We start from the raw sequence: 223,299 nt of genomic DNA, 5'->3' as shown, positions 1-223,299 counted from the left end.
GCGCGAAGTAGACGGCAAGGACGAGAAACAGCGCCGCCGGGCCGAAACGGTCCATGACCGGACCGACCATGAGCGGGCCGGAAATCGTGCCGAGCCCGTAGGTGATCATCAGGCCCGAGGATGTCTCGACATATTCGTTGGGCTTGGCAAGGTCGTTGGCATGCGCGACGTTCAGCGCGTAGATCGGGAAGAGCACCGATCCGACGAAGGCGGCGATGATATAGAGAACGGCGGGCTGGCTGCCGATCGATGCCGACATCACCAGGCACGAGATGACGCCGACGATGCCGCAGCCGACCATGACGATGCGCCGGTCGATCTTGTCGGAAAGACGCCCGATCGGGATCTGCGAGAGGGCGCTACCCGTCAATAGCGAGGCGAGCAATGTGGCGCCTTCCGCCGTCGAAAGTCCGATCTTCTGGGTGAAGACGCCGCCGAGGTTCAGCCAGGCGCCCGACAGCGCGCCGGCGAGGAAACCGCCGACGACGGCAACCGGCGAGCGGCGAAAGAGGGCGGGGATATCGAACTTCGCCTGCGCCGGCGGCGCGGGCATGGGGGATGAGGAGAGCGCCGTCGGCAGCAGCGCCAGCGAGAACAGCACGCTGCAAAGCATGAACAGCGACGTGTTGGTCGGATCGCCGAGTGGCACCATGTACTGTCCGCCGATCGTGCCGACCATCGTCGTGATCAGATAGAGCGAAAAAAGCAGGCCGCGGTTCTCGTTGGTGACGCGCTCGTTGAGCCAACTCTCGATGACGAGATAGCTGCCGGAGATGGCAAAGCCGGCAATGGCGCGGAACACGATCCAGGCGCGCCAGTCGACGATGAGGCCGCAGAGCAGGATCGCGATGGAGAGCAGGGTGATCAGCGCGGTAAAGACGCGCACATGGCCGACACGCAGCACGAATTTCGGCGTGACGACGCAGGAGAGCGTGAAGCCGACCGTATAGCCGGTGGCAATCACCGAGACCGTCAGCGTCGACCAGTTCTCTGCGACGGAGCGCACGGGGATAACATAGCTCTGCAGGCCGAAGCCGACCATCATGAGCAGGGTCGACACCATCAGGCTGAAGACGGAAGCGAGGCTGGCCAGCATCGGCGCTCCTGGAAACGTGGCGCTTCGTCATTTGTCCGATGACAAGCAAACGCAGATGGAGCGAGGAACGGTCTGGCAGGACCGGATGAGCCTGACACTCCTTAGTCGGGACGAGTGTGGCTCTATCCAGTTTTCTACGCCCTGTCGATTGCGACAGGCGATGGCAAAAAGGCGGTGTGTTTGTCTTCGGGCAGCGATCAGTTCGGCAGCAGCGGGCTCACGGCCACGCGATGGGCGCGGCGTGCATCCTGCTTGGTGCTGAGAACGGTATACTCGCGCGAGGCGCGCACGGCCGTACCGATGTCGGAGATCGAATCGAGCAGGACCTTGAGGCTGGCAATCGGCTTGGTCATGGGTTCGTTCCTTGTCTCGTGTCGGGTCAAACGATGCGTCACGCGATACGCAGGGCCGCGTATCGCGTGGGGATCAGCGCTGGATGAAGTCGGCGAAAATCTGCGCCGGACGGGTGGTCCGGGCGAGGCCGATCGCGGTCATCTGCTCGTTGGCTGCCGTGCCAAAGCGGTTGAACGGCGTCCGTTGAGCAGCGCCGGTGTGACGGAGCGTCTCAAAGCTGCTGTGGATCGGACGAAAGCGGGCAGTCATGGTTCAATTTCCTTAAATTCCATTCCTCCCGTGTCAATATATTGCGCTGCAACATACCATTTTGCAATGCGTCAAAATGCGCCGCTGATATGCGCAGGCCGCATGGCTTTCTTCATACTTTGTTCATGAAACGGGCAGGCGGCGCGCGAGCGCCATCCGGGCAGGCGCTTTCCTCGGGATCAGCCGTGAATGCGGGCCTTGAAGGCAAGCAGGTCCTGCCAGACGAAGCGCTTGTTGATCGGCGCCGTCACCAGGTCCTGCGGATGCAGGGTGGCAAGGGTCGGCACGTTGATGCCACCAACGGCAAGATCCCGCCATTCGCCGCGAAGCTGGTGGATCGTATCGTTGCCGCCGAAGAAGAAACGGGCGGTGAAATTGCCGAGCAGCAGCAGATGCTTGGGCTCTGCCAGCGCGATCTGGCGCTCGATGAAGGGGCGACAGATGTCAGCCTCGCGCGCCGTCGGCACGCGGTTGCCCGGCGGGCGCCAGGGCACGACGTTGCTGAGTAGCACGCCTTCGCGCGTAAGGCCGATGCCGGCGATCATCCGGGTCAGCATCTCGCCGAGGCGGCCGGCAAAGGGCTGGCCGTCGCGATCGTCGTCGGCATAGGGCATCGGGCCGACGATCATGATGCCGCTTGCCGCATCGCCTTCGGCAAAAACCAGATTGCGGGCGCTGTTCCTGAGATTGCAGCCAGCAAAACCTTCCATCGCAGTCCGGAGTTCGGCGAGCGACCGCGCCGATTCGGCGGCAAAGCGCGCCTCTTCGATCGCCTGCGCATCGGGAATGGCAACCGCTGGGGCGTTCGCGACCGGGGCCGGTGCGCGGGAAGGCGTGGGGGCAGCGGCCGCCGGTGTCTGGCGCGCAGCCGGTTGCGAGGCGGGTGCCTCCGCCCGGTTGCTGGTTGCCGTCGCGCGGGCACTGCCGCGCGCTGCCTTCATCGCCTCGAACTCGGCGAAACGGTCTACCGGCTCCTCTTCCAGCAGCCATTCGACGCCCGCGTCGCCGTGGAAGGCGAGGAGGGCGGCAAGCTGCGCCGGAGAGAGGTCGTGGGCGGAAATCATGGCCGCCAACCTAGCCCATAAGCGGCCGGACCGGAACCGCTTTTCCGGCGCTCGGCCTTCCTATCCAAGGTCATGCACATCGGGCCCGCGCGTCGCCTCAGGCTGCGTTGGCGGTCCAGTGGGCGATGTCCTCGTGCTCGCCGATCAGCGCCAGGCCGTGGGCGATCGACAGCAGTTCGCCGCCGCTTTCGATCCGGTCGGCATCGAAACGCCGCTCGAAGATGCCGCGTACGGCTGGAACGAAGGAGGTGCCGCCGGTCAAGAAGACCTTGTCGATCGTCTCGGGTGCCGTTGCGGTCGACTGCAGGACGTCGTCGAGTGCGCCCTCGATGCGGGCGAGCTCCGGTGCGATCCAGCCTTCGAAATCGCTGCGGCGAACGGTGCGGCGCGACATTTCGCCGAGCGGCGCGAAATAGAACTCGGTCTCGTCCTGCTTCGACAGCTGCATCTTGGTTGCCGAGATCGCGTTGTAGAGCGGGTAACCTTCGTCATATTCGATCAGGTCGACGAAGGCCTCGAGCTTTTCCGGCTCCAGGCTCTGGCGCACCAGCTTCTTCAGATCCGTGAAATCTTTCAGTGTCTTGAATATCGAAAGCTGATTCCAGCGGCCGAAATTCGCGTAGTAGTTCGACGGCACTTCAAGCAGCTTGTCGAAGCTCTTGAACAGACTCCCCTTTCCGATCAGCGGCGAGACGACGTTGTCGATGATGCGGAAGTCGAAGTGGTCGCCGGCGATACCAACGCCCGAATGGCCGATCGGGGTTGCCGTCAGGCGTCCGGCCTTGGTCTCGAAGCGGATCAGCGAATAGTCGGTCGTGCCGCCGCCGAAGTCGGCGACGAGCACCGTCGCGTCCTGCTTCAGGTTCTGGGCGAAGTAGAAGGCCGCTGCCACCGGCTCGTAGACGTAATGCACTTCCGGGAAGCCGAATTCGGAGAGGGCTGCGCCGTAGCGCTCGAGCGCCAGCGCCGGGTCGGGGCTGGAGCCGGCAAAGTGCACCGGACGGCCGACGACGATGCGGCTGTATTGGTCTGCCCAGCCGTCGCCGGCATAGTCGCGCAGCTTGGTCAGGAACACGCGCATCAGGTCTTCGAAGCTGTGGCGCTTGGCAAAGACCTGCGTGCCCTGGAAGAGCGGGCTTGCGGCAAAGGTCTTGATCGACTGTAGGAAGCGACAGTCGCCGGGATTGTCGATGAAGGCGCGAATGGCGGCCTGGCCCGCCTCGACCTTCAGCGCCTGGGCGCCAAGCTTGGCATCCTTCATGAAGGAGAGGGCAGTACGCATGGCGTCGGTCGAGCCGGCGAGGCTGTCGAAGTGCATCGAATGGGTCGTGTCGCCCGCGGCAACCGCCAGAACGGAATTGGTGGTGCCGAAATCAAAGCCGAGTGCCTTGACCATAAGTGTCTCCTTGCGTCTGGCGTCGCTTCGCCGCCCGGAGCCAGCCGGCAGGCGCGCGACGCAACATGAATTCCGTGGGCCGCTCTCAGGGATCGTTGGGCGGCCGGCTGCAAAGCCGAAAGACACGCCGTCCGGACGCCGAGAGGCGCCTTGCCGCGTGCCGATTGCGAATGGGGTGTGCCAGCGCGTACCGCTGGAAGGGTGCGGCGGCCTCCTCGCACGGCTCTTCGGCAAAAGCAAGGCCGCATGGCCCGTAGGTTCGCTGCGCGACAAATTGATATATTTACGTTTACGTACACGTCATATAGATATTTGACCTATACTCATGACCTCATGCGCAAAAGCGTGCATCGTCTGTCGCATCCCGGCTCGACAAGCCAAACTGCATTTGCCATGACGGAATGATATGCCCTGGGAACTGAGCCGGCAGAAGACCGGTGAGACTGGAGAGACGGTATGACCGAACAAGACCTGCCCGAACGCGAGAGCATGGAGTTCGACGTTGTGATCGTGGGTGCGGGACCGGCGGGTCTTGCGGCGGCGATCCGGCTGAAGCAGGTCAATCCGGAGCTTTCGGTCGTCGTGCTCGAAAAGGGTGCCGAGGTCGGCGCGCATATCTTGTCCGGCGCCGTCGTCGATCCGATCGGCATCGATAGGCTGCTGCCCGACTGGCGTAAGGACGCCGACCATCCGTTCAAGACCGAAGTGAAGGACGATCACTTCCTGTTCTTGGGCCCGGCCGGCTCGATCCGCCTGCCGAACTTTTTGATGCCGCCGTTGATGAACAATCATGGCAACTACATCGTCTCGCTTGGCAACGTCTGTCGCTGGCTGGCGACAAAGGCGGAAGAACTCGGCGTCGAGATCTATCCGGGCTTTGCCGCAACCGAAGTGCTCTACAACGACGAGGGTGCGGTCATCGGGGTCGCCACCGGCGACATGGGCATCGAGCGGAACGGCGAGCCGGGTCCGAACTTCGCCCGCGGCATGGCGCTCTTGGGCAAATACACCCTGATCGGCGAGGGCGTGCGCGGCTCTCTCGCCAAGCAGCTGATCACCAAGTTCGATCTCTCCAGGGACAGCGATGTCCAGAAGTTCGGCATTGGCCTCAAGGAACTTTGGCAGGTGAAGCCGGAAAACCACCGACCCGGCCTGGTGCAGCACTCCTTCGGCTGGCCGCTCGGCATGAAGACCGGTGGCGGCTCGTTCCTCTATCACCTCGAAGACAACATGGTCGCCGTCGGCTTCGTCGTGCACCTCAATTACAAGAACCCCTATCTCTTCCCGTTCGAGGAGTTCCAGCGCTTCAAGACGCATCCGGCGATCCGCGGCACGTTTGAGGGCGGCAAGCGGCTGTCCTATGGCGCGCGCGCGATCACCGAGGGCGGCTACCAGTCGGTGCCGAAGCTCTCCTTCCCCGGCGGCGCGCTGATCGGCTGTTCGGCCGGTCTCGTCAACGTGCCGCGCATCAAGGGCAGCCACAATGCGGTGCTTTCAGGGATTCTCGCCGCGGAAAAACTGGCGGCGGCGATCGAAGCGGGTCGGGCCAATGACGAGCCGATCGAGATCGAACGCGGCTGGCGCGACAGCGCCATCGGCCAGGACCTGAAGCGGGTTCGCAACGTCAAGCCGCTGTGGTCGAAGTTCGGCACGGCGATCGGCGTTGGGCTCGGCGGTCTCGACATGTGGACCAACCAGCTGTTCGGCTTCTCGTTCTTCGGCACGCTGAAACACGGCAAGACCGATGCGCAGTCACTCGAACCGGCCGCCCAGCACCAGAAGATCGATTATCCGAAGCCGGACGGAGTTCTGACCTTCGATCGGCTGTCCTCGGTGTTCCTGTCGAACACCAACCACGAGGAGGACCAGCCGGTCCACCTCAAGGTGAAGGACATGGATCTGCAGAAGCGCTCCGAACATGACATCTATGCCGGCCCGTCGACGCGCTACTGTCCGGCCGGGGTCTACGAGTGGGTGGAGAAGGACGGGAAGGACGTCTTCGTCATCAACGCGCAGAACTGCGTGCACTGCAAGACCTGCGACATCAAGGACCCGAACCAGAACATCAACTGGGTACCGCCCCAAGGCGGCGAAGGCCCGGTCTATCCGAACATGTGATGGGCCGCAAAGCGCCTTGGTGTTGATAGAGATCTGGCGCTGACTATCGGGGCGATGCGCGGTTGCGCAGCCGTTTGATGCAGTAACTGATCGCTCTGCCCATCAGTCGTCCGGCAAAGACGCACAGGGTCACGGTTGTCAGCGGCAGCAGCCCGAAGGTGAGCATGGAGAAAATCAGAAACCATTCGAGTGAGCCCCCGACGCTGGGGTCGACTCTCGAGTAATAGGAATTAATTAGTATAATCGAAATTATAATGCCGAATATCCCGACGATGTCACCGCAAATTGACAAGACCGATCGTCGATTGACCAGGTTGGACCACACAAAAATTGCGACCAACATTGGGATATAGTGAATCGCAATAACAAATTCGCGAGAGATCATATTAGGGGTCCAAGAAATAGGTCTATGTTCTCTATCGCCCGGAATGATTGCAGAGAATATCTGGTGAAAAGTAAATCCAGATCTGCTGGAACGCCTGCGCGTAATGGTCGTCCGCCGCTAGGCACGATCAAGCGCCTGACGAAAAGTGGCTATTCTGGCATGGGCCGCAAATTGCGGCCCAGCGAGCGATTAGAAAATGTGCCGTATGTGATGTCGACAGGTCTTTTCTATTCCGTCCATACCCTGTCGACGAAATCGGCGATCAACGGCGCGATTTCGGGCAAAAATTCTTCCAGGGCGAAGTGGCCCGTATCGAAGAGATGCAGTTCAGCCTCGGGCACATCACCCAGAAATGCCCGCGCGCCGGGCTCGGTGAAAAAGGGATCGTTGCGTCCCCAGGTGATGAGCACTGGCGGGCGATCGCGCCGGAGCCAGGTCTGCCACTCGGCATAGCGCGCAAGGTTGCTCTTGTAGTCGAAGAACAGGTCGTGCTGCGGCTGGCGTCGTTCCGGAAGATCGAGGAAATGCTGGTCCATCGTCCAGCCGTCGGGAGCGACCCGCTCGGGATCGCTCGTGCCGCCTTCGTACTGGGCGCGCGTCATCTGCAGCGTCAGCAGTTGCTCGATCTTTTCGCCGGCATCCGGATCGTCCGGCGTCAGTGCGATGAAACTCCGGGCGGCCTCCGACAGACCTTCGTGATAGGCGTTGCCGTTCTGCACGATCAGGCCGGCAATCAGTTCCGGCCGGCGCGCGGCCAGCCGGAAGCCCACAGGCGCCCCGAAGTCGAAGACGTAAAGCAGGAGGCGCTCGATCTTCAGGGCGTCGACAAACCCCTCCATGAGATCCGCCAGCCGGTCGAAGCTGTAGGTGAAGTTGCCACCCGACGAGGTGGACGCCGGCGCGTCGCTATGGCCGAAGCCGGGATAATCGGGCGCGACCAATCGGTAGTCGCTGCCGAGCGCGTCCATCAGTCGGCGATATTGGTGGGACGAGGATGGAAAGCCGTGCAGCAACAGGATGGTCGGCGTGTCGGTGCCCGCGTCATGCGGCACGCTCTCCCGATAAAACAGGCGGATCCCATCGATTTCGATGAAACGGTGGCGGATGACCGGAATGCGGAGAGCAGGCATGTAACACTCCTCTTAGCGATACTTATGCATTAGAATTGCACTCGCTTGCCTAATGTGTCAATTGTAAAAATAGGTGTTAGAAAGGAGGTCGACATGGAGGTGACGCCGTTCGTGGGAGAGCCCTTGGCCCTCGATCTCGTGAACACACGGCCCCGGGTCTCGGCAGGGGCCGTCGATCTGATCGCCGATGGCAAAGGGCTCCGGGCTTGGCTGGAACTGGAAAAGGACCGTCTGTCCGAGGTGAACCCGAGCGACCTCGTTTCGATCTCTGTCAAGGATCTGGGGCATATCCACGCCGTTCGCGACAGTCTGGCGATGGCGCTCGATCACCGGATGCGCGGGCTTGGTCTGCCCGCTGCAGCGGTCGAAGGGCTGAACGCGGCGATGCGCGCCGCGCCTGCGGTTCAACGACTTGAATGGGGCGATCCGCCCTTGCTCAAAAGTCAGAGAGAAGGGTCTGCGGCGGTGCGCCTAGCGGCCTTCCTTGCGCAGGACGCAGCGGAGCTGTTGGCTGGGCCGGGAGGCCAGCAGATCCGCAAATGCGAGGCCGAGGATTGCGTCATGCTGTTTGTCGGCAGCAATGCCCGGCGGCGCTGGTGCTCGGCGGCGCGCTGCGGAAACCGGGTGCGCGTGTCGCGCTATTACCGGCGCAGCAAAACGCCCTGACGCGCACTTCGACGATGCGCAAATATTAGGAAAGGCACCCGTTGACGCAAATGGGAAAGTCCTTGCCGGAAAAGCCCGTTAGCTTTCATGGTGTCATCGGCTTGACGCCGACGGATCTGCAGGCCATTCGGTCCCTGTTGTCTTGAGTTGGACCGAGCCCTGTGACGCTGTCGATCCCCGCGGTGAGATCGGCAGTGCGACGGGATGCACCGCCAAAACAAGGGAACGGAAATGAAGAAGCTTCTTGCAACGACTTGCCTGGCCGCAGGCCTCCTCGGCCTCGCCGGCGCAGCTTCGGCCGCCGAATGCGGCGACGTGACGATCGCCAACATGAACTGGCAAAGCGCCGAGGTGCTGGCGAGTGTCGACAAGATCATCCTGACGGAAGGCTACGGCTGCAATGCCGAACTGGTGGTTGGCGACACAGTGCCGACGATCACCTCGATGATCGAAAAGGGACAGCCGGATGTCGCACCGGAAGGCTGGGTCGACCTGCTTCCCGACGTCGTCAATCGCGGTCTTGAGGAAGGCAAGCTCGTCGGCGCGGCGATCGCGCTCTCCGACGGAGCCGTGCAGGGCTGGTGGGTGCCGAAATACATCGTCGACGCCAATCCCGACATCAAGACGATCGATGACGCCCTGAAGCACAAGGAACTGTTCCCGGATCCGGAAGACGCAAGCAAGGGCGCCGTCTTCAACGGCCCGCAGGGCTGGGGCGGCACGGTCGTGACGACGCAACTCTACAAGGCCTATGGCGGCGAGGCCGCCGGCTTCACGCTGGTCGATACCGGCTCGGCGGCAGGCCTCGATGGCTCGATCGCGAAGGCCTATGAACGCAAGCAGGGCTGGGTCGGCTACTACTGGGCGCCGACGGCCCTTCTCGGCAAATACGAGATGGTGAAGCTCGGCCATGGCGTCGAAGCGGATGCAGCCGAGTGGAAGCGCTGCAATACCGTTGCCGACTGCCCGGATCCGAAGAAGAACGACTGGCCGAAGGACAAGGTCCAGACGCTCGTGACCAAGGGCTTCGCCGATCGTGCTGGCCCGGCGATGGACTATCTCAACAAGCGCGCCTGGACCAACGATACGGTCAACAAGCTGATGGCCTGGATGACCGACAACCAGGCGAGCGGCGAGGAGGGCGCCAAGCACTTCCTGCAGGAAAACCCCGATATCTGGACCCCGTGGGTTTCGCCCGAGGTTGCCGAAAAGGTGAAGGCCGCGCTCTGATCGCGACGGTCATAGCCAGCGGGCGGCGCAGTCAGATGCGCCGCCTCTTCGTTCGAGGTCCGGCAAAGGCAAAACAACAATCGCGGCCGGCGAAATCTGAAGGGGAAATGGAATGGACTGGTTGACCCAGTTTCCACACATGGATGACGAGAGCCTGAGAGCCTTGAAAAAGGCGATCGACGAGGGATTTCGCGGCTTCACGCGCGCCTATGGCGACGCGATCGAAGGCTTCTTCGAGCCCTTGCAGTTCTTTCTCATCCAGTCGGAGCGCTTCATGACGAAGACGCCCTGGCCGATCATTCTGATCTTGATCGCTTTCATCGCCTGGGTGGCAAGCCGCAACTGGAAGATCGTCGCCGGCTGCATCGGCACGCTGCTTTTGATCGGCTACTTCGACATGTGGGACGACACGATGAAGACGGTCTCGATGATCTTCGTCTGTACCGTGCTGTCGATCGCCATCGGCATCCCGATCGGCATCGTCATGTCCCGTTCGGACCGGTTCCAGAACATCGTCAACCCGATCCTCGACGTCATGCAGACGATGCCGAGTTTCGTCTATCTGATCCCCGTCGTGATGCTGCTCGGCATCGGCAAGGTGCCGGGGCTGATTGCCGTTGTCATTTACGCGATCCCGCCGATGATTCGCCTGACGAACCTTGGCATTCGCCTCGTCGACAAGGACGTGCTGGAGGCGGCAGATGCCTTCGGTTCGTCGGGGTGGCAAAAGCTCAAGAACGTGCAGATGCCGCTCGCCTTGCCGACGATCATGGCCGGCATCAACCAGACGATCATGATGGCGCTCGCCATGGTGGTCATCGCCTCGATGATCGGCGTTCAAGGCCTCGGCCAGCCGGTGCTGAAGGCGATTGCCAACCAGTACTTTACGCTCGGCATCTTCAACGGGATGGCGATCGTCGGCATTGCCATCATCTTTGACCGCGTCAGCCAGGCCTATGGCCATCGGCTGCAGAAGCATCGCGAAATCATCCACGGCTGAGCCTTGGCGATCGGAAGAAAAAGGAAGGCCCCGGACGCGAAGAGCGCCGGGGCCTTTGTCATTTCGGGAAACTCAGCTGCGGGCGGAGAGGATGCCGGTCGAAAGTGCGACGCCGGTTGCGGTGACGACGGCGGCGAGGATCTCGAAGGGGCCGATCTGTTCGCCGAGCAGGATGGCGCCGCCGATCATCGCCAGAACCGGTGTCAGCGCCGTGAAGGCGGCCGCCTGCGTGCCGCCGAGGCTCTTCACGGCAAAGCCGTAGGCTACCATGGCGACGAGGCCGGACAGGATGCCCTGGCTGGTGACCTGCAGTGCGATCTCCTGGAGCGGAACGCCGGCGAGGGTGGTTCCGAAGCAGGCGGCGAGTCCCAGATGGATCAGGAACGACCAGATGGCGATCAGGGCACTCCCCTGCAGCGGGCTGAGGCCAGAGCGGCGGAAGGCATGGGTATAGATCGCCCAGAGGGTGGCAGCCGCCGGCAGCAGCGCGTATCCGCTCCAGCCGGTCGATGCCGCGCTGCCGAGGCTGCACGTCAGGAGGATGGCGACGCCGGCAAGGATCGCGGCAAAGCCGAGCACGCGCATCCGGTCCGGCCGCTCGCCAAAGACCGTGATGCCGATGAGGGCGGTCGCAAGCGGCATCGAACCGCCGAGCAGAACGCCGACCGAGGAGGCTGGAACGGAATGGATCGCAAAGGCGGAGACCTGAAAGAACAGGGCGCCCGAGCCGGCGACCATGAGAACCAGCAACAGGACCGGCAGCTTGCGCGGCAGCAGCCCGGTCTTCAGCCAGACCGGGGCAAGCAGCAGCGCCGGCACGCCGTAGCGGATCAGGCCGAGATCGATCGTGCCAAACGCGGTGCCGGCGGAATGGCGGGTCGCCAGTATCCAGCCCGCCCAGATGAGGACGGTTATGAACGCACCGGCATAGCCGGTGGCGACAGGCGTCGTATTGCCGCGATCGAGAGCGAGCGCAACCATTTGAATTTCCTTCCCGAATTGGATACCTGAGAGGCTTTGGGGTCTGGAAGGAAGATTACGCCCGGACAGCGGGGCATGTCCTTGCGATTTGTGCCCGAAATAGACTACTGTCAGCAACAATGTGCCAATAACAACATCTGAAGTTTGTAAAAATGCCAAGTCTCGATAAATTCGATCTCGCCATCCTCAGGATCCTTCAGGAGGACGCGCGCGCAACGAACGTCGAGATTGCCGAGAAGGTCAATCTTTCGCCGTCGCCCTGCCTGCGGCGCATCCGCAACCTGGAAAAATCCGGCATTCTGCGCGGCTACAGGGCCGACATCGATCGCAAGGAAGCCGGTCTCGGGCTGACGGTCTTCGTCGAAATCAAGGTCGGGCGCCATAGCCGCGAGAGCGCACAGCAGCAACAGGAGGCGCTGCTCGCCATCCCCGAGGTGGTGTCCTGCTTTCTGATCTCCGGCAATGCCGATTTCCTCGCCGAGGTCGTCGTCGAGGATCTGCCGGCCTACGAGAAGCTCTTGACCGAGACGTTGCTGGCCTTGCCCGGCGTCACCGACATCCGGTCCAATTTCGCGATCCGCTCGATCAAGACAGGCGGGCCGCTGAAGCTGCCGGAGCCGCGTTGATCGCTGCGCTGCCGTGACACTTCGCTTCTGTTGTTCCGGCCGTGATGGAGCGCGTGAAGGGTCCTGCGCTCCCGTTAAGTTTCGGTAAGGTTCTGGAATTGGCCGCAATCGCGCTTATCTGATCGCGGTGAGCCGCATTGCCGCGGCAATGGAGCCGACGAGCCGTTCATGAAAATCAAGGCAATCTTCAATCGCGACGGCGGAACGTTCCGCACGACGGACATGGCCGCCTATGGCCAGAAGGTCGAGGAAGTCTTCCAGGCCGCGGGCCACCAGATCGAGATTGCGGCGGTTTCCGGAAGCGAAATGCAGGAGGCGTTGGAGCGGACCTGCCGCCGCGACGACCTCGATGCCATTCTCGCCGGTGGAGGCGACGGCACGATCTCGGCCGCCGCCGGCGTCGCCTGGAAGAACCGAATGCCGCTCGGCGTCGTTCCTGCCGGAACGATGAACCTCTTTGCCCGCACGCTGAAACTGCCGCTCGATATCTGGAAAGTGCCGGAAGTGCTGGCAAATGGCGTGATCATTGACGGTGACATCGGCAGCGCCGATGGCCGCGCCTTCGTGCATCAGTTCTCCATGGGGCTGCATGCGCGCATGGTGCGCTACCGCGAATCCTACAGCTTTCGCTCAAGGGCGGGAAAGATCGCTGCCAGCACCCGCGCTGCGGTCGGGGTGATTCTCAACCCTCCGGATTTCGAGATCGAGTTTGATGTCGACGGTCACAAGGAAAGCCGCCATGTGTCTGCGGTCTCGGTCTCCAACAATCCGTTCGGCCGCGATACCCTGATGTATGCGGACGACGTGACTGCCGGTCATCTCGGCTTTTACACGGCGCCGCCCTTAAGCCCGCCGGGTGTCGCCAAGCTCGCCCTCGATGTGATGCGTGGAAAATTTCGCGACAGCCCGCTGATCACGGCCATGAACGGCCACGCGCTTGATCTGCATTTCCCGAAGGTCGAGCGCAAGATCAACTGCGTCATCGACGGTGAGCTTCTGCCCATGGGCCGAGACGTCGCGCTTCGCATTCACCCCGGCGAACTCAAGCTGCTCGTCGGCGCGGATCGCGACGGATCGTCGATCCAGAAGTAGCCGAAACTGTAGCGATCCTCGAGCTTGCCATGCAGATAGGGCAAAGCGAGCAGCTGCGGCTGTATTTGCGTTTCCGGCACGCCGAAGGATTTGAGGACATCGACGAGTGGCGCCGGTGGCGCTGCATCTGCCTTGCCGCCATTGGTCCAGACGACAAGAAGCGGCCCGGCCAGCTGATCGATCGCCGGGCTGCTGTTGTTGCCGGGCACGTAAACCTTGGCGCCGTGCAGGCGTGTTCGCAGGTTGCCGGCCACCTGCTTGTTGGTGGCCAGAACCATCGTCGGTTCGCGTCCATGCTGCTGAACGACGGTGTCGACAAGGGTGCTGTAGGGAATGCTCAATCTCGAAACCTTGCCGAACCAGGGCCGGACGACGGCGCGGGTCGACACCACGACCAGCGTCGTCACGATGACGAAGCCGATAAGGAGGGCGACGGGCCGGACGCTGCGTGTGGTATCGACGCCGGACGCCTCGACCTTGAGAGCCAGATAGAGCGGCAGCAGGGCGAGGAAGAGCACCAGCCACTTTTCCCGCATATGGGTGGCGCCGGCAACCAGCATGATGATGAGAACGGCGCCGAGACAAAGGACCAGCATGCGCCCGACGACCCGGGCCCAGAGGCTGTCGGCGCGCCAGATCGCCGGCAGGTCCTTGCGAAACACGAGGGCGAAGACGACGAGGATGATGCCTGAGCCGCGAAGCGTCGAGGCAACGAGCGCGACGATCGCCTTGAACGCCTTCGACACGAAACCGGCTTCCTGCCCCGTACCCATTTCCTTGAAGGTGTTGCTCGACGCGGCGCCGATATTTTGCAGGACCCAGTAGCCGTGCGGCAGGGCAATCAGCGCGCAGATTGCGATTGCGACAAGGATGCGCCAGTCGAACAGCCGGGAGCGAAGTTTCGGCTCAGGCAGGATCGCGACGATCGCGGCGACCGGAACGATCACGAAATTGTACTTTGAAATGACGCCGATCCCGACGGCGACGCCTGTCAGAGCATAGGCAAACAGGGTCGGTCGGTTCATCGTCCGCAGGAAGGCATAAAGGAACAGCGAAACGGCAAATAGCGCGGCGACCGTGTGGGAGAGGTCACGCTGGGCAAGCAGGAAGATCGGCGGGAGCGCGAGGACGCCCATTGTCGCAATGGCTGCCAGGCGCCGGTCGCCGACGACCTCACGGGACGCGAGGCCGAAGAAGAGACAACTGAGGAAAAGCAGGCCGTTCTTGAGCACGGTCATCGTGGCCACCGACGGGCCAAACAGCGAGGTCAGCCCGTATTGCAGCCAGTTGTAGAAAGGCGGTTGCGAACCGTAGCCGAGCATCAGGAACTGCGAGACATAGGCCTGCTCGGATTCGTCGATCTCGAGCGACGTCGAGGCGGAAAGCCTGAGTGCAATGCACAGCAGGAAGTAGCCCGCGATCAGCGCAAGGACCAGGTTTGGCCGGCGGTTGACGGCCTCAAGCATCTGTCTGGTCCCGCACGAAGACCTGCCGGACGATATAGCTCGTCGTGCCGTCGTCGCTGAAATAGGTGCGCGCCATCATCTCCGCTAGAATGCCTGTGGTGATGAGCTGCACCGACGAGAGGAACAACATCACCCCGACGATCAGCATCGGCCGGGTTCCGATATCGTTGCCGAGCACGAACTTGTCGAAGCCGAGATAGAGCAGGATCAGGCCGCTGAGTGCGCCCGCCGCAAGCCCGATCGAACCGAAGAAGTGTCCCGGGCGCGCCTTGTAGCGCATGAAGAACAGCACCGACAGGAGATCGAGAATCACCCGGAAGGTTCTGGAGATCCCGTATTTGGACTGGCCATGCTGCCGCGCGTGGTGGGTTACGGGCATTTCGCCGATGCGGCTGCTCGGCACGACGCCTGCGACCCAGGCGGGGATAAAGCGGTGCATTTCGCCCATCAGCTTCACCTGCTTGATGATCGACGCGCGATAGACCTTCAGGCTGCAGCCATAGTCGTGGAGCCGGACGCCGGTGATCTTGCCGATCAGGCGGTTGGCGCACCAGGACGGGATTTTCCGAAGGAACAGGCCATCCTGTCGGTTCTTTCGCCAGCCGACGAGCAGGTCGAGCTGACGCTCCTCGATCGCGGTGACCATCTCGGGAATATCGGCAGGGTCGTTCTGCAGGTCGCCGTCGAGCGTGGCGATCAGGCGGCCGGCGGCAGCGTCGATGCCGGCCTGCATGGCTGCCGTCTGTCCGAAGTTCTTCTGCAGCTCAACGATCTTGAGGTCGATGCCGGGATCGGAAAGCGCCTTTCTTGCATTCACGAGCGTTCGATCGGTGCTGCCGTCGTCGACGAGGATCAGTTCCCAAGGGGTCGGAAAATTCGTCAGTGCATCGCGGACCCGCGTAATCAGCGGCTGAATGCTGTCTTCTTCGTTGAATACGGGAATGACGACGGATAGCTCTATGGAATGCATGGGAACCGCTCATACATACGGCGCTCGCGCTGCCGCAAGAATTGGACTGTGCTTACATAAACATTTTCTTGCACAGATATCGGTGATAACCAACGTTCAATCTTGCCCTTCAACACGGGAAATCGAGGCCTGATGACATCGGATTGCGAGCCTGACCGGCGATCCTGGCTCGTCCGCAACCGGATGACATTGCTGTCGGCGGGCGCCATTGCGGCCTACGCGGCCTTCGTCGAATGGTTCTGGGGCTGGCCGGCGCTCTTGCGTCAGTGGTCCGAAATCGGCCTAGGTGCCGCGTCTGCGGCCCTCTTGCTGCTCATCGCGACCTACTTCATCCGCTGCTATCGCATCTACGATTACTTCCCGAACGAAACGTCGGGGCGCTTCCTGCCGCTCTTTCGCGTCACCCAGGTCCACAACCTCCTGAACATCATGCTGCCGTTTCGCGCCGGCGAGACCAGCTTTCCATTGCTGATGCGTTCGGAGTTTTCCGTCCCGCTCGCCAGGGGCACGGCCGCCCTTCTGGTCATGCGCCTGCTCGACCTGCATGCGCTCCTGGTCGTTGCCGTCGTCGGCTTGGTCTTCGGCAGCGGGTCGGTCGCGCTCTGGCTCGTCTGGTTTGCAGCGCTCGTCTCGCCGTTTCTCTTTTTTCTCTTGAAGGACCATGCGATCGCGCTGGCGCGCCGGCTTCTGCCGGCAAAGCTTGAGCCGGTCGTCGAGGAATTGGAGGCGGGCCTGCCGGGCACCGTGGCTTCCTTCCTTCGCGCCTGGGGCATGACCATCCTCAACTGGGCGGTCAAGGTGATCGTGCTCGCCTGGGTGCTGGCGTTCATGGGGGTTGCGCCGATTGCGGCCAGTTTTGGCGGCGCGCTCGGAGGCGAGCTCTCGTCGGTGCTGCCGATGCATGCGCCGGCCGGCGTCGGCACCTATCCGGCGGCGATTGCGGCCGGCGCCGTTTCCTTCGGCGCCCCCGCCGGTCGGGCGGGCCTTGAACTGCTGGCGACTGCCGGCGTCAACGCGCATCTTCTGATTATCGTGTCCGCGGTCGCGGGCACGCTGTTGTCGATGGTTCTGGGAAAACGTCGCTAGAGCGTCATGCCGTGGGGGCAATGTCCTGGCGACGTTCCGGCCTCTACTGGAACGAGGTTTCGTAGAAGCTTCTGAGCTTGCGGGAATGCAGCTTTTCCGGTGGCATCGCCGCGAGCTTCTGCAGCGCCAGGATGCCGATCTTCAAATGCTGGCTGACCTGCGTCTTGTAGAAGGCCGTCGCCATGCCCGGCAGCTTCAGTTCGCCGTGCAGCGGCTTGTCGGAGACGCACAGCAGCGTTCCATATGGCACGCGGAAGCGGAAGCCGTTGGCGGCGATCGTCGCCGATTCCATGTCGAGCGCAATGGCGCGCGCCTGCGACAGCCGCTTGACCGGGCCGCGCTGGTCGCGAAGCTCCCAGTTGCGGTTGTCGATGGTGGCGACGGTTCCCGTGCGCATGATCTGCTTGAGATCGTAGTCGCGATAACCGGTTACTTCCGCCACGGCGTCCTGCAGCGCCACTTGCACTTCTGCAAGCGCCGGCAGCGGGATCCAGACCGGCAGGTCGTCGTCGAGCACGTGATCCTCACGCATATAGGCATGGGCAAGCACGTAGTCGCCGAGCCGCTGGCTGTTGCGCAAGCCGGCGCAGTGGCCGAGCATCAGCCAAACGTGCGGGCGCAGCACGGCGATATGGTCGGTGATCGTCTTGGCGTTGGACGGACCGACGCCGATATTGACCATCGTGATGCCGCCGTGGCCCTTCTTCTTCAGGTGATAGGCCGGCATCTGCGGCAGCCGGGGGAGGGTGAAGTCCGTTTCCGGTTTGCTGGCGCCGGCGGGTGTCACGATGTTGCCGGGCTCGACGAAGGCGGTGTAGCCGTTGCCGCCTTCCGCCATCTGCTGCCGGGCCCAGGCGCAGAACTCATCGACGTAGAACTGGTAGTTGGTGAACAGCACGAAGTTCTGGAAGTGATTGGCGCTCGTTGCCGTGTAGTGGCTGAGCCGCGCCAGCGAATAGTCGATACGCTGCGCGGTGAACGGCGCGAGCGGCGACGGTTCGCCCGGACCCGGCTCGTAGGAGCCGTTGGCGATTTCGTCGTCCGTGGTCGTCAGGTCGGGTGCATCGAACAGGTCGCGCAAGGGGATGTCGATGGCGTTGGCGGCCGATGCCTCGACATAGGCGCTTTCGCCGAAGGCGAAATGCAGCGGGATCGGAGTGGCCGATTCCGAAACGGTGACGCCGAGACCATGATTGCGGGTCAGCAGCCCGAGTTGCTCTTTCAGATAGTGCCGGAAGAGTTTTGGCCGGGTGATCGTCGTCGTATAGACGCCGGGCGCACTGACATAACCATAGGAAAGACGGGAATCGACATGGCCGAAGCTGCTCGTCTCGATGCTGACCTGCGGGTAACAGGCGCGATAACGGGTCAGCGGCTTGCCGCCCTTGCCCAGCTCCTCGAACGCGTCGCAGAGGAACCGGGTATTGCGTTCGTAAAGCGCCTCGAGGCAATCGACGGCGGCAGCAGGATCATCGAAATACTGCGGCTCGAAAGGCTCGGGCGTTGCTGTGGAAAGGACGGAGTGTGCAGAGATTCGCTTGTTCATGTCGCATTATAGGCTGCGGCTTCTGACAAGCAAACGACAAGATGGCAGCACCCACAACCGCGAGGCGACTTGGGGTTCGTCGCTCAACGCGGTCCGGCGAGGATGATGGCACTGCCGAGCAGCGCGACCGTCATGCCTGTGAGATCCCAGCGGTCCGGCCTGACACCTTCCGCCAGCCAGAGCCAGAGCAGCGACGCGGCGATATAGACGCCGCCATAGGCCGCATAGGCGCGGCCGGCAGCCTCGCTGTCGATCAATGTGAGCAGCCAGGCAAAGAGCGCCAGCGACACCATGCCGGGAGCGAGCCAGAGGGCAGACTTGTCGAGCTTCAGCCATGCCCAGAAGGCAAAGCAGCCGGCGATTTCGGCAAGGGCGGCGAGGGCGTAGATGAGATAGGCGGGCATCGGTTCGGGTCTGGTGGCCTTGGCTGTAACGAATCCTCTGGAGACCCAAGGATAGGTAAGCGGCGCGCGGATGCGCAAGCCGGCCAAAACAAAAGGGCGCGATGCGCGCCCTTTACAGCTCGTGGTTCCGATCCATAGCGTTCCGTCAGGTCATGGCCTGGCGCTGCAGGGTGACGAAGAGGACAAGGCCCGCGCCCTGCTTGCCGATGCCGGTACCGCTGGCCTTGGAATAGGCGAGCGCCCCGACCGGCGCCATCAGCAGGCTTGCGAGCGCCAGGACGCGCAGCGACAGAAAGGCCGAAGTCGAAAGTGCTGCCAGCATGTTCGTCTCTCCATCAGACCACGAAGTGATCGGTTTCGGTTGGGGCTCTGGAACTTAGCCCGCCTGGCTGCGTTAGAGCTTGGCCTGGCAGTACTGTGCCGTGTGAACGGTGCAATCGGTCAGCGAACCGAGATAGGTATTGCTGCGGCGACGTTCGGTGTCAGCGCTGACCGCGGCGGCAAGAGAGACAGCGAAAACGACCATCAGAAGGCTGATGATGGTGAGGCGCCGAGCGAGGATATCCATGGTTCTGTCCGTTGTTTGGAGGCAGGTTCAAATCGATTGAGTGTGTTTTCGCATACCCAAACTGAATTGATGCTGAGATGTCCGTTCATCTGGCGTTCATCTTCGGTTGAACGTCCATGGAACCAAGAGGTGCCCGACCCCGGTGGCACTGTCCGTCGAAACGGAAGGCGTATGCTCGGGCCATTTTAAAGGCCTGTCGAGGGCGCCGGCGAAAGGCCGTTCGGCAGATCCTTCGCGCGCATGAAAAAAGGGCAGCCATCGGCTGCCCTTTCATCGTCGTGATCGTAGCGGCGATTTCCGCCGCGCGCCGGATCTATTAAAGACGGGTCCAGGTCTGCGACTTGCACAGCACCTTCAGCACGCAGCCCTTCATCTTCAGCGAATTGCCGTTAACCGCGCCGGAACCGCTATAGGTCTTGTCGGTATCCGGATCGGTGATCTCGCCCGAGTAGCTGCCATCGGTGCCCGAAAGGTTGCCGATGCGCTTGCCGGCATGTTTGCCGGTCTTCAGCGTGATGCAGAAGGCGCCGCCGCAGGGGGCGATTTCTGCCGTGGCGCCGCTCGCCGTCTTCCAGTTGCCTAAGATCGGTTCCGCCGCCGCGGCGGTTCCGGCAATGCCGAGAGCCAGCGTCGCGGTGATGAGCAATGTACGTAGCATTCGTGTCCTCCAATTTGAGGCTGCCGACGTGGTCCGCTCCGCCGGCAGCTCAAGATGTCCTCGTATGAAAAGGCAGTCTCCTCACCGCCGCGGGCAAGATAGCTTACGCGCACGTAAAGGTAAACAAGCCGAATCGCGGCCCTTGCCGCTTTTTCCTGGGCGGTTTTGAACGCTTCTTGCGCAAGGAATTGCGCGGACTTTGCTGGCGCCGATCTTTTCGTGGTTAGCGTTTGGTTGAAATCGTCGATTGAATTTTTCGTAAATTTTGAGGCGAATGCGCCGGATTTCAGGCCCTCCGATGTTTAACAAAAACTCAAGTTTACCAAGCGTTTGAACTTTGTTTGTCGCAAATTAAGCATGCATTTTAAGCGCCCATTGAAGCCCGTCAGGCATAGTGAAGCCATAAGACGAGCGGAACGAAACGCTCCGAAAACCACCGAGGACGACACCGCAAAAGACGGCGCGCTTCGGAAAGGCCCGCAAAGGGGCAAGGTCGAACAGGGACCAAAACAAGTGCTGATCTGGAGCATGGTCCGCCCCAAACGGGCGGGCCGCTTCGGAAAAACCAACCAGGCAAGACAGGGACACGACAATGGCACGCTTTGATATGCAGATTGCTTCGGATGCCGCGATGGGTGGTGACAACCAGGCGGAAACCTTTTGCGACATGGGTCTGGCCTATGCGACCGGCCACGGACGCCCGGTCGATCTCGTCGCCGCCCACAAGTGGCTGAACATCGCGGCGATCAAAGGTTGCGACCGCGCCGTCGATCTGCGCGCCGACCTGGCGATGACGATGAGCAAGCCGGATCTCGCAGCAGCACTGCGCGCCGCTCGCGAATGGATGACGGTCCACTGATCGGACAGGCGGCGCCCGACGGCGCCGCAAGCTAGGCCTTGAGAAAAGGCGTCAGGCGAGTTTCTTCAAAACCGCGGGCATGGCCGCTTCGAGCAGGGCCATCTCTGTCTCTGGTCCGGTGCTGATCCGGATGCAGCGATTGAGCGGCGCGACCCCGGGCATCCTTATGAAGATGCCGTGGTCGCTCATCAAGGTATCGACGATCGCGCGGGCATAGACCGCGTCCCTGCCGCAATCGACAGCCACGAAGTTGGTGGCCGAGACGAGCGGCGCAAGGCCATTTTGCGTGGCGATGGCGGCGATACGCTGCCGCGACTCTGCAATCTTGGCCGTCACTTCCTTCAGATACACCTGGTCCGCAAGCGCTGCGATCGCCGCAGCGACACCGATCCGGTTCATGCCGAAATGGTTGCGGATCTTGTCGAAAGCCTGGGCCGTGCCCGGCGTGCTGATCACATAGCCGACGCGCGAACCCGCAAGCCCGTAGGCCTTCGAGAACGTGCGCGTGCGCACCACGTTCGGCATGTCGATCAGGGCGTCGATCGGCGGCAGCGCATCGGCCGGCGCGGTTTCGCAATAGGCTTCATCCAGAATGAAGAGCGTCGTCTCGGGCAAGGCCCTAGCAAATTCAACAATGCGTTCGGCCGACCACCAGCTTCCCATCGGATTGTCGGGATTGGCGAAATAGACGAGCGGTGCATTTTCCTGCTTCACTGCTGCCAGCAACCCGTCGAGGTCTTCCCGGTCGCTCGCATAGGGCATGGTGACGAGCCGGCCGCCATGGCCGACGACGTGGTAGTTGAAGGTGGGATAAGCCCCGAGCGAGGTCACGACCGGCATGCCCGGCTCGATCACCATGCGGACGATCTGGCCGAGCAGCCCGTCGATGCCTTCGCCGATCGCGAGATTGGCCGGGCCGGTTCCGAGATGGGCTGCAAGCGCCTGCTTCAGATCGTGATTCTCAGGGTCGGCATATTTCCAGGTCGCGCTCGCCGCTTCCCGCATCGCCGAAAGCACGCTCTCGGCCGGACCGAAGCCGCTTTCATTGGCGCCGATGCGCGCCGCGATCGCGCGCCCGCGCTGGCGTTCGATCGCCTCCGGCCCGACAAAGGGGATGGTGGATGGAAGGGATTGGATGAGCGGCGTGAAGCGAGAGAATGCGGACATGCTGAAGATAAGGCCCCGTTCGAATGACGTAGCGGAACTTATCGCATGCTTCGTCAAAGCGGAATCGCTGCCGAAAGAAAAGCTGCCGGAATCCGCGGCCCTTCGCCTTGCAGTCGGCGTCGGCCTATCGCCGCGGCTTGGCGTTCTTCACTTGCCCGGTGAAGAATTCCTGTCGGATGATTTCGCGCAGCAAGGTCTGCTCGATCGGCTTGATGAACTGCACGCCGATGCGCTCGCCATTGCGATAGACCTCGGCGCATCCGATCCGAAGCGACGTGCCGACGATGTGCAGATAATAATGTTGCGGCAGGCCGATATTGGTGTCGACGGCAAAGCTGGCGCCACCGCGCGATATGTCGATCATCCGGCAGGAGCGGACCGAGACGCTTCCGAGCCCCGGCTGCACGGCAGTCAGCGTGCCCGCATGGCCGATGGAGAAACGCTCGTAGCGCCGCTCGTAAAAAGGCGAGGGGACGCAGGAATACATCGTCTGGTTCTGCATGCGTCTGTCTCCGCCAGTGCCGGGTCGGACGGCGCGATCAACCTCTGACCGCATACCAAGACCCCGGACAATTCATTTGTCCCACATCATATCGGTGGGCGATTTCCACCGATGCTAGAATCAGTTTTGCAGAAGAAACTTGCAATCCCCTGAAATCGATCACTAAAAATCTAATGTCAGCGTTGCCTGGATTGGAGGTTCAAAGACCGCCGCTGGAAAACTGGATGCGGATCAGGCGTCTCAGGAAGTCGGCCGAAAGCAGCATGTTGAACCGCACCCCGAGTTCCGTACCTTCGCGATGGACCTGCGAACACCCGATTTCCTCTTTGAACCCCTCTATCTCGAGGAAGAAGTGTTTCGGTATCAGGATCGACGCGTTGAAATCCAGCATCGCGCCGGCAACCGAGATATGGCGCAGCAGACATTGGTACTTGGTCTTGGCCTTCAGGTGCTGGCCGATGACGAGGATCCGGCACGGCCGCTCGATGAAATAATGCTGATGGGTCGTGGCGAGTTGGCCGGGCTTCCCCTCGGCGACATGCATTTTCATTGACATGGCAAGCTCCGTATCAGCGCAGCCCTCGGCGGATCTGTGGTGTTCTTAACGGACTCACCGTTTCGCCACCGTGATTGAGCTAAGCATGCCGACTTGCTTAGACCTTGTGCCATCGGCAGGCGTCATCGCTAAAATATGGCGTGCGCCGACATTGAAAGCCCCAACCTCATACGTAATACTTTCGTCAGGCAAGACCGGGAGCGCCGAGGGCAGCTTCCGAGGGCAATCGGGCGAGGCGTCGTCTGTCGTTGAAGCTGGGCAAGGCGGAAAACGATGACCGGTGCCGGAGGGAATAGCATGGCCTTGGGGCTTTCGCGGCGGTGGCTGCCGCTTTCGATCATCTGTGTAGCGCTGTTCGTGTCGATGCCCGCCGGAGCGTGGGCGGCAAAGCGCGTCGCGCTGTTGATCGGCAATGAGAAATATGCAGCGACGTCGCCGCTGAACAATCCCGCCAACGACGTTGAATTGATGAAGGCTTCCTTCGAGGACGCCGGATTTGATTCGGTAACGACCGTGCACGACGTCGGTCGCCAAGACATGGTCAAGGCGCTGCGCGACTTCGAGGATCTCGCGACCGGTGCCGAGGTTGCGATCGTCTATTATTCCGGCCATGGCATGGAGATGAACGGCGAGAACTTCCTGCTTCCCGTCGACGTGCAACTGAAGACTGACAAGGATGTCGAGGACGAGGCGATCGACCTCGACCGGGTTCAGCGCTCGCTCGAAGGGGCAACCAAGCTCAAGCTTGTGATTCTCGACGCCTGTCGCAACAATCCCTTCGAGCAGAGCATGACGCGCTCGATCTCGACCAGGGCCGTTTCGCGTGGACTGGCGCGCGTCGAGCCCGAATCGGCCGATCTTCTCGTTGCGTTTGCTTCCAAGGCCGGCACGGTCGCGCTCGACGGGGAGGGCAAGAACAGCCCCTTCGCCACGGCACTCGCCAAATATCTGACCGAGCCGGGTGTCGATGTCCGCATCGCGCTCGGCAAGGTGCGCGACGAGGTGGTTTCGGTGACAAATCGCGGCCAAGAGCCTTTCGTCTACGGCTCGCTCGGTGGCGCCCAGATCTTTCTCAACATCAAAGAAGTGAACATCACCGTCACCAACAATGGCGGACAGCTGTCGCCGAACAGCCAATCGGAAGCGGCTGCCGACTGGCAGAACATCCGTGATCTCGCCGACAAGGACCTGCTGACCGCCTTCCTGGCCAAGCATGGCTCGGACCCGGTGTATAAGATGCTCGCCGAAAAGAAGCTGAAGCTCTTGAGCGAAGCCGAGCAGACATCGAGCGTGACGCCGGACGAGATTGCCTGGGAAGCCTTGAAGCAGTCAACCGATGCGGCGGCACTGACGCGCTTCATCGAGCGCTACCCTGACAGCCAACACAAGGCGGAGGCCGAGCAGCAGATTGCAGCCCTCGAGCCGCAGAAGGGCCTCAACGTCTCGCCGACCGGCAAGGACACCCAGGCTTCGCGCGATTGCTATCTGCTTGCCGGCGAGCCCCAGTCGATGCCCGGTTTCCTCGGGGTCAACTTCCTGAAACTCGACGCCGAGCGGGCGCTCACCGCTTGCGCCCAGGCCGTCAACGAGAATCCTGACGATATGATGCTCGTCAATATGTTGGGTCGCGCGCAGGACGCCGGGCGCAACTATGTCGAGGCGCGGCGCAACTACCGGAAGGCGGCCGATGGCGGCAACATGTACGCGCTGACCAATCTCGCCTGGTTTTCGGTCTACGGGACCGATGGGCCGGTGGATGTCGACGAGGGCAAGCGCATGTTCGACCAGGCGGCCCGAGCCGGCAATGCTTATGGCCAGGCTTCGCTCGGCTGGCTCTATCGCGAGGGCTATGGCGGCATCGCACAGGACTATGCGGAAGCCGCCCGGTGGTATGAACTGGCCGCCAATCAGGGATACGCCAATGCCATGGCGACGATGGGCTGGTTCTACCGCGAGGGCCTTGGCCTGCCGAAAGACCTCGGACAATCGCTCGCCTGGTACAAGAAAGCAGCCGAAAGTGGCGACGCCAACGCGATGTCGTCGCTCGGCTGGGCCTATCAGAATGGGCTGGGAACCGAGCAGAGCTACCCGGATGCCAAGGTCTGGTACGAGAAGGCGGCCAATGTGGGCGATTCCTATTCCATGGCGCTGCTCGGCTGGTTCTACGATATCGGCAACGGTGTCGCGCAGGACTATGTGCAGGCCCGCACCTGGTACGAGATGGCGGCCAACGCCGGTAGCGCCTATGCGATGGGCAACCTCAGTCGCCTCTATGATTATGGCCTTGGCACCAAGGCGGACGCGAAGGAGGCGGTTCGCTGGGCAGCGGCCAGCGTCGAGGGTGGGGATCCGGCCAAGCTCGATGAACTGAAGAACCAGCCCAACAACTTCACACCGGCCTTCCGCAAGGAAATGCAGAGCCTCTTGAAGGACCGTGGGTATTATGGTGGCCCGGTCGACGGCGAGTTTGGTGCTGCGACTCAACAGGCAATCGAACGGCTCGCGCGCAAATCGTAAGGAGCACACGACTGCGCCGACACGGAATCACATTGCCGCGTACACCGGCCTTGCCCGGGAAGATGAGGGCGAACACAACGCGGTGCGGCCGGACTTGCCGATCGGCCCACACGAAAATGCGAGGTTTTCCCGGAAACCGACAAAAAAATCTTGCATTGGCCGCGGACTGACACTAGTCAGGCGCTAACGGAGAGGTGGCCGAGTGGTCGAAGGCGCTCCCCTGCTAAGGGAGTATACCGGAAACGGTATCGAGGGTTCGAATCCCTTCTTCTCCGCCACTATCCCAAGCAGCCCATACCCTTTGCGCTCTGCCGCTTCGAGCAAGCATATGGTTTCGGCTATCTCTCGCAGAATTTCACTCGTCGTGGTTCATTGGTCGTGGCGGCAATTCGCTGTAGTCGCTCGCGCATTCTTGATGCTGCGCGGTGCTGGCGTTCACAGCGTCCAGAATCACTTGTGCAGGGCGTTTCGCGAATCTCTGCGTTGATTCTGCCGATTCCTCAGCCCTCCATCCTTTCTTCACGAAGCGCTTTTTTGGAGCGAATGCTGTTTTAGGCATTCTGCGGGTCATCTGAATCGAAGTTCGCGTCCAGCTTTTCCCCTGTTTTAGGCGGGTTTCTGCCTCTTTCTGAAACAGGCGACCTCCGTCTTCCCTATGCTAACCCCCCGTCAGCAAAGGGTTTTCTTAATGCTTTGTTAATTTTCTTCGGGGGTCTGCGGCGATTTTGTGTCGTTTCAGCAACAGGGCTCGGCGAAGGGCGATGCAAAGGAGGTGAACTCGCCAGTTGGACGTTGCGCCGATGATCCGGTCTTGTATTTTCAACTCCGGAAGCAAGGGCGGTTGATCGTCCGACTTCTTGAACGTTGGGGATGGGGCAGGGAAAGCTGTCCTTCAGCAAAATACCCAGACCCGTTTGAAACTTTTGACTGGAGGTCAGAAATGAACATCAAGAGCCTTCTTCTCGGCTCCGCTGCAGCTCTCGCAGCAGTTTCCGGCGCACAGGCAGCCGACGCAATCGTCGCAGCCGAGCCGGAGCCCATGGAATACGTTCGCGTTTGCGACGCTTTCGGCACTGGCTACTTCTACATCCCGGGCACCGAAACCTGCCTCAAGATCGGCGGCTTCATCCGCTTCCAGGTTGACTACGGCCGTGACGCCGTAAACAACAAGCAGGGCTGGGGCAACCGCGGCACGTCTGACTGGGATGCCTTCTCGCGCGCTTACATCTCGTTCGATGCCAAGAGCGACACCGAGTACGGCACGCTCACCGGTTTCTTCGCTGCTGAATTCAACGCCGATAACGACTCCGACGAAGGCGACAGCCTGATCGACGTCGATGAAGCCTACATCCAGCTGGGTGGCCTCAAGGCCGGCTTCTTCTACAACTGGTGGGATAAGGGCCTGAACGGCGAAACCGACTCGCTGGGCAACAACACCGAGTTCAACTCGATCGCTTACCTCTATGACGGCGGTTCGTTCCAGGCCGGTATCTCGATCGACGAACTCGAAGGCACCGAAACCACCAAGAAGAACGGCATCGGCGTTTCCGGTATCGTATCGGCTTCGCTCGGCGGCGTTTCCTTCGACCTGCTCGGCGGTTACGACTCCGAGTTCGAAGAAGGCGCGATCCGCGCTCTGCTTTCGGCTGACCTCGGCCCGGGCGTATTCCAGCTCGCTGGTATCTGGGCTTCGGACCCGAACGCCTACTGGAAGAAGTCTGAATGGACCGTTGCGGCTTCGTATCGCTTCAACGCCACCGACAAGCTCGCCATCACCCCCGGCGTTCAGTACTTCGGTAGCCTCCAGGATTCGTTCACCAGCTTCGGCAACGACGATGCATGGCGCGCTGGCGTCACGCTCGACTACAAGATCACCGAAGGTCTCGCGACCCGCGTGTCGGTCCAGTACGAAGATGCTGACAACAAGGACGACCAGGTATTCGGTTTCGTCCGCCTGCAGCGCGACTTCTAATATCGTCTGACCTCGGTCAGAAGAGAGAAACCCGGCTTTCGAGCCGGGTTTTTTCGTTTGGTATGATGCTGTGAATCTGGCCCTGCAACCTACACATCATGCTTGAGGAATCGGGGAATAGGGACCGCCTCGGGGGCGGCTTCCGTGGGTCAGCGCGAGCGCACGATGTCGTTCAGAAATGCGGCGATTGCCTCGCGTGGGCCGTCCAGATGAAGCAGCGGTGCATGTCCCTGGCCAGGTGCGGTGAAATCCGCCAACCCGGCGTGTCGCCGGTGCATTTCGCGCACAGTTGTCTCTGAAAGAACCCGCGAATGCTCACCCCTGACGACCATCAGGGGGATCTGGCTCATGGCGTCAAAGGGTCTCCAGAGATCGGGCAATGGTGTTTCGGGTGTCAGGCCGCGCAGTGGCAGCGCGATCGCCGGATCGAAATCGGCGACCGGGACGCCATCTTCGTCGCGATATATCGCTTTGGCCATGTCCGACCAGTCGCCGTCGGTTAAGGAAGGAAAGTCGACGCCGTGCAACGTCCTTAGATAGGTGGCTGCTGTCGCCCAGCTCGTCAGTGCGTCGCCCGAGTTGAGATAATCCCGGATCGCAAGCAGCCCCCCAATTTCGATCACAGGCCCGATGTCGTTGAGCACTGCGGCTGCAATCAACGATGGGGCACGATCGATGAGGTTGTGGAGGATCAGGCCACCACGGGATGTCCCGATAAAAATTGCCTTTTCGACAGCGAAGTGCGCACAAGCCGTTATCACATCGGCCGTTTCGACGGCCACCGTGTAGCGGCTCTTGTCGCTGTCGCGTTCCGAGTTGCCGCGCCCTCGGTAGTCCAGTGCGATGACGGGAAAGTCGCCTGACGTCGAAAGAAAGCTTGCGAGTTGGTGAAAGTCCCGGCTGTTGCGGGTAAGGCCCGGCAGGCAGATGATCGGTACTGCCGCGGATGGCGAGGGGGGAGGGCCGTAGCTTCGCGCGTAAAGGAGAGGCCCGTCGGAACTGCGGAAGAAATGCTCCTGGAATACATCTTGACCCATGCTGCTCCCTCTCGGTCAGGCGAAATCCTATCCGTTTGAAGGGGAAGAGCAAGTTGCTCGGGCCGACATTGTTCGGCGGCCCGAGCATGGCTGGCGAGGACCAACTTTGCGTCTTTCTGTTGCGGCTCTCCTGTCCGCTTCGGTCGTCTGCTCGGTTACTCCCTAGCTCAATAGGGCGAGCTGCATTGGCGCCGAGGGCCACCATAGGGCTGATAACTGTTGTCCCAGGCTCTATAGGAGCGGTAGCGCGCATAGCACCAGCGCTGATGCGCGTTGCCGCTGACGGCTCTTGGTCCGTTGTAGTATCTCGGGCTATTGTAATATCGCGGTTGGCTCAGCAGTCCGCCGATGATCGCGCCTGCGGCCAGGCCGCCGATCACCGCCCCGACGTCGTTGTCGTCGTGGTCATAGTGCCTGCGATATCGATCCCGGTAATATCTGTCGCGGTAATACCCGCTGCGATTATAGTCGCGGTAGTCGCGATCCCGATCGCGATAGCCATGTCGGGCGCGAAGTTCACAATAGGGAACGGCGCAACTGGATCGGCTCTTGCGTTCTTCGCCGCGCTCGTAAGAGAACTGAACCTGTTGAACGTTGGTCGTGCTGGAGAGGATCGGCGGAGTGCTTGGAAACGCGCCGGCGGGTGGCACGCTGCTCAAGGTGGTCGCCAGAGAAAGGGCGACGATTGTCAAGGTCTTCATAACGTTCACCATTTCCTTCGGAATAGACTGGCCTTAGGAAGGAAATGGTTGAGCTCACGGTTTGTGCCCCCGGCGCTCATCACAATTATTTGATTGCCGCCAGACCGGCTATTGCCGGCCCATTCGCAGGTCTTCGACGATATCGGCCTTTTGCCCAAGCCTCGACTTGTAGACCTGATAGTTCTCCATCACCCGCTGGACGTAGTTGCGGGTTTCTTGAAACGGAATGCGTTCGATCCAATCGACGACTTCGTCGATCGGTTTTCCGCGCGGGTCGCCGTAGCGGTCGAGCCATTCGGGAACGCGGCGCGGGCCGGCATTGTAGGCGATGAAGGTGAGGATGTAGGAGCCGCCAAAACTGCTGATCTGTTCGCCGAGATAATGCGCGCCAAGCGTGGCGTTGTAGCCGGCGTCGCTCGTCAGCCGGTCCTGTGAGTAGGCAAGGCCATAGCGGCTGGCAACGCCCTTGGCCGTTCCCGGCATCAGCTGCAGCAGGCCGCGAGCGTTTGCGGTGGATATGGCGCCCGGGTTGAAGGCGCTTTCCTGACGCGCAATCGCATAGGCGAGCGCCTTGCCGGAGCCGTCGATATTGGCGCTCGATGGGATCACGCCGACGGGAAACGCGAGCGCTGCGACATCGATCCCGCGCCCGAAGGCGATCTTGCCAACCTGGAGCGACAGCTGATGATTGCCGGTTTTTTCGGCGCGGGCCGAAAGCAGTGCCAGCTCGCCCGGGCTCGTCAGTTCGTCGGCAAGCGCCCGGTAGATGCTGTCGGCGCGCCAGGTGTGGCCAGTGCCTTCGAGCCGCGTGATGGCGCGCACCGCCTCGCGGTTTTCGAACCGTGATCGGTCGTCTGCCGTCGGGGCCGGATAGGCGACGTTCAGCGTCTTGCGACCCAGCCGGGCGGCCGCGAGTTGCCCGTAGAACGTCCCGGGATAGCGGGCCGCATTTGTAAAATATTCGTTGGCGTCACCCGGTCCGCCCGCCTCGGCCGAGCGCCCAAGCCAGTACCATGCGCGCGAAGCGGAGAGGGGGCGGCTCGACACATCGAGAATGCGGCGGAAGTGACGTGCAGCGGTCGCCGGGTCCTCCATGCCGCGCAGGGCATACCATCCGGCATGAAACTCGGCGTCGATGATATCGGTCGCCTCGGTTGCGAGATGGCTGGCGGCGATCCGGTAGGCGCCCCGAAAGTCGCCATTGTCGAGCAGCCCGCGGCTGACGACGCGTTGCTCGACCCACCATTCGCCGGGGTTGACCAAAGCGCCCTTGTCCTTGGGCATGCGCGCAAGGAGCTTCGCCGCTTCCTCGTATTTCTTCTGTTTGCGCAGGTACTCGACCTGAATAAAGAGATAGGCCGGATCCTTGCGCCAGGCGGGGTCGACCGCTGCAATGAGGGCCGTCGCCTTGTCGCTGCCGCGGCTGACTGCCGCCCAGGCGCGATACAGCGATTGAGCCTTTCCAAGGTCGCCGAACCGTTCGGCCTGCTCGACGCGGTTGCGATAGAGAAGCATCACCATGCGGCGCTGATGATTGTCAGCGGTCAGGAGGCTGGAAAACTCGTCGAGGATCTTGGTTTCGATGTCCTTGTCGAGCGTGTCGCGCTGCCAGATCGCACGCAGGTTCTTGGCGGCCGTATCGGCTTTTCCGGTGGCGACGAGCGCGCGGGCGAGAATGAGGGAGCCTTCGGTCGTTTCCGGCTGCGTGTTGCCGAAAGCCGCGAGCACGTCGGCCGCTGGCGGGTTCTCTCGATAAAGCGCTCGTTCGGAGTTGGCGCGCAGGGATTTCAGCCCCGGCCATCCCTGCAGTTCCCGTTGGGCGTCGGCAATTTCGAAGGAAGGCACGCCTCGCTGGCCGGAAACGGCGATCGCCCAAGTCAAGATGTGCCGATCGAGCGTGCCTTCGGCCATGGCGTCGCGCACGGCAATCGCCGCGGTCGGCTGCTTGTTGGAAAGAGCATCGAGCCCTGCCTTGAGATCGCTGCTGAGCGGTCCGGCCACTGTCGCGATGGCATTCGTGGTTTCGTTCGTGGCAATGGGGACCGCCTTGTCCGAAATCACGGGCTTGCGTGTCGGAACCGGTACGCGATCGAGGGTTTCTGCGCTGCCTGCCGACGCTGCCAGAAGCGCCGCGCCGAAGATGGCGGCGGCAGGCAGATATATTGACCCGCGCATCAAGAACCCCGTGTTCCCCGTGTCCAACTTCGTCCGCCGCCAGATTGCCCGATGACAAGGCGGGCGGCCAGTATCGATCACAACAATTGCACCAAACCCGCTCTCGCCCTGGTTGGGCGGTCGTGATTATGCGTGCCAAACATCAAGCTTTTGCATGAAAACCGGCGTGAAATGCCGTGTTACAACGCTTGCCGCAGCCACGTCACATGATTATGGTGCGGCAGTTTTTTTAACCGTCGATTACGGCCAAAGCATGAGTGCAGACTTCGCTTTTACGCCGTCAGGAGTTGTGCATGTTCAAGGGTTCCATTCCCGCTCTCGTAACACCGTTCACCGCCACCGGCGCGGTGGATGCGGATGGTTTCGTCGCGCATGTGGAATGGCAGATAAAAGAAGGCAGCCACGGCCTGGTGCCGGTCGGCACCACCGGCGAGTCTCCGACCCTCTCGCATGACGAGCACAAGAAGGTCGTCGAACTCTGCATCGAGGCCGCCGCCAAGCGCGTGCCGGTTATTGCCGGCGCCGGCTCCAACAACACGACGGAAGCGATCGAACTTGCTCAGCATGCTGAAAAGGCCGGTGCCGATGCGATCCTCGTCGTCACGCCCTACTACAACAAGCCGACGCAAAAGGGTCTCTTCGCGCACTATGCGGCAATCGCCGAAAGCGTGAAGGTGCCGATCGTCATCTACAACATCCCCGGTCGCTCGGTCGTGGATATGAGCGTCGAGACCATGGCGGCGCTCAGCAAGGCTTACGCCAACATCATCGGCGTTAAGGATGCCACCGGCAAGATCGAGCGCGTCTCCGAGCAGCGCATGGCCTGCGGTCCGGAGTTCGTCCAGCTTTCGGGCGAAGATGCAACCGCGCTCGGCTTCAACGCCCATGGCGGCGTTGGCTGCATTTCGGTCACGGCAAACGTCGCACCGCGCCTTTGCGCCGAGTTCCAGCAGGCGACGCTCGCCGGCGATTATGCCAAGGCGCTCGCCTATCAGGACAAGCTGATGCCGCTGCACAAGGCGATCTTCATGGAGCCGGGCCTCTGCGGCGCCAAGTATGCGCTGAACCGCCTCGGCCGCATGAGCCGCGCCGTGCGCTCGCCTCTGTTGCCGACGCTCGAGCCGGCAACCGAGGCTGCGATCGATGCAGCGCTCAGACACGCAGGATTGATGAACTGATGGCACCCAAAGGAAGCCAGCGTACGGTCAACAAGGTTGTGGCGGAAAACCGCAAGGCCCGCTTCAACTACGAGATCGTCGACACCTACGAGGCCGGTCTGGTTTTGACCGGCACCGAGGTCAAGTCGTTGCGCGAAGGCAAGGCCAACATTGCCGAGTCCTATGCGACGGACGAGGGTGGCGAGATCTGGCTGATCAACTCCTACCTGCCGGAATATCTGCAGGCGAACCGCTTCAACCATGAAACGCGGCGGCGGCGGAAACTGCTTCTGTCGAAGCGCGAGGTCAACCGGCTACAGGGTGCTGTCAACCGCGAAGGCATGTCGCTGATCCCGCTGAAGATCTACTTCAACGATCGCGGCCGCGCCAAGCTGGAACTGGCGCTGGGCAAGGGCAAGAAGCTGCACGACAAGCGCGAGACGTCGAAGGAACGCGACTGGAACCGCCAGAAGAACCGCCTTCTGAAGGACCGCGGCTAAGAGAAATCCCTTTGCGTTGCATCCGCCAAAGACGGCCGGTGCAACGCCACAGTCGCCCACCGCGCGCTGAAAAACCTGCCGGCAATTTTTGAGATTTTTGAGAAAAGTTCAACGATCGACGTCGTTGATGCGGGGCGTTTCGAATGGCGCTCGCGCAATCGCGCGCCTTGCGTTCGGGCGAACGCTTCAGATCTCGACCGGATCGGCCACCGGCTCGGTGTTGTGGCGCGGGGTGCGCTCGGACGGTTCGCGGCCGATTTCGGCACGCAGCGTTGCAAGATCGATAAAGTGGTCGGCCTGACGGCGCAGGTCGTCGGCGATCATCGGCGGCTGTGTCGACATCGTCGAGACGACGGAAACCTTGCGCCCCTTGCGCTGCAGCGCTTCCACCAGCGTGGTGAAATCGCCGTCGCCGGAGAAGATGACGAGGTGATCGACGGTTTCGGACTGCTCCATGGCATCGATCGCCAGTTCGATATCCATATTGCCCTTGATCTTGCGGCGGCCGAGCGAGTCGGTGAACTCCTTGGCCGGCTTCGTCACGACCTTGTAACCGTTATAGTCTAGCCAATCGATGAGCGGGCGGATTGAAGAGTATTCCTGATCCTCGATGAGGGCCGTGTAGTAGTAGGCGCGCAATAGATAGCCGCGCTTCTGGAATGCTTTCAGGAGCTTACGGTAGTCGATGTCGAAGCCGAGGCTTTTCGATGCCGCGTAAAGATTCGCGCCGTCGATAAAGAGTGCGATTTTTTCGCGGGGGTCGAACATCGTCTTTCCTTTTTCAATAGCGGCGCATCAAAGGCCGCCTGCCGGCGGGTGCGCAAAAGTAAGTCGATTACATTAATAATTGCTGATATGGCAAATAATGTAGCTTATGTATTGCATTATTCCAGCCGCGCGCTCGCGAATATAGCTAGTTTTAGCAGTTGCTATAGATCGTCCACATCTCTGGGTCGCCTTTTCCATCAGGGGCTTCATTCCCGGCCTGATTATGCAACCTAAATGTGTGGGCGACGTTTCCAGCTCATTCGCATCGCATTTTATCACGAAGTGTGACGTTACGTGAGCGTCCCTTGAAGGAAAAACTTGAACTTGCCTTGTTTTGATTGTATCCGGGCGCTTAATTCCAGAAATCGGACCCGATGAGGCGCCGTCAGGCGACTGCTCCGGTTTCGTGTTGTCAATCCGTGCAGCGGCGATGCCGCCGCGCTTCGAGCCCAAAAGGACAGGCAATGGCCCGCGTCACCGTCGAAGATTGCATCGACAAGGTCGATAACCGTTTCGAACTCGTTCTGCTTGCCAGCCACCGCGCGCGCCTGATTTCTCAGGGCGCCGCCATCACCATCGACCGCGACAACGACAAGAACCCCGTCGTCGCGCTCCGCGAGATCGCAGATGAGACCCTGTCTCCTGGCGACCTCAAGGAAGACCTGATCCACTCGCTGCAGAAGCATGTTGAAGTGGACGAGCCCGAGCCCGATCCGGCTTCGCTGCTCCAGACCGATGCTGAGACGACCTTTACCGAAGTCGCCGAGGACGAAGATCAGCCGGAAGCCATCACCTTCGACCGCATGTCGGAAGAAGAACTGCTTGCCGGCATCGAAGGTCTCGTGCCGCCGGAAAAGAGCGACGACTACTGAGATCCGTCGCGGAACGCCCGTTCCCACGTGTTTTCAAAGCAGTGCGCCACTCGTATGATTGGCGCACTTTTTTATTGATTTCTTCTAGAGCGGGAAATGGAAAGTGTTTGCGGTTTTCCGCCTGCATCCCGCTCTAAATTAGGAGAACGATCACGTTTATGATTTTAGGTCGGTGGGACCTGAAATCATCATGATCTAGAGGATCGCCAGCGAATGATGCGCCAATACGAGCTCGTTGAGCGCGTGCAGAAATACAAGCCCGACGTCAATGAGGCCTTGCTCAACAAGGCCTACGTCTATGCGATGCAGAAGCATGGCCAGCAGAAGCGGGCAAGCGGCGATCCCTATATATCCCACCCCCTGGAGGTGGCGGCAATCCTGACGGAGATGCGTCTCGACGAGTCGACCATTGCCGTTGCTCTTCTGCACGACACGATCGAGGACACGACGGCCACGCGGCAGGAGATCGACGATCTCTTCGGCGAGGATATCGGCGCGCTCGTCGAGGGGCTGACGAAGATCAAGAAGCTCGATCTCGTTACCAAGAAGGCCAAGCAGGCGGAAAACCTACGCAAGCTGTTGCTCGCCATTTCGGACGATGTGCGGGTTCTGCTCGTCAAGCTCGCCGACCGGCTGCACAACATGCGCACGCTCGACCACATGTCGGCGGAGAAGCGCGCCCGCATCTCCGAAGAGACGATGGATATCTACGCGCCACTCGCCGGCCGCATGGGTATGCAGGACATGCGCGAGGAGCTCGAAAACCTCTCGTTCCGCCATATCAACCCCGAGGCCTTCGAAACGGTCACCCGGCGGCTGGAGGAATTGTCCGAGCGCAACGAGGGCCTGATCAAGAAGATCGAGGACGAGCTTCGCGAATTGCTTCAGGCGGAGGGCCTGAAAGCGGCACAGGTCAAGGGTCGGCAGAAGAAGCCCTATTCGGTCTTCCGCAAGATGCAGTCGAAGTCTCTGTCCTTCGAACAACTGTCCGACGTCTGGGGCTTCCGCATCATCGTCGACGATATCCCGGCCTGCTACCGCGCGCTCGGTATCGTCCATACGCGCTGGCGCGTCGTTCCCGGCCGTTTCAAGGACTACATCTCCACCCCGAAGCAGAACGATTACCAGTCGATCCACACGACCATCGTCGGCCCGTCCCGCCAGCGCATCGAGCTGCAGATCCGCACGCGCCGCATGAACGACATCGCCGAATACGGTATCGCGGCCCATTCGCTCTACAAGGACGGGGAGGGGAAAGAGGGTGCGTCGGCAGATGCGGCTCTGTCGCCGACGTCGAATGCCTATTCCTGGCTCCGGCGCACGATCGAATCGCTCGCGGAGGGCGACAATCCGGAAGAGTTCCTGGAGCACACCAAGCTCGAACTGTTCCAGGATCAGGTCTTCTGCTTCACGCCCAAGGGCCAGTTGATTGCGCTGCCGCGCGGCGCGACGCCGATCGACTTTGCCTATGCCGTCCACACCAATATCGGCGATACCTGCGTCGGCGCCAAGATCAACGGCCGTATCATGCCGCTGGTCACCCGCCTCAACAATGGCGACGAAGTGGAAATCATCCGCTCAGGCATCCAGGTGCCGCCGCCCGCCTGGGAAGAAATCGTCGTTACCGGCAAGGCCCGCTCGGCGATCCGCCGCGCAACGCGTGCGGCCATCCGCAAGCAATATGCCGGCCTCGGCTATCGCATTCTGGAGCGCACCTTCGAGCGCGCCGGCAAGACCTTTTCGCGCGAGGCGCTGAAGCCGGCGCTGCATCGGCTCGGCCAGAAGGAGGTCGAGGACGCCATCGCCTCCGTCGGCCGCGGCGAGCTTTCCTCGCTCGACGTGCTGCGCGCAGTGTTCCCGGATCATCAGGACGAGCGGGTCACGGTGAAGCCCAGCGCCGACGACGGCTGGTTCAACATGCGCAGCGCCGCCGGCATGGTGTTCAAGTTGCCGGGCCGCGGCAAAGATGCGAACGGCGTCGCCCAGGCCGAAGGGCCGGAGGCCCTGCCGATCCGTGGTCTTTCGGGCAATGCCGAAGTGCATTTCAGCCCGGCCGGGGCCATTCCCGGAGACCGCATCGTCGGCATCATGGAGAAGGACAAGGGCATCACCATCTACCCGATCCAGTCGCCGATCCTGCAGAAGTTCGATGACGAGCCGGAGCGCTGGATCGATGTGCGCTGGGATCTGGACGAGGCCAACAGCAGCCGCTTCATCGCCCGCATCGCAATCAGCGCCTTGAACGAGCCGGGGACGCTTGCCGAGGTGGCCCAGGCGATCGCCACCAGCGACGTCAATATCCGGACTTTGTCGATGGGGCGCGTGGCTGCCGACTTCAGCGAACTGCAGTTCGACCTCGAGGTCTGGGACCTGCGTCAGCTCAATCATCTGATCACGCAGCTCAAGGAATTGCCAAGCGTGTCCATGGTGAAGCGCCTGTTCGAATAAGGCGACTGGCTGCGCCCTGCGCAATTGCCTGCAAAACAGGCAGGCTGCGCATGGCGAAACGGCAAGCCATGCCAATGGCGCATGGCTGCCGCCATTTCCTGTATCTGGTGGAACAGGGACCTCTAAACTATCTTCTCGGTCGGGAGGTAAACAAAGAGGTTTGCCATGTTTAATCAGTTGAAGAAGATCACCCGCGCTCTGCGCGTCCCCACTCAGGAAGAGCGCGAGCTCGCCTATCTCAATAGCTCGGTCGACCGTATCGACCTCGAGTACCGCCAGCGCCAGATCGATCGCGGCCTGTTCCGTAACTACTAAGCCCGCTGGGTCCCGTCTTCTGGCGGCATCCTGAGCCATGCGTTCGCCGGATGGCTCGCCTGCGACATGCGCGCGGCGCCTGGGCGGGTTGCAAGCGACAGGCAGGACGCCTATCTTGCGGCCAGCAAACAGGCGGACGCGCGGTCTTGTGCCGGCTGACGGCTTAAAGACGCGGTCATGACGGCATAATGTTATTCAGGCGCAGAAAACCGGTTACGATTTCCGAAAGGCTGCGGTCCATCCTTTGGCCGCGCAAAGGGTTTGCGCGCGGCCTGCGTTATGTGACGCTGCGCGTGTTGCGCCTTTCATCGACACCGCATTCGATCGCCGTCGGCGTGGCGGCGGGTGCCGCTTCGTCCTTCACGCCATTTTTCGGCCTGCACATCATTATTGCCGTTGCGCTCGCTTTCCTGTTCTCCGGTAATCTCGTCGCAGCGGCGATCACGACAGCGCTCGCCAATCCCGTGACGATCCCGATGATCCTGACGGCGTCCTACGAACTTGGGACGGCGATCCTCGGCGTCGAGAGCGCGCACGCCGCAAGCTCGGCCGACGTCATGCGCATGGTCGAGCACCTCGATCTTCCGGCTCTTTGGGGTCCGGTGTTCAAGCCGATGCTGGTGGGCTCGTTGCCGCTTGCGGCAGGCGGCGCCCTTCTTTCCTACATTGCGGCTTACCAGGCGGCCCGGCTCTTTCAAAAGCGCCGCCGGGCACGCACCAAAGAGCTCGGATCCTCTTCATGATCATAGGCATAGGCAGCGATCTGATCGATATCAGACGGATCGAAAACTCGCTTTCCCGCTTCGGCGAACGCTTCGTTCAGCGCTGTTTCACCGAGATCGAGATCGCCAAGTCCGAAGGGCGGAAGAACCGCGCGGCATCTTACGCCAAGCGCTTCGCCGCCAAGGAAGCCTGTTCGAAGGCGCTCGGCACGGGCCTCGCGCAAGGCGTCTTCTGGAAAGACATGGGCGTCATCAATTTGCCGGGCGGCAAGCCGACGATGAACCTGACCGGAGGTGCCGCAGCGCGTCTGGAGCAGATGCTGCCGCCGCATCATCGCGCCGCCATCCATCTGACGATTACCGACGATTTCCCCCTGGCCCAGGCCTTCGTGATTATCGAGGTGCTGCCCGTTGCCCCGATTGAGGGAACGGTTTAGAGCATTCCGCTGGAAAAACCGGCCCTGACCAATTGAAGGGGCGGCGGTTTGCAGCATATGAGACCGGGATTGCGCGCAGTCCAAAGCCGGACCGAGAGTCCGGACAAAAGTTGAGAGCAGGCCCCGTGCGGGCGTTGCGATGATAAAGGAACACAGTAGCGTGGCAGAAAAGACAGAAGCGAAGCAGAGCGGCCTCTGGGAGAACGTGAAGGTCGTCATCCAGGCATTGCTCCTGGCTTTGGTCATCCGTACGGTTCTCTTTCAGCCCTTCACCATTCCGTCCGGCTCGATGATGCCGACGCTGCTGGTTGGCGACTACATCTTCGTCAACAAGTTCGCCTACGGCTTCTCCAAGTATTCGCTGCCGCTTTCGCCCGACCTGTTCTCTGGCCGCATCTTCGCAAGTGAGCCGAAGCGCGGCGATATCGTCGTCTTCCGCTTCCCGCCGAACCCGGATATCGACTACATCAAGCGTCTCGTCGGCCTTCCGGGCGACCGCATCCAGGTGCGCAACAGCATTCTCTACATCAATGACAAGCCGGTTGAGCGCACGCCGGATGGCGGTTTCCGCGCCGACGACCAGTACGACACCGGCGCCGACGTTCCGGTTTTCCGCGAAACGATGGACAATGGCGTCTCCTATGACACGCTTGACCAGTTCCCGGATGCACGCGGCGACAACACCCGCGAGTTCATCGTGCCCGCCGGCCATTACTTCATGATGGGCGACAACCGCGACAACTCGGCCGACAGCCGCTTCGACGTCGGCTTCGTGCCGGCCGAAAACCTGGTCGGCCGCGCCAGCATGATCTTCTTCTCGCTCGGTCACGACACGTCGTTCCGCCAAGTGTGGAAGTGGCCGACGAACCTGCGCTACGACCGTCTGTTCAAGGCGGTCGAATGATGAAGTCGCGGTCGCTGGGCGCGGAGGATCGGGTAAAGCTTGAGGCCGTGATCGGTTATCAGTTCGCGGAGAAGGAGCGCCTTGACCGGGCGCTCACCCATTCCAGCGCGCGAAGCGCCAAGGGTTCGAACTATCAGCGCCTCGAATTCCTGGGCGACCGGGTGCTCGGGCTTTGCGTGGCAGAGCTTCTGTTCCAGACCTTTCGCGATGCCAATGAGGGCGAGCTTTCGGTCCGGCTGAACCAGCTCGTCAGCGCCGAAAGCTGCGCCAAGGTCGCCGACGACCTGGAGCTGCACCAATTCATCCGCACGGGCTCGGACGTCAAGAAGATAACCGGCAAGGCGATGATGAATGTGCGGGCGGATGTGGTAGAGTCGCTGATCGCCGCCATCTATCTCGATGGCGGTCTCGAAGCTGCCCGCGGCTTCGTGCTGCGCCATTGGAAAGACCGCGCAGTGCGCGCCGATGGGGCTCGCCGCGATGCAAAGACCGAATTGCAGGAATGGGCGCATGCCAAGTTCGGCACCGCGCCAGCCTACCGGACGGATGAGCGTTCCGGCCCTGACCACGACCCCCGCTTCACGGTAACCGTCGAAGTCACGGGTGTCGCGCCGGAGACCGGAACGGACAGATCCAAGCGCGGAGCCGAACAGGTAGCCGCGACGAAATTGTTGGAACGCGAAGGCGTGTGGCGGAAGAGTTCCGCCGGAAATTGACGGAAAACATGACGGACATGGAAAAAGATACGGCCGCCGAAGGCGCGCCGACCCACTCGGGCTTCGTGGCGATGATCGGCGCGACCAACGCCGGCAAATCGACCCTGGTCAACCGCCTCGTCGGCGCCAAGGTTTCGATCGTCAGCCACAAGGTGCAGACGACGCGCGCGATCGTGCGTGGCATCGCCATTCATGACAACGCCCAGATCGTTTTCATGGACACGCCCGGCATCTTCAAGCCGCGCCGCCGGCTCGACCGCGCCATGGTCACGACCGCCTGGGGCGGCGCCAAGGATGCGGACGTGATCATGTTCCTGATCGACAGCGAACGCGGCCTGAAGGGCGATGCGGAAGCGATCCTCGAGGGCCTCAAGGAAGTGCACCAGCCGAAGATCCTGGTGCTGAACAAGATCGACCAGGTGCGTCCTGAAGACCTCTTGAAGCTGGCGGCTGCCGCCAACGAGACGATCAAGTTCGAGCGCACCTTCATGATCTCGGCGCTGAACGGCTCGGGCTGCAAGGATCTGATGGATTACCTGGCCGAGACGCTGCCGGAAGGCCCCTGGTACTATCCGGAAGACCAGATCTCCGATCTGCCGATGCGCCAGCTCGCCGCCGAAATCACCCGCGAAAAGCTCTTCTTGCGTCTGCATCAGGAGCTTCCCTACGCCTCGCATGTCGAGACCGAGAAGTGGGAAGAGCGCAAGGACGGCTCGGTGCGCATCGAGCAGGTGATCTATGTCGAGCGCGAGAGCCAGAAGAAGATTGCGCTTGGCAAGGGCGGTGACGCGATCAAGGCGATCTCGACAGCATCGCGCAAGGAAATCTCCGAGATCCTCGAGCAGCCGGTGCACCTGTTCCTGTTCGTCAAGGTACGCGAGAACTGGGGCGACGACCCCGAGCGCTTCCGCGAAATGGGCCTGGAATTCCCGCGATAAGGCCGCGCGCACACCGTCTGGTGTGATGTTTTTCGGCACCCGTTGAAACGGGTGCCGTGCCGCTCACCGCCGAGGTGGGCTCAAGCGCCTGAAACGCGCTTTCCATTCGCATCGAGAACCGGTTCGCCGTCCTCCTTCGAGAACGAGCCCTTCTGCGTGTCGGGCAGGATGTCGAGCACCCGTTCGGACGGGCGGCAGAGCCGTGTGCCGATCGGGGTGACGACGAAGGGGCGGTTGATAAGGATCGGGTGCGCCATCATCGCTTCGAGCAGCCGTTCGTCGCTGACCGTGGGGTCGCCGAGCCCAAGCTCCGCATAGGGCGTGCCTTTCTCGCGAAGAGCGTCACGCACGGTCAGGCCGGCATCGGCTATCATCTTTTCCAGCGCCTGCCGAGACGGCGGCGCCTGGAGATACTCGATCACCGTCGGCTCGATACCGGCGTTGCGGATCATCGCCAGCGTGTTGCGCGAGGTGCCGCAGGCGGGGTTGTGGTAGATCGTGACGTTCATGTGCTTGCCTTCCGCGGGATTGAGACCGCCGTTGCGGCCAGCGTCGACGGTTGCTCAAAGCCATAGGGGCGAAGCTCGCCGCAGGCAAGCCGGCCGCCCGCGTCAGTTCGTACCGGCGTCGGCGACCTGCCGCTTTGCGAGAGCCGGGCCGATCATCTCGATCCGGTTGGTCCAGATGTAACCGGAGAACCCTGGCGGTACCATTTCCAGATCCTGCATCGTGTCGATGCCGGTGGTGGAGTCGCCACCGTCAAAGGGGCCGAGCAGGATGATCTCGCTTCCGGCCGCCTTCATCCGCGCAGCAAAGCGGTCGGGCCAGCCCCAGAGAAACGGCGCATAGTTTCCCGGTACGGCGACGAGGGTGTTCTTGCACGCGTCCGGGACGATGCCGGTCCAACCATAGCCGAAGTACTGCATCAGGCATGCCTTCGTCGACGTCCGGTCGTAACCGCGCATGCCCTCCAGGCGTTTCAGCGTCTCGCGGGTCGGCTCTTCGCCGCCATAGACGCCGAAAACGGCCTCCTGCCATTGCGGTTGCGCCTCGACGCGCGCCGCGAGTTCTGCGCCTTCTTCGGCGCGCCGGCTCTTGAAGTTGATCAGGAACTTGCGGTCGGGCAGGGCGGCCAGCACCTCCTCGAGCGTCGGCATCTGGCCGACGCCCTTGCCGCGGAAGGGGAAGGTCTTGCCGCCGTCGGCCGTATAGCCGTAGCCGATGTCGAGAGACTTCAGCGTCGCCATCGGCGTTTCCTCGGTCACACCCTTGGCCTCTGTCCGGCAATCGAGCGTCCAGTCGTGGAAGACGGCGAACTGTCTGTCGGGCGTCAGATGCACGTCGAGTTCGACGACATCGGCGCCTACCTCGAAGGCCGCCTGCATCGAGGCAATCGTGTTTTCGAGATAGGGATGCTCCGGCGTCCTGATGATCGTCGCCGTACACGTGTCCCTGCCGACATTCTCCTTCGGATAGGTTTGATGCATGCCCCGGTGGGCAAGCAGCTTTGCGGCACCCGCCGGCGGCGCGATGAACAACGATGTGTTCATCAACCACACGACCGCGACAAACAGCACGAAAATGGCAAGCGCTTTCTTCATCCTGATTCTCCTCTGGGAATCGGGATTGCCCGACATTGTGGCGCGACGATGTTGCTTTGCACGTATCGCGTGCGTGCATGTCGCGGATTGCGAACAATGTGTCACCCGTGCGCGCGATTGACCGTGAGCCGGGCCCCGTGAGAGGTAGCCGTCACTGACGTGCGATCCAGGAGAAGTGAGATGCCGCAACTCGTCGAAGGAAAATGGGTCAAGGGCGACGTTGCGGCGAGCGAGATGAAGGGCGGCGCGTTCCACCGCGAGCCGACGCGGTTTCACCGCTGGATCACGCCCGAAGGCAGGCCGGGCCCGGACGGGCAAGAAGCCTTGCCGGCCGAGGCCGGACGCTACCGCCTGTTCGTTTCCTATCTTTGCCCCTGGGCCTCGCGCACGATCGCCTTCCGCAATCTCAAGGGCTTACAGGACATTGTCGGTCTGACGGTTTCCAATCCGGAACTGGGGGAAGACGGCTGGGTTTATGACGAACCCGTTGATGCCGGCGCGCGCGTCGGCAAGATCCGCTTCCATCACGAACTCTATGTGGCGAGCGACCCGACCTACACCGGTAAGGTCTCTGTTCCGGTACTCTGGGACATGCGGGAAGGGCGGATCGTCAACAACGAGTCCGCCGATATCATCCGCATCCTGAACTCCGCCTTCGACGGGCTCACCGGCAACCGGCTCGACTTCTACCCCGAGGCCCTGCGCGCCGAGATCGAGCGCTGGAACGGCCCGATCTACGAGCGTGTCAACAATGGCGTCTATCGCTCCGGCTTCGCCAAGACACAAGGCGCCTATGACGAGGCGGTGGCAAGCCTGTTCGGCATGCTCGACGAGCTGGAAGCCCACCTTGCGGACAACCGTTATCTTGCCGGCGAGCACCTGACAGAGGCCGACATCCGCCTCTTCGTCACCCTGGTTCGCTTCGACGCGGCCTATCACGGCGCGTTCAAATGCAACATCCGCCGGATCGAGGACTATCCGGCGCTGTCGAACTACCTGCGCGAGATCTACCAGTGGCCAGGCATCCGCGAGAGCGTGCGCATCGACCACATCAAGCGCGGCTACTACGGCATTGCCCACATCAACCCGACGCGCATCGTGCCTGCAGGCCCGCTGCTCGATTTCGACCGACCCCATGACCGCGCGCGTCTGCCCGGTCTAGGCGTCGCTGAAATCTAGGTTTGTTTCTCAGCATTTGCTAAGGAAACAAATTTATGAGGGGCCATAAAGAACCCATTGCCAATCGATCGAAGCTTCCTACCTTAATTTGAGTTCTGATGGATAAGAGCCCGATGGCGGCGGCCTGACGAATTCTCGGCGCGGCACCCAAGAGGAGCCAGATGTGTCCCGCCGGATACCCGTGAGGCTACGCTCGTGCCGGTTCTCGCCGCTTCCGGACGCGCTGGCGCCTGTTCCCGATGCGCCCCGTGCAACCACTCCTGAAGCCCCGAAAGAGCCGACCCTTCGCATCTCTCATGCACCAGGACACGTTCGATAGGTCTGGTAGGGGTGGGATATGAATGCAGCATTGTTGACATTGCTTCGCCGTCTGGTGCGCAACGGTAACCTGACGGTCGTATTTTCTTCCGGTGAAGAAGTGATCCTGGGTGACGGCAGTGGAAAGCCGGCATCAATCCGCATCATCGATGCGGAGGCGGAGGCGGCGATCGTTCGCGATCCCGCTCTTCGCTTCGGTGAAATGTACATGGACGGGCGTGTCGTCATCGAGAAGGGCGATATCTTTGACGTGCTCTCGATCGTGAAGAGGAACGGGCTCGAGAACGCCGCAACGGCGACCAATACGTTGGCGGCCCTCTGGCATGTGTTGCGCCAGCAGATGCGGAGCCGCATGCCGGTCAACCGCAACCGGCACAACGTCGCCCATCACTACGATCTCGATCGCAAGCTCTTCAACCTGTTCCTCGATGAGGACTGGCAGTATTCCTGCGCCTATTTTCAACCGCGTGGAATATCGCTCGATGCGGCCCAACTCGCCAAGAAACGGCACATCGTGGCAAAGCTCCTGCTGGAGCCCGGCCAGAAGGTGCTGGAGGTCGGCTCCGGCTGGGGCGGCATGGCCATGTATCTGGCCGAATCCTCGGGCGTTGAGGTTACCGGCATCACGCTCAGCGAAGAGCAGCTGAAGGTCTCGCGTGATCGCGCCGCCAGGCGCGGGCTCTCCGATCGCGTCCGCTTCGAACTGCAGGACTATCGCACCCTGCAAGGCCGGCAGTTCGACCGCATCGTGTCCGTCGGCATGTTCGAGCATGTCGGCATCGGCAACTACGGCAACTTCTTCGAGAAGATGAACGCCCTGTTGAAGCCTGACGGCGTCATGCTGCTGCATTCGATCGGCCAGATCTACAAGCCCTGGGCCACCAATCCGTGGATCGAGAAGTACATCTTTCCCGGCGGCTATATCCCGGCGATTTCGGAGGTTTTGCCTTCCGTCGAGCGCACGCGGCTCCTGGTGAAGGATGTCGAAATCCTGCCGATGCATTACGCCTGGACATTGAAAGCCTGGCGCGAGCGCTTCGTCGCCCGGCGCGAGGAGGCGATCAAGCTCTACGACGAGCGGTTCTTCCGCATGTGGGAGTTCTATCTGGCTGCGTCGGAGACGGCCTTCCTCTACGACAAGCACTTCATCTTTCAGCTACAGATCTCGCCGTCTCTCAGTGCGGTTCCGGCCTCGCGCGGCTATATCGAGGAGAGGGAGCGGCAACTGATCGAGTTCGAAAAGCGCCGCCCACCGCTCGAACCCGTCAACACCTGGGATGCCGTGCCTGAGCAGGAGCATGTCGAGCCTGCCGCCATGGCGTGCTGAACCATCGGCCGTCCCGCCTGAAAGCTGGGCGGCCGATCCATCTTCTGTGGAGTTCCGGTTTTCCGCCGAAGGCCTTCACTTGGCCTTCAAGGTCTGCGCCTTTATGGTCGCCGACCAAACAGCAAAGACGGAATTCCCATATGGCCAGCCCTGCAAAACCCATCGCCGCCATTATCGCCAGCGAAATCAAGGCAACACCTTCGCAGGTCGTTGCGGCGGTCGAGCTGCTTGACGAGGGCGCCACGGTGCCGTTCATCGCACGTTACCGCAAGGAAGTGACGGGCGGGCTCGACGATACGCAGCTGCGTACGCTTGCGGAACGGCTGACCTATCTGCGCGAACTCGAGGCGCGCCGGGCATCGATCCTCGAATCGATCCGCGGCCAGGACAAGCTGACCGCCGAACTCGAAGCCAAGATCGCCGCCGTCGAAACCAAGGCCGAACTCGAAGACATCTATCTGCCCTATAAGCCGAAGCGCCGGACCAAGGCCGAGATCGCCCGCGAGCGTGGCCTCGGGCCTCTGGCAGAGGCGATCCTTGTCGATCGCTCGGTGGCACCTGCCGACCGCGCCGCCGCCTTCCTGACTGCCGAGGTGGCCGACGTGAAGACGGCGCTCGACGGTGCGCGCGACATCATCGCCGAAGGTATGACGGAGAATGCCGATCTGCTCGGCCGCCTGCGCAACCACATGAAGGGCGCCGCCTTCCTGCGCGCCAAGGTCGTCGACGGCAAGCAGGAGGCGGGCGCCAAGTTCTCCGACTACTTCGATCATTCCGAGCGCTGGGCAACGACACCGGGCCACCGGGCGCTGGCCATGCTGCGCGGCTGGAACGAAGAGGTGCTCTCGGTCGACATCGTCGTCGACCAGGACGACACCTCGCCGGTCAAGCCGGTCGAGCGCATGATCGCCGCCGCATACAATGTTGGCGGTCACCTGCCGGGCGACAAGTGGCTTGCCGAGATGATCGGCTGGACCTGGCGCGTGAAGCTTTCCATGTCGCTGTCGCTCGACCTCATGCGCGAACTGCGCGAGCGCGCCGAGGAAGAGGCGATCCACGTTTTTGCCCGCAACCTCAAGGATCTGCTGCTGGCGGCACCTGCGGGATCGCGGGCGACGATGGGGCTCGACCCGGGCATCCGCACCGGCGTCAAGGTCGCCATCGTCGACGGCACCGGCAAGTTGCTCGAAACGACGACCGTCTACCCGTTCCCGCCGAAGAACGACGTCCGCGGCACCCAGGCCGAACTCGCTTCGCTGATCCGCAAGCACAAGGTGGAACTGATCGCCATCGGCAACGGCACCGGCAGCCGCGAAACCGAAAAGCTCGTGGCCGACATGCTCTCGCAGCTTCCGGCGCCGAAGCCGACGAAGGTCATCGTCTCCGAGGCCGGCGCCTCGGTTTATTCGGCGTCCGAAACCGCCGCCCTGGAATTCCCCGGTCTCGACGTTTCGCTGCGCGGCGCGGTCTCGATCGCCCGTCGCCTGCAGGATCCGCTCGCCGAACTCGTGAAGATCGAGCCGAAGTCGATCGGTGTTGGCCAGTACCAGCACGACGTCGACCAGTCGAAGCTCAGCCGCTCGCTGGATGCGGTGGTGGAAGATGCGGTGAATGCCGTTGGTGTGGACGTCAACACGGCTTCTGCTCCGCTGCTTGCCCGTGTGTCCGGTCTCGGCAAATCCTCGGCCGAGGCGATTGTCGCCCATCGCGACGCGACCGGCCCCTTTGCGAGCCGCAAGGAACTGTTGAACGTGCCGCGTCTTGGCGCCCGCACCTTCGAACAATGCGCGGGCTTCCTGCGCATTCCGAACGGCAAGGAGCCGCTCGACGCATCCTCGGTCCATCCGGAGGCCTATGGTGTCGCCAAGAAGATCGTTGCGGCCTGTGGTCGCGACGTTCGGGCGTTGATGGGCGACAGCGTCGCGCTGAAGAGCCTCGATCCAAAGGTCTTTGTCGACGAGCGCTTCGGCTTGCCGACGGTCAAGGACATCCTTGCGGAACTGGAAAAGCCCGGCCGCGACCCGCGCCCGAGCTTCAAGACCGCGACTTTTGCCGACGGTATCGACGACATCAAGGATTTGAAGGTCGGCATGCAGCTCGAGGGCACCGTGACCAATGTCGCCGCTTTCGGCGCCTTCGTCGATATCGGCGTGCACCAGGACGGCCTCGTGCACGTGTCGCAACTCGCGGATCGCTTCGTCAAGGATCCGCATGAGGTGGTAAAGGCCGGCGATGTGGTGACCGTTCGTGTCACCGAGGTCGATGTTCCCCGCAAGCGGATCGGCCTCACCATGCGCAAGGATGGTGGCGCCGAGACGGGCCGCGAGCCGCGGTCAGGCGCACCGGGCGGCAACAACAATCGTGGCCCGGCCCCGCGCCAGCAGAAGCCGCAGCAACCGGCTCAGGGCGCTTTCGGTGCGGCGCTGATGGAAGCGATGAAGCGCAAATAGGGCAGGGCTTCGCCGCGGGCGCATCCGGCGCCCCGGCCGCTTGCTCTATAAATTAGCTAATTGTAATAATCCGGCCTTTCCACCATACTGGCTGCAGGGCGGCGCGGGTACACCGTGCCCATGCCGCAGCCGGCCGGCGACGGAAAGGTCAACGCAAACTCCTTCGCCGCGCGTCCGGTGAAAGGAGTTCGGTGATGGTGGGCAGTGCGATCCGCGGCCTGGCATTGGCCGCCCTCTTGGCGGCGGGCGTGGTGGCGCGTCCGGTTCCCGCGATCTCCCAGGCTCCGGTCAATTGTGCCGACCGGTCCGAAGTGATCGGGTTTCTGACGCGACAATATCAGGAGAAGCCGGCGGCAACCGCGCTGATCAACCAGCAGGCGATCATGGAAATATACGCTGCCGACAATGGCAGCTGGACGCTGATCGTCACCGACGTCAACGGGCGCAGCTGCGTCATCCTCGCCGGCAAGAGCTGGGAAACCCTGCCGCCCTTGCCGATACCGAAGGCCTAGCCTCTGGGGGAGCGAGCTCAGCCGCTCCTGTCAGAGCGAGCGGCCGACGCTCGAATAGCTGAAGCCGTGCTTCACCACCTCGTCCTGGCGGTAAATATTCCTGAGGTCGACGAGAATGGGCGTCTTCATCACGGTCTTGAGCCGGCGGAAGTCGAGTGCCCGGAACTCGTTCCATTCGGTAACGATCACCAGTGCATCGGCTTCGTTGGCGGCTTCGTAGGGGTCGCTGGCATAGTCGATCCCGTCAATCAGCTTCTTCGCGTTTTCCATGCCTTCCGGGTCATAGCCGATGACATGGGCGCCGGCATCCTGCAGCGTCTGCACGACCACGATCGCCGGGCTGTCGCGCATGTCGTCCGTGTTCGGTTTGAAGGTGAGGCCGAGGATCGCGATCTTGCGGCCGCGCACGTCGCCACCGGCGGCGGCAATGACCTTGCGGCCCATGGCCCGCTTGCGGTTGTCGTTGACGGCCACCGTCGTCTCGACCAGCCGTACCGGGCTGTCATAGTCCTGCGCGGTCTTGACCAGCGCCAGGGTGTCCTTCGGGAAGCAGGATCCGCCGTAACCGGGGCCGGCATGCAGGAACTTCGAGCCGATACGGCCATCGAGGCCGATGCCGCGGGCGACATCCTGGACATTGGCGCCGACCCGCTCGCAGAGATCCGCCATCTCGTTGATGAAGGTGATCTTCATCGCGAGGAACGCATTGCCGGCATATTTGATCAGCTCGGACGTGCGGCGCGAAGTGAAGACCAGCGGCGACTGGTTGAGATAAAGCGGGCGATAGACCTCGGTCATCACGTCCCGTGCCCGCGCGTCGTCGCCCGAAAGGCCGATGACGATGCGGTCCGGCCGCTTGAAGTCTTCGATCGCGGCACCCTCGCGCAGGAACTCCGGGTTGGAAACGACGGCGAAATCGGCGTCCGGATTGGTTTCGCGGATGATGCGTTCGACCTCGTCGCCGGTGCCGACCGGAACGGTCGATTTCGTCACGATCACGGTGAACCCCTTGAGGTTCTGGGCAATCTCGCGGGCAGCGGCATGCACATAGGAAAGGTCGGCATGGCCGTCGCCGCGCCGCGACGGGGTGCCGACCGCAATGAAGATGACGTCACTGTCGGCGACGGCGGCAACGAGATCGGTCGTGAAGGTGAGACGGCCCGAAGCGACGTTGCTTGCCACCAGCTGGTCGAGACCGGGTTCGAAGATCGGAATGCGCCCCTGCATCAAGGCGTCGATCTTGCTCTCATCCTTGTCGAGACAAACGACGTCGTGACCGAAGTCCGCAAAACACACGCCGGAAACAAGGCCAACATAGCCGGCGCCGATCATCGTGATTTTCATAGGCTCTTTCCCTTGTTGTGTTCCACCGCGAGCTCAGTTCATAGAACGTGCAATTGCGTATTTTTGCAATTGCTTATGCGCTCAGGTTCACACCCATTTATGCTCGATTGCGCTTAAAGCAACCCGTCCCGCCAACAGAATAATCCGTGGGGATTAGCTGGCGAGCGGCTTACCGGTTCGCGTTGTAGTAATCCTTGTACCAGGCAGCGAAGCGCGCCACGCCCTCTTCGACGGGGAGAGAGGGCTTGAAATCGGTCAGCGCTTCGAGAAGGTCGGGGGAGGCGTAGGTGCGGGGCACGTCGCCCTGCTGCATCGGCAGCATGTTGCGCACCGCCGGCTTGCCGACGGCCTTTTCGACCGTTTCGACGAAGGTCATCAGTTCGACCGGCTGGCCGCCGCCGATATTGACCACGCGGAAGGGCCCCTGGCGCGACAGCGTGTCCTCGGCCTTTTCCTCAGGCACGCGGTTTTCTTCCGCCGGCGCCACATGGGAAAGCCGGAGAATGCCCTCGACGAGGTCGTCGATATAGGTGAAGTCGCGGCTCATGCGGCCTTCGCCATAGATGTCGATCGGCTGTCCCTTGTGGATGGCATCGACGAACTTGAACAGCGCCATGTCGGGCCGCCCCCAGGGGCCGTAGACCGTGAAGAAACGGAAGGCCGTGGTCGGCACCTTGTACAGATGGGCGTAGCTGTGCGCCATCAGTTCCATAGACTTCTTGGTGGCGGCATAGAGCGTCATCGGCTCGTCGGCGCGGTCGGTTTCGGCAAACGGGATTTTCTCGTTGGCGCCGTAGATCGAGGACGTCGAGGCCAGCATCAGGTGCTTCGGGTTAAGCTCCCGCGCCAGTTCCAGAATGTTCCAGGAGCCGACCAGGTTGGAATCCACATAGGCCTTCGGATTTTCGAGGCTGTAGCGCACGCCCGCCTGGGCGGCGAGGTGGATGATGACCTCGGGTTCGGCGAGGTCAGCGGCCCGGCGCAGCGCGTCCCTGTCCTCAAGCATGCCGACGACGGGCTTGAAGCCGTTCGAACGGGCGAGGATCGCATGCCGGTTCTCTTTCAGCGTCACGTCGTAATAGGGGGTCATGCCATCGAAGCCGACCACGAAATGCCCTTCGTCGATCAGCCGCTTGGCGAGGTGAAAGCCGATGAAGCCTGCGGTGCCAGTGATGAGGTAGCGCACGACGATGTCCCCAATTTACGTATCGGCCGTTCATACGAAGAAAGGCGATCGATTGAAAGCCGAAACCATCGGTCTGGTTACCGGTCGAGGTCCTGTTGCAGGGCAGACAGCACCGACATCGCATGGCCGGCATACTGGCTGATCCAGCGATCATGGATCGCCTGGATCGGCAATGCGTTCAGATGGTTCCAACGCTCACGCCCCTCGCGGCGAACGAGTACGAGCTCGGCTTGCTCGAGGACCTTCAGGTGCTGCATGACCGTGCAGCGGTCGAGTTTGCTGAAGCGTTCGCAGAGCATGCCGGTGGTCTGCGGCTCCTGCCGCATGGCGTCGAGCATCTGGCGGCGCAGCCCATTGGCAAGCGCTTTGAAAACCAGGTCGTCTTTCGATTCGGTTGACATGTTATTTTCGTGTAACATATTCTTGTCAGTCTCGACAGGAGGAATACACCATGCCCTTTGAATTTCGTGTGAATGGACGGATCAGCCGCCCTGTCGCCCAGGTTTTCGATGCGGTGGTCAATCCGAACCAGCTCAGCCGCTACTTCGTGACGCTGGGCGGTATCAGCGGACCGCTGGTCGCCGGCGCAACCGTGACCTGGTGGGGCGAAGTGCCGATTGAGGTGGAGATGGTCGAGCCCAACGAGCGGATCGTCTTTCGCTGGCCCGCCATGGTCGCCGAGGGCGAGGATGCCTACCAGACCCGTGTGGAAATGCGCTTCCAGTCGCTGGAGGATGGCACCACCATGGTGACGATTGCCGAAAACGGCTGGCGCGAGAACGGACAGGGGCAGAGGAGCTCCTACGCCAACTGCGAAGGCTGGTCGCAGATGCTCGCCTGCATGAAAGCCTGGCTCGAATACGGCATCAATCTGCGCGACGGCTATTATCTCAGCGAACTCTCAGGCAAGCCGGCGCTCGAGCCGCAGGCCTAGAAACCGCCTGGAGCGGTAACGCCGCAAGCGGAAGGACATCTCGAGGCCGCAGCAGGAGCGCCCATCGCACGTTCGTGCACGCGGGCGGCGCTTTTGCTCGTTTGCGGCAATTCTTCGTGGGCTTTGACAGATCAACATCGCAGCCGCACCCAGACGGGTCGGCGGCCAACAGGAGCGTGCGTCATGACGAAAATTACCGGTGGTATCAACATCGCAATGAAGGTCCCCTCGCATCAGTACGAAGCGGTGGTCGCCTTCTATCGCGACACAGTTGGCCTCGAACCCATCCCTGAAAAGTTGCCTGCCATCGGCTTCAAGCTTGGGCCGAACCAGCTGTGGATCGACGAGGCTGCGAATTTCAGCCAGGCGGAAGTCTGGCTCGAACTCTTCACCGATGACCATGCCGGTGCCCTCGGGCAGCTCGCCGCCAAGGGGATCGTACGCTGCGACGCGATCGAGGATCTGGGCGAGGGCTTTCGTGGCGGCTGGATCATGAACCCGGCCAATATCGTACACATGGTCAGGGCGCCGGACGCCTGGTAAGGCGCCCGGCCGCCGCTTTCACCTGTCCTCAGTACATCGGAGGGAGGCCGCCATTGTTGGCGCTGGCCATCGGGATCCCGCCGGCTGGCTCGGTCATCGGCGGTTCGGCCTGCAGCACGACGACGCGTGAATCGAGCGGCACGCGGCTGTAGAGGTCGATGATATCGGGGTTGAAGAGGCGGATGCAGCCGCTCGAAACGGCCTTGCCGATCGACCAGGCCTCGGTCGTGCCATGGATGCGGAACAGCGTGTCGCGGCTGCCCTGGAAGAGGTAGAGCGCGCGCGGTCCGAGAGGATTGCGCACGCCCGGCTCCATGCCGCCGGCAAGCGGCCCGTAGCGTTCCGGTTCACGCTCGACCATGCTTTGTGTCGGCGTCCAGCGCGGCCATTCGGCCTTGCGCGCGATGCGCGCCTCGCCCTCGAATTCGAGGCCGGCCTTGCCGACGCCGATGCCGTAGCGCATCGCCATGCCACCATCTTGCACGAGGTAGAGGAAGCGGTTCTGGGTATCGATGACGATCGTGCCCGGCGGCTCATGCGTCTGGTAGGCGACCTGCTGGCGCAGGTAGCGCTTGTCGACCTTGCTGATGTCGATGGCATCCAGCGGGAACTTTTCGTTCGGCAGCGGGCCGTACATCGCCACGTAGTATGGATCCGGTCCCTTCGGCTTGGCGGGCCCCGACGTGGTGACGCAACTTGCGAGCGTCGAGGTGGCGAGAAGAAGGGCGAAGAGCTGCGCCAGGCGGCCGGCGCTGTTCCGGGACACACACATAATTTGAATTTTGATCCTGCTGATTGTCATTTTCGGGCGGGAGGCACGGCTTTTGCCGCTCTTCCGTTCTAATGTCAAAGGCGGCGTCGGGGCGGCGACAGCATGTCGCAAATGAGGCAACCGATGAGTGTGGCCGAATGGCGACAGTCGGCAATGGTGCTTTGCGCTCGCAACATAGCTTGATACTCTTTCGACCACGGGTGTATGCCATAGCCATGCAATGGAGCGATCAGGCCATCATTCTCGGGATCCGGCGGCACGGCGAAAGCTCTGCTATCGTCGAGGTCATGAGCGCCACCCACGGCCGGCATCTCGGCATGGTGCGCTCCGGCCGCTCGCGCTCGATGCAGCCGGTGCTGCAGCCGGGCAACTCGGTGGAGGTCACCTGGCGTGCCCGGCTCGACGAGCACATGGGCGAATTCCGGATCGAGCCGGTTGAGTTGCGCGCCGCCCGGCTGATGGAGACGGCGACCTCGGTCTACGGCATCCAGGCGCTGGGCGCGCTTTTGCGCCTGCTTCCCGAGCGTGACCCGCACCCTCATCTCTACGAGGCGCTGACCGTCATCGTCGATCATCTGGCCGATCCCGCCGATGCCGGCGAATTGTTCGTGCGCTTCGAGCTCGCAGTCCTCAACGACCTCGGCTTCGGCCTCGATCTTACCGAATGCGTCGCAACCGGCACCCGCGCTGAGCTCGTCTACGTCTCGCCGAAATCGGGCAGGGCGGTCTGCCGGGAGGCGGGAGAGCGCTATGCCGATCGCATGCTGGCGCTGCCGGATTTCTTGTCCGCCGAAGCGCGAAGGGCTGCGGACCACGACAGCCTTGCCGCCGCCTTCCGTTTGACGGCCTTCTTCCTCCACCGCCATGTCTATGAACCGCGCGGCCTCGATGTTTCTTCCGCCCGCGACGGCTTCGTCCATGCGGCGCTGAAGGCGCTGAAAGCGCAATCCTCGGCCGCCTGACCCCAGGAGTTATCTATGCACCAGGAACTTTACCCCGGCATGGCCGTGTCCGGCATCGGCGTGTTGTCGCTTGACCGCGTCGCCCGCGACGGCGGCCTGAAGGCAATGCAGGACCTTTTGAACGGCGACCTGCCGGCCCCGCCGATGTCGAAGACGCTGAAGTTCGGACTAAGCGAAGTGGAAGAGGGGCGGGTGGTCTTCAGGGGACTGCCGACCGAAGAACACCTCAATCCGCTCGGCACGGTTCACGGCGGATGGACGGCAACGATCATGGATTCGGCCCTCGGCTGCGCGGTTTTCACCACCGTCAAACCGGGGGAGGCCTATACGACGGTCGAGTTCAAGGTGAACCTCGTGCGCCCGCTGCTGCCCGATATGGGCGAGGTTTTCTGCGAGGGACGCATCGTGCATCGCGGCCGCACCATCGCGACCTCCGAGGCCTGGCTGCGCGACCGCAACGGCAAGCTGCTCGCCCACGGCACCGAAACCTGTGCCATCTTCCCGATCGACAATCTCAGGCGTTAAGCAATTCCAGGAAAAGTGCGCAGCGGTTTTCCGTCCGGAATTGCGAACCGGGAAAGCCAATTCCAGGAAAAGTACGCAGCGGTTTTCCGTCCGGGATTGCGAACCGGGAAGGCCAATTCCAGGAAGTGCGCAGCGGTTTTGCGTCCGGAATTGCGTCGCTGCAACCGACCCCGGAAACAAGAAACGCCGCGCAGAACTGCGCGGCGTCCCTATTTGCAATCGCAGTCCCGATCAGCCGATGCGGCCGCCGCCCTGCTTGGTCACGGCAACGACGGCCGGGCGTACCGGCATGTCGTCCTTGAAGTCCGGCCAGCGGGTGGCCGGGGTCTCGTAGGTGGCAAGGCCGGCGTCGCCCGGATGCTGGACGGCCAGGAAGAAGGTGTCCGATGTCGGGTTGAAGCAGGGGCCGCACATTTCGGCGCCGACCGGCACGCGGAAGAAGAGCTTCGACGTGCCGCGGGCGGCACCGTCCGTGTCGATCGCCCAGATACCGTCGGTACGGCCGGTGTCCTTCTCGTTGTTGCCGTCGGTCGAAACCCAGAGGCGGCCATCGGTGTCTATGGCGCAATTGTCGGGCATGCCGAACCAGCCGTTCTTGGTGGTCGCGGTCGAGAACGAAGCGCCGACATCGGCCACGCTTGGGTCGCCACACTTCAAAAGAACATCCCAGCGGCTCTTGAGCGAGGCGAAGTCGCCGTCGGTCTCGGTGATCTCGACGATATGACCGAAGGCGTTCTTGGCGCGCGGGTTGGCGGCGTCGACTTCGTCGGCCTTGCGCTTGGTGTTGTTGGTCAGCATCACGTAGACCTTGCCCGTCTTCGGGTTCGGCTGAACGTCTTCCGGACGGTCCATCTTGGTGGCGCCGAGCGCGTCGGAGGCAAGACGGGTGTTGATCAGTACGTCGGCTTGCGAGGCGAAGCCGTTGGCTTCCGTCAGCGGGCCTTCGCCGTGCGTCAGCGGCATCCAGGTGACAGTGCCGTCTTCGTCGAACTTGGCGACGTAGAGCGTGCCCTCGTCGAAGAGGTCCATGTTGGCGGCGCGGTCGTCAGGGTTGAAGGTGCCCTTGGTCACGAACTTGTAGACATAGTCGTAGCGTTCATCGTCGCCGGAATAGAGCACGACGCGACCGTCCTTGTTGACGATCGATTCGCAGCCTTCGTGCTTGAAGCGGCCGAGAGCCGTGCGCTTCTTCGGCACCGAGGTCGGGTCCAGCGCATCGACCTCGACGATCCAGCCGAAGCGGTTGGCTTCGTTCGGCTCCTTGGAGACGTCGAAACGGTCGTAGAAGGACGCCCATTCATACTGGCCGCCCGGTGCGCCCAGCCTCTTCAGCTGCTTGTATTCCGGATGGTCCTCGGCGATCTCGCCGCCGAAGTAGCCGTTGAAGTTTTCCTCGGCCATCATGTAGGTGCCCCAGGCGGTGACGCCGCCGGCGCAGTTGTTGAGCGTGCCGAACACCTTTTTGCCGGTCGGGTCGGAGGGCGTCTTCAGGCGGTCGTGGCCGGCGGCAGGGCCTGTGATCTGCATCTCGGTGTTGACGGTGATACGGCGGTTGTTCTTGCCGTCGAGAACCGGCTGCCATTTGCCGTCGACCTTGCGGATCTCGATGATCGTGCCGCCATGGGCCGCCATCTCGATGTCGACCAGCTCCTTGCTGTATTCGCCGAGAACGACTTTCTCTTCCTCGACTTCCTTGCCGTCCTTGGTCACCTTTTCCTTCACGACGCTGGCGAAGGCCGGGAACATCAGCTCGGCATTGGTGTATTCGTGGTTGACGACGAGCAGGCCGTGGTCGGCGCTGCCGTCGAGCGGGATGAAGCCGACATAGTCGTTGTTGTAGCCGAACAGCTTTTCCTGGGCGGCGGCCGTCTGGTTCTTCGGGTCGAACTCCGGGCTGTCGGCGAAGATCTTGTCGCCCCAGCGAAGCAGGACGTCTGCATCATAACCTTCGGCGACATGGTGCTTCTCGTCGACGCCGGCTTCGATCTCGGTGAAGTCGAACTGTGAACCGTCCTCGGCGCGTGCCTCTTCGGCGGTCAGGAGAGCGAGCGGGCTGACGGTGGTCGAGATCGCGGCAACGGCCAGCGAGCCGCCGATGAACGAGCGGCGCGAGAAGCGGCGATGGATGATGTCGCCCATCGTCGGATTGGTGGAACAGTTGTGGCCGACATCTTCCAGCTCTTCCCTGCGTTCCGTCAGCGTCTTGAATTCGGTCTCTTCCGTCTGGGCGAGATGCTTGTCCATGATCGGGTCTCCTGGTTGAACGATGGAAACCACCGCGCGAGGCAGCGGTGTTCATCCGCCTGTACCAGCTGCCCGATGACAGTTCTGCGACATTTCCGTGAAGAGATTACAGCGCTCGGCCGTCTATAGATTTGGCGCTTGCACAAAAGTCTGTATGGTTGCGCGCGCCGGCGATTGCGACTGCCAGGAGAAAGTATGTTCGAACTTATTGCTTTAGCTGCCTTTATTCTGGCCCTATCCGCCTATCTCGGCAACCGCAGGACGACCGAGCGCCTTGGTGCCGAACTGGGCGCTCTCAAGGCGGAGATCGTCGCGCTGAAGGCCGCGCCGGGCGATCGCGCTCCGGCCGAAGGAGCGACCGAGGCGCTTACGGCGGCGGACGAATTGCCGGCTGTGCCGGAGACGCTGGGGCCAGAGACGCTGGGGCGGGAGACGTTGGACGATGCTGCTGCCGCCATGTCGGCCAGCGCGCGCGAAGGCGCCCGGATTTTCGGCGATGCAGAGGGAACCGCGGCCGAAATCGAGGGCGAGGAGACGATCGCTGCCAGCATGGAAGCACCGCAGCCGGTCGCAACGGCACCCCGTCAGACCGAGAGCCTGGAAAGCCGTCTCGGCGCCCGGTGGGCCGTCTGGGTTGGCGGCATCGCATTGGCGCTCGGCGGCGTCTTCATGGTCAAGTACTCGATCGACGCCGGCCTGCTGAGCCCGGCGGTTCGCCTGACGCTTGCCGCTTTGTTCGGCCTCCTGCTGATGGCGGCGGGCGAGGTCATCCGTCGGCGCGCGGTGCCCGTGATCGCCAACGAATTCCAGAATGCCATGATCCCCGGCATTCTGACGGCCGCCGGTGCCGTCACACTCTTCGGGGTCGCCTATGCCGCCTATGGCATCTACGACTATATCGGCACGGGCACGGCCTTCGTTCTCTTGGCGGCGATTTCGCTTGCGACCGTCGGCCTGTCGCTGCTGCATGGGCAGGCGCTCGCTGGCCTCGGCCTGCTTGCCTCGCTCGCAACGCCGCTGCTCGTCTCGAGCAATGAACCGCGCCCCTGGGTGCTCTTCGGCTTCCTCTCGATCGTGTGGCTCGCGACCTTGCTTGCGTCGCGCCTGCGCAGCTGGACCGTCGTTCCGACCTTGGCCAATGCGGGCGTCGGGCTTTGGGGCCTGGCCTACATCACCGCCGTCGCGCCATTCGAACCGCGGCCGGTCGCCTTTGCGCTGCTGGTGATGATCGTTGGCGTCGGCCTCATCTGGCCGGGCGTCACGGAAGCGGCGCCTGCGCCCGAAGCGCCAGAAGGGGCCGAGCGACGCGGCGCCGTTGCCGGTCCCTGGGAGCGGCTGTTCATCCCGCCGCATGCGGCCATCTCCATTTCGGCTGCCGTTGCCGCCACCGTGCTTGCGCTCCTTCTCATCAGCCCGGCGGTGGCCGCGGTCGAATATCCGGTGACGGAGTTTGCCGTCGTCATTGCGGCGCTGGCAGCCCTGGGGGCCTGGCGGCCGACGGCCGTGTACCCCGCCGCGCTTTCGGCGGTCGGCGCTGTCGCTGGCGTCTGGAGCCTGACGGCGCTGAGCGGCGTGCTCGCCTATCTCGATCCTTCGCTGGCCGATGCCCTTCCGGCTGTCGTCCTGCCCGGGCGCACCGCCATGTTCACCGCTATGCTGCTTGCTGCGCTGTTTATCGGCCTCGGTGGTTTCGTGTTGTCGCGCCGGCTCGTCGCCCATCCGCAATATTCGACGCTCTGGGCGGGCATTGCCGCGGTCGTTCCGATCGCGCTTGTCGCCATGTCGTTCCTGATGACCGGCAACTATTCCTTCGACCTGCCGCACGGTCTGTTCTCGCTCATCGCTGGGGCAGCGCTGCTGGCGCTTGCGGACTGGCTCTATCGCCGTGACGGCGCGGTAGAGGCGCGCGATACGGCGGCCGGCCTGCTGGTGGCCGGCTCGTTTGCCCTCTTCGTGCTTGCTCTCCATGCCTGGACGGACGGGCTGGTCACGACGCTTGCGATCGCCGTGCTCGGCACCGCCTACACACTCGCGACCCGCGTTCGCACCTGGCCGATCCTGCCGTGGATGACCGGCGCGGCGGCCATCGTGGTTCTCGGGCGCATCGCCTGGGAACCGACGATCGTCGGTGCCGGCAATCTTGGCACGACGCCTGTCTTCAATGCCTTGCTGCCGGGTTACGGCGTTCCCGCCGTGCTGCTTGCAGGCTCCGCCTATTTCCTGAGATCGTGGCCCGGCACGCGGGTGCGCAACCTTTTACAGGCGCTCGCCAGCCTCTTCGTGTTGCTGACGCTCGCGATCCTGGTGCGCCACGCGATGAACGGCGGCGTGCTCGACAGCGCTGTGCCGACGCTCGGCGAGCAGTCGATCTACACGCTGCTGGCAATCGGCGCCTCGGCGATCTTCATGAGCCTCGACATGAAGTCGCCGAGCCCGGTCTTCCGCTATGGCGGCATGGGGCTTGGCGTGCTCTCGATGCTGTCGGTGCTTTCGGCGCATCTCCTCGGCCTCAACCCCTATTTCAGCGGCGAACTGCTGGGACGTATTCCGTTCTTCGATCTGCTGTTGATCGGCTACCTGCTGCCGGGGCTCGGCTATGCCGGCCTTGCCTGGTATGCGCGCGACAAGCGGCCCTTGCCCTATGTCATGGCGCTTGCCGTCAGCGGCGCGGTGCTTGCCTTCGCCTGGGCGAGCCTCACGGTCCGCCGTGTCTGGCAGGGGGAAAACATCGCGGAGTGGAAGGGCTTCCTGCAGGGCGAGACCTACACCTACTCGGTCGTCTGGCTGCTGCTCGGCGTGTTGCTGCTGGTGCTGGGCTCGCGCTTCCACGCCAAGAGCATCCGCATCGCTTCGGCCGTTCTCGTTTTCGTCGCCGTGCTGAAGGTGTTTCTGATCGACATGTCCAACCTCGAAGGTTTCCTCAGGGCTCTGTCCTTCATCGGCCTCGGCGGGGTATTGATCGGAATAGGGCTCTTCTACCAGAAGATCCTGTCCGGCGTTGTCGCTGCACCGACGGCGCCGGCAAAGCCTGCCGAACAGCAATAGGACAGCATGACAGAGATTTCGAAACTCGCGGCCGCCTTCGCGCCGCATGAGGAGCTTGCTGCAGCGCTGCTGCCGCATGCCTTTGCCGCCGATGACGGCTCGCACGATGCAGCGCATCTGATCCGGGTCTGGAAGAATGCCGCCCGCATCCAGGCGGAAGAGGGCGGCAACGCGCGTTTGCTCGCCGCCGCGGTGCTGCTGCATGACTGCGTCTCGGTCGAGAAGAATTCGCCCTTGCGCACCCAGGCATCGCGACTGGCGGCTGAGAAGGCAACGGGCATTCTGAAAGATCTCGGTTGGGGCGCGGATGAGATTGCCGCGGTGGCGCATGCCATCCTGACGCACAGCTTCTCGGCCAACATCCCGCCGGAAACGCTGGAGGCGAAGATCCTTCAGGATGCCGATCGGCTGGATGCGATCGGCATGGTCGGCGCTGCCCGCTGCTTCTATATCGCCGGGCGCATGGGCAGCGGCCTCTATGACCCGCTCGATCCATTGGCCGAGGCGAGGGCGCTTGATGACAAGGCCTTCGCCATCGATCATTTCGAGACCAAGCTCTTCCGGCTGGCCGACGGGTTCAAGACCAAGGCCGGGCGCCGGCTCGCCACGGAACGCGAGCAGCGGCTGCGCGACGTGCTTGCCATGATGCTCGATGAAATCTAGTTGCCGGGAAGGGCGTGTCGCGCTTCTTTGTGCGGGTGTGTAGATTGCACCGGAACATTTCTCCGTTTCCATCAATCCGAGAAATGATCTAGGCCTTTCAACACATTGTGCCGCGCTGATGAATCGGATCGTCAGGCACGTGAATCAGTTTCTGAAGACGAGGGAAGTGCCCATGAAGGTGACCGGTCTCAACATTCATCCGCTAAAGAGCGGTCGCGCGATTGCCCGCGAGACGGTCTCGGTCAATCTCGACGGTGTCGACGGCGATCGGCGCTTCATGTTGGTGGAACCGGACGGGCGCTTCATCACCCAGCGCGAGTTGCAGCTGCTGGCGCAGGTCGAGGCCAGCCACATCGATGGCGGCGTGCACCTGAAGATGGGTGACCGAGAGATCTCGGTTCGCTTCGATCCCGACCGCAGGCTGAACGTCGTCGTCTGGGGCAGCGAAGTCGATGCAGCCGTGTCGGACGAAACGACGGACGAGGTTCTCTCCTCATGGTTCGGTCGCCCGGTCAGGCTTGCCCATATGGACACCTCGGCCGAGCGGTTCGTCGGCGCCGAATGGGCAGGAGCGGCCGCACCCGTCGGTTTTGCCGATGGCTTTCCGGTGCTGATTACGACGACAGGCTCGCTCGCCGATCTCAACCGGACGCTTGCCGAAAAGGGACAGGAGCCCGTCGGCATGGATCGTTTCCGCACCAATATCCTGGTTGATTGCGATGACGCCTGGGATGAAGACTTCTGGGAAAGCGTCGAGATCGGTGGCATCCGCTTCGATCTCGTCAAACCCTGCGCCCGTTGCATCATGACCACGCAGGATCAGATCACCGGCGAGCGCATTGGCGGCAACCCGATCCAGGGACTCGCCGAAAAGCGCATGTCCTCTGACCGACGTGTGCCCGGCGTTCTCTTCGGTTGGAACGCGGTGCCGCGGAGCGAAGGCACCGTGACGCTTGGCGACGCGGTCAAGATCATCGGCCGACGCGGCGAGCGCTGGCCGATGAAGGTGCGGGCTTCGGCTTAGTTCAGAAGCAGTTCCGAACGGAAACCATTTCAAGCCTCTCTCACGCCCAGGGCGTGATGCCGAGAAGTTTGGCGCCGAGATCCGAGAGGCTGGCAGGGGAAGCGTTGTGCTTTTCCCATTCGCGCGGATCGCCGGGGAAGGCGTCGCGCTTCGGATGATCGAGCTCGCGCCACAGCCGCACCCGCTCCTCGCGCTCGGCGATATTCTCCCATTCCGCCGGGTGCATCGAGATATATTGCGCCATGCGCACGCGGCCTTCGGAGTGGTTGGGCCGCACGCCGTGGGCGAGCAGGCTGTTGAAGATCATCAGGTCGCCGGCCTCCATCTCGATGTTGACCGTTGAGAGACCGGTCATGTCGGGGTGCATGGGGTCGCGGTCGGTGCTTTGTGTCTTTTCCCAGCTTTCGAAGTTTTCGAACAGTTCCGGCACGCACTGGAAGCCGCCCACGTCGCCGTCCTGCTTTTTCAGGCTGAGCACGCCCTGGACGCCGATCGGCAGCGGCCGGATCGAGGTGTCGACGTCCCAGTGAATGAAGCCGTTGGGATTGCCCTTCACCTTCTTCGGCGGATTGAGGTTGGCGCGGTCGATCGTCACCCACAGGTCCTCGCGGTCCCAGATGTCGACGAAGGCGCCGTAGATGCGCGGCTCCTGGCGATTGTCCCAGAGATACTGGTGATTGTAGATCTCCAGCATGCCGGTGTTGTTGAGTTCCTTCATCTTGTGTTCGCGTCGCTGCGGCGCGTACCAGGTCGAGGGATCGTTCGGATCCTTCTCGTCGAAGCGCCAGAGCAGATCGACGAGGCGCTCGACATTGGCCGGCGCTACTGCCTGGCGAACGATGACATAGCCCTTCGTGATCCAGTGCTGCCAGTCCGCTTCCGAAAGCACGCGCAAAGGCAGCCGCTTCTTGATGTCCTTCAGTTGAATGTCGAGATGGGCTGCCGTCGGGTGGCTGTCTCTGAGTGGCTGCATGGGTATCTCCTCGCCTGGCATGTTTGATGCGTGATGGAGAAAACCTAGCCCTTTTGCCGGTGCCGCTGTTGCACGCAGCCTGCCAAAATTGATACTATTCTGGCTTCCAAGGAGAAAGTGGCGCAACATGAAGGCTGTTTTGCAGAAGATATCGAGGCCGACCAATGCCTCATCCATCCTGCTTGACCGCCGGCTCGACGATGCCATCCCGTTCCAATGGCACCATCATCCCGAGTTCGAACTGACGCTGACCCTCAACTCGCGTGGCCAGCGCTTCATCGGCGACCATATCGGCGCCTATGACGACGGCGATCTCGTGCTGGTCGGTTCCAACCTGCCGCACACCTGGCATTCCGCCGGCAAGCTCGAGGAGGCGGAGCCGCACGTGGCGCTGGTGCTCTGGTTCCATCCGGAGTGGGTGGAGCGCCTGGAGGAGGGGTTTGTCGAACTCGCCGGCGTCAAGGCGATGTTCGAGCGTTCGGCCCCGGGGCTGCAGTTCACGCCGGACGCGGCAGCGCGCGTACGCCCGCTGTTCGAAGGGTTGCGCCGGTTGGCGCCGGAGGAGCGCCTGCCGGATGTCCTGTCGATGCTGACGATCCTGGCGCGCGAGCAGGTGGTCACGCCGCTCTCGAGCCGGGTCGTCACGCCATCGGGCCGATCGGTCGACCGCGGCCGCCTCGACCGGGTGCTCGACCATATCCATCTGCATTACGCTGAAAACCCGTCGATGGACGAACTCGCCGATCTGGCAGCGCTCAGCCTTTCCGGCCTGCATCGCCTGTTCCTGCGCCACCTCAACATGCCGGTCTCGGAATATCTGATGCGGCTTAGGATCGGCGAGGCCTGCGCGCTGCTCAGTGGTTCGACGCGCTCGATCGCCCATATCGCCGATGCCGTCGGCTATCGTTCGCTTGCCAACTTCAATCGTCAGTTCAACGCGGCCAAGGGCATGACGCCTCGAGCGTTTCGCGACCGGTTCCGCAGTGCCGCTTAATCAAGGCATCAATTCCGGTGATTGCGGCGTCAATTTAATTGGCTTTTATCTGTTTTAGCAGCCGCATAGGATCGCGCTCCATCAATCGGAGAGATTCCATGTCCGCTGTTTCCGGAGCATCCGCGCCCTCCAGTGCCCGTCAGGAGATGCCCTGGCTGATCATTGCGGCCGGCTCGGTCGTCGCGATGCTCACCTTCGGCCCGCGCTCGGCGATGGGCTTTTTCCAGCTGCCGATGCTTGCAGATACCGGCTGGGACCGGACGACCTTCGGTCTTGCCATGGCGCTGCAGAACCTCTGCTGGGGCCTGAGCCAGCCGTTTTTCGGTGCGATCGCGGACAAGTTCGGTACGTGGCGGGTGCTTGCCATGTCGGGCCTTCTCTACGCAGCAGGCCTGTTCATCATGGCCTTTGCCGATGCGCCGATCTGGCTGCACATCGGCGGCGGCGTGCTCGTCGGCATGGCGGTGGGCTCCGGCTCCTTCGGCATTCTGCTCTCCGCCTTTGCCCGCAATGTAACGCCGCATCAGCGCTCGCTTGCCTTCGGCATCTGCACGGCGGCGGGTTCGGCCGGCATGTTCCTGTTCGCGCCACTCAGCCAGGGCCTGATCTCCGCCTATGGCTGGTCGGACAGCCTGGTCTATCTCGGCGTTCTGATGCTGCTGGTGCCGTTCTTCGCGATCCCGCTGCGCGGCAACGCGTCCTCCGGCCGCCAGAGCGAGGCTCAGTACAAGCAATCGATCGGCGAGGCGCTGAAGGAAGCGCTTGGCCACAAGAGCTACCTTCTGCTCGTCTCTGGCTTCTTCGTCTGCGGCTACCAGGTTGCCTTCATCACCGCGCACTTCCCGGCCTATATCGGCGATATCGGCATCGACGCGCGTTACGCGGTGATCGCGCTGGCGCTGATCGGCTTCTTCAACATCATCGGCTCGCTGTCGGCAGGCTTCATCGCCCAGCGCTACTCGAAGCCCTATTTCCTGGCGCTGATCTATATCGCGCGCTCGGTGGCGGTGACGGCCTTCCTGCTTTTGCCGCAGACGCCGACCTCGGTCATCGTCTTTGCCATCGTCATGGGCCTGCTCTGGCTTTCGACGGTGCCGCCCACCAATGCGCTGGTCGCCATCATGTTCGGCACACGGCACCTCGGCCTGCTCGGCGGCATCGTCTTCCTCTCGCACCAGGTCGGCTCGTTCCTGGGCGTGTGGATGGGTGGCTACCTCTACGACCACTTCGGGTCCTACGATCCGGTGTGGTGGCTCGGCGTGGCGCTTGGCATCTTCGCGGCAATCGTCCATTGGCCGATCGAGGAGAAGGGCGTGGCACGCCCCGCCATGGCCTGAACGAAAACGAAAATCAGAAGCGCTGCGAAAAGCGGCGCTTCTATTCTTGAATTCTGTCACAAAACTTTCTAAATCAACCCATGCGGCTTTGCCGCTTTTGTTTTGGCTCAATTATGCTCAGATTGAGCATAATTGAAGAGCCGCCCAGGAAGAGGGGCGGAGAGGAGATGTCGATGACGCGCCTTGCACCTCGCACCGCGACCGTGGCGAAACCGGTTTTTGTCAGCGCCGCTGAGCGCTTCGGCATCATCGAAAGACCCGAGCTTGCCTTTACGCCGGCGGTCGCGCGCGAAACCGAGCATCTTTACGAGAAGGTCAAGGATTTCATTCCGGCGATCGAATGGCCGGTCTATGCGCCCTATGTGCACGCCATCAACCGGCTGAAGAAGGAGCGCAACGCCGTCATCCTCGCGCATAACTACCAGACACCGGATATCTTCCACTGCGTCGCCGATATCGTCGGCGACTCGCTGCAGCTGGCACGCGATGCCGCCAAGGTCGATGCCGAGATCATCATCCAGTGCGGCGTGCACTTCATGGCCGAAACGTCGAAGCTCTTGAGCCCGGAAAAGACCGTGCTGATCCCCGACGCCAAGGCTGGTTGCTCGCTATCGGAATCGATCACCGGCGCCGATGTCCGCCTGTTGAAACAGCGCTACCCCGGGGTTCCCGTCGTCACCTACGTCAACACGTCCGCCGACGTGAAGGCCGAGACCGACATCTGCTGCACCTCGTCGAACGTGCTCGATGTCGTCGAGAGCCTGGAATCCGATACGGTGCTCTGCATTCCCGACGAGTACCTGGCGATGAACGTGGCGCGCCAGACCAACAAGAAGATCCTGACCTGGAAGGGCCACTGCGAGGTGCACGAGCGCTTCACCGCCGCCGAGTTGCTCGCCTACAAGGAGGCCAATCCGGGCATCGAGATCATCGGTCATCCGGAATGCCATCCGGATGTGATCGCCGTCTGCGACTTCGCTGGTTCGACCTCCGGCATGATCAACTACGTCAAGGACAACCGTCCGTCGAAGGTGCTGCTCGTCACCGAATGCTCGATGGCATCGAACATTCAGGCGGAGATCGAAGGCGTCGAGTTCGTCAAGCCGTGCAACCTCTGTCCGCACATGAAGCGCATCACGCTGCCGAAGATCCTCGACAGCCTGCTGACCATGACGGAGGAGGTTCTCGTCGACCCCGCGATTGCTGATCGCGCCCGCTTGGCGGTCGAGCGCATGGTGAACCTCAAGCAGTAACAATTTCAACCGGCTCACACCGGATGCAGGCATGCGCATTGGAGGAGAATGAATCATGCTGACCGACCATTTCCGCCCGCAATCCTTCAACGGGATTGACGACATCGTCATCGTCGGTGGCGGCCTGGCCGGCCTCTTCTGCGCGCTGAAGTTGAGCCCGAGGCCGGTGACGATCCTTGCCGCAGCCCCGATCGGCCATGGCGCCTCGTCGGCCTGGGCGCAAGGGGGGATTGCCGCCGCCATGAGCCCCGGCGACACCTTCGAAAAACACGTCGCCGATACGCTTGCCGCCGGTGCCGGCATCGTCGACGAGAAGATGACGCGCATGATGGTGGCCGAAGGCCCGGCGCGCATCCATGACCTGCTCGACTATGGCGTACCCTTCGATCGCGACCTCGAAGGCAAGCTGCTGCTCTCGCGTGAGGCGGCGCATTCCGAGCGCCGTATCGTCCGCGTCAAGGGCGATATGGCCGGCAAGGCGATCATGGAAGCGCTGATTGCCGCCGTCCGCCGGACGCCGTCGATCCGCGTGATCGAAGGCTATGTGGTCGAGGAGCTGGTGCGCGAAGGTCGCTTCATCTCCGGCGTCATCGCGCGCCCGGATGCCGGACAATCGAAGAAGCGCGTGGCTTTCCCGGCCCGCGCCGTCGTGCTCTGCTCCGGTGGCGTTGGCCACCTCTATGCGGTCACCACCAACCCGTGGGAAGCCTGCGGGCAGGGGCTCGGCATGGCCGCCCGCGCCGGAGCGATCATCGCCGATCCGGAATTCGTGCAGTTCCACCCGACCGCCATCAACATCGGCAAGGATCCGGCGCCGCTCGCGACCGAGGCGCTGCGCGGTGACGGCGCCCAGCTTCTGAACGCCGCCGGCCATCGCTTCATGCTCGATATCCACCCGGACGGCGAGCTTGCGCCGCGCGACATCGTTTCGCGTGGTGTCTTTGCCGAGGTCCAGGCCGGCCGCGGCGCCTTCCTCGATTGCACCAAGGCCGTGGGCAAGCATTTTCCTGAGATGTTCCCGACCGTCTATGCTTCCTGCATGGCGGCCGGCATCGATCCGGTGACGCAAGCCATCCCGGTCGTGCCGGCGGTTCACTATCACATGGGCGGCGTGCTCACCGATGCCGAAGGCCGCACCTCGATCGATGGCCTCTGGGCAGCCGGCGAGGTGACCTCGACCGGCGTGCACGGCGCAAACCGCCTTGCCTCCAACTCGCTGCTCGAAGCCGTGGTCTTTGCCGCGCGTATTGCTGAAAACATCAAGGGCACGCTGCCGACACCGCAGTTGACCGAATGGGGCGACAATGCCGGCGAGAACGACGACCCGGTGACGGTCGAAGACAGCCCGCAGCTGACGATCCTGCGCAAGGTCATGAGCGACTGTGTCGGTGTGATCCGCACGCGCGAAAGCCTGGTGCGGGCGATCCGCGAGATCGAGCAACTCGAGCGCGACAACACCCGCATGCGCTTCACCAACATCATCACGACAGCCAAGCTGATCGCCGTCGGCGCGCTTCGCCGCACCGAAAGCCGCGGCGGTCACTTCCGCGCCGACTGCCCGCAGGAACGCCCGGAATGGCGTCGCCGTACCTATCTGACGCTCGCCGACGCCAACCGCCTGGCGCGTGAATTGGCAGAGACGGAAGCAGCCTGAGACGGTCTGGTTGGCCGCTTTCGAATTGAACCTTTGGAATGAGTGACACGATGACAGCAGCCCTCCGCCCCGAACTGCCCGCACTGATGATCGAGGATCAGGTGCGCGCGGCACTGCTTGAGGATCTCGGCCGCGCCGGCGATATCACGTCGCTTTCGACGATCGGGCCGGACCTGACGGCAACGGCCGGTATGAATGCGCGCGATCCCGGCGTCATTGCCGGACTGGAGCTCGCGCGCGCAGCCTTCCGTCTGGTCGACCCGTCGATCCGCTTCGAGGCCCTGGTGGTGGACGGCGACCGGGTCGAACCGGGTACGGCAATCGCCCGGATCTCCGGTCGCGCTCGCGGCCTGCTGTCGGCCGAACGTGTCGGCCTGAACTTCCTCATGCATCTCTCGGGCGTTGCCACCTACACGGCGAAATTCGCCGATGAGATCGCCCATACGCCTGCGAAGGTCTGCTGCACCCGCAAGACCATTCCGGGACTGCGCGCGCTGGAGAAATACGCAGTGCGCCTGGGCGGCGGCTCCAATCACCGCTACGGGCTGGACGACGCGGTGCTGATCAAGGATAACCACATCGCCGTTTCCGGCGGCGTCGCAAGCGCCGTCCACGCGGCGCGCGCCTATTGCGGCCATCTCGTCAAGATCGAGATCGAGGTCGACGGTCTCGACCAGATGCGCGAGGCGCTGACGGCCCAACCCGACGTCATCCTGCTCGACAACATGGGCCCAGACTTGCTCCGCGAGGCCGTTGCGATCAACCGGGCGCACTGGCAGCTCTCCACCGACGCCTATGCGGTCGATGCCCGCCGGACGCGGTTGGAGGCTTCAGGAAACGTCAATATCGATGCGGCGCGGGCAATCGCCGAGAGCGGCATCGACTATATCTCGACCTCGAAGATCACGATGGCCGCCCCGACGCTCGACATCGGTCTCGACATCGCCATCAAGAAATAGTCGAAGACACGATCAACGCTGCATGATGAAGGGGCAGGAGAAGCGCTCGCCGACGGTGATCTGCGTGCCGCAATCATAACGGCAGGTCTTGAACTGTCCGTTCGTGTCCTGACTATTGAGATTGCAGATGGTCGTTTGCGGTTGCATGCCGCCGCCCTGCTGGTTCTTGAAGTAGTCGGGCATCTTCGGCTTCTCGTCGGTTCCCGATTGCGGCGAGGTGCCGAGCAGCGACGTCAAAAAGGCCAGTGCGAGCAGCATGGTTGTCACCTCGGTCGTAGATATCGGGTCGCTCGGCGGCAGGTGGCGACTATTCGGCCTCGTCCCGCAGCACCGATCATAGCATCATCCCTCCTATGTAGGGCGTGCCGCCGGATGTTTTTAGGTGCCGGTCCAGCTCAGGAACTGATGGCTGCGATCATCGCCCGCCGACCTTGAGCCCCGGGGCAGGGCGCTCGTCGAGGATCTGACGGCGGAAGCGGAAGAGGGCGGCCGGCCGCCCACCGGTGGAAGAGAGCGTCATGCCCGTCGGCTCGACCAACTCGGCCCCTTCGACCAGGCGCCGGAAATTTTGCTTGTGCAGATGGCGCCCGGAGATCGCCTCGACGGTTGCCTGCAGATCGGTCAGGGTGAATTCCGGCGGCATCAGTTCGAAGACGACCGGCCGGTACTTGATCTTGCCGCGCAGCCTCGCCATCGCCGTGGCGACGATGCGGCGATGGTCGTGGCGCATTGCCAGCCCGACGGTCAGAATGTCGCTGCCGTTGCCGCGGCCGTCGATCGCCGCCTCCGGCACGAGCCCCGCCTCGTAGAGCAGCTCATAACGCTCGAGCACGCGCTCTTCGTCCCAGGGGAAATCGCCGAGGCCGAAGGCCAGGCGAATGCGCGCCCGGCGCCCGGCAATCCGGGCGGCCTGCTCCTCGCCGGATACGCCGGTCTCCCAGCGGGCAAGCGCCGGCAGGATGGCCTGGTCGAGCACCGCCGGGCGTCCCTGCCGCCAGTCTTCCCAGGGCAGGTAACCGTACCAGTCGCGCCAGTGCGCGCCGGCTTCGGCCAGCCGTTCGGTATTCTCGGCATCGGTTCTGGTCAGCGCCAGATAGCCGACAGAGACCATGTGCTTGCCTTCTTCGCCCGGCAGCCGCTGGCGGCCACGATCGCCGAAGGTGTAGAGCTGCTCGATATAGCCGAGCTTCAGCGCCGTACGTTTTTCGACGCGATCCCGCAGGCTCGTCTCAAACGTCCGGTGGAGCGCCGGATCGAAGGGGCCGAACGGCAGGCTGTCGCGCGCGTCGCCGTCGCTTTCGCTGACGGCGAGGATGCGCGGGCTGCGGTTGACCACGGCGACGATCGCCGCATTGAGGCCGATCTCGACCGTTGTCGGCTGTGTCTCAATCGGCAACGGCTGCTCCTTCGGAAGCAAGCGGCAGAAGGAACGGTGCGTTGCCGTCGGCATCCGCACCGCGACCGATCGCGCGAACGGCTGTGACGAGCCGGCCGTTGCGCTCGAGTACGGCGTCACCGATCTCGACAAGCCGGCTGTTGGGGGTCGCAAAGGGCGAGGCTCGGCGCAGCCGTTGCACCAGTTGCGTGTCGTCCTGGTTCGGCTCGGCCGCAAGCGCGGCGATGAGGGCGGCTGCGGGCGAGCGGGAGACGCCCATCCAGCAATGAACGAGGAGCGGCCGTGCGCGGTCCCATTCGCGCGCAAAGGCAACGATCTGCCGGACATGGTCTTCCTGCGGCGCGATGAGGTCGCCGGTGCCGGCAAAGGTGATGTCGTTCATGCCGAGCGTGAGATGCCGCGCCTTGGCGATGACGCCGGGACGATGAAAGTCCTGGCCCTTGGCAACGAGGCTGATCATCTCTGTGCAGCCATGGCGGACGGCCATTTCGGCGATGCGGGAAAGTGGTGAAACAATGATGTCGGGCATGTCAGATTTCCGCGCGTGCAGGCAGGCGCTGCGCTTCCAGCGCCAGGAACCGCTCGGTGAACAACCGCTGCGCCTCGACCGCCGGCACGGGGTCGATCAGCAGCGTCTCGCGGGTGATGCCGCGCGGCTGGCCGAAGAATTTTCGCGCTTCCTCGACCGAGAAGCCTGCAAGCACGGTCGCTTCGAAATAGGCGGCGACATGGTCGGCCTTCTTGATCTTGTCCTTCAATTCCTTGGAGCAATGCGGCGGCAGGCCGAAACGGAGATGGATGGCGCTTTCCAGCCGCTTTTCGACCGATTTGTAGCCACCGCCGACCACCGCCTTGAACGGTGAGATCATGTCGCCGATCACGTATTCCGGCGCGTCGTGCAAAAGCGCCAACAGGCAATCGTCGCTGCTGCATTTGTTGCTGCGGCGAAAAATGTCCTCGACCATCAGGCTGTGCTGGGCGACCGAGAAGGCATGGTCGCCGGCGGTCTGCCCGTTCCAGCGGGCGACGCGCGCGAGACCGTGGGCGATATCGCCGATCTCGACGTCGAGCGGCGACGGGTCGAGCAGGTCCAGCCGGCGGCCGGAGAGCATGCGCTGCCAGGCGCGGGCCGTCGTCACGCGCTCGCCTCGTCGGCAGACGTCGGGAAGGTGAGCCCGGCCCATTCGGGCAGGACCAATGTCACGGGCACGTCGCCGGCAAGCAGCGGGATGCCGTTCGCCATCGCTTCGCCGGCCTTGTCGATGCGCACGATCGCGAGCGCCGACTTGCCCTGTACCGTGCCGAGCGTGCCGATCGACTTGTCGTTTGCGGTGATCGTCGTTCCCGTCGGGGGAAGGGCGGCGTCGGCAGAAACGATCACGACCCGGCGGCGCGGCGTGCTGCGGTGCTGCATGCGCGACACCACTTCCTGGCCGACATAGCAGCCCTTCTTGAAGGAAAGGCCGCCGTTCTTGTCCATGAGCACATCATGGGGGAAGGCGTCCTGCACCGCATAATCGGTGCCGGCATTGGCAATGCCCGCCGCGATCCGCAGCCGTTCGAGGTCTTCTGCGCCGGCCGTGTCGCCGGTGGCTTCCCCATAGGCGCGAAAGAGCGCAATGCCCGCCTTCTCGAAACGGTGGTCGCGATAGGCACCTGTCGGTGCTGCTTCGTCGAATATCACGGTGACGGCGTCGGATGTCTTGATCGAAAGCTCGACTGCCGAGCGAAGCTTGTACATCGTCAGGCGCTTCAGCAGCGCTTCGGCCTGGTCATGTGCCGTTTCCAACCGTAGGCCGTCGCCGTCCCGGGAGATCAGGAACTCGAACAGGATCTTGCCCTGTGGCGTCAGCAGAGCGCCGGGACGCGCCTCATCGGGTGCAAGCGCGTCGAGATCGGTGGTGATCAGTCCCTGGAGAAGATCTTCGGCGTCCTTGCCGGAAATGGCGACGATCGCGCGATCGTCGAGGCGAACTCTGGGCATCGTTCGAATCCTGTTCGACGGGAGGGGAGGCTCCCGCGCTAACCTAGCAGACGATCACCTGAATGGCCGCGGCCGACTCAGGCCCCGGTTCCACCGGCGATCTCTTGGCGAAGAGGTAGGATGTTCGGCGATCATCGGCAAGCAGGTCGCCGGCGCTCAGTCGCCGGCGATGAAGAATTTCCACTTGCCATCCGGCATGATGCCGACGCGATAGAAGTTGTAGCTGCCGAATTCTTCCATGTCGGCAAAGTCGCCGGCGGTGACCAGGCGGAACAGGTCGACCTTTTCCGGTGCCGTCAGCGTCGAAAGCTTCTTTTCCGCGAAATAGGGCCAGACATAGGCCTCCTGCGGCGTACCCTTGTCCACCAGCACGAAGCCGGTCGACAGCACGTCGAGCAGGATCGCGAGGATTTCGACGCCTTCCTGGTCGCCCGAAAGGCTCTTCAGGATCGAGACCGGGTCTTCGTCGCCGGTGACGCCCGTGACCTGGGTCTGGTTCGGGCCCTTGCCGAGCAGCGAGCGCAGGCGCTCGATGTCGCCGGAAGCCGCTGCCTCGACGATCAGCTCGCGCATGCGGGCGACCGGCGCCGGAATCTTGGAAATGTCGGTCAGGACTTCGACAGGCCCAGTCGGCTCCGGCTCTTCGGCTTCGGGAGCGTCTTCCTTGGTGGCTGTCGCCGACTTGTTGATCAGCGGATCGGGCATCGGGATTTCGAGCGGAAGCTTCTCTTCCTCATCCGTCTCTTCGGCAACGGGTTCGGCTACGGGCGGCGTCGCCTTCTGGTCGCCCGCGGCAGGCTGTTGCTCGGTCGGGACGGGTTGCGGCGCGCCCTGCAATTCGCTGAGAGCGAAGGCGGGAGAAACCGCTGCCGGGGTGGTCAAGGCGACACCGGCCAACAGCAGTGTAGCGAGGCGAACCGGAAGGGTCCGGTTTGCGAGATTCCGATGCATCGGGCAGTCCTGATATTACTGAATCGTGCGCTGGGGCGAGAACTCGCCGGCGAGCACGCGCTCGCGAAGCGAATTGAGCATTGCTTCGGCGCCGTCTTCGCCATGAAGCCGAACGGTTTCCCGCATGGCAAGGGCAATGGCTGCATCGGCGATGATTTCCGGCTCGATACCGTCGGCCATTCCGTCCGCCCAGGCCTCGCTCTGGTGTTCCAGCGCGGCCTGCATTTTCTCGTGGACGATCATGTCATCGATGTCGGTCAGGCTTGGTTCCATCATTCGTTCCATGCGACTTCCATTGTGCAAGCGGTTCATTTTATGGCCGTTCGGCTGAACTCCGACTGAACGGCCGTGACGGACTCGCCATTTCTTACCACTCTCTTAACGAACTTAGCAGCCTTTTCCCGAAACGACACGGGGTCGTGAGAAAAGAGGTTAATTTATTGCTAATTTCCAAAGCGGGCGACGATTTCTGACGCAAGTGTTGCGCCTTCGGCACGATATCGCTGTTCGGCGACGATCGCAGGCCCCGTGCAGCTCGTATAGACGGATGCGAAGGTTCGATACCCGCGGTTGAAGGCGGCTGTCATCCGCTCGCGCCGTTTGACTTCGGTGGCGGTTTCCTTGTCGATCAGTTCCTGCATCGAGCGGCGCCAGACATCTTCCGGTTCCTTGACGCAGAGATTGCGGAGGTAGTGCACAGAGCCGAGGATCTCGGAGAGCCGAACCAGCCGCTGGTCATAGGGCGTCGGCTTTTCTTCCACGGCGGCCGGGGCAGGGGCTGCGGTCTCGGTCTTGGCCGGCTCTTTCGTCGGTGATTTTTGCGCTGCCGCGCCAGTGGCGACTGTCAAGGCGATGCCGGCGAGCGTAAGCCTTGTAAGGATCGGGACAGGGATCATGATTTCACCAAGCCCGAATTGGCGGCGGTTTCAAGGCCGTCGCCTGATGTCGCGGCGTTCGCTCCGGCGCCGGAGAGCCTTTCCACACATTCGCGCACGCTGTCGGGGATCGGCAAGGCGAAGATCTCCTGAGCCGTGAACCAGCCGAGCCCTGCGGCGTCGTCGCTGGCGACGGCAACTACGTCGGCATCGGCCTCGGCCCTGAAGACCGACAGCAGGAAGTGTCGCCCCTCGGACTCTTTGCCCGGCAGATCGTAGACTTCGAACAGCACCGGATCGCGCGCCTTGATGCCGGTTTCCTCGAACAATTCGCGAAGTGCTGTCTCCGCCGGCGTCTCGCCGGCTTCTGCCCGGCCGCCCGGAAAGGCGTACATGTCGGCCGACGGCGGGTTGGCCCGGCGGACGAGCAGATAGCGGCCGTCGCGTTCGAGAATGACGGAGGAAGCAAGTTCGGGCTTGGTCGGCATCAGGGAATCAAATCGTCTCGGTAGCGTTGACCCATCCTACGTGAAGTGCCACATCGATGTCATGTGCGGACGTTTTGCGCTGACGGCGACACCCGATGAAATAATGGAATTGTTCAGCCTGCTGGAAAGCGACGACTTTCCGGCGCGCTTCAATATCGCGCCAACCCAGCCGATCATGGTCGTCGTGGCCGGCGAGCGTGCGGCACCAGGCAGCAACCTGCCGGAGCGCAGGGCGCTGCTCGTGCGCTGGGGCTTCACGCCGGGCTGGGTCAAGGACCCGCGCGACTTTCCACTGTTGATCAATGCGCGGGTCGAATCGGCAATCGAAAAGGCGTCGTTCCGTGCCGCCATGCGGCACCGGCGGGTCCTTGTGCCGGCCTCCGGCTTCTACGAATGGCGCCGGCCGCCGAAGGGCAGCCGCGAGCCGTCGCAGGCCTATTGGGTGCGCCCGAGGAAGGGCGGCATCGTCGCCTTCGCCGGTTTGATGGAAACCTGGTCCTCGGCCGACGGCTCCGAAGTCGACACCGCGGCCATCCTGACGACGGCCGCCAACGCCTCGATCCGGCAGATCCATGACCGCATGCCGGTCGTCATCCAGCCCGAGGATTTTGCCCGCTGGCTGGACTGCAAGACCCAGGAGCCGCGTGAGGTTGCCGACCTCTTCGGCCCGGTCGCGGAGGACTACTTCGAGGCAATCCCGGTTTCGGACAAGGTCAACAAGGTCGTCAACACCGGGCCCGAAATCCAGGACGCCGTCACACCCAGGCCGGTCGCGGATGCCCAGCTAAAAGGCAAGAGCAAGCCGACCGAGCCCGATGGCGGGCAGATGTTTCTCTTTTAAGGAAAAGAGCGTCGCAAGCGTCAGGCCGGCCGCTTGGCCAGCTTGCCAGCCGGCTTCGCCTTCACCTGCAGCGCTGCGGCAAGTACGGCCTTCAGGCCGAGCGGGCGATACTGTTCGACGAGATTGGCGGTTTTGGCGATGTCTTTGGTCTTTGCGGCTTTCACTTGCACTCACTCCTTGATGCTTTCCCGAACCGGATACACTGCCGCTTTCGCACGTCTTCACGAAAGCGACGCTCCTCCTTGCTCTCCGGAGACAGGATTTCGTGGTGCGTTACCAACTACACCGCGAATCTGTTTTCCGCATGGCGATCTCAGATAAGCCTAATCATGACAAATCCATGACCGCGGAATCCTTTCGATAGTCGGCTGTGCTTGCATGCGGCTGACCTCTTGACCGAAATCGGGTGACGCGCGATAAGTGAGGCCATGAAAACGGTTATCTGCATTATCTGCCGGAACATTATTCGCTAGCGCTCCGCTGGCCTGGCCGTTTTCGTCTCCTAAAATCCAAGATGACAAACGCGCGGGCCTCCCGGGCGCGGTATTTTACGGTCGTATGCATCTTGGAGAATGGCAATGGGCGGAACGCCGACACTGAAGCTGTACAACACGCTGACGCGGGAGAAGATCGAGTTCAAGCCGATCGATCCCGACAACGTTCGCATGTATGTCTGCGGCCCGACGGTCTATGACTATGCCCATATCGGCAATGCTCGGCCGGTCATCGTCTTCGATGTCCTGTTCCGGCTGCTGCGCCATGTCTATGGCGCGGATCACGTCACCTATGCGCGCAACATCACCGACGTCGACGACAAGATCAACGCGCGGGCGCTGCGGGACTATCCGACCCTGCCGCTCAACGACGCGATCCGGCGGGTGACGGAGAAGACCGAAACCCAGTTTCTCGACGATGCCAAGGCGCTCGGCTGCCTTGACCCCGATGTCCAGCCGCGGGCCACCGACAACATCGCGCAGATGATCGACATCATCGAAAAGCTCCTCGCCAAGGGCCATGCCTATCAGGCGGGCGGCGAGGTGCTGTTCGATACCAAGTCGATGGCTGATTACGGTCAGCTCTCGAAGCGCAATCTCGACGAACAGCAGGCCGGCGCCCGTGTCGCCGTCGAGGCGCATAAGAAGAGCCCGGGCGACTTCGTGTTGTGGAAGCTTTCTGGCGACAACGAACCGGGCTGGGAAAGCCCGTGGGGCAGGGGCCGTCCCGGCTGGCACATCGAGTGCTCGGCCATGAGCAGCCGCTACCTCGGCGAAGTCTTCGACATCCACGGCGGCGGGCTGGATCTCATCTTCCCGCACCATGAAAACGAGATTGCCCAGTCCCGTTGCGCTCACGGCACGCAAGTAATGGCGAATGTCTGGATGCACAACGGCTTCCTGCAGGTCGAAGGCCGCAAGATGTCGAAGTCCGAGGGCAACTTCGTCACCATCTACGAACTGCTGCACACGGAAAAGTTCGCCGGCCGCCAGTGGCCGGGCGATGTGCTGAGGCTCGCCATGCTGATGACGCACTATCGCGAACCGATCGATTTTTCGGTGAAGCGGTTGGAAGAAGCAGAGCATCTGCTCTCCAAGTGGCCGGTTCCGGGTGACGCCAAGGGTGAGGTCGATCCGGCCGTGGTCGCCGCACTTGCCGACGACCTCAACACGGTCGCGGCGGTCCAGGCGGTCCATGCGCTCGCCCAGAAGGCGGCAGCTGATCCGAAGCTGCTTGGGACCTTTGCCGCAAGTGCCGCGTTGATCGGCGTGGTGCCGCAGGCGGTCGAACTCGACGAGGGGCTGGTCCGCGACATCGACAGCCGCGTGCGGGCCCGTCTGGAACTGCTGAAGGCGAAGAACTTCGCGGAAGCCGACAAGATCCGCGACGATCTGCTGGCGCGCGGCGTTCAGCTCAAGGACGGCAAGGATCCGGCAACCGGCGAGCGGGTGACGACCTGGGATATCAAACGGTGACGGCTGCCTAGCTATCGAGCCCTGTCCGATCCTTCTGATCGGTTCGGACAGGGTATCTGAAAGGGCGGCGAAAAGCGGAGCGCATGCATGAAAGAGGAGTTCGTGCGATGATCGACCATACGGGCATTCCCGTCGCGGATTTCGAGCGGGCGCAGTCGTTCTACGACAAGGCCTTTGCTCCGCTTGGCGCCTCCTTGCTGATGATGGTGCCGCTGGAACACACCGGCGGTCTCAAGGTGGGTGGTTATGGCCGCGAGCGGCCGGTCTTCTGGCTGCATGAGACGGCTGCAACGGGGCCGGGCCGGCACTACGCCTTTTCGGCGCGCAGTCGCGCCGAGGTCGATGCCTTCTATCAAGCGGCAATGGCCGCCGGCGGGCGTGACAACGGCAAACCGGGGCTGAGACCGCACTACCACCCGGACTATTACGGCGCCTTCGTATTCGATCCTGACGGCAACAATATCGAAGCCGTCTGCCATGCGCCGGGCTGAGGAGAAATCGCGATGAGTCTGGACAACAGGCCCTATTACACAGGCGGTTGCCAGTGTGGCGCAGTGCGTTTTCGCATTGAGGGCAGGCTCGGCGATGCGTCGGTCTGTCATTGTCGCATGTGCCAGAAGGCGAGCGGCAACTTCTACCTGCCGCTGGTTTCCGTCGGCGGCGCCCATGTCGCCTGGACGCGCGGCGAGCGCAAGCGCTACCAGTCGTCCAATTTCGGCTGGCGCGGTTTTTGCGGCGATTGCGGCACGCCGCTGACCTATGAGGCGCCGGACGGCATGGCATTGGCGATTGCCGCTTTCGACGAACCGCAGGGCATCACGCCAACGGTGCAATGGGGCATTGAAAGCAAGTTGCCCTATACCGACCACGTGGCCGCGCTGCCCGGTGTTCACACGATGGAAGACCCGGACGCGGTGGAATTCCTGGAGAAACTCGTTTCCTATCAGCATCCCGACCATGACACCGAGACCTGGCCCCCGGAGGAGAAGCGATGACCGAAAACGTTCGAACAGGTGGATGCCAATGCGGCGCGGTCCGCTTCCGGATTAAGGGTGAACTCGGGCGCGCGTCGATCTGCCATTGCCGCATGTGCCAGAAGCAATTCGGCTCGTTCTTCTCGGCGCTGGTAACGGCGCCGAAGGATGGTGTCGAATGGGTGCGGGACGAGCCGAGCTACTTCCAGTCCTCGGTCAACATCGACCGTGGCTTTTGCCCGAAATGCGGAACGCCGATGACCTACCGGCATCCGGGCGGCCTCGAGATCGCCATCGGCACCTTCGACGATCGTTCCGATCTTGCGCCGAAAATCCAGGTCAACCACGCCTCGCGTCTGCCCTGGGTCGAGACGATCTTCGAGCAGCCGGTGCTTGAGGATCAGGATTTCTACGCCAGGCAGGAAAGCATCATCTCGTTCCAGCACCCGGACCACGAGACCGACCAATGGCATCCTTCGGGAGCATTCCGGTGACCATCGCGCGCATCTATACGGGCGGATGCCAATGCGGCGCCGTGCGCTACCGCGCCGAGGGCGTGCTTTCGGACCCGCATATCTGTCATTGCCGCATGTGCCAGAAGGCGACCGGCAACTACTTCATGCCGCTCGCCAATGCGTCCCGCGACACGTTCGACATCACCCGCGGCCAGCCGTCCTGGTTCCGCTCGTCGCATCTGGTGCGCCGCGGCTTCTGCAGCGATTGCGGCACGCCGCTGTTCTACGATATGCCCGACGAGAGCTTCATCAACATCGCGCTCGGCTCGCTCGACGAGCCTGATGACGTGCAGCCCGTCTACCAGTCCGGCGTCGAATCCCGCGTCATTTGGTTCTCGCGGCTCGCGGGCCTGCCGCCGAGGGAGACGGATGACGGCACCGAGGTCTCGGCGACCCGCCATCTGATCGTTCTCGAAACCAACCGCCAGCATCCCGATTACGACACCGTGCACTGGCCGCTCACGAAAGACTGAGAATGACGACTGTTCTGCGTACGCTTTATCCGGAAATCGAGCCCTATGCGTCGGGCCATCTCGACGTCGGCGACGGCCACACGATTTATTGGGAGAAGGCCGGCACACCGGGCGCAAAGCCCGCCGTCTTCCTGCATGGCGGGCCCGGCGGCACGATCTCGCCGAGCCACCGCCGTCTGTTTGATCCGGCGCTCTACGACGTAACGCTGTTCGACCAGCGCGGTTGCGGCAAGTCGACGCCGAATGCCAGGATCGAAGCCAACACCACCTGGCATCTCGTCGCCGATATCGAGCGGCTGCGCGAGATGGCCGGCGCCGACAGGTGGCTGGTCTTCGGCGGTTCCTGGGGATCGACGCTGGCGCTCGCCTATGCCGAGAAGCACCCGGAACGGATTTCCGAACTGGTACTGCGCGGCATCTACACGCTGACCAAGGCCGAGCTCGACTGGTACTACCAGTTCGGCGTCTCGGAGATGTTCCCGGACAAGTGGGAGCGTTTCATCGCGCCCATTCCCGAGAACGAGCGCCACGAGATGATGCATGCCTATCACCGCCGCCTGATGAGCGACGACAAGGCGACGCGCCTTGAGGCCGCCAAGGCCTGGAGCATCTGGGAAGGCGAGACGATCACGCTTCTGCCGGAACTCGCAACCAGCGCGCCCTTCGCCGAGGACGATTACGCCGACGCCTTCGCGCGGATCGAGAACCACTTCTTCGTCAATGCCGGGTGGATGGAGGATGGCCAATTGCTGCGCGACGCCCACCGGCTGCACGGCATTCCAGGTGTCATCATCCATGGGCGCTACGACATGCCGTGCCCGGCGAAATACGCTTGGCAACTGCACAAGGCCTGGCCGGGATCGGAGCTTCATCTGATCGAAGGCGCAGGCCACGCCTATTCCGAGCCCGGTATCCTCGATCGGCTGATCCGCACCACGGACCAGTTCGCAGGCAAGACCGAGCAAAACTAAACAGAGCATTTTTGGACGAGAGCCATGACCAGGGAACGCATCTACCTCTTCGACACGACGCTGAGAGACGGGCAACAGACGCCCGGCATCGACTTTTCCGTCGAAGACAAGATTGCGATTGCCGGCCTGCTCGATCAGTTCGGCATGGACTATATCGAAGGCGGCTATCCCGGCGCGAACCCGACCGACACGGAGTTCTTCGGGCGCAAGCAAACCCAGAAGGCCTCCTTCGTCGCATTCGGCATGACCAAGCGCGCCGGGGTTTCCGCGTCGAACGACCCAGGCCTCGCGGCACTGCTGGCGGCGAAAAGCGACGCTATCTGTCTTGTCGCCAAGAGCTGGGACTATCACGTCGAAGTAGCGCTCGGCTGCACCAACGAGGAGAACCTCGACAACATCCGCGCCTCGGTCGAGGCGGTGGTCGCCTCGGGTCGCGAGGCGATGGTCGATTGCGAGCATTTCTTCGACGGCTACAAGGCCAATCCCGCCTATGCGCTTGCCTGCGCGAAGACGGCCTTTGACGCCGGCGCGCGCTGGGTGGTGCTCTGCGACACCAATGGCGGCACGCAGCCGCCGGAGGTGCGCGAGATCGTCGCCGCCGTGATCGCTGCCGGCGTGCCCGGTGCCAATCTCGGCATCCATGCGCATAACGATACGGGCCAGGCGGTCGCCAATTCGCTGGCGGCGGTCGAGGCAGGCGTGCGCCAGATCCAGGGAACGCTGAACGGCATTGGCGAGCGTTGCGGCAACGCCAATCTCGTCACGCTGATCCCGACGCTGGCGTTGAAGGAGACCTATTCAAGCCGCTTCGAAACGGCGATCGACGCCGACCGGCTGCTGGAGCTGACGAAGCTCGCCCATTCCTTCGACGAACTCTTGAACCGCTCGCCCGACCAGCAGGCCCCTTACGTCGGCGCGTCGGCCTTTGCCACCAAGGCCGGTATCCACGCCTCGGCGCTGCTCAAGGATCCGCGCACCTACGAGCATGTGGCGCCCGAAAGCATCGGCAATCTGCGCAAGGTCATGGTGTCCGACCAGGGCGGCAAGGCCAATTTCATCAACGCCTTGAAGCGACGCGGCATTGTTGTCAGCAAGGACGATCCGAAGCTCGACAAGCTGATCGCCATCGTCAAGGAACGCGAAGCGACCGGCTATGCCTATGAGGGGGCGGATGCGAGCTTTGCGCTGCTCGCCAGCCGCATCCTCGGCACGGTGCCGGACTTCTTCCATGTCGAAAGCTTCCGGGTGATGGTCGAGCGTCGCTTCGATGCCAACGGTCATCTGAAGACCGTGTCGGAAGCGGTAGTGAAGGTGGTTGTCGACGGCGAGACGATGATGTCGGTAGCCGAAGGCCACGGCCCGGTTAACGCGCTGGACTTGGCGCTGCGCAAGGATCTCGGCAAGTACCAGTCGGAAATCGAAGACCTGGAGCTTGCGGACTACAAGGTCCGTATCCTCAATGGCGGGACCGAGGCGATCACCCGCGTTCTGATCGAATCGACCGATGGCACGGGCGCGCGCTGGTGGACCGTGGGGGTCTCCGACAACATCATCGATGCGTCTTTCCAGGCACTGATGGACAGTATCGTCTTCAAGCTGCTGAAGAACCGCGACCACGTCGGACTGATCGCCGCCGAGTAATCTCCGGCGATCGGTCCAGAAACGTTGATGGACTGGGCCTGGGGGAGGGTGAGCAAAACTCATTCTCCCTTCACGGAAATGAATTGGTGCATCACCGGCCATTGGGGTAGGACGCACCAATGGGAGATCGTGCCGGCCGACAGGCTGTGCCCTCCCTTCTGACCGGAGAGCGGCCATTGCCGCCAGGGCTCTCCGGCAAAACACCAGGAAAAGATGATATGGCCGAGCCGAAAGCACCCGCCGAAAATACCGATTCCGCGAAAGGCTTTGCCTTCGCGCTGACCGCCTATCTGCTTTGGGGCTTCCTGCCCTTCTTCATGAAGGCGGTCGCCCATATCCCGGCGCCGGAAGTGGTGGCGCACCGGATCGTGTGGTCGGTGTCGCTCGCGGGTCTCGTGCTGCTCTGGCTCGGTCGCACCGACGACATCAAGGCGGCACTGCGCTCGCCGCGCATGCTGTGCATGGCCGCGCTGACCGCCGTGCTCATCACCATCAACTGGGGCATTTATGTCTGGGCGATCGGTGCGGGCCGCGCCATCGAAACCGCGCTCGGCTACTACATCAATCCGCTCTTCTCGATCTTTCTTGGCGCCGTGCTTTTGAAGGAGAGGCCGAACCCGGCGCAGATGGTTGCCATCGCGCTCGCGGCCTCCGCCGTTGCCGTGCTTGCCTTCGACGCCGGCGGTCTGCCGTGGGTGTCCATCGGTCTTTGCCTGTCGTGGGGCTTCTACGCCTTCTTCCGCAAGACCCTGCCGGTTGGCCCCAACCAGGGCTTCTTCCTGGAAGTCCTGCTTTTGAGCGTACCGGCCATCGGCTACATCATCTGGCTGGAAACGACGGGGCAGGGCCATTTCGGCGATACCGGCATGGCGGACGTCCTGTGGCTGCTGTCCTGCGGTATCGTCACGGCCGTGCCGCTGATGATCTATGCCAACGGCGCCAAGCTCCTGCGCCTGTCGACGATCGGCATCATGCAGTACATCGCGCCGACGATGATCTTCGTGATCGCCGTCTTCGTCTTCCACGAGCCCTTCGGCACGGCAAAGCTCATCGCCTTCGGCCTGATCTGGGCGGCGCTGGTGATCTATACCGGCGCCATGCTGGCGGAAAGCAGGGCGCGCCGCGCCCTGCAGGCAAGCCCGGCCGAATAAGGCCGGTTGCGATAGAAACAAAAAAAGGCGCGCCGGGTGGCGCGCCTTTTTTGTTGGCCGAATGCGTTTCCTAAAGCTTGGAGATGATTTCGGTTTCGCCCTCACGGCCGTTGCCGCCGCCAGCGGCCGCCAGGATGGTCGGCACGATGTCGGCCGCGTCATTGACGACAAGCGGCTGCACGAGATGCGCCGTATGGACGAAGCCTTCCTCGCGCATGTGCTGCAGGAGGTCCATCATCGGCCTCCAGAAATTGTTGATGTTGCCGAAGACCATCGGCTTGCGGTGACGCCCGAGCTGCGCCCAGGTCATGATCTCGACGATCTCTTCCAGCGTGCCGATGCCGCCGGGCAGCGCCACGAAAGCGTCGGCACGTTCGAACATCGTGTGCTTGCGCTCGTGCATGTCGGCCGTCACGATCAGCTCGTTCAGCTGGCCGAGCGAATGGCGGGTCGCTTCCTTGTCCATCAGGAATTCGGGGATGATCCCGGTGACTTCGCCGCCGTTGGAAAGCACGCCGCTGGCGACCGCCCCCATGATGCCGCGGGTGCCGCCGCCATAGACCAGGCGAAGCCCGTGATCGGCAATGGATCGGCCAAGCGCGCGCCCGGCTTCCATGTAGGCATTGTCGCGTCCCGGCTGTGAACCACAGTAGACGCAGATGGATCGAATCGTGCTGTTCTCGGTGCTCATGCCCTCAAAAAACATTGCAGCGCAGCATGGGTCAAGAAAAATGAGGGGAAACCCGGCTTTCTGCGGGTTGCCGCCCCTTCGGCTGCTTGTATGCCGAATCGCGAATCGCTAGCAATTTCAGTGATTGATTGAAGAAATCGGACGAGTTGCTTGCTGTTGCGCTATAATGACGGCGCAAGCCCGCACCGCAGGCCGATGAGAGGGCATGCGCGGAGCGTTGCTCCGCTCCGTGTGGAGAGTGGCATGATCAAAAATAAGGCCGGCTGGGTGGCCATTTCTGTCCTCGTGGCAGCAACAGCGTTGATGGTATTCGTAATTCAACCGAACTTGCGCGGCGACGGCAAGAAGCCGGCAGCCGATCAGGCGGCAGGCACCGCGACGCAGTCGACCGAGGCGACGCCTGCGACCGGTGGGCCGCAGGCGACCGGCGCCTCTGTCGAGACCGCCAAGACGGATGCTGCGCCGCAGCAGGAGCAGCAGAAGGCCGAAGCGGCGACCGCCGCCAACGTCCCTGCGACCGATCCGGCCGTTCCCGGTTTCGACGTGCTGCGTGTTGAGCCCGATGGCTCGACGGTGATCGCCGGCCACGCCCAGCCGAATTCGAAGCTTGAGATCCTCAGCGGCGACACCGTGGTCGGCACCGCCGATGTCGGCGCGACCGGCGACTTTGCCGCGGTCTTCGACAATCCCCTTCCGGCGGGTGACCATCAGCTCACGCTGCGCAGCACCGGTGAAAACGGTGCGGTGAAGAGCTCCGAGGAAGTAGCGACCGTTTCCGTTCCCAAGGATCCGTCCGGTCAATTGCTTGCCATGGTCTCGAAGCCTGGTACGGCGAGCCGTCTGATCACGACGCCGGGTGCGGCGGAGGAAGTCGCCGCTGCGGACCTCAAGCCGGCCGAGGTTGCCTCCGCGACGCCGCAGGCGGTCGATGCTGCCACGGCGCCGGCGCAGCTTTCCGGCGTTCCAGGCCTGCAGGTGAGTGCGGTCGAGATCGAAGGCAGCAAGATGTTCGTCGCCGGCAGCGCCAAGGCCGGTGCCTTGGTGCGCGTCTATGCCGACGACAGGCTCGTCGGCGAAATGAAGGCCGACGACAAGGGCCACTTCGTCGTCGACGGTGAGATCGAGTTGACGGTTGGCAGCCACATCATTCGGGCGGACATGCTGAACGAGGACGGCACCAAGGTCGTGATGCGCGCCTCGGTTCCCTTCGACCGGCCCGCAGGATCGCAGGTCGCAGCCGTTGCGCCTTCGGGCACGCCGTCGGCAACCGCCGGTCTCGATGGCCTGCGTGCGGAAGCTGGAAAGGCGCTGGCGCTCTTGAAGGGGCTCTATGCCAATGGCAAGGTTCCGAACGGCGAGCAGCTGGCTGCCGCCCGTTCGGCGACCGAGATCGCGTTGAAGTCGCTTGCGGATTTCCGTCTTGCCGACAATTCCGACCAGACGCTCGTCGCCTCGGCGACCCGGGCCGCAAAGGCCGCGGCCAGCGCGCTCGCGGCGCTGAAGGCAGCGCCTCAGGACCCGTCGAGCGTTGCGACGGCCCTTACCAAGGTTGATGCGACCGTCGGTGCGGTCCTGGCCGAGCAGGGCAGCGCCACGCCGGCGTCGCCCGAGAAGGCCCAGCAGAAGGACAATGCCCCGGCGCCGGGTGAACTGGCAAAGGTGATGGGTGCTGGGAGCGCGGTTGTAAATGATGCCGCACCGGCGCAGCCGGCGACCGAGACAGCAGCCGTTGTAGCCTCGCCCGACCAGCCCCAGACACTCGAGCAGGCTCCCCTCAAGGAGAGCAAGAGTTCGGTGATCATCCGCCGCGGCGACACGCTGTGGCAGATCTCGCGCCGCGTCTACGGCGCGGGCCTGCGCTACACCACGATCTATCTCGCCAACCAGGACCAGATCGAGGACCCGGACCGCATTCGTCCGGGCCAGGTCTTCGGCGTGCCGGACAAGGCGCTGCCGGACGAAGAATCGCGAGAAATTCACAAGAAGCACATGAAACAAGAGCAATAAGCAGCCGATCTGCGGCCGCCGACATTGCGGCGGCTGCGGCGGATGCCTATCTCCCGACCAAGGGCGGCGCCTTCGACAGGGCGCCGCTTTTCATTGAACGGTGATGACGGCGCCTGAGGTCTTCGTTTACAGGGAGGGCTCGGCGCAGAGCTTGGATGCGCGACAACCTGCCTCCAAGCGCGCAAACGTAAGAGCGGATCAGAACGTGGCACCCCAGAAGAAAACCGTCTCGGCCGATACCAGCAATCCCCTGCAGACGATCGCCAATCTGTGGCCCTACATGTGGCCGTCGGACAGGGCCGATCTCAAGCTCCGGGTGATCTGGGCAACGGTCATTCTGATCATCGCCAAGGTCGTGCTGATCCTCGTTCCCTATTCCTTCAAATGGGCAACCGATGCGCTGAACGGCAAGCCGGATGTCCTGGGCTTTCTGCCCGTGTTCATGACCGGCGCAGTCATGCTGGTGCTTGCCTATAACCTTGCCCGTCTTTTGCAGGCCGGGTTGAACCAGTTGCGCGACGCGCTGTTTGCAAGCGTCGGCCAGCATGCCGTCCGGCAACTCGCCTACAAGACCTTCATACACATGCACCAGTTGTCGCTCCGCTTCCATCTGGAGCGGCGCACCGGTGGGCTTTCGCGCGTCATCGAGCGCGGCACCAAGGGCATCGAAACGATCGTCCGCTTCACGATCCTCAACAGCGTGCCGACCCTGATCGAGTTCCTGCTGACGGCGGTGATCTTCTGGTGGGGTTACGGCTTCAGCTATCTCCTCGTTACCGCTGTCACCGTCTGGCTCTATATCTGGTTCACCGTGCGTGCGAGCGACTGGCGCATCGCCATCCGCCGTTCGATGAACGACAGCGACACCGACGCCAACACCAAGGCGATCGACTCGCTGCTGAATTTCGAGACGGTCAAGTATTTCGGCAACGAGGAGATGGAAGCCCGTCGCTTCGACAAGTCGATGGAACGTTACGAGGCGGCGGCGACCCAGGTCTGGACGTCGCTCGGCTGGCTCAACTTCGGCCAGGCGCTGATCTTCGGCGCCGGCACGGCGGTCATGATGATCATGTCGGCGCTGGCCGTTCAGCGCGGCGAGCAGACGCTGGGCGATTTCGTCTTCATCAACGCCATGCTGATCCAGCTTGCGATCCCGCTCAATTTCATCGGCTTCGTCTACCGCGAAATCCGCCAGGGGCTTACCGATATCGAGCATATGTTCGACCTGCTCGACGTGCGTGCCGAAGTGGTGGATCGCCCGGATGCGAGCGAACTCGTCATCGGCAAGGGAGCCATCACCTTCAAGGACGTGCATTTCGCCTATGATGCGGCGCGCCCGATCCTGAAGGGTATCACCTTCGAGGTGCCCGCCGGCAAGACGGTGGCCGTGGTCGGCCCCTCCGGTGCCGGCAAGTCGACGCTCTCGCGGCTGCTCTATCGCTTCTACGACGTGCAGGAAGGGGCGATCACCATCGATGGCCAGGACGTGCGCACAGTGACGCAGAAGAGCCTGCGTTCGGTGATCGGCATGGTGCCGCAGGACACGGTGCTCTTCAACGACACCATCGCCTACAACATCCGCTACGGCCGCGTTTCGGCGAGCGAAGCCGAAGTCGAGGCGGCGGCCGAAGCCGCGCAGATCGCCGAGTTCATCCGCACCCTGCCGGAGGGCTTCCAGGCCATGGTCGGCGAGCGGGGCCTGAAGCTTTCGGGCGGCGAGAAGCAGCGCGTCGCGATCGCCCGCACGATCCTGAAAGCCCCGCCGATCCTGATCCTCGACGAGGCGACGTCTGCGCTGGACACCCGCACGGAGCAGGAGATCCAGTCGGCCCTCGACGTCGTGTCGCGCAACCGCACGACGCTTGTCATCGCGCACCGGCTTTCGACCGTCATCAACGCCGACGAGATCATCGTGCTGAAGGACGGCGTCATTGCCGAACGCGGCACCCATGGCGAACTGATCGACCGTGACGGTCTCTATGCCTCGATGTGGAGCCGCCAGCGCGAAGCGACGCAGGCCGAAGAGCAACTGAAGCGCGTGCGCGAAAGCGACGATCTCGGCATCGTCACGCGCGGCGAGCCGGCGGTTTGATGGCGTCTTTTTCTTTGCTGAGCGCGACGCGTTTTGTCGCTACCGGGCGGGCGGCGTTGCCCGCCGGGACATTTCGCGCTAGAGCGGGGGCAGGAAATGCGTTTGCGGTTTTCCGTCCGCATCCCGCGCTAACTTATAGAAAACGATCACGTTCCACGGAAAATCTGGAGTAGAGTTCATGAGCCTGGTCAATACGATCCGCAACACGCTCGTCCCGGTGCACAAGGAAGGCTATCGCTTCGTCGCGATCTTCTTCGTCGTGTCGCTGGTGCTTGGCTTCCTGTGGGAGCCGTTGATGTGGATCGGCTTCGTGCTGACGGCGTGGTGCGCTTACTTCTTCCGCGATCCCGAGCGCATGACGCCGCTTGACGACGATCTGGTGATCAGCCCGGCTGACGGCCGCGTCTCGTCGATCGCGACGGTTCTGCCGCCGGAAGAACTGAACCTCGGCTCGGAACCGATGCTGCGCATCTCCGTTTTCATGAATGTGTTCAACTGCCACGTGAACCGCGCGCCGATGGCCGGTACCATCACCCGCGTCGCCTATCGCGCCGGCAAGTTCGTCAATGCCGAGCTCGACAAGGCCAGCCAGGAGAACGAGCGCAATGGTCTGGTGATCGATACCAAGCACGGCGCCATCGGCGTCGTTCAGATCGCCGGCCTCGTTGCCCGCCGCATCCTGTGCTGGAAGTATGAGAACGGCTCGCTGGAGGCCGGTGAACGTTTCGGCCTGATCCGCTTCGGCTCGCGCCTCGACGTGTTCCTGCCGGCCGGTGCCGAGCCGCGTGTCAGCGTCGGGCAGACCGCTGTTGCCGGTGAAACGGTGCTTGCCGAGTTTGGCTCGGCCAAGGGCCCGGTCATCAGCCGCCGCGCATAAGGAGTGTCCATGGAAGGCTCTGAACAGCAAAAACCGATCGAAGCGCCGCAGGTGTCCGAGGACACCAACGGCTCGAGCGATACCGCGCGCGGCCCACGGCTGCGCGAGATCCCGCTGCGGCTGATGATCCCCAATCTCATTACGGTGCTCGCGATCTGCGCCGGTCTTTCGGGCATCCGGCTCGCCTTTGAAAACCGCATCGAGCTTGCCGTTGCGATGGTGCTGCTCGCCGCCTTTCTCGATGGCATCGACGGTCGTGTCGCGCGCGCCCTGAAGGCGACGTCGAACTTCGGCGGCCAGATGGATTCGCTTGCCGACATCATCAACTTCGGTGTCGCGCCGGCTCTCGTGCTCTACGTCTTCATCCTCGATCAGGCGCGCTCGATCGGCTGGATCGCGGCTCTGGTCTACGCAATCGCGATGGGTCTGAGGCTCGCGCGCTTCAACGTGATGGCAGAGCGCCAGGTCAAGGCGTCCTGGCAGTCGGAATACTTCGTCGGCGTGCCGGCGCCGGCCGGCGCCATGCTCGTTCTGTTGCCGGTTTACCTGGGTCTCCTGGGCCTTGCTCCCGAGCGCACCTTCGCGCTGATCGCGTCGGCCTATACGGTGCTGATCGCCTTCCTGCTCGTCAGCCGCCTGCCGGTCTGGTCCGGCAAGTCGGAGAACAGCCGCGTTCGCCGCGACCTCGTCCTGCCGGCCATCCTCGGCGTCGTCTTCTACGTTGCGACGCTGATGACCTATACCTGGGAAACGATGGCGGTAACGGCGCTCGGCTATCTGATCACGCTGCCCTTCGGCGCGCGCTCCTGGCAGCGCAAGTATGGCGGCGACTGGCCGGTCCATCCTTCGACCGGCGGCGACGGCTTGCCCGGCGACAAGGACTGAACGAGACCAAAACGACACGCAAAAAGAAAAGGCCACCGTGACGACACGGTGGCCTTTCTCATTTGCGCGGTGTGCCGAAGCTTATTCGGGCATCCGGTAATCGACGATCTTGTCTTCGCGCACGATGTAGAGCTTGCCGGTTTCGGTCTGGTTGGGGCCAACCAGGGGCAGCAGCTTGGCTGCGACTTCCGAAGGATGCGGCACGGTCTCCGGATCTTCGCCGGGCATCGCCTGGGCGCGCATCGCGGTGCGGGTGGCGCCGGGGTCGACCGAGAGGATGCGCAGCGGCAGGCGCTGCGTCTCGCCGGCCCAGGTGCGGGCCAGAGCCTCGACGGCGGCCTTCGACGCGGAGTAGGGCCCCCAGAAGGGCTTGCACTTGTGTGCAGCGCTCGACGACAGGATCAGCGCACGCCCGGCGTCCGACTTGATCAGCAGCGGTTCGAGCGAACGGATCAGCCGCCAGGTGGCGTTGACGTTGATCATCATCACCTTGTCGAACACCTTCGCCTCGACATGGCCGATCGGCGAGATCGTGCCGAGCACGCCGGCATTGGCAACCAGGATGTCGAGCTTGCCCCAGCGCTCGTTGATCGCACCACCGAGCTTGTCGATCGCCGGCATGTCGGCGAGGTCGAAGGGCACCAGCGTCGCAGAACCGCCCGCCGCCTTGATCGCGTCGTCGAGTTCTTCGAGACCGCCAACGGTGCGCGCGCAGGCGACGACATGGGCACCGGCCTTGGCCAGTTCGAGAGCGGTGAAATAGCCGATACCGCGCGATGCGCCGGTGACCACGGCCACCCGGCCTTTGAGATCGATCGTCATTTTAGTGTCTGATTATCCGTTGCTGGCGAGAACCGAGAGTTTGCGGACATTGCTGGCGCCTTCCTGGTCGAGGAGGCGGGTCGGATAGTCCCCGGTGAAATAGTGGTCGGTGAACTGCGGCGCCTTCGGATCGCGCTTCTCGCCGCCGACCGCCTCATAAAGACCGTCGATCGACAGGAATTCCAGCGAGTCCGCGCCGATGTAACGGCACATGGAGGCGAGGTCTGCATGCTGGTTGGCAAGCAGCTTGTCGCGGTCCGGCGTGTCGATGCCGTAGAAGTCCGGATGGAAAATCATCGGGCTCGCAACGCGCACATGCACTTCGCGTGCGCCCGCGTCGCGCATCATCTGTACGATCTTCACCGACGTCGTGCCGCGCACGATCGAATCATCGACGAGGATGATGCGCTTGCCCTCGATCATCGCGCGGTTGGCCGAATGCTTCAGCTTGACGCCGAAGGCGCGGATCTGCTGCGTCGGCTCGATGAAGGTGCGGCCGACATAGTGGTTGCGGATGATGCCGTATTCGAAGGGAATGCCGCTCTGCTGGGCATAGCCGAGCGCAGCCGGCGTGCCGCCGTCCGGCACCGGAACCACGACGTCGGCCTCGACCGGCGCTTCCTTGGCGAGGTTGATGCCCATGTTCTTGCGCGACACATAGATGCTGCGGCCGCCGACGACCGAATCTGGCCGGGCGAAATAGACATATTCGAACAGGCAAAGCCGCTCGGGCTGCGAAACCTCGGGCTTGCGCGCGTCGATGGTTATCGAGCCGTCGGGCTGGATTTCGCAGATGATGACTTCGCCGTTCTCGACGTCGCGCACATAGGTCGCGCCGATGATGTCGAGCGCGCAGGTTTCCGAACAGAAGATCGGCTTGCCGTCGAGTTCACCCATGACGAGCGGGCGGATGCCGATCGGGTCGCGCGCGGCAATCAGCTTCGTGCGGGTCATCGCCAGCATCGAATAGCCGCCTTCCATCTGGCGGATGGCGTCGATGAAGCGGTCGGAGGAGGAGGTCTGCTTCGAGCGCGCGATCAGGTGCAGAACGACTTCGGTATCCGAGGTCGACTGACAGATGGCGCCGTCGGCGATCAGCTGCCGGCGAAGCGTGAGGCCGTTGGTGAAGTTGCCGTTATGGGCGACGGCGATGCCGCCGACTTCGAGTTCGGCAAAGAGCGGCTGCACGTTACGCAGCGCCACTTCGCCTGTCGTCGAATAGCGGGTGTGGCCGATCGACATGAAGCCGGGCAGCTTCGCGAGCGTCGCGGGATCCGTGTAGTGGTCGCCGACGAGGCCCATGCGCTTTTCGGTGCAGAACTGCTTGCCGTCGAAGGTGACGATGCCGGCTGCTTCCTGGCCGCGATGCTGGAGCGCGTGCAGGCCGAGCGCTGTCAGCGCCGCCGCATCCGAGTGCCCCAGTATGCCGAAGACGCCGCACTCTTCGTGCAGTTCATCGCCTTCGAGTTCATCGTGGATTTCGATGGATCTATCGGTCATCACAGTCGCCTTTGCTCCGTACCGGTGCGCATATCGTGATCAGGCCCGCCGTCTTCAAGCAATCTTAGCTGAAAACGGCTGCAAGCGTTATTCCCCAAAAGGACAAAGCCCGCGGGGCGGGCTTTGTCGGCAAATCGTTCCTGTCTCAGCCGTTGGTGGCCGGGGCGTCGTCGGCGGGCGCCTGGTCCGGCGTCGTCGCAGGTGCCTGGCCGGGCGTCGTTGCCGGCGCTTCGCCTTCGCCTTCGCCGGTCGTGTCCTTGCCGCGCAGGCGATCGAGAATGGTGGCGTCGGCTTCTTCGGGCAGCAGAGCGATCAGCTTGTTGCCCAGATTGTCGAGCAGCGGCTTCGATTTGGCCTGGGTGACCCAGGTCGGCTGCTGCTGCGGAGCGACGAGCCAGTTGAAGAACAGCATGGCGACGACGACCAGCAGGATGCCGCGGGCGGCACCGAAGAGGAAACCGAGCGTGCGGTCGAGCGCGCCGATGCGGCTGTCGATGATGAAATCGGCGATCCGCATGGTGATGAAGGAGATGATGATCAGCGCGATCAGGAAGATCACCGCTGCCGATCCGATCATCGCGACCGTGTCGCTGTTGGTGTACTGCTTCGCATAGGGCAGGAGATGCGGGTAGAGGAAGTAGGCGGCAGCTGCCGCACCCACCCAGCTCGCGACCGAGAGCACCTCGCGCGAGAAGCCTCGAACCATGGCCAGGATTGCGGAAAACAGGGCGACGCCGAGAACGATACCGTCGAGAATTGTAATGGGCATTTTGTCCTTACTCCGGACCCGGTTCGTCCGGGTCTCCTCAAGCCTATCCGCCATCGGCCCTGAGTTCAGGGCATTTTCAGCCTGTTTGCGGCCCTTAAAGGGCGGCCTGCGACATCCGCATCTTCAGTCTTCGTCCTCCGCCGGTCTCAGTGCGTTTCGCGACCCCGCGATGCGCGCCACCAGATCGGGCAGGCTTTCCATCTCGCTCCAGCGGCCATTGCCGTTTTTCGGCAGTTCGGTCGAAGCGGACGGCAGGACCGCCTGCGAGAACCCGAGCTTCTCGGCTTCCTTAAGGCGTTGTGCGGTATGCGCAACCGGCCGGATGGCACCCGACAAGCTGACTTCGCCGAAATAGACGCAATCCGCCGGAAGGGCAAGCCCGGCAAGCGATGAAACCAGTGCGGAAGCCACAGCCAGGTCTGCCGCCGGCTCGGAAATGCGGTAACCGCCGGCAATGTTGAGATAGACGTCGTGCTGGCCGAGCCGCACGCCGCAATGGGCTTCGAGCACGGCGAGGATCATCGAGAGCCGCGCGGAATCCCAGCCGACGATCGCGCGTCTCGGCGTGCCGAGCGAGGTCGGCGCGACCAGCGCCTGCACTTCGACGAGGACGGGCCGGGTGCCTTCCATGCCGGCAAAGACGGCGGCGCCCGGCGATTTTTCGTTGCGTTCGCCGAGGAAGAGCTCCGACGGGTTGGCAACCTCGCGCAGGCCCTTGTCCGACATCTCGAACACGCCGATCTCGTCGGTCGGGCCGAAGCGGTTCTTGACGGTGCGCAGGATGCGGTAGTGATGGCCGCGGTCGCCTTCGAAATAGAGCACGGCGTCGACCATGTGCTCGACGACGCGCGGGCCGGCGATCTGGCCTTCCTTGGTGACGTGGCCGACGAGCACGACGGCGGTCCCCGTCTGCTTGGCAAAGCGGATCATTGCCTGAACGCCGGTGCGAACCTGGGTCACCGTGCCCGGCGCCGAATCGACGATGTCGCTCCAGAGCGTCTGGATCGAATCGATGATCACCAGATCCGGGCGCTTGCCTTCAGAAAGCGTTGCCAGAATGTCCTCGACATTGGTCTCGGCGGCGAGCAGCACGTCGCTGTCGGCAGCGCCGAGCCGCTGGGCGCGAAGGCGCACCTGCGCCACGGCCTCTTCGCCCGAGACATAGATGACGCGATGATTGCGGCGCGAGAGCGCAGCCGCCGCCTGCATCAGCACGGTCGACTTGCCGATGCCGGGATCGCCGCCTACGAGCAGCGCCGAGCCGCGCACAAAGCCGCCGCCGGTCACCCGGTCGAGTTCCGAGATGCCTGTCTGGATGCGTGGCGCGTCTTCGATCTCGCCCGAGAGCGTGGTGAGCGCCACCGGGCGTCCCTTCTTCGGCGCCCGCGACGGACCGCCACCGATGCCTGCCGTCGGATTGTCCTCGATGATCGTGTTCCACTCGCCGCAGCCTTCGCACTTGCCCACCCAGCGGGTGTGGACCGTGCCGCAGTTCTGGCAGATGAATTGGGTACGCGCTTTCGCCATCGGCATCGACTTTCGGAATGTGAGACCGCCGACGTCGCGATCGGACGTCGGCGGAAAAGAATCACTTGTATCGTCACATAATGCCGCGAAACGCGGAACAAAAGGTGAATTTCAGCGAGAATGACCGAAAAATGATATGAAGGACGGCATCACGCGCCGCCGACATAGTGCCTGGCATAGCGATGTCCGAGGCTGGTCAGCATCTCGTAGCCGATCGTGCCGCCGGCGCGCGCGACATCGTCTATGGCGACGTGCCGCCCGAAGAGCTCGATGTAATCGCCCGGCCGCACAGTACCCGTGGGAAGGTCGGTGACGTCGAAAAGGCTGAGATCCATGGTGACGCGGCCGACATGCGGCACTTTCCGGCCATGCAGGAAGCCGAAGGCCCCTGATGGCGTTGCCTGCCTGAGGGTGACGCCGCCGCCCGAGACAGAGCGGTGGTAGCCATCGGCGTAGCCGACCGCGACCGTGGCGATGCGGCTGTCGCGGTCGAAGCGGGCGGACGCGCCATAGCTCGCTGTGCCGCCGGCGGCCACATCGCGCACCTGGATGATCCGCGCTTCGGCGGTCACCACCGGCTTCATCGGGTTGGGGACGTCGTTCACCGCCTCGCCGCCATAAACGGCGATGCCCGGCCGGGTCAGGTCGAAATGATAGTCGGGCCCGAGGAAAACGCCGCCGGAGTTTGCAAGGCTCGCATCGACGCCTTCATAGGCGGCGGTCACTTCGTGGAAGCGCCGGAGCTGAATGCCGTTCAGCCGGTGGTCGGGATCGTCGGCGCAGACGAGGTGGCTCATGATCAGCACCGGCGAAAAACTTGCCGGCCGCGCCGGGTCTGTCGCAAGCGCAACGGCCTGCTCGACCGTAAGGCCGAGCCGGTTCATGCCGGTATCGACATGCAGCACACAAGGGTGGTCGCCATGCTCGGAAAGGGCGGCCATGAACACGGCGAGTTGTTCGTCCGAGTTGATGACCGGCACCAGATCGTTGTCGAAGAAGAGCGCCTCGTTGCCCGGCCACATGCCGGCGAGAATGTAGATGCGCCCCTCCGGAACCAGAGGGCGCAGATCGGCGCCTTCCTCTGCATTGGCGACGAAAAAGTCGCGCGCGCCGGCGGCATAGAGGGCAGTGGCCGCCTGATCGATCCCAAGGCCGTAGGCGTCCGCCTTCAAGACTGCCGACGCCCGCGCTTTGCCCGAGCGGGCATTCATCGCGCGCCAGTTGTCGGTGAGGGCGCCGAGATCGATGGTGAGCCGGTTGGAGGCGGCGAGGAAATCTGGAGGGAGCATGCCGGGTACTCTGCCGTGGACGATCCAAGAGCAATACAGCCTAGCGCCCATCGTCGCAAATGCCTGCCTGTCGCACCGACTGAAGGCGCCGCGGCTTTGAACGAGCACTTTTGTGCAAGACGCGGGCGCGTGGCATCACTATTCTCTCCCCATGCAGACGATTTCGCAGGAAGAAGCCATCGATGTCATGCCGATAGAGGGCGCCGAGCGCACGCGCTTCTGGCGGGATTCCCGTTTCATGGGCATGGAATGTCTGACGGCGACCTTCATCACCCATGAATTTGCTCCGCATGCGCACGAAACCTTCAGCATCGGCGCCATCGAGGCCGGCTCGCAGATCAGCAAGATCAAGGGCGAGCGTTCGGAGGCCGGCCCCGGATACTTCTATCTGATCAATCCCGACGAAATTCACGACGGTCATCCGGGCGGCAGCGGCTATCGCTATCGCATGGTCTATCCGAGCGCCGAACTGCTGGTGAACATCATCGAGGATGTCACCGGACGCGCTTTCAAAGGCACGCCATCCTTCTCCAAGCGTGTTTTGCAGGCACCGGACCTGGCTCTTTCCTTCCATCAGGCCCACCGCACGCTCGAAGTGTCGGGGGCGACGCTTGAGGCGGAGGAAAAAATGTTCGCGGTGCTTGCCGCGATGTTCGAACGCCACGGAAGCACGATCATCGCGCCGATTGAAACGCGGGAGCAATCGGCCGTGCACCGGGCGCGCGACTTCCTGGCGGAAAACTATGCCGAGGATGTCGGGCTCGAGGAACTGGCGAAAGTCGCCGGCCTCAGCCGCGCCCACCTCATCCGCGCGTTCCGCAAGGAGTTCCACATCACGCCGCACGCGTACCTGACCGACAAGCGCGTGCGGGCGGCAAAGACGTTGCTGCGGCACGGCTGGTCGGCGGTGGACGCGGCCTATCAATGCGGCTTTGCCGACCAGGCGCATTTCAGCCGTCATTTCAAGGCGCGCACCGGCGTCACCCCCGGGGCCTTCCGCGCCGGCTGATCACTTTCGTTCAAGACGATCCTCAACCCGAGACCTAGAACACGCGGGTGATTGCGATGGCGCGCCTGCGTGGAAAGGCGGCGCATCGCGCGAATGGAGACGTGGACGTTGCAGGAAAGAAGTGCGTTTCAGGAATTTCGGGCCGCGGCAGTCGCCATGACGCCGCTGATCGTTGCGGTCATGCCGGTTGGCCTCGTGTTCGGCGCGGTGGCTGCGAGCAAGGGGCTCACGCCGGCCGAGGTGGCGCTGATGAGCGCGCTGGTCTTTGCCGGCGGATCGCAGTTCGTCGCTATGGATATCTGGACGCATCCGGCGTCCTGGGCAGCGCTTGGCTTTTCGGCCCTGCTCGTCAACATTCGCCATGTGCTGATGAGCGCTTCGATCGGCGGCAAGCTCGACAGTTTCTCCGGGCCGGCGCGCTATGCGTCGATGCTGCTTCTGGCCGACGAGATCTGGGCCATGGCCGAGATGCGCGCGAGCAACGGCAAGCTGACGCCTGCCTGGTATGCGGGCCTTGCGGTGCCGTTCTATTGCCTTTGGGTGTTGACGAGCCTTGGCGGCGCGCTGCTCGGCGCCTTCCTGGGCGATCCGAAGGTTACGGGCCTCGATTTTGCGTTCCCCGCCGTCTTCATCGTGCTGGTCATGGGCTTCTGGAAGGGGCGCGAGACCGGGGCCGTTCTGGCTGCAAGCGCGCTCGCCGCGGTCCTGACGCATCAATTGCTGCCGGGGGTCTGGTACATCGCTGCCGGGGCTGCGGCCGGCGTCGTGGTGGCACTTCTCTCCGGCGCCCGCAAGGAGGCCCATGCATGACCGTCGATCTCAATACGCTGCTCGCAATCCTTGCCATGGCGATTGCGACGATCGCGACTCGCATCGGCGGCCTCGTGCTGATCCGCTATGTGACGATCGGGGAAAACCAGAAGCGCGCGCTGGAGGCGATCCCACCGGCCGTGCTGATGGCGGTCATCGCGCCGACTGCCTTCGTGACCGGTCCAGCGGAAACGATCGCCGCTGCCGCGACGGCGGTGGCCGCCATGCGGCTGCCGCTCCTGGTGTCGGTCGCCGTCGGCGTCGTCTCGGTGGCGTTGCTGCGCCTCGTATTCTGAGAGTTTGTGCTGAAACGGGCGGGGCGCTTCAGCGAGAAGGTCACGTACCTTTGAAATTGAGAGCGGGCTGGGAAACCGCAAACATTTTTCCCAGCCCGCTCCGGCCGCCCCCACGGAACTTAAGAGCAATCCCAGGAAACGTGTGAAACGGTTTTCCGTCCGGAATTGCGTTCTTCAAGTGATGGATTGTTTCGCTGTTTCGACGAAACAATGAAACTGTCTAGTGTTCTTCGTACTGGGTGAAGGATGGATCGGCGAGATCGGTGAAGCGCGTGAATTCCGACTGGAAGGCGAGCTTCACGGTGCCGGTCGGTCCGTGACGCTGCTTGGCGATAATCACGTCGGCCGTGCCCTTCACCTGCTCCATCTTCATCTTCCATTCTTCGTACTTCGGGTCGAACTCGTCGCGCGGCTCCAGGTTCTTCACGTAGTATTCCTCACGGAACACGAAGAGCACGACGTCGGCGTCCTGCTCGATCGAGCCCGATTCACGAAGGTCGGAGAGCTGCGGCCGCTTGTCTTCGCGGCTTTCGACGCCACGGGAGAGCTGCGAGAGCGCGATGATCGGAACGTTCAGCTCCTTGCCGAGCGCCTTGAGGCCGGTGGTGATCTGGGTGATTTCCTGCACGCGGTTGTCGCTGGATTTGCCCGAACCGGTCATGAGCTGAATATAGTCCACCACCAGGCAGTCGAGGCCGCGCTGGCGCTTCAGGCGACGCGCGCGGGCTGAAAGCTGGGCGATCGAGATACCACCGGTCTGGTCGATATAGAGCGGCACCTTCTGCATCATCTGCGAGCAGGCGACGAGCTTTTCGAAATCGGCCTCGGAGATGTCACCGCGGCGGATCTTCGACGAGGAGACTTCGGTCTGCTCGGAGATGATACGGGTAGCGAGCTGTTCGGACGACATTTCGAGCGAGTAGAAGCCGACAACGCCGCCGTTCTTGGCCTTGAACGAACCGTCCGCCTGGACTTCCGGCTCGTAGGCGGCGGCGATATTGTAGGCGATGTTGGTGGCAAGCGAGGTCTTGCCCATGCCCGGACGTCCGGCAAGCACGATCAAGTCGGAGCGCTGCAGGCCGCCCATCCGGCCATCAAGCGACAGGATGCCCGTTGAAATGCCCGAAAGGCTGCCGTCGCGCTCGAAGGCCTGGCCTGCCATGTCGATGGCGAGCGCCACGGCGTCGTTGAACGACTGGAAGCCGCCGTCGTAGCGGCCGGTCTCTGCCAGTTCGAACAGACGGCGTTCGGCGTCTTCGATCTGGCCCTGCGGCGGCATGTCGAGCGGCGCGTCATAGGCGATGTTGACCATGTCCTCGCCGATGGTGATCAGCGAGCGGCGCAGCGCCAGGTCATAGATCGCCCGGCCATAGTCTTCTGCGTTGATGATCGACACGGCGGCGCCGGCAAGGCGCGCAAGATAGGTCGCGACGGTGACGTCGCCCACCTTCTCGTCGGCCTTGAGGAAGGTCTTGATGGTGACCGGGTTCGCCATCTTGCCCATGCGGATGATGTCGCCGGCGACTTCGTAGATCTTGCGGTGCAGCGGCTCGTGCAGATGCACGGGCTTCAGGAAGTCCGAGACGCGGTAGTAGGCGTCGTTATTGACGAGGATCGCGCCAAGCAGCGCCTGCTCGGCCTCGAGGTTGTTCGGGGCCTCGCGGTAGTGCTGGTCCGCCTGATCCTTGCCGATAGGGGATAGCTTTCGCGACGCTTCGTTCATTCGATTATCTCTGCCTCTGTCTGGTGTGGCACCGGTTTGCGTCTAAGCGCGGGCCGGGTCAAGTGCACGAGGGACACAGTCGCAGAGCGACGTCACCGCACCCGGCGCTGTTCCCGTTGTTCGACTGATCCACAGGCGGGGGTTCGCAAATGTGCGGATTATGCCGTCGTCACAAATTTGGTCGTTGACGCCGCGAATCACCCGAACCTTCCCGACAGGCCGAAGTGTAACGCCGTCCTCCTCTGCCTCAAATCCGCATCTTGAAAATCCACCGCATTTGGATTAGATAGAGGCAATATAATTAGCATGCTAGTAATATGGAAAAGATATCAATGTATCAGCCAACCGTGAACCGCGAACTGTTCGATGCCTTGTCACTGGTCAATCGCAAGCTGCGCGCCGTGTTCGATGCGCGGGTGAAGGAGAGGGGGCTGACGTTGTCGCGCGCCCGCGCGCTCTTTGCCCTGACGAAGAAGGACGGCCTGAACCAGCGGGAGCTCGCCGACGAGCTCGACATCGAGACCCCGACCCTGGTGCGCCTGCTCGACGGCATGGAGAAGCAGGGCTTCATCGAGCGGCGGGTGGAGGTCTCCGACCGCCGCGCCAAGCAGATCCATATGACCGAACTCGGCCGCACGGTTGCCGACGAGATCCTCAGGCTTGCCGATGAGATCCGGGCCGAAGTGCTGCAAGGCATCGACGCAGCCGAGCTTGCGGTGACGAAGCGGGTGATCCGGGCGATCGCCGACAATGTCCAGTCGCTGGCGCGGGAGTGACGGCGATGGGTGCAGGCGCGACGGCCGCCGCAAACGACAATCGCCTCGCCATCGAGCTTGAGGCTGCGGAGACCATCGACGAGGATCAACGCGGGGAAACCGCGATTGCGCCAGAACCGGCGCCAGCGCCCGTACCGGCCCCGGTCGAGAAAGGCCTGTTGCTTTCGGCGGTCTATGTCCTGGGCTCTGTGCTTTTGTTCCTGACGCAGGGGCTCGGCATGAACCTGGCGCTCGCCAACCTCACGCAGGTCCAGGGCTCGCTTTCGGCGACCGCCATCGAGGCCGGTTGGCTCTCGGCGGCCTACATGGCGCCGAATGTCAGCCTGTCGATTGCGCTGGTGAAGATCCGCGCCCAGTACGGGCTGCGCCGTTTTGCCGAAATCAGCATCGCCGGCTTCGTCGTCGTCTCGCTGATGAACGTCTTCGTTTCCGATCTGCATTCGGCGATCGTCGTGCGCTTCATCAGCGGCATTGCCGCCGCACCGATGTCGACGCTCGGTTTTCTCTACATGCTCGAAGCCTTTCCGCCGGCGCGCAAGCTGACCGTCGGTCTGGCGTTGGCGCTCACCTGCACGACGATTTCCGCGCCGGTCACCCGCCTGATCTCGCCGACCTTGATCGAATACGGCCAGTGGCACGCGCTCTACACGCTGGAAATGGCGCTGGCGCTGATCGCGCTGCCGATCATCTACCTGCTGCCGCTGACGCCGGTCCCGCATGCGAAGGTCATCCAGCGCATGGATATCCTGAGCTACCTGCTCGTCGCCGTCGCCTTCGGCTGCCTCGCCGTGGTCCTGACCATGGGGCGCCTCTATTGGTGGGTCGAGGCGCCATGGCTCGGTGTCTTGCTGATCGTCTCGATCACGACGCTGACGACCGCGGTGCTGATCGAGCTCCATCGCCCGGTACCGTTGATCGACGTGCGCTGGATCGCCTCCAAGGAGATCGTGCACTTTGCCGCCGTTCTCCTCATTTTCCGCCTGGTGGCCTCCGAACAATCGACGGTCGCGGCGAACTTCTACCAGCAGCTCGGTCTCCAGTTCGAGCAGGTCGCGACGCTCTATTGGATCATTCTTGCCGCGGCGATCGGTGGCGGCCTGCTTTGCGCCGCGCTGATGAACCCTCAGCATGCGGAGCGCGTGCATATCCTGGCGCTCGGCCTTCTGGCGACCGGCGCCTATATGGATAGCCAGGCGACCAGCCTCACGCGGCCGGAGCAGATGTATCTGAGCCAGGCGATGATTGCGTCTGGCACGGCGCTCTTCCTGCCCCCGGCGATGGCGCGCGGCTTCAAGGCGGCGCTCGCCAAGGGGCCGAGCTATATCCTGAGCTTCATCGTGATCTTCCTCTTCACCCAGAGCATCGGCAGCCTGATCGGCTCTGCCGCCTTCGGCACCTTCGTCACGATCCGCGAAAAGTTTCACTCCAACATTCTCGCCGAACAGATCGTGCTCTCGAACCCGCTGGTTGCCCAGCGCGTCAACCAGCTTTCCGCCGCCTACGCCAAGGTGATGGGCGACAAGACCCTGCTCGGCGGCGAGGGCACCGTGCTGTTGTCACAGCAGGTGACCCGCGAAGCTTACATCCTCGCCTACAACGACGCCTTCCTGCTTGCCTCGGCGGTCGCGCTCTTCGCGCTCGCCGGGCTGCTGCTGCACATCTTCTACAACTGGCTCAGGCAGAGATTGTCCGCGCCTGCGCCGATGCCGGCCACCTGATTGACAGAGTTGACGACCATGTTGAAATCCCTGCGCTCCCCCACGAGCATCATCGTTCTTCTCGCCGGCATTGCCGGTATCGCCCTCGTGCTCTACGCTTGGCGGCTGCCGCCGTTCCACAGTTCGGTCGAATCGACCGAGAACGCCTATGTGCGTGGCTTTGTCACGATCATGAGCCCACAGCTTGCGGGCTATGTCGCCGACGTTCCGGTGCACGACTACGAGACGGTCAAAGCCGGGCAACTGCTGGTGAAGATCGACGACCGCATCTATGCGCAGAAGGTGGCGCAGGCGGAAGCCACGCTTGCCGGTCAGAAGGCAGCCCTTGCCAATTCCTTCCAGCAGGAGCTTTCGGCCAAGGCTGGTATCGCCGCAAGCCAGGCGCAGATCGACAGCGCCAAGGCCGCCTTCAACCGGGCGCGTGCGACCTGGGACCGCATTCGCCCGCTTGCGGAAATGGGTGTTTCGACCCGCAGCGACGCCGATCAGGCGCGTGCGGGCTTCGAGCAGGCCGACGCTGCCGTGAGCCAGGCAGAAGCTGGGCTGGAAGTCTCGAAGCAGGCACTGGCGACGACGCTCGGCGCGCGTTCCGGACTGCAGGCCGCGGTGAGCGGGGCGGAAGCGGCCGTCGAACTCGCGCGTATCGATCTCGACAACACCCGCATCGTCGCGCCGCGGGACGGCCGGCTCGGTGAGATCGGCGCGCGGATCGGTCAATATGTGACGGCCGGCTCGCAACTCCTGGCGCTGGTGCCGAACGACGTCTGGGTGGTCGCCAATTTCAAGGAAACGCAGCTCGACGGCATGAAGGCGGGCCAACCCGTCACCATCGCGGTCGACGCCCTGCAGAGGAACGAGCTGACGGGGCATATCGAGCGGTTCTCGCCCGCCGCCGGTTCGGAGTTCAGCATCATCCGTCCGGACAACGCCACCGGCAACTTCACCAAGGTGGCCCAGCGCGTCGGCGTGCGCATCGCCGTCGATCCCGGCCAGCCGCTGGCGGAAATGCTCTCACCCGGTCTCTCGGTCGTCGTGCGCGTCGACAAGGATGCGCCGGTGCATGTTGCACCGGATCAGGCCAACAAGGGCGGCACGCCCGTTGCCGCTCACGGATAAGGGGCTGGACTTCTCGGAGGTCATTGCCAGAGCGGGCCGTGCAGCGGCCAAGAAAAAAGCCCGGATCGATGATCCGGGCTTTCGCGTGTTGAATGGCCTTTGAGGCTTATTCTTCTTCGCCTTCGAATTCGGCTTCCGGGTTGAAGAAGTCTTCCGGCTTCAGGGCGTCTTCGTCAACGCCGTAGATGGCGTCGGCCGAGGTCAGGCTTTCGCCCTTGGCCTGGCGACCGGCTTCTTCGGCCGAACGGGCAACGTTGACTTCAACCGAGATCTCGACTTCCGAGTGCAGGTGCAGCGTGACCTTGTGCAGGCCGATCGACTTGATCGGCTGGTTCAGGTCGACCTGGTTGCGGCCGACGTTGAAGCCTTCGGCAGCGAGCACTTCGATGATGTCGCGGGCAGCAACCGAACCGTAGAGCTGGCCGGTTTCGCCAGCCGAGCGAACGATGATGAACGACTTGCCGTCGAGCTTCTCGGCAACAGCCTGGGCTTCCGACTTGCGCTCGAGGTTACGAGCTTCGAGCGTCGAACGCTCAGCTTCGAAACGGGCCTTGTTGGCAGCGTTGGCGCGCAGCGCCTTGCCGAGCGGCAGGAGGTAGTTACGAGCAAAGCCGTCGCGAACCTTTACGGTTTCGCCCATCTGGCCGAGCTTGGCGATACGTTCGAGAAGAATGACTTCCATGTTGGTTTCCTTTCAGAGTTCCAGTTCGTTGGTCAGTTTTTTCCAACCGGCGTGACCGCGATGGTGCGTCGCGTATCGATCAGGCCGGACAGGAGGAAGAAGAATGCCGGGATCGTGAACACGAGCACCGACAGGTATGCGATCCACAGCACGGGAAGCCGCCAGGACTTGCCGCGCGTGCGGAAATGGAAGGAGGCGAAACCGGCAAGCAGGAAGCCCGCGCCGAATGTTCCGCAGATCAGCGCGCCGATCGTTGCGGGTGCGCCGCCGAGGAAGGTGAGGACCAGGCCGCCGAGAAAGATGAAGATCGCGTTGCGGTGCATGCGCAGCGTCGAAGGAATATCCTCGCGCGGGCGCAACGACCGGCCGGACATCTGCACGATGCGGGTGGCAAGGTAGTAGGCGGTAAACAGCATCAGCACCCAGATCGCGCCCTGGACGAGCGGCAAGGCGAGGGTGAAGAGCGACTTGATCTGGGCGATGGCGGCTGCATCGGGGTTATAGGCGCTGTCCTGGGCCTTCACCGCCTGAATGACGATATCGACCATGCGATCGGAGATATCGGCGCCATAGCCGACGATGACGCCGACGATGATCATGCCGACGGTCACCAGACCAGCGAGATGGCTGAGGATATCGGAAAGCGGATACCAGGCGAGCGCCTCGTCCGGACCACCGAGTTCGGAAGCCGGGCGGGCGAGATTGGCGAGGTGGCTCAGCCAACCGGCCGGGATCAGCGTGACGACGAGGATCAGCAGCGAGAAATAGGGCGAAACGAGAACGGCACCGGTGGCGCCGGCCGTGACGATCGCGGTGATCGCGGCAGCATTGCCCCAGCCGAGGCCGGCAATCAGGATCGGAAGGGCCGAGGCGGCGTAAAGGACGATCGCAAGAGACGACTGCGTATTCGCGCCCATCGACAAGAGGGCGGCGGTAAAGCCGGCGAGAACGCCGGTCAGCAGCGATGTCCTGTTCACATTCGTCACGTTCGCTGTCCTGCTTCGTGCAGTTAGGGGATGGCCGAAGCCTTGTCCCCAGCATGGGATTTTGGCGCATCGCGCCGGTTCCGATCCGCGCCCATCGCGGAAGGGAGTGAAAGAGGCGCTCACCTTAGGGGAGCGCCTCTCCCAACACGTCGGGTTCCGTCGAGTCAGAAGACTGACGGAAGGTCAGCCGTTCTTAGGAAACGACGTAGGGCAGCAGGCCGAGGAAGCGTGCACGCTTGATCGCCTGGGCGAGTTCGCGCTGCTTCTTCTGGGAAACGGCCGTGATGCGGGAAGGAACGATCTTGCCGCGCTCGGAAATGTAGCGCTGCAGAAGACGGATGTCCTTGTAGTCGATCCGCGGAGCGTTTGCGCCCGAGAAGGGGCAGGTCTTGCGGCGACGGTGGAACGGGCGACGAACCGGAGCGGAAGAAACTTCAGCCATTGTCTTAATCTCCTAAAGTTTCTTGATTACGCGCGGTCTTCGCGCGGGCGGCGCGGGCGGTCTTCGCGGTCGCCACGGTCCGGACGCGGACCACGGTCGCCGAAGCCACGCTCCGGACGGTCGCCATCGCGGCGCGGACGGTCGTCACGGTCGCGCTTCTGCATCATGGCCGATGCGCCTTCCTCGTGCTTCTCGACGGCGATCGTCATGTAGCGCAGGATGTCTTCGTTGATGCGCATCTGGCGTTCGATTTCGTGAACAGCCGCTGCCGGAGCGTCGATGTCCATGAGAACGTAGTGAGCCTTGCGGTTCTTCTTGATGCGGTAGGTGAGGGACTTCAGGCCCCAGTTCTCGACGCGACCGACCTTACCGCCGTTTGCTTCGAGCACGCCCTTGTACTGCTCGACGAGACCGTCGACCTGCTGCGGCGTGATGTCCTGGCGGGCCAGGAATACGTGTTCATAAAGAGCCATTGTGGCTTGCCTTTCTTGCGTTAATCAGCCCGGACCTCGGCGGCTAAGCCTCAACGACTGTTCTTAGTGGCTGACAGGCAGCCGGCAAGAAAGTGTTGTATCGAGACGGTCGAGAGCGGAGACACGGGAGGCCGGAAAGACGTGCAATCCTAACGGCTCCCCTAATGGGAAACCGGCCCTCCGTTCAGCCACCAGCCAGAAGACCGGGCATTTCGAACAGGGCGCTTATACGCATTTTTCCGCGGAAGGCAAGGCTTGCCGTATCTTTTCCGCTTTTTACGTCGGCCCGTTCGCCTTCTTCCGTTTGCGCAGCCGGCCGTGGGCATTGGCATAAGGAGAGGACGTGTTGAACTGGATCATGCGTCCGAGCGTGAATTTTCCGTACCATGGCCGCCCGTAGAGCGCCTGCTCGTCGCGATCCCTGATCCGTGCTTCGATCGCCTCCTTGCTTTGCTTCAGCCTGGCGACAAGCTCGCCTGGCGAAAGAGCGCGGAAGTCCGCATAGAATTTTTGCGCCAGCCGTCCGAGTTCGTTCCATTTATAGCCCGTCTCGGGGAAGTCGACCGGCTCGCTGCGCTGATCGCGATCGATCCATTTGATCACCAGCTCGCCCCAGCCGATGAGGTAGGCGACGAGATCGCCGACGCTCATCACGGTGCCCTTGGCGTGGCCCTCGATCGAAGGTTCGCGGTAGCGCTGGTCAGGAACCCGTTCCAACTCGCGCATCAGCCTGGCGAACTGGGCGTCGATCGCCTCAAGCAGTTCCGCTTTCGTCTGGGGCACCGGCATCGGCGATCTGCTCTCACACTCAGATCGGCATCGGATAGATTCGGTGCAGCCGCCGGATTCCGTTCACGACGTCCTGCGACAGCGTGAGATCGATGGCGTCGAGGTTGGTCTTCAACTGCTCCATCGACGTCGCGCCGATGATGACGGACGCCATGAACGGCCGCGCCAGGCAGAAGGCGATGGCCATCTGCGCCGGATCGAGGCCGTGCTCGCGTGCCAGTTTGGCATAGCCTTCGACGGCCGGTTCCTGGTGCGGCGTGAAGCGGCCGCCGAGATCGCCGTTGATCGAAAGTCGCGAGCCCTTCGGCTTCACACCGTCGAGGTACTTGCCGCTTAAGAGGCCAGCGGCGAGCGGCGAATAGGCGAGCAGGCCCACGTCTTCGTGGTGCGACAGCTCCGACAGGTCGAGGTCGTAGGTGCGGTAAAGCAGGTTGTACTCGTTCTGGATCGAAGCGACTCGCGGCAGGCCATGACGCTCCGCCATGTCGATGAACTTCATCGTGCCCCACGCCGTTTCGTTGGAAAGGCCGATAGCGCGCACCTTGCCGGCCTTAACGAGGTCGCCAAGCTTGTCGAGGATCGCCCGGAGGTCGCTCGCGACGTGGTCCTTGTCCTGCTTGGACGGGTCGTAGGACCAGGCATTGCGGAAATGATAGTGGCCGCGGTTCGGCCAATGAAGCTGATAGAGGTCGACATAGTCGGTCTTCAGCCGCTTGAGGCTGGCGTCGATCGCCTGGTCGATGCCCTCGGGCGTCGTCGGATTGCCGTTGCGGATATAGGGACGGCCGGGACCGGCAACCTTGGTCGCGACAACGACGTCATCCCGCCGGCCGCGCTTGGCCAGCCATTCGCCGATGAAGCGTTCCGTGTCGCCGTAGGTCTCCGGCGACAGCGGGGTGGTCGGGTAGAGTTCGGCGGTGTCGATGAAGTTGACGCCCTTGTCGAAGGCGTAGTCCAGTTGCTCATGCGCCTCGGCGATGGAGTTCTGCGAGCCCCAGGTCATGGTGCCCAGGCAGATTTCCGAAACCTTGATGCCGGTGCGGCCAAGCGTGTTGTAGCGCATCTAGATAAGTATCCTTGTGAAGGGCGAGCGCCGACCTGGGGAGGGAAGGGGCGCCGGCACCGGGAATGGAGCGGTCGCCTCAGCCCCGGTGGTTGGGGAAAGGGCAGAGCGACATCGGGCGGCAAACTTACGCCTTGATTGTTGAAGATCAAGGGCAAAAGGGCCTGTCGGCCGCGTCCCTGCCGGCCTCCAAGCTTGACTCGTCGGTAAGGAATGTGAATGGAGAGGAAACCGGAGATGTATGGTTTCTGCCTGCATCCCGCTCTAACTCATAAGAACCGATCACTAGGATTTCGTGTCGCGCCGACCCGAAATCCTAGTGATCTAGGGAAGGGACGATCCCATGAGCATTGCATTCACGTTTCCAGGCCAGGGCAGCCAGGCTGTCGGCATGGGCAAGGATCTGGCCGACGCTTTTCCGGAAGCAGCAGCCGTCTTTGCCGAAGTCGATGAAGCACTCGGCCAGAAACTGTCCGAGATCATGTGGAACGGCCCCGAGGAAACGCTGACGCTGACGGCGAACGCGCAGCCGGCGCTGATGGCCGTATCGATGGCCGTCATTCGCGTGCTCGAAGCCAAGGGCCTCGACCTCAAGTCCAAGGTTTCCTTCGTCGCCGGCCATTCGCTCGGCGAATACTCGGCGCTCTGTGCCGCCGGTACTTTCTCCATTGCCGACACGGCGCGCCTGCTGCGCATCCGCGGCAACGCCATGCAGGCGGCGGTTCCCGTCGGCAAGGGCGCGATGGCGGCGATCATCGGCCTCGAACATGCGGACGTCGAAGCCGTCTGCCGCGAAGCCTCCGCCCTCGGTTCCTGCCAGATCGCCAACGACAATGGCGGTGGCCAGCTGGTGATCTCCGGCGAGAAGGCTGCCGTCGAGAAGGCCGCGGCACTCGCTTCCGAAAAGGGCGCCAAGCGCGCGTTGATGCTGCCGGTTTCGGCACCCTTCCATTCTGCGCTGATGGCGCCAGCTGCCGACGCGATGCGCGAGGCGCTGGCCAAGGTCGAAAAGCGCAATCCGGTGGTGCCCGTCATCGCCAACGTGCTTGCCGCGCCCGTCAGCGATGCCGAAGAGATCGCCCGTCTGCTGGTCGAGCAGGTCACCGGCCAGGTCCGCTGGCGCGAGACGGTCGAGTGGTTCGCCGCCAACAACGTCACGACGCTTTATGAACTCGGTTCCGGCAAGGTCCTGACCGGGCTTGCCCGCCGCATCGACAAGACCGTCACCGGTATCGCCGTCAATACGCCCGCCGATATCGACGCAGCACTCGCCGCCTTGCTCGCCTGAGCGAGCGCCTAGGCGCTCCAGTTATAAGGAATCAAAGAGATGTTTGATCTTTCCGGCCGCAAGGCTCTCGTTACCGGCGCATCCGGTGGTATCGGCGAAGAAATCGCCCGCATGCTGCACGCTCAGGGCGCCATCGTCGGCCTGCATGGCACCCGCGTCGAAAAGCTTGAAGCGCTCGCCAACGAACTGGGCGATCGCGTTCACCTCTTCCCGGCAAACCTTTCCGATCGCGCCGAAGTCAAGGCGCTTGGCGAAAAGGCCGAGGCCGAACTCGGTGGCGTCGACATCCTCGTCAACAATGCCGGCATCACCAAGGACGGCCTCTTCGTGCGCATGAGCGACGAGGACTGGGACGCCGTTCTCGAAGTGAACCTCACGGCCGTGTTTCGCCTGACGCGCGAACTCACCCATCCGATGATGCGCCGCCGTTTCGGCCGCATCGTCAACATTACCTCCATCGTCGGCGTCACCGGCAACCCTGGCCAGGCGAACTACTGCGCCTCCAAGGCCGGCATGATCGGCTTCTCCAAGTCGCTTGCCCAGGAAATCGCGACGCGCAACGTCACGGTCAACTGCGTGGCTCCGGGCTTCATCGAAAGCGCGATGACCGGCAAGCTCAATGACAAGCAGAAGGACGCGATCATGGGCGCGATCCCGATGAAGCGCATGGGCACCGGCGCCGAAATCGCTTCGGCGGTCGCTTACCTCGCTTCGAACGAAGCTGGTTATGTCACCGGCCAGACGATTCACGTCAATGGCGGCATGGCGATGATCTGATCCGGTTTCCGGGATGGGCCGCCCGCCGAGATTGTGCGGCGGGCGATCTTCAACGTCCCGGGATGCCGCCTGCCAAATGCCTGAAATTCAATGTTGAGCAAGCGAATGACAGGCATTTTCGGACTTTGCGACAGCGTTAAACCGTGTTAATCGGGCCATGACTGTTAGCAGTCGACCGGTCCCGCCAGGCGTCCGGCAGCCTTGGCTGCCTTGGGTTTGCCGCAGTTCCGGTTGGATGGATTGCCGGGTGGGCCGTCTTGGTCTATCAGGCTTACAGAAGAGTACCGGTGCCGGAATAGGCGCCTACAGAAACGAAGGTCGAGGAACTCCGACATGAGCGATATCGCAGAACGCGTAAAGAAAATTGTTATTGATCATCTTGGCGTCGACGCCGAAAAGGTCAGCGAAGGCGCAAGCTTCATCGACGACCTCGGCGCGGACTCGCTCGACACCGTCGAACTGGTCATGGCTTTCGAAGAAGAATTCGGCGTTGAAATCCCGGACGACGCTGCTGACTCGATCCTGACTGTCGGCGACGCCGTCAAGTTCATCGAAAAGGCTCAGGCCTAATATCTTAAAGCGGCTTCGGCCGTGGACGGGCCGCCTAAAGCGGCCCGTTTCAGCCCAGGGAAGTGGGCTATCCCGCGCTGAGCGGGGATTTCGATCAGCAAGCGTTTCCCGCATTTCCCTCTGATCGTGTGAATAAGAACCTTAAAATGGATGCCCGGATCGGGTTCGTTACACGTGGTCCGATCCGGCTCTGAAATGGAAAAGTCAGGGTGGGTCGCGGACTATGAGACGTGTCGTTATCACCGGTACCGGCATGGTATCTCCCTTGGGTTGCGGAACTGAGGCGACGTGGGCGCGCCTGCTTGCCGGGCACAATGCCGCGCGCAAGGTGACCGAATTCGAGGTCGAGGACCTTCCTGCCAAGATTGCCTGCCGCATTCCCTTCGGCGACGGCACCGACGCGACCTTCAATGCCGACGACTGGATGGAGCCGAAGGAGCAGCGCAAGGTCGATCCGTTCATCGTCTACGCGATGGCTGCGGCCGACATGGCGCTGGCCGATGCCGGCTGGAAGCCGGACAACGATGAAGACCAGATCGCAACCGGCGTGCTGATCGGTTCGGGCATCGGCGGTCTCGAAGGCATCGTCGAAGGCGGCTATACGTTGCGCGACAAAGGCCCCCGCCGCATCTCGCCGTTCTTCATTCCCGGCCGGCTCATCAACCTTGCCTCGGGCCAGGTGTCGATCCGCCACAAGCTGCGCGGTCCCAACCACTCTGTCGTCACCGCCTGTTCGACCGGCGCTCATGCGATCGGCGACGCGAGCCGTCTGATCGCGCTCGGCGATGCCGACGTCATGGTGGCTGGCGGCGCGGAATCGCCGATCTGCCGGATCTCGCTCGCCGGCTTTGCCGCCTGTAAGGCGCTGTCGACCCAGCACAACGACGATCCGCAGAAGGCCTCGCGCCCCTACGATATCGACCGCGACGGCTTCGTCATGGGTGAGGGCGCCGGCGTCGTCATCCTCGAAGAGCTCGAGCATGCCAAGGCGCGCGGCGCCAAGATCTATGCGGAAGTCGTCGGTTACGGCCTTTCGGGCGATGCCTTCCACATCACTGCTCCGTCGGAAGACGGCGACGGTGCCTATCGCTGCATGCAGATGGCGCTGAAGCGCGCCGGTCTGACGGCTGCCGATATCGACTACATCAACGCCCACGGCACCTCCACCATGGCCGACACGATCGAGCTTGGCGCCGTCGAGCGTCTGGTTGGCGAGCACGCGTCGAAGATCTCGATGTCCTCGACCAAGTCGGCCATCGGCCACCTCCTCGGCGCTGCCGGCGCGGTGGAAGCGATCTTCTCGGCGCTGGCGATCCGCGACAACATCGCGCCACCGACGCTGAACCTCGACAACCCATCGGTCGAGACGAAGATCGACCTCGTGCCGCATGTCGCACGCAAGCGTGAAATCAACGTGGCGCTCTCGAATTCCTTCGGTTTCGGCGGCACCAACGCTTCGTTGGTCCTGCGTCGCTACACCGGCGCCTGATCGCGCGCCCGGAGCGTCGCCTGAGCCAATCATCGCGCCGACCGCAGAAGGCGGCGCGATGATCCAGCTTTTGCCGTATTGCTCGCTACAAGCATGTGTTGGGAGGAGGCGCCGTCATGGAAGATGGCGCTCGCCGACCGCGATGTTCGCGCAAGGCATATCTGTCAGATTGCCATTCAGCCATTGCCTGGAAACGACGGTTTGCCCGGTTTTTACCGCGGACCGAGGTTCCGGATTAAAGTGTCGGTCGTCCGCCGCGTTCTCTTGAACGGACGGTGATTCGACACATTTCTGTGGTTCTTCGGTGAGATTGCACCGGCCGCGGATTTTTGAGTAACTGCGGACGCCGGCCTTCTGGGCGGCACCGTTTTATAAATTTGACCTATGCCTGCCACGGTCCAGTCCGAAATTCGCACCGGAAGCAGGAAGAGAATGAGGCCGCGAATTTCGGGTTCGGGATAATCGTGAGCGACTCAAACGATAACGGCGCGGCGCAATTCGGCCGCAGTGAAAACGCGAGCAACGGACCGATCATTCCGAAATCGGCAAACGAAGCGCTGCGTCCGGAAAAGGTGCCGCAGCCGCCGAAACGATCGCGTAAAGCACGTAGCCAGGTCGTGATCTTCCTGAACTTCGTCATGACCGTCATCGTGTTTGCAGCGCTCGCCGCCGCCGGCACGGTCTATTATGCGATGCACCAGTACGAAAAGCCGGGTCCGCTGCAGGCGAACCAGAACTTCATCGTCCGGGGCGGCGCCGGCATGAGCGAGATCGCAAGCGGCCTTGAGCGCGGAAACATCATCACCGATGCGCGTGTTTTCCGTTTCGTCTCCGAGGCCTATCTCGACAACGAGACGCTGAAGGCCGGCGAATACGAGATCAAGGCAGGCTCGTCGATGCAGGAGGTCATGCAACTCCTGAAGTCGGGCAAGTCGATCCTCTATTCCGTTTCCCTGCCCGAAGGCTTGACCGTCAAGCAGATGTTCCACAGGCTCGCCGATGATCCGGTGCTCGTCGGCGATCTGCCGTCAGAACTGCCGGCCGAAGGTTCGCTGATGCCTGACACCTACAAGTTCACGCGCGGCACCAAGCGCGGCGAGATCGTCCAGCAGATGGCCGCAGCCCAGAAGATCCTGGTCGGCCAGATCTGGGAGAAGCGCGATCCCGATCTGCCGGTTTCGACGGTGGAAGAACTGGTGACGCTGGCCTCGATCGTGGAGAAGGAAACCGGCCGCGCCGACGAGCGCCCGCGCGTCGCTTCGGTCTTCATCAACCGGCTCGACAAGGGCATGCGGCTGCAATCCGACCCGACGATCATCTATGGCATTTTCGGCGGTGACGGAAAGCCGGCGGACCGGCCGATCCTGAAGTCGGACATCGACAAGCAGACGCCGTACAACACCTATATCATCAAGGGCCTGCCGCCGACGCCGATCGCCAACCCTGGCCGTGCAGCACTGGAAGCGGTCGCCAATCCGTCACGCACGCCGGAGCTTTACTTCGTTGCCGACGGCACGGGCGGCCACGTCTTTGCCGAGACGCTCGACGAACACAATGCCAATGTCCGCCGCTGGCGCAAGGTTGAGGCGGAGCGGGCAGCCGAAGCGGCGAAGGCTGCGTCTGACGCCGGCACTGCTGAACCGGCAGCTACGCAGCCGCAATAGGCCGGCGCTCGCGGGCGGCAGAGCCGCCTAGCGATGCTTGCACTGTGGACGGACGAATCACGGCGCGGATATCCCTTGCGGGATGCCGCGCCGTCGCCTTATTGCTTCTGCTGAAACCGCAACGGAGGTGATGATGCCGCTCCAATCGATGACCGGCTTTGCCCGGAGAGAAGGCAGCAGCGGCCGCCGTCGTTGGGCCTGGGAGCTGCGCTCCGTCAACGGCAAGGGCCTGGATCTCCGGCTGCGCCTGCCGCAGGGGCTCGAGCGCTTCGAGCCCGAGGTGCGCAAGCTTGCAGCAGAGTATTTTTCCCGCGGCAACCTTCAGATCGGCCTCTCCGTCAGCGGCGGCGAGGCTGCCGTCGAGGCCGTGGTCAACCAGGCAGCCTTGACGGCGGTTCTGAACCTGCGCGGTCAACTCGGGGACCTCGTCGATCCCGCGCCGCTCCGGTTCGACACGCTTCTCTCGATCCGCGGCATCGTCGACTTCCGCGAGCCGGAGGAGAGCGAAGAAGAGCGCGCTGCGCTCGACGCCGATATCCTGGCCGGGCTGGCGGGTGCGCTCGCCGATCTGCGCAAGATGCGCGAGGACGAGGGCGCGGCGCTCTGTCAGATCCTGCTGGCGCAGGTCGAGACGATCGAGCGGCTAACGGCGACGGTCGAGGCCGACCCGTCACGTAGCGCCGCGGCGATTGCCGACCGGCTGGCGCAGCAAGTGGCCCTGGTCATGGACAACGGGTCATCGCTGGAGCGGGACCGGCTCCATGCCGAAGTCGCTTTGCTCGCCACCAAGGCGGATCTTCGCGAGGAGATCGACCGGCTTGGCTCCCATATCGTTGCCGCCCGCGAGCTTCTGTCGAAGGGCGGCCCCGTTGGGCGCAAGCTCGATTTCCTCGCACAGGAATTTAACCGAGAATCGAATACGATCTGTTCCAAGTCGAACGCAGCCGCAGTGTCTGCCGCCGGCATCGAGTTGAAGGTCGTCATCGACCAGTTCCGCGAACAGGTCCAGAATCTGGAGTAAGGTATGAACCCGGCGACCCCTTCGCCCATCAAGATCGCCCGTCGTGGGCTGATGCTCGTCATTTCCTCGCCGTCGGGCGCTGGCAAGTCGACCATTGCGCGCAATCTCCTGGAAGCCGATCCGGAGATGAGCATTTCGGTCAGCGTGACGACGCGTCAGCGGCGCCCGAGCGAGATTGACGGGCGGCACTATCACTTCAAGTCCATCCGCGAATTCGAGGCGCTGAGGTCCACCGACTCGCTGCTCGAATGGGCGGAGGTGCACGGCAATTTCTACGGCACGCCGCGCGACGCGGTGGAGGCGGCCATGGCCGCCGGCCGGGACATGCTCTTCGACATCGACTGGCAGGGCGCCCAGCAGCTCCAAGAGAAGATGGCGGGAGACGTCGTCTCGATCTTCATCCTGCCGCCGTCCATGGCCGAGCTGCAGTCGCGCCTGCATCGCCGCGCCGAAGACAGTGAAGAGGTGATTGCCACGCGCCTTGCCAATTCGCGCGCCGAGATCGAGCACTGGCGGGAGTATGACTACATCGTGCTCAACGACGACCTCGACCGCGCCTTTGCGTCCGTGCGGGCGATCGTCGAGGCCGAGCGCCTGCGCCGCGACCGGCGCCCCGGCCTGTTCGATTTCGTCAACGGGCTGCTGACCGAAAACCCGTTCTAAGGTTTCAAAAGAAATGGCTCCGTGAGGAGCCATTTTTGATTCATGCCATTTGCAACGCGCGCCTTGCGATCCACATGCCCGCTCAGAGGCAGTTTGCCAGCCGGCAGAATTCTTCCACCGAAAGTGTTTCGGCGCGTCGCTGCGGGTCGATGTCGGCCTTGGCAAGCAGCGCCTCGCCACCGAGCGGCTTCAGGCTCTGGCGCAGCATCTTGCGGCGTTGGCCGAAGGCTGCATGCGTCACCTTCTCGAGGGCTGCGACCGCGCAGGGGATCGGGTTTTCGACCGGCTCCAGATGGACTACGGAGGACGTCACCTTCGGTGGTGGCGTAAAGGCCTGCGGCGGTACGTCGAACGCCATCCGTGCGTTCGTACGCCAACCGCAGAGCACACCGAGGCGGCCATAGTGGTCGTCATCCGCGTCGGCGACGATCCTCAGGCCCACTTCACGCTGGAACATCAGCGTCAGCGACTGCCAGAAGGGCGGCCAGCGCTCGGGCAGCAGCCAGTTGACGAGCAACTGCGTGCCGACATTGTAGGGCAGGTTGGCGATGATCTTGACCGGCCCTTCGTCGGCAAGCGTCTCGAAGGGCGTTTTGAGCGCGTCGCCCTCGATGACCTGCAGCCGATCGGGATAATGCGCGCCGATTTCGGCAAGTGCCGGCAGGCAGCGCGAGTCACGCTCGATCGCAATGACCTTCTTGGCGCCGAGCGCGAGGATGGCGCGAGTGAGGCCGCCCGGTCCGGGGCCGACCTCGATGACCGTCACGCCTTCGAGCGAACCGGCGGTCCGCGCGATCTTCTGCGTCAGGTTGAGGTCGAGCAGGAAGTTCTGGCCGAGCGCCTTCTTGGCATCGAGGCCGTGACGCTGGATGACGTCGCGTAGCGGAGGAAGACCGTCAAGGGCGGCCATCAGCGGGTATCTCCTGGCATATTGGCCGCAAGCGATGCGGCAAGGTCGAGGGCTGCCCGAAGGCTGTCGTCGCGGGCGATGCCCTTGCCGGCAAGGCTGAAGGCGGTGCCGTGGTCGGGCGAGGTGCGGATGAAGGGAAGGCCGAGCGTGACGTTGACGCTATCGTCGAAGCCGAGCGCCTTGGCCGGGATCAGCGCCTGGTCGTGATACATGCAGATGGCCACGTCGTAGGTGGCGCGTGCACGATCATGGAACATCGTATCGGCCGGCAGGGGTCCGACGGCATCGATGCCTTCAGCGCGCAGCCGGTCGATAACGGGCCGTATCACGGCGTCGTCCTCGAGGCCAAGCGCACCGTTTTCGCCCGCATGCGGGTTCAGCCCGGCGATCGCGAGCTGTGGCTGCCGAAGTCCGAAGCGATTGCGAAGGTCTGCCGCAGTAATCGCACAGGTGCGATAGATGAGGTCCGGCGTCAGTTGCTCCGGCACGTCCTTCAAGGGGATATGGATGGTGACGGGAACGGCGCGCAGCTTCGGTCCGGCCAGCATCATCACCGGCAGCACCGGCTGTCCCGTCGCCTTTTCGGCAAGATCGGCGAGATATTCGGTATGGCCCGGAAAGCGGAAGCCGGCGTCATAGAGAACCGCCTTGGCGATCGGGTTCGTGACCACGGCCGAAGCCTGTCCGGCGGTCACAAGTCGCACGGCCGTGTCGATCGCGCCGATGACGGCGCTGGCATTGGCCGTGTCAGGATCGCCGGCCTTGACCGGGGCAGGGCAGGTAAGCGGCAGCACCGGCAACGCCGTATCGAAGAGGGAGAGCGCGCCGACGCAATCGGTCTCGCGGATAGGCACTGTGTAGCCGAGCATCGATGCGCGTGCGGCAAGCACCGCGGGGTCGCCGATGAAGAGGAAGGGGGCCGTCGCGCGGTCGCGGCGGCCGAGCCAGGCCGAAAGACTGATGTCCGGCCCGATACCGGCCGGGTCGCCCATGGTCAGGGCGAGGGGCCCGCCGGTTGTTTCGCGCATGGTTCCGTCGTGATTACTTGTTGACGATTTGCGCCTTCTTGCGCAGCTCCTCGAGGTACTTCTCGCTGTTCGGGTCCTCGCCGCCTTCCTTCTTCTTGCCGATATCCTCGGCGCGGAAGACGATTTCGGCGGCGGTGTCGTCGTTGACCTCACGCTTCTTGCAGATCGCCAGGTACTCGACGCCCTTTTCGGTCACGCGGGTGCCAGTGGTGCCGTTCTCGCCGGCTTTCTCGATCAGCGGCTTCCATTCGTCGGGCAGCTGCTGGGCCAGCATGCGGCCGAGGCTGCGGATCGACACGTCGCGATAGTTGGCGGCAAACACCTTGGAGGTTTCGCAACCCGGGAACTGGGCGCGCGAGGCGTTGGCTTCGGCCTGCCGCTTCGCGGTGATCGCGCCACGCTTCTTCTCGGGAATAACGAAGATCACCTGCTGCAGGAAGTATTCGGTGGTGACGGGCTTCTGTCCGCCGCCTGCCATCATGCGCTTGACGAGGTCGGCGCCTTGGAGGCGGTTGGAGCTGCCGTAGCGGAAGTTGACCGCGCGCGGCCAGCTCATCTGCACGGCGATGAACTGCTTGAAATGTTCCGCGCCGACGCCGGCCTGATCGAGGATCTTGCCGAGCTGCTCGGTCGAAAGCTTGTTGCCCGAGGCGAAGCGCGCATAGGCGGCATCGACTTCCTGGGTGCTGACGGACTGGCCGATGCGTGCGATCTCGGCCCGCTTGAGAACTTCGTCGACGAGCTGCTTCTTGGCTTCGTCGTTGCCGCCCTTCTGACGCTGCAGGCGAAGGAAGGCCACGCGCTTGGCGATGTCGCCGGAGGTAATCACCGTGTTGTTGACCGTTACCTTGACCGTGCTCGCTGCTGCCTGAGCTCCGGAGCATACGGCAACGCTCAAGGTGCCGGCCAAAGCCAGTACCGACAGTGTCCTCAAGATCGACATTTTCCCGCCCATTATCTTTTCCTATATCCCGGACTATCACCGTCGACAGGCTTTGTCCGCCTATCGGCCTTGCGCCGTTGCCTTATCTTGTCGGAGGGAATGCATAGTACATGCGGCCAAACGATGACAAGACCGTTTGACCGTGCCGATATCGACGAATGGGCGAACTTTTGGCCCGCCCACTCGCTTGACGATATCAATAATAGTCCAGCTCTTCGAACTTGGTGTCGCCGACGTTCACGTCGCCGAGCGTACGGAAGCTGATTCTCGCGCCGATCGACCAGTCGTTCGCCACATTGGCGTCGGTATCGCGTTCCTGTTTGTAGACGATCGAGAACAGCGTGTCCTGATCGTCGTAGGTGATGCCGAAACCGTTGCGCGAGATGACATCCTTGTTGATGTCATAGGTGATCGCGCCGAACACCGACCAGTAATCATGGAACCGGTAGGCGGCAGCCGTCTGGATTTCGTCCTGGTTGGACAGAGATCCGTAGAGCGGCTGCGCTTCGATGCGCGTATAGGTCATCGCCGCCTGCCACGTCGTGCCGAGATAGCCGACGGTGGTGTCGGCGCGGCGCAGCGACAGGTCCTTTTCGTCGAGGCGGCCGGAAATGCTCGCCATCAGGCCGGACGGTGCATCGATGCCGAACATGGCAACGTAGTCGGAACTCCTGGTCTCGAGACCGGAATTCGCCCCGGCCTTGACCAGGTCGTCCGTCGCAAACGAGTTCAGCCCGCCCAGATGGAACGACTGGCCGACGATGCCGCGCAGGCCGTAGCCGCTGTCGAAGGTTCCGGTATAGCGGAAACCGACATTGGCGCGCGTGCCGCCCTCGATCCGGTCGAAACCGGAGAACTTGTCGCGGTCGAAGAGGTTGGTCGCGTCGAACACGAAGCTCTGCGCGTCTTCGTTTGGCAGGCCGCCGGCATATTGTTCGTTCGGGCGTGCATAGAGCTGCGCGATCGGTTCGAGCACATGGCTGCTGTCCTCGCCCACGAACAGAATCGGGTAGCGGGCTTCGAGACCTGCGGTCAGCATGCGCCGCGTCACCGCGTCGCTCGTGTTGTAGTCGCCCGTGTAGGCCGGACCCGGGTTGTCCATGTTCAGCCCGATGGCGTCGCCACGCGCCGCCAGCAGCGGCGTGATGACCAGACCGCCCGGAGCAATGAAGGTGCGCTTCCACTCCAGTTCGCCGGTCAGGCGGTGCGACGTGCCCTCGAGGCCACGGAAACGGGTCACGCCCGGCTGCGTGAACGCGTCGAGCCGGTTGCGCTTCACGTTCGTGAAGTTCAGCGTACCGGAAAGCTCACCGCCCAGGACGGATTCAGGCGCCTTGTAGGAATAGTCGAGAACCTGTGCCGCAGGCTGCTGGTTCTCCTCGATGCTGTTGGCGTCGGCATCCTGGATGTCGAAGTAGAAAGCGCGCAGATCGAAGTAGTTCCGCTTGCCGAGCCCGCTCAGATACGCCTGGTTGACATAGGTCGTTCCGTCGAAATTCGACAGTTCGTAGGTCTTGGCGAAGTTGGCGTCCGACTGGACGAGCACGTTCCAGCCGAAGGTCCAGCGCGGGTTGATCTCGAACTCCGCCTTCGAGGCGATCATGCCACGGTTGGTGTGCATCGCGTCGACGGTGCCAGGCGTGAACTTGCCCTTGTCGAGCTGGCTGATCCCGGCGAAGTTGAGAGTGTGGAAGCCGTTGTGGAACCGCTGGCGGAATTCACCCTCCAACAGGAAGCCCTGTCGCGTCAGGCCGGTAAGCGTTGCCGTTGCGTCCATATAGGGCGAGATCGCCCAGTAGTAGGGGACGCCGACGCCAACGCCGAGCTTCTGGGCCGAGCGGAACGTCGGGAACAGGAAGCCGCTCTTGCGTTTGACCGTATGGTCGGGCAGCTCCATCACCGGAATATAGGCGATCGGCTTGCCGAACAGTTCGAAGCGGGCGTTCTCCAGGCGGATTGTCCGCGTGCGGCCATTCTGGATGACGCGCTGGGCCTTGATGTGCCACAGCGAGCGATGTTCCGGCTTGGTCGAGCAGGGCGTGCAGGCCGTGTAGACGGCCTCGTTCAGAATGAATTCCTCACCGTTCCGGCGCTCGCCGCTCGTGGCAGCAAGCCGCGTCAGATCGGTGGTTTCAATGCGCATCTGATCGAGGAAGCCGTCCCCGAAATCGTCGGTGATATCCATCTTGTCGGCGTAGACGACATTGCCGCCCGGCTCGACGAACTGGATTTCCCCGGATGCATAAATGCGGCCCTTCTTCTGGTCGTACTCGACCTGGCGGGCCACCATCTTGTAGCCGCCGTAATCGATCTGCACGTTGCCGCGCACGATCACTTTTTCGGCGTCCTTGTTGTAGACGAGCTCATTGGCGGACAGAAGCAGCTTGGCGTCTTCCGGCATGTTCGGGCGCAACGAATCGAGGCGCTCCGAAGCCTGCTGCGCCATCGCTGGCGCACTCATTCCCATGGCAAGTGTCTGCAGCGCCACGCCTGCGAGCAGGGCGGCGTTGATCAGCCTTATACGTTTGCGGTTCACTACCGCCACTAGCCATCCTCCTGATTTAAAAGAATCGTCGAGCCCAGCGCCATCGCTACAACAACTGGCAACCAGGCTGCAACGAAAGGAGGCACAATGCCGCTGCTCCCGAATGCTTTGACAAGCACGGTGACGACATAAAGCACGAAGCCTGAAAGGATGCCACCGAGAATTACGGAGCGCGATTGGTTAAACCGGCTAAATTTCAGCGACACGCAAGCGGCTATCAGCGTCATGGCGACGAGCAGCAGCGGCAACGACAACATTGAGTGGAATTGGGTTTCCATGCCGTTGGTCGAAAAACCGAAGGAGCGAGCCACTTCGATCTTACGCGGCAGGTCGAAAAACTGAATGGAATCAGCCTTTGCAAGACGTTCCTGAACAAACTCCGGCTTAAGATTGGTGGCCAGCTGTGCTGTTTTCAAACGTTGCGGAAGCTGTCCGTTGCGCGTTTCCGTGACGTCGTTAAGAAGCCAGTAACCATCTTCAAGTTTCGCCGACGCCGCATCCTGTCTCAGAATGATCGTGCCCTGTGGATCAAAGTGGATGACGGTGACGTTGAGAAGTGTCGTCCCGTTGTCCTGAACAGAGCGTGCGCCGATGATCGTGTCCGTGCCGTTATAGATCTGCCGGAGCCACGGGATCGAGCCGGCATCGGCGTTCCGCGTGGAGCCCCATTCGGCGAGCAGAGCCTCGCCGCGCTTCGTTCCCCAGGCCGCAAGCGGGTTGAGCGCCACGACCGCCAGCACGCCGAAGAGGAAAGACCCGAGCACGAAGGGGCGCAGGAACTGCCAGACGGAGATGCCCGCCGCGCGGGTCACCACCAGCTCGTAGCGGCGGTTGAGCGAGATCAGCGCGGCCATGGCCGAAAACAGCGCGACGAAGGGTATCGTCTGTTGAAGGATCAGCGGGATGCGAAGCGCGGTCATCAAAAGGGCGCCGGAGATGCTGTAGCGCGGCAGGTTCGCCAACCGGCTCGCCTGTTCGCTGAAGTCGATGATGAAGACCAGCGAGAAGATCCCGACGAGGAACCAGAACGTCGTGATCACATAGCGCATGAAGAAGTAGCGGCCGAGCGTGCCCATCATGACGGCTGCCCCTTCTCGGCATCGGGCCGCATCAGGCGCAGGCGAACCAGGAGCTCCTGCAGCTTTTCTTGCCCGGTCATCGGAATGTCCAGCCGCCTGTTGCTGACGAGCTGGTGAATGCAGAGCGCGCCCGCAAGCAGCGGCACCGCATACATCAAAGGTACGAACCAGACGGAGTCCTCGGCGCTGTTACCGGCGTAAAACGTCATCCAGCGGATGAGCAGCGCCATACCGAGGGCGCTGACCATCGGATGAAGCCGCGCTTCGCGGTGGGAGCGTGCGTCGCTGCTGAAGACGAGCGCGATCAGGCCAAACAGCAGGGGAAAGGTCCATTCCGTGAAGCGACGGTTGAGCTCGGCTGTAAACGCAAGCGGATTGTTCTTGTAGACATGATCCTCCGGGTCCGGATTGATCAGGCCGGGAAGGTCGCGGTCCTTCGCCCGGATGGTCGCCTCGCGCGTCGTCTTGGTCATGTCGGCGAGGTCGAAGGCGTAGGAGTCGAACTTGATGATCGACACACTGCCGTCGGGGAGCTTGCGTTGCACTTCCCCGTCTTTCATCACCAGCGCCGAGCTCTTGTCGTCGATGGCGCCTTCGCGGGCGTAGTAGACGAGTTCGAAGCTCGGATTGCGCGAATCGGCGACGAAGATGCCCTGCAGCACGCCGCCGCCCCGCCGCGCGCCAACCTGGACGTAGAGATTGTCGGCGACCTTGCGGAATGTGTTCTCCTGGACGACGGATGACAGGAGGTCGGCGTTGGCGGTTGCCAGCATCTTGCGCAGCGCCGTGCGCGAATAGGGTTCGACGAAATTGTCGACCACGAAGGAAAGCACGCTGAGGCCCAAGGCCAGGTAGATCACCGGCCGGATGATCGCCATGCGCGAGCTGCCGGCGGCATTGAGCACCGTCAGCTCCGAATCGGTGTTCATCGTCGACAGCGTCTGCGTGACGCCGATCACCAGCGCAAAGGGCAGGATGATCGTGATGACGGAGGGCAGGATGAGGGTCGCCACCTTGGCGAAGGCGAAGACGGACTGGCCGTTGTCGGTGACGAGGTTGACGTTGGTCAGCGCCTGAGTCGTCCAGACGATGCCGAGCAACGGCAGGAGCGTTGCGAGGAACATGATCACGGCACGCCGGAATATGTAGCGTTCGATCAGCTTCATGCCCGTGTCCGGTCCAAAATCCTGCTCATGTTTCTGTTCCGGCGGCGATTGTCGAACCGGGTCCCGCCCATGTCCGTAAACCGAAGCCCGGTCCTTTGCCAGCCATCCCTGCTGCTCGAATTGTGTAGCAACAGGGATAATTTAAGGCGAAGAACCTCGGTTAACCGCATGTAAACATCTGCGGGCATCTTGCCAAGCGGTTGAAAAGCGAGAAGGGTGCCGGCCACAGCTTTGACGGTGGCGAACGATGCGAATATTTGCCACTGTAACCGCCCGGTAACAGGCCGGCTTGCCATGAGCCCTGCCGTGTCGCCCGGATGCGTTGTGCGGCCTCGATCCCCTTGGGCTGGCGCTCGATCCCTCGGAAAGATCCATTCGATCCAAAGGGTTGCGTCCAGACAGGAAATACCCGGAGTTTTCAATGTCGATGAAGTTTGAGTTCACCTTTGCCAAGTCCCACAAGCCGAGCGGCGGCGTCGCCGTTCTGCTGAAGACCGCGAGCGCGTCGGCGGCTGCTGGCGCCGATGTCGCCGACCCCGAGAACGTGGTGGCGAAGGCGGCCAAGATCAAGAAGTTTACCGGCAAGGCGTTCTCCACTCTCGACATCGTCGCGCCGCATGGCTCGCCCGCCGATCGAATCGTCGTGCTCGGTCTTGGAGACGCGGATGCGCTGACGGACCATGACTGGCTGAAGGCCGGCGGTAGCGTTGCAGCGAAGCTCGGCTCGGTCGACAGGGTGACGGTCTTCATCGACGCGGACGACGTCAACGTGACCGGCAAGGCGGCCGCCGACTTCGCGCTCGGCATGGAAATGAATGCCTACGCCTTCGACAGCTACAAGACCAAGAAGGCCGACGACGACGCGAAATCGTCCGGCAAGCCGACCAAGGTGACGATCGTCACCGGCACGGTCATAGCGGCGAAAAAGGCGTTCACGGCGGCGCAGGCCGTTGCCGAAGGCGTGTTTATCGCCCGCGATCTGGTGAACGAACCGGCAAACGTGCTCGGCCCGGTCGAGTTTGCCGCCAAGGCGAAGGAGCTGGAAAAGCTCGGCGTCGAGGTGGAGATCCTCACCGAAAAGGAAATGAAGAAGCTCGGCATGGGCGCGCTGCTCGGCGTCGCACAAGGGTCGAGCCGCCCGCCGCGGCTTGTCATCATGCAGTGGAAGGGCGGCAAGTCGAAGGACCGGCCGCTCGCCTTCGTCGGCAAGGGCGTCGTCTTCGATAGCGGCGGCATCTCGATCAAGCCGGCAGCCGGCATGGAGGAGATGAAGGGCGACATGGGTGGCGCCGCAGCCGTCACCGGCCTCATGCACGTGCTCGCCGCCCGTGAAGCCAAGGTCAACGCCATCGGCATCATCGGCCTTGTGGAAAACATGCCCGACGGCAGCGCCCAGCGCCCCGGCGATATCGTGACCTCCATGTCCGGCCAGACGATCGAGGTGATCAATACCGACGCCGAGGGCCGTCTCGTGCTTTGCGATGCGCTCTGGTACTGCAACGATCGCTTCAAGCCGCAGGCGATCATCGACCTTGCAACGCTGACCGGCGCCATCATGGTGGCGCTCGCGACGCATCATGCCGGCCTGTTCTCCAACGATGACCGCCTGGCGGGGCAGCTCCTTGCTGCCGGCATTGCGACGCATGAGCCCCTGTGGCGCATGCCGCTCGGCCGAGAATACGACAAGATGATCGACAGCAAGTTCGCGGACATGAAGAACACCGGCGGCCGCCACGGCGGCGCGGTGACCGCGGCGCAGTTCCTCAAGCGCTTCGTCAAGGACACGCCCTGGGCGCATCTCGACATCGCCGGCACCGCCATGGGCGCGCCGACCGACGAGGTCAACCAGTCCTGGGGCTCGGGCTTCGGCGTACGGCTGCTCGATGAACTGGTGCGGGCGAGCTACGAGGCCTGATCGCCAATGCCGGACGTGACGCAAGGCGGGAAGAAGTCGGCATGACCGAGATCCTGTTCTATCACCTGACGGAATCGAAGCTGGAAGACGCGCTGCCGCCATTGCTCGACAAGAGTGTCGAGCGTGGCTGGCGGGTGGTCGTCCAGACAATCGATGCCGAGCGGCGCGACGCGCTCGACACGCATCTCTGGGTCTATCGCGACGAGAGCTTCCTGCCGCATGGCACGGACGCCGGCGATTTTGCGGCGGACCAGCCGGTATTGCTCGTCGCTGACGACGGTAACGCCAATGCGGCGACGGTGCGTTTCGTCATCGATGGCGCAGCTCCGCCTGACGTCTCGGCCTATGAGCGCATCGTCTTCATGTTTGACGGCTACGACCAGGAGCAGCTGGAGGGCGCGCGCGGTCATTGGAAGCGGCTGAAGGGCGAGGGGCACACCTTGACCTACTGGCAGCAGAACCGCGACGGCCGCTGGGAAAAGAAGGCCTGAGTTTACAAGCGTTACGACAAAAAAGCCCGCGGCCGAGACCGCGGGCTTTTTGTTTCCGGCCTGTCCGGAAGGTCAGTCGTGAAAGGCCTCGACGAACTTGCGTTTGCCGAGCATGAAGGCATCGGCGACGTGGCGAAGCGGCGCCAGGTCGACGTCGGATTTCCGGGCTTTGACGATTTCGGCGAAGCGCCGGTAGAGCATCGGATATTCCTGCTCCGGTTCCTCGTGCACGAGCTTGCCGTCGATGGAGAGCTTGGCGCCGCCCTCCGACAGCACCATCTCGCCACCCGCCGTGCGGGCCACAATGTCCCAGCTCTGCTTGCCGGTCTGGCGCCAGTCGAATTCCGCTGCGACCGGCAGCTTCTGGCCGTCGGTGAAGGTGATGCTGGCGGCGATCGGCGCATCGCGATTCTCGGGGAATTCGAGCACAGCCGAGGTTACGAACAGCGGCCGCGGCAGGATGTGGGTGACGATCGACAACGCGTTGATGCCCGGATCGAAGATCCCGAGGCCGCCGGCCGCCCAGATCCATTCCTGGTTTGGATGCCAGTGGCGCACGTCTTCCTTCCAGATGACCTGGACATCCTTGATCGTCGTGCTTGCCAGGAAGGACTTTGCCGCTTCCACCGCCGGCGCGTAGCGGGAGTGCCAGCTTGCAAACAGCGACAGCCCCTTGGATGCGGCCAGCGCCTCGAGGTCCGCCACTTCGCTGAGGGTAGCGCCCGGCGGCTTTTCCAGGAAAACGTGCTTGCCGGCGTCGAGTGCGATGCGCGCCGCCTCGTAGCGATACTGCGGCGGCATGCAGAGCGACACAGCTTCGATCGCAGGCACAGCTTGGAGCATTGCCTCGATAGACTTGAAATTGTCGATGCCATCGACCGTCCCATGCCGGCTCGCGGCGGCAATCAGCTGATAGTCGCCGTTCTTGGCGATCGCGGGCAGGTGCTGGTCGCGAACGATCTTGCCGATACCGACAAGCGCTATTTTGATGGGGGCCATGGTGTTCCGCTCGATTTGTATGACTTATTGTCGGTTCTTGTAGCAGATTGCGCACCGGGAGCAAGCGGCCGCCCACCGACCAGACGAAGACATCTATGTCGACGAAATCGACAGATTGTCATTCCCTCTCAACGCCGCCGCACTAACTTTACCGGCGGACGTGCGGTGCCCTTGCGTCAGCCGAACGGACGATGGGGCGGTCTCACCGCTTGAAAGGGGAGTGAACGATGCAGCAGCAGATCCGTCGGGCAAGCCGAGCCGACCTCGACGTCATGATCGAGTGGGCCGCGGAAGAGGGGTGGAACCCCGGTCTCGGCGACGCAGGGCCTTTTTGGGCGGCCGACCCGGAGGGGTATTGGGTAGCGGATGGAGAGGAGGGGCCGGTCGCAGCGATCTCGCTGGTGCGATACAACGAAAATTACGGCTTTCTCGGCTTCTACATCACCCGGCCGGATCACCGTGGCAGGGGCATCGGCCGGCACCTGTGGCAACAGGCGATGTCGGCTGCCGATCGGCGCATCGTCGGCCTGGACGGTGTGGTCGCGCAGCAGGAGAACTATAGCCGGTCCGGCTTCGCCTATGCCCACGCGAATATCCGCTACGGCGGCATCATCGACGTGGTCGAGCCGCCGGGCGCAGATCTCCTTGAGGTCGCGCCGGTGCACATGCCGCTCCTCGTCGACTATGATCGACGCTTCGTTCCGGCGCGTCGCGAAGTTTTTCTGCGCGAGTGGCTGAAGCCGAGCGACGGGCGGCGCAGCGTCTTGTTGCTGCGCGATGGCGCGATTGCAGCCTACGGGACGATCCGGGCCTGCCGCAACGGCTTCAAGATCGGGCCGCTGTTTTCCGACACCGAGACCGGTGCCGATCTGGTCTTTCGCAAGCTTGCCGCCGGCGTCAACGGCAGCGACGTCTACCTCGACATCCCCGAACCGAATGCCTCGGCCAAGGCACTTTGCGATCGCTACAATCTGAAGCCCGTGTTTGAAACCGCGCGTATGTATCGTGGACCGGATCCCGGTTTACCGCTGGCGCGGATCTACGGAATCACCACCTTCGAGCTGGGTTGACGGAGGCGAGGCGACCGCCGGGCCGGCTTATCAGCCGGCCATCGCGTCTTCATATTCTGCGGAAAGCTCGAGCCATTGTTCTTCGGCGTGGGCGAGTTTTGCTGCCGCGTCGGAGCGTTCCTTGGCCTTCTGCGCAGCCTTGGCCGGCGACTTTTCGTAGAGCGCCGGATCGGCAAGTTCCACATCAAGTGCCTGAATCAGTTTCTCCAGCTTTCCGGTCAAGGATTCGATTTCATTGATCTTCTTGCGGAGCGGTGCCAGCGAGGCACGCTTGTCGGCATTGACCTTGCGCTGGTCCGCCTTCGAAAGACTGTCATCGACGCCCGTCGGCCTCGGCTTCTCGTCCTTCGCCTTGGGCCCGCCGACGATCAGGCTGCGGTAGTCCTCAAGGTCGCCGTCATAACTCGTCACGGTCCCGTCGCGCACCAGCCACAGCCGGTCTGCCGTCGCCTCGATCAGGTGCCGGTCGTGCGAGATCAGGATCACGGCACCGGAGTAGTCGTTGAGCGCAGTGATCAGCGCGTTGCGGCTGTCGATGTCGAGGTGGTTGGTCGGCTCGTCGAGGATCAAGAGGTTCGGCGCATCGAAGGCGGCGAGGCCCATCAGCAGCCGCGCCTTTTCGCCGCCGGAGAGATCCTTGGCCGGCGTTTCCATCTTTTCCGTCGCAAGCCCCATCTGCGCGACGCGCGAGCGGACCTTGGCTTCGGGCGCTTCCGACATGCGCCGGCGCACATGCTCGACAGCACTTTGCGTCGGGATCAGGTCGTCGAGCTGATGCTGGGCGAAGAAGCCGACCTTGAGGTTGGGTGCGATCTTCAGTTCGCCGGATTCCGGCGCCAGGCGGCCGGATATGAACTTGGCGAAGGTGGACTTGCCGTTGCCGTTCGAGCCGAGCAGGGCGATGCGGTCGTCCGTATCGATCCGGAGGTTCAAACGCTTGAGGATCGGCTTGCCGGGCTCGTAGCCGACGGTACCGCCGGTGACGGCGATGATCGGCGAAGCGGCTTCTTTCTCGGGGTCAGGGAAGGAGAAGCCCTGAACATGGTCTTCAATCACAGCCGCAATCGTGCCCATACGCTCCAGCGCCTTGACGCGGCTTTGCGCCTGGCGCGCCTTGGTGGCCTTGGCCTTGAAGCGATCGATGAAGCTTTGCAGGTGCTTACGAGCCGCGTCGTTCTTGGCTTTCGCCTTCATCTGCAGTTCGTCGGCTTCCGCCTTCTGTCGCTCGAACTGGTCGTAGGGGCCGCGATAGAAGGTGAGCTTCTTCTGGTCGAGATGCACGATGGCATTGACCGCGGTGTTCAAGAGGTCGCGGTCGTGGCTGATGATGATGACGGTGTGCGGATAGCGGCGGATGTAATCCTCCAGCCACAGCGTGCCTTCGAGGTCGAGATAGTTGGTCGGCTCGTCGAGCAGCAGCAAATCCGGCTCGGAAAAGAGCACGCCCGCAAGCGCCACCCGCATCCGCCAGCCACCGGAAAACGACGAGGCGGGACGCAGCTGTGCATCGTGGTCGAAGCCGAGGCCGGCGAGAATGCTCGCAGCGCGCGCTTCGGCCGAGTGGGCGCCGATGTCGGCAAGCCGGGTCTGGATCTCGGCTATCCGATGCGGGTCGGTCGCGGTCTCGGCTTCTGCGACCAGCGCAGTGCGCTCCTTGTCGGCCTTGAGCACGATCTCGATCAGCGGTTCTTCTGTGCCGGGCGCTTCCTGCGCGACCTGGCCGATGCGCGCGTTCTTGGGTAGCGCGATCGTGCCGGCTTCCGACGCGAATTCGCCGGTTATGATGCGAAACAGCGTGGACTTGCCGGCGCCGTTTCGGCCCACGAGCCCCGCCTTCGTGCCCGCTGGAAGCGTCACGGATGCGTTTTCGATGAGGAGACGTCCCGCGATGCGGGCGGAAAGGCCGGAAATCTGGATCATTGCGGCCTTTTGCCCGGACTTGGCCTTGAAGGCAAGAGGCGTCGGCGTGCAGCTGCCACCGCTGTGGCGGTCCGGGAATTCAAGAGGCCATTGTTATCGATTTTTGAACAAGGCGTTCCGACTATCGATACTACACATCCTCATCGTGAGGGACCATTTCAATAACGGAAGGGCGGGGAACGCTCTTCTGACCGCCTCGATCGACCGAACGCCAGTGGCAGAGGCCCCGCGTTCCGAGGGACGACCGATCCGGCCAAGGACATTTTGATGAAACCTCGTTCAACCGAACGAGCCTCCCAGGAGTGAAGACCATGAAAACCGCAATCCAGACCGCTCTTTCCGCCGCTCTCGTTGCAACCGCTATCCTCGGTGGCGCTTCCGCTGCTTTCGCCGGCGGCAGCTACTATGAAGGTGTCAGCCCGACGCCGCTCTATACCGAGCGCACGCCTGCCGTTACCGGCAAGTCGTCCTTCACCATCGGCAGCTCCGAAGCAGGCTATGTCGATCGCACCAACACCGGCTCGGTCGCAAACTTCAGCGTCGCGCCGAAGAGCGTGATCGGCGGCGAAGGCGAATACTACCAGGGCATTTCGCGCTAACCGCGATGAATGAGGGGGCGCGGGCTTTCGCCCGCACCCCATTTCAAGGGATTTGATGGATCACCGTGATGATCCTATGAGGCGATCCCAAGCGCCTAGAGGGGCTGAGCCCCAACCTTACATCTCCACCAAGGAACAGATCGATGAAGAAGTCCTTTGCCGCAATCCTCGTTGCGGCCGCCATGCTCGGTGGCGCGTCTGCGGCCGTTGCCGGCGGCAGCTACTATGAGGGTGTGAGCTCCACGCCGCTCTTTACCGGTCGCGCCGAGGCTTCCGCCGGCGCCGGTGTGTCCGCGACCGCAAGCCGCGGCGATTATTATGCCGGCATTGAAGACAAGACCGTCGACACGACGGCAACCGGCGCGATCGCCAATGGCGGCGCCAAGGCTTTCGGCCAGGCCGACCAAAACAAGCAGTAAGTCACGCCAAACGGTTGACCGAACAACCCGGTCCCGCCACGCGGGGCCGGGTTGTTTCGTTTTGGCGTTGCCAAGTGAGGTACATTGCCATGACAGAAAAAGTCGAAGTCGCCGAGCGGCTCTTCGAGCTCTACCACTGCGTTCATCGCCTGGTGAACGCGTCCATGTCGGAGGAAGGCGTTTCGCTCGCGCGCAGCAAATTCCTGTTTTACCTGAACACGCTCGGCCCCTGTCGCTGTGCGGATATCGCCGCGGCGCTCGGCTTTGCGGCCAGAACCGTCACCGAAGCGATCGACGGCCTGGAGCGGGACGGGATGGTCCTGCGTGAACCGGATCCGGAAGACCGCCGCGCGAAGATCATCTCGATCACTGATCGCGGCCGGCTGGCGCTGGAGGCGGCACTGCAGCCGCGCCATCGCACGATCGATGAACTGTTCTCGGCGCTCGACGATTGCGAACGCACAGAACTCTTTCGCCTGCTCGGCTGTCTGCGCGAGAAGGCGTCGGAGATCGACGACAGCCGTCACCCGGTCGCCGCGTGATTTGCAAGCATCAAGCGGCGCTCTGGCCGTAGCCCCTGCCGCGGCCGAGGGCCGCCGAATAGCAGAGGATGCCGGCGCCATCGCGGGCGCCGGTAAGGGCTTGTTCCGCCTGGGACAGCAGATCGGCGCTGGTCGATGCCGGTTGCGCAAGTGTGATACCGGCCGCAAGCGAAAGCGTCTCGGCGGTGTGCGCCCGTCCGGGGAGGGTGACTGTCAACTCCTGCACGGACTGCCGCAGCCGCCGGGCAATGGCCTCGGCATTTTCGGCGCTGACATCGCGGCACAGGAAGGCAAACTCCTGCTGGCCAACGCGAGCGACGAAATCGTCCTTCTTGATCGACTTGCGAAACAGCGCCGAGAGCTTGGCAAGCGCCTTCGCGGCAGCCGTGCCGCCGTGGTGCTCCGCCACCTCGCGCAGCCCCTCCACCGAAACGAGAAGCAGGGCGACCGGCTGGTCCGTCCGCTCCGTTTCGAGGATCGAGTCGAGCTTGGTCGTCAGCGCCACGCGGTTTGGCAGGCCCGTGGCCGGGTCGCGGGTCAGGGATCGCCGGCTTTCGGCAAGCTCGCCTTCGAGTTCGGCGAGATGTGTCATGCTGGTTTCCAGCGCCTGCTGGAGAGCGCCTTCTTCATTGGTCAGACGACCGGCCGCTTCCCGCAGTCGCGCGGCGTCGTCGGCGAATTCGGACATGCCAGCAACGGGGTCAGTGGCCAGGCGCCCGGCGAAATGATCGAGTTCATCCTTGAAGCTCTGCTTCTGCAACAGGGAGAGCCTGAGCTTTTCGGCGATCTCGGCTAGCGCTTGCTGGCCGGCGGCTCTTGCCCGGTCCGCAGCAAGTGCAGCATGGGAGACGAGGTGATGCCTCAGACCCACGGCATCCAGTGCATCCTGCTGCGGATTGTTTCCGAGCGCGGCGAGTTCCCGGGAAAGCTGCGGCAGGCGGCCGGACAGTGCCTCGTAGAAAAGCTCGTAGTTGCGGGGCAGGGCCGCGATCCCGTGCGCCGACATCGCATGCGCCACCTTCAGAATGATCGCCGCCTGCCTCGCCTGCGTTCGGCTGGCATCCGCTGGAACTTGCCTGTTCATTCTGTCTTGGCCCCCGCTGCCGTCTCGATCTCTCGCTCGATAAGCCGCCACTATGAGAAGGCCGCATTTAAGGGAGTCTGAAGATTTCGGGCCGCGGGCGATTCCCGCCCGGTATGGTTGCTAAATTCCATCCGCCCGCGGTGGTTCGCAACCGCATGTCGCAGGGCAATGGACGGTCGCCAACCGTCGCCATCTTTATACTTGACGCCTTTAGTCACCAATTATATTCGGCGCTGCTAAATCGGGCATCGAGTCCGGGCAAACAGCGACGGTCAAGCATGTCCCTCTCGTTCATTGCGGATTTGGCAAAGTGGGGCGATCGGCCGGCGCTGGTCTTTTCCGCGCAACGGATCGTCACCTATCGCGAACTCCTCGAGCGGGTGACCCGCCAGGCGCTTGCCTTTCGCGGCCCGCGCGGGCTGGTGACGATCGAGGCCGAGCTTTGCGAACACGCGATCGTCGCCTATCTGGCAGCGCTCGCGGCCGGGCATGCGGTCGCCATGCAGGCCCCGAAGAAAGGTGCAGCCGGATCCTGGGTCGATGCCTTCGAGCCAGACTTCGGCTTCCGTCGCATCGATGGCCGCTGGCGCACGGAGCATCTGCGACAAGGCGACAGGGCGCCCCATGACGAACTCGCCGTCATGCTCTCGACCTCGGGCAGTACCGGTTGCGGCAAGGCCGTGCGCCTCTCGCGGGAAAACGTTTCGGCCAACGCGGTGGCGATCGCGGGCTATCTGGGCCTGACGGCGGAAGATCGCGGTTGCCTGATCCTGCCCCTCCATTATTCCTACGGCCTGTCGGTGCTGAATTCTCACCTCGCCGTTGGCGCCAGCCTCCATATTCCCGGCGGCTCCATCCTCGATGCTGGTTTTCTCGATGGCCTGGCGGAAAGCGGCAGCACGAACCTTTCGGGCGTACCCTATTCCTACGAGCTGCTGGAAAGGGTGGGCTTCCGCGATCGGCGGTTCCCGCACCTGCGTTTCATGAGCGTTGCCGGTGGCCGTTTGAGTCCTGATGTCATCCGTCTCTACAACGAGCACCTCGGCACCCAGGGGGCGGCTTTCTTCGCCATGTACGGCCAGACCGAAGCCACCGCCCGCATCGCCTATGTGCCGCCGGCTGAGCTTGCCGGCAACGAGGACAGGATCGGCGTCGCCATTCCCGGTGGACGCCTTCTGATTGAAAACGAGAGCGGCGTGCCGATCGAAAGCGACGGCGTGGCCGGCGAGCTCGTCTATCGTGGCCCGAACGTCATGATGGGCTATGCCACGTCTCGGAACGATCTTAGCCGCGGTGCCGATCTTGCCGAACTGCGCACCGGCGATCTTGCGATGCGCCATGCCGACGGCCTGTTCCAGATCGTTGGCCGGATGAAGCGCATCTCCAAGATCGCCGGGCTCAGGATCGCGCACGACGTTCTGGAAGCGGGGCTCGAAGCGCGCGGCATCACCGCTGCCGTCGTCGGCGACGATGACGGCCTTCACGCCTTTTACGCCGGCAGCCGCGATGCCGAAGAGATCAGACGGTACCTGGCGCAGGCTAGCGGGCTGACCTTGGCGCACCTGAAGGCGACGCCCCTTGCCGAGATGCCGCGGCTTGCCAGCGGCAAGATCGACTACAACGCGCTGAACATGGCGGCCCGCCAGGCGGTGGCCAGCGGCGACGACGACCACAGCGGCGGGATCGAAGGGCTCTTTGCTCAGGTCTTCTATCCGAAGCGGGTGAAACGCTCCGACAGCTTTGTCTCGCTCGGTGGCGATTCCCTGCGCTTCGTTCAACTGTCGATCGGCCTGGAAAAGGCGCTCGGACAAGTTCCGGATGCCTGGGAGACCTTGCCGATCGCCACGCTATCGCTCCAGGAACGGCGCGAGACCACCACGCGGCGGATCGGTACGGACCTCTTGGTCCGCGCGCTTGCCATTCTTCTGGTCGTCCTGCACCACGAGGTCCTGTGGCCGATCCCCGGCGGGTCGGCGGCCATGGTCGTCCTCGCCGGCTTCAGCCTCGCACGCTTCCAGATGGGACCGCTGCTTGCAGGCGACGGTTGGGCGATCTTGCGGCCGCTCGCGCAGGTGCTGATCCCCTATTACCTGATCGTTGCGGCCTATGCGGTCGCCTGGGGAGAGGTGCCCTGGGCCTCGGTTTTCCTCGTCGGCAATTTCGGCCTAGCCCTGCCGGAGACGCACGGCATGGTGCCCTATCTCTACTGGTTCATCGAAGCCTATTGCCAGATGATGCTCGTCTTCGTCGGGCTCTTTGCCATCCCGCAGTTCCGGCGGTTCGTGTCGGCACGACCATTCGCTGCCGGCATGGCCCTGCTGCTGGCCGCGCTTGTCGCCCGGCTGGCGCTGCCGCTCGTCTGGCCGATCGGCAACCGCCAGATCTTCACGCTGCCATGGATTTTCTATCTCGCCGTTATCGGCTGGTGCACTGCCGTTGCCGAAACGGCCAGGCAACGGCTGCTGCTGATGCTGACTGGGACCGCCGCCTTCCTGTTCTTCGGTCTCTACGAAGGGGTCTGGATCGGCACGAAGATCAAGTATCTCCTGCAGATCTGCGTCCTGGCAGCGCTGCTTTACCTTCCGCGCGTCAGTCTGCCGCGCTGGTCGGCCCAGCTCATCCTGCCCCTGTCGGCGGCGGGCTTCCACATCTACATCCTGCACCGCTTCGTGCCGGAATTGCTGATCTTGCCGTTGCAGCCGGCCTTGCCGCCGGCTGTTTTTTCGCTGCTGTCGATTGTTGGCGGCGTCGCGCTCGGCCTTGCCGCGTGGTTCGGCCAGCGCCAGCTCCTGAAGGCGCTCGCCGCGTGGCGAGGGCGTGAGATCCGGCCACTGCGGCTGTTCGGCATCGAGGCGTTGCGCTCGCCGCTACGCCCACTGTGACCCTTGCGTCCTTAGAAACTGGGCGAGGTCCAGTATCAGCGACGGGCGCCCGAGCGCGGTAAGCGTCGCGTGCGCCTGACCGCGATGGTGGGTCTGGTGGTTGAAGAAGTGCCCGAGCGTCGGCGCCAGCTTCTGCGTGACGGCCGTCGGATTGGTGAGCGTCTTGTAGCTGAGCACAGCGCCAAGGCGCGCGTCGCTGAGGCTATCGATCCAGGCAATGATGCGTTCGTCCTCGACCGCCCGCGCGGCGGTGAGGGCGGCGAGGTCCTCGTGCAGGGTCGTATCGAGCGAAGGCGGGGTATCACCTTCGCCCGTGAAGCGCTTCATCCAGATGCGGTCGGCAACGAGGATATGATTGAGGGTGGAAAGCAGCGAGCCGAAAAAGGCGCCGCGGTTTTCCCGCAGTTCGGCATCGGTCAGTTCCGCAGCGGCGGTATAGACGAGGCGGTTCGCCCAGCGGTTATAGTCGGCGAACATGCGAAAGTGATCGAGCATCGGCTACCTTTCTGGTGGCTGCGGTTTGCGGGTGGCGACGCTAACCCGGAACCGCATTCCTGTGGCTGATATCATTCATGAAATTTACTGATTTGATGACGCGGCGGATATGTCGTTCAAGGGGACGATAATCGTCCCGGAGGGTTCGCATGACAAGGAAGCTCTATTCGCTGTGTGGGTCCGACAGGGCGCGTCCCTTCTCGCCGCATGTCTGGAAGATCGCGATGTCGCTGGCCCACAAGGGGCTCGACTTCGACACCGTGCCGATCGGGTTCACCGAAATCCGGGCGGTCGAGGACGGCGCGACGAACCTGGTGCCGTTGCTGCGGGACGGTGAAACACTGGTGAAGGACAGCTTCGAGATCGCCCTCTATCTCGAACGGACCTATGCGGACCGGCCGCCGCTCTTCGCCGGCGAGGGGGCGAAGGCGATCTCCCGCTTCGTGGAAGGCTGGTCGCAGACGACCCTGCACCCGGCCATCACCCGCATCATCATAAGGGATATTCACGACCGGCTGGATCCCGTCGATCAGGCCTATTTCCGCGAGAGCCGGGAAAAGCGCTTCGGCACGTCGCTCGAAGCGGTGGCCGAAAGCGGCGGACCCTCGCTCGCAACCTTCTCGGAAAAGCTCGAGCCTTTGCGCCATCTGCTGAAGTTTCAGGATTTTCTGGGTGGTGCAACGCCGCTTTTCGCCGACTACATCGTCTTCGGGGCGTTTCAGTGGGCGCGCATCGTTTCGCCGCAACGCCTGCTTCAGCCGGGTGACGCCGTCACCGCCTGGTTCGAACGCTGCCTCGATCTCCATGACGGGCTCGGGCGCAGTGTGACGGCTGCGTGAAACCCGCCTGGCCCAAGCCGAATCATCGGTGAACCCCCTTGTTTTGCGCGGAATTGGCGGCTAATGAACCGCCACTTCTCAAGAAACAAGGGATTTGAGCCAATGGCTATTGAACGTACCTTCTCGATGATCAAGCCGGACGCGACCAAGCGCAACCTGACCGGCGCCATCACCAAGATGCTCGAAGATGCCGGCCTGCGCGTCGTCGCTTCCAAGCGCGTCTGGATGAGCCGTCGCGAAGCCGAAGGCTTCTACGCCGTTCACAAGGAACGTCCGTTCTTCGGCGAACTGGTTGAGTTCATGTCCTCCGGCCCGACGATCGTTCAGGTTCTCGAAGGCGAAAACGCAATCGCCAAGAACCGCGAAGTCATGGGCGCCACCAACCCGGCAAACGCTGACGAAGGCACGATCCGTAAGGTTCACGCTCTCTCCATCGGCGAAAACTCGGTTCACGGTTCGGACGCTCCGGAAACCGCTGCTGAAGAAATCGCTTACTGGTTCTCGGGCACCGAGATCGTCGGCTGATTCAAAATCTTCGGTTCAAGCCGTAGCGGCTTGAATTGACTCGAGATTTGAACCGGAGCGGAAACGCTCCGGTTTTTTGTTGCACGGTCTCTCAGACGGGGCATTTTGCGGTCTCGAAGTGCGCCGGTGCCTTGCCGCCGCTGAAGACCGCCGGGTTCTTGTCGTAGGCCGGGCCCTCGACCAGCGGCTTGGCCGGCATGATGTCCTGGTCGACATCGGAGACCACGGTCGTTTCCAGTTTCTGCAGCGACTGACCTTCTGGGCCTTTGACCTCGATCGACACCGTATAGGGGCGGTCCTTCTTCACGCAGGTAATATCGGGGCTTTCCAGCACCACTTTTTCCAGCTTCGGAAACAGCTTGCGCTCCAGCGTCAGCGCGTCACCGCCAGCTGGGTTTTCGAAGCGGGCAACGACGACGCTGCCGTCGGGCACCGCCTCCGCCTTGGTCAGCGTGATCATGTAGGTCGCATAGGCGAGGCGGTAGTTGAAGACGAACATCTTGCCTGTCAGCTTCAGCGGATCGGGGCCGCTCTCGCGCTGGCAGCCGCTGACGGCGAGTGCAATGGCAAGCGTGGCTACGATCCCGAATGTCCTTGTCATGAGGCTGCCTCTTCCCTGTTGCGGCGATAGTGGCGCTTGGCCTTTGTACGGTTGCCGCAGACGGCCATGTCGCACCAGGTCCGGCTGCGGTTACGGCTGCGGTCGAGAAACAGCCAGCCGCAATTCGGGCAGATCTTCAGCCGATCGGGCTCGGGGTAGGCGGCAAGCGTGAGCGCCGATCGCGCCGTCGCGGTGTCGAGTGAAAGCCGTCCGCGCTGGTTCGTCGGGCCGCGCAGGACGCCAGCGATCGCCTCCAGCAGATCAGCCAACAGGTCCGGCCGCCCTGCATCCGAAATCTCCGCGCGAAAATGCCGGTCGGTCGCTTCACGCAGCCGCAAGAGCCGGCCGCGGTTCTCCGCGGCGACCGGTGCGAGCACGCCGAAGCGCCCACTCTCTGCCCCAAAGCGGTTGGCCGCGTCCGCAAAGGAATCGAGCGCTGCGACATCGGCGAAACGGTCGATCCGGCGCTCGGGGTCGAAGCGCAGGACGACGGAATTGGCGACATCCAGTGCCAGGGCGCCGCCTGCAAATCGATGGGCTGTCCAGGTGAAGGTCATGCTAAAATCCTAACTGGCAAAATGGATTTTACCAGTTATATTGATCTTGTCACGCTCCGGATGCGCCATGCTCTACTTTCTGCAGCAGCTCGCCAATGCCGTCCCCATCGCTGCGCTCTACGCGGCGCTTGCCTTTGGCTATGCCATCGCCTTTGCCGTGACGCGCAGGGCCGATCTCACCTATGGTGCGCTCTTTGCTTTCTCGGGCCAGATCTTTGTGCTGTTTGCCGCTTTCGGCTGGGACCGGTTGTGGCTGGTGCTTCCGGCCGCCCTTGGTCTCGGTGCGGCGGCAGCCCTGACTTTCAGCGTTGGGGCCGGGCTCGTTGCCGGGCGGTATGTCATGCGGCCGTTGGCTTTCTCGTCGGCCAACACCGTCGTCGTCGCCTCGCTCGGCTGCCTGCTGGTGCTGATGGAAACGGCACGGCTTGCCTCGGAGACCCGCAGCCTGTGGCTGCCGCCGTTCCTCAACGCCAACATCGTCTTCTGGGATGATCCGCGGTTTCCGGTCACCCTGACGGTCATCCAGCTCGGCAACACCGCGCTGATGGCGGCGCTGGTGGCGGCCGGCCACTGGTTCCTGACGCATTCGCGGGCAGGGCGGTTCTGGCGGGCCGTTTCCGAGGACCGGGGGGCTGCGGCCCTTTGCGGCGTCGACGCTGCCACCGTCTACATCGTCGCCTATGGCGCGGCGTCCCTGATTGCCGCCGTCTGCGGCATTCTCGCCGCGTCCTACTACGGCAACATGGATTTCGGCACGGGGCTGACCTTCGGCGTCAAGGTGCTGTTCATCGCCGCGATCGGCGGTCAGGCTTCACCGCTCTATGCCGCGCTTGGCGCGGCTGCGGTCGGCCTGCTGGAAACGCTGTGGAGCGCCTATGGCCCGATCCTCTGGCGAGACTTCGCGATCTTCGGATTTCTGGTGATCGTGCTGGCGGTGACGCGCAAGGAAAAGGCCATTCCCTGACCTCGAGGGACGGCCGCTTTTACTTCGACCAGCGGTCCCTGGCCGTATCGTCGGCGTCCTTGGCGCTGACCCAGCCGCCGGTCGTGCCGTCGCCCAGATGCTCCTTCTTCCAGAAGGGAGCCGATGTCTTCAGGAAATCCATGATGAAGTTGGCGCCGTCGAAGGCGGCCTGCCGGTGACGCGAGGCGGTGACGACGAGCACGATGTTGTCGCCAGGTGCGATCTTGCCGTAGCGATGGACGGCGGTTACGGCGTGAAGGGCGAAACGCTCGACCGCTTCGCGACAGATGCGCTCAATCTCCGCCTCCGCCATGCCGGGATAGTGTTCCAGTTCGAGGGCTGCAAGGGTACCGGCCTCGTCGCGGCAAAGCCCTGAAAACGTGACGACGGCGCCGATTTCGGCGCGCCCCGCCGAGAGCTTTGCGACCTCGGCATTGAGATCGAAATCCTCACGCTGGACGCGCACGGTAACCGGAGCCGACATGACGTCAGCCGCCCGTCATTGGCGGGAACAGAGCGATCTCCCGGGCGCCGGCGATCGGCTCCTTGTGGTCGACATGTTCCTGGTTGATGGCCGCCCGGATGACGTTTTCATGTTCGAGCGCCGCCTCGTATTCCTCACCGAGCGTCTTCAGGTGCTGAAGCAGATCGGCAATGGTGACGACGCCGGCGGGAAGGTCGAGGGTTTCCTCACCCTTGCCGATGCGCTCGCGCACCCAGGAGAAATAGACGAGATTGACGGTGCTCATTCGTTGACCACGTGCTTCAGGCCGGCGCGGAAATAGTCGTAGCCGCTATAGAGCGTGATCGCCGCAGCGATCCACAGCAGGCCGATACCCATTTCCGTCGTATAGGGCAGGATCTTGTCACCAGCTGGGCCGGCCAGCAGGAAGACGATCGCCACCATCTGGATCGTCGTCTTCCACTTGGCGATACGGGTGACGGGCACGCTGACCTTCAGCGCCGCCAGATATTCGCGCAGGCCCGAGACCAGGATTTCGCGGCACAGGATGATGATGGCGGCCCAGATCGACCAGCCGGCAATCGTGCCGTCTGCGGCGACGAGCAGCAGGATCGAGGCGACCAGCAGCTTGTCGGCGATCGGGTCGAGCATCTTGCCGATGTTCGAGGTCTGCTTCCAGATCCGCGCGAGATAACCGTCGAAGAAGTCTGTAATCGACGCGATCGCGAAGAGCGTAACCGCCGTCCAGCGCGCGAAGTCCGAACTGTGCAGCCGTCCTTCGACGAAGAAGCAAAGCACGATCAGCGGCACGATCAGGATGCGGAAATAGGTGAGCAGGTTCGGGATGCTGTAGGCGACGGGCGTGGGCATGGATTCGTGTTCTCTGGTTCGTCAGGTACAGAAATGACTTTGCTGGCCGGAGGTCAACAGGTCATCGTCGTCAACTGTCATATTTGCCCTATCGCATGTGAACGCCGGGTGAATTGTGACATCAGGTTTTCATTTCCCCGCATCGTCGTGGAAATGTTCGTAGACCAGCCGCGCCACCGTTTCGGAAATCCCGGCGACGGCCATCAGGTCGTTGATGCCGGCGCGCGAGACGGCCTTGGCGGTGCCGAAATGCGTGAGCAGCGCGCGCTTGCGCGTCGGCCCGATGCCGGCGATCTCGTCGAGCGGATTCTTGACCATCTCCTTCTTGCGGCGGGCCCGATGCGAGCCGATCGCGAAACGGTGCGCCTCGTCGCGCAGCCGCTGGATGAAATAGAGCACCGGATCGCGCGGCGGCAGCGTGAAGCTCTCGCGGCCGAGCGCGAAGAAGCGTTCACGGCCGGCGTCACGGTCGACACCCTTGGCGACGCCGATCGCCGTCACGCAGTCCTCGACGTCGAGCTCCTTGAGAATGGCGCGCACCGCCGTCATCTGGCCCTGACCGCCGTCGATGAGGATGACGTCGGGCCAGGCGGGGAAGGCGGCATCGTCACCGACGTCCACGCTCCGGTCCGGCTTGCCTTCCTCTTTCAGCAGCCGTGAGAACCGTCGTGTCATCACTTCGCGCATCATGCCGAAGTCGTCGCCCGGGGTGATGTCGGTCGATTTGATGTTGAACTTGCGGTACTGGCCTTTGACGAAGCCTTCCGGGCCCGCGACCACCATGCCGCCGACGGCATTGGTGCCCATGATGTGCGAGTTGTCGTAGATCTCGATGCGGCGCGGCGTGCGCTCCAGCTTGAAGGTTTCCGAGAAGCCTTCAAGCAGGCGCGATTGCGAGGCCGTTTCGGCCAGCTTGCGGCCGTGGGCTTCGCGCGCATTGGCGAGCGCGTGGTCGACGAGATCCTTCTTCTCGCCGCGTTGCGGCACTTGGATCGCGACCTTGTAGCCGGATTTCTCGCTGAGTGCCTGGCCGAGCAATTCCTGCTCTTCCACCGCTTCGCAAAGCAGGATCTGCCGGGGACAGGGCTTGTCGTCATAGAATTGCGCGAGGAACTGCGAGAGCACCTCGGCCGTCGGCAGCGAAGGATCGGCTTTCGGGAAATAGGCGCGGTTGCCCCAGTTCTGTCCGGTGCGGAAGAAGAAGACCTGGATGCAGGAGATCCCGCCCTCGTGGTGGATCGCAAAGACGTCCGCTTCCTCGACGCCGGAGGGGTTGATGCCCTGGTGGCTCTGGACGTGGCTGAGCGCGGCCAGGCGGTCGCGGTAAAGCGCCGCCCTTTCGAAGTCGAGGTTCTCGGCTGCCTCGCCCATGGCGGCAGCGATCGTCGCCTTCACCGCCTGGCTCTTGCCCGAGAGGAAGTCCTTGGCCTCCTGCACCAGTTCCGCGTAGCCCTGATCGCTGATTTCGCCCGTGCAGGGCGCCGAACAGCGCTTGATCTGGTAAAGCAGGCAGGGGCGCGTGCGCGTCTCGAAGACGCTGTCGGTGCAGGTCCGAAGCAAAAAGGCGCGCTGCAGCGAATTGATCGTGCGGCCGACCGCGCCCGCGGACGCGAAGGGACCGAAAAAGTCGCCCTTGCGGCTGCGTGCGCCGCGATGCTTGTAGAGCGCCGGCGCCCGGCTGTCGCCGGTTACCAGGATATAGGGAAACGACTTGTCGTCGCGCAAAAGCACGTTGAAGCGTGGGCGTAAGCGCTTGATCAGGTTCGCTTCGAGCAGCAGCGCCTCGATCTCCGTGCGCGTCGTCACGAACTCCATGTTCGCGGTCTCGCGCACCATGCGGGCGATGCGGTTGGAATGGCCGCGCCCCTGGGCATAGTTGCTGACGCGTTTCTTCAGGCTGCGCGCCTTGCCGACATAGAGAACGTCGCCGGCCTCGTTGAACATGCGGTAGACGCCGGGGCCGTTCGGCAGCAGCTTGACGAAGGCCTGGATCAGTTCCGCGCCCTTCAGCCCCTTGGTCTCCGAGTGATTCTCGTGCCACGCGACGACGGGCGCGACGCTGCTCGCGTCAGACACTTCGATCAGGTCGTCGTCGTCTTCCGTTTCGTTGCCGTCATAAAGGATGCCGCCGTCGGCCGGCACGCGTCCATTCATTCCACTATCTCCCTGATGTCGGGCGTTTCCCAGGCGAGGTGCTGGCCCCCGTCCAGTGCGATCATCTGCCCGGTAATCGACGGCGTGTCGAACAGGAAGCGGATCGTGCGTCCGAATTCGTCGAGCGTCGGCCCGCGCTTCAAGATCAGCGCATCGACCTGCGCCTCAAAATCTTTCGGGTCCTGCCGTTCGTTCGGCAGCGTCGGCCCGGGGCCGATGCCGTTGACGCGGATGCGCGGGGCGAGCGCCTGCGCCATCGTCCGGGTTGCCGTCCAAAGCGCCGACTTGGACAACATATAGGAATAAAAGCGCGGATTGGGAGCCCAGACGCGCTGGTCGATGACATTGATGATGAGCCCGCTGGCATCGGCGGGCAGTAGCGCGGCGAAATCGCGCGCCAGCAGGGACGGGGCTTTCACATGCAGCGCGAAATGCTGGTCCCAGACCTCTTCGTCGAAGGCATCGAGGCTGTCCTTCTTGAACAGCGACGCATTGTTGACGAGCAGGTCGATCGGTCCGAGCGCTGCCGTCGCGCGCTCGATCAGTGTCGACGTCGCGCCCGTATCCGTAAGGTCGGCTCGAATCGCGACGGCATTCGTTCCGGCCTCTACGAGGGTTTTGGCCAGGGCCTGCGCTTCGTCAAATGAGGCATCGGCATGAATGGCGACGGCAAAGCCGTGGGCGGCCAGGTCCTCCACTATAGCTTTGCCGATCCTCTTGGCGCCCCCGGTTACGAGTGCCGCCTTCAGTGCTTTCTTCAACGTTTCATCCCGCTTTTTCGAATCTTCGCGTCAGCGGACGAAGATATAGGGAAGAAACGCGGGGCTGAAACACTCCCTGACGATTCCTTGCCCAAAAATTAATGGAATTGGCGTAAATTGTATTATTTTGCGTGCTTATAGTATAGTTTTCGTTAATCTTGAATCATGGTTAACAAATCTCCTGTGGCGCCAAAGCAACATCAAATTTTGGGCGCGTTTGTGCCACCAAAATTTCACAATTTGGCTCTTGTGAATCCGCAATTGCTGGCCAATTTCAGCTCAACCGGGCGGGTTAATTAAAAGTTGTCCGATGTTCCACTGCGGGACCCCAAGCCCGAGGGGCATCGGTACGAAAAGGAGAATGTTTATGCGTACGCTCACCACCACCCTCATGGCTTCGGCTATGACCCTCATCGCCTTCCAGGCCGCCCAGGCTGCAGACGCGATCGACGAAGTTCCGGCAGCTCCGCAGGCCGAATACACCGAGCCGGCAGCGAAGAACTGGTCGGGTGCCTATGTCGGTGGTACCGCCGATTGGAAGCATGGCCAGCACGATGCGACCGGCAGCAACACCGCAGCCGGCTTCGGCGGCGGCCTCTATGGCGGTTACAACGTTCAGGACGGCCAGATGGTATACGGCGGTGAAGCCGACATCGGCTACTCCGGCCAGGATTCGACCAAGGGCAACCTGCGCATGAAGCAGGGCGTCAACGGCTCGCTCCGCGGTCGCGTCGGTGTCGATCTGAACCCGGTCCTCGTTTACGGTACCGCAGGTCTCGCCGTCGGCCAGACCAAGGGCACCGTCGGCGGCGCTTCCGACAAGAACACCATGGTCGGTTGGACCGCAGGTGTCGGCGCGGAAACCTTCGTCACCGACAACATCACCGCACGCGTCGAGTACCGTTACACGGACTACGGCTCGAAGGACTTCCGCATGGGCGGCACCAACGTTTCGTCGGGCTACGACGAGCACAGCGTTCGCGTCGGTATGGGTGTGAAGTTCTGATCGGCTTCGCCAGATCAACGAAAAAGGCCGGGTCACCCCGGCCTTTTTTGTGCTTTCTGTTCAGGCCTTGAACTTAGGGTAATCCGGGAAGTGTTTTTCGAACTTCGCCGGCCAGTTCTTCAGCTTGGCGCGTCCCTTCTGCCATTCGCCGGCAAAGCGCAGCTCGATGTAGCGCAGCATCGCGGCGAGCGCGAAATGGCCGGCATTGAGCTTGGCCCCGGTCTTCGGCAGGTTGGCATTCAGATAGTCGAGGCTGCGCTCGACCTTTTCCCATTGCCGGTCGATCCAGGGCTGATGCACCTTTTCCGGCGGATGGGAGCGCTTCTCGTAGACGATCGACAGCAGGCTGTCACAGATACCGTCGCACAGTGCTTCCAGCAACTCGACGTCGGTGCGCTTTCCGGCATTCCTCGGATAGAGCTTGCCCTTGGTTTCCCGGTCGATGAAATGCATGATCGTACGGCTGTCGTAGAGCGCCTGTCCGTTGTCGAGAATCAGCGTCGGGATCTTGCCGAGCGGATTGTTGTCGATCAGCTCCGGCGGGTTGGCATTGGTGTCGGTCAGGACACTTTCGGCCGCATAGCCCGCATAATGCGCCGCCATGCGCACCTTGGTCGAATAGGGCGAGGCGGGCGAGTACAAGATCTTCATCGAGCGTCTTTCCTTCCAGGGATTGCGAGATGGGTTTCTAACAGGCGCCTTCTCCGGCTGGTCAAGGCGCCGGGGGCAGCGACACGCTTTCTTTTCGGCAGGCCTGGCGATCGACCGCCGGGCAGGCGCGGAAATTGAGCGACTTGTCGAAGCAGATACGGATTTCTTCGAGCCGATTGCCCTCGCAGGTTACGGCGACAGCGTCTTTCGTCATGCCAGGGTTCTTGGCGACGAGCGCGTCTTCGATGGCGGCAACACGCAGGCCTTTTTCCTGCGGGGGAGGTGCGAGCTCCGATGGCAGCGTCAGCCGCTCCCAGGCCGCGCGTGTGACGGCGAAGTAATCCTCCTGGCTGAGGCCGGAACAGGTCCCGTGCTTGCGCCATTGGTGGCCGATCAGGCCCATCGATGGAATGAGGTCGAGATATTGCTTGCCGAGCGACGAGGGCACGCGATCGGACTGCCGTGTCGGGCAGAAGTCAGGATAGCCCCGTTCGTTCTGCGGCCACAGGCCATGCACGATCAGGCCGCGATTGCCGCCGACTTCGCACTGGCTGGATTTTCCCTTGGGGTCGTTGTCGCCGCACCAGGTCGGCGACCAGGAAAGCGAGAGCACGTAGAAATCGAACCCGCTGCCGAGCGGAACCGCAGCGGCTGCCTTTGTCGTCTGCTGCCCTGTCGCCGTCGGCGCCTTCTCGGTGCTCTGGTCGCTGCAGGCAGCAAGGGCGGTGACAATAAAAAGCGCCGGCAAAAGCCGGCGCACATTCCGGAATGCTTTCATGATTAGCGAAGCGAGGCGCAATACGCGCCGTAGACATACCAGGGATCGAGGCCGCCGACACAGAACTCGATGCTTCTGCCGACGCCGGCAAAGCCCCACGGGCGTTCGATGAGGTAATAGAGCGACCGCTGTTCGCCGTTGGTCATCACCGCGGTTCCGTAGCAGTATTCGCGCTCGACGAGATGCGTCTCGTCGCGGAACTCCTGCCGGTTCTGCCCCATGTTGCGGATTTCGGCGATCGAGAGGTTGGCGTGAAGGTAGTTTGCATCCCGATACGCGAACCGGGATGTGATGAAGCCGAGGACCGAGGATTCGCTGCAGACCCCGGCGTTGTAGGATTGCGCCTGGCCGCTGCCGATATAGTCGGCGGCGATGGCGCCCGGCGCCGTAGCACCCGCGAGGGAAAGCGAAATGAGAAGCGTGGCGGCGAGCGTGCGAGTCATGGGCGTCTCCCTATGTCGTCACATGAGATTGCGGTGCGTCGCGCCCGTCCGTCAAGCCCCTCGGGTTGTCTGTTCTTCGCCGCGCAGCCAGAAGCAGCGGCTGGACGCGAAACGATCCTGCCCCAGCCGGGTTTTCAGGAACGGCAGCAGCAGGTCGAGCTCGCTCTTCAGCGTGAAGGGCGGGTTGACGATGATGAGGCCGGAACCGGAAAGCCCGGTGGTTTCCCGGTCGCTTCTGACCGACAGCTCGGCGCAGAGCATCTTCGGGATGTCCAGCGCCTTCAGCGCCTCATGAAACGCCTTGATCGGCGCGCTTTGCTTCAGGGGATACCACAAGCAGTAGACGCCGCCGGTAAATCGGCGGTAGCCGCGCGCAAGGCCATCGGCCAGCCGCTCGTATTCGCCTTCCTTCTCGAAGGGCGGGTCGACGAGAATCAATCCGCGCTTTTCCTTCGGCGGCAGGTGCGCGCCCAGCGCCAGCCAGCCGTCGAGCTCGGTGACCCGGCTTTGGAAATCGGCGTCGAACAGCCGGTGCAGGGTCTCAAAGTCGTCCGGATGCAGTTCCATCGCCGAAAGCCGGTCCTGGGGGCGGAAGAGCATGCGCGCGAGCTTCGGCGAGCCGGGGTAGAGCGTCAGCTCGGAGCCGGGGTTCAGGGCGCGTATGGAAGAGAGGTAAGGGGCAAGGATCGCCGCGATCTCCGGCGGCAATTCGCCGTCGAGCAGCCGTCCGACGCCGTCGCGCCATTCGCCGGTCTTCTGCGCTTCCTCGCTGGAGAGGTCGTAGAGCCCGATACCCGCATGGGTATCGAGAACGCGGAACGCCTTCTCCTTCTGCTGCAGATAGGTGACGAGCCGCGCCAGCACCGCGTGCTTCAGGACGTCGGCGAAATTGCCTGCGTGATAGATGTGCCGATAGTTCATGAGCGCCGCCGATGGCTGTGATCAATAGTTGCGATGGGTGGGCGATTGGCTCTTTGAGCCGAAATGCCGATGCCATATAGAAAAGCCATGAACGTTGCGACCCCCATCAAAGCAGAAAAAACCATCGGCCACTCGGTCTGTCCGCACGACTGTCCCTCGGCCTGTGCCCTGGAAGTCGACCTGACCGCCGAAGGGCGGATCGGCCGTGTGCGCGGCGCAGCCGCCAATACCTACACCGCCGGCGTGATCTGCGCCAAGGTGGCGCGGTATTCCGAGCGCATCTATCATCCCGACCGTCTGATGGCGCCGAAGCGTCGCAAGGGCGTCAAGGGCGAGGGTAGCTGGCAAGATGTGAGCTGGGAGGCGGCGCTCGACGAGATCGCCGATCAGTTCGTTCGCGCCGAGCAGAAATATGGCGCCGAGACCGTGTGGCCTTACTTCTATGCCGGCACCATGGGCCAGGTGCAGCGCGACTCGATCGACCGGCTGCGTCACGCCAAGCGCTATTCCGGCTTCTTCGGTTCGATCTGCACCAACATGGCCTGGACCGGTTTGAGCATGGCGACCGGCGCCCTGCGCGGCCCCGACCCGCGCGAGATGGCCAAGGCCGATTGCGTCGTGATCTGGGGTACGAATGCGGTCGCCACCCAGGTCAACGTGATGACCCATGCCGTGAAGGCACGCAAGGATCGCGGCGCGAAGATCGTCGTCATCGACATCTACGACAATCCGACGGTCAAGCAGGCGGACATGGGCCTGGTGCTGAAGCCGGGCACTGACGCCGCACTAGCCTGCGCCGTGATGCACATCGCGTTTCGCGACGGCTACGCCGACCGGGCCTACATGGCGAAATTCGCCGATGATCCGGCCGGCCTTGAAGCACATCTGACGTCGCGCGGCCCGGAATGGGCGTCGGCGATTACTGGTCTGTCGGTCGAGGAAATCGAGGCCTTCGCAAGACTGGTCGGCACGACGCCGCGGACTTATTTCCGGCTTGGCTACGGTTTCACGCGCCAGCGCAACGGTGCCGTCGCCATCCACGCGGCAGCATCGGTCGCGACTGTTCTCGGTTCCTGGAAACACGAAGGCGGCGGCGCCTTTCACTCCAACAACGACATCTTCAAGCTCGACAAGCGCGAATTGATCGGCTCGGCCTTCCACGATCCGGATGTCCGTATGCTCGACCAGTCGCAGATCGGCCGTGTGCTGACCGGCGACGCCGAGGCGCTGCGCCATCGTGGTCCCGTGACGGCGATGCTGATCCAGAACACCAACCCGGTGAATGTCGCGCCGGAACAGCGGCTGGTGAAGCGCGGCTTCCTGCGCGACGATCTCTTTGTTGCCGTGCACGAGCAGTTCATGACCGACACGGCCGCGGTCGCCGATATCGTGCTGCCGGCAACCATGTTCCTGGAGCATGACGACCTCTACCGCGGCGGCGGCCACCAGCACATCCTGATCGGCCCCAAGGTGGTGGAGCCGCCCTCGACCGTGCGCACCAATCTCTTCGTGATCGAAGAACTCGCCAGGCGACTTGGCGTTGCCGATCATGCCGGTTTCGGCCTGACGGAGCGTGAGCACATCGACCGGCTGCTCGCCAACTACGGCATCGGCTACGAGGAGATGAAGCGCCAGAAGTGGCTCGACTGTCAGCCGGCTTTCGAGGAGGCACATTTCCTCAAGGGCTTCGGCCACCCCGACGCCAAGTTCCGCTTCAAGGCGGACTGGACGGGAACGCCGGCGCCGAACCGGCCGCCGAAGTCGATGGGCACTCAGGGGCCGCACCAGGCGCTGCCGGAGTTTCCTGATCATGTCGACCTCATCGAGGTCGCCGATGCCGAGCACCCGTTCCGGCTGGCGACCTCTCCGGCTCGGTCCTTCCTCAACTCGACCTTTGCCGAGACGCCATCCTCGATCCAGAAGGAAGTGCGCCCGGAAGTGATGGTTCATGCGGAAGATGCCGCAGAACTCGGCATTGCCGATGGCGATATCGTCCAGCTCGGCAACGTCCGCGGCCAGGTGCGTCTGCATGCGAAGATCGGTGGCGGCGCCCGCCGCGGCGTGGTCATCGCCGAGGGCCTGTGGCCGAATGGCGTGCATCTCGACGGGGAGGGCATCAACGTGCTCACCGGCGCCGATGCCGTTGCGCCCTATGGTGGTGCCGCCTTCCACGACAACAGGGTCTGGGTAAGGTTGGCGCGCTAAATCAGGTTGTAGAACGGCAGACGGAACCTCCCATGAGCGGCGATCACAACCACGCAGATGTCACGAGCACGCCGGTTTCAAGGCTTTGGGCCTCGCTTGGCCTGACGGGCGGCTTCATGCTGGCCGAAGTGGTCGGCGGGATCCTGACCGGCAGCCTGGCGCTGATCTCCGACGCGATGCACATGCTGACCGACACGGCGGCCCTTGCGATCGCGCTCGTCGCCATCCATGTCGGCCGCCGCCCGTCGGACCTCCTGCGCACCTATGGCTACGCCCGCTTCGAGATCCTGGCTGCCGCCTTCAACGCGCTGCTCCTGCTCGGTGTCGCCTTCTACATTCTCTACGAGGCCTGGAAGCGGCTGTCCGAGCCGCAGGAGATCCAGTCCGGCGGCATGCTGGTGATTGCCGTCATTGGCCTTCTCGTCAATCTCGCCTCGATGCGGCTGCTCACCAGCCACAAGGACGAGAGCCTCAACGTCAAGGGCGCCTATCTCGAAGTCTGGTCGGACATGCTGGGCTCGGTCGCCGTCATCGTCGGAGCGGTGGTCATCTGGCTGACCGGGTGGCAATGGGTGGATTCGCTGCTCGCTGTCGGCATCGGCTTCATGGTCTTTCCGCGCACCTGGGTGCTGCTGAGGGAATGCGTCAACATCCTGCTCGAAGGCGTGCCGCCGGGTATGCGCCTCGCCGATGTCCACGCGACGATTGCCGCCGTTCCCGGTGTTGCCTCCGTGCATGACCTGCATCTTTGGGCGATCACCCAGAGCCAGCCGTCGCTGACCGCTCACGCCGTGCTTGCCGACGGCGCCGATGCCGAGACCGTGCGCCGCGCGATCGAGGACCGGTTGCGCGCGACCTTCGACCTGCACCACACGACGCTGCAGATGGAGCGGGAAGACCGCACGGCGACAGAACACATCCACTGATGGCCAAATGGCGGGATCGCACTCGCCGGAGAAGGAAGTTGCATGAGCACCCACCATGACCCACGCGTCAGGATCGTCGGCCGCCGCACGCTGTGGAAGGGCTTTGCGCACCTGGAAGAGGTGACGTTCGAACAGCAGATGTCCGATGGCGCGATCGTGACGCTGAAGCGGGAGATCCACGACCATGGCAATGCGGCGACCATCCTGCTCGTCGATGCCAGGCGGCAGAGCGTCATCCTGGTGCGGCAACTGCGCGTGCCCGTGCTGCTCCAGGGCGACCCGGCCTATCTGATCGAGGCGGCCGCCGGGCTTCTGGACGGCGACACTCCGGAAGAGGCGATCTGCCGCGAGGCACTGGAGGAGACGGGCTACCACGTCCAGGACGTCATCCACCTCTTCGACGTCTATATGAGCCCTGGCGCGCTGACCGAGCGCACGAGCTTCTTTGCCGGCCACATCGACGCCACCGAGAAGCGCGGTGACGGCGGCGGGCTTGCGCATGAAGGCGAGGACATCGAAGTGCTGGAGATCCCCTTCGACGAAGCCTTCGCGATGATCGCTGGCGGCGAGATCCGCGACGCAAAGACGATCATGCTGCTGCAGTGGGCGAAGCTGAACCGGCAGGAACTGTTCGCCTAAGGGATTGTTTTGTAAGACTATTATTTATTACGGATATTTCACTTTTTGATCCGCATCGGGTAAGCTAAAGCGCTGATGTCCTCATTATCGACATGGGCGCTTCATGACACCCTCTCTACCGGAACGTGCAGCCGACGACGAACAGCAGGCGGAGGGAGGCTGGATCGCCTTCCTGCGCCGCAACCGTCGCTATCTTTCGGCTGCCGGTACGCTCCTTGTGATCGCTCTTTTCGGCTTTGCGATCTTTCACCTGACATCCGAGGTTCAGTACGACGAAGTCGTCCAGGCATTGGCGGACACCAGCTGGACGGCGGTTACGGCCGCGGTGTTCTTCACCGCATTGAGCTTCCTCGCGCTCACCTTCTATGATGTCAGCGCACTCGATTATATCAGGCGCAAGCTGCCCTATGCCGACGTGGCGCTGACGGCGGCTTCGGCTTATGCGGTCGGCAATACCGCGGGTTTCGGGGCGCTCAGCGGCGGCGCCATCCGCTACCGTTCCTATTCGCGCCTCGGCATCGAGCCGGAAAACATCGCCCGGATCATCGCCTTCGTGACGCTCGCCTTCGGGCTCGGACTGCTGACGGTGACCTGCCTCAGCCTGCTCGCTGTCGGCGAATATGTGGCGCCGATGACCGGCATGGATCCGTTGGTGCTGCGCGTGATCGCCGCCGTCATCCTCGCCGGGCTCTTCAGCGTGTTCTTTCTGGCGCGGGACGGGCGGGCGGTGAGCCTCGGCCGGCTGACCTTGCGGCTGCCGGATTCACGCACGGTTTCGCGCCAGTTCCTGGTGACGGCGCTCGATCTCGCCGCCTCGGCGACGGTTCTCTATGTTCTCTTGCCCGCCGGTACGATCGGCTGGCCGGCCTTCCTAGCGGTCTATTCGCTGGCCGTCGGCGTTGGCGTCTTGAGCCACGTTCCGGCCGGCCTCGGCGTCTTTGAGACGATCATCATCGCGACGCTCGGCCACAATGCCGACGTCGACACCATTCTCGGCGCGCTGGTGCTCTACCGCGTGATCTATCACGTGTTGCCGCTGGTGATCGCGATCGCCGTGGTCATCGGCATCGAACTCCGCCAGCTGTCCGGCCATCCGGTCGCATCGAGCGTACGGCGCATCGGCGGCCGCATGACGCCGCTCCTCTTGGCGACGCTCGGCATCGTGCTTGCGATCATGCTGGTGCTTTCCAGCGTGACGCCGACGCCGGACGAAAACCTGGCATTCCTAGAAGGACTGCTGCCGCTGCCGATCGTCGAAGGCGCGCACTTCCTTGCGAGCCTGCTCGGCCTCGCCCTTGTCGTCGTCTCGCGCGGGTTGGCGCTCAGGCTCGACGGTGCCTGGTGGGCCTCGATCGTGATTGCTGTCGCCGCGCTGCTGCTGTCGCTGATCAAGGCGATCGCCGTGGTGGAAGCCGGCATGCTGGCCTTCTTCCTGGTGGGTCTCATCGTCAGCCGCCGCCTGTTCGTGCGGCCTGCCTCGCTGTTCGGGCAGGCGCTGACGGTGCCGTGGCTGACGGCGCTGGGCGTCATCTGCCTGGGCGCGCTGGTCGTCCTGCTCTTCGTCTATCGTGATGTCGAATACAGCCATGAACTCTGGTGGCAGTTCGAATTCTCCGCCGAAGCGCCGCGCGGCCTTCGCGCGCTTCTCGGCGTTACCATCGGCGCGAGCATGCTTGCGATCTGGAGCCTGATGCGTCCGGCAACCGGAGCCGCCGAACCTGCCTCAGACGACGCGATGGAGCGGGCGCTTTCGATCGTCGAGGCGCAGGACATGTCCGATGCCAACCTGGTGCGCATGGGCGACAAGAGCCTGTTGTTTTCCACTGACGGCCGCGCGTTCATCATGTATGGCCAGCGCGCCCGCTCCTGGATCGCGCTTTTTGATCCCGTCGGTCCGGTCGATGCCTGGCCGGAGCTGATCTGGCACTTCATCGAAAAGGCGCGCGCGGCAGGCTGCCGGGCGGTCTTCTACCAGGTCTCGCCCCAAGGGCTTGCCTACTATGCCGATGCCGGGCTGCGCGCCTTCCGGCTCGGTGAACTCGCGCGTGTCGATCTCGCCCGCTTCGAACTGAAGGGGGGCAAATGGGCGAACCTGCGCCAGCAGGTGAGCCGCGCACAGCGCGACGGGCTCGAATTCCGTGTCGTAGCGCCCGAAAACGTTCCGGACGTCATGCCGGACCTGACCGCGGTGTCCGATGCCTGGCTCGCGCATCACAATGCCAAGGAGAAAGGCTTCTCGCTCGGTGCCTTCGATCCCGAGTATCTTCGCGAGCAGCCGGTGGCAATCCTCACCTGTGGCGGGCGTACGGTCGCATTCGCCAATATTCTGGTGACGGCGACCAAGGAGGAGGGCACCGTCGATCTCATGCGCTTCTCGCCGGATGCGCCGAAGGGGGCCATGGATTTTCTCTTCGCCCAGGTGATGGAGTATCTGAAGGCCGAGGGCTACCGAACCTTCAACCTTGGCATGGCGCCCCTGTCGGGCATGTCCACGCGCCAGATCGCGCCGGTCTGGGACCGGGCCGGGCGCACCTTCTTCGAACACGGCGAACGGTTCTACAACTTCAAGGGCCTGAGGGCCTTCAAGTCGAAGTTTCATCCGCAGTGGCAACCGCGCTATCTTGTCGCCAGTGGCGGCATCAATCCGATCCTCGCCCTGATGGATGCGACATTCCTGATTGGCGGCGGTCTCAAGGGAGTGGTGAAGAAATGATCCGTGTCGCGAACGCCTGGAAATGCCTGACTTCGGCGGCGCTGCTGCTCTCGGCATCGATGTTCCCCGCTCTCGCCGAGGACGCACCGAAGAGCTATGATACCGGGATGATCCCGTCGCCACGCATCATGCTGCCGAAGGAAAAGGCGGCCGCACTCGTCGTGCTGCTGTCGGACGCGGCCGGCTGGACGGACAAGGAACAGGCGATCGCCGACACGCTGACGGATGACAAGACCGTCGTCATCGGCATCGACCTCAAGGCCTATCTCGCCTCGCTCGCCAAGGATGATGGCGATTGCATCTACATGGTCTCCGATATCGAATCGCTCAGCCAGCAGGTGCAACGCGCGGTTGGCACGGACGCCTACCAGCTGCCCGTCGTCGCGGGCGTCGGTGCTGGCGGTGCGCTGGCGCTGGCGATCGCCGCCCAGACGCCACCGGCAACCATCGGCCAGACGCTAGCAGTCGACCCGGAGGAGGGGATCGCGCTTGAAAAGCAGCTCTGCACCCCGGCCGAAAAGGTGAAGAAGGGCGACCGCATGGTCTATGGACTGACCGACGGCGTCTTGCCCGACCCGGTCTCCGTCGTCTTTTCTCCCGCAGCGTCGGCGGACGGGCGCGCCCATGTGGCGGCGCTGATCGCCAAGCACCCGGACATCGAGCAGGAGGACAGCGAAGACGACGCCTATACGACGCTGTCCGATCACCTCACCGATATCATCGACAGTGAGCGCGACGCCGGCAATCCGTTCGGCCTGCCCTTGACCATCCTCGACGCAAAGCCGACCCGTGACACGATGGCGGTGATCTATTCGGGCGACGGCGGCTGGCGCGACATCGACAAGGAAGTCGGCGACGTGCTGCAGCAGCAGGGCGTTCCGGTCGTCGGCTTCGATTCCCTGCATTACTTCTGGTCCGAGCGCGATCCGCAGGTGACGGCGGACGACCTTGCCAAGGTGATGAGCTACTACCGCAAACACTGGAACGTGCGAAACGTGCTCCTCATCGGCTACTCCTTCGGTGCCGACGTCCTGCCGCGAACCTTCAACCTGCTGCCGGCTGGCGAAAAGGCCCATGTTCGCCAGGTGACCTTGATGGCCCTCTCGCACATGGTTGATTACAAGGTTTCGGTGCTGGGTTGGCTGGGGGCTTCGGGCGACGGCAAGGGCGGTGATCCGCTCGACGACATCAAGCGCATCGATCCGGCGCTGGTGCAATGCATCTACGGCACCGACGAAGAGGACGATGCCTGCCCGCAGCTGAAGGGCACCGGCGTCGACGTCATCGGCATCGACGGCGGACACCACTTCGACGAGGATTATCCGGCTTTGACACGGCGCGTGCTCGACGCTCTCGATCGCCGGCTCGCGTCGGCGAAGTGACCATTTGATCTAGTCAGGCTGCCGGTGAGATCAGCGTGGCGTTCGCTTCGGCGGCGCTCTCGCTCACCGCGCGGCCGCCTTCCATGCGCACTTTGCCCTCGGCCATCAGCCGAAGCGCCATCGGATAGGTGCGGTGCTCGACGGTCAGCACCCGTGCCGCAAGGCTGTCGGATGTGTCTCCGGGCTGAACCGGGACCACCGCCTGCGCGAGGATCGGACCTTCGTCCATGCCCTCGGTGACGAAGTGCACCGTGCAGCCGGCGACCTTCATGCCGGCGTCGATCGCCCGCTGATGGGTGTGCAGGCCGGGGAAAAGCGGCAGCAGCGACGGATGGATGTTGAGGATGCGTCCCTCGTGCCGCTGGATAAACGTCGCCGAGAGCAGGCGCATGTAGCCGGCGAGGCAGATGATGTCCGGCGACAGCCGGTCGAGTTCGGCAAGGATTGCCGCTTCGTGGGCGTCCTTGCTGTCGAAGTCCTTGCGCAGGAAAGCGCTGGTAGGGATGCCAAGCGCCTCGGCTTTGGCAAGGCCGCCGGCATCCGCCTTGTCGGCGATGACAGCGATGATCTCGGCCGGGAAGTCCGGCTCGGCGGTCGCCTTTGCGAGCGCCAGCATGTTGGAGCCGCCGCCCGAAATGAAGACGACGACCCGCTTCTTACCCGTCGAGACTTCTGTCGTCATAGGGCGAGGTTGCCCTTGTAGATCGTGCCAGCTGCCCCTTCTTCGCGGGCGACCATGCGGCCGAGCGTGAAGACGATTTCGCCTTCGCCGGTCAGCACGGACGCGACCTCTGCAGCCTTGTCGGCCGGAACGACAGCGATCATGCCGACGCCGCAGTTGAAGGTGCGCAGCATTTCATTGGCGGCAACGCCACCGGTCTGGGCAAGCCAGGAGAAGACCTTCGGCGCCTTGATCGCGTCGAGATCGATCTCGGCCGCGAGATGCTTCGGCAGCACGCGCGGAATGTTCTCGGGGAAGCCGCCGCCGGTGATGTGGGCGAGCGCCTTGATCGAACCGGTCTCGCGGATCGCCTTCAGGAGCGGCTTCACATAGATGCGCGTCGGCGTCATCAGCAGGTCGGCAAGCGTGCCTTCGCCGAACGGCGCAGGGGCGTCCCAGGCAAGGCCCGAGAGCGTGACGATCTTGCGCACCAGCGAATAGCCGTTGGAATGCACGCCGGAGGAGGCTAGGCCGAGGATGACGTCGCCTTCGGAGATATCGCCAGCCGGCAGCAACTGACCGCGTTCGGCAGCACCGACCGCGAAGCCCGCGAGGTCATAGTCGCCGCCCGAATACATGCCGGGCATTTCGGCGGTCTCGCCGCCGATCAGCGCACAGCCAGATTCGCGGCAGCCCGCGGCAATACCGGCGACGATCGCTGCACCCTGGTCCGGGTCGAGCTTGCCGGTCGCGAAATAGTCGAGGAAGAAGAGCGGTTCGGCGCCCTGGACGACCAGGTCGTTGACGCACATGGCGACGAGGTCGATGCCGACGGTGTCGTGCTTGTTGGCGTCGATGGCGATCTTCAGCTTGGTGCCGACGCCGTCATTCGCGGCCACCAGAACCGGGTCGGTGAAGCCCGCAGCCTTGAGATCGAAGAGGCCGCCGAAGCCGCCGATCTCGCCGTCGGCACCGGGGCGCCGGGTCGAGCGCACATGCGGCTTGATCTTCTCGACCATCAGGTTACCGGCGTCGATATCCACGCCCGCGTCGCTATAGGTGAGACCGTTCTTTCCCGACTGGCTCATGCTCGTTCTCCAAGGCTCGTCGTGCGACAGGTATTTTGCGGATGCGATTGGCACGGCAGGCAAGGGAGTGCAAGCCGAGAGCAGACATTGGCGGCGTTTTTTCAACATTTTGCCCATATCCCACGGCGCAAGCCAGTCCGCTTGGCTTTAAACTGGATGACTGCACCGGTCGCACTTGACCGTTACGCGCACCGCCCCCTATCTCCTTGACAGGGTTGTGATACGCAACAGTGGCGAGCGGCGCCTCAAGAGGAATGTCATGGATATCAAGGTCAGCGGTTCCGGATTGCAGCGTCAGGTCATTTTCTGGCTGCTGGTGCTTGCCGCCTTCATTGCCTTTCTGATGGTCTTCAGCTCGATCCTGCTGCCGTTCCTGGCCGGCATGGCGCTTGCCTATTTCCTCGACCCGGTCGCCGACCGCCTGGAGCGCTTCGGCCTCAGCCGGTTGATGGCAACGGTGGTGATCCTGGTCGGCTTCGTCGTCGTCTTCGTGCTGGCGCTGATGATCATCATTCCCGTCATCGTCAGCCAGGCATCGGACTTCATCGCCAATATTCCGGGCTACGCCTCGAAGCTGCAGGTGCTCGTCAACGAGGCGCAGGCGCGGCTGATCCCCGATTGGCTGGCAAGCCAGATGCCGTCGCTGAAGCAAAGCTCCGGCAAGCTGCTCGAACAGGGCGCCGCCTTCGTCGGCACGCTCTTCCAGCAGATCTGGAACTCCGGCGTGGCGCTGCTCGATGTCATCTCGCTGCTGGTGGTCACCCCCGTCGTCGCCTTCTACATCCTGCTCGACTGGGACCGGATGGTGGAGAAGGTCGACAGCTGGGTGCCGCGCGACTACGTCTCGGATGTGCGCCAGATCGCCCGCGACATGAACGCGACGATCGCCGGCTTCGTACGCGGGCAGGGCTCGCTCTGTGTCATTCTCGGCCTTTACTACGGTATCGGCCTCTCCTTGGTCGGTCTCAACTTCGGCCTGCTGATCGGCCTCTTTGCCGGCATGATCAGCTTTATTCCCTATGTCGGATCCATGGTCGGCCTGGTTCTCGCCGTCGGCGTCGCCCTGGTGCAGTACTGGCCGGATTATCTCTGGATCGGCCTTGTGCTTGCCGTCTTCTTCAGCGGCCAGTTCATGGAGGGCAACATCCTCCAGCCGAAACTGGTGGGCAAAAGCGTCGGCCTGCACCCGGTCTGGCTGATGTTTGCGCTGCTTGCCTTCGGTGCGCTCTTCGGCTTCGTCGGCCTTCTGGTCGCGGTGCCGGCAGCAGCCGCCATCGGCGTGCTTGTCCGCTTCGGCATCCAGCGCTACCTTGATAGCGACCTCTATCACGGGCACGGCAAAGCCGTGGAAAAGAAGGCGAAGAGCGACAAGGCCGCCTGATTTCCGACGATTGTCCCGAGTACAGCATGACAAAACGCCCATTTGAACAAATCCCCCTGGCCTTCGGCCACGACCCGGCGACGGGTCGTGAGGACCTGCTCGTCTCTGACAGGCTGAGCGCGGCCATCGCCATCGTCGACCATTGGCCGGACTGGCCGGCGCCGGTGGTCATCATCGCCGGCCCGGTCGGCTCCGGAAAATCACACCTCGCCAGCATCTGGAAGGAGCGGGCAGGGGCGGAAGTCATCCATCCGCTCGCCGGCTCCGATGCCGCGTTGATCGCGGCCGAAAGGCCCGTTCTCTTCGAGGATGCCGACCGCAGCGGTTTCGACGATACGACGCTGTTCCACGTCATCAACAACGTGCGCCAGCATGGCACCAGCCTGTTGATGACGACGCGGCTCTGGCCGATGTCCTGGCCGGTGACGCTGCCGGACCTGCGTTCGCGCCTGAAGGCCGCGACCGTGGTCGAGATCGGCGAGCCGGACGACGAATTGCTGACGCAGGTGCTGATCAAGCTCTTTGCCGATCGCCAGCTCCTCGTCGACGAGCGGCTGGTCGGCTACATCGTCCAGCGCATGGAACGGTCGCTCGAAGCCGCGCAGACGATCGTCGAGCGCATCGACCATCTGGCGCTCGCCCGCGGCACGAAGCTTTCGCGCGCGCTCGCTTCCGAAGTGCTCGAAGAACTGGGAAATCAGCGTCGGTCCGATTGACTGTCACAGAACCGTCGTCAAACTGAGATAGCCGGTGCAGCCGGAGCAATGGGATCTGAAAAGCATGGATAACGCGCTATCTGCGGTGAACGAAAATCAGGCATCGGCGGAGGACGTCGACCTGCTGACGAGCCCGCAGCGCTTCATCAACCGCGAATTTTCCTGGCTGCAATTCAATCGCCGCGTGCTCGAGGAAACGCTGAACACCGCACATCCGCTGCTGGAGCGCGTCCGCTTCCTGTCGATCTCGGCCGCCAACCTCGACGAGTTCTTCATGGTGCGCGTCGCCGGCCTCGAAGGCCAGGTGCGCCAGGGCCTCTCGATGCGTTCACCCGACGGCAAGACGCCGGTCGAGCAGCTCGAAGACATTCTGAAGGAAATCGACAATCTGCAGATGGAGCAGCAGGCCTCGCTCGCCGTGCTTCAGCAATATCTCGCCAAGGAAGACATCCTCATCGTTCGCCCGGCCTCGCTGTCGGCGCAGGACAGGAGCTGGCTTGCCAACGAGTTCGACCAGGCGATTTTCCCGGTGCTGACGCCGCTCTCCATCGATCCGGCCCATCCGTTCCCGTTCATTCCGAACCTCGGCTTCTCGATGGGCCTGCAACTGGTCAGCAAGACCGGCCGCGAGCCGATGACGGCGCTATTGCGCCTGCCGGTGGCGCTCGACCGCTTCATCCGGCTGCCGGACGTCAAGAACGTCATCCGCTACATTACGCTCGAAGATATGGTCAGCCAGTTCATCGACAGGCTGTTCCCGGGCTATGAGGTCAAGGGCTCCGGTACCTTCCGCATCATTCGCGACAGCGATATCGAAGTGGAGGAAGAGGCCGAAGACCTGGTGCGCTTCTTCGAGACCGCGCTGAAGCGCCGTCGCCGCGGTTCGGTGATCCGCATCGAGACCGATTCGGAAATGCCGGCGTCGCTGCGCCAGTTCGTCGTCCAGGAACTGGGCGTCCCGGAAAACCGGATCGCCGTCCTGCCGGGACTGCTAGCACTCAACACTTTGTCCGAAATCACCAAGGCTCCGCGCGACGATCTGCGCTTCGAGCCGTACAATCCGCGTTTCCCGGAGCGCGTGCGCGAGCATGCCGGCGATTGCCTGGCGGCGATCCGCGAAAAGGACATGGTGGTGCACCACCCTTACGAGTCCTTCGACGTCGTCGTGCAGTTCCTCTTGCAGGCGGCGCGCGATCCTGATGTCGTCGCCATCAAGCAGACGCTCTACCGCACCTCGAACGACAGCCCGATCGTGCGTGCGCTGATCGACGCTGCCGAGGCCGGCAAGTCGGTGACGGCGCTGGTCGAACTCAAGGCCCGTTTCGACGAGGAAGCCAATATCCGCTGGGCGCGCGACTTGGAACGCGCCGGCGTGCAGGTTGTCTTCGGCTTCATCGAACTGAAGACCCACGCCAAGATGTCGATGGTGGTGCGGCGCGAAGAGGGCAAGCTTCGGACCTATTGCCATCTCGGCACCGGCAACTACCACCCGGTCACGGCGAAGATCTACACCGACTTGTCCTTCTTCACCTGCAATCCTGTGATCGCCCACGACATGGCGAACATCTTCAATTTCATCACCGGCTATGGCGAGCCGGAAGCGGGCATGAAGCTGGCGGTCTCGCCGCACACGCTGCGTCCCCGCATCCTCAGGCATGTCGACGAAGAGATCGAGCATGCCAAGGCCGGGCGCCCGGCTGCGATCTGGATGAAGATGAACTCGCTCGTCGACCCCGAGATCATCGACGCCCTCTACAAGGCGAGCCGCGCCGGCGTCGAAATCGACCTTGTTGTGCGCGGCATCTGCTGCCTGCGGCCGCAGGTCCCGGGGCTCTCCGACAATATCCGTGTCAAGTCCATCGTCGGTCGATTCCTCGAACATTCCCGCATATTCTGCTTCGGCAACGGCCACGGGCTTCCATCGGAGAATGCCCTTGTCTATATCGGCTCGGCGGATATGATGCCGCGCAATCTGGACCGGCGGGTCGAGACGCTCGTGCCTCTCATCAACCGGACTGTGCACGAACAGGTTCTGTCGCAGATCATGCTGGGTAATCTCATCGACAACCAGCAGAGCTACGAAATTCTTCCCGATGGCACCTCTCGCCGGATGGAAGTCGGCAAGGACGCCGAGCCTTTCAACGCACAGCACTATTTCATGACCAATCCCAGCCTCTCCGGCCGGGGCGAGGCCCTGAAGTCCAGCGCACCGAAGCTCATAGCCGGCTGGAAGAGCGGCTGGCACAAATAAACTGGAATTGCATGGTCGAATCTGAAGCGCAGGGGCGTCTGCCCGGCATCCGCCCGGTTTCCGTTATCGATATCGGTTCGAACTCCATCCGCCTTGTCGTCTACGAAGGCCTGAGCCGCTCGCCGGCCATGCTGTTCAACGAAAAGGTGATGTGCGGTCTCGGCAAGGGCATCGATGCGACCGGACGCATGGATGAAGACAGCGTCGAGCGCGCGCTGAGAGCGCTGCATCGCTTTCACGCGCTCTCCAAACAGGCGCGGGCGACCTCGATGTATGTGCTGGCGACGGCAGCCGCGCGCGAGGCGAGCAACGGCCCGGCCTTCATCGAGAAGGCCGAGGCGATCCTCGGTCACAAGGTCCGCATCCTCACCGGTGAGGAAGAGGCCTATTATTCCGCGATGGGCATCGTCAGCGGCTACCACGATCCCGACGGTGTCGTCGGCGACCTTGGCGGTGGCTCGCTCGAACTCGTCGACGTCGCCGGCACGAAGATCGGCAAGGGCATCACCCTGCCGCTCGGCGGTATCCGCCTGTTCGAGCACAGCAACGGCTCGCTCACCAAGGCACGCACCTGGGTGCGCAAGTTCATGAAGAACTCGGCCGTGCTGAAGACCGGCACGGGGCGCACCTTCTATGCGGTCGGCGGCACCTGGCGCTCGATCGCCAAGCTGCACATGGAAATCCGCGACTATCCGCTGCACATGATGCAGGGCTACGAGATTTCCTTCGACGAGGCGATGGCGCTTCTGCCGGAAGTGATCGAGCCGAAGAACATCAAGCCGTCTGCCTATTCGACGATCTCCAAGAGCCGCCGCAGCCTTCTGCCCTTCGGGGCGATCGCCATGCAGGAAGCGCTTGAGATCATGAAGCCGGAGCGGATTTCCTTCTCGGCGCTCGGCGTTCGTGAAGGCTATCTGTTCTCGCTCTTGAAGGATGAGGAGCGCGCCCAGGATCCGCTGCTGACAGCGGCAAACGAGATCGCCATCCTGCGCGCCCGCTCGCCCGAGCACGCCCGTGAACTGGCCGATTGGACCGGCCGCATGGTGCCGTTCTTCGGCATCGAGGAGACGGAAGAGGAGGGCCGCTACCGCCAGGCCGCCTGCCTGCTCGCCGATATCAGCTGGCGCGCACATCCGGATTATCGCGGCCTGCAGGCGCTGAACATCATCGCCCACTCGACCTTCTCGGGCATTACCCATGCTGGCCGGGCCTATATCGCGCTTTCCAATTATTACCGCTTCGAGGGGCTCAACGACGACGGCGCCACGAATGCGCTTGCCGGCATCACCACGCCGCGCCTGCTGGAACTGGCAAAGCTGCTCGGCGGCCTCTTGCGCGTCGCCTACCTCTTCTCCGCATCGATGCCCGGCATTGCGCGGAACCTGACGTTCCGCAAGTCGTCGCTCCCGGACGTGGATCTGGAAATCGTCGTTCCGGCTGCCTATTCGGAATTTGCTGGAGAGCGTCTGGATGGCCGCCTGCAGCAGCTCGGCAAGCTTACCGGCAAGCGGCTCGCTTTCCACTTCGAAAGCTGACGCCGAAGAAATCCCGGACTAAAAAAGGAAGGGCGCGCGAACCGAAGTTCGCGCGCCCTTCTTGTTTATTCGGCCTTCAGGAAATCGCCGACTTCGAGCAGCACGAACTCGTTGTCGTCGGCCTTGTCGAGCGCGCGACCGGCCGAGAACGGCAGGTTGTTGTCGTTGCCGACGATGATGTGGGTCGCATCGACGCGGTCGACGTTTTCGATGGTGACGAAGGGCATGTCGTAGAAGCCTTCGCCGCCGCCCTGGCGCTTCTTGTTATCCGGGTCGGCGATCTTCAAGAGGTCGATGTAGCCGATCTTGCGCACGACCTTGCCGGCATTGCTGTCGTCGAAGGCGATCTTGTAGATGCGCTTGACCTTGGAGCCCGTTGCGAAGCAGTCCGGCTTCGGGTCCTTCGGATCGGCGCAGGCCTTGTCCATCGTGCCGGCGCCATTGTCGCGCTCGATCACCAGTGCGGTCTTGTCGTCGAGCATGTTGAAGTCGCCGATTGCCTCGCCACCTTCAGCCAGCGGGTAGAGCCAGCTACGGCCGGTCCAGGCCTTGCTTGCGACATCGAGTTCGATGATGCGCAGCGCCGGGCGGCCATCGGCCTGCTCGACCGTTTCGCTGTCGGTCCAGATCGGGCCTTCGAGCAGGCCGTAAAGCTTGCTGCCATCCTTGGAAAGCGCCATGCCTTCATAGCCACCGGAGCGCTTCAGGTTGAAGGCAGGCGTCTTCTTCGAGGGGTCGCCCTGCAGCGTCAGCGTTGGGTTGTCGGGCGACATCACCGGCTTGCCGTCCACCGTGGTCGCGATCACATCGGTCAGCTTGCCGTCGAGGTCGAACTTGAGAATGTAGGGTCCGAACTCTTCACCCACCCAGAAGCCGTCGGCGACCGGCTGGATCGATTCGACGTCGAAGTCGGCGCCGGTGAGATAACGCTTGTCCGAGCCTTCCATGACGATCGGGAAGGGGGCCTTCTTGTCCGGGTCGGTCAGGAACAGTGTTTTCAGCGCTTCGACCTTGCCGGCGTCCCAGTCCATCTTCACATGGTGCAGCATCAGCATGGCGTCGCTGGAGTTCATCTTGCTGCCGAAGCCGTTGTCGGACAGGCTCCAGAAGGTGCCATCTTCCATCGCCTTGATGCCGGAAAAGCCCTGCATCGGCTGGCCGTCGAAGGGAAGCGATAGGCCGGTCAGGCGCACGCCGTCCTTGCCCGGCACGGTGCCGAGCGCTTCGGCACGCTTGCGGTCCGCGGTGGTGAACTTGCCGGAGGTCTTGAGATACTCAGGCGCGTCCGCGGGGGCAGCGATGATCGTGTTTGCCGGCAGGATCGCGTGGCCCTTCAGGGTCGCGGTGAAGGACTTTTCCTCGGCCGAGGCGGCCATCGTCATCAAAAGGGAAAGAGCCGCAGTGGCGAGAAGCGTTTTCGTCATGAAGTTCACCTTGGGTTGGAGCCTTCTGCCTGCCGCCTTGGATCGCCGTAGATCCAAGGAGAAAGACGTGCAGCAAATTCGACGTGCTGCAGCGACCCTTGCGCGTCCCACGACGCGCGGCGCTGCAGTCCGAACCCCGATAGGCGGCTATGATGACGGTTGGGTGATGCTTGCTTTACAACCCGATGAAGCTTTGGTGACAGGATTGGCCGGCGACGGCGAGGCTCGCCCAGCGGCCGGGCGTCAGGCCGTAGGCGCGCTTGAAATGACGGGTGAAATGCGCCTGGTCGGCAAAGCCGGTTTCGAGTGCTGCACCGGCAAGGCTTTCGCCCCGGGCGATCATCTGCCGTGCCCGCTCCAGCCGGCGCATCAGCAAATAGCGATGGGGGCTGGTGCCGAGAACCCGGCGGAATTGCCGGGCGAGCGTGAAGCGATCGAGCCCGCTCACCGCCTCCAGTTCCTGCGAGCCGACGGGCCGTTCGAGATTGGCGCGAAGGAATTCGCTCGCCTGTAGGACGGCATGCTTGTCGACCTTTGCGGGCTTGGCGTCCTTGGTGCCGGCGTGACGGTAGAGCCCCTCGGCGATCCGCACGAGGATATCGTCGAGCGCCAGTTCGTCGATGCCATTGTCGAGATCCATCACGGCTTCGCCGACCGCCTGCCGCAGCGCCTCGTCGCCCACGACAGGTGCCGCGACGAAGGGCAGGGAACGATCGGTTTCGTCAAGGGCTGCGAGCAGCCGCTCCGGCTGCAGGTACATCATTCTGTAGCGAAGCCCGATCTCCGTTCCCGCGCCGCCGTCGTGGATCTCGTCCGGATGGAGGATGATGATGCTTCCAGGATTGCTGAAGCGACTTTCGCCACGGTACTGGAACGTCTGCACGCCACCGAGCGTCACGCCGATCGCGTAGGTATCGTGGCGGTGCGGCTCGAAGAACTTTCCATGCAGGCGCGCCTCGATGCGCTCGATGCCATCGACGGCAGGCGCCACCCGGATGCCGTCGCCGGGTGCCCAGCACAATCGTTCAAGATCGATTGCGGCACCGTCCGATAATGCGTCTTCCGGCACGCCCTGTCGGGCTGAAATGGAGATGGCCGTCATGTTCGATACCAAATTTGCAATCGTCTTGCGCGAGGACCTGGCAACCTGGCAGAAGCTCAACGTCACCGCCTTCCTCGCCACCGGGATCGCCGGACAGAAGCCCGACATCATCGGCGAAGATTATCGCGATGGCGCCGGCAACGTCTACAACGCCCTGAGCATCCAGCCGATCATCGTGCTAGCCGCAGATGGGAAGACGCTCGGCAACATTCAACGGCGTGCGATCGAAAGAGAGGTCAAAGCCTCGATCTATGTCGACGCCATGTTCGCCACCGGCCACGACCACGCCAACCGGGCGGTCTTCGCCGAGACCAGCCCCGAAGACGCTGCGGTCGCCGGCATTGCCATTCATGCGGACAAGAAGCTGGTCGACAAGATCACCAAGGGCGCCAAGCTGCACGGTTGACGGCGATCACGATCCGGTCGGTCGAGATCACTCGGCCGCGGCCGATGCCAGCTGAGGCGCTGCGCTGCCTGCGCGCAGCGACAGAACGCCAAGCTTCTGCCCCCGTCCTCTGACGGCATGCTCGCCGAGATCCTCGACCCGGACATAATGCGGCAGGCGCATCTTACGCGCGAGGTCTGTGGAGATCAGCACCTGGTGGCCAAGCGTCTTGCAGAAGCCTTCAAGCCGGGCTGTGGTGTTCACCGTATCGCCGAAATAGGTGATCTTGTGCCGGTCGAGCCCGATCTCCGCCGCGACGATGGTGCCGCCATGAAGCGCTGCGCGCAGGCGCGGAACTTCGCCGAACTCCTTTTGCCAGCGGGTCGCGTCCGCATCGATCATCTCCAGGATGTCGAAGACGCAATGAATGCAGGCGGCATTGTTGGTTGCGCGATCGAAAGGCCAGGTAATGACGGCGGCGTCACCGATATAGTCGTCGATCGAGCCGCGGTAGCGCATCACCGGATCGGCGATCGTTGCAAACAGCCTGCCGAGATATTCCTGCATCCTGAGGTCGCCGTGTTTCTCGGCATAGGCGGTCGATCCGGCAAGGTCGATAAAGAGGAAGACGCGCTCCTCCTCGACCGGCCTGCGGTAGCGGCCGGTGAGCAGGCTCAAAAAGACGTCGCGCCCGAGCAGTTCGCGAACCCTGAGGATGAAGACGAGCGAACCCGAAACGCCGAGCGCGAAGACGAGGACTGTCTTCGACGGCATCATCGCGTCCATCCAGTGGTCCTTCATGACGCCCCCCGTCTGCATGAGCAGGCCGGCGGCGGCATAGCCGACGTCGAGAAGGACGAAGTAGATCACCAGCGACGCGACGAAGAAGACCGGCGTGGAAAAGGCGTGGATCCGCCGATGCAGGCGCCGAAAAATGATGCGTCGCTCAAACGCGATGATCGGAAGGCACATGAAGAGCGCATAGGTTGCGCCGATCAGGGCGCCCTTGCCGTAGAAAACCCATGCGTAGACCGCACCGGCGCCGGCGATGACCAGCAGCAAGAGAAGTCCTTCGAAAGTCGAAAAGCGCCAACGCATGCAGAAAGCTCCGGTACCGGAAGAGGCGGCATCCGTGTCGGTCGGCGCTGCCCAGCACGCCGGCTCACGTCACCTCGCTTGAAACGATGGTGATTCTGTTCCGCCCGGCCCTTGGCTAGAGCTGGATTCGGGCGGAAACTTGTCTCCGCCCGTTACCTTTATCAAGCTGACGCGGACGTGATCTCGGCGCCGATTTCCACTGCTTCGATCTTCTTGTCGACGAAGCGCAGGGCGACGTCGCCGTTGATCAGCTTCAGTGCCGTTTCGCCGAAGAGCTCGCGCCGCCAGCCCTTGAGCGCGGCGACATCCGCCTTCTCGCCCTCGGCTGCGATTTTGTCGAGATCATCGCTGTTGGCGATGATCTTCGCGGCGACGCCCTGCTTCTCGGCGATCAGCTTCAAAAGCACCTTCAGCATCTCGCCGGCGGCTGCAGCACCTTCCGGCGCATGGCTCTGGCGTGGAAGTTTCGGCAGATCGGCCTTCGGGATCGCCAGCGCCTCGTTGACGGCCTCGACGACCGCCGTTCCGGCGGTGGAGCGTTCCCAGCCCTTGGGGATGGTCCGGAGCCGTGCGAGTGCTTCCGCATCCTTCGGCTGCTGCTGGGCGATCTCGTAGATGGCATCGTCCTTGAGGATGCGGCCGCGCGGCACGTTGCGGGCGCGCGCTTCGCGCTCGCGCCAGGCCGCAACCGTCTTCAGCACCGCGAGCTCGATCGGCTTCTTCACCCGCATCTTCAGCCGCTGCCAGGCATCGTCGGGGTGCAGGTCGTAGGTGTCGCGGGCTTCGAGAATGGCCATCTCTTCGGTCAGCCAGAGCGAACGGCCTTCGCGTTCGAGTTCTGCCGCCAGGTATTTGTAGATGTCGCGCAGATGCGTGACGTCGGCCAGCGCATAGTCGAGCTGCTTTTCGGTCAGCGGACGGCGGCTCCAGTCGGTAAAGCGCGAGGACTTGTCGATCTGCGTGCCGGTGACGCGGTTGACCAGTTGGTCGTAGGAAACGCTGTCGCCGAAGCCGCAAACCATTGCCGCAACCTGCGTGTCGAAGATCGGGTGCGGAATGAGCTCGCCGAGATGGAAGATGATCTCGATGTCCTGACGCGCGGCATGGAATACCTTGACGACTTCAGGATTGGCCATCAGCGCGAAGAAGGGCGCAAGGTCGATCCCCTTGGCCATCGGGTCGACGATGACGGCAAGATCAGGGCTCGCCATCTGGATCAGGCAGAGCTCTGGCCAGAAGGTCGTTTCCCGCAGGAATTCAGTATCAATTGTAATATAATTTGAGAGGGCCAGCTGCTGGCAGGCGGCCTCAAGGTCTGCTGTTGTTTCAATCATCAGATTTAAATCACTGTGGCAAAAATGCGGCTTTGAATTTCGTGTAACTCTTCGCGGCATCTGTCACAATCGAAATTCTCAGACGACCTTGAAATAACCGGTCATTCCCGTCTTTTGATGCTCGATGATGTGGCAATGGACGACCCAATCACCCAAATTGTCCGCCACAAGCGCCACTTCCGCCTGTTCATCGGGCAAAAGCAGGATCGTATCGGTCGGCGGCGGCATGAAGGTCCGCTTGTTGGAACTGAGGATGCGGAAGCTCAGGCCATGCAGATGGATCGGGTGCGCATGCGGCGTCCGGTTGGCGATCTCCAGCACATAGCTCTTGCCAAGCTTCATCTCCTCGATCGGCGCGATCGGATCGGGCGTGTCGCCCGGCCACGGAATCTTGTTGATCGCCCAGAAGGTGTAGCCGAGCGAGCCGCAGATCGAAGGCGTCGCCTTGTGCTCCGCCGTCGCTGTCAGTTCGAGCGGCACGCGGGTGGCGGTGGAGAGATCGGCTTCCGCGATCGGGTTGGCGGGCAGGGGGCCGACATCCCGAAGGTCGCGCTTGAGCGAGGCGCCGGCTGACCGGAAGCGTGCGATCGTCCAGGGATGCGATCCACGCAGGTTGCCAAGCGTGGCAGTCTGGCCTTCGCCATCGGGCATGCGCACGACAAGATCGACGCGCTGGCCGGGCGCAAAATCGTAGCGGTCAAGCGCAAACGGCTTGTCGACCGGATTACCGTCGAGCGCAATGACCATTGCGTCCGCGCCCTCAAGGCCGATTGTATAGATGCGGGTCACGTCGGTCGCGGCGATGCGCACGCGCACCAGGCCGCCTGCCGGTGCATCATAGGTAGGCTCTTGCTGCCAGTTGGCGGTGCGCACCGTGCCGTAGGTGCCGCCGCGGGCCGCATCGCGCGGCTTGAATGCGTCGATGAAGGCGCCGCCCGTGCCGAGGCGCCAGTCGCGCAGGTTGAGCACGATCTCCGAATCGAAGGTCGGGTCGTCCGGGTTCTCGACGACGATCACGCCGGTCAGGCCGGCGCCCATCTGCGTCAGCGTGTTGCAATGCGGGTGGTACCAGAAGGTGCCGGCATCGGGCGGGGTGAACAGATAGTCGAAACGGTCGCCCGGATAGACATAGGGCTGCGTCAGTTCCGGCACGCCATCCATGGCGTTGGCGATGCGCAGTCCATGCCAATGCACGGTCGTCGGCTCGTCGAGCCGGTTGAGGAGGCGGGCGGCATAGGGTTCGCCCTTGCGCATGCGCAGGACAGGCGGCATGGCGCTGCTTGAGGTCTCACCCAAGCCGTAGGTCATGACCTTGGGCGTAAGCCCATCCTTGGCGATCTGGGCTTCGGTTAGCTGCGCCATCAGGATCTGCGGATCGGGTGCGGCGCCGGCGCGCGCCGCCATGCCGGCACCAAGCGTGAAGGCGCCTCCGAGAGCAGCGGAGCCTTGGAGGAAGGTGCGGCGGCTGATGACGGGCATTTCGGCGATCTCGGCTGCTGTTTGAGGTGTGCCGGTTCTAAACCTGATTATTGTGTTCAGCAATTATGCTGATCGCGCGCATCTTGCCGCAGGTCAGCGGTCCTTGCGCTTGTGGTTGTTGCCGGCAGCGAGCTTGTTGAAGAAGGACGAGGTGCGCAGCAGGTTGCGGAACGGCATCGCCCGCTCGCCAGCCGGCACCGGTGCGCGCGCCGTCATGCGCTGCAGCGTGTAGAGCATGAACAGGAAGAGGATCGCTGCCGTGTAGATGAACAGCGCCTGCGGCCCGAAGATTTCGAGCAGGAAAGATGCAAATAGCGGCCCGATGATCGCGCCGAGCGACCAGAAGAACAGCATGCCCGCCGAAACGAGCGCATGTTGTCCCTCGGCCGCGTGGTCGTTGGCATGGGCCGAACAGAGCGAATAGAGCGGCATGGCAAAGGCGCCGAACAGGAAGATGCCGGCAAAGTTTAGCCATTCGTCGTTGCCGGCGCCGAAGGCGAGGAACAGGCCGGCAAGCAGCGAGCCAAAGGTGGCGATCAGGATGATCAGGCGGCGGTCGAACCGATCGGAATAGTGGCCGAGCGGATATTGCAACACGACGCCACCGATGATGCCGGCGCTCATGAAGGTGGCGATCGCGGTCACCGAAAGGCCGATGCCTTGCGCATAGATCGGCCCGAGTGAGCGGAAGGCGGCGTTGGTCAGGCCGACGACGATGCAGCCGACGGTCGCGAGCGGCGAGATGTTCCAGAGCGCCTTGACGTCGAAGCGGATCGCCTCCGGCGCCACCGGGCTTGAACGGTCGGCAAAGGAGATCGGCACCAGCGACAGCGTCAGCGCCATGGAGATGATGGCAAAGAGCTCGAAGCCGCCAAGCCCGATGCCTGGAATCACATATTGCGCCGCCGTAACGGAGCCAAGGTCGACGAGGCGATAGACGGAAAGCGTCCGGGCCCGGTTGGCATTGGTGACACTGGCGTTCAGCCAACTCTCGACCGTTGCAAACAGGCAGGCGAAACAGATGCCGGCCAGAAGCCGCATCAGGAACCACATCAGCGGATTGATGACGAGCACCATGGAAATGGCGGCCGCAGAGGCGATCGCCGCCATCGCCGAGAAGGTGCGGATGTGGCCGATCGAACGCAGGATGCGGGTGACATAGACGCAGCCGAGCGCAAAGCCGATATTGTAGCCGGCGCCGATCACCCCGATCAGCGAGGTCGAGAAACCCTCTTCGAGCGCGCGCAACGAGATGAACGTGCCTTGCAGGCCATTGCCGCCGATGAGGATGCCTGCGGTGACGAGAAGGGGGATGAGCGGGCGAATCTGGGACATGGGGCAGGCGACATCCGGAAATCGGCCACGACTCGGGGATCAAATGTGCGGCCAGTGATTGTGTAGCCCCGCATTCTGCCGGGCGACAGCCCCGAATTGTGACGATTGCCGTCCTTTTCGCGGCATTTCGGCCTGCTCTTGTCACGAGCGCCCTTGGACTGGCCCTTTCCTTCGTTTACAACGCACCTCCATCGGGGGCGGACAGCGGCCGCGCGGCTTGACAAAGGCAACGCGTCATGCGCTTTTCCGCCCGATTTTGACCATGTTGCCGTGCGCCGTTTCTGACGAGCCTGCGCGGCTCTTTGCAATTCCGGGATATGACGATGCACCGTTACCGCAGCCACACCTGTGCCGCCCTCCGCAAGTCGGACGTCGGCTCCACCGTACGCCTCTCCGGCTGGGTCCACCGCGTCCGCGACCATGGCGGCCTGCTCTTCATCGACCTGCGCGACCATTACGGCATCACCCAGGTCGTCGCCGATCCCGACAGCCCGGCCTTCAAGGCAGCCGAGACCGTGCGCGGCGAATGGGTCGTGCGCATTGACGGCCTCGTCAAGGCGCGCATGGACGATACCGTCAACAAGGGCATGCCGACCGGCGAAATCGAGCTCTACGCCCAGGAGATCGAAGTTCTCTCGGCCGCCAAGGAACTGCCGCTGCCGGTCTTCGGCGAGCCCGACTATCCGGAAGACGTGCGCCTCAAGTACCGCTTCCTCGATCTGCGCCGCGACACGCTTCACAAGAACATCGTCAAGCGCACCCAGATCATCTCGTCGATGCGCCGCCACATGGGCGACGTCGGCTTTACCGAATACACGACCCCGATCCTGACGGCCTCGTCGCCGGAAGGCGCGCGCGACTTCCTCGTGCCGTCGCGTATCCACCCGGGCAGCTTCTATGCCTTGCCGCAGGCTCCGCAGCAGTACAAGCAGCTGTTGATGGTTGCCGGCTTCGACCGCTACTTCCAGATCGCACCGTGCTTCCGTGACGAAGACCCGCGCGCAGACCGCCTGCCGGGCGAATTCTACCAGCTCGACCTGGAAATGAGCTTCGTCGAGCAGGAAGACGTCTGGTCGACCATGGAGCCGGTCATCCGCGACATCTTCGTCGAATTTGCCGATGGCAAGCCGGTGACCGAGAAGTTCCCGCGCATTCCTTACGACACGGCGATCCGCAAGTACGGCTCCGACAAGCCGGACCTGCGCAACCCGATCGAGATGCAGGCAGTGACCGAACACTTCGCCGGTTCCGGCTTCAAGGTCTTCGCGAACATGATCGCGTCGAACCCGAAGGTCGAAGTCTGGGCGATCCCGGCCAAGACCGGTGGCTCGCGCGCCTTCTGCGACCGCATGAACGCCTGGGCGCAGAGCCAGGGCCAGCCGGGCCTCGGCTACATCTTCTGGCGCAAGGAAGGCGAAAAGCTCGAAGGCGCCGGCCCGCTCGCCAAGAACATCGGCGAAGAGCGCACGGATGCGATCCGCACCCAGCTTGGCCTTGACGATGGTGATGCCTGCTTCTTCGTCGCCGGCGATCCCGCCAAGTTCTACAAGTTTGCCGGCGAAGCCCGCACCCGCGCCGGCGAGGAACTGAACCTCGTCGACCGCGACCGCTACGAATTCTGCTGGATCGTCGACTTCCCGTTCTACGAATGGCTGGAAGACGAAAAGAAGATCGACTTCGCCCACAACCCCTTCTCGATGCCGCAGGGTGGTCTAGAAGCGCTCAACGGCGACGATCCGTTGTCGATCAAGGCCTACCAGTACGACATGGTCTGCAACGGCTTTGAAATCGCCTCGGGCTCGATCCGTAACCAGCTTCCGGAAGTGATGGTCAAGGCGTTCGAACTGACCGGCAAGTCGCAGCAGGAAGTCGAAGACCAGTTCGGCGGCCTCTACCGCGCCTTCCAGTACGGCGCACCGCCGCATGGCGGCATGGCGTTTGGCATCGACCGCATCGTCATGCTGCTCGTCGGCGCCAAGAACCTGCGCGAGATCTCGATCTTCCCAATGAACCAGCAGGCGGTTGACCTCCTGATGGGCGCACCGTCCGAAGCGGCGCCGGCCCAACTGCGCGAACTGGCGATCCGCCCGATCCCGCAGAAGAAGGACTAAGGTCGAACGGACCTGACACTAAAGAAAAAGCCCGGCGATCGTCTCGTCGGGCTTTTTGTTTGCCTGCTCCAGATGTCGCTTCGGCGAAGCGGACCTGCTGCCGATCGTTGAGCTTGCCATTGCCGAGGTCGGGCGCCACCGCCAGCTGTCCGGCTAGGCGACCAACCATCTGTCGCCCGTCAGAAGTCCATGCCTGGACCGGGTGGTGGCGTGGGTCCGTTCTTCTTCGGTTTTTCGGCGACCATGGCTTCGGTCGTCACAAGCAGGCCGGCGACGGACGCCGCGTCCTGTAGCGCTGCCCGCACGACCTTCGCCGGATCGATGACGCCCATGCGGTAGAGATCGCCATACTCGCCGGTCTGCGCGTTCCAGCCCTGGGCGAAATCGCTCATCTCCCGAAGTTTGCCGACGATGACCGAGCCCTCGGCGCCGGCGTTTTCGGCGATCTGGCGCACCGGCGCCTCCAGCGCCCGCCGCACGATCTCGACGCCGACGCGCTGGTCGTCGTTTTCGGGCTTGAGCCCATCGAGCGCGTGGACGGCCCGAAGCAGCGCGACTCCGCCGCCAGGCAGAATGCCTTCCTCCACCGCGGCCCGTGTCGCATGCAGCGCATCGTCGACCCGGTCCTTCTTTTCCTTCACTTCCACTTCTGTCGAGCCGCCCACCCGGATCACCGCGACACCACCGGCAAGCTTGGCCAGCCGTTCCTGCAGCTTCTCGCGATCGTAGTCGGAGGTCGTTTCCTCGATCTGCGCCTTGATCTGGCCGACGCGTCCGTCGATATCCGCCTTGGTGCCGGCGCCGTCGACGATGGTGGTGTCTTCCTTCTCGACCATCACCCGCTTGGCCCGCCCGAGATTGGCGAGCGTCACGTTATCGAGCTTGATGCCGAGGTCTTCGGAGATGACCGTTCCGCCCGTCAGGATGGCGATGTCTTCGAGCATCGCCTTGCGCCGGTCGCCGAACCCCGGGGCCTTGACGGCCGCGATCTTCAGCCCGCCGCGCAGCTTGTTGACGACCAGCGTCGCCAGCGCTTCGCCTTCCACATCCTCGGCGATGATCAACAACGGCCGGCTTGCCTGGATCACCGCTTCGAGGATCGGGATCATCGCCTGCAGGTTGGAAAGCTTCTTTTCGTGAATGAGGATGTAGGGGTCTTCGAATTCGACCCGCATCTTCTCCTGGTCGGTGACGAAATAGGGGGAGAGATAGCCGCGGTCGAATTGCATGCCTTCGACGATCTCCAGCTCGATTTCGGCGGTTTTCGCCTCCTCGACCGTAATCACGCCTTCATTGCCGACACGCTCCATGGCCTTTGCCAGATAGCTTCCGATTTCGGCGTCGCCGTTGGCCGAGATCGTGCCCACCTGTGCGATCTCCTCATTGTTGGAAATCTTGCGCGCGTGGGTCTTCAGTTTCGCGACGATCGCGTCGACGGCGAGATCGATGCCGCGTTTCAGATCCATCGGGTTCATGCCGGATGCGATCGCTTTGACGCCCTCCTTGACGATGGCCTGTGCAAGCACGGTGGCCGTCGTCGTGCCGTCGCCGGCCACGTCGCTGGTGCGCGACGCGACCTCCCGCAACATCTGCGCGCCCATGTTCTCGAACTTGTCGTCGAGCTCGATCTCCTTGGCGACCGACACGCCGTCCTTGGTGATGCGCGGCGCGCCGAAGGCGCGTTCGATGACGACGTTGCGGCCCTTCGGGCCGAGCGTGACCTTGACCGCATCGGCGAGAATGTCGACGCCGCGCAGCATCCGATCGCGGGCATCGCTACTGAACCTGACTTCCTTGGCAGCCATTGTGGACCTCCCTCAACACGAACATATGGCCTCACGCACCCAGCCGCCCGGCAGGCGGCTTGCAATCGGACTTACCCGGCAAGCAGTTGTCTTCGACTACAGTTCGAAATTCCGCTCTTCTTCGTTGTCCGGGGTCAAGATGTCGATCAACGCCGCAACGCGGCCGGCCGGCAGATGGCGGCCTTCCCCGATCAGCGCTTCATCGTTGTTGACCCAGGCGATCGCCTCTGCAAGCTCGCCGGCCGTTGCGCCGGTCGCAAGCAGTTCGGCCATCAGCGTCTCGTCGACCGGGCCAAGGATGGCTGTAATGTCCGCCTGCTTCAGTCCCATGGCTATCTCCTTCCGTTTTATCGGTCAGGAACAGGGAATTCGGTCCTTGGCGGGATAAATAGGCCAGACCCGGCCGGCATCAAGCGGCGATCGCAAGGCCGACATGCGGACGCACCAAAAAGCGCAAGCAAGCTTCACTGCGGCCGAAGCGCGTTGTCGAGGAAGTACCATTGGTCGAGATGGGCGCGAACGATCGGCTCGATGGCGTTATTCAAGAGCAGCATGTCGTCCAGAATTCGCGCATTCGGGCGATCCTCAGCCGGCAACCGAATAGGCTCGAGTGCTTCAAACTCGAAGCGGAAGTTGTCTGTGCGCAGACAGTACCATGGGCAGATCGTTGCGCCCGTCATGCGTGCCAGTCGAATGGCCACCGCAATGTTGCCCTCCTGATGCGGCTTGCGGCCAAAGAACGGTCCCCTGATCATGCCGGCAAAGCCTTCGTCGCAAAACATGCTGACGACACCGCCGTTTTTCAGCACCCTGAGCGCCGGCCGAATGCCTTCCGCCCCGGGAGGAAGGAACCGTAGTCCGGCCTTGGTGCGAACCCTTTCGGCGATCCAGGACTTTGCGCGGCCCTTGGGAGGCACGTACGAGGCGTAGGGTTGAAGGCCAAAACTCCGGATGGCAATGGTCCCGGCCTCCCAGTTGCCAAGGTGCATGCCGACGGTGATGACCGGCCCTTCCTTCGCTGCGTCGCGGATCCGCGCGAGGCTATCGGCCTTGAGCCGCTCGGGGCAGCGCTGCAGCCGGTTGATCACCGAAAACTCGGTCATCAGTCGCCCTTGTGCTCGACAGTTTTCGCGAAACAACGCCTCCTGCTGCGAGGCGTCCAGGTCGGGACGCAGATGCTGGATGGTTGCACGGGCGCGCTGAGCCGCGACCTTGTGGAACCGTGGCACCGCGAAGAGGCCGAGTGCTGCCCCTAGGCGCGAGCAGGCGTCCATCGGCAACATTTTCATGCCAAAGTGTCCAGCGAGGTTGGCGAGGTTCCACAGGTTGTCGGAAATCCAGTAACGCTGGAAAGCGCGCAGGCGATCACCGCCTGCTAGCGCGTCCGTAAGGCCGGGGACGCCTTCCTCCGTGAAGGTCCAGGCCTTGCGCTTGGCAATCGGCTCTTGCGGGCGTGGATCACCCATGCGCTTCGCTCCTGCGCCTGTGAAGCGTGACTGGAAGTCCGCGCTTCGGTCGCAATGTCAGGCGGCAAATTGGCTCGACTGCGTGGCGCGTGGCGACGCGCACCCGGAACCGCTGGGCAATGATTGCTAGACACAGGATCGCTTCGGTCAGCCCGAAATGCAGACCGGGGCAGACGCGGGGGCCGCTGGCAAACGGAATGAAGCTGTAGGGCGTCGGCCGACGACCCTCGGTAAATCGCTCCGGATGAAAATGGTGCGGATCCTGGAAGAGGCTTTCAGTCCGGTGGAGAAGCCACGGCACGATCAGCACGAGCGAGCCCGGCTCGGCGGCAACGTCGCCGATCATGTCCGCCTCGCGGGTCTGCCGCGCCAGGATCGGCACCGGCGGGTAGAGGCGAAGCGTTTCTTCGATGACCGCGCGGCACCATTCGAGCTGCGGCACGTCGTCGATCGTCGGTGTCCGGTCGCCGCAGACCCTGGCGATTTCGTCGTGGACTGCCTTCTCGACCCAGCCGGCCTTCGAAAGCAGATACCAGGTCCAGGTCAGCGTCGCCGCCGTCGTCTCGTGCCCGGCCATGAAGATGGTTGCGGCCTCGTTGCGCAAGGCGACGAGGTCGAGTTTCAGTTCCGGGTTTCGTTGCTGGCGGCGGATCAGCAGCTCGACCATCGAATTGTGGTCGCCGCGTCCGGCCAGGTGATCCTCAACCACCTTGTCGATGGTTGCGTGGATGCGCTTGACCGAACGACGCAGGCTCGGTGTGCGCAGCACTGGCAGGCCATCGTCGAAGCCGAGGAAGTAGCCGATGTTGATGGAATCGACCAGCGACTGGTAGCTGGTGAAGCCCTCGGTCACCGCCGCCGCGCTATCGTCGCCGAGCTGGTTGCCGAAGACGCTGCGCGCGATGATCTCTGCGGTCAGTCCGGCCATTTCGTGCAGAGCGTTGACCTCGGCGCCATCGGGCATGCGGTTCCAGCGCTCGACCAGTTCGCTGGTCGTATTTTCCATGACCGGTCCGAAGGAGGGGACCCGTTTGGCGTGGACGATATCTGCCACCAGCGGCCGGCGCTGCTTCCAGGTGTCTCCGTCCGAAATGAACAGCCCGTCGCCCAGCAGGAATTCGAGTGCCCGGCGCATCTGCGGGCTCTTGCGTTCGAAGTTTTCGTGGCGCTTGACGACGACCTGGCGGATCAGGTCGGGCGAATTGACGACGATGATCTGTCGCCCGAGGATCTTGGTCTGCGAGACCTTTTCGGTATAGTCGCTCGCCCGCCAGATCGACAGGAAATCCGTCCGTGCCTGGAGCAGCAGCCGCAGCGGCTTACCCGGCGGGCCTGTGTAGTAATCGGCTCGGACGGGGGCGAATTTCCCCTCCAGCAATTCTTCAGTGAAATTTACAGACTGCTGGAGCCAGGCGAGCATTTACGTCCGATCTGCCGTAACGTGGAGACGATATTCGGGTATGTATTTGTATATTTTGGACAAAGTCCGAGACGTCCCGGTCGAGGCTTAAATGCTCTCAAGTTCGCTGGAAGTCGGACTCTGAATTGCCTGAGGCTGGCATGCACGATTTCGATGAAAAACGCCATCGCCTTACGGTGAAAATTTCTTGGTGCAAGCAATAGCCGACCGGGAAGAAGCGTGCCCGCAAACCGGTGCGCGCTCCACAAGGCCGCCCGACGTGATCCGACTTTGCGGTTCGCAAGTAAAGGCGGAGCTTGTTCTTTCAGGGGAGGGGCGGCGGTGCGGGCTTCGGCTGGCGAAGTCCGCCGAGTGAATGCCGTGGGCCACATGGGAAGCGGGTCGCGGCGCCATCAAACCTTGCGCGCCTGTCTCGGCGCGCAAGGCTGGTCGTCATCTTGGTCTCTCGCGGGCTCGATTGAGGCCGGGAGAAACCTGAACGATTAGTCGTTCGCCGTTACCTTGACGCCAAGCACCGACGGGATGGTGTTCGGCGCGCCCATGGCGGCACCCATGATCATCGGGAACGGAACCGGCTTTTCCGGAGCGGCGCTGATCGTCAGGCTCTTCGGGCCGTCGAGATAGGCGTTGACGGCGGCCGACACCTGGTTCTGTAGTTCCGGCACGTTGAGCTGCGCCATCATGATCGGAACCAGGCCCTTCAGCGACTGCGCCATCTGCTCGCCGGAAACACCCTGCTGCGAACCGGCATAGTCGAGCGCCTTCTTGGTGATAGACGCGTCGTCGAAGCGGATTTCGGCGCTGTTGAAGGTCAGCTGCTGCATGAGGCCCATCATGGCGAGACCCATGGCCTGGTTGGCCTCTTCCTTGTTCGGGTTGGCTTCGGCAGCCTTCATCGCTTCCTGCATCGACTTGACGAAGGCAAGCGTGTAGCCGGAGATGTCGAGAGCGAAGTTCAGCCGGCCGACATTCTTGAAGTCGAGGGCATATTCTTCGAGTGCGACATTGCCGCTTTCGACTTCCCAGCTGCCCTTCATCGTCAGGGCGCCGTCGATGGTGGTGAGGCCGAGCTTTTCGATCGCCTCCTTGGTCTTGGCGTCTTCGACCGATGACAGGTCGGCCTTGATGCCGGACGCGGTCGCGTCGAAGTCGAAGCCGGCGTCATTTTCCTGGCGCGCGAGGTTGGCTTCGGTGCTTTCGAGCGAAAAGACTTCCTTGCCCTTGGAGCTGACGGCGATCGGGCCGGTGCTGGCGCTTTCATAGAGAAGGATGTCGTTGATCGTTCCGCCGGTCGCATTGGCCGGGATCGTCAGGCCGGAGAGCAGGATGTCCTTGACCGAAATGGCACCCTCGTCCTGGCTGACATTGACGTCGGGGAACGAAACGGTTTCGGCGTAGTAGCCGCCGCCTTCGGTTTCCTCGACGCCTTCGAAGGTCAGGTCCCCGATCTTCAGGTCCACCGCTTCGCCCGGCTGGCTTGCGACCTTGAGCTTGACGCCGGTCACCGTCACCTTGTCGCCGTCGACTTCGGCCTTGTCATAGGTGAGCGAGGTGCCGTTCGCGTTCGTCGCTGCGTCGAGCTTCTTCATCAGATCGGCGCCATCGAGCGCGAAGGCCGGGCCGGTAAGCGTGAGGAGCGCGGCGCTCGCCATCATCAGGCGGATCTTGCGCGTGTGCATCATTTCGAGTTCCTTCGTGAAAATCTTTGATTGTGTAGCTGTTTAAGAAGATAAGGCGTCGCTGATCTGGTTCCCTTGGCAAGGGCTTCAACTGTAGGCGCATGGCAGCATTCGTCTTTGTCGGCGGCGCGCTGCCGCCATTTCCATCTGCCAATGCGCGTCCTGCGATCCCCCTTGCAAATCGTCCAAATCAACTCCAGCCGAAGCTATTACGAAACAGGGCGAAATTATATTCGCTTGGGCGAACCGCACATGTTCCTGCTCGGGCATGCTTTCCGGGACGTTACCTGGCGGCAGCCTCCGACGCATAGCGGCGCGACCGTTGCACGAACATTGCGCCGGGGCAAGCGGATCGGTGTGCGGGCCGGTTATTTGAGGCGCGGGGGTTCTCCACAAGCGCAAGCCCTGAAAACCTTGCCGTTCCGGGTTTGTTGCGCTAGCAAGAACCTATGGGACAAAGCCTCAATCCCCCGTCAGGCGGGGACGATCACATTCAGCCGGTTGACCTCAAGGCGGCGCTGGAAGAGCGTTACCTCGCCTATGCCTTGTCGACCATCATGCACCGCGCGCTTCCGGACGTTCGCGACGGGTTGAAGCCCGTGCACCGTCGCATCGTGCATGCGATGAGCGAGATGGGGCTGCGCCCCAACTCTTCGTTCAAGAAATGCGCGCGTATCGTCGGCGACGTGATGGGTAAATTCCATCCGCACGGCGACGCGTCGATCTATGACGCGCTGGTGCGCCTGTCGCAGGAATTTGCGATCCGCTATCCGCTGGTCGACGGCCAGGGCAACTTCGGCAACATCGACGGCGATAACGCCGCGGCGATGCGCTACACCGAAGCCAAGATGACGGACGTCTGCTCGCTGCTTCTGGAAGGCATCGACCAGGACGCGGTGGATTTCCGCCCGACCTACAACGAGGAAGACCAGGAGCCGACGGTGCTCCCCGGCGCTTTCCCGAACCTGCTCGCAAACGGCGCGACCGGCATCGCCGTCGGCATGGCCACATCGATCCCGCCGCACAACGCGCATGAACTGTGCGACGCGGCGCTGCATCTCATCCGTCATCCCGAAGCGACCGTCGAGGATCTGCTTTACGATCCGGCCAACCCGCAAAAAGGCGGCATCGAAGGGCCCGACTTCCCAACCGGCGGCGTGATCGTCGAGGGCCGGGAAAGCATGGCCGAGTCCTACCGCACCGGCCGTGGCGGTTTCCGTGTCCGTGCCCGCTGGGCGCAGGAAGAGCTTGGGCGCGGCGGCTACCAGATCGTCGTCACCGAGATCCCGTACCAGGTGCAGAAGTCGCGCCTGATCGAAAAGATTGCCGAGCTGCTGATCGCCCGCAAGCTGCCGCTGCTCGAAGACATCCGCGACGAATCGGCCGAAGACATCCGCATCGTCCTCGTGCCGAAGAGCCGTTCGGTCGATGCCGGCATCCTGATGGAATCGCTGTTCAAGCTGACCGAGCTCGAAAGCCGCATTCCGCTCAACATGAACGTGCTGTCCATGGGCCGCGTGCCGCGGGTCATGGCGCTGAACGAAGTGCTGTCGGAATGGCTGGCGCATCGTCGCGAAGTGCTGCAGCGCCGCTCGCGCCACCGGCTGGCCGCCATCGACCGCCGGCTCGAAATCCTCGGCGGCTACCTTGTCGCCTACCTGAACATCGACGAAGTCATTCGCATCATCCGCGAAGAGGATGAGCCCAAGACGGTGATGATGGAGCGGTTCTCGCTCACCGATCTCCAGGCCGAGTCGATCCTCAACATGCGCCTGCGCTCCTTGCGCAAGCTCGAGGAATTCGAGATCCGCACCGAGTTCGATGCGCTCTCGAAGGAAAAGGCCGAGATCGAGGCACTGCTCGCCTCCGACGAAAAGCAATGGCAGACCGTCGCCTGGGAAATCGGCGAAGTCAAAAAGAAGTTTGCCAAGGCGACCGAGATCGGCAAGCGCCGCAGCACCTTTGCCGATGCGCCGGAAGCCGACGTCGAAGCGATCCAGCAGGCGATGATCGAGAAGGAACCGATCACCGTCGTCATCTCTGAGAAGGGCTGGATCCGCGCGCTGAAGGGCCACATCTCCGACACGTCGTCACTCCAGTTCAAGGAGGGCGATGCGCTGAAGGTGGCGTTCCCGGCGCAGACGACCGACAAGATCCTCGTCTTCACGACAGGCGGCAAGGTCTACACGCTCGGCGGTGACAAGCTGCCCGGCGGTCGCGGCCATGGCGAGCCGCTGCGCATCATCGTCGACATGGAGACCGACCAGGACGTTCTGACGGCCTTCGTTCACGATCCGGCGCGCAGGCTTATCGTCGCCTCGGTTGCCGGCAACGGCTTCGTCGTCACCGAAAGCGATATCGTTGCCAATACCCGCAAGGGCAAGCAGGTGATGAACGTCTCGGGCAGCGACGAAGCGAAGCTGGTCGTTCCGGTCAAGGGCGATCACGTGGCCGTCGTCGGCGAAAACCGCAAGCTGGTCGTCTTCCCGCTCGTACAGATCCCCGAGATGGCGCGCGGCAAGGGCGTGCGGCTGCAACGCTACAAGGATGGCGGCATCTCCGACATCCGCTGCTTCACGATCGCCGACGGTCTCGTCTGGGAAGACAGCGCCGGCCGGGTCTTTACCAAGACCAAGGACGAACTGATCGAATGGCAGGGCGACCGCGCCTCTGCCGGCCGCGTCGTTCCGAAGGGCTTCCCGCGCAGCGGCAAGTTCAGCGGCTGACCACGATAGCGAGAGCCATGCGGTCTAACGACCGCGTGGCTTCTGTTTCGTTCTGGCGCAGTCTGGCGCGCGCTCTTAAATCATTGGAAATCCAAATGAAACGCAAGCGCAACTGGCGCTTGTAAGCCAGAAGGCTATAATGGATCACTGCGCATCCAACAGGGATGACAGCGATGCCGAATGCCACAACCCTTGATGACGTCCTGCTGGCGCTTGCCCACCCGGTTCGCCGCCGCACGTTCGAGATCCTTTTTGCCGGCGAAGCGCGCGTCGCCGACATAGCTGTGGCTGTCGCGGTAACCGGCGAAGAGTTGGAAACGCATATAACGCTTCTGGAGGCCGCGGGCCTTGTCACCCGCCTCAGGCGGCGTGACGGCGACGCCGTGATCGGCAATCCGGCGCCGCTCAGCGTCGCGGCCACCTGGATCAACACCAACCGCGAACTGTGGGTCATGCGCGTAGAGATGCCCGGCGTCCGCCCGGCTTCGCTCGGACAGCCGCAGGAACCGCTGCCGGTACGCGATCGGAGCGTCGATCACAAGCAGCGTCGTCCGCGGCCGAGCGGTCAGCGCGACGACAAGTCTTAAACAGCAGTGCTATTCGGCGCAGGCAACGGCCGCTTTCAGCGACCGGCTGCGCATCTGCCAGAGCGAATGGCCGATCAGCGCGAAGATGAGGATCGAACCGCCGATCAGCGTCTGCGTTGTCGGTGTTTCGGCAAAGACCATCCACACCCAGATCGGCGCGAGAATGGTCTCGAGCAGATAGAACATACCCACTTCCGGGGCTGAGAGATAACGTGGGCCGGTCGCAAGACAGAAGAAGGCGAGCGGGATCATCACCAGGCCGTTGAACAGGATGTAGCCGGGGGCCGCGATCGTGAAGCCGCCGGCTGGCAGCATCAGGAGCGCGACGGCTGCCGGAAAGATCGCCGTCACCAATGGCACCAGCGCCATGTCGCGCTTGCTCGCGCGGCTGATCGTGATCGCGCTTGCCAGCAGAAATGCGGAGGATGCCGCCATGGCGTCGCCAAAGAGGTGGCCGCTTTCCAGCCCGTCCTGGACGATCAGCCCGACGCCGAGCACCATCACCAGCATGGTCACGAGCGTCGCATTTGATGGCCTCTCCTTCAGGAAGATCCAGGAGAGGATGGCGGCGAACATCGAGGTGAAGGCGAGGATGAAGACCACATTTGCCGTCGAGGTGTTGAAGACGGCGAGCAGGAACGTGCAGGAATTGATGCCGTAGAAGATGCCGACCAGAAGGCCGGCCTTGCCGGGCATCAGTGAAATCTTCCGGCCGAGCACGCGGTTGAGCACGAACCAGGCGCCCAGCGCGATTACGAAGGTCGACAGGCTGCGCACGGCAAGCAGCGACCAGACGTCGCCGCCGGCGGATCGGATGAGCGGGATGTCGAAGGAGAGGGCGAGGCCGCCGAGGCCGGTGATGGCAAGGCCGCGCCGGTGCATCGCGGCATCGGAAGATGAACTCAATTTCTAACCCATTTTCGTAGGAGCGGCTTCCAGGGTGGTGTCTCCGCCTTCATAGCGCTCCCAGCCACGGGCCATAAGGTGCTCTTGCGGCAGAAACTTTGTTTTATACCCCATCTTGCGCGAGCCTTTGACCCAATAGCCAAGATAGACATGGGGAAGACCGCGCTCCCGGGCGCGGCGAATGTGATCGAGAATCATGAAGGTGCCGAGCGAGCGCTCTTCCTGCGCCGGGTCGAAGAAGGAGTAGACCATCGACAGACCGTCGCCCATGCGGTCGGTCAGTGCCGCTGCGATCAGCGGCCCGCGCGCCTTCTCGCTGATGCCGTCGCCTTCGACTCTCAGGCGATACTCGATGATCTTGGTGTGCACATGGGTGTCCTCGACCATCATCGCATAGTCGAGCACCGACATGTCCGACATGCCGCCCTTCTGGTGGCGTCGGTCGAGGTAACGGCGGAAGAGGTTGTACTGTTCGCTCGACGGCTCGGCCGCATACTCCGCAGAGATCACGTCGTGGTTGGCGGCAAGCACCCGGCGCATTGAGCGGGTGGGCTTGAACTCGTTGGCGAGGATGCGCACCGAAATACAGGCGCGACAGGTTTCGCAGGCAGGACGGTAGGCAATGTTCTGCGAGCGGCGGAAGCCGCCTTGCGTCAGGAGATCGTTGAGCTCGGGCGCGCGCTCACCCACCATGTGGGTGAAGACCTTCCGCTCCATCTCGTTCGGCAGATAAGGGCAGGCTGCCGGTGCAGTCAGGTAAAATTGCGGAGACGGTGCGGTCTGTGTGTTCATCGAGTGCGGAGGTCACTCTTCGCGCTGTGGTTCATGACAGTAGCATGGCGCAAGAATGGAAAACGTCAACTCACTCGTTTGCCGCTTCCGTCTGCGCCTGCCGATATTTTAGGTGTGACCACAATAGGTGGCAGCGGTAAGGCGGAAGACGCCGCCTTACGCTTTCAGCTCGGTTGCCTGCGCCGGTTTCAATACATGTCGCGGCGCACCGTGACGGTGCCGATCAGCAGATCGTGCAGCAGGCGGCTGCGGTCGGTGAAAAGACCGATCAGCAGGATCAGCGGCGTCAACAGCGCGTTGGCGATCCAGAAGATGACGAGATGGACGATCGCCGTCAGGAAGTCCATCGGGCGCCCGTCGGTTCTGGCAATCGCCAGGCCCATCACGCGCATGCCGGGAGAGGCCTGTTCGCGGCCACCGACCGTGAGGCCAAAATAGAGCATGGCGACGATCGCAAAGAGCGCCGGATACAGCATGAAGCCGAGGCCGAGCGTCAGGATGCCGAGGAAGAAGACGACGACCGCCGCGGGGATCCACAGAAGCGCGATGATCGCGTAATCGATCAGAAAGGCAAAGACGCGTCGCGACAGCACGCCCTGATAGGCGCGCCAGTCATTGCTCGGCAGCCTCAGTTCTTCGTTGTGCATGGTCATCGGTCAAAAGCCTCGTTTGGTTGCAGCAAGGATATGGGATGGCATTCCCTGCAAAACAAGGATCTGGGCCCGGATCAAGCGGAGCGTTTCAGCGGCCTTTGGCGAGGATGCGGGCCACTTCGACGGCGAAGTAGCTGAGGATGCCGTCGCAGCCGGCGCGCTTGAAGGCGAGCAGCGTTTCGAGCATCACCTTCTCGCCGTCGATCCAGCCGTTGGCAGCCGCGGCCTTTACCTGCGAATACTCGCCGGACACCTGATAGGCGAAGAGCGGCAGGCCGAAGGCTTCCTTCATCCGCCAGCAGATGTCGAGATAGGGAAGGCCTGGCTTTACCATCAGCATGTCGGCGCCTTCCTCGACGTCGAGGGCTGCGTCGCGGATCGCTTCGGTGCCGTTGGCCGGGTCGATGTAATAGGTCTTCTTGTCGCCTTTCAGAAGGCCGCCGGTGCCGATCGCCTCGCGATAGGGACCGTAGAAGCCGGAAGCGAACTTGGTCGCATAGGACATGATGCCGACATTCTGGTGGCCGCTCGCGTCGAGCGCCTGGCGGATCGCGCCGATGCGACCGTCCATCATGTCCGAGGGGGCGATGATGTCGGAGCCGGCATCGGCCTGGGCGACGGCCGCGCGGGCGATCATCTCGACGGTTTCGTCGTTGACGATTTCGCCGTTGCGAAGGATCCCGTCATGGCCGTGGCTGGTGAAGGGATCGAGCGCGACATCGGTGATGATGCCGATTTCGGGCACGGCCTTCTTGAAGGCGCGTGTCGCCTGGTTGATCAGGTTGTCGGCGGCAAGGCTGTTGGAGCCGGTATCGTCGCGCAGCGACAGGTCGATGTTGGGGAAGGTGGCGATCGCCGGGATGCCGAGATCGGCCGCTTCCTTCACCGCTTCGACCGCCTTGTCGATACTCATCCGGTTGACGCCCGGCATCGCATCGATCGGCTGGACGATATTGCTTCCCGGCACGATGAAGATCGGCCAGATCAGGTCGTCGATGGTCAGGCGGTTTTCCTGCACCAGTCGGCGCGTCCAGTCGGCCTTGCGGTTGCGGCGCATGCGGCGGTGGCCGGTAACCCTGTCCACAAGATTTGTCCTGTCGTTCATCGCGCCGCGCCTTTCCCGTGAAAATCGTCGATAGGCAAGCGCTTTATCATGGGCTGGCCGTCATTGGGAACCGCGCGGCCGGCGAACGGGCTGCGGCATTTCTTCCCTTTAAGGGTGGCCGCGGGGGAGGGGAGGCCGTGATGCCGCTGGCGGATGGCAAAGACCCGCCCTATCTTGCCGCCCATGCTTCATGATTCTGCCCATGTGCCGAAACCGTCGCTGACCGAGATCCTCTTCGGTCTCTTCCTGCGTCTGGTCTCCGCTTCATGTATCTGGTTCGCGCTGAACTACTGGGCCATGCTGATCGGCTTTTCCCATGGCGGCGCCGGGCGCTTCGATCTCCTGACGCCGGAGTGGCGGGCGGCCGCAACCGCACTGGCCGTGATCTATCCGGTGGCTGCCCTCGGCCTGTGGCTGCTGGTCTCCTGGGGGCCGGTCGTCTGGGTGGTTGCGGCAGCGATCGAGATCGTGATGTACGAGTTCTATCCGGCCAGTTTCGGCACCCGTCCGCTGCTGGTCGTGCTGCACGCGGCGGTCGCCGTTACCTTCGTTCTTTTCCGCGCGGCGATCTTCTATCAGCGCTGGCGGCTTGCCAGGCAGGTAAGAGTTGATTCACCCTGAGACAGGGTCGCCAAATGGCAAGCTCTTGTTAAGGCTGCGGTTTAAGTAGAATTTTAGACGTATTCGATAGGGTCTCACTCAAGGCGGGAAGACAAACAGACACCGCCAAACAAAACAGTGAGGCAGTCAAATGAACACCAAGATGAAGCCGCAGGCAGTTCAGGCCAGAGACCCCCAGGAAGAAACCATCCGCGGTCTCTACATGGAATCCCTTCACCTCGTCGAGCGTCTGCACCGCCGCCTGCTCGACGTCATCAAGGACGAGTTCGACCGCGAAGGTCGCAGCGACGTCAACGCCGTTCAGGCTCTGTTGCTCTTCAACATCGGCAACTCGGAACTGACCGCCGGCGAACTTCGCTCCCGCGGCTACTACCTCGGCTCGAATGTCTCCTACAACGTCAAGAAGCTCGTCGACCTCGGCCTGATCAACCATCAGCGCTCCCGCGTCGACCGTCGCTCGGTCCGCATCAGCCTGACGGAAGACGGCCAGGAAATCGCCGAAACCGTCGCCAAGCTTTACGAGCGCCACATCGGCTCGATCCAGAAGGTCGGCGGGATCGGTTCGGACGAGTTCACCCAGATGAACAAGCTCCTGCAGCGCCTCGATCGCTTCTGGAACGACTCGATCATGTACCGCCTCTGATCAAGGCAAACCTCCAGTTCAAGGGTCGGGCGCAATCCCTGCGTGTCCGACCTTTGCCATTTGCGGCACCCTGTCCTGTTGCCGAAAAGCTGCACAGCTGCGGCACGCTTTCCGCGCCTTCGCGCGATTTTTCAAGCCAAAAACATTAGCAAATCAGAATGTTGCCGTTTGCACGTCGGCTCCAGCCTCGTCGCGTCCAGCGAAAAGCAAAAGGCATGCCATGTCGCGGTTCAGCCTCGCCGAGACACGAATTGGCCATATTGCTATGACAGCGACGACGACATGCGGTAGGTGCGGCCACATGTTTTCTGGTGTGTGGATTCGTTTCGCGTTTCGCCTGCCGGATGAGGGTCCTCACTCGCGGCATCGTGAAATCTTGTGAGGGCAGGGTGGCTCGTTGGTTGACCTTTGTTAACCACGATCGTGTTAGGGCTGCGGCAACGTGCGTGTCAGCGCATAGGGCGCGTGCCAACGCATTGGGATGGTAGGATTATGTCGAAAAAGAATGGAATTGATGCATTCTCGCGCCGCGCCTTCTTGCGCTCGGCAGCAACCTTCGGCGCCGCGGCAGTCGCCGGCGCGGCAAGCGCACAGGACGCCCTGAACGAGATCATCAATTCGCCTCGCCGCGGCTCCTGGGACGACCAGTTTGACGCGAAAGGGGCATCGCGCACCGCGACGACGGTCGTTTCGAATACGCCGGTTTTCGGCCCGGAAACGATCGCTCACGTGCAGCAGGCGATCTTCGACTACCAGAACATCGTTTCGCAGGGCGGCTGGCCGTCGGTTCAGACCAGCGTCAAGCTCGAACTCGGCGTCACCGACCCGTCCGTGCAGCAGCTCCGCCAGCGCCTGATGGTTTCCGGCGACCTGCCGCGCTCGGCCGGTGTCTCCTCATCCTTCGACAGCTACGTCGAGGGCGCAGTCAAGCGCTTCCAGGCCCGTCACGGCCTGCCGGCGGACGGCGTCATCGGCGAGTACACGCTGAAGGCGATCAATGTCGATGCCAACACCCGCCTCGGCCAGCTCCAGACCAACCTCGTTCGCCTGCAGTCGATGTCGGGCGGACTCGGTCGCCGCTACGTGATGGTCAACATCCCGGCCGCCTATATCGAAGCGGTCGAGAACGGCCGCGTGGCGCTGCGCCACACGGCGATCGTCGGCAAGATCGACCGCCAGTCGCCGATCCTCAACTCGAAGATTTACGAGGTCATCCTCAACCCCTACTGGACCGCGCCGCGCTCGATCATCCAGAAGGACATCATGCCGCTGATGCGCAAGGACCCGACCTATCTGGCGCGCAACTCGATCCGACTGTTCGACGGTAGCGGCGGCGAAGTGTCGCCGGAAACGGTGGACTGGAACGCCGAGAAGGCGCCGAACCTGATGTTCCGCCAGGACCCGGGCAAGATCAACGCGATGTCCTCGACGAAGATTAACTTCCACAACGAGCACCAGGTCTACATGCACGATACGCCGCAGCAGGGCCTGTTCAACAAGCTCATGCGCTTCGAATCGTCGGGCTGCGTACGCGTGCAGAACGTGCGCGACCTTTCGACCTGGCTCCTGAAGGAAACGCCCGGCTGGTCGCGCCAGCAGATCGAGGCGACCATCAAGACCGGCGTCAACACGCCAATCACGCTTGCCGAGGAAGTCCCTGTTTTCTTCACCTACATCACCGCCTGGTCCGCCAAGGACGGCGTGGTGCAGTTCCGCGACGATATCTATCAGCGCGACGGTGCCACCGAACTCGCGCTTCAGACGCCCTATGGCGTCGAGCAGTCGGCCGGTTCGGTCGACCAGGACGCCCTGCCGCAATAAGCAGATTTGCGACACGAAATCGAAAAGCCGCGTTTCCCCTGGAAGCGCGGCTTTTTCATGCGCCGCACCCCGCGATATTTCGGCGCGGCAGATGGGGGAAATGACGCAAACCGCACAGCGGATATTGCTCTCTCCGTGCGAGGAAGTTAAAGAACTGCCACCCTTGAGAGGAGCCTCGCACCGATGCCTGAACAGACCAATGACGCCTTCTTCACCCGCTCTCTGGCCGACAGCGATCCGGACATCTTTGGTGCGATCGAGAAGGAGCTGGGTCGCCAGCGCCACGAGATCGAGCTGATCGCCTCCGAGAACATCGTTTCCCGCGCCGTGCTCGAAGCCCAGGGCTCGATCATGACCAACAAATATGCCGAGGGCTACCCGGGCAAGCGCTACTACGGCGGCTGCCAGTTCGTCGACATCGCCGAGGAACTGGCGATCGAGCGCGCCAAGAAGCTCTTCGGCGTCAACTTCGCCAACGTTCAGCCGAACTCCGGTTCGCAGATGAACCAGGCCGTGTTCCTGGCGCTCCTGCAGCCGGGCGACACCTTCATGGGCCTCGACCTCAATTCGGGCGGTCACCTGACGCACGGCTCGCCGGTCAACATGTCCGGCAAGTGGTTCAACGTCGTCTCCTACGGCGTGCGTGAAGACGACCACCTGCTTGACATGGACAACGTCGCCGAGCAGGCGCGCAAGCACAAGCCGAAGCTGATCATCGCCGGCGGCACCGCTTATTCGCGCATCTGGGACTGGAAGCGTTTCCGTGAGATCGCCGATGAAGTCGGCGCCTGGCTGATGGTCGACATGGCGCACATCGCCGGTCTCGTCGCCGGTGGCCAGCATCCGTCGCCGTTCCCGCATTGCCACGTGGCAACGACCACGACGCACAAGTCGCTCCGCGGCCCGCGCGGCGGCATGGTTCTGACCAACGACGAAGATATCGCCAAGAAGATCAACTCGGCCGTCTTCCCGGGCCTCCAGGGCGGTCCGCTGATGCACGTCATCGCTGCGAAGGCTGTCGCCCTCGGCGAAGCGCTGCAGCCGTCGTTCAAGGACTATGCGGCCCAGGTCGTCAAGAACGCCCGCACGCTTGCCGAAACGCTGAAGGCCAATGGCCTCGACATCGTCTCGGGCGGTACGGACAACCACCTGATGCTCGTCGACCTGCGCAAGAAGAACGCAACCGGCAAGCGCGCGGAAGCCGCTCTCGGTCGCGCCTTCATCACCTGCAACAAGAACGGCATCCCGTTCGATCCTGAAAAGCCCTTCGTCACCTCGGGCGTCCGTCTCGGCACGCCGGCCGGCACGACCCGTGGCTTCAAGGAAGCCGAGTTCAAGGAAATCGGCGAGCGGATCGTCGAGGTTCTCGACGGCCTGAAGGTCGCCAACTCCGACGAGGGCAATGCTGCCGTCGAAGCGAGCGTGCGCGATAAGGTCGTCAAGCTGACCGACCGCTTCCCGATGTACGGCTACATGTGATCGGTCGCCCATGCGCTGCCCCTATTGCGGTTCTGAAGACAGTCAGGTGAAGGATTCCCGTCCGGCAGAAGACGGGAATGCCATTCGCCGCCGCCGGATTTGTCCGGATTGCGGAGGTCGTTTCACGACCTTCGAACGGGTGCAGTTGCGTGAGCTGATGATCATCAAGAAAACCGGTCGGAAGGTTCCTTTCGACCGGGACAAGCTTTTGCGCTCCTTCGAGATCGCGCTGCGCAAGCGCCCGGTCGATCGCGACCGCATCGAGCGGGCGGTTTCCGGCATCGTGCGCCGCCTCGAAAGCTCCGGCGAGACCGAGATCCCTTCGGAAGAAATCGGCCTGCAGGTGCTCGAAGCGCTGAAGAGCCTCGATGACGTGGCCTTCGTGCGCTACGCTTCGGTCTATCGCGATTTCTCCCATGCGGAGGATTTCGAGAAGGTCATCACCGAGATCAGCGCTAAGATCGCGCGCGATCCCGGCGAGTAGCTCACGCTGGATAGAGCCATGACAGCGCCCAACCGTGAAGACGAGAGGTTCATGGCCGCGGCGCTGAGGCTGGCTCGCCACCATCTCGGACAGACATCCACTAATCCCTCGGTCGCATGCCTGATCGTCAAGGATGGCGTTATCGTCGGCCGGGCCGTAACCGCACGAAGCGGCCGCCCCCATGCCGAAACCCAGGCACTGACGGAGGCCGGCGAGAAGGCGAGGGGTGCGACCGCCTACGTGACGCTTGAGCCTTGCTCCCATCACGGCAAGACGCCGCCCTGCGCCGATGCGCTCGTCGCCTCCGGCATATCCCGCGTGGTGATTTCGATCCTCGATCCGGACGTGCGGGTCGCAGGGCGCGGCGTCGTGCGCCTGCGCGATGCCGGCATCACCGTCGATATCGGTGTGCTCCCCGAGGACGGGCATCACGCGCTTGAAGCCTACCTCATGCGCCAGGTCAGCCGACGTCCCTATGTGACTCTCAAGCTTGCCGTTTCGGCCGATGGCATGATCGGACGCAAGGGCGAGGGGCAGGTACGCATCACCGGTTCCATCTCCCGTGGTCAAGTACAGATGCTGCGGGCAGAGACCGACGCGATCCTAGTCGGGATCGGCACGGCTGCGGCTGACGATCCGGAATTGACCGTGCGCTTGCCGGGGCTTGAGCATCGCTCGCCGCTGCGCATCGTTCTCGACCGCCGGCTCGACCTGCCGCCTTCCTCCAAGCTCGTGTTAACGGCGCGGGAGGTCCCCGTTATCGTGGTCTCCAGCGATGGTTCCGGCGATGCGGATGCGGACGTCGATGACGGCCGAGCAGCACGTAAGGCGGCCCTGGAGGCCTCCGGTGTCGAGGTGCTCGAAGCCGGTTCGATCGCCGACCTTCTTGCGGCACTCGCTTCCCGCGGCATCTCCTCGCTGATGGTCGAAGGCGGTGCTGTGGCTGCACGCGCCTTTCTCGATGCGGACCTCGTCGACCGTATCCAGCTCTACACCGGACCGGGGACCATTGGCGAAAACGGCATTGCATCCCCATTTGACCGTAAGTCTGTGCCGGCAGGCTTCCGGCGCGTCGCCGAGGCACGGTATGGCGACGATTTGTTCGAGGAATACGAAAGAGAAAACTGATGTTCACAGGCATTGTTACCGATATCGGCACCGTCGACGCCGTCACCCCGCTGAAAGAAGGCATCAAGCTGCGTGTCGCCACGAGCTACGACCCGAAGACCATCGACATGGGTGCCTCGATCGCCCATTCCGGTGTGTGCCTGACGGTGACGGCTTTGCCTGAAGCCGGCAGCAACGAGCGCTGGTTCGAGGTCGAGGCCTGGGAAGAGGCGCTCCGCCTGACGACGATCGCCGGCTGGACGAAGGGCACGCGCATCAATCTCGAACGGTCCTTGAAGATCGGCGACGAACTCGGCGGCCACCTGGTTTCCGGCCATGTCGACGACAAGGCGGAAATTCTGTCTGTGGAGGCGGAAGGCGATGCCGTGCGCTTTCGTCTGCGAGCGCCTGAGCATCTGGCAAAGTTCGTCGCGCCAAAGGGATCGGTCGCGCTCGACGGCACGTCGCTGACAGTCAACAAGGTCGCCGGCGCCGAGTTCGACGTGCTCCTGATCCGTCACTCGCTGGAGGTCACGACCTGGGGCGAGCGTAAGGCCGGCGATTTCGTCAACTTCGAGGTCGACACCATGGCGCGCTACGCGGCGCGTCTCGCGGAGTTCCCGGCGCCAAAGCCGGAGTAAGCCGACTTCCTCTTTTGCCGAATGCACACCGCCCCCAATCGGGGGCGGTGCTGGTTTCGCGAGGCGTTGACACTCAACGCACGTAGAGGGTCAGGCTGCCATCGGCCGCCTGTTCGGCGCCGGCAATGTTGTTCATCTCGACATTCTGCGCCTTCAGCTTGGCTGCAAGCGGCTTGTTGCCTTCGACGGCTGCGTGCAGGGACGAAAGCTGTTGCGGCGTCGCTTCGTTGATCCACGTGCGCGTCTGGCTCGATTCCTTCAGCGTATCCACGTCGACGACGTTGAAGTGATCGCCCTTGAAGTCGCGGACGGTGTGGTCGATTTCGGCCGGCCAGTTCATCGCGGTGCTTGCGGCATAGGAGATGCCGCCGAAGGAGAGGGCGGAGAGAGCAGCGATGACGGAAAGCTTGGCTATGCGGTTCATGGTCATGCTCCTTTGTTTGCCGCAACGAGGCGCAAGCCGGCCCGATACGGGAACGCGGAACCTTGCGGGTTTCCGGGCCGGTGAGGTTCGCCTATGGCGGCGGCCAGCAGGGTTCGTTTGCGGGTGTTGTCACCCGCAAGCAAAAACGCTGGACTGTTTCGACTGATTGGTCGGCGTTTGCTCCCTTCTTGGGGAGGGCGCGTCGTGCCAACGACTAGGAAACTGGGCCGGAATGTGGCCCTTTCCATGGCATTGGCATCGGGAAAACAATTAAAACTTGTTCATGTTTCGGCGTGCGCGCGAGCCCATCTTTCGCCTGTCGCAGCCGCTGCCTTCTGGTGGCGCTCGAACATGATCACGTGGTTGCCGTGATAGGTCGTGCGCCAGAATTCCTTGAAGCCATGCTTCTCGGCGACCCGGATCGAGGCGTGATTGCCGATATCGATGATGCAGGTCTTGCGCAACGTCGGAAACTGGCGGTCGGCCCATTTGAGCGCCGCGCTGACGGCCTCGGTCGCGAGCCCCTTGCCATGCGCTTTCGGTGACAGCGCCCATCCCGTTTCCATCGTCCCTTCGAGCGAAGGCGTGATGGCGCGATGCACGTCGTGGAAACCGGCCTCGCCGAGAAAGGTCCCGGTCTCCCGGTCCTGGATGGCAAAGAAGCCGAAGCCGAAATAGTGCCACATGCCGACCTGGCGCAGGAAGCGGGTCCAGGATTGCTCCCGCGTAAACGGCACCCCGCCGACGTAGCGGATGACCTCGGCATCGCCGAACAGCGCGGAATAGGAGGGGAAATCGTCACGGCGATAGGGGCGCAGGACAAGGCGATCGGTCTCGATGATGGGAACGCTATGCATATTCGATCCTATGCTGTGATGATGTCAGGCACCGGGCTCGCCGTCCCAGTAGTCGACGGCGCTTTCCGGTCGGCCGGTGAAGCTGAACGACCGCTCGCCTTTGGTGCCGCGCGTCCTGGCGAGGAACTTGCCCGAATCCGGGTACTCGCAGATTTCGGTTGCCGCCTTGGTCGAGATCGAAAGGTACTTGAGCGGCACTGTGCCGGTATTGATCAGGTGATGTGCCGTCTCAGGACCGCCCGCAGGCGCGCCCAGAATGTCGCCCGGGCCGACCGCATAACGCTCGCTGCCGAAGCGGTAAGTCCCTTCACCCTCGAGGATAATGAACATTTCTTCTTCGACATGGTGATTGTGAAACGGGCAGCCGGACTTGCCCGGCGGCACTTCACCGTAGCCGATGCCCAGATCCTTGAGGCCGAGCAGCGCGCCGAAGGCGGCGTCGCGGGATTCGAAGAAAGTGCCTTGAGTCCAGTGGTCGAGTTCCAGGTTTTTGGGATTAACGATCGGCTTTTTCGTATCGGTCACATGGTCCTCCCTGGCGCACCGTTGTCGCGGCAACGCTAATACGTTCTATCCGTGTCGCGCGTTCGTCCCGTCGTCAACCTGCGATCGCTAAAATTAGCGACGATGGTTACAGGAATACATCCTAGTGTTGCAATCCATCGGCGAGACCATCTAGGCGCAATCGCGCGATGGTTTCACTAGGGGCTGTGAGGCCGCGTATTGGGGCGAATAAGGCGTAGGGCTGGCCGTCTTCGCCCGTCGGCGGCAGCGCCCTCCGGTGGGACGAATTGGAGGAGCGGCGAAGCTTAGGATGGTGGCTATTGGCGGCCGCCGGACGCGGCAAAAGGCCGTCTGCGGTGGAATTTGCTTGCCATTCGACGCCGGGCGTGGTTTGACCGCCGCCTTGGCCGGTCGCATCCGGCGCTGAATTCTCAAAGACAGGTGATCCATGGCAGAGACCACGGCAGCCCACATCCTGATTGTGGAAGCGCGTTTCTATGACGATATGGCCGATGCTCTGCTCGACGGAGCAAAACATGCGCTGGACGAAGCCGGGGCGACCTATGATATCGTCACGGTTCCGGGTGCTCTCGAAATCCCGCCGGCGATCGCCATGGCGCTCGACGGCGCCGATGAAGGCGGCACCGAATACGACGGTTTCGTTGCCCTTGGCATGGTCATTCGTGGCGAAACCTATCATTTCGACATCGTCGCGAACGAATCCTCGCGCGCGATCATGGATCTTGCGGTGAGCGAGAGCCTCGCGATCGGCAACGGTATCCTGACGGTCGAAAACGACGATCAGGCCTGGGCGCGTGCGCGCCGGTCGGAAGGCGACAAGGGTGGCTTTGCTGCGCGTGCGGCACTGACCATGATTGAACTTAAGAAGAAACTGGGCACGGAAAAGTGACGAAAACCCCCTCGGATCAACCGCTGAAGCAGGTCAACCAGCGCGGTGCAGCACGCCTTGCCGCGGTGCAGGCGCTCTATCAGATGGACATCGGCGGCACCGGTGTCCTCGAAGTGGTTGCTGAATACGAAGCGCATCGCCTCGGACAGGATGTCGATGGCGACACCTACCTGAAGGCCGACCCCTCCTGGTTCCGGTCGATTGTCGCCGGTGTCGTGCGCGACCAGCGCAAGCTTGATCCGTTGATCGGTTCGGCGCTTCAGGACGACTGGGCGTTGTCGCGTCTCGATTCCACCGTGCGCGCCATCCTGCGTGCCGGAACCTTCGAGATGCTTGAGCGCAAGGACGTGCCTGTTCCGGTGATCGTCACGGAATATGTCGAGATCGCCAAGGCCTTCTTCTCGGATGACGAGCCCAAGCTGGTCAATGCCGTCCTCGACCGCATTGCCCGACAGGTCCGCGGCGAACCGAGGAAATAAGGTCGATGGTTGCGGCTGCTGCAGATGACATGGGCAACACCCTTCGCGAAACACGCCGCAACGTTTACCTTCTGACCGCCGCGCAGGCCGTGCTCGGCGTCGTCGGCCCCATCTGCTTTTCGGTCGGCGGTGTCGCCGGCTACCAGATGCTGGCGGAAGACAAGTCGCTGGCCACCGCGCCGCTCACCGCGTTCAATGTCGGCATGGCGCTGGGCGTTGTGCTGGTGGCGGTATTGTCGCGCCTGATCGGCCGCCGTTTCGCCTTCATGAGCGGGACCGCAATCGCGGCCGCCGGGGCAGCGCTCGCCGCCGTCGCACTCTTCCGCGAGAATTTCTGGCTCTTCGCCTTCGCACTCGCGATGCTTGGCTCGTCGAACGGCTTTACACAGAAGCTGCGCTTTGCCGCTGCCGACGCTTCGCCGTCGTTCTACAAGCCCAAGGCAATCTCGCTGATCCTCGGCGGCGGCATCGTTTCGGCCGTTCTCGGTCCGCAGATCGTCATTTTCGCTGGCGACCTGTTCGCGCCGGTTTCCTTTGCCGGGGCTTTCGTCGTCCTGATGCCGATTTGCCTCCTCGCTGCCCTGTTTTTCGCGCCGCTGCGGCTGCCCGAACCGGGCGCAATGGTGAGTGCCCACCACGATCAGTCCGTTCGTCCGCTCGGCGAAATCGTTCGCAGCCAGCGCTTTGCCACCGGCATGATCTGCGGCATTTCCAGCTACGCGCTGATGACCTTCATGATGACCGGCGCGCCCGTCGCCATGGTGATCGGCTGCGGCTTCTCGACCGAACTCGCCACGCTCGGCATCCAGTGGCACGTCCTGGCGATGTTTGCGCCGAGCTTCGTCACCGGCATGCTCATCAGCCGCTTTGGCGCCGAGCGCATCGTCGGTTGCGGCCTGCTCTTGCTTATGGCCTGCGCCGCAGTCGCGCATATGGGCATCGAGCTCTGGAACTTCTGGGGTGCGCTCGTGCTGCTCGGCCTCGGCTGGAACTTCGGCTTCATAGGCTCGACGGCGATCGTCGCCAGCAGCTACCGGCCGCAGGAAGCCGACAAGGTCCAGGCCTTCCACGACATCATCCTGTTCACCACCGTGGCGCTGTCGTCGTTTGCCTCGGGGAAGGTGCTCACCGCCTATGGCTGGGACATGCTGAACGCGGTCGTGTGGCCGGTGACGATCGTTTGCCTTATCCTCCTCTTGCTCCTGAAGCGGGCGCCGCGCAAGGCCGCCGCCTAACGCTCCATTCCCCTGAAATCTAAAGCGAACGAGGCGCCGCCAGTGGCGTTTCTCGGGGCTTGACGATCTCCCGTTGCAACCGCACTCTGGCCGCGCCGTGAGGGGTGCTGCTTGAGGAGGTGGTGCGTGATTCGCGGTTTTGAGGGGCCTGCGGCCGGGAGTGAGTCCGCGGGTTGTAACGGAGGGTAATGCGAAATGACCATTTTATTGGGCGTTATCGCATGCGGGTTGCTCGCGGTGGCTTACGCCATCTGGGCAACACAGTCGGTGCTTGCCGCCGACCAGGGGAACGCCCGCATGCAAGAAATCGCAGGCTACATTCGTGAAGGGGCGCAGGCCTATCTCACGCGTCAATACAAGACCATTGCCATTGTCGGCGTCGTCGTATTCATCGCCGCTTGGGTTCTTCTTTCTCCCGCCGCCGCTTTTGGCTTTCTGATTGGTGCGATCCTTTCGGGTGCCGCGGGTTTCATCGGCATGCACGTTTCGGTGCGGGCCAATGTACGCACGGCCCAGGCTGCTTCCGTCAGCCTTGCCTCCGGTCTCGACATCGCCTTCAAATCCGGCGCAATCACCGGCCTTCTCGTTGCGGGCCTGGCCCTTCTCGGGGTCTCGGTCTACTACGTCGTCCTCACGGCCGGCATGGGGCATGAGCCTGCCTCGCGCGAAGTCATCGATGCCCTGGTCTCGCTCGGTTTCGGCGCATCGCTGATTTCGATCTTCGCCCGTCTCGGCGGTGGCATCTTCACCAAGGGTGCCGACGTCGGCGGCGACCTCGTCGGCAAGGTCGAAGCCGGCATTCCGGAAGACGACCCGCGCAATCCGGCGACCATTGCCGACAACGTCGGCGACAATGTCGGCGACTGCGCCGGCATGGCCGCCGACCTGTTCGAGACCTATGCTGTCTCCATCGTCGCAACCATGGTGCTGGCGGCCATCTTCTTTGCCGGGACGCCGTTGCTCGCAACCGTCATGGTGTATCCGCTGGCAATCTGCGCCGCCTGCATCATCACCTCGATCGTCGGCACCTTCTTCGTGAAGCTGGGTTCCAACAATTCGATCATGGGAGCGCTGTACAGAGGGCTGATCGTCACCGGCGTGCTGTCGATCCTCGGTCTCGGCGCGGCCACATCCTTCACCATCGGATGGGGCTCGATCGGTACCGTCGCCGGCAAGGACATAACCGGCTGGAACCTGTTCATCTGCGGCATTCTCGGGCTGGTGGTCACGGCGCTGATCGTGGTGATCACGGAGTACTATACCGGTACCAACAAGCGGCCGGTGAATTCGATCGCCCAGGCCTCGGTCACCGGCCACGGCACCAACGTCATCCAGGGGCTTGCCGTCTCGCTGGAATCGACCGCGCTGCCGGCCATCGTCATCGTCGGCGGCATCATCGCGACCTACCAGCTCGCCGGCCTCTTCGGCACCGGCATTGCCGTCACCGCCATGCTCGGCATCGCCGGCATGATCGTGGCGCTGGATGCTTTCGGGCCGGTCACGGACAACGCCGGCGGTATCGCGGAGATGTCGCATCTGCCGCCGGAGGTGCGCAAATCCACCGACGCGCTTGACGCGGTTGGCAACACCACCAAGGCCGTCACCAAGGGCTACGCGATCGGTTCCGCCGGTCTCGGCGCGCTGGTGCTTTTCGCCGCCTACTCGAACGACCTCAGCTATTTCGCCGCCAATGGCGACAAATATCCCTACTTCGCCGATGTCGGGCAGATCTCCTTCGACCTCTCCAACCCCTATGTAGTTGCCGGCCTGATCTTCGGCGGCCTCATTCCCTATCTCTTCGGCGGCATTGCAATGACTGCCGTCGGCCGTGCAGCCGGCTCGATCGTCGAGGAGGTTCGCCGGCAGTTTCGCGAGAAGCCCGGCATCATGGCAGGCACGGAACGGCCGGACTATGGCCGCGCCGTCGACCTTCTGACGAAGGCGGCGATCCGTGAAATGGTCATTCCTTCGCTGCTGCCAGTGCTGGCGCCCGTCGTCGTCTATTTCGGCGTGCTGCTGCTCTCGGGCTCGAAGGCCTCGGCCTTCGCAGCGCTCGGTGCCTCTCTGCTCGGTGTCATCGTCAACGGCCTCTTCGTGGCGATCTCGATGACTTCGGGCGGTGGCGCCTGGGACAATGCCAAGAAGAGCTTCGAGGACGGTTTCGTCGACAAGAACGGCGAACGCCATCTGAAGGGCTCCGACGCCCATAAGGCGTCGGTGACCGGCGACACCGTCGGCGACCCCTACAAGGACACGGCCGGTCCGGCCGTGAACCCGGCGATCAAGATCACCAACATCGTGGCGCTGCTGCTTCTGGCAATCCTCGCCTGATCGCATCGCCAAGCAAACAAAAAGGCCCGCGGAACATCGTTCCGCGGGCCTTTTCCTTGGAATGGGGCGGCTTAGTTGCCGAAGTCCTTGAACAGGCTGCGTGCCGCGGCCTGGCCTGCGCCGGGGCCGGTCAACAGCTGGCCGAGGAAGCTTGTTTCCTTGCCGCCTGTCGGCGTCGTGCGGGTCAGCATGTCGAAGACCTTGCCGTCTTTCAGCGTGTAGTGAGCCAGCTGGCTGACGGTGCCTTCCTTGTCGAAATAGACGGCCAGGATCGACTGGTCGACCAGCTGCGGCTTCATGAAGGCGACAGGGCGCTTGCGCGTCTGCGAAATGTAGTAGAACACTTCGTTGTCGAAGGTTGCCGTCGTCGAGGGCGTGCCGAGCGAGAGCAGCACCTGCTCGCGGCTGGAGCCGACCGGAACGAGGTTTAGCGTTTCCTGATCAACCACATAGCCCTGATGGAGAACTTCACCGACATTGGCGGACTGGCAGGCGGAAAGGGTAAAACCGGCGATTGTGGCTACGACCGCCACGCGGCCGAGGGTCTTAAAGTTTTTTCTCAAATACCGCTTCGTCAACGACAGCTCCCCTTGGAGAAACGATGGCAGATCCGCCATTGCAATTCGTGCCTGCTTCGGTAAACCAGCTTCGGCTGTCATGCAACAACGTCATGGGCGCTTGCGCGCATTTCGAGAAAGCCAAGCCCGAGCTTTGTGATGATTTTTGGACTGTTTAAAAGAAAAAGTGGCAACACCGCGATTGTCGAGCGGCAATATGCATTGCTGACGGCGGCCGCACGCCAGCCCTACCTCTACACCGACCTCGATGTGCCGGACACGGTGATGGGCCGGTTCGAGATGCTGTCGGCAACGCTGATCCTCTATTTCCGCCGTACGCGCGCTTCGGCGAGGGCGGGCCAGGAAATCGCCCAGGAGATCATCGATGCCTTTTTCGAGGACGTGGATCATTCGATCCGCGAGCTCGGCGTCGGTGACGCCGGCGTGCCGAAGAAGATGAAGAAGCTGGCCGGCATGTATTACGGCCGGCTCGAATCGTACGCGGCGGCGCTGGAGACGAAGGACGTCGAGGCTCTGGCGGCAGCGCTCAGGCGCAACTTCCACCCGGATGGCGGCGACGCCGCGCCTTCGATGGTGGCGCTTGCTGGCTATCTGCTGGCGGTCGAGGCGCAGCTCGTCGATGTCGCGGAAGACGTCGTCGAAGTCGGCCAGTTGCACATTCCGCCGGCTGGGGCGTAATAGAAAACAAGAGCGTCGCCACCGGCAGCCGGTCGGCGGCTGCATTCGCGATGGGCGCCAGGCAAGCCCGCGCGAGGAAGGATCCAATCATGAAAGACGAAAGCCGGCCGGCCTTTTCTTACCCGGTGAAGGTAGGGCACATTTCGGCGAACGCGGTCAGCGTTCATCTCTCCGCCAATGAACGTGAGCGCAAGGCGCTTGCCGAGCTTTGGAACATCAACGATGTCCTGTCGCTCGAGGCCGACCTGCAGATCGCGCGCTGGAAGAAGGATGGCGTGAAGATCAAGGGCGACGTCAAGGCCCGCATCGTGCAGAGCTGTGTTGTCACGCTTGAGCCGGTCGAAGCCGAAATCAACGAGCTGGTCGAGGCGATCTTCGTGCCCGAGGGATCGCGGCTCGCCCGCCAGGCAAGCAACGACGGCGGCGAGATGGTTCTCGACCCTGACGGCCCCGATATTCCCGATACCTTTATCGGCGACACCATCGACGCCGGCGTTGTCGTCAGCGAGCAGGTTGCGCTTGCGATCGACCCTTATCCCCGTAAGCCCGGCGTGACGTTCGGCGAGCGCATCGAGAGCACATCTGCCGATGACAAGAAGCCGAACCCCTTTGCGGTCCTGAAGGACTGGAAAAAGGACTGAGGTCGCGAAAGCGTCATCTACAATTCGGTTGTCACGCAATGGAAAAGCAGTATTTTGGCCCCAAACCGGCCAGAAGAGCCGCCAAAGCGATCTGCCGCGTGCTTGGCTCAAGCGTCAGAAGCAATATGTTTCGTCAATGCGTTTCCGTTGAGTGCGCCGCGGCGGCACGTGTTGTGTGGCAGAAATAAAGGATAAGACACGCGTGGTCAGAATTTCACTTGACGTGATGGGGGGCGACTATGGTCCTGAAGTCGTCATCCCCGGCGCCGCAAGAGCGCTTGAACGTCATCCGGACATCAAGTTCGTTTTGTTCGGCATCGAAGCGCAGTGCGCGGGCCTCCTTGAAAAATATCCGCAGCTGAAGGCCAACAGCACCTTTTACGACTGCGAGATTGCAGTCGCCATGGACGAGAAGCCGAGCCAGGCGCTTCGCCGTGGTCGCGGCAAGTCGAGCATGTGGAAAGCGATCGACGCGATCAACGCCGGCGAGGCAGACGTCGTCGTCTCCGCCGGCAATACCGGCGCGCTGATGGCCATGTCGGTCTTCTGTCTGCGCACCATGCAGGGAATTCAACGGCCGGCGATCGCCGCCATCTGGCCGACGCTGAAGGGCGAGAGCATCGTGCTCGATGTCGGCGCGACGATCGGTGCGGACGCGCAGCAACTGATGGATTTCGCGCTGATGGGCGGCGCCATGGCGCGCGCGCTGTTCGAGATCGAACGACCGATGGTCGGGTTGCTGAATGTCGGCGTCGAGGAGATCAAGGGACAGGAAGAGGTCAAGGAAGCCGGCCGCCTGATCCGTGAAGCCAATATCGACGGCTTCGACTATTACGGCTTCGTCGAGGGCGACGATATCGGTCGCGGAACGGTCGACGTCGTCGTCACAGAAGGTTTTTCCGGCAATATCGCGCTGAAGGCTGCCGAAGGCACCGCGCGCCAGATCGCCGAATATCTGCGCGCTGCCATGTCGCGCACGCTTCTTGCCAAGCTCGGCTATATCCTGGCGAAGGGCGCCTTCGACCGCCTGCGGGAGAAGATGGACCCGCGCAAGGTCAATGGCGGCGTGTTCCTTGGCCTCAATGGCGTCGTGATCAAGAGCCATGGTGGTGCGGATGCCGAAGGTTTTGCAGCCGCGATCGATGTCGGCTACGACATGGTTAAGAATGGCCTGAAGGCGAAGATCGAGCTCGATCTGGCGAAGTACCATGGCGGCGAGCCGCCACAGGCCCTTTCCGCCGGCATGAATGATGAGGTTTGAATAGATGATCCGTTCCGTCGTTCGCGGTTTCGGCGCGGCTTTGCCGAAACGCGTGGTCACCAATCAGGAGCTGGAATCCAAGGTCGATACGTCCGATGAGTGGATCGTGCAACGCACCGGCATCCGGCAGCGTTACATCGCCGGCGAGGGCGAGACCACGGCTTCGCTCGGCGAAGGTGCCGCGCGCGCAGCACTCGCCAACGCTGGACTTACGCCTGATGACATCGACCTGATCATCCTGGCGACCTCCACCCCGGACAACACGTTCCCGGCAACGGCCGTCAATATCCAGGATCGTCTCGGCATGCGCCATGGCGCGGCCTTCGACATGCAGGCCGTCTGCTCGGGCTTCGTCTATGCGGTCACCACAGCGGATGCCTATATCCGCGGCGGGCTTGCCAAGCGCGTGCTGGTGATCGGCGCGGAGACATTCTCCCGCATTCTCGACTGGACCGACCGCACGACCTGCGTGCTCTTTGGCGACGGCGCCGGCGCCATCATCCTGGAAGCCCAGGAAGGCGAGGGCACCAATGCCGACCGCGGCGTGCTGACGGCGAAGCTTCGCTCCGACGGTGCGCACCGCGACAAGCTCTATGTCGACGGCGGCCCCTCGACCACGGGAACGGTCGGCCATCTGAAGATGGAAGGCCGCGAAGTCTTCAAGCATGCGGTCGGCATGATTACCGACGTCATCGAGGCCGCCTTCGAGGCGACCGGGACGACGGCCGAAGATCTGGATTGGCTGGTCCCGCACCAGGCCAACCGCCGCATCATCGACGGCTCGGCCAAGAAGCTTGGTATCCCTCTCGACAAGGTTGTGGTGACCGTCGATCTGCATGGCAACACCTCTGCAGCCTCCATTCCGCTGGCATTGAATGCGGCGGCGGGCGACGGCCGGATCAAGAAGGGTGACCTTGTCCTGCTCGAGGCCATGGGCGGTGGCTTCACCTGGGGCTCCGTGCTCCTCCGCTGGTAAAGAAATTGCTTAAGCAACAGGCGCTTGACCGCAAAAGGCAAGGGCAATAGTCTTCGGACGCTGATCGGCGTACCAGACGTTGGTGGGGGAAGATGAGCGGAAAAACAGTAACACGGGCGGACTTGGCTGAGTCGGTTTTTCGCAAGGTGGGTCTGTCGAGGACAGAGTCTGCCGAGCTGGTGGAAACCGTCATTGACGAAATATGCAACGCAATCGTGCGTGGCGAGAGTGTGAAGCTGTCCTCTTTCGCGACCTTCCAGGTCCGCGACAAGAACGAACGTATCGGGCGAAACCCGAAAACCGGCGAGGAAGTGCCGATTTCGCCCCGGCGCGTGATGACCTTCAAGGCGTCGAACGTCCTGAAGCAGCGCGTGCTGAAGGCGCATCTGGGCCGCAGGGCCAAGCAGAAACCGGTGTCTCCCGTTTCGTGAACGCCAGACGACAGCCACAAATGTGGTTGAAAACCCATCCATAAGCCGTTGAAATGGAGCCGATTCGTGCCATCATTGGCGCGGTATCGGCTCATTGTCGGCTTTCGAGCCTGAGTCGCATGGCATGGATTGGGAACGATATGGAAAAGAGCCCGGACGCTTTTCGCACCATCAGCGAGGTCGCTGACGATCTCGACCTGCCGCAGCACGTCCTGCGTTTCTGGGAAACCCGCTTCCAGCAGATCAAGCCGATGAAGCGCGGCGGTGGCCGGCGGTACTACCGGCCGGAGGATGTCGACCTTTTGAAGGGCATCCGGCATCTGCTCTACGATCACGGCTATACGATCAAGGGCGTTCAGAAACTCCTGAAGACCAACGGCAACAAGTTCGTCGCGGCGATTGCGAGCGGCGATCTCGCGACCGTCGAGGCGCTTGCGGCCTCCAGCAACGAAGAGCCGGCACCGCCGAAGGCTGGTCTTTCCGAGGAGGATCAGATCGTTGGCCGCGCCAAGGCGCCCGCGAGCCGCCGCTTCTTCTCCTTCGGCGGCAGCAGTGACGACGTGCCCGAGATCTCTCTCGGAAAATCCTCGTCCGTGGGCAAGGAAGATCGCGCCCTGCTGCAGGAGGCGCTCTATGATCTCCTGGAATGCAAGCGGTTGCTCGACCAGGTGCGCTGAGAAAGCCATTTCAGAGGATCGATCAAGGCCGGTTTCGGACGCCCGACTGCGTGTCGGACGAGCCGTCTCGACGCAAGTATCCTGTATACGATCACCAAGGCAGCGCCTCTGCCGTCGGCGCGCTACCCGACGGCGAGGAGCATATGCGCGCCTATCCGCAAGACGTTCGCGCGACCATCTTCAGCAGCGTTTGAAAAAGCGTCAGTAGGAGATGCGGAAGCCGCCGGGGCTCGCCGCGGAGACGTCAGGCTCGGGATAGGGGCCCGTCCACTGCGCATAGGTCGTGTTGGTCGAACCCGAGGTCGCACAGCCGGAGAGCGTGAGAAGCGCAAGCGCGGTGAGGGCCATAAGGGACTTAAGAGGCATGGTTTTCTCCTAGAAGGGGAGACGCTCCAGGCCTCAAGGGCCAGTATCAAACTGTCCCTCAATTCATCCATGATGGCAAGCTCACGTTGCGTTAGGCAGCAAGTTTCGAGCGACGGGATCTCGTTTTGGTGAAGGTTCCGTAGCCGGACGTGCGGTCGGTGTTTTCGTCGCCACGCAGCATCGGACCTTGCAGGCATCCAGTGGCGCGCGGATGGTGGGGGCTTTCTCTGTCCGCAGTCGCGTCGCGGGGGGCGATGCCATGCCGTGAATTTGCGGAATATCCTGTCGGACTTTCGGCTCCCAAGCATACTTTTCCACGCCGTTTGTTCCTTTTTCGATCCAGGCCGCATTTTCCCGCTTGCGCTCTAAGCGTTGGTTATATAGGGGTTTCCTCGGTTCGGAGCGTAGCGCAGCCCGGTAGCGCACTTGACTGGGGGTCAAGGGGTCGTGGGTTCGAATCCCGCCGCTCCGACCATTTTCCTCTTCGGCTTTGATGTCCGAAATCCCCTGAGGAACTTCGTTTTCCCTTCATCTTTTCGATTAGCGACCGATCACTTCGGCGGCCCTGCCGTGAGGGATGGGCGAATAGCGGGTCATTGTCTTGATGGCCTGGCACGATTTGGGGGGCTTAATGCGTGCGGAAACTGATGAATCGGCTTTGGCTTTAAGCGCGTGTTTTGTCGTCACTTCCGTGGACCGCAGGTTTGTCGAGTTCGCCGGAGTGATGTTGCATACGCTGGCTCTGAATGGCGACGTCGACGAGGCCAACGTCATCGTCTTCTGCGACGGACTGACCCCCAAGGATAAATCGCATCTGAGACAGTGCGGCGGGCGCCTGCGCTTAACGCTGTTCGAATTGTCCGAAGAAACGCTTCAGCAATTCGATGGGTTGAAGACCAACAGCAACTGGAGCCGATCGATCTATACCCGGCTTGTCCTACCAGACCTCCTTGGCTGCAAGGAGGGGCGGCTCGTCTATCTCGACGCCGATACGATCGTGGTCGACAGTCTGCGTCCGTTGCTGAACCTGGATATGTCCGGCATGCCGGTGGCCGCTGTCGGCGGCGTTTCCAACCAGGACAATGCGCGTCTGAAGCTTCCAGACGGAACGAGAACGATGAATTCCGGCGTTTTGCTGATCGACATTGTGGAATGGCTGAAGAGGGATCTGTCCAGTCGCTGCCTCGAGATTGTCCGTTCACAGGCCGCAAGGCTGAAATTCTTCGATCAGGACGCATTGAACATCGCTCTCGCTGGACAGTTCGCTTCGCTCGACCGTCGTTGGAATGTGATCCTGCATTCGCATGCCGACGAACCGGCGATCTTCCATTTCACGCACGACAAGCCCAACTCCGTTCGTTGCCAGCACCCGGCGCAGCCCCTGTATTTGCAGTACCGGCAAGCGACGCCTTGGGCGAGCAAGCGTCTCAAGTCGCGCTGGCACAAGCGGATCAGTCGGCTGACGCACTCCGTCCGAAGACTTTTCGAGCGCTGAAACTCGGCCAGCCGGAGTTCTGTCGGCGGCGTCCGCAATCCTGATGTCTCCTTGCCGGCTCCGGTGCTCCAAGCTTCGGTTTGGCCTTGCAACGGGCTATCTCAGCATCGCCCCGGCCCGGGTCGCACTTGGCTGTGATCGGCGCACGAAACCGCACGGACCCCCGTTGGTTGCGACGCAGAAAAATTTATCGCTCATCCGAAATCGCTAAAATGCCTCGTTCCGGTGCGATGGTCCACGCGGCTGGGGCCGATCGCCGTCCTCGCGAAAGTGATGGAATGGCCTTATGGCGGGCGCCTGCCTGCCAAAGGAGGAAATGGAATGAAGACGCTTTCGAAGATTTTTGCCGTGTCGTTGCTCGGGCTTTCGGCCCTGACGGCAATGCCGGTCATTTCGACGTCCGGCACCGCCCGTGCCGACGACGCCGTCATCCTCGTTCCGGGCCAGCCTACCGGCTCATCGGGTGATACCGGCACGGCGAGTTCCAACCCGGATACCGGTGCTGCGAGCTCCAACCCGGATACCGGCGCCGCCAATTCCAACGGCGATACGGGGGCGCCAAGTTCGAACCCCGATACCGGCGGTGGTTCGGGCGCAGAAGGATCGACGCCCTAAGCGATCCTGCAAATGCAGCAAAAGAGGTCCTTCAGCAGGGCCTCTTTTTTGTTTTCGGAAAGAAGCAGCGGGGCAATCACTCTTTTCGCTATGTGGTTGACCGGAGCAGGTCGGCCTTCTGCAGTTTTGAAGCCGCGTTCCGGTAAAGGGCCTCCGTGCGGTCGAGCATGACGGCAAGCGTAAAGCGGTCCTTCAGGCTTACCGCGCTGGCCGACAGGGCCTTGAAGGTTTCGGGCTCCGCGGCACTGATCATGCTCTTGGCGAGTGCTGATGTGTCGTCGCTGTTGGGAAGGATGTAACCGTTCCGCCCGTCCTCGATCACCGTGCGCGCGCCACCGATATCGGTGGCGATGATCGCCTTGCCGGCCGCAGCCCCTTCAAGCATCACATAGGACATCGCCTCGTAGCGGCTCGGCATCACCAGGAGGTCGAAGGCCGGCACGGCCTGCGGGCCGGTGAAGGCGGAGGTCAGATGCATCCGGTTCTGAAGCCCGCTTTCGGCAATCGCTTTGCGAAGGCTGCCCTCGAGCTCGCCGCTGCCGACCATGACGAGGTGGCTGTTTCTGACCGAGGCGGCCACACTCTTGAAAGCGGCGATCAGCCGTTCCGGCGCCTTCTGGGCGGACAATCGTCCAACGAAGCCGAAAACGAAAGCGTCCGGCGCGATCCCGAAGCTGGCGCGCAGCGTCTGCGCCAATTCGCCCGAGGGTGGTGCCACGCCATTGACGATCACCGACATGCGCTTCTCCGGCATGTGCAGGGACAGCGCGTGATGGAACTCGTCGTCGGAGACGCAGATCAGGTGATCGGTAAAGAAGCGGGCCAGCGCCCATTCGATCGTGCCATAGATCAGCCGTCCGCCGCGGCCGAGCGTCGGGTCGAGCGTGCGAAAGGCGTGTGGCGTGTAGATGCGCGGCACATGAGAACCGGGCAGCCGCAGGCGCGTCAGCGCACCGGCCTTGGAACTGTGGCCATGGACGATGTCGAAACCGTTGTTCTGGATGATGCGCCGGAGTTCGAGAAAGCAGCCGACGTCAGACGGCCCGGGCGCGCGTCTCATCAGGACGGCGTGTACCGCCGGCAGGCCGATTGCCTTCAGTTCACGAACGAAACCTTCCTCGGCGCGCACCGGCGAATAGACGGCCTCGACGTGATGCCCGCGCTTGTGCATGCCGCGGCAGAGGTCGAGGAAGTGCCGGCCCGAGCCGCCGCCGCTCGGCTCCAGCACTTCTAGGAGCTTGAGGGAAGGGGCCGGCGACCGGCGCGGAACCACATGTTCCATGGTCAGGAGCTCCGGCCGGCGCGCGCGTGCCGGCGATGGCGATATTCAAGGGCGGCGCAACCCCAAATGATTCCGATGAGCAGGTAGAAGTGGCGCCAATGGTCCGTGTCGATGACATTGCCCACCCCGACATGGCCGAGGACGGCGACCCAGGCGATCATCAGATAGGTCTGCCAGGGGCGGTTGAGTAGCAGAAAGCGGAAGCCGAGCGAGAGCGTCCAGATGATCAGCGTCACGTAGCTGATGAATCCGAGCCAGCCGTAGGAGGTCAGCGACTTCAGCCAGACGTTGTGCTCGTCTTCCGGGAAGATCGTGCTGAAGACCATGGGGCCGATGCCGAGCGGCTTTTCCATCGACATCAGGAATCCGAGCCTGTGGCGGTCGAAGCGCCCGAGGTGGCCGCCGTCATAATCCTGCACCAGCTGCGAGCGGCTGGAAAAGAGCGTTGCGACCTGCTCGGACTGCAGCGCGACGAGGAGGGCGCCGACGATCATGATTCCGCCGACCAGCGCAAGCACCAGGATACGCAGGCGAAAGAGGCCGTTTCGCTCTTTCAGCAGCATCACGAAGACGAAGGCGACGACGCAGAATAGGTTGAGGGCCCAGGCTGCGCGGGAAAATGAAAGGAAGACGCCGAGTGCCAGCACCAGCAGCGCGGCGATCTTGAGCGGCGCCTTCTGGATGGGCTGCGTGAGGATGCCGTGGATGAGGTACATGGCCGGCACCGAGAGGAACGGGCCAAAGACGTTGGGGTCCTGGAATGCGCCCTTGGCGCGGCCATAGAGCGTGAAGTTTTCCGCACCCGGCACGGCGCCGAAATAGCCGAGGATGCCGAGCAGTGCCGTGATGATGGCCGCCGCCGTCCAGGCATTGAAGATCAGCCGCAGCCGCTCGTGGCGGTCCTCGATGATGGCTGCGAAGAAGACCGAGGAGAGCGCGAGGAAGCCGGAGACCGCCATGTACATCGGCCCCTTTGTCAGGTCGGTCATGACCGTCAGGGACAGCATGCCGCCGACCATGAAAAGGGTTAGAAGCGTCAGCAGCGGGGCGACGCTGCGCGAGATCTTGAGGCCCACAAGCGCCCAAAGGCCGATGAGCGCCACCAGGAACAGCTCATAGGGCGCCGGCTCGAAAATGACGAAGCCGGAGAGAAACACGGCAAAGGCGACGAGCCCGGAGCCGAGCAGCGAGAGCGCCGCAAGCTGGGGACGAGCGATCGGGAGCCGGCCTGTATCGACGGTGCTCAATAGGCATTCTCGGTGTTGAGCAGCCTGAACGGCGTCAGGAACAGGATCTTGAGGTCGAAGAGCAGCGACCAGTTTTCTATGTAGTGCAGGTCGAAGGCGGTGCGCAGGCGGATCTTGTCGTCATTGTCGATCTCGCCACGCCAGCCGTTGATCTGCGCCCAGCCGGTGACGCCGGGCTTGACGCGGTGGCGGGCGAAGTAGCCTTCGACAACGTCGGAATAGGTGCGGTTCTGGGTCTGGGCGAGCACGGCGTGCGGCCGCGGCCCGACGAGCGACAGCTCACCCTTCAGCACGTTGAAGATCTGCGGCAGTTCGTCGATCGAGGACTTGCGGATGAAGCGGCCGACTGGGGTGACGCGCGGATCGCCCTTGGTCACGGCGTTGCGGGCCGTCGGGTCGCTCATATGCGTATACATCGAACGGAACTTGTAGACCTCGATGGTCTCGTTGTTGAAGCCGTGCCGCTTCTGCTTGAAGATGATCGGGCCGGGGGAGGTTGCTTTGACCGCAATCGCCGCGCCGAGCATGATCGGCCACAGAAGCACCAGGGCGACCAGGCTGAAGAAGATGTCGAAGCCGCGCTTGGCGACGGAGTCCCAATCGGCGATCGGCTTGTCGAAGATGTCGAGCATCGGGACGTCGCCGACATGGGAATAGCTGCGCGGGCGGAAGCGCAGATTGTTGGCGTGGGCGGCGAGCCGGATGTCGACCGGCAGGATCCAGAGCTTCTTCAGAAGCTGGAGAATGCGCTTCTCTGCCGTCAGCGGCAGCGAGATGATCAGCATGTCGATGCGGGCCAGGCGGGCGAATTCCACCAGTTCGTCGACTGTTCCGAGCTTCGGGTAGCCGGCGATCACGTTGGGCGAGCGGCGCTCGTCGCGGTCGTCGAAAATACCGCAGATGCGGATGTCGTTGTCGGGTTGGTCCTCGAGCGTGCGGATCAGGTCCTTGGCCGGCTGGCCGCCACCGACGACGACGGCGCGGCGTTCCATCGTGCCGTTTCGGGCCCAATGGCGGATGGAATAGGCGATGAAGGCGCGCTCGGCGATCAGAAAGATTGCGCCGCCGATGAACCAGCCGCCGAACCAGACACGTGAATACTGATGGCCGGATTTGAGGAAGAACAGCGCGATGGCGATGCCGCCGAATGCGATGGCCCAGGAGGCGAGGATGCGCGGCATCACCCGCAGCCAGGCGCGCAGCGCCGGGATCTGGTAGGTGTCGGCGATCTGCATGGCAGCGACCGCCAGGGCGGAGCCGCCAAAGAGGATTGCCAGATAGAGCGGCAGCTGCTCGAAGCCCGGCTGGACATAAAGCGCGTTGATGGCATAGCCGATCGCAAAGAGCGCGCTGAACTCGAACAGGCGCATCAGCCCCATGATCATCGCCGGCGAATAAGTATCGGCGCTGAACTGCTCGGCGATCTGCCGCGCCAGCGGATTGAGATCCGTGGTCGTCGCTTCGTCCGGCATTTCGCCAGGCGCGCGGGCGCGGATTTCCGAAATCTTCTTGCGAAGCGCTTCGGGATCGAACGAACCCGGGCGGTCAAACTTGTTCATGGCTGTCTTCCGGCGCTGAAGTCCCTCAGCCGGGATAGCAGAAAGCCACTAAGAAACGCTTACGTTGTGGGCAACACGCTATCGGCGGGCGGCTGGTAACGGCACAATTCCCGATAGAGGCTTAACATATCCGCCGACATTACCGAAGCTGCAAATTGCGACTTGAACGTGCTCGGGTCGGGCATCACACGTGCCGCCCAGTCTTTCTCTGTGATTGCGCGGGCCATGATGTCGGCAAGCGACCGGGCATTGGCAGGTTCGGCAAGCGCGGTGCTGTCGCGTCCGAGAATTTCCGGGATGCCGCCGACACGGCTGGCGATAACAGGCTTTCGCGCGGCCAGCGCCTCAAGCACGATATAGGGCATGGATTCGGCGCGCGAGGGAACGACGATGTTGCGCGTCAGCGCAAAGGCCTCTCGCGTCTTCATCGCCGGCTGCATGCGGATACGGCGGCCGAGACCCTGCTGCAGCACCAGATCGCTGTATTCCTGCTGCTGCGGGCCGTCGCCGATCATCAGCGCCGACAGCGGCCGGCCGACAAGCCGTTCGGTCTGAGCGAAAGCCTCCACAAACAGATCGGGACCCTTCAGGTCCCGCATCATGCCGATATAGAGAAAATCGACCGCATCCGGCTGGGGCGGGACGACCTCGAATTCCCGGTCGTCGATGCCATTGTAGATCAGCTCGTTGCGCTCGCGCGGTGCACCGACCTTTGCGAAATAGGTCTTCCGCTCGAAGTCGCAGACGAAGACGAGGGCGTCGGTGATCCGCTGCTGGATCCGCTCTGCCGGGAAGACCAAGCGCCCGGTCAGAGAGCCTGGACGGTAGTGCAGGCTGCCGCCATGTGGCGAATAGAGGCGGGCTACGCGATACTTGTTGACCCGCAGGGCTGAACCGATGAGCCGGGCAATGACGCCGCCTTTGGCGCCGTGCCCATGCAGCACATCCGGTCGCAAACTTCTGATTTCCTTGTAGCCGCGCCATAACGCGGCAAAATCCGATGGCCCGACCGAGCGATGGATCGGCATCCGGATGAGGCCGAGCGCGAGATAGGGGCGGATTTCGTCGAACAGCCGATCCTCGTGACTGCCGCCTGTCGTGCTGTCGCAGAGGATCCCGACCTCATGGCCGGCCTTGGCATGCGCCTCGGCCAGGTCGCGCACGTGGCGAAATATCCCGCCGACAGGCGACCTGAAGCAGTGGATGATGCGCAAGGGCCGCTCTTGTTGCATCGAGATCAGAACAGGCGTTCGCGAACATAGATCGTGTCGCCGGCAAGAACAGCGTCGGTGATCGGGACCCGGCCGGTGATGATGCGGCCATTGATCTTGCGCGTAATGTCGGCGTTCGACTGATTGGCGCGCGGCGAGAAGCCGCCGGCAACCGCGATCGCGTTCTGCACGGTCATCCCCGGAACATAAGCATACTGGCCGGCCTGACCGACTTCGCCCATGATGAAGACGGAACGGTAGCGATCGACCTCGATCGTGACGTCTGGATCGCGCAGATAGCCTTGCTTCAGCTTGGCGGCGATCATGCCTTCGAGTTCGGGCAGGGTTCTGCCGCGCGAGGCGACTGTGCCGATCAGGGGGAAGGCGACGTAGCCGGCCTGATCGACCGTGTAGGTGCCGCTGAGGCCGGCCTGTTCGAAAACGTTGATGCGCAGGCGGTCGCCGCTGTCGAGCCGATAGGGCTGGATCGTGGCTTCGCTGAAGGCTTTGGGTGCGGGCTGGTAGCTCGTGCAGCCGCCGAGCAACATCGACAGCGCTGCCGCCGTGATCGCGAGACCCGTCTTGATAGCTGCAGTGGACATGCGGTTCATAGGCTCCGGAAACGACCAGCTTTTGTGACGTTATCGATCCGTTAGGGTTAATAGCAGGTAAACTCGCGGTAGAATTTTCGCGGAGACCTGGCGATGCCGCCCGGCCTTTACCATCCGCAGGTTGATCGCATTAACCCTTGCGTTACCATGTTCCTTTACGGTCCGGCGAGATTTGAAAGTTCGGAGCGACGAGCATGTCGGGAAGCGGCAGCGCACAGCAGGATGTGGATATCGACCTCGGCGGCCTGTTTCGCGCCGTCTGGGATCGGCGCGTCAAGGTTTTGCTCGCCACCGTCGCTGTGGCGGCGCTTGCCTTTGGCGCAGCAAAGATGATCGCGCCGGATTACCAGAGCGAAACCCGCGTGCTGATCGAATCGCGCGAGCCGGAGTTCAGCGGCCCCAACCAGGCTTCCCAGGCGGGAGCCGACCGCGTCTTTGACGAATCCGGCATTCTCAGCCAGGTGCAGGTGCTCAAGTCGGCCGACCTCATCAAGCAGGTCGCCCGTAACATGAAGCTTTACGAACTCAAGGAGTTCGATCCGTCGTCGGCGCCCTCTGCGCTTTCCGATCTTCTCGTCATGCTCGGCCTGAAGAAGAATCCGCTTGAGATGCCGCCCGAGGAGAGGGTGCTCAAGGAATTCTCCGACAAGCTCCAGGTCTACCAGGTGGAGAAGTCGCGCGTGATCGCGATCGCCTTCACCTCGAAGGACCGCCAGCTTGCGGCCGCCGTGCCCAACGAGATGGCGAAGGTCTTCCTGGCGCTCCAGAGCGGTGCGAAGCTCGATACCAATTCCGAGGCGACACGCTGGCTCGAACCCGAGATCGCCAATCTGCGCGAGAAGGTGCGCGACGCCGAAGCGAAGGTTGCGGCCTATCGCGCCTCGTCCGATCTGTTGCCGACCGGTGAAACCACCAACTTCGCGACCCGGCAGCTTACGGATATTTCGTCGGAACTGGCGCGGGTGCGCGGCGAGCGCGCCAATGCGGAAGCGCGTGCCGCCGGCGTACGCTCGGCGCTGGCAAGCGGCCGCGCGCCGGACACCATTGCCGATGTCGTCGGTTCGCAGATGATCCAGCGGCTGAAGGAAACGGAAGCGAACCTGCAGGCGCAGGTGGCGGACCTCTCGACCACCCTGCTTGACGGTCACCCCCGTCTGAAGGCGCTGAAGTCGCAGCTCGAAGGTATCCGCGGCCAGATCAGCACCGAGACACGCAAGATCCTGACGAGCCTCGAAAACGAGGCGAAGGTCGGCGAACTGCGCGAACAGCAGCTCGGGCAGCAGTTGAATGCGCTGAAGGCACAGTCGGCGCAGGCCGGCGAAGAAGAGGTGGGGCTGCGCGCGCTCGAGCGCGAAGCGACCGCGCAGCGCCAATTGCTGGAGACCTATCTCGCGCGCTATCGCGAGGCGACATCGCGCACCGTCGAGAATGCGACGCCGGCCGATGCACGGGTCATTTCGAGTGCCGTGGTTCCGACCGGCGCGAGCTTCCCGAAAGTACTGCCGATCACCATCGTTGCAGCGCTTGCAACGTTCCTCCTGACCTGCATTGGCATCATGCTCGGCGAGCTTTTCAGCGGGCGAGCCTTGCGGCCGGTTTCAGCTACGGGCGAACGGGCACCGGTCCGGCCCCGTCCGGCGCTTGCCGCAAGCGTTGCCGATTTGCCGCCGGCCCAGATGGCTGAGGCATCGCCCGTCATTTCGTCCGCAGCCGATGACGCAGTCGACTTGCTGCCTGCGGCGGAGCTTTCGCTTGCCCCGGACACGGAGGAGGAGGCCGCCGAGGCGGATTTCTCGATCGAAGCCGTCGCCGAGCATCTGCGTGCCACCAATGTGCGCGTTGCGATTTCGGTTTCGCCCGGCGGAGACGAGGGCTCCACCGCGACCGTGATGCTCGCCCGGTTGCTCGCCGAAGAAGAACTGAAGGTCGTGCTGATCGACCTGACGGGCTCTGCCTGCCCGACACGGCTGATGGCGCGCTCGCAGCAGCTCCCGGGGATCACCAATCTCCTGGCGGGGGAGGTGCCCTTCACGGACACGATCCACGCCGACCGCTTTTCCGACGCGCACATCATCCCCCAGGGCGATGCCGATCCGCGCCAGGCGATGCGTGGCATCGACCGGCTGAAGATGATCATCGACGCCTTGACCAACGCCTATGATCTCGTCCTGCTCGAATGCGGCCCAGCCGATGAAATGGCCGTGGAGAAGATTGCCGGTCGTGATGGCGCCGAAATCATCCTGTCGGCACCGTCGGTGAGCGACGAACGGATCGTCGAGGTACTGACCGGCTTCGGCGCGGCGGGCTACCGCGACATCGTGCTGATGACCGGCCAGGTGCAATCGGACCCCGAATATCCGGATCGCGACGCGGCGTAATGGCGGCGCGGGCCTCTGCCGCAAAGCGCAGGGACCGTGCTCTAGGGTGGATGATCAGTCGGCACTGTTGTCGAAGGTCTTGCCTTGCCTGCGCCGTCGCGTGCGCTGAATGCGGCCATAGACGGCCTTGTTCGCCTTGATCGCCCTTTTTGCCCTCACGACGAGGTAGTGCCGAAGGCCCGCGAGCCGGCCAGCGAGCGTCACCGGCAGTACGATATCGCGCAACGGCGTCTCGATCGTGCACCAGGAGCGCTTGTAGGGCTGGTCGCCGACGCCGAAGTCGAACAGGCGCACGCCTTCGCCTGATAGGCGCTCGATCATGCGGTAGAACAGCAATTCACCCGGGCTGGCGTCGCCGGCCATCGCTTCGTCGATCGACCCGAACTGGCAGATTACGTGATCTGCCTTGCGCGACAGTCCGGCGACGGCGACGATCCGGCCGTCATTTTCGCCTCGCAGGCGTATGGCATTGAGTTCCATGAGCTGAACGTCGTCGTCCACGCGGGCGGCGAGCGTATGGAAAAACGCCTGCGTTTCCGGATCCTGGAAGACATCGGGAAAGCCGAGGGTGGCAAAGCGCGTCGCCTTCTGCCGAAAGAAAGTGTCGAGCAGGGCTTGGGCCTCGTCGCTCGTGCGGGCGACCACATAGTCGTAGCCGCCCATTTCAGCCAGCCGCCGTTCGGAAATGCGCATCTTCTTGCGCCGCCGCTTGGCGTTGAGCTGGGCTAGTGTGGGCTGAATGCCACCGAGAAGGGGAAGCTGGAACGACGGGTTGGGATTGGTAACGCCCGAAAACAGGGCAAAGGGGCTGGGGTCGCCGCGCCAGTCGTTCGGCAGGCGATCGAGCATGACGATGTCGGCCAGGCCGCGCAGTGCGTCGCAGATGGCGCGGGCAAGCGCCTCGGCAAGCGCGGGCGTGGTGATGATGGCCGCGGCGTTGTGGGCAAACAGCCCGGTGTTGAGGTTGCTGTGCTCGGTTCCAATCAGCTTTGCCGTTCGAAACAGGCGTCCGCGCGCCACTTCCAGCGGCAGGATGAGCAGGAGCTCGCCATCGAACGTAATCCGTAGGAGAGCCAGGTCGCTGGCGTGGGTCGCAGCCCAGGCGCGGCACCAATGATAGGCATGGTGCAGCGAGTTCCCGGGAAGGGTGTCGAGCATGCGCCACTCGGTTTCGAGTGTCTCCAGGTCGCGGTGAAGCGAGATTTCGAAGCGGCCGGTGGCATCGGTCGGATCTGCACGCAAGGACGCATGCGCGCGGCGGTCGCCGGAGCCGTCCATGGTGAGTTCCGAGTTCGTCATCGCAGGTGCCGTCCGGTCCTTGTTGCGGAGAGATTGAACCTCAAACCCGCTACGATCGCTTTAATTCGGGAGTGCTTATGAAGGTCGATTGGCAATAACCGGCGAACGCGGTTAGCAAAGCGTGAAACGAAATTGACGCCTCACGCGATGAAGCCGGTTGCCAACACGCTGGCCCATTCAAGGCGGTTGCGGCGGGCCGCAAGTTGCGACATCGCCGTCCAGTCGTAGGTCACGCTGCGAAAGGTCGCGTCCCATTCCGTCCCCGACTGCTCGATGATGGCGTAGCGCGCGTGCGGGGATCCGGCCTCGACCTTGTGGGCCACCGGCCGACTGTCGGTGTAGCCGGGGCAGCCGACGCTGCCGGGGTTGACGACCAGGCGTCCGTCGGAGAGGCGGACGACGCGAGGAATGTGGGTGTGACCGCACAGGATGACCGGATAGTCGATCCCGACAGCTTCGGCCTCGATAGCCGAACGCGCGGCCCTGTGAACCGTACCGTCCGCCGTCAGGGCTTCGAGCCAGTAGGTCTCATCGTCGGTCGGGGTCGCATGGCAGAGGAAGAACGTTTGCCTGTGGACGTGTGCGACGGGCAGGGTGGCCAACCACTCGCGGTGCTCCGGCTTCAATTCATCGAACGCCGCGCGATCGGAGAGCCCCATGTCGCGCGGATCGACCGTCAACAGGTAACGGTCGTGATTGCCACGGATCGAGGGGATCGCCCGTTTCATCAGGATGTCGGCCGTGCGCGCGGCATTGAGGGGACCGCTCAGATGATCGCCAAGATTGACGATATCGGTGATCCCTTGTGCATTGATGTCGGCGAGCACCGCTTCGAGCGCAAGATCGTTGCCGTGGATGTCCGCGATAACCGCAAGTCGCATGGGCGTCCTCCCGAATGGCTACCGGACCGAGGATCAACGATCCCGAGCGGGCTTTTCCATCCATTTGATGATCAGCATGGCCGGCAAGATCCAGAGCAGGCCGGTGAAGAAGAAATAGGCCAGGTGCACGTACCAGGGAGCAGCGCCAAGCAGCAGCGAGGCGAATGTAACGGCGGCAAGCGCATAGACGACGACGAGGATGATGATCAGGATCGTGCCGATCAGCTTTCTGAGGCGTACGGGCATTTCATATCTTTCACAGGGGCAAATGCGCGCGGAGCGGCCGCGACCGCATGCCGCAAAGGTTTCGGCCTTGTTTTGCATGCCGCTCTGGTGCAAATCAACGGCTTTCCGAAAGGTGCGACCGTTGATCCGTCCGGTTGCGCCGCCGACAACCCTGCGACACCAGAGGGAACATGATGGCCGGCGTCGAAATGGCGACTGAACAAATGCTTCGAAACGAGATCGGCAGGACCGACCGCAACCGCCGGCAGATCCGCGGCTGGCTGGCGGTCGTGCTGTTCACCCTCTTTGCCCTGGTGCTCGTCGGCGGCGCGACGCGACTTACCGAATCGGGCCTCTCCATCACCGAGTGGAAGCCGATCCATGGCGTGATCCCGCCGCTGACGGTGGCCGAGTGGGAAGAGGAGTTCCAGCTCTACCAGCGCATTCCGCAGTATCAGCAGATGAACAGCGGCATGACGGTCGACGAGTTCAAGACGATCTTCTGGTGGGAATGGGCACACCGCCTGCTCGCGCGCACGATCGGCCTGATCTTCGCGCTGCCGCTTGCCTATTTCTGGTTCACCGGAAAGGTCGAGCGCAAACTGCGCATGCCGCTGCTCGGGATCCTTGCGCTTGGCGGTTTTCAAGGTTTCATCGGCTGGTGGATGGTTTCCTCGGGCCTGGTGGAGCGCACGGAAGTGAGCCAGTACCGGCTGGCGACGCATCTCGTCATCGCCTGTCTGATCTTTGCCGCCTGCATGTGGATCTTCCGCGGGCTCAGTCGGCATTCGAATGAAGCGGCGCCCACCGACCGCTCGCGCAAGATGGCCATGATCATCGCCATCTTCAGTCTGTTCCAGATCTATCTCGGCGCGCTCGTCGCCGGTCTCGATGCCGGCTTCAGCTACAACACGTGGCCGCTGATGGACGGCGCGATCATCCCGCAAGACCTGTTCCTGCAGCAGCCCTGGTGGATCAACCTGTTCGAGAACCCGAAGACGGTGCAGTTCGTCCACCGCATTGGCGCCTATGTGCTCTTTGCCTTCGCACTGATGCATATGATTGCCTCGCTGCGCGCAGCACCCGAAACGACCCATGCGCGCCGTGCCGTGCTCCTGTTCCTGCTCGTCTCGGTGCAGGCGGTGATCGGCGTCACTACGCTGGTGCTGCAGGTGCCGGTCGGCTGGGGCGTGGCGCACCAGGGTGGCGCGCTTGTGGTGCTTGGCTTTGCCATCGCCCACTGGCGCGGTTTCTACGGCGAGTACCCGCGGCCGACGGCGATCGAATTGCGCGACTGACGCCCGGCGAAATCCGGAAAAAGAAAGACCCCGGCGAGCGGCTCGCCGGGGTCTTTTGTTTTTCAGCCGATTGCCGCTCAGGCCGACAGCATCAGGTCCATGTTCTGGACCGCCGCGCCCGAAGCGCCCTTGCCGAGATTGTCGAGCAGGGCGACGAGGTTCACATGGTTGCCGCCGGGGGTGCCGAAGACGAAGAGCTTCATCGTGTCCTTGCCGGCAAGCTCGGTGGCGTCGATGCGGGCGAGCTTTTCGCTCTCCTGGAGCGGCACGACCTCCACAATCGACTGGTCGGCATAATGCGCGACGATCGCAGCGTGGATCGTCTCGAGTGTCGTACCGGCGGCGAGGTCCTCGAGATAGAGCGGCACCTGGACGATCATGCCCTGTGCGAACTTGCCGACGGAGGGTGCAAAGACAGGTGCGCGGTCGAGCAGGCCGTGCATCTTCATCTCGGGCACGTGCTTGTGCTTGAGCGTCAGGCCGTAGAGGAAGTGCGGTGCGCTGATGTGGTCGGCATTGGTCTCGTCTTCCATCTGCGCGATCATCTGCTTGCCGCCGCCGGTGTAACCGGAAACCGCATTGACCGTCACCGGATAGCCGTCGGGCAGGATGCCGGCCTGGCGCAGCGGGCGGATCACGCCGATCGCGCCGGTCGGATAGCAGCCGGGATTGGCGACGCAACGGGCGCTGCGGATCTTCTCCGGCTGCGCCTTGTCCATTTCGGCAAAGCCATAGGCCCAGTCGGGTGCGATCCGGTGCGCGGTCGAGGTGTCGATGATGCGGACTTTGTTGTTGCCCGAGACCATCGAAACCGCCTCGCGCGAGGCGTCGTCCGGCAGGCAGAGGATCGCGATGTCGGCGTCGTTCAGAAGATCTTCGCGCATCGCGGCGTTGCGTCGTTCCGCTTCCGGAATGGAAAGCAGTTCGAGATCGCTACGGCCGGCCATGCGCGTGCGGATCTGCAAGCCCGTGGTGCCGTGTTCGCCATCGATGAAGATCTTCGGTTTCATGATTTTCCCGTTCTGCCAGACAGTTAGAAGCCGTTCCGGAATCACTCTGGCATAGAATTGAATCAGTTTCTCAACAGGCCGGCGGAGCGCCGCCAACCCCACCTTTTCTATATAAGCAGCCGCCCTCCATCGCAACGGCAACGGTCGTCTTCAGCGAAGCGGCGCGCGCTCGGCAAGCTTCTCCGCATGCAGCCCCAGCATATACATCGCGACGGTCGCGCCGGCGATCGCCGTGATGTCGGCATGGTCGTAGGCTGGCGCCACTTCGACCACGTCGCTGCCGACCACCGTCAGCGCGCCGAGCTTGCGCAGGACGGACAGGATCTTGGCGCTCGACGGGCCGCCGGCGACCGGGGTACCGGTGCCGGGCGCATAGGCCGGGTCGAGGCAGTCGATATCGAAGGTGAGATAGGCCTTGCGCTCGCCGACCTGCCTTATGATCGTCTCGGCGATGTCGCCGGCACTCATCTCTTCGACGTCGTAGCCATAGAGAATGCGGATGCCGCAGTCCTCGGGCGCGTGCGTACGTATGCCGATCTGGATCGAGGCGTCGGTGTCGATCAGCCCTTCGCGGGCGGCACGGCCGACAAAGGAGCCATGGTCGATGCGACCGCGCTCGTCCGACCAGGTATCCTGGTGGGCGTCGAACTGGACGAGGGCGAGGGGACCGTGCAGCGTCGCCTGCGCCTTCAGGATGGGATAGGTGACGAAGTGGTCGCCGCCGAGCGCCTGCAGATAAGCGCCGCTCCTGATGATCTTGGCCGCTTCGCGTTCGATCGTTGCCGGCGTCTTCGAATGGTTGCCGTAGTCGAGCAGGCAGTCGCCATAGTCGACCGTTGCCATCTCCGCGAAGAGATCGCGGTCGAACGGGTACTGCGGATCGTTGTCGAAGATAGCCGAGGCGCGGCGGATCGCCTGCGGCCCGAAGCGGGCGCCGGGACGGTTGGACGTGGCGGCGTCGAAGGGAATCCCCCAGACGACGGCATCGACACCCTTCAACTGCTTTGAATACTTGCGGCGCATGAAGGAGAGAATGCCGGCATGGGTCGGATCGGACGCCGCCGATGTCAGTGAGCGCGCCGTCAGCGCATGATCGATTGTCCTGTTCGCCATATCCCGCCTCTGCCTCGGAGCCGGACAGCGCGCATCCTCTGCGCGCATCCGCTCAATCCTGTGGTGGCGGAAGGTTGGACAATCGTTGCCGGCAAGGCAAGGCCCTGCCGGCCGTTTCTTCGGCGATTACGAGGCCTTGGCTTCGTAGGTCGGGGCGAAGTCGCCAAGCGCCTTGGCTTCGGTGATGCGCGCGGCGATATCCTCTTCAATGATCGTCTCAAGCTGGGCGAAACTGTTGATCACGTAATAGATCGGCTGGACGATATCGATGCGATAGGGCGTCCGCAGCACGGTCATCAGGTCGAAGGGCCGAAACTCGACACCTGGGGTTCCCATCGCATTGCGTGTCTCGTTGGGCGAAGACACGATGCCGGCGCCATAGCAGCGGCGACCCTTCGCCGTGTTGATCAGGCCGAACTCGACGGTGAACCAGAAGATCCGGAACATATGCCAGGAATAGCCCTTGCCGAGCGAAACCGCCTTTTCGCCGAAGCGGCGGACGAAATTGGCGTAGCTCTGGTTGGTGAGCAGCGGGCAGTGGCCGAAGACCTCGTGGAAAATGTCGGGCTCTTCGATGTAATCGATATGCTTGCGGCGGCGAATGAAGGTCGCCAGCGGAAACTTGCCCTGGGACAGCAGTTCGTAGAAGCGGGACGGCGGAATGAGGGCAGGTACCCCTTCGACGCCGAAGCCGGTGGTTTGCGCGAGGCGCCGGTTCACGTCCTTCAACTGCGGCACGTGATCAGGGCCGAGATCGAGCGTCTTTGTGCCTTCCAGATATTCGTCGCAGGCCTTGTCGGCGAGCAGCGTCATCTGCCGCTGATAGAGCTCGCCCCAGATCGCATCTTCTTCCAGGGTGTAGAGATAGGTGCCGTCCGGTTCCGGCAGTTTGGCCGTGTAGCTGCTTTCCTTCGTCATGACGTCTCCTCATTCGTCAGATGAACTCTCCTGTTGCAATTGTATCGCGGATGGAGCGAGTATTTGTTCCACAGTTGCCAGGTGGAGGCTTGATGGCGGGAGGAAAATTCGAAATGCCGTCCGATGTGAAAGAAAATCTTCAGCCCGTTCGAAAACTGCTACGGCTGATTCAGGCAGATAGCGGCCAGTCTCTCTCCGATCTCGCCGAAAAAGCCGGCATGTCGCAAAGCTCGGCCTGGCGGCGGCTGCAGGAACTGGAGACGGATGGCGTGATCCGCAAGCGCGTCGCGCTGCTCGATCCGGCAAAGCTCGATCTGAAACTCTGCATCATCGCCCATGTGACGCTCGAAGATCACCACGATGAGGCGATTGCCGCCTTTTCCGCCGTCGTTCGCGAGCGGCCGGAGATCATGGAGTGCTATGCTTTATCCGGAACGTTCGACTACATGCTGAAGATCCGCGCCAATGACGTCGAAAGCTACGATGCCTTCATGACGCGCTACCTGATGCGCAATCCGCATGTGCGCACGGTGGTGTCGAGTTTCGTCCTGCGCGAACTCAAGTCGACGACGGAGCTGCCGATTTAAGCCGGTCGCCAGTGGTGCCCTTATCTCGCGGGAGAACTACGAGCGCTCGAATCCGTATTGGCGTTCGATCTTGCCGACGCGCACCTGATAATCCTCGTACCAGCGCTCGCGGCCGAGCCGCTGGGCCGTCAGGTGGCGGACGTTGTTTTTCCAGGCCGCGATGCTTTCTTCATCGGCCCAGTAGGAATTGGTGAGGCCGAAGCCGTCGGCGCCGCGAACGCTTTCCAGGCCGAGAAAACCCGGCTGCTCGCGTGCAAGCCGCTCCATTTCGTCTCCCATGTTGTCATAGCCGTGATCACCGGCCGTGCGCCGCGAGGCGAAGGTGACGATGTAATAGGGCGGCTCTGGGGTCTTGGCGACGGGAGAACGGGTCATGCGGTGCCTCAAAGGCTCGACGTTGCGGGATATGGTGCGTCGGATGATAACAAAAAAAGGCGGAGCAAAGCCCCGCCTTTCCAAGTGTCGCAGTTGAAGCGATTAACGCTTCGAGAACTGGAACGAACGACGTGCCTTCGCACGGCCGTACTTCTTACGCTCGACCACGCGGCTGTCGCGGGTGAGGAAGCCACCACGCTTCAGGACCGAGCGCAGGCCCGGTTCGAAGTAGGTGAGTGCCTTGGAGATGCCGTGACGAACGGCACCGGCCTGGCCGGAAAGACCACCGCCAGCAACGGTCGCGTCGATGTCGAACTGGCCGTCACGGGCAGCTGC

Annotated in this window: 215 protein-coding genes, 2 tRNA genes and 1 pseudogene (2 of these 218 cut by a window edge); 110 read left to right on the top strand and 108 right to left on the bottom strand. The window is 62.8% G+C overall.

What is annotated here, in order from left to right:
- The 5 genes from OKW20_RS01635 to OKW20_RS01615 form a co-directional block, all read right to left on the bottom strand.
- Window positions 1-1,096 carry the 5' portion of an MFS transporter gene (locus OKW20_RS01635; protein WP_429169809.1) on the bottom strand. The gene continues 197 nt to the left of window position 1, outside the view, so the window shows 1,096 of its 1,293 coding nt (coding positions 1-1,096); the start codon lies at window positions 1,094-1,096; its stop codon lies beyond the left edge, outside the window.
- A 197-nt stretch (window positions 1,097-1,293) separates the two neighbouring features.
- The gene (locus OKW20_RS01630; protein WP_156134296.1) at window positions 1,294-1,449 is read right to left on the bottom strand and encodes a hypothetical protein; all 156 of its coding nucleotides are present in this window, start codon (window positions 1,447-1,449) and stop codon (window positions 1,294-1,296) included.
- Window positions 1,450-1,522: 73 nt separating this feature from the next.
- Window positions 1,523-1,699, bottom strand: a complete 177-nt coding sequence (locus OKW20_RS01625) for a hypothetical protein (RefSeq protein WP_156134297.1) — start codon at window positions 1,697-1,699, stop codon at window positions 1,523-1,525.
- A 179-nt stretch (window positions 1,700-1,878) separates the two neighbouring features.
- On the bottom strand, window positions 1,879-2,763 hold the full coding sequence (locus OKW20_RS01620; RefSeq protein WP_429169808.1) for a uracil-DNA glycosylase: 885 nt from the start codon (window positions 2,761-2,763) through the stop codon (window positions 1,879-1,881).
- 97 nt (window positions 2,764-2,860) lie between these two features.
- A complete protein-coding gene (locus tag OKW20_RS01615) occupies window positions 2,861-4,159 on the bottom strand; it encodes an Hsp70 family protein (protein ID WP_429169807.1) in 1,299 nt (432 codons plus the stop codon).
- Between the two features lie 456 nt (window positions 4,160-4,615).
- Here OKW20_RS01615 and OKW20_RS01610 point away from each other — a divergent pair, with 456 nt between their 5' ends.
- Window positions 4,616-6,277: an electron transfer flavoprotein-ubiquinone oxidoreductase gene (locus OKW20_RS01610; protein WP_429169805.1), complete on the top strand. Its 1,662-nt coding sequence runs from the start codon at window positions 4,616-4,618 to the stop codon at window positions 6,275-6,277.
- A gap of 612 nt (window positions 6,278-6,889) precedes the next feature.
- Here OKW20_RS01610 and OKW20_RS01605 read toward each other — a convergent pair.
- Window positions 6,890-7,792 (bottom strand): alpha/beta fold hydrolase, encoded by a 903-nt coding sequence (locus OKW20_RS01605; protein ID WP_043611177.1) that lies wholly within the window; start codon window positions 7,790-7,792, stop codon window positions 6,890-6,892.
- A 93-nt stretch (window positions 7,793-7,885) separates the two neighbouring features.
- Here OKW20_RS01605 and OKW20_RS01600 point away from each other — a divergent pair, with 93 nt between their 5' ends.
- The 3 genes from OKW20_RS01600 to OKW20_RS01590 all read left to right on the top strand — a co-directional run bounded on the left by OKW20_RS01600 (window position 7,886) and on the right by OKW20_RS01590 (window position 10,688).
- Window positions 7,886-8,458, top strand: coding sequence for a CGNR zinc finger domain-containing protein (locus tag OKW20_RS01600; RefSeq protein ID WP_429169804.1), 573 nt, complete (start codon window positions 7,886-7,888; stop codon window positions 8,456-8,458).
- Between the two features lie 231 nt (window positions 8,459-8,689).
- Entirely contained in the window at window positions 8,690-9,688 is a 999-nt protein-coding gene (locus OKW20_RS01595; RefSeq protein ID WP_429169803.1) for an ABC transporter substrate-binding protein, read from the top strand.
- A gap of 112 nt (window positions 9,689-9,800) precedes the next feature.
- Window positions 9,801-10,688 carry an ABC transporter permease gene (locus OKW20_RS01590; protein WP_043611179.1) on the top strand — a complete coding sequence of 296 codons (888 nt, stop codon included), beginning with the start codon at window positions 9,801-9,803 and terminating at the stop codon, window positions 10,686-10,688.
- A gap of 72 nt (window positions 10,689-10,760) precedes the next feature.
- On the opposite strand, the gene OKW20_RS01585 is transcribed toward OKW20_RS01590, so the two are convergent.
- On the bottom strand, window positions 10,761-11,669 hold the full coding sequence (locus OKW20_RS01585; protein WP_429169802.1) for a DMT family transporter: 909 nt from the start codon (window positions 11,667-11,669) through the stop codon (window positions 10,761-10,763).
- 152 nt (window positions 11,670-11,821) lie between these two features.
- Between OKW20_RS01585 and OKW20_RS01580 the strand changes: the two genes are divergently transcribed.
- Window positions 11,822-12,295 carry an Lrp/AsnC family transcriptional regulator gene (locus tag OKW20_RS01580; protein ID WP_113189672.1) on the top strand — a complete coding sequence of 158 codons (474 nt, stop codon included), beginning with the start codon at window positions 11,822-11,824 and terminating at the stop codon, window positions 12,293-12,295.
- A 168-nt stretch (window positions 12,296-12,463) separates the two neighbouring features.
- Window positions 12,464-13,387, top strand: coding sequence for a diacylglycerol/lipid kinase family protein (locus OKW20_RS01575; RefSeq protein ID WP_043611182.1), 924 nt, complete (start codon window positions 12,464-12,466; stop codon window positions 13,385-13,387).
- Here the strand turns inward: OKW20_RS01575 and OKW20_RS01570 are convergent.
- Window positions 13,324-14,853: an ArnT family glycosyltransferase gene (locus OKW20_RS01570; RefSeq protein WP_429169801.1), complete on the bottom strand. Its 1,530-nt coding sequence runs from the start codon at window positions 14,851-14,853 to the stop codon at window positions 13,324-13,326. The two genes, OKW20_RS01575 and OKW20_RS01570, sit on opposite strands and share 64 nt — an antisense overlap.
- Window positions 14,846-15,823 (bottom strand): glycosyltransferase family 2 protein, encoded by a 978-nt coding sequence (locus OKW20_RS01565; protein WP_429169800.1) that lies wholly within the window; start codon window positions 15,821-15,823, stop codon window positions 14,846-14,848. Before OKW20_RS01565 ends, OKW20_RS01570 begins: the two co-directional genes overlap by 8 nt.
- A 132-nt stretch (window positions 15,824-15,955) precedes the next feature.
- Here OKW20_RS01565 and OKW20_RS01560 point away from each other — a divergent pair, with 132 nt between their 5' ends.
- Complete coding sequence (locus OKW20_RS01560) at window positions 15,956-16,909, top strand: lysylphosphatidylglycerol synthase domain-containing protein (RefSeq protein ID WP_429169798.1); 954 nt, start codon at window positions 15,956-15,958, stop codon at window positions 16,907-16,909.
- 43 nt (window positions 16,910-16,952) lie between these two features.
- Here OKW20_RS01560 and OKW20_RS01555 read toward each other — a convergent pair whose 3' ends face one another.
- The 5 genes from OKW20_RS01555 to OKW20_RS01535 form a co-directional block, all read right to left on the bottom strand.
- Window positions 16,953-18,455, bottom strand: a complete 1,503-nt coding sequence (locus OKW20_RS01555) for an AMP nucleosidase (protein ID WP_043611184.1) — start codon at window positions 18,453-18,455, stop codon at window positions 16,953-16,955.
- An 83-nt stretch (window positions 18,456-18,538) separates the two neighbouring features.
- Complete coding sequence (locus tag OKW20_RS01550) at window positions 18,539-18,859, bottom strand: YnfA family protein (RefSeq protein WP_429169796.1); 321 nt, start codon at window positions 18,857-18,859, stop codon at window positions 18,539-18,541.
- Window positions 18,860-19,004: 145 nt separating this feature from the next.
- Window positions 19,005-19,181, bottom strand: a complete 177-nt coding sequence (locus OKW20_RS01545) for a hypothetical protein (protein WP_162251053.1) — start codon at window positions 19,179-19,181, stop codon at window positions 19,005-19,007.
- A gap of 72 nt (window positions 19,182-19,253) precedes the next feature.
- Window positions 19,254-19,427: a hypothetical protein gene (locus tag OKW20_RS01540; protein ID WP_043611187.1), complete on the bottom strand. Its 174-nt coding sequence runs from the start codon at window positions 19,425-19,427 to the stop codon at window positions 19,254-19,256.
- Between the two features lie 316 nt (window positions 19,428-19,743).
- Window positions 19,744-20,085, bottom strand: a complete 342-nt coding sequence (locus tag OKW20_RS01535; protein WP_034804181.1) for a DUF2147 domain-containing protein — start codon at window positions 20,083-20,085, stop codon at window positions 19,744-19,746.
- A 592-nt stretch (window positions 20,086-20,677) separates the two neighbouring features.
- Here OKW20_RS01535 and OKW20_RS01530 point away from each other — a divergent pair.
- Window positions 20,678-20,944, top strand: coding sequence for a sel1 repeat family protein (locus OKW20_RS01530; protein ID WP_043611192.1), 267 nt, complete (start codon window positions 20,678-20,680; stop codon window positions 20,942-20,944).
- Between the two features lie 51 nt (window positions 20,945-20,995).
- Here the strand turns inward: OKW20_RS01530 and OKW20_RS01525 are convergent, their stop codons facing one another.
- From OKW20_RS01525 to OKW20_RS01515, 3 genes are all read right to left on the bottom strand, one after another.
- Window positions 20,996-22,111 carry a pyridoxal phosphate-dependent aminotransferase gene (locus OKW20_RS01525; protein ID WP_429169795.1) on the bottom strand — a complete coding sequence of 372 codons (1,116 nt, stop codon included), beginning with the start codon at window positions 22,109-22,111 and terminating at the stop codon, window positions 20,996-20,998.
- A 124-nt stretch (window positions 22,112-22,235) separates the two neighbouring features.
- On the bottom strand, window positions 22,236-22,613 hold the full coding sequence (locus tag OKW20_RS01520; protein WP_043611195.1) for a PilZ domain-containing protein: 378 nt from the start codon (window positions 22,611-22,613) through the stop codon (window positions 22,236-22,238).
- Window positions 22,614-22,812: 199 nt separating this feature from the next.
- Window positions 22,813-23,169: a hypothetical protein gene (locus tag OKW20_RS01515; RefSeq protein ID WP_429169793.1), complete on the bottom strand. Its 357-nt coding sequence runs from the start codon at window positions 23,167-23,169 to the stop codon at window positions 22,813-22,815.
- Window positions 23,170-23,466: 297 nt separating this feature from the next.
- Between OKW20_RS01515 and OKW20_RS01510 the strand changes: the two genes are divergently transcribed.
- The 3 genes from OKW20_RS01510 to OKW20_RS01500 all read left to right on the top strand — a co-directional run bounded on the left by OKW20_RS01510 (window position 23,467) and on the right by OKW20_RS01500 (window position 27,658).
- Window positions 23,467-25,686 carry a caspase family protein gene (locus tag OKW20_RS01510; protein WP_052201534.1) on the top strand — a complete coding sequence of 740 codons (2,220 nt, stop codon included), beginning with the start codon at window positions 23,467-23,469 and terminating at the stop codon, window positions 25,684-25,686.
- A gap of 188 nt (window positions 25,687-25,874) precedes the next feature.
- Window positions 25,875-25,964 (top strand) — tRNA-Ser (locus OKW20_RS01505).
- A 662-nt stretch (window positions 25,965-26,626) separates the two neighbouring features.
- On the top strand, window positions 26,627-27,658 hold the full coding sequence (locus OKW20_RS01500) for a porin (protein WP_429115441.1): 1,032 nt from the start codon (window positions 26,627-26,629) through the stop codon (window positions 27,656-27,658).
- 149 nt (window positions 27,659-27,807) lie between these two features.
- Here OKW20_RS01500 and OKW20_RS01495 read toward each other — a convergent pair whose 3' ends face one another.
- The 3 genes from OKW20_RS01495 to OKW20_RS01485 form a co-directional block, all read right to left on the bottom strand.
- A complete protein-coding gene (locus OKW20_RS01495; RefSeq protein ID WP_429169791.1) occupies window positions 27,808-28,695 on the bottom strand; it encodes an alpha/beta fold hydrolase in 888 nt (295 codons plus the stop codon).
- Between the two features lie 167 nt (window positions 28,696-28,862).
- Window positions 28,863-29,396, bottom strand: a complete 534-nt coding sequence (locus OKW20_RS01490) for a BA14K family protein (RefSeq protein ID WP_429169790.1) — start codon at window positions 29,394-29,396, stop codon at window positions 28,863-28,865.
- Window positions 29,397-29,504: 108 nt separating this feature from the next.
- A complete protein-coding gene (locus OKW20_RS01485; RefSeq protein WP_429169788.1) occupies window positions 29,505-31,571 on the bottom strand; it encodes a transglycosylase SLT domain-containing protein in 2,067 nt (688 codons plus the stop codon).
- Between the two features lie 293 nt (window positions 31,572-31,864).
- Between OKW20_RS01485 and dapA the strand changes: the two genes are divergently transcribed.
- Window positions 31,865-32,749 carry a 4-hydroxy-tetrahydrodipicolinate synthase gene (dapA, locus tag OKW20_RS01480; protein ID WP_043616670.1) on the top strand — a complete coding sequence of 295 codons (885 nt, stop codon included), beginning with the start codon at window positions 31,865-31,867 and terminating at the stop codon, window positions 32,747-32,749.
- The gene (gene smpB, locus OKW20_RS01475) at window positions 32,749-33,228 is read left to right on the top strand and encodes an SsrA-binding protein SmpB (protein WP_043616668.1); all 480 of its coding nucleotides are present in this window, start codon (window positions 32,749-32,751) and stop codon (window positions 33,226-33,228) included. Before dapA ends, smpB begins: the two co-directional genes overlap by 1 nt.
- Window positions 33,229-33,414: 186 nt before the next feature.
- Here the strand turns inward: smpB and OKW20_RS01470 are convergent, their stop codons facing one another.
- Window positions 33,415-33,996, bottom strand: coding sequence for an NYN domain-containing protein (locus OKW20_RS01470; protein ID WP_043616666.1), 582 nt, complete (start codon window positions 33,994-33,996; stop codon window positions 33,415-33,417).
- Between the two features lie 464 nt (window positions 33,997-34,460).
- On the opposite strand from OKW20_RS01470, the gene rpoZ reads away from it, so the two are divergent.
- The 8 genes from rpoZ (at window position 34,461) to era (ending at window position 41,348) form a co-directional block, all read left to right on the top strand.
- Window positions 34,461-34,868, top strand: coding sequence for a DNA-directed RNA polymerase subunit omega (rpoZ, locus tag OKW20_RS01465; protein WP_034804144.1), 408 nt, complete (start codon window positions 34,461-34,463; stop codon window positions 34,866-34,868).
- A 213-nt stretch (window positions 34,869-35,081) separates the two neighbouring features.
- Complete coding sequence (locus OKW20_RS01460) at window positions 35,082-37,316, top strand: RelA/SpoT family protein (RefSeq protein ID WP_402316122.1); 2,235 nt, start codon at window positions 35,082-35,084, stop codon at window positions 37,314-37,316.
- A gap of 165 nt (window positions 37,317-37,481) precedes the next feature.
- Window positions 37,482-37,631, top strand: coding sequence for a DUF3563 family protein (locus tag OKW20_RS01455; RefSeq protein WP_065377015.1), 150 nt, complete (start codon window positions 37,482-37,484; stop codon window positions 37,629-37,631).
- Window positions 37,632-37,819: 188 nt separating this feature from the next.
- The gene (locus OKW20_RS01450; RefSeq protein ID WP_192447420.1) at window positions 37,820-38,374 is read left to right on the top strand and encodes a DUF2062 domain-containing protein; all 555 of its coding nucleotides are present in this window, start codon (window positions 37,820-37,822) and stop codon (window positions 38,372-38,374) included.
- On the top strand, window positions 38,371-38,790 hold the full coding sequence (acpS, locus tag OKW20_RS01445) for a holo-ACP synthase (RefSeq protein ID WP_429169785.1): 420 nt from the start codon (window positions 38,371-38,373) through the stop codon (window positions 38,788-38,790). The genes OKW20_RS01450 and acpS overlap by 4 nt, the downstream gene beginning before the upstream one ends.
- A gap of 160 nt (window positions 38,791-38,950) precedes the next feature.
- The gene (gene lepB, locus OKW20_RS01440) at window positions 38,951-39,694 is read left to right on the top strand and encodes a signal peptidase I (protein WP_043616659.1); all 744 of its coding nucleotides are present in this window, start codon (window positions 38,951-38,953) and stop codon (window positions 39,692-39,694) included.
- Window positions 39,694-40,410 carry a ribonuclease III gene (rnc, locus tag OKW20_RS01435; RefSeq protein WP_429115475.1) on the top strand — a complete coding sequence of 239 codons (717 nt, stop codon included), beginning with the start codon at window positions 39,694-39,696 and terminating at the stop codon, window positions 40,408-40,410. The genes lepB and rnc overlap by 1 nt, the downstream gene beginning before the upstream one ends.
- An 8-nt stretch (window positions 40,411-40,418) precedes the next feature.
- On the top strand, window positions 40,419-41,348 hold the full coding sequence (era, locus tag OKW20_RS01430; RefSeq protein ID WP_043616701.1) for a GTPase Era: 930 nt from the start codon (window positions 40,419-40,421) through the stop codon (window positions 41,346-41,348).
- Between the two features lie 80 nt (window positions 41,349-41,428).
- On the opposite strand, the gene arsC is transcribed toward era, so the two are convergent.
- Both arsC and OKW20_RS01420 read right to left on the bottom strand, forming a co-directional pair.
- Window positions 41,429-41,857, bottom strand: a complete 429-nt coding sequence (arsC, locus tag OKW20_RS01425) for an arsenate reductase (glutaredoxin) (RefSeq protein ID WP_429169783.1) — start codon at window positions 41,855-41,857, stop codon at window positions 41,429-41,431.
- 102 nt (window positions 41,858-41,959) lie between these two features.
- Window positions 41,960-42,949, bottom strand: a complete 990-nt coding sequence (locus OKW20_RS01420; RefSeq protein ID WP_043616654.1) for a glycerophosphodiester phosphodiesterase family protein — start codon at window positions 42,947-42,949, stop codon at window positions 41,960-41,962.
- Window positions 42,950-43,129: 180 nt separating this feature from the next.
- On the opposite strand from OKW20_RS01420, the gene OKW20_RS01415 reads away from it, so the two are divergent.
- The 4 genes from OKW20_RS01415 (at window position 43,130) to OKW20_RS01400 (ending at window position 48,735) form a co-directional block, all read left to right on the top strand.
- Window positions 43,130-44,128 (top strand): glutathione S-transferase family protein, encoded by a 999-nt coding sequence (locus tag OKW20_RS01415; RefSeq protein ID WP_429169781.1) that lies wholly within the window; start codon window positions 43,130-43,132, stop codon window positions 44,126-44,128.
- Between the two features lie 337 nt (window positions 44,129-44,465).
- Window positions 44,466-45,773: a class I SAM-dependent methyltransferase gene (locus OKW20_RS01410; protein WP_429169779.1), complete on the top strand. Its 1,308-nt coding sequence runs from the start codon at window positions 44,466-44,468 to the stop codon at window positions 45,771-45,773.
- Between the two features lie 140 nt (window positions 45,774-45,913).
- Window positions 45,914-48,223 (top strand): Tex family protein, encoded by a 2,310-nt coding sequence (locus OKW20_RS01405; protein ID WP_429169777.1) that lies wholly within the window; start codon window positions 45,914-45,916, stop codon window positions 48,221-48,223.
- Between the two features lie 194 nt (window positions 48,224-48,417).
- Complete coding sequence (locus OKW20_RS01400) at window positions 48,418-48,735, top strand: hypothetical protein (protein WP_043616646.1); 318 nt, start codon at window positions 48,418-48,420, stop codon at window positions 48,733-48,735.
- A 30-nt stretch (window positions 48,736-48,765) separates the two neighbouring features.
- On the opposite strand, the gene rkpK is transcribed toward OKW20_RS01400, so the two are convergent.
- From rkpK to OKW20_RS01385, 3 genes are all read right to left on the bottom strand, one after another.
- Window positions 48,766-50,079 carry a UDP-glucose 6-dehydrogenase gene (rkpK, locus tag OKW20_RS01395; protein ID WP_043616643.1) on the bottom strand — a complete coding sequence of 438 codons (1,314 nt, stop codon included), beginning with the start codon at window positions 50,077-50,079 and terminating at the stop codon, window positions 48,766-48,768.
- A gap of 169 nt (window positions 50,080-50,248) precedes the next feature.
- Window positions 50,249-51,265, bottom strand: coding sequence for an NAD-dependent epimerase (locus tag OKW20_RS01390; protein ID WP_429169775.1), 1,017 nt, complete (start codon window positions 51,263-51,265; stop codon window positions 50,249-50,251).
- Between the two features lie 77 nt (window positions 51,266-51,342).
- Window positions 51,343-51,666 (bottom strand): ArsR/SmtB family transcription factor, encoded by a 324-nt coding sequence (locus OKW20_RS01385; protein WP_429169774.1) that lies wholly within the window; start codon window positions 51,664-51,666, stop codon window positions 51,343-51,345.
- Window positions 51,667-51,716: 50 nt separating this feature from the next.
- On the opposite strand from OKW20_RS01385, the gene OKW20_RS01380 reads away from it, so the two are divergent.
- Both OKW20_RS01380 and OKW20_RS01375 read left to right on the top strand, forming a co-directional pair.
- Window positions 51,717-52,199: an SRPBCC domain-containing protein gene (locus OKW20_RS01380; RefSeq protein ID WP_429169773.1), complete on the top strand. Its 483-nt coding sequence runs from the start codon at window positions 51,717-51,719 to the stop codon at window positions 52,197-52,199.
- Between the two features lie 183 nt (window positions 52,200-52,382).
- Complete coding sequence (locus OKW20_RS01375; RefSeq protein WP_429169772.1) at window positions 52,383-52,742, top strand: hypothetical protein; 360 nt, start codon at window positions 52,383-52,385, stop codon at window positions 52,740-52,742.
- A gap of 28 nt (window positions 52,743-52,770) precedes the next feature.
- Here the strand turns inward: OKW20_RS01375 and OKW20_RS01370 are convergent, their stop codons facing one another.
- Window positions 52,771-53,514, bottom strand: coding sequence for a L,D-transpeptidase (locus OKW20_RS01370; RefSeq protein WP_429169771.1), 744 nt, complete (start codon window positions 53,512-53,514; stop codon window positions 52,771-52,773).
- A gap of 215 nt (window positions 53,515-53,729) precedes the next feature.
- Between OKW20_RS01370 and recO the strand changes: the two genes are divergently transcribed.
- A complete protein-coding gene (gene recO, locus OKW20_RS01365) occupies window positions 53,730-54,476 on the top strand; it encodes a DNA repair protein RecO (protein WP_082006014.1) in 747 nt (248 codons plus the stop codon).
- Between the two features lie 15 nt (window positions 54,477-54,491).
- Window positions 54,492-55,001, top strand: coding sequence for a PaaI family thioesterase (locus OKW20_RS01360; RefSeq protein WP_429169770.1), 510 nt, complete (start codon window positions 54,492-54,494; stop codon window positions 54,999-55,001).
- A gap of 231 nt (window positions 55,002-55,232) precedes the next feature.
- Here the strand turns inward: OKW20_RS01360 and OKW20_RS01355 are convergent, their stop codons facing one another.
- Window positions 55,233-57,245 (bottom strand): PhoX family protein, encoded by a 2,013-nt coding sequence (locus OKW20_RS01355; protein WP_429169769.1) that lies wholly within the window; start codon window positions 57,243-57,245, stop codon window positions 55,233-55,235.
- 195 nt (window positions 57,246-57,440) lie between these two features.
- On the opposite strand from OKW20_RS01355, the gene OKW20_RS01350 reads away from it, so the two are divergent.
- The 3 genes from OKW20_RS01350 (at window position 57,441) to OKW20_RS01340 (ending at window position 61,977) form a co-directional block, all read left to right on the top strand.
- Entirely contained in the window at window positions 57,441-60,290 is a 2,850-nt protein-coding gene (locus OKW20_RS01350; protein ID WP_429169768.1) for a DUF2339 domain-containing protein, read from the top strand.
- Window positions 60,291-60,296: 6 nt separating this feature from the next.
- Window positions 60,297-60,953, top strand: coding sequence for an HD domain-containing protein (locus OKW20_RS01345; protein WP_429169767.1), 657 nt, complete (start codon window positions 60,297-60,299; stop codon window positions 60,951-60,953).
- Window positions 60,954-61,125: 172 nt separating this feature from the next.
- The gene (locus tag OKW20_RS01340; protein WP_429169766.1) at window positions 61,126-61,977 is read left to right on the top strand and encodes an MOSC domain-containing protein; all 852 of its coding nucleotides are present in this window, start codon (window positions 61,126-61,128) and stop codon (window positions 61,975-61,977) included.
- A 40-nt stretch (window positions 61,978-62,017) separates the two neighbouring features.
- Here the strand turns inward: OKW20_RS01340 and OKW20_RS01335 are convergent, their stop codons facing one another.
- Complete coding sequence (locus OKW20_RS01335) at window positions 62,018-62,950, bottom strand: phytanoyl-CoA dioxygenase family protein (protein ID WP_429169765.1); 933 nt, start codon at window positions 62,948-62,950, stop codon at window positions 62,018-62,020.
- 127 nt (window positions 62,951-63,077) lie between these two features.
- On the opposite strand from OKW20_RS01335, the gene OKW20_RS01330 reads away from it, so the two are divergent.
- The 5 genes from OKW20_RS01330 (at window position 63,078) to nadC (ending at window position 69,147) form a co-directional block, all read left to right on the top strand.
- A complete protein-coding gene (locus OKW20_RS01330) occupies window positions 63,078-63,944 on the top strand; it encodes a helix-turn-helix domain-containing protein (protein WP_429169764.1) in 867 nt (288 codons plus the stop codon).
- Window positions 63,945-64,042: 98 nt separating this feature from the next.
- A complete protein-coding gene (locus tag OKW20_RS01325; protein ID WP_043616608.1) occupies window positions 64,043-65,281 on the top strand; it encodes an MFS transporter in 1,239 nt (412 codons plus the stop codon).
- A 173-nt stretch (window positions 65,282-65,454) separates the two neighbouring features.
- Window positions 65,455-66,534, top strand: coding sequence for a quinolinate synthase NadA (nadA, locus tag OKW20_RS01320; RefSeq protein ID WP_043616689.1), 1,080 nt, complete (start codon window positions 65,455-65,457; stop codon window positions 66,532-66,534).
- 55 nt (window positions 66,535-66,589) lie between these two features.
- Window positions 66,590-68,188 (top strand): L-aspartate oxidase, encoded by a 1,599-nt coding sequence (locus tag OKW20_RS01315; protein WP_429169763.1) that lies wholly within the window; start codon window positions 66,590-66,592, stop codon window positions 68,186-68,188.
- A gap of 50 nt (window positions 68,189-68,238) precedes the next feature.
- Window positions 68,239-69,147, top strand: a complete 909-nt coding sequence (gene nadC / locus OKW20_RS01310; RefSeq protein WP_429169762.1) for a carboxylating nicotinate-nucleotide diphosphorylase — start codon at window positions 68,239-68,241, stop codon at window positions 69,145-69,147.
- Window positions 69,148-69,159: 12 nt separating this feature from the next.
- Here the strand turns inward: nadC and OKW20_RS01305 are convergent, their stop codons facing one another.
- The 9 genes from OKW20_RS01305 to OKW20_RS01265 all read right to left on the bottom strand — a co-directional run bounded on the left by OKW20_RS01305 (window position 69,160) and on the right by OKW20_RS01265 (window position 74,844).
- Window positions 69,160-69,405: a hypothetical protein gene (locus tag OKW20_RS01305; RefSeq protein ID WP_043616603.1), complete on the bottom strand. Its 246-nt coding sequence runs from the start codon at window positions 69,403-69,405 to the stop codon at window positions 69,160-69,162.
- A gap of 157 nt (window positions 69,406-69,562) precedes the next feature.
- Entirely contained in the window at window positions 69,563-70,597 is a 1,035-nt protein-coding gene (locus OKW20_RS01300) for an NUDIX hydrolase (protein ID WP_402316186.1), read from the bottom strand.
- Window positions 70,533-71,072, bottom strand: coding sequence for a tyrosine phosphatase family protein (locus OKW20_RS01295; RefSeq protein ID WP_043616596.1), 540 nt, complete (start codon window positions 71,070-71,072; stop codon window positions 70,533-70,535). Before OKW20_RS01295 ends, OKW20_RS01300 begins: the two co-directional genes overlap by 65 nt.
- Before the next feature lies 1 nt (window position 71,073).
- The gene (locus tag OKW20_RS01290) at window positions 71,074-71,682 is read right to left on the bottom strand and encodes a YfbR-like 5'-deoxynucleotidase (RefSeq protein ID WP_043616593.1); all 609 of its coding nucleotides are present in this window, start codon (window positions 71,680-71,682) and stop codon (window positions 71,074-71,076) included.
- A complete protein-coding gene (locus OKW20_RS01285; protein ID WP_429169761.1) occupies window positions 71,679-72,527 on the bottom strand; it encodes a YgfZ/GcvT domain-containing protein in 849 nt (282 codons plus the stop codon). Before OKW20_RS01285 ends, OKW20_RS01290 begins: the two co-directional genes overlap by 4 nt.
- Window positions 72,528-72,683: 156 nt before the next feature.
- Window positions 72,684-73,478 carry a hypothetical protein gene (locus OKW20_RS01280; protein WP_429169760.1) on the bottom strand — a complete coding sequence of 265 codons (795 nt, stop codon included), beginning with the start codon at window positions 73,476-73,478 and terminating at the stop codon, window positions 72,684-72,686.
- Between the two features lie 15 nt (window positions 73,479-73,493).
- The gene (locus OKW20_RS01275) at window positions 73,494-73,763 is read right to left on the bottom strand and encodes a hypothetical protein (RefSeq protein ID WP_089043914.1); all 270 of its coding nucleotides are present in this window, start codon (window positions 73,761-73,763) and stop codon (window positions 73,494-73,496) included.
- Window positions 73,764-73,921: 158 nt separating this feature from the next.
- Window positions 73,922-74,374, bottom strand: coding sequence for a TIGR02301 family protein (locus OKW20_RS01270; RefSeq protein WP_429169758.1), 453 nt, complete (start codon window positions 74,372-74,374; stop codon window positions 73,922-73,924).
- Window positions 74,371-74,844 carry an NUDIX hydrolase gene (locus OKW20_RS01265; RefSeq protein WP_429171118.1) on the bottom strand — a complete coding sequence of 158 codons (474 nt, stop codon included), beginning with the start codon at window positions 74,842-74,844 and terminating at the stop codon, window positions 74,371-74,373. Before OKW20_RS01265 ends, OKW20_RS01270 begins: the two co-directional genes overlap by 4 nt.
- Before the next feature lie 58 nt (window positions 74,845-74,902).
- On the opposite strand from OKW20_RS01265, the gene OKW20_RS01260 reads away from it, so the two are divergent.
- Window positions 74,903-75,682 carry an SOS response-associated peptidase gene (locus tag OKW20_RS01260; RefSeq protein WP_429169756.1) on the top strand — a complete coding sequence of 260 codons (780 nt, stop codon included), beginning with the start codon at window positions 74,903-74,905 and terminating at the stop codon, window positions 75,680-75,682.
- 20 nt (window positions 75,683-75,702) lie between these two features.
- Here OKW20_RS01260 and OKW20_RS01255 read toward each other — a convergent pair whose 3' ends face one another.
- A complete protein-coding gene (locus tag OKW20_RS01255) occupies window positions 75,703-75,846 on the bottom strand; it encodes a hypothetical protein (protein ID WP_429169754.1) in 144 nt (47 codons plus the stop codon).
- A 414-nt stretch (window positions 75,847-76,260) separates the two neighbouring features.
- Here OKW20_RS01255 and cysS point away from each other — a divergent pair, with 414 nt between their 5' ends.
- The 8 genes from cysS to rarD all read left to right on the top strand — a co-directional run bounded on the left by cysS (window position 76,261) and on the right by rarD (window position 83,377).
- Window positions 76,261-77,652 carry a cysteine--tRNA ligase gene (cysS, locus tag OKW20_RS01250; protein ID WP_429169753.1) on the top strand — a complete coding sequence of 464 codons (1,392 nt, stop codon included), beginning with the start codon at window positions 76,261-76,263 and terminating at the stop codon, window positions 77,650-77,652.
- 107 nt (window positions 77,653-77,759) lie between these two features.
- Window positions 77,760-78,143 (top strand): VOC family protein, encoded by a 384-nt coding sequence (locus tag OKW20_RS01245; protein WP_429169752.1) that lies wholly within the window; start codon window positions 77,760-77,762, stop codon window positions 78,141-78,143.
- 12 nt (window positions 78,144-78,155) lie between these two features.
- Complete coding sequence (locus tag OKW20_RS01240) at window positions 78,156-78,647, top strand: GFA family protein (protein WP_429169751.1); 492 nt, start codon at window positions 78,156-78,158, stop codon at window positions 78,645-78,647.
- Complete coding sequence (locus tag OKW20_RS01235; protein WP_192447384.1) at window positions 78,644-79,120, top strand: GFA family protein; 477 nt, start codon at window positions 78,644-78,646, stop codon at window positions 79,118-79,120. The genes OKW20_RS01240 and OKW20_RS01235 overlap by 4 nt, the downstream gene beginning before the upstream one ends.
- The gene (locus tag OKW20_RS01230; RefSeq protein WP_429169750.1) at window positions 79,093-79,614 is read left to right on the top strand and encodes a GFA family protein; all 522 of its coding nucleotides are present in this window, start codon (window positions 79,093-79,095) and stop codon (window positions 79,612-79,614) included. Before OKW20_RS01235 ends, OKW20_RS01230 begins: the two co-directional genes overlap by 28 nt.
- A gap of 2 nt (window positions 79,615-79,616) precedes the next feature.
- A complete protein-coding gene (gene pip, locus OKW20_RS01225) occupies window positions 79,617-80,585 on the top strand; it encodes a prolyl aminopeptidase (protein ID WP_429169749.1) in 969 nt (322 codons plus the stop codon).
- A gap of 24 nt (window positions 80,586-80,609) precedes the next feature.
- Window positions 80,610-82,226, top strand: a complete 1,617-nt coding sequence (gene cimA, locus OKW20_RS01220; RefSeq protein ID WP_429169748.1) for a citramalate synthase — start codon at window positions 80,610-80,612, stop codon at window positions 82,224-82,226.
- A gap of 218 nt (window positions 82,227-82,444) precedes the next feature.
- Window positions 82,445-83,377 carry an EamA family transporter RarD gene (rarD, locus tag OKW20_RS01215; RefSeq protein WP_429169747.1) on the top strand — a complete coding sequence of 311 codons (933 nt, stop codon included), beginning with the start codon at window positions 82,445-82,447 and terminating at the stop codon, window positions 83,375-83,377.
- Window positions 83,378-83,447: 70 nt separating this feature from the next.
- Here the strand turns inward: rarD and OKW20_RS01210 are convergent, their stop codons facing one another.
- Window positions 83,448-84,068: a TIGR00730 family Rossman fold protein gene (locus OKW20_RS01210; protein WP_192447381.1), complete on the bottom strand. Its 621-nt coding sequence runs from the start codon at window positions 84,066-84,068 to the stop codon at window positions 83,448-83,450.
- A 243-nt stretch (window positions 84,069-84,311) separates the two neighbouring features.
- Here OKW20_RS01210 and OKW20_RS01205 point away from each other — a divergent pair, with 243 nt between their 5' ends.
- The 4 genes from OKW20_RS01205 to pssA all read left to right on the top strand — a co-directional run bounded on the left by OKW20_RS01205 (window position 84,312) and on the right by pssA (window position 89,929).
- Window positions 84,312-86,075: a LysM peptidoglycan-binding domain-containing protein gene (locus tag OKW20_RS01205; protein ID WP_429169746.1), complete on the top strand. Its 1,764-nt coding sequence runs from the start codon at window positions 84,312-84,314 to the stop codon at window positions 86,073-86,075.
- A 205-nt stretch (window positions 86,076-86,280) separates the two neighbouring features.
- A complete protein-coding gene (locus OKW20_RS01200; protein WP_429169745.1) occupies window positions 86,281-88,167 on the top strand; it encodes an ABCB family ABC transporter ATP-binding protein/permease in 1,887 nt (628 codons plus the stop codon).
- A 178-nt stretch (window positions 88,168-88,345) separates the two neighbouring features.
- Window positions 88,346-89,044, top strand: coding sequence for a phosphatidylserine decarboxylase (locus tag OKW20_RS01195; RefSeq protein ID WP_192447378.1), 699 nt, complete (start codon window positions 88,346-88,348; stop codon window positions 89,042-89,044).
- Between the two features lie 9 nt (window positions 89,045-89,053).
- A complete protein-coding gene (gene pssA / locus OKW20_RS01190) occupies window positions 89,054-89,929 on the top strand; it encodes a CDP-diacylglycerol--serine O-phosphatidyltransferase (RefSeq protein ID WP_052202086.1) in 876 nt (291 codons plus the stop codon).
- 81 nt (window positions 89,930-90,010) lie between these two features.
- Here the strand turns inward: pssA and OKW20_RS01185 are convergent, their stop codons facing one another.
- The 5 genes from OKW20_RS01185 to alr form a co-directional block, all read right to left on the bottom strand.
- A complete protein-coding gene (locus tag OKW20_RS01185) occupies window positions 90,011-90,751 on the bottom strand; it encodes an SDR family NAD(P)-dependent oxidoreductase (protein ID WP_192447377.1) in 741 nt (246 codons plus the stop codon).
- A gap of 12 nt (window positions 90,752-90,763) precedes the next feature.
- The gene (purF, locus tag OKW20_RS01180; protein ID WP_043611345.1) at window positions 90,764-92,251 is read right to left on the bottom strand and encodes an amidophosphoribosyltransferase; all 1,488 of its coding nucleotides are present in this window, start codon (window positions 92,249-92,251) and stop codon (window positions 90,764-90,766) included.
- A gap of 145 nt (window positions 92,252-92,396) precedes the next feature.
- On the bottom strand, window positions 92,397-93,020 hold the full coding sequence (locus OKW20_RS01175; protein ID WP_034803987.1) for a CvpA family protein: 624 nt from the start codon (window positions 93,018-93,020) through the stop codon (window positions 92,397-92,399).
- Window positions 93,021-93,143: 123 nt separating this feature from the next.
- On the bottom strand, window positions 93,144-94,547 hold the full coding sequence (radA, locus tag OKW20_RS01170; RefSeq protein WP_043611486.1) for a DNA repair protein RadA: 1,404 nt from the start codon (window positions 94,545-94,547) through the stop codon (window positions 93,144-93,146).
- 149 nt (window positions 94,548-94,696) lie between these two features.
- Complete coding sequence (alr, locus tag OKW20_RS01165; protein ID WP_429169744.1) at window positions 94,697-95,836, bottom strand: alanine racemase; 1,140 nt, start codon at window positions 95,834-95,836, stop codon at window positions 94,697-94,699.
- 151 nt (window positions 95,837-95,987) lie between these two features.
- On the opposite strand from alr, the gene OKW20_RS01160 reads away from it, so the two are divergent.
- The 3 genes from OKW20_RS01160 to OKW20_RS01150 all read left to right on the top strand — a co-directional run bounded on the left by OKW20_RS01160 (window position 95,988) and on the right by OKW20_RS01150 (window position 97,951).
- Window positions 95,988-96,845 (top strand): AraC family ligand binding domain-containing protein, encoded by an 858-nt coding sequence (locus OKW20_RS01160; protein ID WP_429169742.1) that lies wholly within the window; start codon window positions 95,988-95,990, stop codon window positions 96,843-96,845.
- A gap of 156 nt (window positions 96,846-97,001) precedes the next feature.
- Window positions 97,002-97,655, top strand: a complete 654-nt coding sequence (locus tag OKW20_RS01155) for an AzlC family ABC transporter permease (RefSeq protein ID WP_429115356.1) — start codon at window positions 97,002-97,004, stop codon at window positions 97,653-97,655.
- Window positions 97,652-97,951 carry an AzlD family protein gene (locus OKW20_RS01150; protein ID WP_429115354.1) on the top strand — a complete coding sequence of 100 codons (300 nt, stop codon included), beginning with the start codon at window positions 97,652-97,654 and terminating at the stop codon, window positions 97,949-97,951. The genes OKW20_RS01155 and OKW20_RS01150 overlap by 4 nt, the downstream gene beginning before the upstream one ends.
- Window positions 97,952-98,171: 220 nt before the next feature.
- On the opposite strand, the gene OKW20_RS01145 is transcribed toward OKW20_RS01150, so the two are convergent.
- Window positions 98,172-99,674 (bottom strand): replicative DNA helicase, encoded by a 1,503-nt coding sequence (locus OKW20_RS01145; RefSeq protein ID WP_043611355.1) that lies wholly within the window; start codon window positions 99,672-99,674, stop codon window positions 98,172-98,174.
- Window positions 99,675-100,006: 332 nt separating this feature from the next.
- Between OKW20_RS01145 and OKW20_RS01140 the strand changes: the two genes are divergently transcribed.
- From OKW20_RS01140 to OKW20_RS01130, 3 genes are read left to right on the top strand one after another with little or no spacing between them, the layout of a single operon-like run.
- Complete coding sequence (locus tag OKW20_RS01140; RefSeq protein ID WP_043611356.1) at window positions 100,007-100,450, top strand: MarR family winged helix-turn-helix transcriptional regulator; 444 nt, start codon at window positions 100,007-100,009, stop codon at window positions 100,448-100,450.
- Window positions 100,451-100,455: 5 nt separating this feature from the next.
- Window positions 100,456-102,168 carry an MFS transporter gene (locus OKW20_RS01135; protein WP_429169741.1) on the top strand — a complete coding sequence of 571 codons (1,713 nt, stop codon included), beginning with the start codon at window positions 100,456-100,458 and terminating at the stop codon, window positions 102,166-102,168.
- Window positions 102,169-102,186: 18 nt separating this feature from the next.
- Window positions 102,187-103,284, top strand: a complete 1,098-nt coding sequence (locus OKW20_RS01130; protein WP_429115349.1) for an HlyD family secretion protein — start codon at window positions 102,187-102,189, stop codon at window positions 103,282-103,284.
- Between the two features lie 106 nt (window positions 103,285-103,390).
- On the opposite strand, the gene rplI is transcribed toward OKW20_RS01130, so the two are convergent.
- The 6 genes from rplI to OKW20_RS01100 form a co-directional block, all read right to left on the bottom strand.
- Window positions 103,391-103,966 (bottom strand): 50S ribosomal protein L9, encoded by a 576-nt coding sequence (gene rplI / locus OKW20_RS01125; RefSeq protein ID WP_034803982.1) that lies wholly within the window; start codon window positions 103,964-103,966, stop codon window positions 103,391-103,393.
- Window positions 103,967-103,998: 32 nt separating this feature from the next.
- Window positions 103,999-104,952, bottom strand: a complete 954-nt coding sequence (locus OKW20_RS01120) for a membrane protein (protein ID WP_043611358.1) — start codon at window positions 104,950-104,952, stop codon at window positions 103,999-104,001.
- A gap of 193 nt (window positions 104,953-105,145) precedes the next feature.
- A complete protein-coding gene (gene rpsR, locus OKW20_RS01115; RefSeq protein ID WP_025426448.1) occupies window positions 105,146-105,394 on the bottom strand; it encodes a 30S ribosomal protein S18 in 249 nt (82 codons plus the stop codon).
- Window positions 105,395-105,420: 26 nt separating this feature from the next.
- Window positions 105,421-105,867, bottom strand: coding sequence for a 30S ribosomal protein S6 (gene rpsF, locus OKW20_RS01110; RefSeq protein ID WP_034803973.1), 447 nt, complete (start codon window positions 105,865-105,867; stop codon window positions 105,421-105,423).
- A gap of 276 nt (window positions 105,868-106,143) precedes the next feature.
- A complete protein-coding gene (locus tag OKW20_RS01105; protein ID WP_429169740.1) occupies window positions 106,144-106,656 on the bottom strand; it encodes a ClbS/DfsB family four-helix bundle protein in 513 nt (170 codons plus the stop codon).
- Between the two features lie 19 nt (window positions 106,657-106,675).
- Complete coding sequence (locus OKW20_RS01100; protein ID WP_429169739.1) at window positions 106,676-107,719, bottom strand: aldo/keto reductase; 1,044 nt, start codon at window positions 107,717-107,719, stop codon at window positions 106,676-106,678.
- Window positions 107,720-108,062: 343 nt separating this feature from the next.
- Between OKW20_RS01100 and fabD the strand changes: the two genes are divergently transcribed.
- The 7 genes from fabD to gmk all read left to right on the top strand — a co-directional run bounded on the left by fabD (window position 108,063) and on the right by gmk (window position 115,191).
- Window positions 108,063-109,007 (top strand): ACP S-malonyltransferase, encoded by a 945-nt coding sequence (gene fabD / locus OKW20_RS01095; protein WP_043611365.1) that lies wholly within the window; start codon window positions 108,063-108,065, stop codon window positions 109,005-109,007.
- A gap of 39 nt (window positions 109,008-109,046) precedes the next feature.
- The gene (gene fabG / locus OKW20_RS01090) at window positions 109,047-109,784 is read left to right on the top strand and encodes a 3-oxoacyl-[acyl-carrier-protein] reductase (RefSeq protein WP_429169738.1); all 738 of its coding nucleotides are present in this window, start codon (window positions 109,047-109,049) and stop codon (window positions 109,782-109,784) included.
- Between the two features lie 333 nt (window positions 109,785-110,117).
- Window positions 110,118-110,354 carry an acyl carrier protein gene (locus OKW20_RS01085; protein WP_003531676.1) on the top strand — a complete coding sequence of 79 codons (237 nt, stop codon included), beginning with the start codon at window positions 110,118-110,120 and terminating at the stop codon, window positions 110,352-110,354.
- A gap of 223 nt (window positions 110,355-110,577) precedes the next feature.
- Window positions 110,578-111,843, top strand: a complete 1,266-nt coding sequence (gene fabF / locus OKW20_RS01080) for a beta-ketoacyl-ACP synthase II (protein ID WP_429169737.1) — start codon at window positions 110,578-110,580, stop codon at window positions 111,841-111,843.
- A 464-nt stretch (window positions 111,844-112,307) separates the two neighbouring features.
- Window positions 112,308-113,507 (top strand): endolytic transglycosylase MltG, encoded by a 1,200-nt coding sequence (gene mltG / locus OKW20_RS01075; protein WP_043611372.1) that lies wholly within the window; start codon window positions 112,308-112,310, stop codon window positions 113,505-113,507.
- Window positions 113,508-113,640: 133 nt separating this feature from the next.
- The gene (locus tag OKW20_RS01070; RefSeq protein WP_429169736.1) at window positions 113,641-114,528 is read left to right on the top strand and encodes a YicC/YloC family endoribonuclease; all 888 of its coding nucleotides are present in this window, start codon (window positions 113,641-113,643) and stop codon (window positions 114,526-114,528) included.
- A 3-nt stretch (window positions 114,529-114,531) separates the two neighbouring features.
- Entirely contained in the window at window positions 114,532-115,191 is a 660-nt protein-coding gene (gene gmk, locus OKW20_RS01065; protein WP_034803935.1) for a guanylate kinase, read from the top strand.
- An 82-nt stretch (window positions 115,192-115,273) separates the two neighbouring features.
- On the opposite strand, the gene rsmA is transcribed toward gmk, so the two are convergent.
- The 6 genes from rsmA to lptF all read right to left on the bottom strand — a co-directional run bounded on the left by rsmA (window position 115,274) and on the right by lptF (window position 122,862).
- On the bottom strand, window positions 115,274-116,101 hold the full coding sequence (gene rsmA, locus OKW20_RS01060; RefSeq protein ID WP_429169735.1) for a 16S rRNA (adenine(1518)-N(6)/adenine(1519)-N(6))-dimethyltransferase RsmA: 828 nt from the start codon (window positions 116,099-116,101) through the stop codon (window positions 115,274-115,276).
- Complete coding sequence (pdxA, locus tag OKW20_RS01055; protein WP_429169734.1) at window positions 116,101-117,129, bottom strand: 4-hydroxythreonine-4-phosphate dehydrogenase PdxA; 1,029 nt, start codon at window positions 117,127-117,129, stop codon at window positions 116,101-116,103. The genes rsmA and pdxA overlap by 1 nt, the downstream gene beginning before the upstream one ends.
- Before the next feature lie 13 nt (window positions 117,130-117,142).
- Window positions 117,143-118,084 carry a peptidylprolyl isomerase gene (locus tag OKW20_RS01050; RefSeq protein ID WP_043611377.1) on the bottom strand — a complete coding sequence of 314 codons (942 nt, stop codon included), beginning with the start codon at window positions 118,082-118,084 and terminating at the stop codon, window positions 117,143-117,145.
- Between the two features lie 184 nt (window positions 118,085-118,268).
- The gene (locus OKW20_RS01045; protein ID WP_429169733.1) at window positions 118,269-120,617 is read right to left on the bottom strand and encodes an LPS-assembly protein LptD; all 2,349 of its coding nucleotides are present in this window, start codon (window positions 120,615-120,617) and stop codon (window positions 118,269-118,271) included.
- On the bottom strand, window positions 120,617-121,696 hold the full coding sequence (gene lptG / locus OKW20_RS01040) for an LPS export ABC transporter permease LptG (protein ID WP_429169732.1): 1,080 nt from the start codon (window positions 121,694-121,696) through the stop codon (window positions 120,617-120,619). Before lptG ends, OKW20_RS01045 begins: the two co-directional genes overlap by 1 nt.
- Window positions 121,693-122,862: an LPS export ABC transporter permease LptF gene (gene lptF, locus OKW20_RS01035; RefSeq protein ID WP_043611379.1), complete on the bottom strand. Its 1,170-nt coding sequence runs from the start codon at window positions 122,860-122,862 to the stop codon at window positions 121,693-121,695. Before lptF ends, lptG begins: the two co-directional genes overlap by 4 nt.
- 421 nt (window positions 122,863-123,283) lie before the next feature.
- Here lptF and OKW20_RS01030 point away from each other — a divergent pair, with 421 nt between their 5' ends.
- Both OKW20_RS01030 and OKW20_RS01025 read left to right on the top strand, forming a co-directional pair.
- Complete coding sequence (locus tag OKW20_RS01030) at window positions 123,284-124,777, top strand: leucyl aminopeptidase (RefSeq protein ID WP_429169730.1); 1,494 nt, start codon at window positions 123,284-123,286, stop codon at window positions 124,775-124,777.
- Window positions 124,778-124,818: 41 nt separating this feature from the next.
- Window positions 124,819-125,268 (top strand): DNA polymerase III subunit chi, encoded by a 450-nt coding sequence (locus OKW20_RS01025; protein WP_429115323.1) that lies wholly within the window; start codon window positions 124,819-124,821, stop codon window positions 125,266-125,268.
- 72 nt (window positions 125,269-125,340) lie between these two features.
- Here OKW20_RS01025 and OKW20_RS01020 read toward each other — a convergent pair whose 3' ends face one another.
- Window positions 125,341-126,267 carry a Gfo/Idh/MocA family protein gene (locus OKW20_RS01020; protein ID WP_429169728.1) on the bottom strand — a complete coding sequence of 309 codons (927 nt, stop codon included), beginning with the start codon at window positions 126,265-126,267 and terminating at the stop codon, window positions 125,341-125,343.
- A 227-nt stretch (window positions 126,268-126,494) separates the two neighbouring features.
- Here OKW20_RS01020 and OKW20_RS01015 point away from each other — a divergent pair, with 227 nt between their 5' ends.
- Complete coding sequence (locus OKW20_RS01015) at window positions 126,495-127,337, top strand: GNAT family N-acetyltransferase (protein ID WP_429169726.1); 843 nt, start codon at window positions 126,495-126,497, stop codon at window positions 127,335-127,337.
- A gap of 30 nt (window positions 127,338-127,367) precedes the next feature.
- Here OKW20_RS01015 and OKW20_RS01010 read toward each other — a convergent pair whose 3' ends face one another.
- Window positions 127,368-129,257 (bottom strand): ABC-F family ATP-binding cassette domain-containing protein, encoded by a 1,890-nt coding sequence (locus tag OKW20_RS01010; RefSeq protein ID WP_429169724.1) that lies wholly within the window; start codon window positions 129,255-129,257, stop codon window positions 127,368-127,370.
- Between the two features lie 311 nt (window positions 129,258-129,568).
- Here OKW20_RS01010 and OKW20_RS01005 point away from each other — a divergent pair, with 311 nt between their 5' ends.
- The 3 genes from OKW20_RS01005 (at window position 129,569) to OKW20_RS00995 (ending at window position 130,817) form a co-directional block, all read left to right on the top strand.
- Window positions 129,569-129,856, top strand: coding sequence for a hypothetical protein (locus tag OKW20_RS01005; RefSeq protein ID WP_034803904.1), 288 nt, complete (start codon window positions 129,569-129,571; stop codon window positions 129,854-129,856).
- A gap of 143 nt (window positions 129,857-129,999) precedes the next feature.
- Window positions 130,000-130,275, top strand: coding sequence for a hypothetical protein (locus OKW20_RS01000; RefSeq protein ID WP_429169722.1), 276 nt, complete (start codon window positions 130,000-130,002; stop codon window positions 130,273-130,275).
- An 89-nt stretch (window positions 130,276-130,364) separates the two neighbouring features.
- On the top strand, window positions 130,365-130,817 hold the full coding sequence (locus OKW20_RS00995) for a MarR family winged helix-turn-helix transcriptional regulator (protein WP_429169720.1): 453 nt from the start codon (window positions 130,365-130,367) through the stop codon (window positions 130,815-130,817).
- A gap of 10 nt (window positions 130,818-130,827) precedes the next feature.
- Here the strand turns inward: OKW20_RS00995 and OKW20_RS00990 are convergent, their stop codons facing one another.
- The gene (locus OKW20_RS00990) at window positions 130,828-131,901 is read right to left on the bottom strand and encodes a GGDEF domain-containing protein (protein ID WP_429115313.1); all 1,074 of its coding nucleotides are present in this window, start codon (window positions 131,899-131,901) and stop codon (window positions 130,828-130,830) included.
- A gap of 278 nt (window positions 131,902-132,179) precedes the next feature.
- Between OKW20_RS00990 and OKW20_RS00985 the strand changes: the two genes are divergently transcribed.
- Window positions 132,180-134,783 (top strand): AMP-binding protein, encoded by a 2,604-nt coding sequence (locus tag OKW20_RS00985; protein WP_429169718.1) that lies wholly within the window; start codon window positions 132,180-132,182, stop codon window positions 134,781-134,783.
- Here OKW20_RS00985 and OKW20_RS00980 read toward each other — a convergent pair.
- The gene (locus OKW20_RS00980) at window positions 134,769-135,278 is read right to left on the bottom strand and encodes a DinB family protein (protein ID WP_429169717.1); all 510 of its coding nucleotides are present in this window, start codon (window positions 135,276-135,278) and stop codon (window positions 134,769-134,771) included. The two genes, OKW20_RS00985 and OKW20_RS00980, sit on opposite strands and share 15 nt — an antisense overlap.
- A gap of 149 nt (window positions 135,279-135,427) precedes the next feature.
- Between OKW20_RS00980 and OKW20_RS00975 the strand changes: the two genes are divergently transcribed.
- Together OKW20_RS00975 and ndk are read left to right on the top strand one after the other, a co-directional pair.
- Complete coding sequence (locus OKW20_RS00975) at window positions 135,428-136,117, top strand: glutathione S-transferase family protein (protein ID WP_429169716.1); 690 nt, start codon at window positions 135,428-135,430, stop codon at window positions 136,115-136,117.
- Window positions 136,118-136,219: 102 nt separating this feature from the next.
- Window positions 136,220-136,642 (top strand): nucleoside-diphosphate kinase, encoded by a 423-nt coding sequence (gene ndk, locus OKW20_RS00970; protein WP_034803877.1) that lies wholly within the window; start codon window positions 136,220-136,222, stop codon window positions 136,640-136,642.
- A 91-nt stretch (window positions 136,643-136,733) separates the two neighbouring features.
- Here ndk and OKW20_RS00965 read toward each other — a convergent pair whose 3' ends face one another.
- Both OKW20_RS00965 and OKW20_RS00960 read right to left on the bottom strand, forming a co-directional pair.
- Window positions 136,734-137,243 carry a hypothetical protein gene (locus OKW20_RS00965; protein ID WP_429169715.1) on the bottom strand — a complete coding sequence of 170 codons (510 nt, stop codon included), beginning with the start codon at window positions 137,241-137,243 and terminating at the stop codon, window positions 136,734-136,736.
- Window positions 137,240-137,800 carry a CGNR zinc finger domain-containing protein gene (locus OKW20_RS00960; RefSeq protein ID WP_429169713.1) on the bottom strand — a complete coding sequence of 187 codons (561 nt, stop codon included), beginning with the start codon at window positions 137,798-137,800 and terminating at the stop codon, window positions 137,240-137,242. Before OKW20_RS00960 ends, OKW20_RS00965 begins: the two co-directional genes overlap by 4 nt.
- A 67-nt stretch (window positions 137,801-137,867) precedes the next feature.
- Here OKW20_RS00960 and OKW20_RS00955 point away from each other — a divergent pair, with 67 nt between their 5' ends.
- The gene (locus OKW20_RS00955) at window positions 137,868-138,764 is read left to right on the top strand and encodes a branched-chain amino acid ABC transporter permease (RefSeq protein WP_043611402.1); all 897 of its coding nucleotides are present in this window, start codon (window positions 137,868-137,870) and stop codon (window positions 138,762-138,764) included.
- Window positions 138,765-138,783: 19 nt separating this feature from the next.
- Here OKW20_RS00955 and OKW20_RS00950 read toward each other — a convergent pair whose 3' ends face one another.
- From OKW20_RS00950 to OKW20_RS00930, 5 genes are all read right to left on the bottom strand, one after another.
- Entirely contained in the window at window positions 138,784-139,248 is a 465-nt protein-coding gene (locus OKW20_RS00950; protein WP_429169711.1) for a molybdenum cofactor biosynthesis protein MoaE, read from the bottom strand.
- Window positions 139,249-139,252: 4 nt separating this feature from the next.
- The gene (gene moaD / locus OKW20_RS00945; RefSeq protein WP_034803865.1) at window positions 139,253-139,513 is read right to left on the bottom strand and encodes a molybdopterin converting factor subunit 1; all 261 of its coding nucleotides are present in this window, start codon (window positions 139,511-139,513) and stop codon (window positions 139,253-139,255) included.
- A complete protein-coding gene (gene pgsA / locus OKW20_RS00940; RefSeq protein WP_043611406.1) occupies window positions 139,510-140,097 on the bottom strand; it encodes a CDP-diacylglycerol--glycerol-3-phosphate 3-phosphatidyltransferase in 588 nt (195 codons plus the stop codon). Before pgsA ends, moaD begins: the two co-directional genes overlap by 4 nt.
- A gap of 129 nt (window positions 140,098-140,226) precedes the next feature.
- Window positions 140,227-142,251, bottom strand: coding sequence for an excinuclease ABC subunit UvrC (uvrC, locus tag OKW20_RS00935; protein ID WP_429169710.1), 2,025 nt, complete (start codon window positions 142,249-142,251; stop codon window positions 140,227-140,229).
- Window positions 142,248-143,012, bottom strand: a complete 765-nt coding sequence (locus OKW20_RS00930) for an SDR family oxidoreductase (RefSeq protein ID WP_429169709.1) — start codon at window positions 143,010-143,012, stop codon at window positions 142,248-142,250. The genes uvrC and OKW20_RS00930 overlap by 4 nt, the downstream gene beginning before the upstream one ends.
- 367 nt (window positions 143,013-143,379) lie before the next feature.
- Here OKW20_RS00930 and OKW20_RS00925 point away from each other — a divergent pair, with 367 nt between their 5' ends.
- Window positions 143,380-144,018, top strand: coding sequence for an outer membrane protein (locus tag OKW20_RS00925; protein ID WP_043611409.1), 639 nt, complete (start codon window positions 143,380-143,382; stop codon window positions 144,016-144,018).
- A gap of 60 nt (window positions 144,019-144,078) precedes the next feature.
- Here the strand turns inward: OKW20_RS00925 and OKW20_RS00920 are convergent, their stop codons facing one another.
- The 4 genes from OKW20_RS00920 to OKW20_RS00905 form a co-directional block, all read right to left on the bottom strand.
- On the bottom strand, window positions 144,079-144,669 hold the full coding sequence (locus OKW20_RS00920) for a glutathione S-transferase (protein ID WP_429169708.1): 591 nt from the start codon (window positions 144,667-144,669) through the stop codon (window positions 144,079-144,081).
- 61 nt (window positions 144,670-144,730) lie between these two features.
- Window positions 144,731-145,447, bottom strand: a complete 717-nt coding sequence (locus tag OKW20_RS00915; protein WP_429169707.1) for a ribonuclease T2 family protein — start codon at window positions 145,445-145,447, stop codon at window positions 144,731-144,733.
- 2 nt (window positions 145,448-145,449) lie between these two features.
- The gene (locus tag OKW20_RS00910) at window positions 145,450-145,890 is read right to left on the bottom strand and encodes a hypothetical protein (RefSeq protein WP_429169705.1); all 441 of its coding nucleotides are present in this window, start codon (window positions 145,888-145,890) and stop codon (window positions 145,450-145,452) included.
- Between the two features lie 51 nt (window positions 145,891-145,941).
- Window positions 145,942-146,811, bottom strand: a complete 870-nt coding sequence (locus tag OKW20_RS00905; protein WP_429169704.1) for a 23S rRNA (adenine(2030)-N(6))-methyltransferase RlmJ — start codon at window positions 146,809-146,811, stop codon at window positions 145,942-145,944.
- A gap of 69 nt (window positions 146,812-146,880) precedes the next feature.
- On the opposite strand from OKW20_RS00905, the gene OKW20_RS00900 reads away from it, so the two are divergent.
- The 5 genes from OKW20_RS00900 (at window position 146,881) to OKW20_RS00880 (ending at window position 154,676) form a co-directional block, all read left to right on the top strand.
- On the top strand, window positions 146,881-149,016 hold the full coding sequence (locus tag OKW20_RS00900) for a molybdopterin-containing oxidoreductase family protein (protein WP_429169703.1): 2,136 nt from the start codon (window positions 146,881-146,883) through the stop codon (window positions 149,014-149,016).
- A gap of 32 nt (window positions 149,017-149,048) precedes the next feature.
- Entirely contained in the window at window positions 149,049-149,942 is an 894-nt protein-coding gene (locus tag OKW20_RS00895; protein ID WP_043611413.1) for a cation diffusion facilitator family transporter, read from the top strand.
- Between the two features lie 42 nt (window positions 149,943-149,984).
- Window positions 149,985-150,581, top strand: a complete 597-nt coding sequence (locus OKW20_RS00890; protein WP_429169702.1) for an NUDIX domain-containing protein — start codon at window positions 149,985-149,987, stop codon at window positions 150,579-150,581.
- A gap of 103 nt (window positions 150,582-150,684) precedes the next feature.
- Window positions 150,685-153,294 carry a bifunctional lysylphosphatidylglycerol flippase/synthetase MprF gene (mprF, locus tag OKW20_RS00885; RefSeq protein ID WP_429169701.1) on the top strand — a complete coding sequence of 870 codons (2,610 nt, stop codon included), beginning with the start codon at window positions 150,685-150,687 and terminating at the stop codon, window positions 153,292-153,294.
- A 59-nt stretch (window positions 153,295-153,353) separates the two neighbouring features.
- A complete protein-coding gene (locus tag OKW20_RS00880) occupies window positions 153,354-154,676 on the top strand; it encodes a virulence factor family protein (RefSeq protein WP_429171116.1) in 1,323 nt (440 codons plus the stop codon).
- A 13-nt stretch (window positions 154,677-154,689) separates the two neighbouring features.
- Here the strand turns inward: OKW20_RS00880 and purN are convergent, their stop codons facing one another.
- Entirely contained in the window at window positions 154,690-155,358 is a 669-nt protein-coding gene (gene purN / locus OKW20_RS00875) for a phosphoribosylglycinamide formyltransferase (protein ID WP_429169699.1), read from the bottom strand.
- Window positions 155,355-156,425, bottom strand: coding sequence for a phosphoribosylformylglycinamidine cyclo-ligase (gene purM, locus OKW20_RS00870; protein WP_429169698.1), 1,071 nt, complete (start codon window positions 156,423-156,425; stop codon window positions 155,355-155,357). Before purM ends, purN begins: the two co-directional genes overlap by 4 nt.
- 259 nt (window positions 156,426-156,684) lie before the next feature.
- Between purM and OKW20_RS00865 the strand changes: the two genes are divergently transcribed.
- The 4 genes from OKW20_RS00865 to ppx all read left to right on the top strand — a co-directional run bounded on the left by OKW20_RS00865 (window position 156,685) and on the right by ppx (window position 162,308).
- Window positions 156,685-157,806, top strand: a complete 1,122-nt coding sequence (locus OKW20_RS00865; RefSeq protein ID WP_429169697.1) for an AI-2E family transporter — start codon at window positions 156,685-156,687, stop codon at window positions 157,804-157,806.
- 26 nt (window positions 157,807-157,832) lie between these two features.
- Window positions 157,833-158,522, top strand: a complete 690-nt coding sequence (gene hdaA / locus OKW20_RS00860) for a DnaA regulatory inactivator HdaA (protein ID WP_043611420.1) — start codon at window positions 157,833-157,835, stop codon at window positions 158,520-158,522.
- 64 nt (window positions 158,523-158,586) lie between these two features.
- Entirely contained in the window at window positions 158,587-160,773 is a 2,187-nt protein-coding gene (locus tag OKW20_RS00855) for an RNA degradosome polyphosphate kinase (RefSeq protein WP_043611421.1), read from the top strand.
- Between the two features lie 11 nt (window positions 160,774-160,784).
- Window positions 160,785-162,308, top strand: coding sequence for an exopolyphosphatase (gene ppx, locus OKW20_RS00850; RefSeq protein WP_043611422.1), 1,524 nt, complete (start codon window positions 160,785-160,787; stop codon window positions 162,306-162,308).
- 65 nt (window positions 162,309-162,373) lie between these two features.
- Here the strand turns inward: ppx and OKW20_RS00845 are convergent, their stop codons facing one another.
- Window positions 162,374-163,732 (bottom strand): esterase-like activity of phytase family protein, encoded by a 1,359-nt coding sequence (locus tag OKW20_RS00845; protein ID WP_429169696.1) that lies wholly within the window; start codon window positions 163,730-163,732, stop codon window positions 162,374-162,376.
- Between the two features lie 175 nt (window positions 163,733-163,907).
- Complete coding sequence (locus OKW20_RS00840) at window positions 163,908-164,834, bottom strand: AraC family transcriptional regulator (protein WP_429115276.1); 927 nt, start codon at window positions 164,832-164,834, stop codon at window positions 163,908-163,910.
- On the opposite strand from OKW20_RS00840, the gene OKW20_RS00835 reads away from it, so the two are divergent.
- Entirely contained in the window at window positions 164,833-165,240 is a 408-nt protein-coding gene (locus tag OKW20_RS00835; RefSeq protein WP_402316399.1) for a DUF2000 family protein, read from the top strand. The two genes, OKW20_RS00840 and OKW20_RS00835, sit on opposite strands and share 2 nt — an antisense overlap.
- A 27-nt stretch (window positions 165,241-165,267) precedes the next feature.
- On the opposite strand, the gene OKW20_RS00830 is transcribed toward OKW20_RS00835, so the two are convergent.
- The 4 genes from OKW20_RS00830 to OKW20_RS00815 form a co-directional block, all read right to left on the bottom strand.
- The gene (locus OKW20_RS00830) at window positions 165,268-166,317 is read right to left on the bottom strand and encodes an adenylate/guanylate cyclase domain-containing protein (protein ID WP_429115274.1); all 1,050 of its coding nucleotides are present in this window, start codon (window positions 166,315-166,317) and stop codon (window positions 165,268-165,270) included.
- A 161-nt stretch (window positions 166,318-166,478) separates the two neighbouring features.
- Complete coding sequence (gene rnd / locus OKW20_RS00825) at window positions 166,479-167,651, bottom strand: ribonuclease D (protein ID WP_429169695.1); 1,173 nt, start codon at window positions 167,649-167,651, stop codon at window positions 166,479-166,481.
- Window positions 167,652-167,729: 78 nt separating this feature from the next.
- The gene (locus OKW20_RS00820; RefSeq protein ID WP_429169694.1) at window positions 167,730-169,130 is read right to left on the bottom strand and encodes a multicopper oxidase family protein; all 1,401 of its coding nucleotides are present in this window, start codon (window positions 169,128-169,130) and stop codon (window positions 167,730-167,732) included.
- 93 nt (window positions 169,131-169,223) lie between these two features.
- The gene (locus OKW20_RS00815) at window positions 169,224-170,465 is read right to left on the bottom strand and encodes an MFS transporter (protein WP_205239160.1); all 1,242 of its coding nucleotides are present in this window, start codon (window positions 170,463-170,465) and stop codon (window positions 169,224-169,226) included.
- A gap of 323 nt (window positions 170,466-170,788) precedes the next feature.
- Between OKW20_RS00815 and aspS the strand changes: the two genes are divergently transcribed.
- A complete protein-coding gene (gene aspS, locus OKW20_RS00810) occupies window positions 170,789-172,576 on the top strand; it encodes an aspartate--tRNA ligase (RefSeq protein ID WP_429169693.1) in 1,788 nt (595 codons plus the stop codon).
- Between the two features lie 179 nt (window positions 172,577-172,755).
- Here the strand turns inward: aspS and groL are convergent, their stop codons facing one another.
- The 5 genes from groL to OKW20_RS00785 form a co-directional block, all read right to left on the bottom strand.
- Window positions 172,756-174,381 carry a chaperonin GroEL gene (groL, locus tag OKW20_RS00805; RefSeq protein ID WP_429169692.1) on the bottom strand — a complete coding sequence of 542 codons (1,626 nt, stop codon included), beginning with the start codon at window positions 174,379-174,381 and terminating at the stop codon, window positions 172,756-172,758.
- Between the two features lie 96 nt (window positions 174,382-174,477).
- Complete coding sequence (locus OKW20_RS00800; protein ID WP_043611430.1) at window positions 174,478-174,711, bottom strand: hypothetical protein; 234 nt, start codon at window positions 174,709-174,711, stop codon at window positions 174,478-174,480.
- A gap of 134 nt (window positions 174,712-174,845) precedes the next feature.
- Entirely contained in the window at window positions 174,846-175,847 is a 1,002-nt protein-coding gene (locus tag OKW20_RS00795; protein WP_429169691.1) for a lysophospholipid acyltransferase family protein, read from the bottom strand.
- Window positions 175,840-177,267, bottom strand: a complete 1,428-nt coding sequence (locus OKW20_RS00790) for a cytochrome P450 (RefSeq protein WP_043611432.1) — start codon at window positions 177,265-177,267, stop codon at window positions 175,840-175,842. The genes OKW20_RS00795 and OKW20_RS00790 overlap by 8 nt, the downstream gene beginning before the upstream one ends.
- Before the next feature lie 482 nt (window positions 177,268-177,749).
- Window positions 177,750-178,949: a hypothetical protein gene (locus OKW20_RS00785; RefSeq protein ID WP_429169690.1), complete on the bottom strand. Its 1,200-nt coding sequence runs from the start codon at window positions 178,947-178,949 to the stop codon at window positions 177,750-177,752.
- 446 nt (window positions 178,950-179,395) lie between these two features.
- Between OKW20_RS00785 and parC the strand changes: the two genes are divergently transcribed.
- Window positions 179,396-181,672: a DNA topoisomerase IV subunit A gene (gene parC, locus OKW20_RS00780; RefSeq protein WP_429169689.1), complete on the top strand. Its 2,277-nt coding sequence runs from the start codon at window positions 179,396-179,398 to the stop codon at window positions 181,670-181,672.
- Between the two features lie 164 nt (window positions 181,673-181,836).
- A pseudogene (locus tag OKW20_RS00775) lies at window positions 181,837-182,139 on the top strand (transcriptional regulator); the annotation flags it as partial.
- Between the two features lie 129 nt (window positions 182,140-182,268).
- Here the strand turns inward: OKW20_RS00775 and OKW20_RS00770 are convergent.
- From OKW20_RS00770 to hemB, 4 genes are all read right to left on the bottom strand, one after another.
- Window positions 182,269-183,165: a DMT family transporter gene (locus OKW20_RS00770; RefSeq protein WP_402316434.1), complete on the bottom strand. Its 897-nt coding sequence runs from the start codon at window positions 183,163-183,165 to the stop codon at window positions 182,269-182,271.
- Between the two features lie 3 nt (window positions 183,166-183,168).
- Complete coding sequence (locus OKW20_RS00765; protein WP_429169688.1) at window positions 183,169-183,957, bottom strand: arginyltransferase; 789 nt, start codon at window positions 183,955-183,957, stop codon at window positions 183,169-183,171.
- Between the two features lie 188 nt (window positions 183,958-184,145).
- Window positions 184,146-184,610 carry an RDD family protein gene (locus tag OKW20_RS00760; RefSeq protein ID WP_043611437.1) on the bottom strand — a complete coding sequence of 155 codons (465 nt, stop codon included), beginning with the start codon at window positions 184,608-184,610 and terminating at the stop codon, window positions 184,146-184,148.
- An 88-nt stretch (window positions 184,611-184,698) separates the two neighbouring features.
- Window positions 184,699-185,715 (bottom strand): porphobilinogen synthase, encoded by a 1,017-nt coding sequence (gene hemB, locus OKW20_RS00755; RefSeq protein ID WP_429169686.1) that lies wholly within the window; start codon window positions 185,713-185,715, stop codon window positions 184,699-184,701.
- Between the two features lie 183 nt (window positions 185,716-185,898).
- On the opposite strand from hemB, the gene OKW20_RS00750 reads away from it, so the two are divergent.
- From OKW20_RS00750 to OKW20_RS00720, 7 genes are all read left to right on the top strand, one after another.
- Window positions 185,899-186,336: a DUF6163 family protein gene (locus OKW20_RS00750; RefSeq protein WP_043611440.1), complete on the top strand. Its 438-nt coding sequence runs from the start codon at window positions 185,899-185,901 to the stop codon at window positions 186,334-186,336.
- 130 nt (window positions 186,337-186,466) lie between these two features.
- Window positions 186,467-186,979: a transcriptional regulator LdtR gene (gene ldtR / locus OKW20_RS00745; protein ID WP_043611441.1), complete on the top strand. Its 513-nt coding sequence runs from the start codon at window positions 186,467-186,469 to the stop codon at window positions 186,977-186,979.
- A 492-nt stretch (window positions 186,980-187,471) separates the two neighbouring features.
- Window positions 187,472-188,800 carry a L,D-transpeptidase family protein gene (locus tag OKW20_RS00740; protein WP_429169685.1) on the top strand — a complete coding sequence of 443 codons (1,329 nt, stop codon included), beginning with the start codon at window positions 187,472-187,474 and terminating at the stop codon, window positions 188,798-188,800.
- A gap of 183 nt (window positions 188,801-188,983) precedes the next feature.
- The gene (gene glyA / locus OKW20_RS00735; RefSeq protein ID WP_043611443.1) at window positions 188,984-190,279 is read left to right on the top strand and encodes a serine hydroxymethyltransferase; all 1,296 of its coding nucleotides are present in this window, start codon (window positions 188,984-188,986) and stop codon (window positions 190,277-190,279) included.
- A 10-nt stretch (window positions 190,280-190,289) separates the two neighbouring features.
- Entirely contained in the window at window positions 190,290-190,763 is a 474-nt protein-coding gene (gene nrdR / locus OKW20_RS00730) for a transcriptional regulator NrdR (RefSeq protein WP_034803756.1), read from the top strand.
- An 18-nt stretch (window positions 190,764-190,781) separates the two neighbouring features.
- On the top strand, window positions 190,782-191,891 hold the full coding sequence (gene ribD / locus OKW20_RS00725) for a bifunctional diaminohydroxyphosphoribosylaminopyrimidine deaminase/5-amino-6-(5-phosphoribosylamino)uracil reductase RibD (protein ID WP_429169684.1): 1,110 nt from the start codon (window positions 190,782-190,784) through the stop codon (window positions 191,889-191,891).
- Window positions 191,891-192,511, top strand: coding sequence for a riboflavin synthase (locus OKW20_RS00720; protein ID WP_060522164.1), 621 nt, complete (start codon window positions 191,891-191,893; stop codon window positions 192,509-192,511). Before ribD ends, OKW20_RS00720 begins: the two co-directional genes overlap by 1 nt.
- Window positions 192,512-192,584: 73 nt before the next feature.
- Here the strand turns inward: OKW20_RS00720 and OKW20_RS00715 are convergent, their stop codons facing one another.
- The 3 genes from OKW20_RS00715 to OKW20_RS00705 form a co-directional block, all read right to left on the bottom strand.
- A complete protein-coding gene (locus OKW20_RS00715; RefSeq protein ID WP_402316457.1) occupies window positions 192,585-192,935 on the bottom strand; it encodes a hypothetical protein in 351 nt (116 codons plus the stop codon).
- 281 nt (window positions 192,936-193,216) lie between these two features.
- Window positions 193,217-193,792 (bottom strand): GNAT family N-acetyltransferase, encoded by a 576-nt coding sequence (locus OKW20_RS00710; RefSeq protein ID WP_429169682.1) that lies wholly within the window; start codon window positions 193,790-193,792, stop codon window positions 193,217-193,219.
- 24 nt (window positions 193,793-193,816) lie between these two features.
- Entirely contained in the window at window positions 193,817-194,317 is a 501-nt protein-coding gene (locus tag OKW20_RS00705) for a cupin domain-containing protein (protein ID WP_043611447.1), read from the bottom strand.
- A gap of 427 nt (window positions 194,318-194,744) precedes the next feature.
- Here OKW20_RS00705 and ribH point away from each other — a divergent pair, with 427 nt between their 5' ends.
- The 4 genes from ribH (at window position 194,745) to OKW20_RS00685 (ending at window position 199,251) form a co-directional block, all read left to right on the top strand.
- Window positions 194,745-195,206 carry a 6,7-dimethyl-8-ribityllumazine synthase gene (ribH, locus tag OKW20_RS00700; RefSeq protein ID WP_043611448.1) on the top strand — a complete coding sequence of 154 codons (462 nt, stop codon included), beginning with the start codon at window positions 194,745-194,747 and terminating at the stop codon, window positions 195,204-195,206.
- Entirely contained in the window at window positions 195,203-195,685 is a 483-nt protein-coding gene (nusB, locus tag OKW20_RS00695) for a transcription antitermination factor NusB (RefSeq protein WP_043611449.1), read from the top strand. The genes ribH and nusB overlap by 4 nt, the downstream gene beginning before the upstream one ends.
- Before the next feature lie 5 nt (window positions 195,686-195,690).
- Window positions 195,691-196,920 (top strand): MFS transporter, encoded by a 1,230-nt coding sequence (locus OKW20_RS00690; protein ID WP_429169680.1) that lies wholly within the window; start codon window positions 195,691-195,693, stop codon window positions 196,918-196,920.
- Window positions 196,921-197,115: 195 nt separating this feature from the next.
- Window positions 197,116-199,251: a sodium-translocating pyrophosphatase gene (locus OKW20_RS00685; RefSeq protein WP_043611451.1), complete on the top strand. Its 2,136-nt coding sequence runs from the start codon at window positions 197,116-197,118 to the stop codon at window positions 199,249-199,251.
- A 71-nt stretch (window positions 199,252-199,322) separates the two neighbouring features.
- On the opposite strand, the gene OKW20_RS00680 is transcribed toward OKW20_RS00685, so the two are convergent.
- Window positions 199,323-199,829 (bottom strand): outer membrane protein assembly factor BamE, encoded by a 507-nt coding sequence (locus OKW20_RS00680; RefSeq protein ID WP_043611497.1) that lies wholly within the window; start codon window positions 199,827-199,829, stop codon window positions 199,323-199,325.
- A gap of 138 nt (window positions 199,830-199,967) precedes the next feature.
- On the opposite strand from OKW20_RS00680, the gene OKW20_RS00675 reads away from it, so the two are divergent.
- The 6 genes from OKW20_RS00675 to OKW20_RS00650 all read left to right on the top strand — a co-directional run bounded on the left by OKW20_RS00675 (window position 199,968) and on the right by OKW20_RS00650 (window position 204,493).
- Window positions 199,968-200,507 carry a ubiquinol-cytochrome C chaperone family protein gene (locus OKW20_RS00675; RefSeq protein ID WP_043611452.1) on the top strand — a complete coding sequence of 180 codons (540 nt, stop codon included), beginning with the start codon at window positions 199,968-199,970 and terminating at the stop codon, window positions 200,505-200,507.
- Between the two features lie 89 nt (window positions 200,508-200,596).
- Window positions 200,597-201,148 (top strand): YceD family protein, encoded by a 552-nt coding sequence (locus OKW20_RS00670; RefSeq protein ID WP_429169679.1) that lies wholly within the window; start codon window positions 200,597-200,599, stop codon window positions 201,146-201,148.
- A gap of 202 nt (window positions 201,149-201,350) precedes the next feature.
- Window positions 201,351-202,409, top strand: coding sequence for a phosphate acyltransferase PlsX (gene plsX, locus OKW20_RS00665; protein ID WP_429169678.1), 1,059 nt, complete (start codon window positions 201,351-201,353; stop codon window positions 202,407-202,409).
- Window positions 202,410-202,413: 4 nt separating this feature from the next.
- Complete coding sequence (locus tag OKW20_RS00660; protein WP_192447304.1) at window positions 202,414-203,385, top strand: beta-ketoacyl-ACP synthase III; 972 nt, start codon at window positions 202,414-202,416, stop codon at window positions 203,383-203,385.
- Window positions 203,386-203,477: 92 nt separating this feature from the next.
- Window positions 203,478-203,816: an integration host factor subunit alpha gene (locus OKW20_RS00655; protein WP_034803721.1), complete on the top strand. Its 339-nt coding sequence runs from the start codon at window positions 203,478-203,480 to the stop codon at window positions 203,814-203,816.
- A gap of 140 nt (window positions 203,817-203,956) precedes the next feature.
- The gene (locus OKW20_RS00650) at window positions 203,957-204,493 is read left to right on the top strand and encodes a MerR family transcriptional regulator (protein ID WP_034803717.1); all 537 of its coding nucleotides are present in this window, start codon (window positions 203,957-203,959) and stop codon (window positions 204,491-204,493) included.
- Window positions 204,494-204,694: 201 nt separating this feature from the next.
- Here the strand turns inward: OKW20_RS00650 and OKW20_RS00645 are convergent, their stop codons facing one another.
- Window positions 204,695-204,859 (bottom strand): hypothetical protein, encoded by a 165-nt coding sequence (locus OKW20_RS00645; RefSeq protein ID WP_089043959.1) that lies wholly within the window; start codon window positions 204,857-204,859, stop codon window positions 204,695-204,697.
- Between the two features lie 398 nt (window positions 204,860-205,257).
- On the opposite strand from OKW20_RS00645, the gene OKW20_RS00640 reads away from it, so the two are divergent.
- From OKW20_RS00640 to OKW20_RS00630, 3 genes are all read left to right on the top strand, one after another.
- Window positions 205,258-205,334: transfer RNA gene (locus tag OKW20_RS00640), tRNA-Pro, on the top strand.
- Between the two features lie 156 nt (window positions 205,335-205,490).
- Entirely contained in the window at window positions 205,491-206,354 is an 864-nt protein-coding gene (locus OKW20_RS00635) for a glycosyltransferase family 8 protein (RefSeq protein ID WP_429169677.1), read from the top strand.
- Window positions 206,355-206,675: 321 nt separating this feature from the next.
- Window positions 206,676-206,969: a hypothetical protein gene (locus tag OKW20_RS00630; RefSeq protein ID WP_402316484.1), complete on the top strand. Its 294-nt coding sequence runs from the start codon at window positions 206,676-206,678 to the stop codon at window positions 206,967-206,969.
- Window positions 206,970-207,057: 88 nt separating this feature from the next.
- Here the strand turns inward: OKW20_RS00630 and OKW20_RS00625 are convergent, their stop codons facing one another.
- From OKW20_RS00625 to OKW20_RS00605, 5 genes are all read right to left on the bottom strand, one after another.
- The gene (locus tag OKW20_RS00625; RefSeq protein ID WP_429169675.1) at window positions 207,058-208,251 is read right to left on the bottom strand and encodes a glycosyltransferase; all 1,194 of its coding nucleotides are present in this window, start codon (window positions 208,249-208,251) and stop codon (window positions 207,058-207,060) included.
- 2 nt (window positions 208,252-208,253) lie between these two features.
- Window positions 208,254-209,498: an O-antigen ligase family protein gene (locus OKW20_RS00620; RefSeq protein ID WP_043611458.1), complete on the bottom strand. Its 1,245-nt coding sequence runs from the start codon at window positions 209,496-209,498 to the stop codon at window positions 208,254-208,256.
- A complete protein-coding gene (locus OKW20_RS00615; protein ID WP_429115466.1) occupies window positions 209,495-210,868 on the bottom strand; it encodes an undecaprenyl-phosphate glucose phosphotransferase in 1,374 nt (457 codons plus the stop codon). The genes OKW20_RS00620 and OKW20_RS00615 overlap by 4 nt, the downstream gene beginning before the upstream one ends.
- A 248-nt stretch (window positions 210,869-211,116) precedes the next feature.
- Entirely contained in the window at window positions 211,117-212,289 is a 1,173-nt protein-coding gene (locus tag OKW20_RS00610) for a glycosyltransferase family 4 protein (RefSeq protein WP_429169674.1), read from the bottom strand.
- A 5-nt stretch (window positions 212,290-212,294) separates the two neighbouring features.
- A complete protein-coding gene (locus OKW20_RS00605; protein ID WP_034804249.1) occupies window positions 212,295-212,870 on the bottom strand; it encodes a polysaccharide biosynthesis/export family protein in 576 nt (191 codons plus the stop codon).
- A gap of 203 nt (window positions 212,871-213,073) precedes the next feature.
- On the opposite strand from OKW20_RS00605, the gene OKW20_RS00600 reads away from it, so the two are divergent.
- On the top strand, window positions 213,074-215,257 hold the full coding sequence (locus OKW20_RS00600; RefSeq protein WP_429115167.1) for a GumC family protein: 2,184 nt from the start codon (window positions 213,074-213,076) through the stop codon (window positions 215,255-215,257).
- 54 nt (window positions 215,258-215,311) lie between these two features.
- On the opposite strand, the gene OKW20_RS00595 is transcribed toward OKW20_RS00600, so the two are convergent.
- The 3 genes from OKW20_RS00595 to OKW20_RS00585 form a co-directional block, all read right to left on the bottom strand.
- On the bottom strand, window positions 215,312-216,556 hold the full coding sequence (locus tag OKW20_RS00595; protein ID WP_429115166.1) for a GNAT family N-acetyltransferase: 1,245 nt from the start codon (window positions 216,554-216,556) through the stop codon (window positions 215,312-215,314).
- A gap of 140 nt (window positions 216,557-216,696) precedes the next feature.
- Window positions 216,697-217,437 carry a metallophosphoesterase family protein gene (locus OKW20_RS00590; protein WP_043611462.1) on the bottom strand — a complete coding sequence of 247 codons (741 nt, stop codon included), beginning with the start codon at window positions 217,435-217,437 and terminating at the stop codon, window positions 216,697-216,699.
- A 33-nt stretch (window positions 217,438-217,470) separates the two neighbouring features.
- The gene (locus OKW20_RS00585) at window positions 217,471-217,683 is read right to left on the bottom strand and encodes a DUF2842 domain-containing protein (RefSeq protein ID WP_043611500.1); all 213 of its coding nucleotides are present in this window, start codon (window positions 217,681-217,683) and stop codon (window positions 217,471-217,473) included.
- Between the two features lie 173 nt (window positions 217,684-217,856).
- Between OKW20_RS00585 and OKW20_RS00580 the strand changes: the two genes are divergently transcribed.
- Window positions 217,857-218,960 carry a COX15/CtaA family protein gene (locus tag OKW20_RS00580; protein WP_043611463.1) on the top strand — a complete coding sequence of 368 codons (1,104 nt, stop codon included), beginning with the start codon at window positions 217,857-217,859 and terminating at the stop codon, window positions 218,958-218,960.
- Between the two features lie 77 nt (window positions 218,961-219,037).
- Here OKW20_RS00580 and argC read toward each other — a convergent pair whose 3' ends face one another.
- The 3 genes from argC to OKW20_RS00565 form a co-directional block, all read right to left on the bottom strand.
- Complete coding sequence (gene argC / locus OKW20_RS00575; protein WP_192447293.1) at window positions 219,038-219,970, bottom strand: N-acetyl-gamma-glutamyl-phosphate reductase; 933 nt, start codon at window positions 219,968-219,970, stop codon at window positions 219,038-219,040.
- Window positions 219,971-220,120: 150 nt separating this feature from the next.
- Window positions 220,121-221,083: an agmatinase gene (gene speB / locus OKW20_RS00570; protein WP_429169673.1), complete on the bottom strand. Its 963-nt coding sequence runs from the start codon at window positions 221,081-221,083 to the stop codon at window positions 220,121-220,123.
- 126 nt (window positions 221,084-221,209) lie between these two features.
- Window positions 221,210-222,001: a phenylalanine 4-monooxygenase gene (locus tag OKW20_RS00565; protein ID WP_429169672.1), complete on the bottom strand. Its 792-nt coding sequence runs from the start codon at window positions 221,999-222,001 to the stop codon at window positions 221,210-221,212.
- 113 nt (window positions 222,002-222,114) lie between these two features.
- Here OKW20_RS00565 and OKW20_RS00560 point away from each other — a divergent pair, with 113 nt between their 5' ends.
- Window positions 222,115-222,588 carry an Lrp/AsnC family transcriptional regulator gene (locus OKW20_RS00560; RefSeq protein WP_192448278.1) on the top strand — a complete coding sequence of 158 codons (474 nt, stop codon included), beginning with the start codon at window positions 222,115-222,117 and terminating at the stop codon, window positions 222,586-222,588.
- 36 nt (window positions 222,589-222,624) lie between these two features.
- Here the strand turns inward: OKW20_RS00560 and OKW20_RS00555 are convergent, their stop codons facing one another.
- Together OKW20_RS00555 and rpsI are read right to left on the bottom strand one after the other, a co-directional pair.
- Entirely contained in the window at window positions 222,625-222,963 is a 339-nt protein-coding gene (locus OKW20_RS00555) for an antibiotic biosynthesis monooxygenase family protein (protein WP_043611467.1), read from the bottom strand.
- A 102-nt stretch (window positions 222,964-223,065) separates the two neighbouring features.
- A protein-coding gene (gene rpsI, locus OKW20_RS00550; RefSeq protein WP_043611468.1) for a 30S ribosomal protein S9 crosses the window boundary here: on the bottom strand, window positions 223,066-223,299 show its end. It continues 234 nt past the right edge of the window; 234 of the gene's 468 nt are visible here — the last part of the coding sequence; its start codon lies off the right edge, out of view; its stop codon occupies window positions 223,066-223,068.

It is taken from the genome of Ensifer sp. LBL (assembly GCF_050435225.1).
In the GTDB taxonomy this organism is placed as follows: Bacteria; Pseudomonadota; Alphaproteobacteria; order Rhizobiales; family Rhizobiaceae; genus Ensifer.
The sequence above is the reverse complement of the archived record's forward strand: the minus strand, read 5'-3'. Positions and strand labels throughout refer to the sequence as shown.

Bases quoted from the DNA above. Each gene is read 5' to 3' on its own strand.
- OKW20_RS01600 (WP_429169804.1), top strand. From the start codon at position 7,886: ATGGAGGTGACGCCGTTCGTGGGAGAGCCCTTGGCCCTCGATCTCGTG.
- speB (WP_429169673.1), bottom strand. From the start codon at position 221,083: ATGGCGAACAGGACAATCGATCATGCGCTGACGGCGCGCTCACTGACA.
- OKW20_RS01230 (WP_429169750.1), top strand. From the start codon at position 79,093: ATGGCATCCTTCGGGAGCATTCCGGTGACCATCGCGCGCATCTATACG.
- OKW20_RS01085 (WP_003531676.1), top strand. From the start codon at position 110,118: ATGAGCGATATCGCAGAACGCGTAAAGAAAATTGTTATTGATCATCTT.
- OKW20_RS01305 (WP_043616603.1), bottom strand. From the start codon at position 69,405: ATGCTGCTCGCACTGGCCTTTTTGACGTCGCTGCTCGGCACCTCGCCG.
- OKW20_RS00760 (WP_043611437.1), bottom strand. From the start codon at position 184,610: ATGACCATGCACAACGAAGAACTGAGGCTGCCGAGCAATGACTGGCGC.
- OKW20_RS00815 (WP_205239160.1), bottom strand. From the start codon at position 170,465: ATGTCCCAGATTCGCCCGCTCATCCCCCTTCTCGTCACCGCAGGCATC.
- OKW20_RS00785 (WP_429169690.1), bottom strand. From the start codon at position 178,949: ATGATGCACACGCGCAAGATCCGCCTGATGATGGCGAGCGCCGCGCTC.
- OKW20_RS01280 (WP_429169760.1), bottom strand. From the start codon at position 73,478: ATGCATCGGAATCTCGCAAACCGGACCCTTCCGGTTCGCCTCGCTACA.
- OKW20_RS01135 (WP_429169741.1), top strand. From the start codon at position 100,456: ATGGGTGCAGGCGCGACGGCCGCCGCAAACGACAATCGCCTCGCCATC.
- pip (WP_429169749.1), top strand. From the start codon at position 79,617: ATGACGACTGTTCTGCGTACGCTTTATCCGGAAATCGAGCCCTATGCG.
- OKW20_RS00910 (WP_429169705.1), bottom strand. From the start codon at position 145,890: ATGACTCGCACGCTCGCCGCCACGCTTCTCATTTCGCTTTCCCTCGCG.
- OKW20_RS01625 (WP_156134297.1), bottom strand. From the start codon at position 1,699: ATGACTGCCCGCTTTCGTCCGATCCACAGCAGCTTTGAGACGCTCCGT.
- mprF (WP_429169701.1), top strand. From the start codon at position 150,685: ATGACACCCTCTCTACCGGAACGTGCAGCCGACGACGAACAGCAGGCG.
- OKW20_RS01405 (WP_429169777.1), top strand. From the start codon at position 45,914: ATGGCCAGCCCTGCAAAACCCATCGCCGCCATTATCGCCAGCGAAATC.
- OKW20_RS01630 (WP_156134296.1), bottom strand. From the start codon at position 1,449: ATGACCAAGCCGATTGCCAGCCTCAAGGTCCTGCTCGATTCGATCTCC.
- OKW20_RS00925 (WP_043611409.1), top strand. From the start codon at position 143,380: ATGCGTACGCTCACCACCACCCTCATGGCTTCGGCTATGACCCTCATC.
- OKW20_RS01155 (WP_429115356.1), top strand. From the start codon at position 97,002: ATGACGCCGCTGATCGTTGCGGTCATGCCGGTTGGCCTCGTGTTCGGC.
- OKW20_RS00955 (WP_043611402.1), top strand. From the start codon at position 137,868: ATGCTCTACTTTCTGCAGCAGCTCGCCAATGCCGTCCCCATCGCTGCG.
- OKW20_RS01590 (WP_043611179.1), top strand. From the start codon at position 9,801: ATGGACTGGTTGACCCAGTTTCCACACATGGATGACGAGAGCCTGAGA.
- rpsR (WP_025426448.1), bottom strand. From the start codon at position 105,394: ATGGCTGAAGTTTCTTCCGCTCCGGTTCGTCGCCCGTTCCACCGTCGC.
- OKW20_RS01455 (WP_065377015.1), top strand. From the start codon at position 37,482: ATGTTTAATCAGTTGAAGAAGATCACCCGCGCTCTGCGCGTCCCCACT.
- OKW20_RS00590 (WP_043611462.1), bottom strand. From the start codon at position 217,437: ATGCGACTTGCGGTTATCGCGGACATCCACGGCAACGATCTTGCGCTC.
- OKW20_RS01030 (WP_429169730.1), top strand. From the start codon at position 123,284: ATGTCGATGAAGTTTGAGTTCACCTTTGCCAAGTCCCACAAGCCGAGC.
- OKW20_RS01555 (WP_043611184.1), bottom strand. From the start codon at position 18,455: ATGAACAAGCGAATCTCTGCACACTCCGTCCTTTCCACAGCAACGCCC.
- radA (WP_043611486.1), bottom strand. From the start codon at position 94,547: ATGGCGAAAGCGCGTACCCAATTCATCTGCCAGAACTGCGGCACGGTC.
- purN (WP_429169699.1), bottom strand. From the start codon at position 155,358: ATGACGACAGAAGTCTCGACGGGTAAGAAGCGGGTCGTCGTCTTCATT.
- OKW20_RS00580 (WP_043611463.1), top strand. From the start codon at position 217,857: ATGGCCGGCGTCGAAATGGCGACTGAACAAATGCTTCGAAACGAGATC.
- OKW20_RS01050 (WP_043611377.1), bottom strand. From the start codon at position 118,084: ATGGGCGGGAAAATGTCGATCTTGAGGACACTGTCGGTACTGGCTTTG.
- OKW20_RS01010 (WP_429169724.1), bottom strand. From the start codon at position 129,257: ATGATCCAGATTTCCGGCCTTTCCGCCCGCATCGCGGGACGTCTCCTC.
- recO (WP_082006014.1), top strand. From the start codon at position 53,730: ATGCAATGGAGCGATCAGGCCATCATTCTCGGGATCCGGCGGCACGGC.
- OKW20_RS01375 (WP_429169772.1), top strand. From the start codon at position 52,383: ATGACGAAAATTACCGGTGGTATCAACATCGCAATGAAGGTCCCCTCG.
- OKW20_RS00555 (WP_043611467.1), bottom strand. From the start codon at position 222,963: ATGACCCGTTCTCCCGTCGCCAAGACCCCAGAGCCGCCCTATTACATC.
- OKW20_RS01105 (WP_429169740.1), bottom strand. From the start codon at position 106,656: ATGCCGGTGCCCCAGACGAAAGCGGAACTGCTTGAGGCGATCGACGCC.
- OKW20_RS01175 (WP_034803987.1), bottom strand. From the start codon at position 93,020: ATGCCCATTACAATTCTCGACGGTATCGTTCTCGGCGTCGCCCTGTTT.
- OKW20_RS00790 (WP_043611432.1), bottom strand. From the start codon at position 177,267: ATGCTCGCCTGGCTCCAGCAGTCTGTAAATTTCACTGAAGAATTGCTG.
- OKW20_RS01550 (WP_429169796.1), bottom strand. From the start codon at position 18,859: ATGCCCGCCTATCTCATCTACGCCCTCGCCGCCCTTGCCGAAATCGCC.
- OKW20_RS01490 (WP_429169790.1), bottom strand. From the start codon at position 29,396: ATGAAGACCTTGACAATCGTCGCCCTTTCTCTGGCGACCACCTTGAGC.
- OKW20_RS01300 (WP_402316186.1), bottom strand. From the start codon at position 70,597: ATGCCGACGGCAACGCACCGTTCCTTCTGCCGCTTGCTTCCGAAGGAG.
- OKW20_RS01000 (WP_429169722.1), top strand. From the start codon at position 130,000: ATGAAGAAGTCCTTTGCCGCAATCCTCGTTGCGGCCGCCATGCTCGGT.
- OKW20_RS01205 (WP_429169746.1), top strand. From the start codon at position 84,312: ATGATCAAAAATAAGGCCGGCTGGGTGGCCATTTCTGTCCTCGTGGCA.
- OKW20_RS00595 (WP_429115166.1), bottom strand. From the start codon at position 216,556: ATGACGAACTCGGAACTCACCATGGACGGCTCCGGCGACCGCCGCGCG.
- OKW20_RS01580 (WP_113189672.1), top strand. From the start codon at position 11,822: ATGCCAAGTCTCGATAAATTCGATCTCGCCATCCTCAGGATCCTTCAG.
- hemB (WP_429169686.1), bottom strand. From the start codon at position 185,715: ATGAACGACAGGACAAATCTTGTGGACAGGGTTACCGGCCACCGCCGC.
- OKW20_RS01240 (WP_429169751.1), top strand. From the start codon at position 78,156: ATGAGTCTGGACAACAGGCCCTATTACACAGGCGGTTGCCAGTGTGGC.
- OKW20_RS00820 (WP_429169694.1), bottom strand. From the start codon at position 169,130: ATGCCCGTCATCAGCCGCCGCACCTTCCTCCAAGGCTCCGCTGCTCTC.
- OKW20_RS00585 (WP_043611500.1), bottom strand. From the start codon at position 217,683: ATGCCCGTACGCCTCAGAAAGCTGATCGGCACGATCCTGATCATCATC.
- fabF (WP_429169737.1), top strand. From the start codon at position 110,578: ATGAGACGTGTCGTTATCACCGGTACCGGCATGGTATCTCCCTTGGGT.
- OKW20_RS01605 (WP_043611177.1), bottom strand. From the start codon at position 7,792: ATGCCTGCTCTCCGCATTCCGGTCATCCGCCACCGTTTCATCGAAATC.
- OKW20_RS01355 (WP_429169769.1), bottom strand. From the start codon at position 57,245: ATGGACAAGCATCTCGCCCAGACGGAAGAGACCGAATTCAAGACGCTG.
- OKW20_RS01610 (WP_429169805.1), top strand. From the start codon at position 4,616: ATGACCGAACAAGACCTGCCCGAACGCGAGAGCATGGAGTTCGACGTT.
- OKW20_RS01260 (WP_429169756.1), top strand. From the start codon at position 74,903: ATGTGCGGACGTTTTGCGCTGACGGCGACACCCGATGAAATAATGGAA.
- OKW20_RS01535 (WP_034804181.1), bottom strand. From the start codon at position 20,085: ATGCTACGTACATTGCTCATCACCGCGACGCTGGCTCTCGGCATTGCC.
- OKW20_RS00915 (WP_429169707.1), bottom strand. From the start codon at position 145,447: ATGAAAGCATTCCGGAATGTGCGCCGGCTTTTGCCGGCGCTTTTTATT.
- OKW20_RS00800 (WP_043611430.1), bottom strand. From the start codon at position 174,711: ATGGGACTGAAGCAGGCGGACATTACAGCCATCCTTGGCCCGGTCGAC.
- OKW20_RS01145 (WP_043611355.1), bottom strand. From the start codon at position 99,674: ATGAACGAAGCGTCGCGAAAGCTATCCCCTATCGGCAAGGATCAGGCG.
- OKW20_RS00635 (WP_429169677.1), top strand. From the start codon at position 205,491: ATGCGTGCGGAAACTGATGAATCGGCTTTGGCTTTAAGCGCGTGTTTT.
- smpB (WP_043616668.1), top strand. From the start codon at position 32,749: ATGGCACCCAAAGGAAGCCAGCGTACGGTCAACAAGGTTGTGGCGGAA.
- OKW20_RS01020 (WP_429169728.1), bottom strand. From the start codon at position 126,267: ATGGCCCCCATCAAAATAGCGCTTGTCGGTATCGGCAAGATCGTTCGC.
- ldtR (WP_043611441.1), top strand. From the start codon at position 186,467: ATGAACACCAAGATGAAGCCGCAGGCAGTTCAGGCCAGAGACCCCCAG.
- cimA (WP_429169748.1), top strand. From the start codon at position 80,610: ATGACCAGGGAACGCATCTACCTCTTCGACACGACGCTGAGAGACGGG.
- OKW20_RS00565 (WP_429169672.1), bottom strand. From the start codon at position 222,001: ATGACGAAGGAAAGCAGCTACACGGCCAAACTGCCGGAACCGGACGGC.
- nrdR (WP_034803756.1), top strand. From the start codon at position 190,290: ATGCGCTGCCCCTATTGCGGTTCTGAAGACAGTCAGGTGAAGGATTCC.
- OKW20_RS00880 (WP_429171116.1), top strand. From the start codon at position 153,354: ATGTTCCCCGCTCTCGCCGAGGACGCACCGAAGAGCTATGATACCGGG.
- purF (WP_043611345.1), bottom strand. From the start codon at position 92,251: ATGACCGATAGATCCATCGAAATCCACGATGAACTCGAAGGCGATGAA.
- parC (WP_429169689.1), top strand. From the start codon at position 179,396: ATGGGACAAAGCCTCAATCCCCCGTCAGGCGGGGACGATCACATTCAG.
- OKW20_RS00710 (WP_429169682.1), bottom strand. From the start codon at position 193,792: ATGCATAGCGTTCCCATCATCGAGACCGATCGCCTTGTCCTGCGCCCC.
- OKW20_RS01525 (WP_429169795.1), bottom strand. From the start codon at position 22,111: ATGTCCGCATTCTCTCGCTTCACGCCGCTCATCCAATCCCTTCCATCC.
- OKW20_RS01210 (WP_192447381.1), bottom strand. From the start codon at position 84,068: ATGAGCACCGAGAACAGCACGATTCGATCCATCTGCGTCTACTGTGGT.
- OKW20_RS01335 (WP_429169765.1), bottom strand. From the start codon at position 62,950: ATGCAGCCACTCAGAGACAGCCACCCGACGGCAGCCCATCTCGACATT.
- OKW20_RS01415 (WP_429169781.1), top strand. From the start codon at position 43,130: ATGCCGCAACTCGTCGAAGGAAAATGGGTCAAGGGCGACGTTGCGGCG.
- OKW20_RS00675 (WP_043611452.1), top strand. From the start codon at position 199,968: ATGATTTTTGGACTGTTTAAAAGAAAAAGTGGCAACACCGCGATTGTC.
- glyA (WP_043611443.1), top strand. From the start codon at position 188,984: ATGCCTGAACAGACCAATGACGCCTTCTTCACCCGCTCTCTGGCCGAC.
- pgsA (WP_043611406.1), bottom strand. From the start codon at position 140,097: ATGCCCACGCCCGTCGCCTACAGCATCCCGAACCTGCTCACCTATTTC.
- OKW20_RS01185 (WP_192447377.1), bottom strand. From the start codon at position 90,751: ATGACGATCGATCTCAAAGGCCGGGTGGCCGTGGTCACCGGCGCATCG.
- groL (WP_429169692.1), bottom strand. From the start codon at position 174,381: ATGGCTGCCAAGGAAGTCAGGTTCAGTAGCGATGCCCGCGATCGGATG.
- OKW20_RS01235 (WP_192447384.1), top strand. From the start codon at position 78,644: ATGACCGAAAACGTTCGAACAGGTGGATGCCAATGCGGCGCGGTCCGC.
- OKW20_RS01420 (WP_043616654.1), bottom strand. From the start codon at position 42,949: ATGAAGAAAGCGCTTGCCATTTTCGTGCTGTTTGTCGCGGTCGTGTGG.
- aspS (WP_429169693.1), top strand. From the start codon at position 170,789: ATGCACCGTTACCGCAGCCACACCTGTGCCGCCCTCCGCAAGTCGGAC.
- rnd (WP_429169695.1), bottom strand. From the start codon at position 167,651: ATGATTGAAACAACAGCAGACCTTGAGGCCGCCTGCCAGCAGCTGGCC.
- OKW20_RS01565 (WP_429169800.1), bottom strand. From the start codon at position 15,823: ATGCATTCCATAGAGCTATCCGTCGTCATTCCCGTATTCAACGAAGAA.
- OKW20_RS00840 (WP_429115276.1), bottom strand. From the start codon at position 164,834: ATGACGGCCATCTCCATTTCAGCCCGACAGGGCGTGCCGGAAGACGCA.
- rpsF (WP_034803973.1), bottom strand. From the start codon at position 105,867: ATGGCTCTTTATGAACACGTATTCCTGGCCCGCCAGGACATCACGCCG.
- OKW20_RS01620 (WP_429169808.1), bottom strand. From the start codon at position 2,763: ATGATTTCCGCCCACGACCTCTCTCCGGCGCAGCTTGCCGCCCTCCTC.
- ppx (WP_043611422.1), top strand. From the start codon at position 160,785: ATGGTCGAATCTGAAGCGCAGGGGCGTCTGCCCGGCATCCGCCCGGTT.
- OKW20_RS01485 (WP_429169788.1), bottom strand. From the start codon at position 31,571: ATGCGCGGGTCAATATATCTGCCTGCCGCCGCCATCTTCGGCGCGGCG.
- OKW20_RS01100 (WP_429169739.1), bottom strand. From the start codon at position 107,719: ATGCGCTACAACACGCTTGGCCGCACCGGCATCAAGGTTTCGGAAATC.
- era (WP_043616701.1), top strand. From the start codon at position 40,419: ATGACGGACATGGAAAAAGATACGGCCGCCGAAGGCGCGCCGACCCAC.
- OKW20_RS00765 (WP_429169688.1), bottom strand. From the start codon at position 183,957: ATGAACACACAGACCGCACCGTCTCCGCAATTTTACCTGACTGCACCG.
- OKW20_RS01400 (WP_043616646.1), top strand. From the start codon at position 48,418: ATGGTGGGCAGTGCGATCCGCGGCCTGGCATTGGCCGCCCTCTTGGCG.
- OKW20_RS01515 (WP_429169793.1), bottom strand. From the start codon at position 23,169: ATGTCAATGAAAATGCATGTCGCCGAGGGGAAGCCCGGCCAACTCGCC.
- OKW20_RS01350 (WP_429169768.1), top strand. From the start codon at position 57,441: ATGTTCGAACTTATTGCTTTAGCTGCCTTTATTCTGGCCCTATCCGCC.
- OKW20_RS01325 (WP_043616608.1), top strand. From the start codon at position 64,043: ATGTCCGCTGTTTCCGGAGCATCCGCGCCCTCCAGTGCCCGTCAGGAG.
- hdaA (WP_043611420.1), top strand. From the start codon at position 157,833: ATGACAAAACGCCCATTTGAACAAATCCCCCTGGCCTTCGGCCACGAC.
- OKW20_RS00845 (WP_429169696.1), bottom strand. From the start codon at position 163,732: ATGACGAAAACGCTTCTCGCCACTGCGGCTCTTTCCCTTTTGATGACG.
- OKW20_RS00720 (WP_060522164.1), top strand. From the start codon at position 191,891: ATGTTCACAGGCATTGTTACCGATATCGGCACCGTCGACGCCGTCACC.
- OKW20_RS00740 (WP_429169685.1), top strand. From the start codon at position 187,472: ATGTCGAAAAAGAATGGAATTGATGCATTCTCGCGCCGCGCCTTCTTG.
- OKW20_RS00980 (WP_429169717.1), bottom strand. From the start codon at position 135,278: ATGCTCGATCACTTTCGCATGTTCGCCGACTATAACCGCTGGGCGAAC.
- OKW20_RS00950 (WP_429169711.1), bottom strand. From the start codon at position 139,248: ATGTCGGCTCCGGTTACCGTGCGCGTCCAGCGTGAGGATTTCGATCTC.
- rsmA (WP_429169735.1), bottom strand. From the start codon at position 116,101: ATGGCCGCCCTTGACGGTCTTCCTCCGCTACGCGACGTCATCCAGCGT.
- OKW20_RS01360 (WP_429169770.1), top strand. From the start codon at position 54,492: ATGCACCAGGAACTTTACCCCGGCATGGCCGTGTCCGGCATCGGCGTG.
- OKW20_RS00615 (WP_429115466.1), bottom strand. From the start codon at position 210,868: ATGCGCCTGTTCGAGTTCAGCGCGCTCTTTGCGATCGGCTATGCCATC.
- OKW20_RS00865 (WP_429169697.1), top strand. From the start codon at position 156,685: ATGGATATCAAGGTCAGCGGTTCCGGATTGCAGCGTCAGGTCATTTTC.
- OKW20_RS01385 (WP_429169774.1), bottom strand. From the start codon at position 51,666: ATGTCAACCGAATCGAAAGACGACCTGGTTTTCAAAGCGCTTGCCAAT.
- OKW20_RS01500 (WP_429115441.1), top strand. From the start codon at position 26,627: ATGAACATCAAGAGCCTTCTTCTCGGCTCCGCTGCAGCTCTCGCAGCA.
- fabG (WP_429169738.1), top strand. From the start codon at position 109,047: ATGTTTGATCTTTCCGGCCGCAAGGCTCTCGTTACCGGCGCATCCGGT.
- OKW20_RS00795 (WP_429169691.1), bottom strand. From the start codon at position 175,847: ATGGGTGATCCACGCCCGCAAGAGCCGATTGCCAAGCGCAAGGCCTGG.
- OKW20_RS01545 (WP_162251053.1), bottom strand. From the start codon at position 19,181: ATGCTGGCAGCACTTTCGACTTCGGCCTTTCTGTCGCTGCGCGTCCTG.
- OKW20_RS01585 (WP_429169802.1), bottom strand. From the start codon at position 11,669: ATGGTTGCGCTCGCTCTCGATCGCGGCAATACGACGCCTGTCGCCACC.
- OKW20_RS01345 (WP_429169767.1), top strand. From the start codon at position 60,297: ATGACAGAGATTTCGAAACTCGCGGCCGCCTTCGCGCCGCATGAGGAG.
- gmk (WP_034803935.1), top strand. From the start codon at position 114,532: ATGAACCCGGCGACCCCTTCGCCCATCAAGATCGCCCGTCGTGGGCTG.
- OKW20_RS00750 (WP_043611440.1), top strand. From the start codon at position 185,899: ATGCTTCATGATTCTGCCCATGTGCCGAAACCGTCGCTGACCGAGATC.
- nadA (WP_043616689.1), top strand. From the start codon at position 65,455: ATGACGCGCCTTGCACCTCGCACCGCGACCGTGGCGAAACCGGTTTTT.
- OKW20_RS00905 (WP_429169704.1), bottom strand. From the start codon at position 146,811: ATGAACTATCGGCACATCTATCACGCAGGCAATTTCGCCGACGTCCTG.
- OKW20_RS00685 (WP_043611451.1), top strand. From the start codon at position 197,116: ATGACCATTTTATTGGGCGTTATCGCATGCGGGTTGCTCGCGGTGGCT.
- OKW20_RS01460 (WP_402316122.1), top strand. From the start codon at position 35,082: ATGATGCGCCAATACGAGCTCGTTGAGCGCGTGCAGAAATACAAGCCC.
- ribD (WP_429169684.1), top strand. From the start codon at position 190,782: ATGACAGCGCCCAACCGTGAAGACGAGAGGTTCATGGCCGCGGCGCTG.
- nadC (WP_429169762.1), top strand. From the start codon at position 68,239: ATGACAGCAGCCCTCCGCCCCGAACTGCCCGCACTGATGATCGAGGAT.
- OKW20_RS00625 (WP_429169675.1), bottom strand. From the start codon at position 208,251: ATGGAACATGTGGTTCCGCGCCGGTCGCCGGCCCCTTCCCTCAAGCTC.
- OKW20_RS00895 (WP_043611413.1), top strand. From the start codon at position 149,049: ATGAGCGGCGATCACAACCACGCAGATGTCACGAGCACGCCGGTTTCA.
- OKW20_RS00660 (WP_192447304.1), top strand. From the start codon at position 202,414: ATGATCCGTTCCGTCGTTCGCGGTTTCGGCGCGGCTTTGCCGAAACGC.
- OKW20_RS01295 (WP_043616596.1), bottom strand. From the start codon at position 71,072: ATGCCCGACATCATTGTTTCACCACTTTCCCGCATCGCCGAAATGGCC.
- OKW20_RS01570 (WP_429169801.1), bottom strand. From the start codon at position 14,853: ATGCTTGAGGCCGTCAACCGCCGGCCAAACCTGGTCCTTGCGCTGATC.
- OKW20_RS00600 (WP_429115167.1), top strand. From the start codon at position 213,074: ATGTCGGGAAGCGGCAGCGCACAGCAGGATGTGGATATCGACCTCGGC.
- OKW20_RS01510 (WP_052201534.1), top strand. From the start codon at position 23,467: ATGGCCTTGGGGCTTTCGCGGCGGTGGCTGCCGCTTTCGATCATCTGT.
- OKW20_RS01015 (WP_429169726.1), top strand. From the start codon at position 126,495: ATGCAGCAGCAGATCCGTCGGGCAAGCCGAGCCGACCTCGACGTCATG.
- OKW20_RS01410 (WP_429169779.1), top strand. From the start codon at position 44,466: ATGAATGCAGCATTGTTGACATTGCTTCGCCGTCTGGTGCGCAACGGT.
- OKW20_RS01380 (WP_429169773.1), top strand. From the start codon at position 51,717: ATGCCCTTTGAATTTCGTGTGAATGGACGGATCAGCCGCCCTGTCGCC.
- OKW20_RS00645 (WP_089043959.1), bottom strand. From the start codon at position 204,859: ATGCCTCTTAAGTCCCTTATGGCCCTCACCGCGCTTGCGCTTCTCACG.
- OKW20_RS01540 (WP_043611187.1), bottom strand. From the start codon at position 19,427: ATGGATATCCTCGCTCGGCGCCTCACCATCATCAGCCTTCTGATGGTC.
- OKW20_RS00920 (WP_429169708.1), bottom strand. From the start codon at position 144,669: ATGAAGATCTTGTACTCGCCCGCCTCGCCCTATTCGACCAAGGTGCGC.
- pdxA (WP_429169734.1), bottom strand. From the start codon at position 117,129: ATGCGCGAAACAACCGGCGGGCCCCTCGCCCTGACCATGGGCGACCCG.
- OKW20_RS00690 (WP_429169680.1), top strand. From the start codon at position 195,691: ATGGTTGCGGCTGCTGCAGATGACATGGGCAACACCCTTCGCGAAACA.
- OKW20_RS00890 (WP_429169702.1), top strand. From the start codon at position 149,985: ATGAGCACCCACCATGACCCACGCGTCAGGATCGTCGGCCGCCGCACG.
- OKW20_RS00990 (WP_429115313.1), bottom strand. From the start codon at position 131,901: ATGAACAGGCAAGTTCCAGCGGATGCCAGCCGAACGCAGGCGAGGCAG.
- OKW20_RS01560 (WP_429169798.1), top strand. From the start codon at position 15,956: ATGACATCGGATTGCGAGCCTGACCGGCGATCCTGGCTCGTCCGCAAC.
- OKW20_RS01150 (WP_429115354.1), top strand. From the start codon at position 97,652: ATGACCGTCGATCTCAATACGCTGCTCGCAATCCTTGCCATGGCGATT.
- rplI (WP_034803982.1), bottom strand. From the start codon at position 103,966: ATGGAAGTCATTCTTCTCGAACGTATCGCCAAGCTCGGCCAGATGGGC.
- OKW20_RS01315 (WP_429169763.1), top strand. From the start codon at position 66,590: ATGCTGACCGACCATTTCCGCCCGCAATCCTTCAACGGGATTGACGAC.
- OKW20_RS01450 (WP_192447420.1), top strand. From the start codon at position 37,820: ATGTTATTCAGGCGCAGAAAACCGGTTACGATTTCCGAAAGGCTGCGG.
- OKW20_RS00605 (WP_034804249.1), bottom strand. From the start codon at position 212,870: ATGTCCACTGCAGCTATCAAGACGGGTCTCGCGATCACGGCGGCAGCG.
- OKW20_RS00560 (WP_192448278.1), top strand. From the start codon at position 222,115: ATGCCGTCCGATGTGAAAGAAAATCTTCAGCCCGTTCGAAAACTGCTA.
- OKW20_RS01470 (WP_043616666.1), bottom strand. From the start codon at position 33,996: ATGTTCGACCCCCGCGAAAAAATCGCACTCTTTATCGACGGCGCGAAT.
- OKW20_RS00655 (WP_034803721.1), top strand. From the start codon at position 203,478: ATGAGCGGAAAAACAGTAACACGGGCGGACTTGGCTGAGTCGGTTTTT.
- OKW20_RS01160 (WP_429169742.1), top strand. From the start codon at position 95,988: ATGCAGACGATTTCGCAGGAAGAAGCCATCGATGTCATGCCGATAGAG.
- OKW20_RS00965 (WP_429169715.1), bottom strand. From the start codon at position 137,243: ATGACAAGGACATTCGGGATCGTAGCCACGCTTGCCATTGCACTCGCC.
- lptF (WP_043611379.1), bottom strand. From the start codon at position 122,862: ATGAAGCTGATCGAACGCTACATATTCCGGCGTGCCGTGATCATGTTC.
- OKW20_RS01495 (WP_429169791.1), bottom strand. From the start codon at position 28,695: ATGGGTCAAGATGTATTCCAGGAGCATTTCTTCCGCAGTTCCGACGGG.
- cysS (WP_429169753.1), top strand. From the start codon at position 76,261: ATGGGCGGAACGCCGACACTGAAGCTGTACAACACGCTGACGCGGGAG.
- OKW20_RS00900 (WP_429169703.1), top strand. From the start codon at position 146,881: ATGCCATATAGAAAAGCCATGAACGTTGCGACCCCCATCAAAGCAGAA.
- OKW20_RS01275 (WP_089043914.1), bottom strand. From the start codon at position 73,763: ATGGAACGAATGATGGAACCAAGCCTGACCGACATCGATGACATGATC.
- rpoZ (WP_034804144.1), top strand. From the start codon at position 34,461: ATGGCCCGCGTCACCGTCGAAGATTGCATCGACAAGGTCGATAACCGT.
- ribH (WP_043611448.1), top strand. From the start codon at position 194,745: ATGGCAGAGACCACGGCAGCCCACATCCTGATTGTGGAAGCGCGTTTC.
- argC (WP_192447293.1), bottom strand. From the start codon at position 219,970: ATGAAACCGAAGATCTTCATCGATGGCGAACACGGCACCACGGGCTTG.
- OKW20_RS01340 (WP_429169766.1), top strand. From the start codon at position 61,126: ATGAAGGTGACCGGTCTCAACATTCATCCGCTAAAGAGCGGTCGCGCG.
- rarD (WP_429169747.1), top strand. From the start codon at position 82,445: ATGGCCGAGCCGAAAGCACCCGCCGAAAATACCGATTCCGCGAAAGGC.
- purM (WP_429169698.1), bottom strand. From the start codon at position 156,425: ATGAGCCAGTCGGGAAAGAACGGTCTCACCTATAGCGACGCGGGCGTG.
- OKW20_RS00995 (WP_429169720.1), top strand. From the start codon at position 130,365: ATGACAGAAAAAGTCGAAGTCGCCGAGCGGCTCTTCGAGCTCTACCAC.
- OKW20_RS01615 (WP_429169807.1), bottom strand. From the start codon at position 4,159: ATGGTCAAGGCACTCGGCTTTGATTTCGGCACCACCAATTCCGTTCTG.
- OKW20_RS00670 (WP_429169679.1), top strand. From the start codon at position 200,597: ATGAAAGACGAAAGCCGGCCGGCCTTTTCTTACCCGGTGAAGGTAGGG.
- fabD (WP_043611365.1), top strand. From the start codon at position 108,063: ATGAGCATTGCATTCACGTTTCCAGGCCAGGGCAGCCAGGCTGTCGGC.
- pssA (WP_052202086.1), top strand. From the start codon at position 89,054: ATGGAAGGCTCTGAACAGCAAAAACCGATCGAAGCGCCGCAGGTGTCC.
- OKW20_RS01520 (WP_043611195.1), bottom strand. From the start codon at position 22,613: ATGCAGAACCAGACGATGTATTCCTGCGTCCCCTCGCCTTTTTACGAG.
- OKW20_RS01195 (WP_192447378.1), top strand. From the start codon at position 88,346: ATGAGCCTGGTCAATACGATCCGCAACACGCTCGTCCCGGTGCACAAG.
- OKW20_RS00960 (WP_429169713.1), bottom strand. From the start codon at position 137,800: ATGACCTTCACCTGGACAGCCCATCGATTTGCAGGCGGCGCCCTGGCA.
- OKW20_RS00830 (WP_429115274.1), bottom strand. From the start codon at position 166,317: ATGCGTTGGCGCTTTTCGACTTTCGAAGGACTTCTCTTGCTGCTGGTC.
- uvrC (WP_429169710.1), bottom strand. From the start codon at position 142,251: ATGAATGGACGCGTGCCGGCCGACGGCGGCATCCTTTATGACGGCAAC.
- OKW20_RS01370 (WP_429169771.1), bottom strand. From the start codon at position 53,514: ATGTGTGTGTCCCGGAACAGCGCCGGCCGCCTGGCGCAGCTCTTCGCC.
- dapA (WP_043616670.1), top strand. From the start codon at position 31,865: ATGTTCAAGGGTTCCATTCCCGCTCTCGTAACACCGTTCACCGCCACC.
- lptG (WP_429169732.1), bottom strand. From the start codon at position 121,696: ATGATGGGCACGCTCGGCCGCTACTTCTTCATGCGCTATGTGATCACG.
- OKW20_RS01270 (WP_429169758.1), bottom strand. From the start codon at position 74,374: ATGATCCCTGTCCCGATCCTTACAAGGCTTACGCTCGCCGGCATCGCC.
- OKW20_RS01025 (WP_429115323.1), top strand. From the start codon at position 124,819: ATGACCGAGATCCTGTTCTATCACCTGACGGAATCGAAGCTGGAAGAC.
- arsC (WP_429169783.1), bottom strand. From the start codon at position 41,857: ATGAACGTCACGATCTACCACAACCCCGCCTGCGGCACCTCGCGCAAC.
- OKW20_RS00650 (WP_034803717.1), top strand. From the start codon at position 203,957: ATGGAAAAGAGCCCGGACGCTTTTCGCACCATCAGCGAGGTCGCTGAC.
- OKW20_RS01005 (WP_034803904.1), top strand. From the start codon at position 129,569: ATGAAAACCGCAATCCAGACCGCTCTTTCCGCCGCTCTCGTTGCAACC.
- OKW20_RS01130 (WP_429115349.1), top strand. From the start codon at position 102,187: ATGTTGAAATCCCTGCGCTCCCCCACGAGCATCATCGTTCTTCTCGCC.
- OKW20_RS01140 (WP_043611356.1), top strand. From the start codon at position 100,007: ATGTATCAGCCAACCGTGAACCGCGAACTGTTCGATGCCTTGTCACTG.
- rnc (WP_429115475.1), top strand. From the start codon at position 39,694: ATGAAGTCGCGGTCGCTGGGCGCGGAGGATCGGGTAAAGCTTGAGGCC.
- OKW20_RS01575 (WP_043611182.1), top strand. From the start codon at position 12,464: ATGAAAATCAAGGCAATCTTCAATCGCGACGGCGGAACGTTCCGCACG.
- rkpK (WP_043616643.1), bottom strand. From the start codon at position 50,079: ATGAAAATCACGATGATCGGCGCCGGCTATGTTGGCCTTGTTTCCGGC.
- acpS (WP_429169785.1), top strand. From the start codon at position 38,371: ATGATCATAGGCATAGGCAGCGATCTGATCGATATCAGACGGATCGAA.
- OKW20_RS01530 (WP_043611192.1), top strand. From the start codon at position 20,678: ATGGCACGCTTTGATATGCAGATTGCTTCGGATGCCGCGATGGGTGGT.
- OKW20_RS01245 (WP_429169752.1), top strand. From the start codon at position 77,760: ATGATCGACCATACGGGCATTCCCGTCGCGGATTTCGAGCGGGCGCAG.
- OKW20_RS01330 (WP_429169764.1), top strand. From the start codon at position 63,078: ATGAAGGCTGTTTTGCAGAAGATATCGAGGCCGACCAATGCCTCATCC.
- OKW20_RS01070 (WP_429169736.1), top strand. From the start codon at position 113,641: ATGCCGCTCCAATCGATGACCGGCTTTGCCCGGAGAGAAGGCAGCAGC.
- OKW20_RS00610 (WP_429169674.1), bottom strand. From the start codon at position 212,289: ATGCAACAAGAGCGGCCCTTGCGCATCATCCACTGCTTCAGGTCGCCT.
- OKW20_RS00715 (WP_402316457.1), bottom strand. From the start codon at position 192,935: ATGAACCGCATAGCCAAGCTTTCCGTCATCGCTGCTCTCTCCGCCCTC.
- alr (WP_429169744.1), bottom strand. From the start codon at position 95,836: ATGCTCCCTCCAGATTTCCTCGCCGCCTCCAACCGGCTCACCATCGAT.
- OKW20_RS01595 (WP_429169803.1), top strand. From the start codon at position 8,690: ATGAAGAAGCTTCTTGCAACGACTTGCCTGGCCGCAGGCCTCCTCGGC.
- ndk (WP_034803877.1), top strand. From the start codon at position 136,220: ATGGCTATTGAACGTACCTTCTCGATGATCAAGCCGGACGCGACCAAG.
- moaD (WP_034803865.1), bottom strand. From the start codon at position 139,513: ATGAGCACCGTCAATCTCGTCTATTTCTCCTGGGTGCGCGAGCGCATC.
- OKW20_RS00855 (WP_043611421.1), top strand. From the start codon at position 158,587: ATGGATAACGCGCTATCTGCGGTGAACGAAAATCAGGCATCGGCGGAG.
- OKW20_RS00975 (WP_429169716.1), top strand. From the start codon at position 135,428: ATGACAAGGAAGCTCTATTCGCTGTGTGGGTCCGACAGGGCGCGTCCC.
- OKW20_RS01285 (WP_429169761.1), bottom strand. From the start codon at position 72,527: ATGCCCAGAGTTCGCCTCGACGATCGCGCGATCGTCGCCATTTCCGGC.
- OKW20_RS00835 (WP_402316399.1), top strand. From the start codon at position 164,833: ATGTTCGATACCAAATTTGCAATCGTCTTGCGCGAGGACCTGGCAACC.
- OKW20_RS00630 (WP_402316484.1), top strand. From the start codon at position 206,676: ATGAAGACGCTTTCGAAGATTTTTGCCGTGTCGTTGCTCGGGCTTTCG.
- OKW20_RS00985 (WP_429169718.1), top strand. From the start codon at position 132,180: ATGTCCCTCTCGTTCATTGCGGATTTGGCAAAGTGGGGCGATCGGCCG.